A 230,686-nucleotide genomic window follows, 5' to 3' on the forward strand; every position below is an offset into this window, starting at 1 on the left:
GGCCCGGACCGCACGACATCGTGCGGTCCGGGCCCCTTCGTATGTTCCGGTCTCAGACCGCCCCGCTGAGCGCCTGGACCATACGGAGCCACAGCTCCCCGTGCGGCTGCGCGTGCCGGACGCTGAGGGCGGCGATCTCCCGCAGCAGCCGCACCCGGATCTCCTCCCGGGCACGGGGGATCAGCGTGGTCAGCTCGTCCGGTTCGACGCCCTCCACCGCACCGGCCAGCACCATGCCCGCCTGCGCATGGGTGAGGGAGGACAGCTTGTCGTCGAAGACCTGCCCCTCGATGGCCGCCGCGTGCATCAGTGCGGTGCCGTCCCCGGCGGCCATCGACCGCTCCACATAGGCGTGAAGGGCGTCGCGGTCCTCCACGAGGCGATAGGCGGCGTCCAGCCCCTCCGCGCGGCCGATGTCGAGCAGCGCGACATGCGAGAGCGGAGTGTCCGGGGACGGCCGGACCTGGAGGAGACGCGGATGGTCCTGGAGATACGCCCGCGACTCGGCCCAGGATCCGCACCCCACCCACGCGGCCAGCTGCTCCGACAGGATCAGCGGATCGTAGGCGGCGGTCACACCGTGGGCGAGCACCAGCTCGCGGAGCGCGGTGTGCCGGCGCGCGGTCACGGGGTCCAGGAGCGCCAGCTCGTCGAGCGCCGTCGCGGCCTCCTCGCCGCCGAGCGCGTCGGCGTGCCGGGACCACAGATCGCGCGACGCGGGCCAGTCGGGCGCGAACATCCAGGTGCCGACCAGCTCCAGCGTCCCGGCCGACAGGGACAGCCAGTCGGGCGCCGGCCCCGAGGTCTCCGCCTCCCACACGGCCCGTACTGCCTGCGGGTCGCCATGCGCGCGCAGCGCCCGCCGGGCCCGTACGGTCACCCGGTCCGGGCCGTCGTCGGGCCCGGCGTCCCGCGTCAGGAACGACACGAGCGCGCGTACGCCCTCCGCGGGGCGGGGCTCGGGGCAGTCCAGCAGGAGGGCGCCCCGCTCGACGGTGAGGAGCCGCAGGGTCGCGGGGTCGGTGGCGGCGAAGTCCGCCGCGCACGCGTCGTACGCCTCGACCGCCGAGGCGTGGTCACCGGTGCGGGTGAGCGCGCGGGCCAGGTCGCCGAGCGTGCGCGCCAGATCGTCCGCGAAGGCGCGCGGATTCTCCAGGGCCAGGGCGCGGTAGGCGGTGACGGCTTCCCGCGCCGTGCTCACGGCCCCTTCGGGATCCTCGTTGATCCCCCGCAGCCTGCCGAGGTTGCGCAGGGCGAGCGCCAGATCGGGAAGGTGGGCGCCGGTGTGCTCCGCCACGAGCCGGTGCCAGAGGACGACGCCTTCCCGGGCCGCCGTCAGGGCTTCCTCCGGACTGCCGGTGTCGGCGAGGTTCTGGGCCAGGGTGCCGAGGGCCCCCGCGAACGAGGAGCGCAGAACGGGTGCGTCGGGGGCGAGTTCACGCAGCAGCGTCACGGCCTCCGTCGCGGCGGCCAGCCCTTCGCCGGATTCGCCGGCCCGGTTCAGATGGGCGGCGAGGTTGGCGAGGGCCGTGGCCAGCTCCGCCCGGAAGACGGCGGGCCGCCGCACGGCGAGTTCCCGGCGGAGGGCGACGGCTTCCCGTCCCGCGGCGAGCGCCCCGGAGAGATCGCCCAGGTTCGCGCGGTGGTTGCCGACGTTGTTGAGGGTCACCGCGTAGTCCGGGAGGAACGCCTCGCGGTCCTCGTCGGCGAGGCGCCCGTAGAGCGCGGCGGCCTCCTCGGCGTGGGGGAGGGCCTCCGCGAGCTCGCCGTCGGCGGCCAGGTGCGTGGCGAGGTTGTTGAGCATCCCCGCCAGTCCGGGGAGCGAGGCCGCCGGCCGGCTGCGGACCAGATCGCGCTGGAGCTGGAGGGCCTGGCGGGCGAACAGTACGGCCGTGGTGCGGTCCCCGGCGGCCGCGGTCTTGTTGGCCAGGGACGTCAGGGACCGGGCGAGATCGGGCTGGAAGACGTCCGGGTGGTCGTTGGCGAGCCGGGCGAAGGTGCGTGCGGCCTCACGGGCCGGGGAGAGCGCGCCCTCGTGGTCTCCGGTGGCGGAGAGCCGGTCCGCCAGATTGTGCAGGGACACGGCCAGGTCCTGCTGGAAGGCGGCCGGATGGCGTGCGACGAGGTCCCGGCAGATCTCCACGGCCTCCCGCGCGGGCGCCAGGGACCCCGCGAGATCGCCCACGTCCTCCCGGTGTTCGGAGAGATTGGCCAGGGAACCGGCCAGTTCGGCCCGCAGCGCGGCGGGATGGCGCTCGGCCACCTTCCGGTTGGCCCGGACCGCCGCCTCCGCGTGCGGCAGGGCGTCCGCGTGCCGCCCGACGGACTTCAGGGCGTAGGCCAGATTGGTCAGGGAGGCGGCGAGCGGCCCCAGGAACTCGTCCGGGCGCGCGGCGGCGAGTTCGGTGGTGATCCTCACCGACTCCTGCGCGGGGGCGACGGCGGCCCGGCGCTCCCCGACGGCCGACAGGCTCACCACCAGGTTGTTCAGCGAGGCGGCGAGGCGCGGACGGTAGGCCGCCGGGTCCTTCTCGGACAGCTCCCGGAAGACGTCGGCGGCGTCCCGGGTGAGCGTGAGAGCCCCTTCGCGGTCCCCGGTCTCGTGGAGCCGCCGGCCGAGCGTGGCGAGGGCCAGAGCGAGATCGCCCCCGGTCGCGTCGCCCCCCGCCTCGGTGACGCCGCGCTGGAGCGCGACCGCCTCCCGGGCCGGAACCAGCGCCCCCTCGCGGTCCCCGATGTCGGCGTACCGGTTGGCGACGTTGATGAGCGAGCGGACCAGCGCCGGCGTCCGGCGTCCGGCGGCGGGCCCCTCCAGGTCCGCCAGGAGCCGGGCGGACTCCCGCGCCGCGTCCAGCGCCCCGTCCAGGTCGCCCTCCGTCCCGAGCCGTTCGGAGAAGCTGTGCAACGCGTGGGCCAGCGGCGGCACCGCGACCGGGCCGAGCCGCTCCGCCAGCCCCCGCAGCAGCCCGATCCCCGCCTCGCCCGCCCGCACCGCGTGCGGGGACAGCGCCCGGACCACGTAGGGGTCCGCCGCCGCCCAGCCGCCCTCCGGGACCCGCCGTTCCGCGTGCGCGACGAGCGCGGCGGCGACCACCTCCGCGGCGTCGGCGCCGCGCGGCCCCGGACGGGCGGCGAGATGGGAGACGAACTCCCGGTGGTACAGGCGGTACACCGCCTGCCCGTCCTCCGCGTCCTCGACGATGGAGCGCCCGTACGCGGAGAGCACCCAGTCCACATCGGACTCGTCGTACGGCACGTCCCGGCCGCCGAGCGCCCCGGCGACCTCCTCCCAGACACCGCCGGCGGGCATGCCGCGCCCCGCCGTCCAGGCCAGCGCGGTCAGCAGATCCCGGGCGGCGGAGGGGAGTTCACGGCCGTCGGCCCGGACCCGGACCGGACCCGCCCGCAGATCGTCCTCGAACGCGGAGCCGATGGACTCCGGCAGACCGGCCCGCCACCGCTCCTCCCCGGCGAGCCGCCCCTGCGCCAGCAGCGAGCCCGCCACCAGCCGGGCGAACAGGAACCCGCCGCCCACGGCCGAGGCGCGCGCGGCCACCGCGTCGCCCGCCTCCCGCGCCCGCTCCTCCGGGACACCGGCCGCCGCGCACCGGCGGAAGACGTACGCGGCGATGTCCTCCTGCGTACGCGGCTCCTGCTCCAGGTCTGCGGTGATGACGCCCGCCCCGATCAGCCGGGCCAACGCGTCCGGCAGCGTCTCGTCCGGATGCCCGCCGTCCGCCACCCGCCCCCGGAACGCCCGTTCCCGCGAGCCGAGCAGTACGGGCACGGCCCGGCTCAGCGGGAACACCAACTCCTCGATCATGGAACGCAGATGCTCGGCGGGCACCTCGTCCAGCCCGTCGAGCACCAGCACCGGACGCCGGTCCAGCTCGCGCAGCTCACCCCGGAAGTCGTCCGTGTTGCGGGGCTCGGGCAGCCCGAGCCGCGCCGCCAGTTCCGACGCCGCCTGGAGCGGACTCAGACCCCGCAGATGTACGGCGGCGAGGGGCCGCCCCGCACCCGGGTCGGGATCGCCCGCGCGCAGCCCGCCGTGCGTCTCGGTCTCCGCGCGCCGCACGGGGTCGGCGAGCGTCGCGATCCGGCCCAGCACCGCCGATTTGCCGCATCCCGCCGGACCGGTCACCAGGAAGAGCCCGGCCTCGTCGGTCTCCAGCCAGGCGGTGATCCGGCCCAGCACCTGCTTCCGCCCCGTGAAGAACCAGCCCTCCTCCCGGAACCCGACCCCCCGCGCCGCGAGTACCAGATGCTCCACCAGCCTGGCCGGCGCCCCCGGTACATGGCGCGGATTCGGGAAGACCGGCCGCCCGGTCCCCAGCGCGGCCGGAACCGGCGTCTGCCCCTCGCCGCTCCACCGCTCCCCGAGCGCCGCCAGCACATCCGGACCGCTCACCCACGCGTTGTGCGCGCTCCACGCCGAGCGGTACTCCCGGGTGACCGGGCCCTCCCGCAGCACCTCGGCCAGCGCCTCCAGCAGCGGCCCGCCGCCGTCCGACGTCTCACCCCGCCGGCAACTCGCCATGATCCCGAACCACTGCACCCGCCCCGGCGGCGCGGACGTGGTCTCCCAGCGCCGCAGCGCCTTCTCCACCCCGCGCCCCACGGCATCCCCCGCATGGCAGGCATCGACGATCACCAGAATCTGATCCGCCCCCGACGCCACCGCCTCGTTCACCAGCGTCTCGGCCGATACCCCGTGCCTCAGGGCGCGCGCGTCCCGGACCACCTGCTCGACATCGAGATCCAAGTCGCACAGCGCCAGCCGGAGTTCGTCGTCCACGAGCACCCCGTGCCCCGACCAGACGATGATCGCGGGCTTCCCCGCACCGGACGCGCTCCAGGCGGTGAGGTCCCGGTCGAAGGCCGTCCAGGAAGGGTTGCCGCCCCCCGCCATGCGGGTCGCGATCCCCAGCGTCTCAAGGCGGTTGACGATCCCCTCCATCTGGGCCGTCGCGCCGGTCAGCCGGGGAAAGGTCCGCTCGTCGGCGTACGTCTCACACACCACGCACAACGCGGTCCCCACGGCCTCGCCGCCCACTGCATCCGCCTCATCCGCCATCGGGCGCTCCGCCTTCCCGTACACACGCCGTCGAAATGGACAGCAGCGTATGCACGGATCGGACGCCGGGGTGCCGGTCCGGACAAACTCGACTCTTTCCGGTCCCCGGGTGATAAGGAAACGGCCTGTCCCCCACCCGCGTGTGGGACAGGCCGTTGCGCCGCGCGCTACTTCAGCGACGAGACGAACTCGCTCCAGGCGGCCGCCTCGATGACGAGAGCCGGACCGGTCGGGTTCTTGCTGTCGCGTACGGGGACGAGGCCGGGGAAGCCGTCGGCGACCTCGACGCACTCGCCACCGTTGGAGTTGCTGTAACTGCTGCTGCGCCAGCGGGCGTTACTCAGCTCGGGGGTGCGGTTCATGGTCGGTACTCCTCCATCACGGTCCGGATCAGATCGGCCGACTCGGCCAAGGTGAGGGAGTTGGCACGTAGCACCTCGTACTGCCACCGCCACTTCTTCACCGCAGCCGGATCCTCGTAGAGGTGACCGGCCTGAATGCCTTCCTCGTACGCCACCGAAGTGCCGTCGGGCAGGGTCAGCAGAGTCAGCGCGCCCCCCAGCAGCGAGTGGAGTCCCGCACTGAACGGCATCACCTGAACTTTACTGTCCGGAGCATCCACCTGCTCCAACAGGGAAGCCAGTTGGTGGTGCATGCAGGACCGGCTGCCCATCTGCCGCCGGAGTACGCCTTCGTCGATGACCGCCCACCGTAAGGGCGGGTTCTCCGAATGCTGCCGCTCCTGCCGCGACATACGCGCGGCAACACGTTCCTCCACCTGCTCGGCGTCCAGGTCCGTCTGGCAGCGAAGGAACGTGCGCGCGTACTCCTCGGTCTGAAGCAGACCGGGAAGGGCCTGCGCGCCGTACTGCTCTATCCGGTCGGCCCGTGCCTCGAAGTCCATGTACCGCTGGTACTGGTCGGGATGGATCTCCCGCTTCGCCAGCTCGTACAGCCCGTGGAAGTGCCGGTCCGTTCCGAAGGCGACGTCGAGCGCTCCCGGGATGTCCGGCGGCGGCATCAGCTCCGCCGTCTCGATCCGGGCGAGGGTGCTCTTGCTGGAGTTCAGGATGTCGGCCAGCTGGACGAGGGAGAGCTTGGCGCGCTCGCGGTGGCGGCGCTGCTCGGAGCCGAAGTAGTGGCGGGCGGAGAGGTAGGGCGTGAGCGGCTGGGGCCTGAACGTCATGGAGCGGGCCTTCCGTATGTCCCGTGCTGAACGTCGGGACGGGGCGGTCCTGTTGGAAGGGTCCGCCGCAGCGCGACGATTGCGGCACACACCGTAACCAGGCGGTGTGACCGGAGGCCAGAGCGCTTCCCGAACGAAGGCAGGGGCGACATGATGTTCGACGCGGAGGGTCGGCCGATGAGGCTGCTCCCCTGGACCGGCGAGAGCGGGAATCCGTGCTACCTGAGCACGGACAACCCGGACAGCCGGATGTCGCGGCTGGCCGACGAGGTGGAGACGGACCTGCTCGACTCGGCCGAGTACGTGCTGACGGAGGCCCGGACGCTGCTCGCGGAAGCGGGGGTGGGGACACGCGAGTTGAGGTTCGCCGGGGTCTGGCTCGCGGAGTCCTTGCAGACCGCCCTGAGGATCGCGGAGAGCCGGGGACACCGTCTGGCCCCCGCCCTCACGGCGCCGGAGGGCGAAATGACCACGGCGGAGGCGAACGACTGCCGATGAAGACGGGGACGCGTCGCCGTCACCCCCGTTCCAGTACCAGCACCAGAGCCGTCATCACCACATGGGACGGAACTCGCGCCCCGATCCGCACCCGGTGCCCGCCCGGCGGAAGTCCCTTGATCCGGCAGGTGTACAGCCCACCGCCCCGATTGGTCATCGTCCGCATCGGACCGCCCTCCATCCCCGCGAACACGGCGATCCGGTCATGGCCCGCCGTGCCCGGGGGAACCGTGGCCCGGATCTCGTACGCGTCCCCCTCGACCAGCAGCTCCGGCGCGTCCACACAGAGAGGCACCTCGCCGTCGCCCGGCCCCCGGTGGACGGGCGGCTCGGGGGACAGCCACGCGTCGAGGCCCTGGCGGACGGCGTTGTTGTTCTGGAGGGAGCCGTGCTTCTCCCACGTGGTGTACGCGTGCCGGCCCGCGCCCACCGCCCGGCTGGAGAGGTCGGGCACCCGCCCGTCGCCGCCCTCGTCCGCCCCGTCGATGGTGAGCAGGGCGCGCAGACCGTCGCCGTCCGTCTCGGCGGTCGTCGGCGTCGGCTGGCGCGCCCCGCCGACGGGGACGTACTCCACGCCGTACCGCGCGCCCGCGTCCGACTCCCGCAACTCCGCGTGGAACCGGGCGGCGGCCGACAGCAGCGCCTCGTCCACCCCGGGCAGCCCGGTGACCTCACGCGCGTACCGCAACGGCGCACCCCCGGCCGTCGCCAGGCAGGCGTAGTCCGGCGTGAGCTGGTGCAGCGACGGGAGGCTCCGGGCGAACGGCGTGAGGTCGAGGCCGACCGGGCCGATCCCGTACCGCATCCCATTGACCAGATACATCAGCGCGTCCAACGACCCCCGGTACGGCGTCCCCAGCGTGACCACCCGGCGCGTGACCTCCGCGCCCCCGCACTGCTCGACGTAGCTGCGGGTGACGAGGCCGCCCATGGAGTGGCAGAGGAGGACCGCCTTCGCGTCCCGCCGGTCGGCGCGGGACGCCCGCCAACGGCCCAGCTCCTCGTCCACCCGCTCGGCCAGCCGTTCCGCGTTGTAGCGGCAGGAGAGCCGCCAGTCGTACGCGAAGCCGACCAGGTTGGCCGGGACGTCGGCCGCCTCGCCCGGCAGGCGGCGCCGGAGGGTGAAGTTCCGCTCCAGCCAGTCCAGCAGACCGCTGTAGCCGTCCACCGGGTTCCACACCCCGGGCAGGGCGTGCACGTCGGACATGAGGCCGGTGGGGCGTACGCCGTCACCGGGGTGCTCGTCGCCCAGACCGGCCGGGAGCGTCAGGCCCTTGACCGAGTTCCCGAGGGTGCGGATGCCCCGCAGCAGGGCCTTCCCGGAGGCCGCCCAGACCTCGTGCCCGTCCGCGTCCGCGAGCGTGCTGCCGAGGATTCCCGGCACGACGACCACCAGATCGTCGACCCCGCCTCGTCGCGCCATATGCCTGTCCCCCGTATCCACACCAACCGCCGAATGAGGACAGCAGCGTAGATACGGGGGACGGGGTTCCGGGCCGGTCCGGACAAAATCGGCCGCGTCCGGACCTTCCGCACCAGAAACGCCTACGGCAGCGCCAGCATCCGCTCCAGCGCCAGCTTCGCGTACTTCTCCGTCTCGGGGTCGACCTCGATCCGGTTGACCAGGTTCCCCTCGGCCAGGGACTCCAGGGTCCACACCAGGTGCGGCAGGTCGATGCGGTTCATCGTCGAGCAGAAGCAGACCGTCTTGTCGAGGAAGACGATCTCCTTGCCCTCGGGGGCGAAACGGTTCGCCAGGCGGCGGACCAGGTTCAGCTCCGTGCCGATGGCCCACTTCGAACCGGCCGGGGCGGCCTCCAGGGCCTTGATGATGTACTCCGTCGAACCGACGTAGTCCGCGGCGGCGACGACCTCGTGCTTGCACTCGGGGTGCACCAGGACGTTGACGCCGGGTATGCGGGCGCGGACGTCGTTGACGGACTCGACCGAGAAGCGGCCGTGCACCGAGCAGTGGCCGCGCCACAGGATCATCTTCGCGTTCCGCAGCTCCTCGGCGGTGAGACCGCCGTTCGGCTTGTGCGGGTTGTAGAGGACGCAGTCCTCCAGGGACATGCCCATGTCCCGCACGGCGGTGTTGCGGCCCAGGTGCTGGTCCGGCAGGAAGAGCACCTTCTCGCCCTGCTCGAAGGCCCACTCCAGGGCGCGCTTCGCGTTGGACGAGGTGCAGATCGTGCCGCCGTGCCGACCGGTGAAGGCCTTGATGTCGGCGGAGGAGTTCATGTACGAGACGGGGACGACCTGCTCGGCGACCCCCGCCTCGGTCAGCACGTCCCAGCACTCCGCGACCTGCTCGGCGGTGGCCATGTCGGCCATCGAGCAGCCGGCGGCCAGGTCCGGCAGCACGACCTTCTGCTCGTCGGAGGTGAGGATGTCCGCGGACTCGGCCATGAAGTGCACACCGCAGAAGACGATGTACTCCGCCTCCGGGCGCGCCGCCGCGTCCCGGGCGAGCTTGAACGAGTCGCCGGTCACGTCGGCGAACTGGATGACCTCGTCGCGCTGGTAGTGGTGCCCGAGGACGAAGACCTTCTCGCCCAGCTTCTCCTTGGCCGCGCGGGCGCGCTCCACCAGGTCCGGGTCGGACGGGGAGGGCAGGTCGCCGGGGCATTCGACACCGCGCTCGCTCCTGGGGTCGGCGTCGCGGCCGAGCAGGAGCAGGGCGAGGGGCGTCGGCTGGACATCGAGATCCTGGACGGGGTGGGCCGTGGTCACGTCACGCACCCTTTCTTCTCTGCGGGAGGAGCTTTTCGTCTAATTGACGCTATCTATCATATCCGCTTCACGTCAGTTTGACGATGCCGATAGCGTCGATGTGACGCATCCGCCTGGCGGGGCGGTGTGCGAGCATGAAGGGAACAGGCGAACGGCCCGGCGGGGAATGAATCAGCGGCCCCGACGGTTGCACCGTCGACAAGCAGTCTCCGTACAACCCGGGAGAGAAGCAGATGTCCGTATCGGACGAGACCACCACCGTGAGCGACGGCATCCTCCTGTCCGACGCCGCCGCAGCCAAGGTCAAGGCCCTGCTGGAGCAGGAAGGCCGCGACGACCTCGCGCTGCGCGTCGCCGTTCAGCCCGGAGGCTGCTCGGGCCTGCGCTACCAGCTCTTCTTCGACGAGCGTTCGCTCGACGGTGACGTCGTCAAGGACTTCGGCGGCGTCAAGGTCGTCACCGACCGGATGAGCGCCCCCTACCTGGGCGGCGCCTCCGTCGACTTCGTCGACACCATCGAGAAGCAGGGCTTCACGATCGACAACCCGAACGCGACGGGTTCCTGCGCCTGCGGCGACTCCTTCAGCTGAGCCGCCGAAAGGCCCCGCACATTCGGAGGCGGCCCCGGGATCAAAGTCCCGGGGCCGCCTCCGTATGTGCGGAGGGGGTCAGGCGCGCGGCACCCGGTGGCCCGACGAGGTGTCGGTGACCGTGCGGTCGCCGAGCGGCCGGTCCAGCGTCACCGTGCGCGTCAGCTGCTTGGCGATCATGATGCAGGCCTTCCCCGGATCGCCCTTCTTCTCCGTCACGGTGACCCGCACCGTCGCGTCGTCCTCGCTCGCGCTCGCCGTGTAGGTGCTGCACGCACCGCCCCAGAACGTCACCGAGAGCGTCCGCCCGTCGGTGCCGTAGGACAGGATCACCGGCCCGGACGTGGTGCCCGTGGAGTCGCCGGGCGGCTGCGTCGCGGGGGCGTCCTTCTTCAGGAACGCCGGGTCCACCGCGACCTGCGCCACCGTCTCGCCCCGGCCGCCCGCGCCCGCCCGTGCGGTGAAGAGCCACGACGGTACGAGGATCTGCTTGCCGTCCACGTACTGCGCGGCCAGTCCGAAGACCGCCTTGTCGACGGTCACCGTCCGCAGCGGCGGCTCCGCCCCGGTCGTCTTCCCGCAGCGGTAGTGGGGCGCCATCTCTCCCTCCCCGGCCGGCGGCGGGTCGATGCAGCCGCCGATGTTCCCGCCGCTCCTCGGCTGCGCGGCGTTCAGCTCCTTCAGCGCCGCGTCCGCGCCGATCACCGGATACTCGGCACCCTTCTCCAGCCCCTTCAGCTGCCCGCTCCCGCCGGTCACCTCACCGTCGGAGCCGATCTGGAGACCGGTGGCCCAGCCGTACGTGGGCAGCCCGCCGACCACCGGGTCGGCGTTCACCACCCGGACCGGGCCCATCAGCTGCCGTGCGTCGAGGGCGGCACCGTCCTGGCCGACCGCCTTGAGGACCGGCGTGGCGGCGGCCCGCGCCTCCTTCTCGCTCACCGGGGAGCCCGAACCGCCGTCGGGTGCCACCGGCTTGTCCGAACAGACCGTCGTGCTCGTGCAGTTGTCCGTGCCTCCGGTGCCGTACCGGGCGAACGTCCAGGTGCCCGGGGCCTCCTTGGCCACCCGCAGCACCGGACCCGAACCGTCCCCGGTGGAGCCCACCGTCCAGGTGGTGCCCTCCGTCCTCGGCGTACCGGACACGCCCAGCGCCTGCGCCAGCCGGCTCACCTCCGCCGCCGTGACCGCTCCGGCCGGCCGCTGGACGGCGGCCCGGTCCGGGCCCTTCGGCAGGGTGCCGGACGCGCGGTAGACCACCCGGCCGCCGTTCGGGTCGGGTTCGCCGGGGGCGATGCCCTCCGGCGGGGCCGAGGGGCGCGGCTCGGGCGTCGCCGGGCCCGCCGCCGGACCGTCCAGGGCCAGCGTCGGGGGAGCGGCGCCCGCCGCGCCCGACGAGGGCGTGCTCTTCCCCTCGCTCGCCTCGGCCGCGACCAGATACGCGCCGCCCCCGGCCAGGAGGACGGCAGCCGCCACCGAGGCCACGGCGAGCGGCCGCCGCCGCCGGGGTCCCGTCACATCGTTGTCGGGTCGCTCGGTGCTCACCGGATCGCTCCTTCGCCGTATCGCCGTCATACGCCGCCGTGCGGCGTATCGTCCGGCCCATGGGGTTGCGGACACCTGTGGGACGGGGCGGGCGCGCGGCCGGTTCCCTCCGGGGGCGGCCGGGGTGCGAAGGCGGGCCGGGTCAGTCCCCGTACTCGGACATCGCGTCGATCAGCCGGGCGGAGGCGGGCGGCACCGTCACCCCGTGGATCAGGGCGGGCGGCACCGGGGCGGCGGCGGTGCGCGCGGGCGCCACCCAGTGCGGGGCCATCCGCGCGCAGTCCCCGCGCAGCTCGGCCAGACCGGATTCGGACGTCTCGTGCGGGGCGATGTGGTTCGACATATCCGCACCGTAGGCATCACCACACTCGGGAGGAAAGCCCTACTATCGGGTAGTTTCTCCCGTTCGCCCGACTGCCCGAGCGGGTAGCGTGAACTGTCACGCCGCCCCGGGGGACGCCGACGTCGTTCCCCTCGACCTCCGCAGGAGCAGTCTCCCCGTGCGTATCGCAGTCACCGGCTCCATCGCCACCGACCACCTCATGACCTTCCCGGGCCGCTTCGCCGACCAGCTGGTGGCCGACCAGCTGCACACGGTCTCGCTCTCCTTCCTCGTCGACAACCTGGACGTACGCAGGGGAGGAGTCGCCGCCAACATCAGCTTCGGCATGGGACTCCTCGGCACCCGCCCGATCCTCGTCGGTGCCGCCGGCTCCGACTTCGACGAGTACCGCGCCTGGCTCGACCGGCACGGCGTCGACACCGGCTCCGTACGCATCTCCGAGGTGCTGCACACCGCCCGCTTCGTCTGCACCACCGACGCCGACCACAACCAGATCGGCTCCTTCTACACGGGCGCCATGAGCGAGGCCCGGCTCATCGAGCTCAAGGCCGTCGCCGACCGGGTGGGCGGACTCGACCTCGTCTCCATCGGCGCCGACGACCCGGAGGGCATGCTCCGCCACACCGAGGAGTGCCGTACGCGCGGCATCCCGTTCGCCGCGGACTTCTCGCAGCAGATCGCCCGCATGGACGGGGACGAGATCCGCATCCTCCTCGACGGCGCCACCTACCTCTTCTCCAACGAGTACGAGAAGGGGCTCATCGAGTCGAAGACCGGCTGGACCGACGAGGAGATCCTGTCCAGGGTCGGCCACCGGGTCACCACCCTCGGCGCCCAGGGCGTGCGCATCGAGCGCGCCGGCGAGGAGCCGATCGTCGTCGGCTGCCCCGAGGAGAACGTCAAGGCCGACCCGACCGGCGTCGGCGACGCCTTCCGCGCCGGATTCCTCTCCGGGCTCGCCTGGGGCGTCGGCCTGGAGCGCGCCGCCCAGGTCGGCTGCATGCTCGCCACCCTCGTCATCGAGACGGTCGGCACCCAGGAGTACACCCTGCACCGCACCCACTTCATGGACCGCTTCACCAAGGCGTACGGCCACGAGGCCGCCGCCGAGGTCCGCGCGCACCTCGCGTAGGACGGTCCGACGGCCGGGACCCGCCCGAGCGGCGGGCCCCGGTCAGACCAGCCGACGGACCGTGTAGGCCGAGCCCCGTTCCGCCGGCTCCTCTCCCACGTACTCCTGCTCCCGCATCGCGCACCAGGCCGGAATGTCCAGGCGCGCCGCCTCGTCGTCGGCGAGCACCGTCACCGTCCCGCCCACCGGTACCTCCCCGATCACCTTTGCGAGTTCGATCACCGGGACCGGGCAGCGCCGTCCGAGCGCGTCGACCACCAGGGAGTCCGCCGGGGAGTCCGCCCGGGGCCCCGCCGGGGCGGGGGAGGGGGGCGCCGCGGGCACTCCGGTGGTCGCGCCCAGCTTCTCCCGTACGCCCGCCACCACCGGCGGCAGCACGGCGAGGAAGCGGTCCACGTCCTCCCGCGTGGTGCCCGCGGGCAGTGACACCCGCACATTGCCCTCCGAGAGCACCCCCATCGCCCTGAGCACATGGCTCGGCGTCAGCGTGCTGCTCGTACAGGACGAACCGGAGGAAACGGAGAATCCGGAGCGGTCCAGCTCCTGCAGCAGTGTCTCCCCGTCGACATAGAGACAGGAGAAGGTGACGAGATGCGGCAGCCGCCGCACCGGATCGCCGACCACCTCCACGTCCGGGACCAGCTCCGGCACCCGCGCCCGGATCAGGTCGACCAGGGCCCGCAGCCGGGCCGCCTCGCCGGCCGCCTCCGCCCGCACCGCGCGCAGGGAGGCCGCGGCGGCCACGATCGCCGGCAGGTTCTCGAAACCGGACGCCCGCCCCGACTCCCGTTCGTCGGCGGGTCCCTGCGGCGCGAACCGCACGCCCTTGCGGACCGCCAGCAGCCCCGTCCCGGCCGGGCCGCCCCACTTGTGCGCGCTCGCCGTCAGCAGCGACCAGCCCTCCGCCACCGGCTCCCAGCCCAGCGACTGCGCCGCGTCCACCAGCAGCGGCACCCCCGCCTCGCGGCAGGCCGCGACGGCCTCGGCCACCGGCTGCTCGGTGCCGACCTCGTGATTGGCTGACTGGAGACACGCCAGCGCGGTGTCGGGCCGCAGCGCCCGCGCGAACACCGAGGCGTCCACCGCGCCCGAGCGCTCCACCGGCACCTCCGTGACCGATCCGCCCCCGTCCTCATGGGCGGCGGCCGAATGGAGCACCGACGAGTGTTCGACCGCCGACACCACCAGATGGCGGCCGACACGCCGACGGCCCGCGAGCGCGCCGGAAATTCCGGAGTGCACCGCCCGGGTCCCCGACGAGGTGAAGACCAGCTCGTCCGGACGGCAGCCGACGGCCTCGGCCGCGGCCTCCCGGGCCGCGTCCAGCAGGAGCCGGGCCCGCCGCCCCTCCCGGTACAGCCGGGCCGGATCGGCCCAGCCCTCGTCCAGGGCGGCAAGCAGCGCCTGGCGGGCGACGGGGTGGAGGGGAGCGGCGGACGCGGCGTCGAAGTAGGGCACCCGGCCACGCTAGCCCGGCACCGGCCGGAGCCCGGGACCGGCCGCCCCCGGGGGCGGGAGAGAGGGCGTCAGATGACGGCCGGAGCGCCGGATTCCACCCCTTCGGGGAGTCGGGCGGCGCGTTGGGCACCCTCCCCGCGCGACCCCAAATAGCGTCCAGTAGGGTTTGGTCCGCATAAACATCCAAACCCCTGCCCGCAACAGGGCCGGCGACCGACCAGCGAGACCGGCCGCGCCGACCGTGCGGGCGAGACTCTCGGGAAGGCGCTACGTGAGTCCCAACGGCTCCGACCGCTCGTCGCGGCGCCCGATGCGGCGGAAGCTGCCGCAGGTGCTGACTGCGGGCCTGATCCTTGCGACCGCAACCGGTTGCACATACAAGGACTTCCCCCGCCTTGGTATGCCTACGCCGGTAACGGAAGAGGCACCACGGATCCTCTCCCTCTGGCAGGGCTCGTGGGCGGCAGCGCTCGCCACGGGCGTGCTGGTCTGGGGTCTGATCCTGTGGAGCGTCATCTTCCACCGGCGCAGCCGCACCAAGGTGGAGGTACCTCCGCAGACCCGGTACAACATGCCCATCGAGGCGCTGTACACCGTGGTCCCCCTGATCATCGTCTCGGTGTTGTTCTACTTCACCGCGCGCGACGAATCGAAGCTCCTCGAACTCTCCCCGAAGCCGGCCCACACCATCAACGTGGTCGGCTACCAGTGGAGCTGGGGCTTCAACTACATCGAGAACGTGGACGGCTCCGCCGCCACGGGCAACGAAGTTCCCAAGGAGCTCGACGCCATCCCGGACCGGTTCCGCGAGGACTTCCCCAAGAACGCGGACGGCGTCTACGACGTCGGCGTCCCGGGAACCCGGAACCCCCAGAACGGCAACCCGGGTCCGACCCTGTGGCTGCCCAAGGGTGAGAAGGTCCGCTTCATCCTGACTTCGCGCGACGTCATCCACTCCTTCTGGGTGGTGCCGTTCCTCATGAAGCAGGACGTCATCCCGGGCCACACCAACGCCTTCGAGGTCACTCCGAACCAGGAGGGCACCTTCATGGGCAAGTGCGCCGAGCTCTGCGGCGTCGACCACTCCCGGATGCTCTTCAACGTCAAGGTCGTCTCCCCGGAGCGCTACCAGGCGCACCTCAAGGAGCTGGCGAAGAAGGGCCAGACGGGCTACGTGCCGGCCGGTATCGAGCAGACTGACCCGGCCAGGAATGCGGAGACCAACAAACTGTGAGCATCCTCAACGAACCTCAGGGTGCCGCGGCAGCAGACGACTCCTACGAGGACGAGCTGCCGGTCCGGCGGAAGCAGCCGGGCAACGTCGTCGTCAAGTGGCTGACCACCACTGACCACAAGACGATCGGCACGATGTACCTGGTCACGTCGTTCGCGTTCTTCTGCATCGGCGGACTCATGGCGCTCTTCATGCGCGCCGAGCTGGCCCGTCCCGGCACGCAGATCATGTCGAACGAGCAGTTCAACCAGGCGTTCACGATGCACGGCACGATCATGCTGCTGATGTTCGCGACGCCGCTGTTCGCCGGATTCGCGAACTGGATCATGCCGCTGCAGATCGGCGCGCCCGACGTGGCGTTCCCGCGGCTGAACATGTTCGCGTACTGGCTGTACCTCTTCGGCTCGCTGCTCGCGGTGGCCGGCTTCCTCACCCCGCAGGGTGCGGCCGACTTCGGCTGGTTCGCCTACTCCCCGCTGTCGGACGCCGTCCGCTCGCCGGGTGTCGGCGCCGACATGTGGATCATGGGTCTGGCCTTCTCCGGCTTCGGCACGATCCTCGGTTCGGTCAACTTCATCACCACGATCATCTGCATGCGCGCTCCCGGCATGACGATGTTCCGCATGCCGATCTTCGTCTGGAACGTCCTGCTGACCGGTGTGCTGGTCCTGCTGGCCTTCCCGGTGCTGGCCGCCGCGCTCTTCGCGCTGGAAGTGGACCGTAAATTCGGTGCGCATATCTTCGACGCGTCCAACGGCGGGGCATTGCTCTGGCAACACCTCTTCTGGTTCTTCGGGCATCCAGAGGTGTACATCATCGCGCTGCCATTCTTCGGAATCATTTCCGAAGTCATCCCGGTCTTCAGCCGGAAGCCGATGTTCGGTTACATCGGTCTGGTCGCCGCGACGATTTCCATCGCCGGTCTGTCCGTGACCGTGTGGGCCCACCACATGTACGTCACCGGCGGTGTGCTCCTGCCGTTCTTCTCCTTCATGACGTTCCTCATCGCGGTACCCACCGGGGTGAAGTTCTTCAACTGGATCGGAACGATGTGGAAGGGATCGTTGTCCTTCGAGACACCGATGCTCTGGGCCATCGGCTTCCTGATCACCTTCACCTTCGGTGGTCTGACCGGTGTCATCCTGGCCTCGCCGCCGATGGACTTCCACGTCTCGGACTCGTACTTCGTGGTCGCGCACTTCCACTACGTCGTCTTCGGCACCGTGGTGTTCGCGATGTTCTCCGGATTCCACTTCTGGTGGCCGAAGTTCACCGGCAAGATGCTCGACGAGCGGCTCGGCAAGATCACCTTCTGGACGCTGTTCATCGGCTTCCACGGCACGTTCCTCGTCCAGCACTGGCTGGGTGCCGAGGGCATGCCGCGCCGTTACGCGGACTACCTGGCCGCCGACGGATTCACCGCGCTGAACACGATCTCGACGATCTCCTCGTTCCTGCTCGGCCTGTCGATCCTGCCGTTCTTCTACAACGTCTGGAAGACCGCCAAGTACGGCAAGAAGATCGAGGTCGACGACCCGTGGGGCTACGGCCGTTCGCTGGAGTGGGCGACCTCCTGCCCGCCGCCGCGGCACAACTTCCTCACGCTGCCCCGGATCCGTTCCGAATCCCCGGCCTTCGACCTCCACCACCCGGAGATCGCGGCGCTCGAACAGCTTGAGCACCACTCCGCGGACGACAAGGCCCTCGCCGGCGGCAAGGAGGCGGGCAAGTGAAGATCCAGGGCAAGATGTTCCTCGGTCTGGCGCTGTTCATCCTCATCATGGCCATCACCTACGGGGTGTGGTCGAAGGAGCCCGTCGGCACCACCGCGCTCGTCCTCGGCTTCGGCCTGAGCCTCATGATCGGCTTCTACCTGGCCTTCACGGCCAAGCGGGTCGACGACATGGCGCAGGACAACAAGGAAGCCGATGTGGCGGACGAGGCCGGCGAGGTGGGGTTCTTCTCCCCGCACAGCTGGCAGCCGCTCTCGCTCGCGGTCGGCGGCCTGCTCGCCTTCATGGGCGTGGTCTTCGGCTGGTGGCTGCTCTACTTCTCGGCCCCGATCATCCTGATCGGTCTCTTCGGCTGGGTCTTCGAGTACTACCACGGTGAGAACCGCACCCAGTAGCACACCGGTCCACCCTTTCGGGGGGCCCGCGCTCCGACACGGAGTGCGGGCCCCCCGTTTGCAGTCACCCCGCGCGCTGAAACGGATGAATCTTCTTAGCGTGGGTGCATGAACCACACGCCGCGCATCCGCCCCGTAGTGAGCTGCACTCTGCTGGTCGTGACCCTGATCGCCGGGGCGACGGCCTGCGGGGACTCCGACGGCCACCCGCTCTCGGCACAGCCGTTCGACGCGGCGGACGAGATCGCCTCCAGCATTCCCGACGGGGGCGAGAAGATCGATCCCGACAAGCCGCTGGAAGTCACCGTCGACGGTGACGACGGCCGGATCACCGATGTGACGGCGGTGGACGGCGAGGGCCGCCACCTGGCGGGCGAACTCGACGCGGAGGGCCACCGCTGGCGCTCCACCGCCCCGCTCGCCGCCGGCACCCGCTACACCGTCAAGGTGGGCATGGAGGACGACGACGGCGCCCCCGGCAGCCGTACGCTCTCCTTCGAGACCGCCGCGGCCAAGAAGCTGCTGCAGGTCACCTTCGGCCCGCAGGCGGGCACCTACGGCGTCGGACAGCCCGTCACCGCCCAGCTCAGCGCCCCGGTCGCCGACCGGGCCTCCCGGGCCACCGTGGAACGCGCCCTGAAGGTGCGCTCCACCCCCGCGGTGACCGGCTCCTGGTACTGGGTCGACGACAAGACGCTGCACTACCGCCCGAAGGACTACTGGCCCGCCAAGGCCACCATCGAGGTCAGCAGCGCCCTGACGGGCATCAAGGTGACCAACGCGCTGTACGGGGCGCCCACCAAGGCCCTCAAGCTCAGGACCGGCGACCGCATCGAGGCCATCACGGACGCCTCGGCGCACTCCATGACGGTCCTGCGCAACGGCGAAGTGATCAACACCATTCCGGTCACCACCGGCAAGCCGGGCTTCTCCACCCGCAACGGCGTCAAGGTCGTGCTGGGCAAGGAGTACTACGTACGTATGCGCGGGGAGTCCATCGGCATCTCCGCCGACTCCGCCGACGCCTACGACCTCGACGTCTACTACGCCACCCGGGTCACCTGGAGCGGCGAGTACGTGCACGCGGCGCCCTGGTCCACGGGATCACAGGGGTACGCCAACGTCAGCCACGGCTGCACCGGCATGAGCACCAGCGAGGCCGAGTGGTTCTTCAACACCGTGCGCGAGGGCGACATCGTCAAGGTCGTCGGCAGCGAGGGCGAGACCATGACGCCCTTCGACAACGGCTACGGCGACTGGAACCTGTCCTGGGCCAAGTGGCAGAAGGGCAGCGCCCTCACCAACAGCACCACGCCGGACCGCGTCGACACGGTCCGGGCGGCGCGGCTGCGCCCCCAGGTCTGACGCCCGGGGGTGCGCCGCCCCTCGCGGCAGCCGCGCCGCGCCGGGGCCTCAGGCCCCCACGGAGAGCCGGGCGCGCAGCTGGGCGGCCAGTGCGTCGGCGAACTCGACCGGCTCCACCGGCAGGGTCACCGCGCCGTCCGCGCGGCTCCAGGTGGCCAGCCAGGCGTCCTGCGGACGGCCGATGAGGAGCAGGACCGGCGGGCAGCGGAAGATCTCGTCCTTGATCTGCCGGCAGACGCCCATACCGCCCGCCGGAGCCGTCTCGCCGTCCAGCACGCAGACGTCCACGCCGCCGTGGTCCAGGGCGTCCAGGACGGCGGGCAGGGTGGCGCACTCCAGGAACTCCACCTCGGGCAGGTCCGCGGCGGGCCTGCGTCCGGCCGCCAGCCTCACCTGCTCACGGGTGTGCGCGTTGTCGCTGTAGACCAGGACCGTGGCGGTCGGCTGCATTGTTCCTCCGTGACGTCTGTGTCTTCGGGGCGCTCTGGGCGTGCCGGGCATGAACCGATGCGCGGATCGTACTCCGCCCGACAGCCTGTCAGCACCGCTCCGGAGCACGGATCCCTGGGCCGTTCGGGGAGGACACACCCCCCTGACACACCGAACGGCACCCCCCGGAGTGAGGGCGGGATAAGCGACCGACATAATGTCGGTCGTGGCGACAGCAACGACAGTAGAAACCGGGCACGCGCACCCGTCGGTCAATCGACCGAACCTCACCAGCGTCGGAACCATCATCTGGTTGAGTTCCGAGCTGATGTTCTTCGCGGCCCTCTTCGCGATGTACTTCACCCTGCGATCGGTGACCGGACCGGAGCACTGGAAGGAAATGGCGTCCGCCCTGAACTTCCCGTTCTCGGCGACCAACACCACGATCCTGGTGCTCTCCTCACTCACCTGCCAGCTCGGCGTCTTCGCCGCGGAGCGGGGCGACGTGAAGAAGCTCCGCACGTGGTTCGTGATCACGTTCGTGATGGGTGCGATCTTCATCGGAGGCCAGGTCTTCGAGTACACGGAGCTGGTGAAGAAGGACGGCCTCTCGCTGTCCTCGGATCCGTACGGCTCGGTGTTCTACCTGACCACCGGCTTCCACGGGCTGCACGTGACAGGCGGGCTCATCGCCTTCCTGTTCGTCCTGGGCAGGACGTACGCAGCCAAGAGGTTCACCCACGAGCAGGCGACCGCAGCCATCGTCGTGTCCTATTACTGGCACTTCGTCGATGTCGTGTGGATCGGCCTGTTCGCCACGATCTACATGATCAAGTAACCGGGCCCGCACCCGACCCATCATCGACGCAGAAGATCCTGACACCGGGGTAATCCGTGAAAAAGCTCTCCGCACGACGACGCCATCCGTTGGCGGCGGTCGTCGTACTACTCCTCGCGCTGGCGGCTACTGGGGGGCTGTACGCCGCGTTTGCGCCCGCGAGTAAGGCGCAGGCCGACGAAACCGCCCAGTCCCTCGCCATCGACGAGGGCAAGAAGCTGTACTCCGTCGGTTGCGCCAGCTGCCACGGAACCGGTGGTCAGGGCACCACCGACGGGCCGAGCCTGGTCGGCGTGGGCTCCGCCGCCGTGGACTTCCAGGTCGGCACGGGCCGTATGCCGGCGCAGCAGCCCGGCGCGCAGGTGCCGAAGAAGAAGGTCATCTACTCGCAGGCCGAGATCGACCAGCTGGCGGCGTACGTCGCGTCGCTCGGCGCCGGTCCGATCGTCCCGACCAAGAGCCAGGTCGACCCCTCGGGCGCCGACGTCGCCAAGGGTGGCGAGCTGTTCCGCACCAACTGCGCGCAGTGCCACAACTTCACCGGTGCGGGTGGTGCCCTGACGAAGGGCAAGTCCGCGCCCAACCTGGAGGGCGTGAGCCCCAAGCACCTCTACGAGGCCATGCAGACCGGCCCGCAGAGCATGCCGTCCTTCCCCGACTCGACGATGCCCGAGCAGCAGAAGAAGGACATCATCGCGTACGTCCAGACCGTCAACAGCTCCGAGTCGGAGAGCCCCGGCGGGCTGTCGCTCGGCGGCCTCGGTCCGGTCAGCGAGGGCCTCTTCGCCTGGATCTTCGGGCTCGGCGCACTGATCGCCGTCGCCGTCTGGGTCGCGGCCCACACCGCTAAGGCCAAGAAGTCATGAGTAGCCAAGAGATTCCAGAAGAGAACCTGCCCGCAGAGCAGGACGCCGCGCACGGCGCGGTCGAGGGTGCCGGCGACCCGTTCGCCGACCCGGGGCTGCCGGCCCACAGGCCGCGCATCCAGGACATCGACGAGCGGGCCGCCAAGCGGTCGGAGCGCGCGGTCGCGTTCCTCTTCCTGCTGTCGATGCTGGCGACGGTCGGCTTCATCGCCTCCTACGTCATCTTCCCGGTCGACAAGATCGTCTACATCTTCCCGTTCGGTCATGTGAGCGCGCTGAACTTCTCCCTGGGTCTGACCCTGGGCGTGGCGCTCTTCGCGATCGGCGCGGGCGCCGTCCACTGGGCGCGCACCCTGATGTCGGACGTGGAGGTCGCCGACGACCGGCACGCGATCTCGGCCGAGCCCGAGGTCAAGGCGAAGGTGCTCGCCGACTTCGCGGCCGGTGCCGAGGAGTCCGCGTTCGGCCGGCGCAAGCTGATCCGGAACACGATGTTCGGTGCGCTGGCCCTGGTGCCGCTCGCCGGTGTGGTGCTGCTGCGCGACCTCGGTCCGCTGCCGGAGAAGAAGCTCCGCTCGACCCTGTGGGCCAAGGGCAAGCAGCTCATCAACATGAACACGATGGAGCCGCTGCGTCCCGAGGACGTCGCCGTCGGTTCGCTCACCTTCGCCATGCCCGAGGGGCTGAAGGAGGACGACCACGACTTCCAGACGCAGATCGCCAAAGCCGCGCTGATGATCATCCGCATCGAGCCGGACAACATCAAGGACAAGCGCGAGCGCGCGTGGGCCCACGAGGGCATCGTGGCCTTCTCGAAGATCTGCACCCACGTCGGCTGCCCGATCAGCCTGTACGAGCAGCAGACGCACCACGTGCTCTGCCCGTGCCACCAGTCCACCTTCGACCTCTCCGACGGCGCCCGCGTCATCTTCGGTCCGGCCGGTCACGCCCTTCCGCAGCTGCGGATCGGTGTGAACAGCGAGGGCAACCTCGAAGCCCTCGGTGACTTCGAAGAGCCCGTCGGTCCTGCATTCTGGGAGCGCGGATGAGTACTGCGACCGATACGAAGCGCAAGGCGCCCGCCGGTGAGCGGGTGGCCGACTGGGCGGACGGCCGGCTCGGGATCTACTCCCTGGCCAAGGCCAACATGCGCAAGATCTTCCCGGACCACTGGTCCTTCATGCTCGGTGAGGTCTGCCTCTACAGCTTCATCATCATCATCCTCACGGGTGTGTATCTGACGCTGTTCTTCCACCCGAGCATGAACGAGGTCGTGTACCACGGCCCGTACGAGCCCATGCAGGGCATCCAGATGTCCGAGGCCTACGCCTCGACGCTGGACATCAGCTTCGACGTCCGCGGTGGTCTCCTGGTCCGCCAGATCCACCACTGGGCCGCGCTGATCTTCCTGGCCGGCATGTTCGTGCACATGATGCGCGTGTTCTTCACGGGTGCGTTCCGCAAGCCCCGTGAGATCAACTGGCTGTTCGGCTTCCTGCTGTTCGCGCTGGGCATGTTCACCGGGTTCACCGGCTACTCGCTCCCGGACGACCTGCTCTCGGGCACGGGTGTCCGCTTCACCCAGGGCGCGATCCTGTCGGTGCCGATCGTCGGCACCTACATCTCGATGTTCCTGTTCGGCGGGGAGTTCCCGGGCGGCGACTTCGTCGCGCGGTTCTACTCGATCCACATCCTGCTGCTGCCGGGCATCATGCTCGGGCTGCTGGTGGGCCACCTGATCCTGGTCTTCTACCACAAGCACACGCAGTTCGCGGGTCCCGGCCGGACCAACAAGAACGTCGTCGGCATGCCGCTGCTGCCGGTGTACATGGCGAAGGCCGGAGGCTTCTTCTTCCTGGTCTTCGGTGTCATCGCCATCATCGCGGGCATCGCCACGATCAACCCGATCTGGGCCATCGGCCCGTACCGCCCGGACCAGGTGTCCACCGGCGCCCAGCCCGACTGGTACATGGGCTTCGCCGAGGGTCTGATCCGAGTGATGCCGGGCTGGGAGATCAACCTGTGGGGTCACACGCTCGTCCTGGGCGTGTTCATCCCGCTGACCCTCTTCGGTCTGATCCTCGGCGCGATCGCGGTCTACCCGTTCATCGAGTCCTGGGTCACCGGGGACAAGCGCGAGCACCACATCCTGGACCGCCCGCGCAACGCCCCGACCCGTACGGCCTTCGGTGTCGCCTGGATCACGCTGTACTTCATCGGTCTCGTGGGCGGCGGCAACGACCTCTGGGCGACGCACTTCCACCTGTCGCTCAACGCGATCTCCTGGTTCGTCCGGATCTTCTTCTTCGTCGGACCGGTCCTCGCGTTCGTCGTCACCAAGCGGATCTGCCTCGGCCTCCAGCGCCGGGACAAGGAGAAGGTGCTGCACGGGCGCGAGTCCGGGCTCATCAAGCGCCTGCCGCACGGTGAGTTCGTCGAGGTCCACGAGCCGCTCTCGCCGGCCCAACTGCACACGCTCACCGCGCACGAGCAGTACAAGCCGGTCGAGATCGGCCCCCTGGTCGACGAGAACGGTGTCGCGCGCAAGGTGTCCGCGGTGCAGAAGCTGCGGGCCAAGCTCAGCAAGGGCTACTACGGCGAGAACAACCAGATCGCCAAGCCCACCGCCGAGGAGTACAAGGAGATCACCAGCGGCCACGGCCACCACTGATCACCTGACCTGATCGCCACAGCAGGAGCCCCGTCCATTCGCTGGACGGGGCTCTTCGCTGTCCGCGGCTCTCGATAGGGTGACCCCATCCCTTTTTTCGGCAATGGACCCCAGGAGCGGACCATGAACGTTGTGACCCCGGACGGCGGCGACAGCGTGGCGGCCCGTTCCTGGCCGGGCGTGCTGACCCCCCTGCTGCGCGGACAGGACCTGAGCGCGGACGACACCGCCTGGGCGATGAACCGCATCATGAGCGGCGAGGCGACCGATGTGCAGATCGCCGGATTCGCGGTCGCGCTGCGGGCCAAGGGCGAGACCGTCTCGGAGGTCTCCGGCCTGGTGCGCGCGATGTACGAGCACGCCGTCACCATCGAGGTGCCCGGACCCACCGTCGACATCGTCGGCACCGGCGGGGACATGGCCAAGACGGTCAACATCTCCACCATGTCCGCGATCGTGGTGGCCGGCACCGGGGCCAAGGTCGTCAAGCACGGCAACCGGGCCGCCTCCTCCGCGAGCGGTTCCTCCGACGTCCTGGGCAAGCTGGGCGTCAACCTGGAGCTGTCCGCGCAGCGGGTCGCCGAGGTGGCCGAGGAGGCGGGCATCACCTTCTGCTTCGCCGTGAAGTTCCACCCCTCGCTGCGGCACGCGGCCAAGGCGCGCGGCGAGCTGGGCGCCCCGACCACGTTCAACATCCTGGGCCCGCTCACCAACCCGGCCAAGGTGCGCTCCCAGGCCATCGGCGTCGCCGATCTGCGGATGGCGCCCATCGTGGCGGGCGTCCTCGCCGAGCGGGGCAACTCCTCGCTGGTCTTCCGCGGCGACGACGGTCTGGACGAGCTGACCACCACCGCGACCTCCCGCGTCTGGATCGCCCGGGACGGAGAGGTGCGCGAGGAGGTCTTCGACCCGCGCGACGTCGGCCTCGACCTGGTGCCGGTGGAGGCCCTGCGCGGCGCCGACGCCTCGTACAACGCGGATGTCGCCCGCCGGCTGCTGGCCGGTGAGACGGGCCCGGTGCGCGACGCCGTCCTGCTGAACTCCGCGGCGGCGCTGGCCGCCCTGGAGCCCTCGGACGCCCCGCTCACCGCGCGGCTGGCCGAGGGGATGGCCAAGGCCGCCGAGTCCATCGACTCGGGCGCCGCGGGCCGGGCGCTGGAGCGCTGGGTCGTCGCCAGCAACGCCTGATCCCGGCGGGGAGACGCCACGGGGCGCGGTCCAGATCCTGGACCGCGCCTTGCGCGTTCCCCGGCGTATGGCAAGATGCTGGGCAGGTCATGAGTGACAGCGACTACGGCCCCGGCCCGCTGTCCGGCAACCCTCCGTCCGTGGCGGGGTGCCCCGGGTGAAGACCAGGCCGTGGGCAGCGAGGCTTACGGCAAGCGCGGACCCCTCGACATCGTGAGATGTCCACCCGTGGGGTCCTGGTCCTCAGGGAGCCTCTTGTGAGCACGCGAATGCGATAGGGCGTTGCGGGCCTCGTTCGGCCCACGCCCTTCTCCGCACACCCTCTTTCTCTCTTCTCCCCGTGCTGCCGCGTACCCGCCGGCACGTGGATCTCGCCTGCCTCTTACGGGAGTTCGCCATGTCTGTCGTCACCGCTGCCTCCGACCGTTCGGTTTGTGCCCCGCTGCCCGTTCTGGGCAAGGACGTCACCGTCCCGCTGGTCACCGGTGGCGAGGTCACCTACGCCGCGCTGGACTACGCCGCCAGCGCGCCGGCCCTCCAGCGGGTCTGGGACGACGTGGCCGCCTACGCCCCGTACTACGGCAGCGTCCACCGCGGTGCCGGCTACCTCTCGCAGCTCTCCACGGACCTCTTCGAGTCCAGCCGCGCCACCGTCGCGGAGTTCCTCGGCTGCCGCGCCGAGGACCAGGTGATCTTCACCCGGTCCACCACCGACTCGCTCAATCTGCTGGCCGCGGTCCTGCCCGCCGACTGCCAGGTCTTCGTCTTCGAGACCGAGCACCACGCCTCGCTGCTGCCCTGGCGCGACGCCCGGGTGACCTACCTCAACGCCCCGCGCACCCCGGCCCAGGCCGTCGCCACGCTGGAGCGGGCGCTCGCCGACCGCGACCCGTACGGTCCGGCGCTGGTCTGCGTCACCGGAGCCTCCAACGTCACCGGCGAGCTGTGGCCCGTCAGGGAACTCGCCGCCGCCGCGCACGCCCACGGCGCCCGGATCGTGCTCGACGCCGCCCAGCTGGCCCCGCACCACCCGGTCGACATCGCCGAACTGGACGTCGACTGGGTCGCCTTCTCCGGACACAAGCTCTACGCGCCCTTCGGCTCCGGCGTCCTGGCCGGGCGCGCCGACTGGCTGCGCGACGCCGAGCCCTACCTGGCCGGCGGCGGCGCCTCCCGCACGGTCGCCCGGCGCGCCGACGGGGGAGTGGACGTCGAGTGGCACACCACGGCCGCCCGCCACGAGGCCGGTTCGCCCAATGTCATCGGCGTGTACTCCATCGCCTCCGCCTGCAAGGCGCTCACCGAGGCCGGCTTCGACGAGCTGGTCGCCCGGGAGCAGCACCTGGTCGCCGCCGTCCGCGCCGGACTCGCCGAGGTCCCCGAGGTCAAGGTCCTCTCGCTCTTCGGCGACGACGCCCCCCGGGTCGGTGTCATCTCCTTCGTCGTGGAGGGCTGGAACAGCTCCCACTTCGCCGCCGCGCTCTCCGCCGAGTACGGCATCGGGGTGCGCGACGGCCTCTTCTGCGCCCACCCGCTGGTGCGCACCCTGCTCGGCAGCGACCCGCGCGAGGTCGGGGAGTGCGGCGCGCCGGAGGCCGCCCCCGGCGAGAGGTCCCTCAACGCCATCCGGGTGAGCTTCGGCGCCGGTACGCCCGACGAGCACATCGAGCGCTTCCTCGGCGCGGTCAAGGAGCTCGTCGGCCAGGGTGCCCGGTGGAAGTACCGCACCGAGGACGGCCGTTGCGTCCCGGACCGCGGCGCCGCCCAGCTCTGAGCCCGACAGCACGGCGGCCGGGTACGGGATCGTCCCGTACCCGGCCGCCGTGGTGCGGTGGTCCGTCCGGCTCAGCCGTCCAGGCCGATGGCGAACGCCGCCTCCAGATCGTGCTGGGAGTACGTACGGAACGCCACATGGGTGTCCGTGGCCTCGACGCCGGGGATCTTGCTGATCCGGCCGGGGATGATGTCGGCGAGGTCGTCGTGCTGGGGGACCCGGACCATGGCGATCAGATCGTAGGTACCGGTGACCGAGAAGACCTCGCTGACGCTGTCCAGCGCGGCGATGGCCTCGGCGATCTCGGGAATCCGGTCCACGCTGGTTTTGATGAGCACGATCGCGGTGATCACGGCTGGCTTTCTCCCTCGGTGGCCGTGGCTGGAGACTTCACTCTAGAGCCTTGTGCCGGGAACGCGCCGGGCCGGGATCGCGCCGGTAGCGTCCCCAGGCGTAGAGGAAGCCGGTGGCGAAGCCCACCACATGGGCGAGATAGGCCACGCCCGGTCCGCTGCCCGCACCCTCGGCCGCCAGCCACTGGAGCGCGAACCAGAAGATCAGCACGATCCAGGCGGGGAAGCGCAGCGGCAGGAAGAGCAGGAACGGGAACAGGCTGGTGACCCGGGCCCGGGGGAAGAGATAGAGGAAGGCCCCGAGCACCGCCGAGATCGCCCCCGACGCGCCGACGAGCGTCTGGTCGGAGGTGGCGTGCGCGGCGGCGTAGGCCAGCAGGGCGAGATAGCCGCAGCCGAGGTAGAAGAGCGCGAACTCGGTGTGGCCCATCCGCTCCTCGGCCATCGCGCCGAACACGTACAGGAAGAGCATGTTGCCCAGCAGGTGCAGCCAGCTGCCGTGGACGAAGAGCGCGGTGAGCGGGGTGAGCACGGCGTGCGCGGAGCCGTCCCACAGCTCGCTCGGGATCACGCCCCAGCGTTCGAAGTAGCCGGCCTGGGCCGCGAGCAGGGCGTCCCCGGTGCCGTAGACCGGGTTGAACCCGGACAGCGGGCTGATCAGGAAGATCACACAGCACAGCGCGATGAGGGTGTACGTCACCGGGGGCCCGCCCGAGGTGGCCGCCCGCAGGATTCTGCCGGCCGCAGCCCGCCGATCGATCATGAACAGAGCATGACGCAAGCGGAGGGAACCGGACAGACCGCCTCGCCGTGCCGGTGGGAAGCGACAAGGCCGTAGGGTAACGGCAGGACATCCGCAGTTCGACGGCGCACCGCGAGATCCTTGGTCCGGCAGCTCACGGCTCTAGATAAGAGGACACACCGATGACGACGGTTCCCCAGCCGACCGACACCACTCGCTGGCGCTGCACGCTCTGCGGAAATCTGACCCGGTTCGATGTGACGCGCACGTCCAAGGTCGTCGAGTACGTCCATCTCGACCTGGCCGGGGAGTCCAGCGTCGAGGAACGCGAGGTGGTCAGTGAGACCATCGAGTCGGTGCGGTGCCGCTGGTGCAACGCGGTGGACCAGATCGAGCTGGTCGACAGGCCGGGCGCCGACTCCTGACGGGGCCGAGCCCAGACGGAACGAGGTGACGGATCGTGGAGCAGCCCGCCGGCAGCGCCGCGTCGGCAGAGGCGGCAGGCGACGCCGCGGAGGCGCTCGACCGTCCGCTGCCCGAACGGGTGCGGCGGCGGGTCGTCGCCCTGGTCGCGGACGCGTTCGGCGGTCTCACGGTCACCGAACTCCCGGCCCAGTTGAGGCAGTACGCCCGTTTCACGCCGACCCGACGGGCCAAGTTCGCCGGGAACGCGATGGCGGCCGCCCTGGAGAGCGATCCGTCGTTCCGCCGGCGCATCGGTGAGCGGCTGGGCGACTCCCAGCCGGAGCTGACCGCCGCGCTGACGGCCGGCGCCCCGCCCGCCGCCGCCGATCCGGTCGACGTGGCGGCCGTGGCCTATGTGCTGCGCCCGTCCGGCTGGGTCAAGCTGGTCGCCGCCGCCGGCGAGGAGGCCCAGCGGGCCGACGCCGAGCGCGCCGACGAGGAGAGCCGGCTCGAACTGGACCGGCTGCGCGAGGAGCTGGAGCGGGCCCGCGCCCAGACGAAGAGCGAGACGGACCGGCTCCGCGCCGAACTGGAGGCGTCCCGCAAGGAGGCCGAGGCCCTCCAGCGCAAGCTGCGCAGCGCCCTCAACGAGGTGAAGCGCGGCGAGGCCGCGCTGCGCCGGGCCGGGGCCGAGGCCGACGCCGCGCGCGCCGATGCGGCCGCCCAGCTCTCCGCGGCCGAGAGCGAGGCCCGGCGGCTGCGGGCCAGGCTCGGCGAGGCCGAGGCGTCCGTCGAGGCGGGCCGCAGGGCCGCCCGGGAGGGGCGCTCGGTGGAGGACATGCGGCTGCGGCTGCTGCTGGACACGGTGCTGGAGGCGGCCTCCGGGCTCCGTCGCGAACTGGCCCTCCCGCCCTCGTCGATGCGCCCCGCGGACGGGGTGGACGCGGTGGAGCCGGGCCGGATGTCGCCCAAGGACATCGCCGCCCGCGCGCTGTCGGAGACGGACCCCGCGCTGCTCGACCAGTTGCTCGCGCTGCCGCAGGCCCATCTGATCGTGGACGGCTACAACGTCACCAAAACGGGTTATCCGCAGATGCCGTTGGAGAAGCAGCGGCTGCGGCTGCTGGGCGGGCTCTCGATGCTCGCGGCGCAGACGGGCGCGGAGATGACCTGTGTCTTCGACGGGGCGGAGCTGGCCGCTCCGGTGCTGCTGGCGCCGCCGCGCGGGGTGCGGGTGCTGTTCAGCAAGCCCGGTGTCACGGCGGACGAGCTGATCCGTCAACTGGCCCGCGCCGAACCGCCCGGACGCCCGGTCGTGGTCGTCTCCACCGACCGCGAGGTGGCCGACGGAGTGGCGAAGGCGGGTGCTCGCCCCGTAGCGTCCCTCTTGCTCCTCAAGCGGCTTTCGCGCGTCTGACGCAGGTTGTCCGTTCTCGCCGGATATCGCGGAACGGACCGTCAAGTCGCCGCTACACCCCGTGCGATGTGAGTAAAGAAGTGCCGTCCGGGCTCAGTTTTTTCCCGTGAGGATTTGAACTGATCACAAGATGGTTACTAAGGTCGGGCCTCGAACCTTCGCGCGGTTGATCACCCATCCGGGGTGGCAGCGGAGGGAGCGCCGAATCCGTGACCGTACGGAGCCGGGGATTTCACCTCCCCCACATGCCCGGTAGGCGGCTCGAACGAGGAAGAAGGAGCTCGCCTTCGTGGCGTCCCACCGTCGTCCCAAGCAGCCGAGCCGCACCCGCGTGACCGTGCTCACCGCCACTGCCGCCGCCGCCGTGGCGCTCACCTCCCAGGCCGCCCACGCCGACCCCAAGCCGACCAAGAGCGAGGTCAAGGCGAAGGTCGACAAGCTGTACCACGAGGCCGAGGAGGCCACGGAGCAGTACAGCGGGGCCAAGGAGAAGCAGACCAAGCTCCAGAAGCAGATCGACGCCATCCAGGACAAGGTGGCGCGCGGTCAGCAGGAGCTCAACACGCTCCGCTCGGGCCTCGGTTCCCTCGCCGCCGCGCAGTACCGCTCCGGGGGGCTCGACCCCTCCGTGCAGCTCTTCCTCTCCTCGGACCCGGACAGCTTCCTCGACCAGGCCTCCGCGCTGGACCAGCTGACGGCCAAGCAGGCCCAGTCGCTGACGAAGATCCAGGAGAAGCAGCGGGGCCTCGCGCAGGAGCGCAAGGAGGCCCAGGACAAGCTGAGCGACCTCGCCGACGTCCGCAAGACCCTCGGCGAGAAGAAGAAGAAGCAGCAGACCAAGCTCGCCGAGGCGCAGAAGCTGCTCAACACCCTCACCGAGGCCGAGCGCGCCAAGATGCGCCAGGACGACCTCCGCGCCAGCCGCGCCGCCGGTGAGCGCATCGAACTGGGCAACGAGGCCCCCGCCTCCGCCCTCGGCGCCGCCGCCCTCAAGGCCGCCAGCACCCGCGTCGGACTGCCCTACGTCTACGGCGCCACCGGCCCCGGCTCCTTCGACTGCTCGGGCCTGACCCAGTGGGCCTACGCCCAGGCCGGTGCCAACATCACCCGCACCACGTACAGCCAGATCGCCCAGGGCACCCAGATCGCCCGCAGCCAGCTCAAGCCCGGCGACCTGGTCTTCTTCAGCGGCACCTCGCACGTCGGCCTGTACGCCGGCAACAACACCGTGCTGCACGCCCCGAAGCCGGGCACCTATGTGCGCTACGAATCGATGAACACCGTCGGCAGCTACCAGACCGCCGTGCGCATCTGATCACGCCCGAACGGGCGAAATTCACGCGCCCCGAACTGACCGCCGCCCCGCCGGAGACCACAGGTCACCGGCGGGGCGTCACTGTGTGTACCGCCGCCGGGCCCGGCGTGGTCTTTGTCCGCCGTGTGATCACGCGACTACTGTCTGGCTGCCGCGCAGCTCCGCTCCGGTCCGCCCGCCCCGGGCGGCGGGGGCCGCGCGCGCCTGCGCACAGCGGAAGGGAGTACGGCGTCCTGTGGTGTCCCATCGCCGTTCCACACAGCCCGGCACGAGCCGGAGCGTCCGGGTGACCGTCGTCTCGGCCGCGGCGGCGACCGCCGCCGCGGCGCTCGGCGCGAGTGCGGCGCACGCCGAACCGCAGGACACGCCGCGGACCGCGGGGGCCCGGGTCGACCGCCTCTTCGCCGAGGCCGAACGCGCCACCGAGCAGTACAACCGGGCCGCGGAGGACACCGTCCGGCTGCGCGGCCAGATCGGCCGGGCCCAGGACCGGGCCGCCCGGGTCCAGGAACGCGTCAACCGGCTGCGCGAGGAGCTGGGCTCGGCCGCCCGCGAGCAGTACCGCTCCGGCGGCATCGACCCCTCCCTCGCCCTGCTGCTCTCCTCCGATCCGGACACCTATCTGGACCGGGCCGCCACGCTCGGCCGGGTGCACGACAGCCGGGCCCTCACCCTGTCCCGGCTCCGCAAGGCGCAGCGCGCGCTCGCCCAGACCCGGGCCGAGGCCGCCGGGGCCCTGGCCGAACTGGAGCGCGGCCGGGCGGCCGTCAGCAGCCACAAGCGCACCGTCGAACGCAAGCTCCGCGAGGCCCGCCGGCTCCTCAAGGCGCTCCCGGCGAGCGACCGCGACAGCTACGGCCGCGCCTCGCGCGGCGCCCGTACCGACGCCTCCTGGGCCCCGGGCGGACTCCCGGCGGGCTCCTCGCGCGCGGCCGCCGCCGTCGCGGCCGCCACCGGCGCGCTCGGCCGGCCGTACGTCTGGGGCGCCAACGGGCCCTCCGGATTCGACTGCTCCGGGCTGATGCAGTGGGCGTACGCCCAGGCCGGGGTGAGCCTGCCCCGCACCTCCCAGGCCCAGCGGTACGCGGGCCGCCAGGTGCCGCTCTCCGAGGCCCGCCCCGGCGACCTCGTCGTCTACCGGGCGGACGCCAGCCATGTCGGCATGTACGTCGGCGGCGGACGCGTCATCCACGCCCCGTACCCCGGCGCCGCCGTCCGCTACGACCCGGTCGGCATGATGCCCGTCTCCTCGGTCACCCGGGTCTGACCGTACCCTCGGTCATGTGGCTGGTCAGGGGCGTACCGCGGTGCGGGCGCGCGAAGGACGACGGCGGGCGGCGGGTGCCGTGCTCGCCGTCCTGCTGGGCGCGGCCGGCTGCGGGGCCCCCGCCGACCGGGCCCCCGACACCACCGCCCGCGACGTCCGCGCCATCCTGGACCGGCGGGCCGACGCCGTGCTCCACCACGACCCCGGGGGCTATCTCGCGGTCGTCGCCCCGGACGCCACCGCCCTGCGCACCGCCCAGCGCCGGGAGATCGCCCACCTCGCGGACGTGCCGATCGGCTCCTGGAGCTACCGGGTGTCCGATCTGGACCCGCACGGCGCCGACCGGGTCACCGCCGAGGTCCGGCTCGGCTACCGGATCAAGGACTACGACGCCGCGCCCGTCTCCGTGGACCGGGTCCTGGAGCTGGAACGGGACGCGGAGGACGGCCGCTGGTACCTCACGGCCGACCGGGCCGCCGCCGGCGGCGGGCGCCAACTGTGGGAGCAGGGCGACATCGAGGTGGTGCGCGGCAGCCACAGCCTGGTGCTGGGCGTCGGCCGCTCCCGCGCGGAACTGGACGGGATCGCGGCCACCGCGGACGCGGCCGTCCCGGCCGTCTCGGCGGCCTGGCCGGAGCGCTGGGCCGGACGCGTGGTCGTGCTGGTGCCCGGCACGGTGACCGGCATGGCGGAACTGCTGGGCTCGCCGGCCGCGAACTACCGGGGCATAGCGGCCGTCACCACCGGGGAGACCGGCGGTTCGGGGAAGGCACCCGCCGACCGGGTGATCGTCAACCCGGAGGCGTACACGATGCTCGGCTCCTTCGGGCAGCACGTCGTCCTCACCCACGAGACCACCCATGTCGCGACCCGCGCCCGGACCTCCTCGGCCACCCCCTCCTGGCTCTCCGAGGGCTTCGCGGACTGGGCCGCCTACCGCGACGAGGAGCGCACGGCCGCCGAGGTCGCGCCCGAGCTGGCCGACGCCGTCCGGGCGGGCGAGGTGCCCGCCGCGCTCCCCACCGACGAGGACTTCGGCTTCGCCGGGGACGCCGACCGGCTGGCGCGCGCGTACGAGGGGGGCTGGCTGGCCTGCGCGCTGATCGCCGACGAGTGGGGCGAGGCGAAGCTGTTCGCCTTCTACCGGGCCGTCGGGGGGCACTCCGGGAGGGACGGGGCGGTGGAGCAGGCCCTGCACGAGGTGCTGGGGACCACCCCGCAGGACTTCACCGCGCGCTGGCGGGAGTATCTGAGGAGCCGGCTCGGCTGACCGCGGGCGCCGGGGACCCCGTCCCCGCCGTGTCCGCCGCCCCGGCCCGCGGCTCCGGCCGCACCGTGTCCCGCCAGAGCGTTGCCCCCGCCGTCAGGCACGCCGCGACCAGCAGACCGTTGCGCAGGAACATCAGCGTCACCCCGGTGGCGTCACTGGTCACCACATGGATGAAGCCCAGCGGGAACTCCAGCTGGGTGACACCCGTCGCCACCAGGACCAGCCCGGCCGGCCACGCCATCCGGCTCTCCCGCAGCACCAGGCAGACCGCGGCGAGCCCCACCAGCCACAGCATGTACTGGGGGCTGATCACCCGGCTCGTGGTGGTGAACAGCAGCACCGCCGTGAACGCCGCGTCCGCCGGCGTGCTCACTCCGAACGTCCGCGCCCGCAGCCGCCACACCAGCAGCCAGCCGAACGCCACCGCGCTCAGCCCCAGCGCCAGCGTGCTGACCAGCGGCACGTGCGGGCCCAGGAACTCCAGCGAGCCGTAGTGCAGCTCCACCCGGCCCTCCCAGCCGAACTGCCGCGCCACATGGAAGACCAGCGCCCCCAGCGACTCCACCTCGGTGCCCCGGTCGCGCTGGAAGCCCAGGAACGCCAGCGCGCCCGGCGCCGCCGCCGCGCACAGCACCAGCAGCCCGGCCGCCGCCCCGGCCGCCGTCGTCCACGCCAGCCGGGTCGCCCGGCCGCGCGCCGTACCGGCCAGCACCAGCACCGGCCACACCTTCAGCAGCGCCCCGAACGCGGCCAGCGCGCCCAGCACCCGGGGATGCCGCAGCCCCGCCAGCAGCGCCGCCACCGCGACGGCCGTCACCATCACGTCGTAACGGGCGTACGCCGTCGTGCCCAGCAGCGGCACCCCGGCCACCCAGACCCAGACCCCGGCCGTGCGCCGCCCCGGCCCGTCGCTCGCGCGCAGCAGCAGCGCCAGCACCAGTCCGTCGCAGAGGAACGCCAGCACGAAGAAGGCCGAGGCGTAGTCCAGGAAGGGCAGCAGCCCGGGGGAGAGGATCGCCAGGGCCGCAGCCGGCGGGTACTGCCAGGTGACGTCCGACTGCGGATAGCTGCCCGACCTCAGCACATCGGCCCAGCCGTGGTAGATCACCGACACGTCGCTCGTCACGTCCGGACCCGGCAGCGTGATCACCTTGACCACGCAGAGCAGCAGCAGGGACCTGGTCAGCGCCCACACCGCGAAGGCCGCCGACCGCGTGCCGCTCGTACCCCTCATGACCCGCCCTCACCCGTTGTCCGCGTGTACGAGGAGCCATGATGCCCGGTCGCCCGGTGCGAAACCCATCGGACGGGGCCGCCCGGTACTGTCGGCGGCGATGGACAAGACCCTGATCGTGACCAATGACTTCCCGCCGCGCCCCGGCGGCATCCAGGCGTTCCTGCACAACATGGCGCTGCGGCTCGACCCGGACCGGGTCGTCGTCTACGCCTCGACCTGGAAGCACGGCGCCGAGGGCGCGGCGGCCACCGCCGCCTTCGACGCGGAGCAGCCCTTCCCGGTGGTCCGCGACCGTACGACGATGCTGCTGCCGACCCCCGGCGCGACCCGGCGGGCCACGGCGCTGCTGCGCGAGCACGGCTGCACCTCCGTCTGGTTCGGCGCCGCCGCCCCGCTCGGCCTGATGGCCCCGGCCCTGCGCCGCGCGGGCGCCCGCCGGCTGGTCGCCACCACACACGGCCACGAGGCCGGCTGGGCCCAGCTGCCTGCCGCCCGGCAGCTGCTGCGGCGGATCGGGGAGTCCACGGACACGATCACCCATCTGGGCGAGTACACCCGTGCGCGGATCGCCTCCGCGCTCACCCCGGCGGCCGCCGCCCGGATGGTCCAGCTGCCGCCCGGCGTCGACGAGAAGACCTTCCACCCGGACTCGGGCGGGGACCGGGTGCGGGCCCGGCTCGGGCTCACCGACCGGCCGGTCGTCGTCTGCGTCTCCCGGCTGGTGCCGCGCAAGGGCCAGGACACCCTGATCCTCGCCATGCCCGCGATCCTGGCCCGGCACCCCGACGCCGTGCTGCTCGTCGTCGGGGGCGGGCCCTACGAGGCGGAGCTGCGGAAGCTGGCCCGGGAGACCGGGGTCGCCGATTCGGTGCGGTTCACCGGGGCGGTGCCCTGGGAGGAGCTGCCCGCGCACTACGGGGCCGGTGACGTCTTCGCGATGCCGTGCCGGACCCGGCGCGGCGGCCTCGACGTGGAGGGCCTGGGCATCGTCTATCTGGAGGCCTCCGCGACCGGGCTGCCGGTGGTCGCGGGCGACTCGGGCGGCGCGCCGGACGCGGTGCTCGACGGCGAGACCGGCTGGGTGGTGCGCGGCGGCTCGGCCGAGGAGGCGGCGGAGCGGATCCTCGCGCTGCTGGACGATCCGGAGCTGGCCCGGCGGATGGGGGAGCGGGGCCGCGCCTGGGTCGAGGAGAAGTGGCGCTGGGACCTGCTGGCCGAACGGCTGAGGGAACTGCTCTGAGCCGGTACGCGCGAGGGGGCCCGCACCGGTCCGGTGCGGGCCCCCTCGCGTACGGCTCACGCGGTCACGAGCGGTAGATCGACTCCACCTCGTCCGCGAAGTCCTTCGCCACCACGTTCCGCTTCAGCTTCAGCGACGGGGTGATGTGGCCCGCCTCCTCGGTGAACTGGGCGCCCAGGACGCGGAACTTGCGGACCGACTCGGCCTTGGACACCGCCGCGTTGCCGTCGTCGATCGCGCGCTGCACCTCGGCCAGCAGCTCCGGGTCCTCGCGCAGCGAGAGCGCGGTGGAGCCGGCGGGCTTGCCGTGTTCCTCGGCCCAGCGGCCCAGGAACTCCTCGTCCAGGGTCACCAGCGCGCCCACGAACGGACGGCCGTCGCCGACCACCATGCACTCCGCCACCAGGGCGTGGCCGCGGATGCGGTCCTCGATGACGGCGGGGGCGACGTTCTTGCCGCCGGCCGTCACGATGATCTCCTTCTTGCGGCCGGTGATCGCGAGGTAGCCGTCCTCGTCGAGGGTGCCGATGTCCCCGGTGTGGAACCAGCCGTCGGCCAGCGCCTCGGCCGTGGCCGCCTCGTTGTTCCAGTAGCCGGAGAACAGGTGCTCGCCGTGGAGCAGCACCTCGCCGTCGTCCGCGATGCGCACCACGGAGCCGGGCAGCGGCTGGCCGACCGTGCCGATCTTCTGCCGGTCCCAGGGGTTGAAGGCGGTGGCCGCGCAGGTCTCGGTCAGCCCGTAGCCCTCCAGTACGGTGAAGCCGATGCCCCGGTAGAAGTGGCCGAGCCGCTCGCCGAGCGGGGCGCCGCCGGAGATCGCGTACTCGCCCCGGCCGCCGAGGACCGCGCGCAGCTTGCTGTAGACGAGCCGGTCGAAGAGCTTGTGGCGCAGGCGCAGGCCCAGCGACGGGCCCTGCGGGGTGGAGAGCGCGCGGCTGTAGGCGATCGCCGTGTTCGCGGCCCGGTCGAAGATCTTGCCCTTGCCGTCGGCCTGCGCCTTGGCCCGCGCCGAGTTGTAGACCTTCTCGAAGACCCGGGGCACGCCGAGGATCAGCGTGGGCCGGAACGAGGCGAGTTCGTCGGTGAGGTTCTTGATGTCCGGTACGCAGCCGAGCTTGATCGGCGCCATCACGGAGGCGACCTCGACCAGCCGGCCGAAGACGTGCGCGGTGGGCAGGAAGAGCAGGACCGAGCACTCGCCGGTGCGGAACAGCGGCTTCAGCCGCTCGACCACGTTGCCGCACTCCGCGAAGAAGCTGCGGTGGGTGAGCACGCAGCCCTTGGGGCGGCCCGTGGTGCCCGAGGTGTAGACGATGGTGGCCGGGTCGTCGGCCTTGGCGCTCGCGGCGCGCAGCTCCACGGTCTCCTCGGAGACGCCGGCGCCCTCGGCGGTCAGGGTGTCGATCGCGCCCCGGTCGATCTGCCACACATGGCGCAGCTCCGGCAGCCGGTCGCGCACGGAGGCCACGGTCCCGGCGTGCGCGTCGCTCTCCACCAGCACCGCGACCGCGCCCGAGTCGCCGAGGATCCACTGCACCTGCTCGGCGGAGCTGGTTTCGTACACCGGCACGGTGACGGCGCCCGCGCTCCAGATCGCGAAGTCCAGCTGCACCCACTCGTAGCGGGTGCGCGACATCAGTGCGACCCGGTCGCCGGGCTCCACGCCCGCGGCGATCAGGCCCTTGGCGGCGGCCCTGACCTCGGCCAGGAAGGCCGTGGCGGTGACGTCCGTCCAGACGCCCTCCACCTTGCGGCTCATCACCGCGACATCGGGATGCTGAGCGGCATTGCGGCGGATGAGATCCGTCAGGTTGCCGTCCGAGGGGACCTCGTACAGGGCCGGAAGGCTGAACTCGCGCAAGACTGCTGCTCCTCATCGGGCTCCGGTGCCACGGCTCTGTGTGATGCACCGGCGCGGTCCAAGATGGCGGGTGCTCAGTGGGGTGAGCACGACTGGACTGCCCGGACGTTACCCACCAGTACTCGGTTCCGGATAGGGGGTTCGGGCCAGATGTCTTATGCGTCACACAGATTGGTGGTCCTCTCCCGCACAGTAGTGCACCGGGACCGCCCGGCGGAGGTAACCGCAGGTAGGACCGCCTCTGTCCAGACGCGGGCCGGAGTCCTAGGGTGAGCGCCATGCGAGCAGCGGCGAACGGCGGGGCAGCGGTCCGGAAGGGGCGCACCCGCGTCCATGTGGTCAGCGACGTGCACGGCAACACCGAGGCACTGGCCCGCGCCGGGGACGGCGCCGACGCCCTCGTCTGCCTCGGTGACCTGGTGCTCTTCCTCGACTACGCGGACCACTCGCGCGGCATCTTCCCCGACCTCTTCGGCGTGGAGAACGCCGACCGGATCGTCGCCCTGCGCACCGCGCGCCGCTTCGAGGAGGCCAGGGACTTCGGCCGGGCGCTCTGGGCGGGCCGGGACCGCGACGCCGCGATCGTCTCCGCCGTGCGCAAGCAGTACGCCGAGATGTTCGCCGCGATGCCCTCGCCGACGTACGCCACCTACGGAAACGTCGACATCCCCGCCCTGTGGCCGGAGTACGCCGGCCCCGGCACCACCGTCCTGGACGGCCGGAGGGCCGAGATCGGCGGACTGGTCTTCGGCTTCGTCGGCGGCGGCCTGCGCACCCCCATGCGCACCCCGTACGAGATCGACGACGAGGAGTACGCCGCCAAGATCGAGGCGGTCGGCGACGTCGACGTGCTCTGCACCCACATCCCGCCCGACGTCCCCGAGCTGACCTACGACACCGTGGCCCGCCGCTTCGAACGCGGCAGCCGGGCCCTCCTCGACGCCGTCCGCCGCACCCGCCCCCGCTACGCGCTTTTCGGCCATGTCCACCAGCCGCTGGTCCGCCGGATGCGGATCGGCGCCACCGAGTGCGTGAACGTCGGCCACTTCGCCTCGACCGGGCGGCCCTGGGTGCTGGAGTGGTGACCGCGCCCCGGGCCCGGAGCGCCGGACGCACGCGATAGCCTTCTGGCGGCAGGCCTCTGCCGACGGACCGGTACACCGCACTGGAGGGCCACAGCGATGGCTGAACACACCAGCTCGACGATCACGATCGAGGCGGCACCGGCCGACGTCATGCGGGTGATCGCCGACTTCGACCGCTATCCGGAATGGACCGGCGAGGTCAAGGAGGCGGAGGTCCTGGCCACCGACGACAAGGGCCGCGCGGAGAAGGTCCGGCTGGTCCTGGACGCCGGGGCGATCAAGGACGACCACACCCTCGCGTACACCTGGATCGGCGACTACGAGGTCGGCTGGACCCTGGTCAAGTCCCAGATGCTGCGCTCCCTGGACGGTTCGTACGCGCTCGCGCCGCTCGGCGACGGCGACCGCACCGAGGTCACCTACCGGCTGACCGTCGACGTCAAGATCCCCATGCTCGGCATGATCAAGCGCAAGGCCGAGAAGGTCATCATCGACCGGGCCCTGGCCGGTCTCAAGAAGCGCGTCGAGTCCGTCCCGAAGGGCTGAACCCCGTGCGTACGGTCCTGGTCACCGGCCCCGGCGGCGCCGGCCGTACCACCGCGGCGGCGGCGACCGCCCTGGCCGGATCCCGACGGGGCGACCGCACCCTGCTGATCACGGCAGGCCCCGTCCCCGGACTCCCCGCCCAGGCCGTTCCCACCCCCGTCACCGACACGCTGGACTGCGTCACGGTCGACTCCGGCACGCACTTCCGCGCCGAACTCCTCGCCCTCCAGGAGAAGCTGTCCGGTCTCCTCGGACTGCTCGGCGGCAACCCGCTGGACGGCGAGGAACTCACCGAGCTGCCCGGCAGCACCGAACTGGCCCTGCTCCACACCCTGCGCCGCGCCGCCCGGGGCGACTGGTCGCGGCCCGGCTACGACCTCCTCGTCGTCGACCTGCCCCCGCTGCGCGAGGCCCTCGCCCTGCTCGCCCTGCCCGAACGGCTCCGCCGCTATCTGCGCCGGCTGCTCCCGCAGGAGCGCCAGGCCGCCCGCGCCCTGCGCCCGATGCTCGCCCAGCTGGCCGGGGTGCCGGCCCCCGCCCAGTGGCTGTACGAGGCCGCCGCCCGCCGCGACGCCGAACTGGCCGAGGTCCAGGCCCTGATCGAGGACCGCGCCACCACCCTGCGGCTCGTCGCCGAACCGGGCCCCGCCGCCGAGGACGCCCTGCGCACCGCCCGCACCGGCCTCGCCCTGCACGGACTGCGCGTCGACGCCCTGCTCGCCAACCGGGTGCTGCCCCGGCACTCCGCCGACCCCTGGTTCGCCGCGCTCGCCGCCCAGCAGGACAAGACCCTCGGCCGCTGGGACGCCGAGCCGCCCGCCGGGGCCGCCGCCGTCCGCCTGCCGCACCTGGGCCGCGACCCGCGGGGCGCCGAGGACCTGGCCGCCCTGGAAGCCCCGGCGCCGGACCGCCGCGAGGAGGGACGCGCCGAGGACCCCTGGTGGATCGAGGAGGCCGCGGGCACCGAGGGGGCCGAAGGGAGCGCGGGGGCCGACGGGATACTCGTCTGGTGCCTGCGGCTGCCCGGCGCCGTCAAGACGGACCTCCAGCTGGTCCGCAGGGGCGGCGAACTGCTGCTGACCGTCGGCGCGTTCCACCGCATCGTCCCCCTGGAGCCCGCGCTGCGCCGCTGCACCGTCGCCGGCGCCGCCCTCACCGACGGGGTGCTGCGCGTGCGGTTCGTCCCCGACCCGGAGCTGTGGCCCAGGACGGGCTGAACGCCGTACCACCGTTCGGGTAACGTCGGTGGTACGCGACCGGTATCCGTCCGGTGCGCGGGGCCGCAGGCCCGCCACGTCGCAGGAGTCCGCCATGAGCGATGCCACCGATCGTCCCGTCGACGACGACGCCTGGGCCCAGGCCTGCGCCGAGGACCTCGCCGCCGAGAAGGCCCGCCGCCGCGCCGAGCACGGCGCGCCGCCCGGCTCCGCCGCCGAGGAGCTGCGCAAGCTGGTCGACGCCGTGGCCGACAAGCTCGGCTCCTTCCAGGCGCCGCTGCTCGGCGCCGCCGCCCAGGGCGCCGTCCAGCAGGCCATCCGCCAGGCGAAGGCCGCCGTCGAGCCCGTCATCGAGCGCAATCCAGACGTTTTCGACCACATCGCCGCAGCCGGCAGCGAACTGCTCGCCGCCTACCGCTCGGCGGTCGAGGGGCAGGAACGCCGCTGGACCCAGGGCGCCGGCGACCCCGCGGGCACCGAATCGAAGGCGGACGACGCCTCCGGCCCCCGGGACGAAGGCCCCGGCGGGGGCGAACACATCGACCTGGACTGACCGCAGCGTCAGGACAGGCCCCGGCCTCGGGTACGGTTGCCTCAGCGGGGCTCGACCGGAACTGAGGGATTCATGGGACTCACCATCGGCGTCGATATCGGCGGCACGAAGATCGCGGCTGGAGTGGTCGACGAGGAGGGCCACATCCTCTCGACCTTCAAGGTGCCGACCCCGCCGACCGCCGAAGGCATCGTGGACGCGATCGCCGCGGCGGTGTCCGGCGCGAGCGAGGGACATCCCGTCGAGGCGGTCGGCATCGGCGCCGCCGGCTACGTCGACGACAAGCGGGCCACGGTGCTGTTCGCACCGAACATCAACTGGCGGCACGAGCCGCTGAAGGACAAGGTCGAGCAGCGCGTCGGCCTTCCCGTCGTCGTCGAGAACGACGCCAACGCGGCCGCCTGGGGCGAGTACCGCTTCGGCGCGGGCCAGGGCCACGACGACGTCATCTGCATCACGCTCGGCACCGGCCTCGGCGGCGGCATCATCATCGGCAACAAGCTGCGCCGCGGACGCTTCGGCGTGGCCGCCGAGTTCGGCCACATCCGGGTCGTCCCGGACGGGCTGCTCTGCGGCTGTGGCAGCCAGGGCTGCTGGGAGCAGTACGCCTCCGGCCGCGCCCTCGTGCGGTACGCGAAGCAGCGCGCCAACGCCACCCCCGAGAATGCCACGATCCTCCTGGCGCTCGGTGACGGCACGGTCGAGGGCATCGAGGGCAAGCACATCAGCGAGGCCGCCCGGCAGGGCTGCCCCGTGGCCGTCGACTCCTTCCGCGAGCTGGCCCGCTGGGCCGGCGCCGGACTGGCCGACCTCGCCTCGCTCTTCGACCCCTCCGCGTTCATCGTCGGCGGCGGCGTCTCGGACGAGGGCGAACTGGTCCTCGACCCGATCCGCAAGTCCTTCCGGCGCTGGCTGATCGGCGGCGAATGGCGCCCGCACGCCCAGGTGCTCGCGGCCCAACTCGGCGGCAAGGCCGGACTGGTGGGTGCGGCGGACCTGGCCCGACAGGGCTGATCCACCGTCACGGACGAATCGACCGGACGCCCGTCGCGCCCTCTGGGGGGTGACGGGCGTCCGGTCGTATCGTGAGGCGCATGGCCACGATGACGTCGCTGCCCGAGTCCCGTACCGAACAGGACGGTTCGGCCGTCGTCCGGGTGCTCGGCTACAACATCCGGTCGATGCGCGACGACTGCGAGGCACTGGCCCGCGTCGTCCGCGCCTGCGCCCCGGACCTGGTGCTGATCCAGGAGGCGCCGCGCTTTTTCCGGTGGCGCAAGCGGGCCGCCTGGCTGGCCGCCCGCACGGATCTGGTGGTCCTGGGCGGCGGTGCCACCGCCGCCGGTCCGCTGCTGCTGTGCTCGCTGCGGGCGACGGTGGAGCGCACCGAGGACATCCTGCTGCCGCTCACCCCGGGGCTGCACCGCCGGGGGTTCGCCACCGCCGTGGTCCGGATCGCCGGAACCCGGATCGGGGTGCTGAGCTGTCATCTGAGCCTTCAGCGCCGGGAGCGTCTGGCACAGGCACGGCTGCTGCTGGAGACGGTGGAGTCGATGGGCGTGGACCATGTGGTCGTCGCCGGGGACCTCAACGACGTCCCCAGCGGGCGGGCCTTCCGGCTGCTCGCCGGGCGGCTCCAGGACTGCTGGGAGGCGCACCCCCTCGGCGGGGAGTACACCTTCCCGCAGCACGACCCGCTGCGGCGGCTGGACGCGGTCTTCGCCACCCGGGGCATCGAGGTGCTGGGCTGCGGGGTCCCGGAGGACCTGCCGGGGATCCGGCGCTCCGATCTGCTCGCCGCGACCGATCATCTGCCGGTGCTGGCGGCGCTGAGGGTACCGGCCGAGGGCTGAGCCGGCCGGCCCGCGTGCCGCACGGACCGCCCGGCGACGTGCCCGGTCTCAGACCACCGCGCCGCGGCCCGGGTCGTCCCCGTCCTCGTCGTCCGGGTCCATCCTCGCGACCAGCGTGACGAATCCGCCCAGGAAGCCGCCGACGCCCACGGTCGTCAGCCACCAGGTCATCTCCCAGCGCAGGAGCACCGCGAGCAGCAGCAGGACCGGCCCGCCCACCACCGCGAGCCAGGCGAACTTCGAGGTGACGTCGGCCTCCGGCAGCGGCGGCGGCTCCGGCGGCACGAAGTGCCCCTCGTCCTCGCCGTCGAGGTCGTTCTCCCCGGGCTCGGCCGGCTCGTAGTCGCGCGGGCCGACGCCGGGGGCGAAGACGACGGAGCTGCCGAGCGGCTTCTCCGGGGGCCGGGGCGCGCTCTTGCCGAGGCCCTTGTCCGGGGCCGGGTCGACGGGGTCCTCCGGCAGGGCGAGGTCCTCCACCGAGCGGAACGGCCGGGCGCCCGGCGGGTCCGGCGGCTCCTCGCCGTATCCCGCGACGATCGCCTTCCAGGCGGCCTCCTCGTCGATCCCGCGCTCCGGTCCGTCGGCCGGGGCCGGGTCGGCGGGCGGGGCCGCCGGGGCGCCGCCCTCCTCGTCGGGCACGGCCGCTCCCGCGGCGTGGAGCGGCTCCCGCTCCTCCTCGCTGCCTGTGCGCTCCGCGTCGTGCTCAGCCACCGGACGTGCTCCCCTTCTTCCCGAGGCTCGGCGCGAGGCGGCCGATGAACGAGACGCTCTCGTCGAAGATCCGCTCCGCATCATGGTCCAACGTCGCGACGTGGTAGCTCTGTTCCAGCAGGATCTCCTCGACGTCCGTGGAGGAGATCCGGCTCAGGATGCGGACGGTGTCGGCGGGCGGCACCACATGGTCCCGGCGGCTGTGGAGCAGCAGGACGGGCTGGGTGACCTGGGGCAGCTCCGTGTCGACCAGCCGGAAGAAATTGCGCACCGAATGCGCGGCGTGCAGCGGTACCCGGTCGTAGCCCGTCTCCTGAACGCCCTCCTTCGCGATGTCGCTCGCCAGCCCCTTCGTCGTCCGCACCAGATGGCGGGCGACCGGCAGCGCGTACGCCGAGAGGCCGTGCACCTTGTTGGCCGGGTTGACCAGCACCAGACCCGCGACCGCGTCCCCGTACCGCGCGGCGAGGCGCAGGGCGAGCGCGCCGCCCATGGACAGACCGAAGACGAAGACCTGCTCGCACCGCTCCAGCAGCGCCCGCAGTTCCCGGTCCACCTCCGCGTACCAGTCCTGCCAGCCGGTGATCTGCATGTCCTCCCAGCGCGTGCCGTGCCCCGGCAGCAGCGGCAGCGAGACCGTGAACCCGCGCGCGGCCAGATGGTCGGCCCAGGGGCGCAGCGACTGCGGGGAGCCGGTGAAGCCGTGGCAGAGAAGGACGCCGACCTCTCCGCCCTCGTGGCGGAACGGCTCGGCTCCAGGAAGGACCGGCACCGGGGTCTCCTGTTCGTGAGGCTCGGAGGGGAGCGGAAGGGGGAGTGCGGAAGGATTACTTCACCGTACGCGACCGGGCCGACACCGACCAGGGCCGTCACCGGGCGGGGTGCGGGGCGCCGCGCCAGGGCCCCGGACGCGCCACGGGTTAGGGTCTGTCGGACAGCACACAGGAGGCACCCGAGTTGATCTACGGCGCTATGAAGTTCTCCATCGGCGGGTCCCTGAAGCTCGCCTTCCGGCCGTGGGTGGAGGGCCTGGAGAACATTCCCGCGCAGGGCCCCGCGATCCTCGCCTCCAACCATCTGTCGTTCTCCGACTCGTTCTTCCTGCCGGCCGTGCTGGACCGCAAGGTCACCTTCATCGCCAAGGCCGAGTACTTCACCTCGCCCGGCGTGAAGGGCCGGCTGACCGCCGCCTTCTTCAAGGGCGTCGGCCAGCTCCCGGTGGACCGCTCCGGGGTGCGCGGGGCCGGGGAGGCGGCGATCAGGGCCGGGATCGAGGTCATCGAGAGCGGCGGGCTGTTCGGCATCTACCCGGAGGGGACGCGCTCGCCCGACGGGCGGCTCTACCGGGGCAAGCCCGGCGGACTGGCCCGGGTGGCGCTCGCGACCGGGGCGCCCGTCGTCCCCGTCGCGATGATCGACACCGAGAAGATCCAGCCGCCCGGCCAGGTCGTGCCCCGGCTGATGCGCCCCGGGATCAGGATCGGCACGCCCCTCGACTTCAGCCGCTACCACGGCATGGAGGGCGACCGCTTCATCCTGCGCTCGCTCACCGACGAGGTGATGTACGAGATCATGAAGCTCTCGGGCCAGGAGTACGTCGACATCTACGCGACCGCGGCCAAGCGGCGGATCGCGGACGAGGCGAAGCGACGGGCCGAGGCCGCGAAGAAGGGCCCCTCGGGTCCGGGGGGCACGGAGACGGACCGCGACGACGCCTGAGGGCGCGCGGGTCCGCCGGGGGTGGGGGAGAACACCAGCATGGTCAAACGCGTACGCGTGGTGCGGATGTCGGTCGAGCAGCCGTTGTGGCGCGCCCTGACGGCGTACCGCGTCCTGACGATGCTCTACGCGGTCCTGCTCTCCGTCTTCGGACGCGAGAAGTACGACCGCCCCTGGGTCGCCGTCGCCTTCCTCGCCGCGATGGTGGTGTGGACGCTGGCCACCCTGCCGCGGGTGGCGAGCGCCGCGGCCTGCACCAAACGCTTCCTGGGCGCCGACCTGACGGTGGCGCTCGTGGGCATCCTGATCACCCCGCTCGCCGACTTCGAGGCCCAGCACGTGGACGGCACCACGCTGCCGTCCATCTGGACCGCGGGCTCCGTCCTGGCCTTCGCGATCAAGGGCGGCTGGCGGTGGGCGGCCTTCGCCTCCAGCCTCGTCGCCGTCGCCAACCTCATCGAGCGGGCCGAGCCCAGCCGCGACACCCTCCACAACGTCCTGCTGGTCTGGGTCGCCTCCATCGCCATCGGGTACGTCGTCGAGGTGGCCCGCGCCAGTGAGCGCACCCTCGCCCGAGCCCTGGAGATCGAGGCCGCCACCCGCGAACGGGAGCGCCTGGCCCGGGACATCCACGACGGCGTGCTCCAGGTCCTGGCCATGGTGCAGCGGCGCGGCGCGGCCCTCGGCGGCGAGGCGGCCGAGCTGGGCCGGATGGCCGGGGAGCAGGAGATCGCCCTGCGTTCCCTGGTCTCCAGTGGCCTGGTCCCGCCCACCCGGCTCTCCGAGGACGCGGCCGAGGGTGCCGTCGTCCGGACCGTCGAGACGGACGACGAGGAGGACGGCCCCGGCGCGGCCGGGGAGACCGATCTGCGGTCGCTGCTCGCCCCGCACGCCGGATCCCGGGTGACGTTCTCCGAGCCGGGCGCCCCGGTGCCGCTGCCCGCGGCGGCCGCCGCGGAGCTGGCGGCGGCGGTGGGCGCGGCCCTGGACAATGTGCGGGTGCACGCGGGGGAGGACGCCCGCGCGTGGATCCTGGTCGAGGACTGGCCGGACGAGGTGATCGTCACGGTCCGGGACGACGGGCCCGGCATCCCGGAGGGGCGGCTCGCCCAGGCCGAGGGCGAGGGCCGGATGGGCGTCGCCCTGTCGATCCGGGGCCGGCTGCGGGATCTGGGCGGCACGGCAGAACTGATCTCGGTGCCCGGCCAGGGCACCGAGGTCGAACTGAAGGTTCCGAGAACGGCACGGGGGAAGGCGGAGAAGACCCGATGAACGCGGTGAACGACGAGGGCGCCGAGGCGCGGCGGCCGATCAGGGTGATGGTGGTCGACGACCATCCGATGTGGCGGGACGCCGTCGCCCGCGATCTGACGGAGTCGGGCTTCGACGTGGTCGCGACGGCCGGCGACGGCCCGCAGGCGGTGCGCAGGGCCGGGGCCGTCACGCCCGACGTCCTGGTCCTGGACCTCAATCTGCCCGGGATGCCGGGCGTCCAGGTCTGCAAGGAGCTGGTCGGCTCGCAGCCGGGGCTGCGGGTCCTGGTGCTCTCCGCCAGCGGGGAGCACGCCGACGTGCTGGAGGCGGTGAAGTCCGGGGCCACCGGCTATCTGCTGAAGTCGGCCAGCACCCAGGAGCTGACCGAGGCGGTCCGCTCCACCGCCGCGGGCGATCCGGTCTTCACCCCCGGCCTCGCCGGTCTCGTCCTCGGCGAGTACCGCAGACTGGCCTCCGAACCCGCGCCCGCCGCCCCGGACGAGCCCAAGGCCCCGCAGCTCACCGACCGGGAGACCGAGGTCCTGCGGCTGGTCGCCAAGGGGCTCTCGTACAAGCAGATCGCCGAACGGCTCGTCATCTCGCACCGCACCGTGCAGAACCACGTCCAGAACACCCTGGGCAAGCTCCAGCTGCACAACCGGGTGGAGCTGGTGCGGTACGCGATCGAACGCGGCCTGGACGACGCCTAGGGGTGCCATGATCGTCAGTCAGTTTCCGTGCCGGGGAAGGGAATTGACCGTCCCGACCGTCCCGGAGTGAGCTGCGTCACCTTAGCGTGGTGAGGAACGGGCTCACTTCGACGAAGGGACGCTCCATGAGGGTCGGAGTACTGACCGGGGGCGGCGACTGCCCCGGGCTCAACGCGGTGATGCGCGCCCTCGTCCGCAAGGGCGTGCAGGAGTACGGCTACGAGTTCATCGGATTCCGGGACGGCTGGCGCGGGGTGCTGGACGACGAGACGGTCCCGCTCCCCATCCCGGCGGTGCGCGGCATCCTGCCGCGCGGCGGCACCATCATCGGCTCCTCGCGCACCAACCCCCTCAAGGCGGAGGACGGAGTGGCCCGGGTCCGCGCCACCCTGGCCGCGCACGGGGTCGGCGCGCTCGTCACGATCGGCGGCGAGGACACCCTCGGGGTGGCCGCCACCCTCTCGGACACGTACGGCATCCCCTGCGTCGGCGTGCCCAAGACCATCGACAACGACCTGTCCGCCACCGACTACACCTTCGGCTTCGACACGGCCGTCGGCATCGCCACCGAGGCCATCGACCGGCTGCACACCACCGCCGAGTCCCATAGGCGGGTCCTCGTCGTCGAGGTGATGGGCCGGCACGCCGGCTGGATCGCCCTGCACTCGGGGCTGGCCGGCGGGGCCAACGTCATCCTCATCCCGGAACAGCGCTTCGACCTCGACCAGGTCTGCGCCTGGGTCACCTCCCGCTTCCGCGCCACGTACGCGCCCATCGTCGTGGTCGCCGAGGGCGCCGCCCCCGCCGAGGGGGAGGTCGTCCTCAAGGACGGCTCGCAGGACTCCTTCGGCCATGTCCGCCTCTCCGGCGTCGGCGAGTGGCTGGCCAAGGAGATCGAGAACCGCACCGGCAAGGAGGCCAGGACCACCGTGCTCGGCCACGTCCAGCGCGGCGGCACCCCCAGCGCGTTCGACCGCTGGCTGGCCACCCGCTTCGGACTCCACGCCGCCGACGCCGTGCACGACGGCGACTTCGGCACCATGGTCGCCCTGCGCGGCACCCACATCGTGCGGGTGCCGATCGCGGAGGCCACCGCCCGGCTCAAGACCGTCGACCCGGCGCTCTACGCGGAGGCCGGGGTCTTCTTCGGCTGAGCGGCGGACGGAGCGGCCCGGCCGTATATTCGCGAGGAACGGACCGGCCGGGACCGGTCGCGCACCTCGCTGCGCGACCGGCCCGGCACCCCGCCCGCAGCCGTCACGGGAGACATCGTGGAGATCCTGGCCTTCGGAGTGCAGTCCGACGAGAAGCCGCTGATCGAGAAGGCCTTCGCCGGGAAGCACGAGGTGCACTGCCTGGACGTCTTCCTGAACCAGGACACCGCGCCCATCGCGGCCGGCCACGAGATCATCTCCACCAGCGTCAACGCCGATCTGGGCGCCCGGGTCCTGCAGACCCTCGCCGCCGGCGGCACCCAGATGATCGCCCAGCGCTCCACCGGCTTCAACAACATCGACCTGGACGTCGCCGAACGGCTCGCGCTGCGCGTCGCCCGGGTCTCGTACTACTCCCCGTACTCGGTCGCCGAGTTCGCCTGGACCCTCGCCATGGCGGTCAACCGCCGCGTGGTCCGCGCCACCACCCGCACCCGGGACTTCGACTTCCGCCTCGACGGCCTCCTCGGCCGGGACATGCGCGGCCGCACCGTCGGCGTCGTCGGCACCGGCAAGATCGGCGAGGCCTTCACCCGGATCGCCCACGGCTTCGGCATGAATCTGCTCGGCTGGGACGTCGCGGAGAACCCCGCCTGCGTCGAGCTGGGCATGCGCTACGTCGGCAAGGACGAACTGTTCGCGGAGTCCGACCTGATCAGCCTGCACGTCCCGCTGCTGCCCTCCACCCACCACATCATCGGCCGGGAGGCGCTGGCCCGGATGAAGGACGACGCGATCCTCGTCAACTCCAGCCGCGGCGGCCTCGTCGACTCCAAGGCCCTCGTCGAGGAACTGCGGGCCGGACGCTTCCTCGGTGTGGGACTCGACGTGTACGAGGCCGAGGCCGGGCTCTTCTTCGTCGACCGCTCCCTCAAGGGCGTCGACGACGACACCCTGGCCCGGCTCGTCACCTTCCCGAACGTCCTGGTCACCTCGCACCAGGCGTACTACACCGAGGACGCCGTCGGCCAGATCGTCGACGCCACCGTCCGCAACGTCGACGACTACCTGGCCGGCCGCCGCAGCGAGAACGTGCTGGTCCCCGCCGCGCCCTGAGCCGGGCGCGGCGGGCACCGCTCAGCCGCGCACCGGCAGCCCGGCCAGCAGTTCGGCCACGATCACCGAACCGCGCAGCGTCAGCACCGACTCCGGGTGGAACTGCACCGAGGCGAAGCCCCCGCCGCGCAGCGCGTGCAGCTCCCCGCTCGCCGCGTCCCGGCTGACCTCCACCCCGCGCGCCGCCAGCCCGGCGGCCTCCGCGTCGTCGCACCGCGCCGTGAAGCTGTTGTAGAACCCCACGGTCTCCGCCCGGCCGAACAGGTCGATCCGGGTCTGCGCGCCCTGGTACGGCACCGCCTTGCGCACGATGTCCAGGCCCAGCTCCGCCGCGATCAGCTCATGGCCCAGGCACACCCCGAGCAGTCCGTGGCGGTGCTCCCGGACCAGCTCCGCGGCCAGCTCCCGCAGCAGCGCCATCTTCGGGTCCGTCCGGTCACCGGGATCGCCCGGACCCGGGCCCAGCACGACCGGCCCCTCGTGCGCCCGCACCGCCGCGCGCAGCCCCGGCGCGTCGTAGCGGACCACCGTCACCTCCAGGCCCGAGGCCCGCAGCACATGGCCGAGCATCGAGGTGAAGGTGTCCTCGCCGTCGACCACCAGCGCGTGTCCGCCCAGCGTGTCCGCCCGCTCCTGCATCCGCAGCCAGAACGGGGCCAGCCCCTCGCGCCGGGCGTCCAGCGCGGCCCGCACCCGCGGATCGTCGGCCAGCAGCGGACGCGCCTCCTCCTCGCGCGGCCGGCCCGGCCGCACCCCGAGCGCGGTGAGCACCCCGGCCGCCTTGGCATGGGTCTCGGCGACCTCGCTCTCCGGGTCGGAGTGGCGCACCAGCGTCGCCCCGACCGGCACCCGCAGCTCGCCCCGGGCCGAGATGTCCGCCGTCCGGATCAGGATCGGCGAGTCCAGCGTCTGCGCCCCGTCGGGACCCTGGCGCAGCAGCGCGAGGGCGCCCGCGTAGTAGCCCCGCCCGCCGTCCTCGTACCGCTCGATGACCCGGCAGGCGTTCTGCACCGGCGAGCCCGTGACGGTCGCCGCGAACATCGTCTCCTTCAGCACCTCGCGCATGTCCAGCGAACTGCGTCCGCGCAACTCGTACTCCGTGTGCGCGAGATGGGCCATCTCCTTGAGCCGGGGGCCGATCACCACCCCGCCCATGTCGCCGACGGTGCACATCATCTTGAGTTCCTCGTCGACCACCATGGAGAGTTCCTCGGTCTCCTTGCGGTCGCCCAGGAAGGCCAGCAGGTTCTCGGCGGTCGGGCCCTCGGCCGGGTAGCGGTAGGTGCCGCTGATCGGATTCATCACGACCGTCCCGCCCGACATCCGCACATGCACCTCGGGGCTGGCCCCGACCAGCGTCCTCTCCCCGGTGTGCACCACGAACGTCCAGTACGCCCCCCGCTCACCGGCCAGCAGCCGCCGGAACAGCGCCAGCGCGTCCGCCCGGCCGAAGCCCGGGATCTCGCCCCGGAAGGTGCGCCGGATGACGAAGTTGGCGCCCTCGCCCCGGCCGATCTCGTCCTCGATGACCCGCCGCACGGTCTGCGCGTACTCCCCGTCCGGCACGTCGAACGCGCCGCCCTCCACCCGCACCTCGTGGCGGGGGAGCAGGGCCAGCACCTCGCCCAGCGGCAGGACGTGGCTCTCGTCGGCGACCAGCACGGAGAGCGGGGTGCCGTCGTCGCGGACGTCGAAACCGCGCTCGGCGATCTGCCGGAAGGGCACCAGGGCGAGCGAGGGGCGCTCGCCCACCGGGATGTCGGCCAGCCGGCCGGCCTCGTGCACCCGGCCGATCAGCACCTCGACGGTGTCGTGGTCGTGGCCGGGGGTGCGCCTGCGCAGCAGGGCGAAGGGCGGGCAGTCGTCGCTCAGCAGCCGGTCGATGAGCGTCCGGGGCGTCGTGTGCGGTGCCATGAGGAGTGTTCCTTCCACGGGGATCGGGTGATCTGCTGGGAGGAACGGCCCCGTGGACACGGAAAAGGCCGCCCCTCGGGCGGCCTGTGCGTCGGTGTACGCGCGATCAGTGGGCCGCCGGATGAGCGGTCCACCACCAGTTACGGGTCGAGTGCGCGAACATGGCGGAACCATAACCCATGAAGCACGCGGGAGGGGCCCCGTTCCACCCCATGGGCGGAACGGGGCCCCTCCGTGGCCGGTCCGAGGCGGGTCAGACCAGCGAGTTGTAGATGTTCCAGCCGCCGCCGACGCGCGCCATGGGCGCGAACGGCTTGGTCGCGTCACCGGTCGAGCGGTAGTACCAGAGCACGCCGTCCTTGTCCCGGGCGATCAGGTCCGGAATGCCGTCGCGGTTCAGGTCGCTCGGGCCCAGCAGGTCCTTGAAGACCCCCCAGCCCTTGCCGATCTGGGTGCGCGTGGCGTACGGGGCGGTGGCGCTGCCGGTGCCCTTGTAGAGCCACAGCACGCCGTCCTTGTCCCGGGCCACCAGGTCCGCCTTGCCGTCACCGGTCAGATCGCCGGTGGAGACCAGGGTGTTGTACACGCCCCAGCCGCCGCCGACCTTCGCCTTGGTCGCGAAGGGCTTCGCCGGGTCGCCGGTGCCCTGGTAGTACCAGAGCACGTTGGAGCCGTCGCGGGCGATCAGATCGGCCTTCCCGTCACCGTTCAGGTCGCGGGCGCCCCAGATGCCGTTGTAGACGCCCCAGCCGCCGCCGACCTTCAGCCGGGTCTGGAAGGGCTTGCTCGGGTTGTTGCCGGCCCGGTAGTACCAGAGGTACCCACTCGTGTCCCGGGCCACGATGTCACCCGTGCCATCGGCCCGCAGCGCCGTCATCGCGGTCATCGCGTTGTAGGCCTGCCAGCCGGGACCCACCCGGAAGCGGGTGAAGAACGGCGCGGTGGCGCTGCCGGTGCCCTGGTACTGCCAGAGGACACCGGACGCGTCGCGGCCCAGGATGTTGTACCGGTTGGTCCCGGCGTCCGGACCGACGCTCGTGGCGGTCTCGACGTCGCTGGCCTTCACCCACGCCATGCGGTGGTTGTAGCGGATCGGCAGATAGCCGGTCGCGCCGATCACGTTCTGCTGGACGGAGCCGAACCAGTCGTCGCCCTTCACCTCGGTGCCGCCCAGCGCGTACGCCTGGCCCGCGGGCAGGGTGTACTTCGTCAGGTAGTCCGGGTTGTCCGTCGGGGCCTCCAGCTTGGCGGCCGTGTAGGCGGCCGTCTCCGGGTAGGACCGGCCGTAGATCCGGACCGTCACCCCGGCCTTGGCCTTCACCATGCGCGGGCCCGCCGCGAGCGGCGCGGTGTACTGGCCGCCCGGGTTGTGGAACCAGCCCTTCTTGCCGCCGTACCAGATGGCCGTCCAGTCGCTCCGCGCCTCGGCGACGACGTAGGTGTCGCCCGCGCGGACCTTGTTGCCCCAGTTCGAGCCCTCGCTCCACAGGGACGTGAAGTACGGGTCGGTCAGCGTGGCCGCGGTGGTCGACGGCGAGGTGTAGAGGTAGCCGAAGTTCGCCGGCCGCGAGCCGACCGCCTTGGTGCCGTACGTCAGCTTCGGCTGGTTGGCCGTGGTGAACGGCGGCACCACCCGGACGACCTGCCCCGCCTTGACGGGGCCGCCGGCACCCTCGGCGCCGGTCGGGGCGCCCATCAGGCCCATGAAGTGGTTCCAGTCCCAGTACGGGCCCGGGTCCCAGTGCGTGCCCGAGATGTTCCGGTCCAGCTGAACGGGCACCTCGTCGTGGCCGATGATGTGCTCACGGTCCAGCGGGATGCCGTACTTCTGCGCCAGGAACTTCACCAGGGCCGAGGTCGACTCGTACTGCGACTCGCTGTACCAGCTGCCCTCCTTGATGGCGTAGCCCTCGTGCTCCACGCCGATGGAGTGCATGTTCAGGGTCCAGTTGCCCGCGTGCCACGCCAGGTCCTTGTTCTCGACCATCTGCGTGACCAGGCCGTCCGAGGCGCGCACCAGGTAGTTCGCGCTCGCGGCGGTCTCGGGGTTCGTGAGCGTGGACAGCGAGCTGGCGTAGTCGCCCTCGGTGTCGTGGATCACGATCTGCCGGATGTCGACGCCCTGGGCGGGCCGCACGGCGGGGGTGTAGCCCCGCTTGCCCGTGCTCGACGTCTTGGCCTGGACGAAGTTGCAGTTCAGACCGGCCGGGCACTCGGGCGTCGGGACCGCGGCGGTGCTCGCGAAGCTCGCGGCCAGCGGCACGTTCGCCGGCTTGACCGGCTGGACGGCGGGGGCGGCCGGCAGCGAGACCTGCTGGCCGTCCTGGGTGAGCGCGCTCTCACCGGTGCGGATCGACTCGAAGACGCGCTTCGCGAAGAGGTCGGCGCCCTTCTTGTCCGGCGACTGGCTGAACCGCGCGACCGCCGGGTACCACTGGGCCGGGTCGTCCGACAGGGAGCCCTTCGCGTCGCGCTGGTACTCGGCGAGCAGCGCCGCGCCCGCGCGGATGCTGTCCTCGGCGTCGTTGCGCACGGACTCCGCGTCCGTGTCGATCAGATCGGCCGCCTCGTCCAGCGTGTGCAGCCGGGGGTCGGAGGTGTCGACCGTCTTCTTCGGCAGCGAGCGCAGCGCCTTGGCCGCGTCGAAGGTCTTCTCGATCTCCGGCCGGCCGGACATGTTCATGTGCGCCAGACGTTCCTTGTCGTCCGGCTGCTCCACGTCCTCGGGCGACACACTGGTCAGCCCCATCACGTTGTACGCGCCGCTGGTGCTCGGCTCGCCGTCGTGGCTCTCCCAGCGCGTCTGCCGGTACGAGACCGCCATGAGCACGCTCTGCGGCACATCGAACTCGGACGCCGCGTCCGCGAACTGCTTCTGCAGCTCCGCGCTCGCCGGGACGGCCCTGCCGCCCTTGTCCGTGGAGTCCTGCGAAGCCATGGCGAGCGTGCCGATGGTCGCTGTCGCGACGATCGCGGCCCCCGCCCCGTACAGCAGACGTCTCTTCTTGAGGTCCCTGCGGTGATTGCGCTTCAAAATCCCGCCCCTGTGGTCCACTTGTTCAATTCTGAAAGGTGTGAGGCTAGCAGGGCCGGTTGTGGTCCCCGTCACTGGCCGGTCCGGGTGTCCGTCTCAGCCGTTGAGCATCCGGAAAAACATTGGACGCGACCCCGTAATGTGGGAGCCGTGACCGTGAACGCCAATACCTCCGTCGCCGGTGGCAACACCTGGCGAGACCTTCCCGCGGCGCAGCAGCCCGAGTACCCCGATGCCGAGGCTCTGCGCGATGTACTCGCGGAGCTCGCGTCGTATCCGCCGCTCGTCTTCGCGGGCGAGTGCGACCAGCTGCGTGCCCGTATGGGAGCCGTCGCCAAGGGCGAGGCGTTCCTGTTGCAGGGCGGCGACTGCGCCGAGGCCTTCGACGCCGTGTCGGCCGACCACATCAAGGCCAAGCTGAAGACGCTGCTCCAGATGAGCGCCGTGCTGACGTACGCGGCGGCCGTGCCCGTCGTCAAGGTGGGCCGCATCGCCGGGCAGTACTCCAAGCCGCGCTCCAAGCCCACCGAGACCCGCGACGGCGTGACCCTGCCGACCTACCGCGGCGACTCCGTCAACGGCTTCGCCTTCACCGAGGCGGACCGGGTCCCGGACCCGGAGCGCCTGAAGCGGATGTACCACGCCTCCGCCTCCACGCTGAACCTGGTGCGCGCCTTCACCACCGGCGGCTACGCCGACCTGCGCCAGGTGCACGCCTGGAACCAGGACTTCGTGCGGTCGTCCCCGTCCGGCCAGCGCTACGAGGCCCTGGCCCGCGAGATCGACAACGCGCTGAACTTCATGAAGGCCTGCGGCACCGACCCGGCCGAGTTCAAGGCCGTCGAGTTCTACGCCTCGCACGAGGCGCTGCTGCTCGACTACGAGTCGTCGCTGACCCGCACCGACTCGCGCACCGGCCGGCTCTACGACACCTCGGCCCACATGGTGTGGATCGGTGAGCGCACCCGCCAGATGGACGGCGCGCACATCGAGTTCGCCGCGCAGATCAGCAACCCGATCGGCATCAAGCTCGGCCCGACGAGCACCGTCGAGGAGGCCCTCGGCTACATCGAGCGGCTCGACCCCGACCGCGAGCCCGGCCGGCTGACCTTCGTCGTCCGCATGGGCGCCGACAAGGTCCGCGACAAGCTGCCCGAGCTGGTCGAGAAGGTCACCGCCTCCGGCGCCACCGTCGCCTGGGTGACCGACCCGATGCACGGCAACACCTTCGAGGCCGCCTCCGGCCACAAGACGCGCCGTTTCGACGACGTCCTGGACGAGGTCAAGGGCTTCTTCGAGGTCCACAAGGCCCTCGGCACGCACCCGGGCGGCATCCACGTCGAGCTGACCGGGGACGACGTCACCGAGTGTGTCGGCGGCGGCCACGAGATCTTCGTGGACGACCTCCACCAGCGCTACGAGACGGCCTGCGACCCCCGGCTCAACCGGAGCCAGTCGCTGGACCTGGCCTTCCTCGTCGCCGAGATGTACCGGGACCAGTAGACGGTCACCGAGCGCGGCGCGCGTACGACTGTGGGGCACGGATCGATGTGATCCGTGCCCCACAGGGCATTCCGGGGCTTTTGCGGCTCCCCGCCGCCGGGTAAGGTTAGGTTAGCCTCACCGAGTTCGGGGTGGCCGTTACGATCCGTCCCGCCGGGAGGTGAACCGCGTGTACGTCTGCTCGTGCTTCGGCGTGACGGAGCAGCAGGTCAGGGAGCATGCGGACGCCGGCGCCTGTACGCCGCGCCAGATAGCCTCCGCCAGCAAGGCCGGGACCGACTGCGGCAGCTGCGTCCGCACCATCCAGGCGATGCTCGGCCGGGGCGGCTGTCCGCGCCGCGAGCTCCTGGACGGCAAGCGGGCACCGGGCGGTGCCGCCCCCGTCCCGCAGACGGAATCCGTGCCTCCGCCGCGACCGCTCCCCGAGGCCGCCTGACCCCTCGGGGATCAGCTGTCCGGCTGCTCGATCAGCTGCGCGATGTACAGCGGCTCACCGAGCTTCTCGATCAGCTCCAGCTGGGTGTCGAGATAGTCGATGTGGTGCTCTTCGTCCTCCAGGATCGACTCGAAGATATTGGCGGACGTGATGTCGCCCTTGCCGCGCATCAGCTCGATCCCGCGCTTGAGGCGGTCGATCGCCTCCACCTCGACCTGCCGGTCCGCCTGGAACATCTCGGTGACCGTCTGGCCCACCCGGACATGGAAGAGCCGCTGGTAGTTCGGCAGGCCGTCGAGGAAGAGGATGCGGTCGGTCAGGATCTCCGCGTGCTTCATCTCGTCGAAGGACTCCGAGCGCGTGTACTTCGCGAGCTTGGTCCAGCCGAAGTTCTCCTGCATCTTCGCGTGCAGGAAGTACTGGTTGATGGCCGTCAGCTCGGCGGTCAGCTGTTCGTTCAGGAACTCAAGGACCTCGGGGTCGCCCTGCATCGCAGCGGCTCCTTCCACACGATGGACAAGCAAGTGGGGCGAATCCTCGCACCGTGCCCGGAGGGCGTCCAGTAAGTTCACGCTTACTGCGAGTTGTCCGGAATCGACTCTGCCCTGGTCATGACCACCCCCGCCTGTCTGTCACCATGGAGTCATGGGTCAGCCGGAAAGCCGGGAACACCGCGCACCAGAGCAGTCCGGGCTTCCGCCGGGCCAGCGACTGCAGCGCGGCTGGCCGGTGACCCACTACGGACCGGTGCCCAAGTTCAAACCGGAGCGCTGGGAGTTCCGGGTCTTCGGCGCCACGGCCGACGGCGAGAAGCACTGCTGGAACCACGAGGAGTTCTCCGCCCTGCCGTTCTCCTCGGTGGTCGCCGATCTGCACTGCGTCACCAAGTTCAGCATGATCGGCGCCGAATGGGGCGGGGTCCTCGCCCGCGAGATCCTGGCCCTCGCGCCGCCCGCGCCGCAGGTCACCCATGTGATGGTCTGGGCCGAGTACGGCTTCAGCTCCAACCTCAGGCTCGACGACTTCACCTCGGAGCGGACCCTGTTCGCCACCCACAAGGGCGGTGAACTGCTGACCGCCGAGCACGGCTTCCCGCTCCGGCTGGTCGTTCCGCACCTGTACGCCTGGAAGGGCCCGAAGTGGGTGCGCGGCATCGAGTACATGACCGCCGACCGCCGCGGCTTCTGGGAGGAGCGCGGCTACCACAACATCGGCGATCCCTGGAAGGAACAGCGCTACTCCTACCAGGAGGGGCCGGGCGACGGCCCCGAACTCTGACGGGTCCTGTCAGACCCGTGCGCGCAGTTCCTTGAGGCGGGCCACGTCCGCCGCGTGCCCCTCCTTGCCGCCCGGGGTCTCGATGATCAGCGGCACGTTCTCCGTGGCGGGGTGGGTGAACAGCTCACGGAAGGGTTCCTCGCCGATTCTCCCCGCGCCGATGTTCTCGTGACGGTCCTTGTGGGCGCCGGACACGTCCTTGGAGTCATTGGCGTGGATCAGTTTCAGCCGCCCCTCGCCGACCGTCTCCACCAGCAGGTCCAGCGTCTCCTTCATGCCGCCCGGGGCGGACAGGTCGTGGCCGGCCGCGAAGACGTGGCAGGTGTCCAGGCAGACGCCCAGTTTCGGGTGGGCGTCCAGCGCCTCGAAGTACGGTCCGAAGTCCCGGGTCCGCGAGCAGAGCGAGAAGCCCTGGCCGGCCGTGGACTCCAGGAGCAGGAACGGGTCGTCGTCGTGCGTCAGCTCGTCCAGCAGCGGCCGCATGTGCGTACGCACCTGGGCCAGCGCCTCCTCGCGGGGGCGGCCGTTGGTCGCCGAGCCGGTGTGCACCACGACGCCCAGCGCACCGATCGCGCGCGCCCGGCGCAGTGAGTGGCGCAGCGACTCCACGGACCGCTCCACCGTCTCCGGGGTGTGCGAACCGAAGTTGATCAGGTACGGGGCGTGCACGTACGCCGGCATCCCGGCCTCGGCACACTCCGCCCGGAACGCCTCGTCCTGGGCCGGGGTGCCCGTCGGGGTGGCCCAGCCCCGGGGGTTGGCGACGAAGACCTGGACGGCCTCCGCGCCCATCTCCCGGGCATAGGGGAGGCCGGCCCTGGCGAGGCCGCCGGCCACCGGGACGTGGCCGCCGACGGGGTTGCGCATACGGATCTACAGTCCCTTGGTCTTGATGGTGATCGTGCTGCCCTCGGGGGCCTGGTCGCCCCCGTCGACGGACTGGCTCGCGATGGTGTCGCTGAAGGACAGGAAGGGCCGGTCGACCTTGACCTCGAAGCCCGCGTCCTCCAGCAGGCTGCGGGCCTCGTCGATCTTCTTGCCGGTGACGTCCGGCACGTCGATCATGCGGGGGCCCTTGGAGACCGTCAGGGTGACGGTGTCGCCCTCGGCGGCCTGGGTGCCCTCGGCGAGCGACTGGCGGGCGACCGTGCCCGCGTCCTCCGGGGAGCTGACCCGGCCGGGCGCGACCTCGACCCGGAGACCGGCGTCCTCCAGCTCCGCGCGGGCGTCCTCCACGTCCTCGCCCGTGACGTCCGGGACGTCGACCGGGCTGCCCTTGGAGACCACGATCGCGACCGCGGAGTCGGGATGGCGCTCGGCGCCGCCCGCCGGATCGGTGCGCAGCACCTCGCCGGCCGCGGCATCCTCGCTGAACTCCTTGGTGACCATGCCGGGGACCAGTCCCCGCTTCTTCAGCTGCCGCCGGGCCTCGGCCAGCTCCACGCCCGTGACGTCCGGGACCGTGACGATCTCGGGGCCGCGCGAGACGACCAGCGTCACCGAGTTGTTCCGCCGGATCTTGGCGCCCGGCTTCGGGTCGCTGCCGATCACCGTGCCCCGGTCGACCGTGTCGCTGTAGGCCCGACGGACCTCCTTGACGTCGAGCCCGGCGTCCGAGAGGCGGCCCTCTGCGGCCTTCTGGGTCTGGCCCAGCAGCGCGGGGACCCGGGTGAACTGTCCCGAGTTGATGTACCAGACGCCACCGCCGACCCCCAGGACCAGCAGCACGGCGAGGAGCGCGGTGACGAGGCCGCGCCGGGGCGCGCGGGACCGGCCGGATCCGCCGGGGCGTCCGGTGGGCGGCTGGGGCGGCGGGGGCGGTGTCTCCAGCCGGCTGGTGTGGTGGGCGGTGCCCTGGCCCACCGGCAGGACGCGCGGGATCACGCTCGTGCGGTCGTCGGCCCGGTCCGGGGCGTCGCCGGTGGCCTGCGGCGGCACCGCGTCCAGCTCGGCGTCGGTGAGCGCGGCCCGCGCCCGCTGGGACTCGGCGAGCAGCGCCACCGCGTCGAAGGGGCGGACCTCCGGGTCGCGGGCGGTGGCGCTCGCCACCAGCGCGTCCAGCGCCGCGGCCAGACCCGGCACCGCGGCCGACGGGGGCGGGACGTCCTCGTGGAGGTGCTGGTAGATGACCTGGGCGGGAGACTCCCCGCTGTGCGGCTTGGCGCCCGTCAGCATCTCGTACAGCACCACGCCCGAGGCGTACACATCGGCGCGGGTGTCCGCCGTGCCGTGCTCGATCTGCTCGGGGGCGAGGTAGGAGACCGTCCCCAGGATCGTTCCGGTGGTGTTGGTGACCGAGCCGACCGCGCGGACCAGTCCGAAGTCGGCGACCTTGACCCGGCCGTCGTCGCCGATCAGCACGTTCTCCGGCTTCATGTCCCGGTGGACGAAACCCGCCCGGTGCGCGGCGCCCAGCGCGGCGAGCACCGGGTCCAGGATGTCCAGGGCGGCGCGCGGCCGCAGCGCCCCCCGCTCGCGCAGCACGTCGCGCAGCGTGCACCCCGCGACGTACTCCATCGCCAGGTACACGTACTGCCCCTGGGCCCCCTGGTCGAAGACCGCGACCACATTGGGGTGCGCGAGGTGCGCCACCGACTTGGCCTCGCGGATGAAGCGCTCGACGAACGTGGCGTCGGTCGCGAGGGCCGGATGCATCACCTTGAGGGCGAGCACCCGGTCGAGCCGGGTGTCCATCGCCCGGTAGACCGTGGCCATGCCGCCCACGGCGATGCGCGCATCGACGCGGTAGCGGCCGTCGAGCAGCTGCCCGACGAGCGGGTCCTGAAGGGTCGTGTCCACGCGGTCGAGTCTACGAGCCGCCACGGACAGCGCCGACGGGCCGGTGCGGTCCCGGGGCCGTACTGCAGCCGAGCCGTGACAGGGACCCGGGAGCGGCACCGCGCGGGGCCGCTCCCGGGAGCCTCCCGGTCAGAACGCCGGGCGCTCCGGGTCCAGCACCGCGCGCCCCTCGGCCGGCGAGGACGCCTCGGCGAAGTGCCTGCGGGGGATCCGGCCCGCCCGGTACGCCAGCCGCCCGCCCTCCACCGCGTGGCGCATCGCGGCGGCCATCAGCTCGGGCTCCTGCGCCCGGGTCACCGCCGAGGCCAGCATCACCGCCGAGCACCCCAGTTCCATGGCGAGCGCCGCGTCCGAGGCGGTGCCCGCCCCGGCGTCCAGGATCACCGGGACCCGGGCCTGCTCCACGATCAGCCGGAAGTTGTGCGGATTGCGGATGCCGAGGCCGGAGCCGATGGGGGAGCCGAGCGGCATGACCGCCGCGCAGCCCACCTCCTCCAGCCGCCGGGCCAGCACCGGATCGTCGTTGGTGTACGGCAGGACGGTGAAGCCGTCGTCGACCAGCGTCTCCGCCGCGTCCAGCAGCTCGATCGGTTCGGGCAGCAGGGTGCGCTCGTCGGCCACCACCTCCAGCTTGACCCAGTCGGTGCCCAGCGCCTCGCGGGCCAGCCGGGCGGTCAGCACCGCCTCGCCCGCCGTGAAGCAGCCGGCCGTGTTCGGCAGCACCCGGACGGACAGCTTCTCCAGGACGGACAGGACCGAACCGCGCACGGTGGGGTCGATGCGCCGCATGGCGACGGTGGTCAGCTCGGTGCCGGACGCGGCCAGCGAACGCTCCAGCACGTCCAGACTGGGCGCCCCGCCCGTTCCCATGATCAGCCGGGAGCCGAAGACGCTGTCGCCGAGGGTGAAGAGGTCGTCGGACACGGTCAGCCCCCCTGCACCGCGGTCAGCACCTCGACCCGGTCGCCCTCGCGGAGCGCGGCCGAGGCCCACTGTCCGCGCGGCACGACCGTCTCGTTGAGCGCGGCGGCGATGCCCGAGCGGGCCTCGGTGAGCGTGGCGACGAGGGTGTCCAGGGTGGTCCCGGGCGCGACGGCGAGGCGCTCGCCGTTCACGGAGACGTGCACCGAGGGGGCGGATGACTCGGTCATGCGGGCTGCTCCTGACGTACGGGGGCGGCGGCGGGCGCGAACCGGCCGGGGGAGAAGGGGCGGGCAGCCTCGGGCAGTTCGCCGTCGGCCAGCAGCGCGGCCATCGCGTCCCCGGTGACGGGGGTGAGGAGCACCCCGTTGCGGTGGTGGCCGGTGGCGAGGTGCAGTCCGGGCAGCGCGGTGCGGCCGAGCAGCGGGGCGTTGTCGGGGGAGGCGGGGCGCAGCCCGGCCAGGGTCTCGGTGAGGGGCAGTTCGGTGAGGCCGGGGACCAGTTCGTGGGCGTCCCGCAGCAGTTCGTACACCCCGCCGGCCGTGACCGTGGTGTCCCAGCCCATCTCCTCGCTGGTGGCGCCGACGACCAGTTCGCCGTTCTCGCGCGGGACGAGGTAGACGTGGCTGCCCCGGACGACGGCGCGCACGGTGCGCGAGAGGAAGGGGGCGTACGCGGGCGGCACCGTCAGCCGCAGCACCTGCCCCTTCACCGGGCGGACCGGCGGCAGGACGTGCTCGGGCACGCCCGCGAGCCGCCCGCTCAGGCTGCCCGCCGCCAGCACGACCTGGGCGGCGTCGAGCCGGGTGCCGTCGGCCAGGACGGCCCCGGTGGCCCGGTCGCCCGTCACCGCGAGGCGTTCGGCCGTGGCGCGGACCAGGACGACCCCGGCCCGTTCGCAGGCGGTCAGCAGGGCGGCGGCCAGCCGGCGCGGATCGACCTGGTGGTCGCCGTCGACCCGCAGCCCGCCGCGCACCCCCGGCGCGAGCATCGGCTCCAGTCGGCGGCACTCGCGTCCGGAGAGCCATTCCGACGCCAGCCCCGAACGCCGCTGCAGGGCGTGCAGTTCGCGCAGATGGGCGCGGTCGTCGGCGTCCATCGCGACGGCCAGGGTGCCGCAGGCGCGGAAGCCGATGTCCTGTCCGCTCGCCTCCTCCAGTTCGGCCGCGAAGGCCGGATAGCGGGCCGCCGAGGCCAGGTTGAGGCCGAGGAGCATCTCCTCGCCGTAGTGGAGTTCGGTGACGGCGGCCAGCATCCCGGCCGCGACCCGGGCGGCCCCGCCGCCGGGATCGGGGTCGGCGACCACGACGGACAGACCGCGCTGCGCGGCCCGCCAAGCCGTTACCAGTCCGATGACGCCGCCGCCGATGACGAGGACGTCGGACCCTGCTCTTCGGTGGATGGGCATGGGCGTCCAGCCCCTCCCTTCGCCGGCATGACCCGGATCAGGTTCGTACGGTCGGAGGCCGTCCAGCCTCCCTCTCAGCCCGGTGCGTCCGGGCTCCCGCGAGTGCGTTGCACGGCCACCCTAAACCCGGCCGGGGAACGCCGATCCGGGAACCCGCTTCCTGACGATTCGTCAGGTGTTTAAGGTGGGCGGGTGGACGAGCAGACCGGACAGCAGCAGCAGACGGCGCGGAACGGGCGCCGCGTCGTGATCGCCGGAGCGGGCATGGCGGGGGTGCAGACCGCCGTCGCCCTGCGCGAACAGGGCTTCACCGGCCCCGTCACGCTGATCGGCGCCGAGCCCCATCAGCCCTACGACCGGCCGCCGCTGTCGAAGGCGGTCCTCCTCGGCACGGCGGAGAGCTCCGCCTTCGACATCGACTTCGACGCGCTGGACGTCACCCTGCGGCTCGGCCTCGACGTGACCGGGCTGCGCCCGGACGCCCGCGAACTGGACACCCCGCAGGGACCCGTCCCCTACGACGTCCTGGTCCTCGCCACCGGTGCCGAACCCCTGACCCTCCCCGGCGCCGAGGATGTGCCCGGGGTCCATCTGCTGCGCACCCTGGACGACGCCGCGCGGCTGCGCCCGGTCCTGGAGCGGCGGCACCGGGTCGTGGTCGTCGGCGCGGGCTGGATCGGCGCCGAGTTCGCCACCGCCGCCCGCGCGGCCGGCTGCGAGGTCACCGTCGTCGAGGCCGCCGCCCGCCCACTGGCCGGCGCCCTGCCCGCCGAGGCCGCCGCCCCGATGGCCCGCTGGTACGAGGAGAGCGGCGCCGTCCTCCTCACCGGCGCCCGGGTCGCCGCCGTCGAGCCCGGCCGGGTGGAGCTGGCCGACGGCCGCGTCCTGCCCGCGGACGCCGTCGTCGTCGGCATCGGCGCCCGTCCCGCGACCCGCTGGCTCGCCGGGTCCGGGATCGCGCTCGGCCCGGACGGATCGGTCACCGCCGACGCCTCGCTGCGCACCTCGCTCCCGGACGTCTACGCGGTCGGCGACTGCGCCTCCTTCCCCTCCGCCCGGTACGGGGAGCGGCTGCTCGTCCACCACTGGGACAACGCCCTCCAGGGGCCCAGGACCGTGGCCGCCGCCGTCACCGCCGGCCCGGAGGGCGGCGGCGCGGACCCGGTCTACGACCCGGTGCCCTACTTCTGGTCCGAGCAGTTCGGCCGCTTCGTCCAGTACGCCGGGCACCATGCGGAGGCCGACGCCCTGGTCCGGCGGGGCGACCCGGACGGCCCGGCGTGGTCGGTGTGCTGGCTGCGCTCCGGCGCGCTCGTCGCCGTACTGGCGGTCGGCCGTCCGCGCGATCTCGCCCAGGGGCGCAGGCTCATCGAATCGGGCGCGGAACTGGACCCGGACCGGGTCGCGGACCCCTCCGTACCGCTGAAGTCGGCCACCCGCTGACCACCGCACCGGCCCCACGGACGGGCCGCCCGGGTACCGGCTGTCGGTCCGGGATGGCACGCTTGTCCCCGTGACCGAGATTGACGCAAAGACCGATGCTCTCGTCCCCGCCTGGCTCCACCTGCCCGACATCGCCGAAATGATCGATGTCGAGGTGACGCGTGTGCGGCAGCTGGTCAAGGAGGGCCAGCTCATCGCCGTACGCCGCGGGGAGAACCGGGCCCTCCAGGTGCCCGCCGCCTTCATCGACGGCGACCGGGTGGTCAAGGGCCTTTCGGGGACCCTGACGCTCCTGAGGGACGACGGCTTCTCCGACGAGGAGATGCTGGAGTGGCTCTTCACACCCGACCCGAGCCTGCCGGGCACGCCCGCCCAGGCGCTGAGCGAGAACCGCGGCACGGAGGTGAAGCGCCGCGCCCAGGCGCTCGCCGTCTGATCCGTGGCCCGTCGGCCGGACCGGGGCGAGGACCCCGGCCGGACCGCGGGACACGTTCCGGCCGCGCCGGGGTGCGGACCCGCACCCCGGCGCGGTGCCGCACCCGTACCACCGCCGTCACCGTCCCCGGGGGGAACCGCACCATGTCCACGCCTCGCGCGCAGCTGTCCGACGCCCGGCTCTACCTGTGCACGGACGCCCGCCGCCGCCAGGGCGACCTGCCCGCCTTCCTCGACGCGGTCCTCACGAGCGGGGTGGACATCGTCCAGCTCCGCGACAAGGGCATGGAGGCGGCCGAGGAGCTGGACCACCTCCAGGTCTTCGCCGACGCCTGCAAGCGCCACGGCGCGCTCCTCGCGGTCAACGACCGGGCCGACGTCGCCCACGCCATCGGTTCCGACGTGCTGCACCTGGGCCAGGGCGACCTGCCGGTCCCGGCCGCCCGCGCGATCCTCGGCCCCCACGTCCTGGTCGGCCGCTCCACGCACGCCGAGGCGGAGGTCGACGCGGCCCTCGCCCAGCCCGGCGTGGACTACTTCTGCACGGGCCCCTGCTGGCCCACCCCCACCAAGCCCGGCCGCACCGCCCCCGGACTCGGCCTCGTCCGCCACGCCGCCTCGCTCGCCCCGGACCGCCCCTGGTTCGCCATCGGCGGCATCGACGCGGGCAACCTCGACGAGGTGCTGGACGCCGGGGCGCGCCGGATCGTCGTCGTCCGCGCCGTCACGGAGGCCTCCGACCCGGGGGCCGCGGCGGCGGAGCTGGCCCGCCGGATCCGGGAGCGCGCCGAGGTGTGACGGAGGAGTGGCCGGGGAGGCCGGGGAGCCGTTCCGGGACGGAAGTGTCCGAGGCGTGGACAAAGAACCGGGCATTCAAGCCAAATCACCCCAGTTCGGTTGGGTGTCGGGCCGGGCCTGGTTAACCTGCCCGTATGGCCCTTGGCACCCCCTCCACCAGGACAGATCGCGCGCCCACCGTGCGTGAGATGCTCGCGACCGGCAAGACCTTGTACTCGTTCGAGTTCTGGGCCCCCAGGACCGAGAAGGGCGAGCGCAATCTGTGGAACGCGCTGCGCCGGGTCGAGGCGATGCGTCCGAACTTCGTCTCCGTGACGTACGGCGCCGGCGGGTCCACCCGGTCCGGGACGGTGAAGGCCACCCAGGACATCGCCGCCGAGTCGACCCTCACCCCGGTCGCCCACCTCACGGCGGTCAACCACTCCGTCGCCGAGCTGCGCAACATGATCGGGCAGTACGCCGACGCCGGGATCCGGAACATCCTCGCGGTGCGCGGCGACCCGCCGGGCGACCCCATGGGCCCCTGGGTGGAGCACCCCCAGGGCGTGCGGTACGCGGCCGATCTGGTGCGGCTGATCAAGGAGTCCGGCGATTTCTGCGTCGGCGTCGCGGCCTTTCCCGAACGGCACCCGCGCTCGCCCGACTGGGACAGCGACGTCCGGCATTTCGTGGACAAGTGCCGGGCCGGCGCCGACTACGCGATCACGCAGATGTTCTTCGATCCGGAGAACTACCTCCGGATGCGTGACCGGGTGGTCGCCGCGGGTGGCGAGACGCCGATCATCCCCGAGGTGATGCCCCTGACGAGCGTCCGCCAGTTGGAGCGATTCGCCCAGCTCAGCAACGCGTCCCTGCCCGAGGAGCTGAAAGAGCGCATCCTCGCCGCCAAGGACGACCCCGCCGCTGTACGCTCCATTGGCATCGACTTCGCGACGCGGTTCTGCGCGAGGCTGCTTTCCGAGGGTGTCCCCGGGCTGCACTTCATCACGCTGAACAACTCGACGGCGACGCTCGAAATCTACGAGAATCTCGGACTGCACAAGCAGTTGTGACCGGCCGTACCCGCCACCACCCCGGGGCGGTGGCCGTGGAAGGGGGCGGGCATGGGCTGGACGGTCCTCTACATCGCGTTCGGCATCGTTGCGCTGTGGCTGCTCGGCGAGGTGCTGCTCCAGTACAAGGCACGGCTGCGCTGGCGGCTGCTCGCCTTCACCGGCTTCGCGGGTGTGGTCGTCGGCGTGCTGATGCCCTCCGTGTTCGTCATCGCCCTGGGCGCCGTCGCCTTCGCGATCGGCCAGACCTATGTGACGCTCTCCTTCCGCCGCGGCTTCTCGACCGGCTGGGCCATAGGGGGAAGCCCCGGGGAGAGCCGGCGCAGGCGCGGCGCCGCCGACCGCGAGCCCACGCTCCAGGTCTCCGACCTGGAGATGGAGTACGCGCCGGAGCCGCCGGCCCGGCAGGAGCCCGCGCCCCGGCCGGCCGCCGCGGTCTACGAGCCCGAGCCCATGCCCGACGACACCGGCCGCTACGGGATCTACAACGACCCGGCCCCCGCCGCCCAGGACCCCGGACAGCACCAGGCCCCCCAGGCGCAGCCGCAGTACGACGGATACGGCGACTACTCCGGCTACCCGGCCCAGGGCGGCCAGGACACCTACGCGGGCCAGGACACCTACGCGGCCACCGGCTCCTACGACTACGGCACCGACCACCAGCAGTACGCCGCGTACTCCGACCCGTACATCGGTACCACCGCGGGCACCCCCGACTACGGCACGTACCAGGACTACGGCACCCCGCAGCAGTACGACGGCTACGGCACCGGCCAGCAGTTCGCCGACCCGTACGCCGCACAGGGCTACGCCCCCGACACCCCGCCCGGCGGCGTCTGGGTCCCCCAGCAGCGCGAGGGCGAGCAGTACCCCCCGCAGCAGCCCGCCCAGCAGACGCCGTACCCGAACGGCTACGACAACGGCTACGGCAACGAGCCGTACCGCTACTAGGGCTGTCCGGGACTTCGTCCGCAAGGAACCCGGGCTCCGCCACCCCCGGGACCCCGGGGTTTCCGGCTCACCTCACTGCGAGCCGCGGAAGCCCTCGCCCTCCACGACCAGACCCGCCACCAGCGCCCCGGACATGCCGGCGTGGGCGAGTCCGCCGCCCGGATGCGACCAGCCGCCCGCCAGGAGCAGTCCGGGCAGACGGGTGAGATTGCCCGGGTGGAGGAAGCCGCCCGCGGCGCCCGCCAGTGAGGGCGCGGGCACGGCGCCGCCCTCGGCCCCCGTCGCCGCCGCCGTCTCCGCCGGGGTCCGCACCTCCCGGTGCAGCACCCGCTCCCGCAGACCGGGCACCGCGGCGGCCGCCGCGTCGATCAGGGTGTCCGCGTACCGCGCCCGCAGCGCCTCGTCCGTCCAGTCCACGGGGCCGTGCGGGGCGACCGTCGCCGTCAGCGTCACGGCCTCGTGGGCCTCGTCGGGGCGGGTCGAGGGATCGTCGGGGCGCAGCACCGTCACCGTGGGACGCGCGGCGAGCCGGCCGCCGAAGACCGCCTCGCGCTCGGCCGCCCCGTCCGCCGGGTGCACCACCGTCCGGTGGGCGGTGTCCGAGGGACGGGCACCGCGCAGCGACAGCAGCACCAGGAACCGGCCGGTGGGCGCGGAGCCCCCGGACCGGGGCTGCACCGTCACCTCGCCGTCCCGCCACAGCTCCTGAGGGGGCGTCAGCCCCGGATGCGGGCGGGCGCCCAGCACCACGTGATCCGCCTCCGCCACCGTCCCGTCCGCCAGCTCCACCCCGGCGGCGCGGCCGTCCTTCTCGACGATCCGGGCCGCCTCCGCCCCGAAGACGAACTCCACCTTCCGGGCCAGGCACCGCTCGTACACGGCCCGCGCCAGGGCGCGCAGCCCGCCCGCCACGTACCAGCTGCCGAAGGTCTCCTCCATGTACGGCAGGAGTGCCGCGCCCGCCGGGGCGTGCGCGGGGTCCAGCCCGTACGACAGCGCGTACCCGTCGAGCAGGGCGGCCAGCCGGGGGTCGGACAGCTCCCAGGAGCCGACCTCCGCCAGGGTGCCCGCCCGCAGGGCCGGGCGCAGCAGTCGGCGCCGCACCGGCGCGGGGTAGGGATCGCGGCCCAGCACCTGCCAGTCGCTCCGCAGCGGCTCCTCCAGCAGCGGCCGCCGCGAGCGGTCCCAGGCGTCCCGGGCCCGGTCGAGGAAGTCCCCCCAACTCCGCCCGGCACCCGTGCCGAGCGCCGCGTCCAGCGCGGAGACGGTGCCGGCCCGCGAGGCGTTGGGCAGGGACACGTCCGTGCCGTCCGCGAAGACATGACGGCTCGCCGGATCGACCTGGGTCAGCGTGACGCAGTCCTCCAGCGGCTCCTTGCCCGTCTTCACGAACAGATCGCGGTAGACCGCCGGGAGATGGAGCAGGCCGGGCCCGGTGTCGAAGACGAAGCCCTCGTGGGCATGGCTGCCCAGCGCGCCGCCGTACGTCTCCGCGCGCTCGTACACCGTCACCCGGTGCCCGGCCACGGCCAGCCGCGCCGCCGCCGACATCGCGCCCATCCCGGCGCCGATCACCGCAATACGTGCCATGCCAGCGACCTTAACGGCCGCCACCGACAGCTCAGCCGCCAGGCTGCTGCAAGGGGGTCCGCCCCAGCCGTTTCTCCGCACGCCGCTCGGCCCGGCGCCGCAGGAACCGGCGGATCCGGGAGACCAGGAAGAGCGTGATCACCACACCGGTGAGCAGGATCGCCAGGGCGAACCCGGCCGCGATCCACGGATGGAAGATCGCGAAGGTGATGACGGCGGCGACACCGAGGTCCTCCACCAGGCTCAGCGCGATGTTGCTGAAGGGCTCCGGGGTGGTGTTGACGGCCATGCGCGTGCCGGCCTTCACCAGATGGCTCACCAGCGCGGTGGAACCGCCGATGGCCCCGGCCGCCAGCTCCGGCAGCGAACCGCTCTCGCCCGCCAGCAGCGCCGCCACGACGGCCCCGGAGAGCGGCCTGACGACCGTGTGCACCGAGTCCCACACGGTGTCGACGTACGGGATCTTGTCCGCCACCACCTCGCACAGGAAGAGCACGCCGACGACGACGAGCACGTCGGTGCGCTGGAGCGCCGCGGGCACCTCGTCGGAGACACCGGTCGCGCCGAAGAGGCCGAGCAGGAGGACCACGGCGTAGGCGTTGATCCCGCTCGCCCAGCCACTCGTGAACACCAGAGGGAGTACGGACACGGACGCGATCGTAACCAGGTGGCGTACCCGTACGGGAGGGAACGGGTGCACAGCCCTGAGTATCCGTACCTAGACGCCGAGATGAGTAGACGCGCGGATGGGTTCCCACCTGCGCGGACGGCAGAGTGGGGACCACGGACGGGGCGTCGCGCCACCACCGCCGGCACGGGGCGGCGGAGCGGGGTGCGGCGGCCTTTCCGAACGGGGGTGCGCGACGGAGGACTTCGGGACCACGGGGGACACGGGGTCACGGGGGAGGGTTCTCCGGCAGCACACGAAGCGCCGGTCGTACGGGGCCCGGGGGGATCGGGCTCCGCGCGGCCGGCGCTCTCGTGCGTTCGGGGGCGTCAGCGCCCGCTGACCCGCCCGCGCAGCAACAGGGACAGGGCGGAGTGCACATCGTCGATGGAGCGCTCCGGCTGGAACGCCTGCCAGTCCAGCGCCGCCACCAGCACCATGCCCACCAGCGCGGCCGCCGTCAGCGGGATGTCGATCTCCTCGCTCAGCTCACCGCCCGCCACGCCCTCCCGGAGCACGTCCTCCACGACGGCGACGGCCTCCTGACGCACCACCAGCAGGGTCGACTGCCAGGCGCGGTTGGTGCGCCACAGCTCGGCCACGTACAGCTGGGTGAAGGCCGGATAGCGGTCGATGAAGACCAGACCCGCCCGGATCATGGCGTCCAGGGCCTCGACCCGGCTGCCGCCGCGCGCGGCGGTCTCCTCGGCCGCCGTGCGCAGCGACGCGGTGAGCAGGCCGACGCCGTGGCGCAGCAGCTCCTCGAAGAGCTCCGTCTTGCTCTTGAAGTTGTAGTAGACCGTCCCCTTGGCGACCCCGGCCCGCTCGGCGATCTCGTCCACCGTGGTGGCCGAGAAGCCCTTCTCGGCGATCAGGGTCACGGCCGCCTCGTAGAGCTTCTGCCGGGTGGCGCGGCGGCGCGTGGTGCTGCTGCTTTCCATGGTCCCGATTCTCACAGGTCCCGGGGGTCTCACAGGGTCAGTTCGGGACGGAGCCGGTCCAGGGTCCACATCTGCCGGCGCCGGGCGGACAGGGCCGTCAGCGCGAGCGCCCCGGCGGTGAAGGCCACCAGGACCGCGCACCCCTGCCAGACCGGGCCGAGCCCGCCGCCCGTGATCAGCCGGCGCAGCCCCTCGACGATGTAGCTCATCGGCAGATACGGGTGGATCGCGTTGAAGAAGCCCGGACTGGTCTGGACGGGGTAGGTACCGCCCGCCGAGGTGAGCTGGAGCATCAGCACCGCCAGGACCAGGATCCGCCCGGCCGCCCCGAAGCGGGCGTTCAGCCACTGCACGAGCGCGGCGAAGCAGCAGGTGACCAGGGAGAGGAAACCGAGCGTCCCGGCGGCACGGGCCATCTGCAGACCGAGTCCCCAGTGCAGTACGGACATCAGCGCGGCCACCTGGAGCACTCCCAGCGCCGCCACCGGCAGCCAGCCCGCCAGCGCGATCCGCCAGGCCGGGGCCCCGGCCGCCAGGGCCCGCCGGCTGAGCGGCTGGATCAGCATGTACGCCACCATCGCGCCGACCCAGAGGGAGAGCGGGATGAAGTAGGGGGCGAATCCGGTGCCGTAGTTGGGTGCGCGGTGCAGCGACTGCGAGGCCAGCTGCACGGGGTCGGCCATGACCTCCGTACGGGCGTCGCGGTCCTTCTTGCCGTAGTCGGGGATCCGGCCGACACCGTCGCCGAGCCCCTGCGCGAGGGTCGCCGAGCCGTCGCCCAGCCGGATCAGACCGCTGTCCAGGCTCGTCGCGCCCTTCCTGAGGTCGCCGACGCCGGTGTTCAGGTCGGCGGAACCGGTCTTCGCCGTGCCGAGGCCGGTGTGGAGGCTGCCCGCGCCCTTCGCGACCTTGTGGGCCCCGGTGTTCAGCGCGTTGACCTTCTTGACGGCTCCCTCCAGGTCCTCGTCCAGGTGCGGTGCCCGTTTCGCGAGGGCGTCGGCCTGGGTCCGGAGCGTGGTGAGCTGGGCGCGCAGCTTCTTGAGGTCGCCGTCCTGGTCCTCGACGAGCACGGCGACGTCGTCCGCGACGGCGGCGACATCGGCCGCGGCCGTCACGGCGCGACCCAGCGGGGCGCAGACATCCGCGTCGGGCAGCGGCTGCTCCTCGCAGCGGGTGCGGTGGACGGCGGTGAGGTCGTCGGCGGCGGTGTGCGCGGCGGTGGCGGCGGCGGGCGCCGCCTCCACCAGCAGGCCGAGGTTGTCCCGGACGGTCCTGGCGGAGTCCGCGACCAGCCGGGCCGTGTCCCCGATGGCCTTGCCGTTGTCCTTCAGGAAGGGGCGTACGTCGGCGGCCACCCCGTTGACCTTGTCGGCGAGCGCCTGGGTGCCGGCGGCGACCTCGCGGGAGCCGGTCTCCAGATCGGCGGCGCCCTTGTCGAGCGTGACGATCCCGGTGGCCAGCCGGCCGCTGCCCGCCTTGGCGTCCTTGAGGCCGTCCGCGAGGTCCTTCGACCCCTTCTTGGCCCGGCCGATACCGCCTTCGAGGTCGGCCGCGCCCCTGGCCGCCTTCGCCGTCGCGTCGTGCAGGTCGGAGAAGTTGATGAAGATCCGGTCCAGGAAGTTCCGGGAGGCGTTCGTGGAGGCGGCGGTGCGCACCTCGGAGAACACGGTCCGGGAGATCTGGCCGACGATGTAGTTGTTCGCGTCGTTCGTACGGACCTGGAGCGCGCCCGTCTCGGGGGAGTCGCCCGCGCTGGAGGCGATGCGCCGGCTGAAGTCGGCCGGCATGGTCAGCGAGAGGTAGTACGTCCCGTCCTCGACGCCCCGGGCCGCCTCGGCCCCGCTCACCTCGTGCCAGTCGAAGACCTCGGAGCCGAGCAGTTTCGCGGTGATCTCGTCACCCGCCGCGAGGCGCTTGCCGTCGGCGGTGGCGCCTCTGTCGTCGTTGACCAGGGCGACGGGGATCCGGTCCAGGCGCCCGTAGGGGTCCCAGAACGACCAGAGGTACAGGGCCCCGTAGAGCAGCGGCAGCAGCAGGAGGGCGGCGAGCGCGGCGCGCGGCAGCCGGCCGCGGCCGAAGCGCCTCAGCTCAAGAGCGGCCAGTCGCGGCGCACGCATCGGCCGTCCCTTCGTCGTGGTGGTGAGCGGGGTGCTCGGTGTGTCCGGGGCCGTCGGCCGGGGCCGGAGGGGGTCCGGTCCGGACGAGGACGGCGTCCTCGGGGGCCTGGCTGCACACCGCCAGGACGGTCGTTCCGTCGGCGGCGAGCGCGCGCAGCAGATCCCAGGCCTCGGCGCGCTCGGCGTCGGAGAGCTTGAGGTCGGTGTCGTCCACCGCGAGCAGCCGGGGCCGGCCGATCAGCGCCAGGGCGACGGAGAGCCGGAGCGCCTCCAGGCGTTCCAGGTCCCGCACCGAGGTCCGCTCCGCCTTCGGCAGCGCGGCGAGGTCGAGTCCGGCCGCCTCCAGCGCCGCGTCCGTCCGGGCCCGGCGGCCGGCGGCCCGTTCGGCGCGCGGACGCAGCAGCGCGCGCGGGGAGGTGCCGTAGCGGTGCTGGAGGAGGGCCCGCTCGCGCAGATGCTCGCCGACCGTGAAGGCCGGGTCGAGTTCGCTGACGCCGGGCACCGGGCCGAGGGCGGCGATCCGGCGTACGGCGGCGGCGCGGCGGGGGAGCGGGAGTCCGGCGGTCGTCGCCCCGCCCGCGGTGGGGCGCATCCGGCCGGTGACGGTGAGCAGCAGACAGGTGCGCCCCGAACCGGACGGGCCCTCGACCGCCACGAGCGAGCCGGGCGCGGCGTCGAACGCCACGTCCCGGAACGCCCAGCCGCGCGCTCCTCTGACGCCGAGACCGTCGGCGGTGACGGCCGCCCCGTGCGGGCTGTCCACGGACCCTCCCCCGTGTGCGGGCGGCTGTTCCGGGCCGCCCGCACCTTTTTGAACTGACTGGTCAGTTCAAAAAGGTAACCCGAACTCGCGAGCGAGGCAAAAGTGCAGGTCAGAGGGGTACTCGGGTCGATTGTCAGTGGGGGCCGTCACGATGGACACAGACGGCCACCGAGCCGTTACGAGACAGGAGGTATCGTCATGGCCCATTCGTCCGCAGCAGCCGCTCCGCGACGCCGCGCAGACGGCCCCGCCCCCTCACCGACCGGCCCGGCGCACGACGTCCATCCCGTACTGCGGCGCACCACCGCACCGCCCGCCGCCCTCGATCTCCTCGCCCAGGCCCGCGCCGGCCTGGAGGAGGCAGCTGTTCTCGACGTGCCGAACGAGCGCTACGCCACCGCCCACCTCGCCGCCCTGCGCACGGCCGCGGCCGTGCTCGCCGTCCGGGCCCGCCCCGAGACCCGCCCGCGCCGCCGCGAACGGATCCGCAGCGCCTGGGAGGTCCTGCCGGAGGTGGCGCCCGAGCTGACCGAATGGAGCGCGCTCTTCGCGTCCGGCGCCGCGCGCCGGGCCCGCGCGGAGGCCGGCATACCGGGGGCGGCCGGCCGGCGGGACGCGGACGACCTCCTGCGCGACGCGGCGATGTTCCTGCGCCTGGTGGAGCGGCTGCTGGTGCTCCAGCCGGTGCTGCCGCAGCCCCGCACGGAGCGGTACGACGCGGGATGACGGCGCCGGCGGCGCGAGGCAATAGGGTGGCAGGGACCTGTTACCTGCGCTGTTCACGCCCCGCCCCCGGCGGCGGCGCCGTGCCGAGGAGACAAAAGCCGTGTCGGACCAGCTGCGCCCCCGCGCCTCCCTTCGTACCGCTGTGGTGTGGGACGTCCTCAAGGACGCCCTCGACCGCCGGGCCGAGGCGACCGGCAGGGACGTCCTGGACGTGCTGGACACCGGCGGCGGCACGGGCAACTTCGCCGTGCCCGTCGCCCGCCTGGGCCACCGGGTCACCGTCGTCGACCCCAGCCCCAACGCGCTCTTCGCGCTGGAGCGCCGGGCCGCCGAGGCGGGGGTCGCCGAGCGCGTCCACGGCGTGCAGGGCGACATCCTCGGCCTCTTCGACGTGGTCGAGCGCGGGGGCTACGACGCGGTGCTCTGCCACGGCGTCCTGGAGTTCGTGGACGATCCCGCCGAGGGCGTACGGCACGCGGTGGAGGCGCTCCGCCCGTCCGGCGCGCTCAGCCTGCTCGCCGCCGGGCTCGGTGGGGCGGTGCTCGCCCGCGCGCTCGCCGGCCACTTCACCGAGGCCCGGCAGGCGCTCGGCGACCCCGACGGCCGCTGGGGCGAGGGTGACCCCATGCCCCGGCGCTACACGGCCGAGCAGCTCACCGAGCTGGTCGAGGCAGCGAAGATCGAGGTCGGCGCGGTTCACGGCGTCCGCGTCTTCGCCGACCTCGTCCCCGGGGTCCTCGTGGACACCGAGCCCGGGGCGATGGAAGCCCTGCTCAAGCTGGAGGCGGCGGCGGCCGAGCTGCCGGCCTTCCACTCGGTGGCCACCCAGCTCCACGTCCTGGGCACCCGCCGACCCTGAGCACGGACCGCCCGGAACCCGGTACGGACTCCGCGGCAGCGTGGCTGATCAGCGACGCAGCCGCAGACGGAGTACGCCCCAGCAGCCCCGATCGGAGCCCTGGCCCCGTATGATCGGAGGACACCATCCGGCATGACGGATCGGAGGTTGGGGAATCAACGCCTCAGCAGCTGAGCCGTCGTGGCGGCCCGGACTGGCTGATTGGCAATGAGGGCGGGTTTCACGGGGGCGATTCCCTGCCTATCCTGGAAGGGCCGCATACCGGCCGTCCCCGCGGCCGACGACGAGGAGGACTCCGTGCCGCTCTCGGAGCACGAGCAGCGAATGCTCGAGCAAATGGAGCGAGCGCTGTACGCCGAAGATCCCAAGTTCGCGACAGCGCTCGAGGGAAGTGGGCTGCGTACATACACCCGGCGACGGGTCTACCAGGCAATTGCTGGCTTCCTGGTGGGAATCGCGCTCCTCATGGCCGGAATGGTCGCTGAGAAGATGTGGATCACGGTGGCGCTCGGCGTGGTCGGGTTCCTCGTCATGCTGGGTTGCGCCGTGCTGGCCGTCACCGGCTGGCGCAAGGCGCCTAAGCCGGGCGAGCAACAGGCGGTGCGGGCCGGCGGTGCCGGTGAACGCCGTCAGAGCCGGCAGCGCCGCTCCGTCATGAACCGCATCGAGCAGCGGTGGCAGCGCCGCCGCGACGAGCAGGGCCAGTAGGCGTTCTTACACGTTCGGGTGAGGGGCGGTCGCGTTGTCGCGGCCGCCCCTCACCCATGGCCGGGCGGGTAGCGGCGGGGCAGCGTTCTGTGCGGTGTGTCGTGCGTGCCGCCCCTGGGCACCGAGTCCCTGGGAGTCCGGGGCCGTTTCCGCCGTATCGCGCTCCGGGTTCCGTGGTTCCCCATGCCTGGGCCGCCCCTTCGCTCAGCTCCGACGGTCCCGGGCGGCCCGCCCCGCAGGGAGGCCGCCCGGGACCGTGGGGTCAGCCCTGCTGGCGGGACGGGCGGCGGGGCCAGACCGGCCGGCGCGGCAGCCGCCACCGTCCGGCCAGGGCCGCGCGGCGTTCGGCGAGGGCCCACACCACCCGTACGGCCGAGCGCGGAGCGACGGTCGCACGGAGCCGGGTGCGGCGGTCGGCCGAGAGCCGGAGCCCCGCCCGGACCGTCCGGGCGTCCTGGGCCAGGCCCGGCATCGGACGCGGCTCCGGCGCGTAGAGCACCTGCTCCACCGACCCGGCGACCCGGTGGACCGCGGCGGCCGCCTCGGTGTCCAGCCGGCCCTCCCGCGCCACCCGTTCGGCGGCCCTGCGCGGCGTCAGCGAATCGTCCGGCGCGATGCCGTGGTCCCAGGCGGTGTCGGTGATCTCCTGCCAGGCCGCCAGCGTTCTCGCGGCGGTGTCCGCCGGGGTCCGGCCGGTGGACGAACCGAGCCTGCGGGCCCGGACGCGGGTGCGCCAGAGCATCGGCAGCGCCGGGAGCAGCAGCACGACCAGCACCAGCAGGACCACACCGAGCACGGTGCCGACCGGGGTCCCCGGGTCCTTCGGCGCCACGAGCCCCGGCAGGGCCGAGCTGCCGCACTCGCCCTGGCGGCGCATCTGCGCCGGGCAGCTCTCGGAGGCGGACGGCGTGGCCGCCGCTGCCGCCGAGGGGTCCTTCTCCGGCTGCGCCGGATCCGCCGTGTCCCCGGCCGGGGCGTCCGGCAGGGTGTACGACGGGGTGGAGCCACGGGTCGGGGTCGGCTCGAAGCGGGTCCAGCCCACGCCCTCGAAGTACAGCTCGGGCCAGGCGTGCGCGTCGCGCAGCCCGACCGACATCGACCCGTCGGACTTGGGCGCGCCGGGGGTGAAGCCCACGGCGACCCGGGCCGGGATGCCCAGCGTCCGCGCCATCGCGGCCATCGTGAACGAGAAGTGGACGCAGAAGCCCCTACGGTCCCGCAGGAACCGGCCGATCGCGGCGCTGCCCGTCCCCGAGGTCACCGAGGTGTCGTAGGTGAAACCGCCGTCCGAAGCGAAGTAGTTCTGGATCCTCACCGCCTGCTCGTAGGCGTTGGACGCCCCCTTCGTCACCTCCTCGGCCGTCTGCTTGACCACCAGGGGCAGCGTGTCCGGCACCTGTGTGTACTCGCGGAGCAGGGCCTCCGGTGCCGGGCCCGCGTTCGCGAGCTGCTGGGCCGTCGGCTGCACCAGCAGGCTGGAGATCTCGTACCGGGCGCCGCCGGTCGTCTCCCCGTCGTCCCCGACGAGGGTGCGGCCCTCCGGCTCGTACCGCCACTTGCCGCCGACCCGCACCTCGGTCGCCGGATAGGGGAGCGGCAGATAGGTCTGCCGGTAGGAGTCCGCGGCGGAGATATTGGTGCGGATCTCCGTGACGGCGACGTCCGACGCCAGGCCGGCCGGCTGCGGAAGCCGCTTCGGCACGTCCCGCAGCCGTCGTGTGGAGGCCCGCCACTCGTTCCCGTTGAACTGGTCCAGAGCCAGGATGCGGAGGTAGAAGTCCTGCACACCGGTCGCGTTGGTGCGGTACGTCATCACCTCCCGGTTCTCCGGCTGGTTGAGGTTGTTCTGCAGCGAGACCAGCGGGTTGACCGCCGAGATGGTGCCGCCACCGCCGCCCTTGCCGTTCCCGGCGCCCGAGCCCAGCAGCAGCCCGCTGTCGAGTGCGGGCAGGGCGGCCGGCACGACCAGGGCGATGCCCAGGGCCAGCGCGCCGATGCGCCGGCCGGTGCGCACCGGGGCGAGCGCCCTTCCGCTCTCCAGACCGGCCGACGACGGGCCGCGGGACCGGGCCGCCCCCGCGAAGACCCGCCCCCACTGGGAGAGCCGGTCGCGGCCCTCGGCCAGCAGCAGGAGCAGATAGCCGGAGGCGGCCAGCAGGAACCACAGCCAGTCCGCGCCGCCGTCGGAGAGCCCGGCCGCCACCGAGTACAGCGCGAGCAGCGGCAGCCCGGCGGGCGCGGCGCTGCGGAAGGTGACCGCCAGCGCGTCCACCAGCAGCCCGACCAGCAGCACCCCGCCCACCAGCATCAGCCGGATGCCCTCGGTGGCCGGTGCCGGGATCGCGTACCGCCCGACGTCGTCCGCACCCGCGTTGAGCAGATCCGCCAGCCGCTGCACCGACAGCGGGCCGGGCAGGAAACCCGCCAGCGCCTGCTCCCGGGCGAACGCGGCGGTCAGCAGGAGCACCGTCACCACCGCCTGGCCGGCCACGATCAGCAGCCTGGGCAGGGGCACCCGCCGTCCGAGGGCCCCCACCCCGACCTGCACGGCCAGCAGGAACCCGGCCTGCAGGATCCAGGCGACCGGGTCGACCAGCGGCAGCATCGAACACGCCGCCATCAGCGTCGCCGCGAAGGCGCCGAGCGCCAGCCGACCACGACCGCTCATGAACGTCCCCTCATGACCAACCATCCGTGAAACCCGTCGTACCGCCCGCCGCGCCGGACCGGGTGAGGGCGTCGTGCCGGCTCGCCTGCTGCCACAGCGCGGCGAGCTCCGCGCCCGGCGGGACCGGCACGACCGTCCACCCCGCCTCGCGCAGCCGCCGCAGCCGCTCCCCGGCCGCCGTGTCCGTCGTGGGCCCGTCCCCGTGGACCCAGGTGCCGCTGTCCAGGACGAAGGCGACCGCCCCGCCGCTGCGCTGGCGCATCCGGGCCGCCACCGCCGCCTGCTCCTCGTCCAGGTCGCCGAAGAAGGCGATCAGCAGCCCCTCGTTGCCCCCGCGCAGCACGTCGTACGCCCGGGAGAGGCCGCCCCCGTCCGAGTGGTCGACGACGGCCAGGGTGTCCATCATCAGACCGGCCGATTCCGCGGAGTCCTGGGTGGAACCGGCGAAGCCGCTCTCGCCCTCGCCCGGCACCGAGGTGCCGTCGTCCGTCAGCAGCCGCACCGCGAAGCCCCGCTCCAGCATGTGCACCAGCGCGGACGCCGCACCGGAGACCGCCCACTCGAAGGCCGAGTCGGGGCCCGTGCCCCGGAAGGCGATCCGCCGGGTGTCCAGCAGCACCGTGCACCGGGCCCGCTGCGGCTGCTCCTCGCGGCGCACCATCAGCTCGCCGTAGCGCGCGGTGGAACGCCAGTGGACGCGGCGCAGATCGTCGCCGTGCCGGTAGCCGCGCGGGATGACGTCGTCCTCACCGGCCAGCGCCAGCGTGCGCTGCCGCCCCTCGCCGTAGCCCGACGACTCGCCGGACAGCCGCACCGGTGGCAGCGGCTCGGTGCGCGGGACGACCACCAGCGTGTCGTACGCGCTGAAGGACCGGGTCAGCTCGCACATCCCGAACGGATCGCTCAGCCGCAGCTGGAGCGGCCCGAGCGGATAGCGCCCGCGCAGATCCGACCGCACCCGGTACGACACCTCGCGGCGCCCGCCCGCCTCCACCCGGTCCAGCACGAACCGGGGCCGGGGCCCGAGCACGTACGGCACCCGGTCCTGGAGCATCAGCAACCCGGTGGGCAGCCGCGAGACGTTGTCCATCCGCAGATGGACCCGCGCCTCGGAGCCCGCGGGGACCCGGGACGGGGAGAGCTTGCGGGTGCCCGCCACCCGGTAGCGGGTGCGGTAGAGCACCGTGGCGCAGACCAGCGGCAGCACCGCGAGCAGCAGGCCGACCCGCAGGAGATCGGCCTGGCCCAGCACATACGCGCAGACCGCGGCGGCCACACCGGCCGCGAGGAAGGACCGGCCCCGGGTGGTCAGACCGCCCAGGGCGGCCCGCAGACCACCCTTGTCCTCGCTCTCGTCCATCCCGGTCGGCCCCCCGGCGGACATCAGAGCCGCCGCGCGCCGGGCTGCGGCCGGCCGCCGTACCCCGCGCCCTGCTGGTGCGGGGGAACGGCCGCGCCGCCCGAGCCCGTGGGCACCGGGGTCTGCTGAAGGATCTCCCGCACCACCTGCTCGGCCGTGCGGCGGTTCAGCTGGGCCTGGGCGGTGGGCAGCAGCCGGTGCGAGAGCACCGCGACGGCCAGCGCCTGCACATCGTCCGGCAGGCAGTAGTCCCGGCCGTTCAGTGCCGCGGAGGCCTTGGCGGCGCGCAGCAGATGCAGGGTGGCGCGCGGCGAGGCGCCCAGCCGCAGATCGGCGTGGCCGCGGGTGGCCCCGACCAGCTGCACCGCGTACCGCCGGACGGCCTCGGCCACGTGGACCGTGCGCACCGCCTCGATCAGCTTGGCGATGTCGTGCGCGTGCGCCACCGGCTGGAGGTCGTCGAGCGGCGAGACGCCGCCGTGCACGTCGAGCATCCGCAGCTCGGCCTCCGCGCTGGGATAGCCGATCGACACCCGCGCCATGAACCGGTCGCGCTGGGCCTCGGGCAGCGGGTAGGTGCCCTCCATCTCCACCGGGTTCTGCGTGGCGACCACCATGAAGGGGTCGGGCAGCTCGTAGGAGTGGCCGTCGATGGTGACCTGGCGCTCCTCCATCGACTCCAGCAGCGCGGACTGGGTCTTCGGCGAGGCGCGGTTGATCTCGTCGCCGATCACGATCTGGGCGAAGATCGCGCCCGGTTTGAACTCGAACTCGCGGCGCTGCTGGTCGAAGACGGACACCCCGGTGATGTCCGACGGCAGCAGGTCCGGTGTGAACTGGATGCGCCGCACCGAACAGTCGATGGACCGGGCCAGCGCCTTGGCGAGCATGGTCTTGCCGACGCCCGGGACATCCTCTATCAGCAGATGCCCCTCGGCGAGCAGCACGGTCAGCGCCAGACTCACGACCTCGGGCTTGCCCTCGATCACGCCCTCCACCGACCTGCGCACCCGCTCCGCTGTGGTGGTCAGATCTGTGAGGCTCGCTCGATCGTCATAGGTCGTCACCCGGCCCTCCTCGGCCCCTGCCCCGCGCTCGCACGGAGCACGGGTTCCCCAGTCACGGGCCGGCGCCCTCGTACGGCCCGGCCCACCCCGAAATGCGGACACCGCGCCGGACGGGTCCGGCGGGGTGTCTCTCCCGCATTCTTGTTGCCGTTACCGCTTCGTGTCACTCGCCTGTGGACAACCGGGGTCGATATGTCGGATCGGGAGGGATTTTCTCCGCCGGACGGGGGTGCGGCGGAGGGGTCGCGTCAAGAAACCGGAAGGATCTCGCGCAGCAGCCCCGTCGTCACGTCGAAGACGAAACCGCGCACGTCGTCCGCGTGCAGCAGGAACGGCGAGGTGCGGACCCGCTGCATCGACTGGCGGACGTCCTGGTCCGCGTCGCTGTAGGCCTCCACCGCCCAGGCCGGCCGCTGGCCGACCTCCATCTCCAGCTCGTGGCGGAACTCCTCGGTGATGGACTCCATGCCGCAGTTGGTGTGGTGGATCAGGATCACACTGCGGGTGCCGAGCGCGCGCTGGCTGATCGACAGCGAGCGGATCACGTCGTCGGTCACCACACCACCGGCGTTGCGGATGGTGTGACAGTCGCCGAGCGCCAGGCCGAGCGCCTTGTGGAGGTCCAGACGGGCGTCCATGCACGCCACCACGGCGACGCGGAGCACGGGCTTGGCGTCCATGCCGGGGTCGGTGAACTCGGCGGCGTACTGGACGTTCGCCTCGACGAGCCGGTCGGTGACGGTACCGCCGGTGCGGGCCTGGCCCGCGGCAGGGGAGTGCGCAGAAGTCGACATGCTCTAGACGTTAGTGCCCGGGGGACCCGTCGGCGTGGTGGGGAAGGGGACAAAGAACGTCAACGACACTTGTTGTGAGGTAACCCACAAGCCTCACACCCGCCCACCCGGCCGGGTGAACGACGCGGGGGCCGACGCGCTGCCGGGTTGATTGATCGGGAATCGATCGAATGGCAGGGTGGACTAAAGTGACGGGAAGTTACCGACACCCTGCACATTCCGATGTTTTCCCCGTGTGCGCGGCGTACGTACGGCCCGGCCCTCTCCCGCTCGCCGGTCGGCTGACGCCCCTTCCCCGGCGCCGGCGGACCTCCCCTTCGCGAGCGGGCGGGGACCAGGCCGTACGTGCAGCGCCCCCGGGACCTGAGCCTGAGAGGGCGCATGAGCCAGACCCGACACGTCCCGGTGATGCTCCAGCGGTGCCTGGACCTGTTGGCCCCGGCTCTGGAGGCCCCCGCCGCGCAGCCGCCCGTCGTCGTCGACTGCACCCTCGGACTCGGCGGCCACAGCGAGGCTCTGCTCTCCGCCTTCCCCACCGCCCGGCTGATCGCGCTCGACCGGGACAAGGAGGCGCTGCGCCTCTCCGGTGAACGGCTCGCCCCCTACGGGGACCGCGCCACCCTGGTGCACGCCGTCTACGACGAACTGCCCGAGGTGCTGGAGCGGCTCGGCGTCCCCCGCGTCCAGGGCGTCCTCTTCGACCTCGGCGTCTCCTCCATGCAGCTCGACGAGGCCGACCGCGGCTTCGCGTACGCCCAGGACGCGCCCCTCGACATGCGCATGGACCAGACGACCGGCATCGGCGCGGCCGAGGTGCTCAACACCTACCCGCCGGGCGAACTGGTCAGGATCCTGCGCGCGTACGGCGAGGAGAAGCAGGCGAAACGGATCGTCTCCGCGGTCGTCCGTGAACGCGAGAAGGAGCCGTTCACCAACAGCGCCCGGCTCGTCGAGCTGATCCGCGACTCCCTGCCGCAGGCCGCCAAGCGCACCGGCGGCAACCCCGCCAAGCGGACCTTCCAGGCCCTGCGCATCGAGGTCAACGGCGAACTGACCGTCCTGGAACGGGCGATCCCGGCCGCCGTGCGCAGCCTCGCCGTCGGCGGACGCATCGCCGTCCTCTCGTACCACTCGCTGGAGGACCGGCTGGTCAAGCAGGTTTTCGCCGCGGGGGCCGCGAACACGGCCCCGCCCGGACTGCCCGTCGTCCCCGAGCGCTACCAGCCCCGGCTCAAGCTGCTCACCCGGGGCGCGGAACTGCCCACCGAGGAAGAGGTCGCCGAGAACCGGCGCGCCGCCCCCGCCCGGCTGCGCGGCGCCCAGCGCATCCGCGAGGACGAGCGATGAGCGGCCCCCGCGCGCGGACCGGGTCCGGTCCGGGAGCGGCGCGGTGAGCACCCCGGCGGGCCGGCTGAAGGGGCGGGCGGCACGGCTCGGCAGGCTGATGCCGGCCGGGCCCAGCAAGGCGGCCCGGACCCCGTTCGTGCTGCTGGTCGTGGTGCTCCTCGGCGGCGGCCTGATCAGCCTGCTCCTGCTGAACTCCGCGCTCAACGAGGGCTCCTTCCGGCTCAGCGAACTGCGCAAGCGGACCACCGAGCTGACCGACGACCAGCAGGCCCTCCAGCGCGACGTCGACCGCGCCTCCGAGCCGGACGCACTCGCCCGGCGCGCCCGGGAGCTGGGCATGGTCCCCGGCGGCAGCCCCGTCTTCCTCGGCCCCGACGGCAAGGTCCGCGGCGTGCCCTCCACCGCCACCGCCGAGCCCACCCCGGCCGCGCCGAAGCCGTCCCCCTCCGAACCGGTGTCCCAGGCCGCCCCGCAGGCCTCCGGACAGCCCCGGCCGACCCCCGCCCCGTCGGCCCCCGCGAGCGGCGCCCCGGTGACGCCCGGCGCCTCCGCGAGCCCGCGTACCACGGCGGTACCGCCCTCCCCGAGCCCCGGCAGGTGACGCAGTGCCCTCCAAGGAACCACCGCGCCGCAGGGTCCCCGGCCCGGCGCGCCCGCGCGGCACGGCCCCCCGCTCCGGACGCCCCGAACCGCGCCGGCGGCCCGCGCCCGCCCCGCGCGGCCGCGCCGGGCAGGCACCCCGCTCCTCCCGCCCGCTGCGCCTCGGCAGCCCGCGGCCCCGGCTGCGGCTGGTCAGCCTCGCCCTGACGCTCGTCATGATCGCGTTCGTCGTCCGGCTCCTGCAGGTCCAGGCCGTGGACGCCGGGGCGTACGCCGCGAAGGCCGAGAAGAACCGCTATCTGAGCTACACGGTGGCCGCCGAGCGCGGCGAGATCACCGACCGCAGCGGCATCGCACTGGCCACCAGCGTCGACGCGTACGACATCACCGCCGACCCCAAGATGTTCACGCCCGAGGACAGCAAGGCCCCCGACGCGCCGCAGCAGGCCGCGGCGCTGCTCGCGCCGATCCTCGGGACCGACGCGGCCGGGCTGGCCGAGAAGCTCTCCAAGCCGAAGAGCCGGTACGCCGTGCTGGCCCGCCGGCAGACCCCGCAGGTCTGGAAGCAGATCAAGGACCTCAAGTCCGTCTTCGCCGAGAAGGCGCAGAAGGACAAGGCGGCCGGCGGCCCCGGCGCCAATGTGCTGGCCGGGGTCTTCCAGGAGCCCACCACCAGGCGCGTCTACCCCAACGGGGGACTCGCCGCCGGGATACTGGGCTACGTCAACGCCGAGGGCAAGGGCGCCGGCGGCCTGGAATCGCAGCTGGACAAGGAGCTCGCGGGCCAGGACGGCACGATCAAGTACGCCCAGTCCGGCGGCCGCAGGGTGCCCACCGCGGGCACCAAGGAGGTTCCGGCCGTGGCCGGTTCCGATATCGAGCTGACCATCGACCGCGACATCCAGTGGGCCGCCCAGAAGGCCATCGCCGACCAGGTGAAGAAGTCGAAGGCCGACCGGGGCTACGTCGTCGTCCAGAACACCCGCACCGGCGAGGTCCTCGCCATGGCCAACGCGCCCGGCTTCGACCCCAACGACCTCTCCGGCGCCGACAGCGCCTCCCTGGGCAACGCGGCCCTCCAGGACGCCTACGAACCCGGCTCCACCAGCAAGGTCATGTCCATGGCCGCCGTCCTGGAGGAGGGGGTCGCCACCCCCCTCACCCATGTCACCGTGCCCAACCGGCTGCACCGCGGCGACCGGCTCTTCAAGGACGACATCGACCACATCACCTGGTACCTCACGCTCAACGGCGTCCTGGCCAAGTCCAGCAACATCGGCACCATCCTCGCCACCGGACAGCTCGGGAAGACCCAGCCCGAGGCCAACAAGGTGCTCTACTCCTACCTGCGCAAGTTCGGCATCGGCTCACCGACCGGACTCGACTACCCCGGCGAGACCCCCGGCATCCTCGCCAAACCGCAGGACTGGTCGGTCTCGCAGCAGTACACGATCCCCTTCGGCCAGGGACTCTCCCTCAACGCCATGCAGGCCGCCTCGATCTACTCGACCATCGCCAACGGCGGGGTCCGGATCGAACCGACCCTCGTCCGCGGCACCAAGGGCCCCGACGGACGCTTCACCGCCGCCGACGCGCCCGAGCAGACCCGCGTCGTCAGCGAGAAGACCGCCAAGACCCTCGCCACCATGCTGGAGTCCGTGGTCGGCGACGAGGAGGGCACCGGCACCAAGGCGAAGATCCCCGGCTACCGGGTCGCCGGAAAGACCGGTACGGCCAACCGGGTCGACCCGGTGCGCGGCGGCTACCACGGCTACACCGCCTCGTTCGCCGGATTCGCCCCCGCCGACGACCCCCGGATCACCGTGTACTGCGCCATCCAGAACCCCACCAGCGGCGGCCACTTCGGCGGCCAGATCTGCGGACCCATCTACAAGCAGGTCATGGAGTTCGCGCTGAAAACGCTCCAGACAGCCCCCTCGGGCAGCGAACCGGCCCGGCTGCCGGTGTCCTTCAAACCCGGCGAGTAACGCGCGGAGACCACCAGTGACAACCATCACCCCCGACCCCGGGAACCGGAACGGGAACCCCCGCCCCCCTGCCCCCTCACTTCGCGAGAGGCCGGGTGCGCCCGGTACGCTCACCGCCGTGCCCCACGCTGAACAGTCCCGAACCACCCCGAAGGACGCCCCTGTGAACTACCCGGGAGCGCCCCGCCCGGAACGACTGCGGCCGACCTCCCTGGTCACGCTGGCAGAGCTGCTGGGAGTAGAACCACCGGGCACCGGCGACGTCACCGGCATCACCCACGACTCCCGTGCGGTACGCCCCGGGGACGTCTACGCGGCCCTGCCCGGCGCCCGGCTCCACGGCGCCGACTTCGCCGGCCAGGCCGCCGGTCTCGGTGCCGCCGCGATCCTCACCGACCCGGCCGGCGCCGAACGCGCCGCCGCCACCGGACTCCCGGCGCTCGTCGTCGAGGACCCGCGCGGCCGGATGGGCGAACTCGCCGCCGAGATCTACGGCCACCCCGGCGCGGACCTGCTCCGCGTCGGCATCACCGGCACCTCCGGCAAGACCACCACCGCCTATCTGATCGAGGGCGGCTTCCGCGGTGCCGGCCGCGCCACCGGCCTCATCGGCACGGTGGAGACCCGCATCGGCGACGAGCGCATCAAGTCCGAGCGCACCACGCCCGAAGCCACCGACCTCCAGGCCCTGTTCGCGGTGATGCGCGAACGCGGCGTGGACGCGGTGACCATGGAGGTCTCCAGCCACGCCCTGATGCTCGGCCGGGTCGACGGCTGCGTCTTCGACGTCGCGGTCTTCAACAACCTCAGCCCGGAGCACATGGAGTTCCACTCCGGCATGGAGGACTACTTCCAGGCCAAGGCGCGGCTGTTCACCCCGCAGCGCAGCCGGCGGGCCGTCGTCAACCACGACGACGCGTACGGCCGCCGGCTGATCACCGAGGCCACCGTCCCGGTCACCACCTTCTCCGCCGAGGGCCACCCGGACGCCGACTGGCGCGCCGACGACGTCCGGGTCGGACAGCTCGGCTCCACCTTCACCGCGGTCGGCCCCCGGGGCGAGCGGATCGCCGCCGCCTCCCCGCTGCCCGGCCCCTTCAACGTCGCCAACACCCTCGCGGCGATCGTCGCGCTGGCCGTCGCGGGCGTCGACCCGCAGACCGCCGCCGACGGCATCGCCGCCGTCCCCGGGGTGCCCGGCCGGCTGGAGCGCGTCGACGCCGGACAGCCGTACCTGGCCCTCGTCGACTACGCGCACAAGACGGACGCCGTCGAATCGGTGCTGCGCTCGCTGCGCAAGGTCACCAAGGGCCGGCTGCACATCGTCCTCGGCTGCGGCGGCGACCGCGACACCACCAAACGCGGCCCGATGGGCGCGGCGGCGGCCCGGCTCGCCGACACCGCCGTGCTCACCTCCGACAACCCGCGCTCCGAGGACCCGCTGGGCATCCTCGCCGCCATGCTCGCCGGCGCCGCCGACGTCCCCGTGCACGAACGCGGCGACGTCCTGGTCGACGCCGACCGGGCCGCCGCCATCGCCGCCGCCGTCCGCCGCGCCGGACCCGGTGACACCGTGCTGATCGCCGGCAAGGGCCACGAGCAGGGCCAGGACATCCACGGAGTGGTCCGCCCCTTCGACGACCGGCTGGTCCTGCGCGAGGCCATCGAGCGGTCCCGGGGCCACGAGAACGCCACCCACGAGAACAACAGTCAGGGATGACCAAGTGATCGCCCTTTCCCTCGCCGAGATCGCGGACATCGTCGGCGGGCAGCCGCACGACATACCGGATCCGGCCGTCACCGTCAGCGGACCCGTCGTCATCGACTCCCGGGAGGTGAAGCAAGGCAGCCTCTTCGCCGCGTTCGCCGGCGAACGCGTCGACGGCCACGACTACGCGGCGCGCGCCGTCGAGGCGGGCGCGGCCGCCGTCCTGGCCACCCGTCCGGTCGGCGTCCCCGCGATCGTCGTCGACGACGTGGTGGCGGCGCTCGGCGCGCTCGCCCGGTCCGTCGTCGAGCGCCTCGGCAGCACCGTCGTCGCGCTCACCGGCTCCGCCGGCAAGACCTCCACCAAGGACCTCATCGCCCAGCTCCTGGAGCGCAAGGGCCCCACCGTCTACCCGGCGGGCAACCTCAACAACGAGATCGGCCTGCCGCTCACCGCGCTGCGCGCGACCGCCGAGACCCAGCACCTGGTCCTGGAGATGGGCGCCCGCTACATCGGGGACATCCGCTACCTCACCGGTCTCGTCCCCCCGCGCGTCGGCCTCGTCCTCAACGTCGGCAGCGCGCACATCGGCGAGTTCGGCGGCAAGGAGCAGATCGCCCAGGCCAAGGGCGAGATGGTCGAGTCCCTCCCCGAGGACGGCGTCGCCGTCCTCAACGCCGACGACCCCCTCGTCCGCGCCATGTCCTCCCGCACCAAGGCCCGGGTGGTCCTCTTCGGCGAAGCCGCGGATGCGGACGTACGGGGCGAAGACGTGCGCCTCACCGCGGACGGACGCCCCGCCTTCCGCCTCCACACACCCACCGGGTGCAGCGATGTGACCATGCGCCTGTACGGTGAGCACCACGTGTCGAACGCGCTCGCCGCGGCCGCCGTCGCCCATGAGTTGGGCCTGTCCGCAGACGAGATCGCCGTGGCGCTCTCCGAGGCGGGCACCCTCTCCCGCTGGCGCATGGAGGTCACCGAGCGTCCGGACGGCGTGACGTTCGTCAATGACGCCTACAACGCCAACCCCGAATCCATGAAGGCCGCACTGCGTGCGCTGGTCGCCATGGGGAAGGGGCGTCGTACGTGGGCGGTGCTCGGCCAGATGGCCGAGCTCGGCGACGCCTCGCTCGCCGAGCACGACGCGGTCGGACGGCTCGCCGTCCGGCTCAACGTCAGCAAGCTCGTCGCGGTCGGGGGCCGAGAGGCCTCCTGGCTGCAACTGGGCGCATACAACGAGGGTTCGTGGGGTGAGGAGTCGGTGCTTGTGTCCGACGCACAGGCTGCCGTCGACCTGTTGCGCAGGGAACTGCGCCCGGGAGACGTCGTGCTGGTGAAGGCGTCCCGGTCGGTCGGCCTGGAGCAGGTGGTAACGGCACTGCTGGAGAACGCGACCGAGGGCGAGGTCGCGGGCCGATGAGGCAGATCCTCTTCGCGGGAGCCATCGGGCTCTTCCTGACCCTGGTCGGCACCCCGCTGCTGATCAAGCTCCTGGCCCGCAAGGGATACGGGCAGTTCATCCGGGACGACGGCCCGCGCACCCACGGATCGAAGAAGGGCACGCCCACCATGGGCGGCATCGCCTTCATCCTGGCGACGATCATGGCCTATGTCCTGGCCAAGGTGATCACCGGCGAGGACATGCGCTTCTCCGGTGTGCTGGTCCTCTTCCTGATGACCGGCATGGGCCTGGTCGGCTTCCTCGACGACTACATCAAGATCGTCAAGCAGCGGTCGCTGGGTCTGCGTGCCAAGGCCAAGATGGCCGGCCAGCTGATCGTGGGCATCGCCTTCGCGGTGCTCTCGCTCCAGTTCGCCGACGCCCGCGGCAACACCCCGGCCTCCGACAAGCTCTCGTTCGTCGAGGACTTCGGCTGGTCGATCGGCCCGGTGCTCTTCGTCGTCTGGGCGCTGTTCATGATCCTCGCCATGTCCAACGGCGTGAACCTGACGGACGGTCTGGACGGCCTGGCCACCGGTGCCTCGGTGATGGTCTTCGGCGCGTACACCTTCATCGGCCTCTGGCAGTTCCAGGAGTCCTGCGCCAATGCCGCCACCCTCACCAACCCGAGCGCCTGCTTCGAGGTGAGAGACCCGCTCGACCTGGCGGTCGTGGCCTCCGCGCTGATGGGCGCCTGCTTCGGCTTCCTCTGGTGGAACACCTCGCCCGCCAAGATCTTCATGGGGGACACCGGTTCGCTGGCCCTCGGCGGCGCCCTGGCCGGCCTCGCGATCTGCTCCCGCACCGAATTCCTGATGGCGGTCCTCGGCGGCCTCTTCGTGATGATCACGATGTCCGTCGTCATCCAGGTCGGATCGTTCAAGATGACCGGCAAGCGGGTCTTCCGGATGGCCCCGCTCCAGCACCACTTCGAACTCAAGGGGTGGTCCGAGGTCCTTGTGGTGGTCCGCTTCTGGATCATCCAGGGCATGTGCGTCATCGTCGGACTCGGCCTCTTCTACGCAGGATGGGCAGCCAAGAAGTGAGCAACGTGGACTGGCGGGGCAAGCGCGTCACGGTCGCCGGACTCGGGGTCTCCGGGATCCCGGCGGCCCGGGTGCTGCACGGCCTCGGCGCCGTCGTGACCGTGGTCAACGACGGCGACGACGAACGTTCCCGCGGCCAGGCGGCGGAGCTGGAGGCGCAGGGCATCGCCGTGCGCCTCGGCGACGGCGCCACCCTGCCGGAGTCCACCGAACTCGTCGTCACCGCCCCCGGCTGGCGGCCCGACAAGCCGTTGTTCGCCGCGGCCGCCGAGGCGGGCGTCCCGGTCTGGGGCGACGTCGAACTCGCCTGGCGGCTGCGCGGACAGGACGGCAGGAAGCCCGCACCCTGGCTCGCGGTCACCGGCACCAACGGCAAGACCACGACCGTCCGGATGCTCGCCTCCATCCTGGAGGCAGCGGGGCTGCGCACGGCCGCCGTCGGCAACATCGGCGTCTCGCTGCTGGACGCCGTGCTCGGCGAGGAGACGTACGACGTCCTGGCCGTCGAGCTCTCCAGCTACCAGCTGCACTGGGCGCCCTCGCTGCGCGCCCACTCCGGGGCCGTCCTCAACCTGGCCCCCGACCACCTCGACTGGCACGGTTCCATGGAGGCGTACGCCGCCGACAAGGGCCGGATCTACGAGGGCAACACGGTCGCCTGTGTGTACAACGCGGCGGACCCGGCCACCGAGGACCTGGTGCGCGAGGCGGACGTCGAGGAGGGCTGCCGGGCGATCGGCTTCACCCTCGCCACCCCCGGCCCCTCCCAGCTCGGCGTGGTCGACGGCATCCTCGTCGACCGGGCCTTCGTGGCCAACCGGCAGAAGCAGGCCCAGGAGCTGGCCGAGGTCGCGGACGTGAACCCGCCGGCCCCGCACAACATCGCCAACGCGCTGGCCGCCGCCGCGCTGGCCCGCGCCTTCGGCGTGCCGCCGACCGCCGTGCGCGACGGACTGCGGGCCTTCCGCCCCGACCCGCACCGCATCGAGCACGTCGCGGACGTCGCGGGGGTCACGTACATCGACGACTCCAAGGCCACCAACACCCACGCCGCCGAGGCCTCCCTCGCGGCCTACGAGCCGATCGTCTGGATCGCCGGCGGCCTCGCCAAGGGCGCCACCTTCGACGAGCTGGTCAAGGGGTGCGCCGGGCGGTTGAGGGGCGTCGTCCTGATGGGCGCCGACCGCGCCCTGATCCGCGAAGCCCTCGCGCGACACGCGCCCGAGGTCCCGGTGACCGACCTCGACCGGACCGACACTGGGGCGATGTCCGAGGCGGTCCGCGAGGCGGCACGGCTCGCCCGGCCGGGAGACACCGTACTGATGGCCCCGGCCTGCGCCTCGATGGACATGTTCGTCAACTACAACAAGCGGGGCGAGGCCTTCGCGGAGGCCGTCCGCGCGCTGGCCGCCGAGAACGCCTGACGGGCCCGGCCTCCACGCCGTACCGTCCCGGGACCACCGGGACGCGTACGGCTGCGCGGGGCCCGGGGTCCCGGCGCCGGAGCCCCGGGCACGAGCAGTGGAGGGGACAGGGACCATGCCGGCCGACGAGAGCTCCGCCGCACCCGGCGCAGACCGCTCACGAGCGCATCCGGCGTTCGGCCGGGCGCTGCGACCGCCCCTCCTCGCGACCGCGGGAGCCCCGCTCCCGGCCGGTGACGCGCTGCGCGTGCGTCCGGCCGCGGCCGGGCCCCGGCGGCCCTCCGCGGTCCGCTCCAGGGCCTCCGGCGGCTCCCGCTCGCCCCGGGGCGGCGGGGCGCGACGGTTCTACGAGCGGCTGCGGCGGGCCTGGGACCGCCCGCTGACGGCGTACTACCTCATCCTGGGCGCCGGGCTGCTGATCACCGTGCTCGGCCTCGTGATGGTCTACTCCGCCTCGATGATCAAGGCTCTGGAACTCGACAAACCGGGCACGTACTTCTTCCGCAAGCAGTTCCTCGCCGCAGTGATCGGCGCCGGACTGATGGCGGTGGCCGCCCGGATGCCGGTCAAACTGCACCGGGCCCTGTCCTATCCGCTGCTGATGGGCGCGGTCTTCCTGATGGTGCTGGTCCAGGTGCCGGGGATAGGGATGTCGGTCAACGGCAACCGGAACTGGCTCTACCTGGGCGGGCCCTTCCAGCTCCAGCCCAGCGAGTTCGGCAAGCTCGCCCTGGTGCTGTGGGGGGCCGATCTGCTGGCCCGCAAACAGGACAAGAGACTGCTGACCCAGTGGAAGCACCTGCTGGTCCCACTGGTGCCGGTCGCCTTCATGCTGCTCGGGCTGATCATGCTCGGCGGTGACATGGGCACTGCGATCATTGTCACGGCCGTGCTGTTCGGCCTGCTCTGGCTGGCCGGGGCGCCCACCCGGCTGTTCGCGGGGGTGCTCGCCGTCGCCGGAGCGGTCGCGTTCCTGCTGATCAAGACCAGCCCGAACCGGATGTCCCGGCTGGACTGCATGGGGGCCAGCGAGCCCGGTCCGGGGGGCTCCTGCTGGCAGGCCGTGCACGGCATCTACGCTCTGGCATCGGGCGGATGGTTCGGTTCCGGACTCGGTGCAAGTGTGGAAAAATGGGGCCAACTTCCCGAACCGCACACCGACTTCATCTTCGCCATCACCGGGGAGGAACTGGGGTTGGCGGGGACGCTGTCGGTACTCGCCCTCTTCGCGGCTCTAGGCTATGCGGGTATCCGCGTGGCCGGACGCACGGAGGACCCCTTCGTGAGGTACGCGGCGGGAGGTGTGACCACCTGGATCACGGCCCAGGCCGTGATCAACATCGGTGCGGTGCTCGGTCTGCTGCCGATCGCCGGTGTCCCGCTCCCGCTGTTCTCGTACGGGGGGTCGGCCCTGCTGCCGACCATGTTCGCAGTCGGGCTGCTGATCGCGTTCGCGCGAGCGGATCCCGCCGCCAAGGCGGCCCTGGCCACGCGGAGGCCCGGGGTGAGATGGAAGACGATGAGACGGCGCGTCAAGAAGCGTCCGTCCGGAGAGCGGTGAATTTCGGTGCATGTCGTACTCGCCGGTGGGGGGACCGCCGGCCACATCGAGCCCGCGCTGGCCCTCGCGGACGCCCTGCGCAGGCAGGACCCGAGCGTGGGCATCACCGCCCTCGGCACGGAGCGCGGACTGGAGACCAGGCTCGTACCCGAGCGGGGGTACGAACTCGCCCTGATCCCGGCCGTGCCGCTGCCCCGCAAGCCCACGCCCGAGTTGATCACCGTCCCGGGCCGGCTGCGCGGCACCATCAAGGCCGCCGAGCAGATCCTGGAGCGCACCAAGGCGGACTGCGTGGTCGGCTTCGGCGGCTACGTGGCCCTGCCCGGCTATCTCGCCGCCAAGCGCGCCGGGGTGCCGATCGTGGTCCACGAGGCCAATGCCCGGCCCGGCCTGGCCAACAAGATCGGCTCGCGGTACGCGCACGGCGTCGCCGTGTCCACCCCGGACAGCAAGCTGCGCGGCGCCCGCTACATCGGCATCCCGCTGCGCCGCACCATCGCCACCCTGGACCGGGCCCGGGTCCGCCCGGAGGCGCGCGCCGCCTTCGGCCTCGACCCCAACCTGCCCACGCTGCTGGTCTCCGGCGGCTCGCAGGGCGCCCGTCACCTCAACGAGGTGGTCCAGCGGGTCGCTCCGCTGCTCCAGCGCTCGGGCATCCAGATCCTGCACGTGGTCGGCCCGAAGAACGAACTGCCGCGCGCCGACAACATGCCCGGGATGCCGCCCTACATCCCGGTACCGTACGTGGACCGGATGGACCTCGCGTACGCCGCGGCCGACATGATGCTCTGCCGCGCGGGCGCGATGACCGTCGCCGAACTCTCCGCCGTCGGGCTGCCCGCCGCCTACGTCCCGCTGCCCATCGGCAACGGCGAACAGCGGCTCAACGCCCAGCCGGTGGTCAACGCCGGCGGTGGCCTGCTGGTGGACGACGCGGCGCTCACCCCCGAGTGGGTGCAGGGCAACGTCCTCCCGGTCCTGGCCGATCCGCACCGGTTGTACGAAATGTCCCGCGCCGCCGCCGAGTTCGGCCGCCGGGACGCCGACGACCTTCTGGTCGGCATGGTGTACGAGGCGATTGCCTCGCGCCGAGGCGCGTGAGGCGGACGGGTCCGGGGGTGCCGACACCCCCGGACCCCGCGTAAGGAGCGAGCGTGGCCGGACCGACGACCGCCCAGCGCGGTGCAGGGCAGCAGCAGGAGACCCCGGACGGCCCGCCGGGCGGGGGGCCCCGGGTGCGCCGGATGTCCCGGCGCACCCTGCTGATCGTGAGCGGGGCCACCGTGCTGCTGCTCGGCGCGGGCACGGTCTGGGCGCTCTACGGTTCCACCTGGTTCCGCACCGAACAGGTCAGGATCACCGGGCTCGACGTGCTCGCGCCGGACGAGGTGGAGGCCGCGGCGGCGGTGCCGATGGGGGCCCCGCTCCTCTCCGTGGACACCGGTGCCGTCGCCGATCGGTTGCGCCAGAAGTTGCCTCGTATCGATTCGGTGGATGTCGTTCGGTCATGGCCGCACGGCATCGGACTTAAAGTGACCGAACGACAGCCGGTCCTGTTGGTGAAAAAGGGGACGAAGTTCGTCGAAGTGGACGCCGAAGGTGTGCGTTTCGCGACGGTGGACAAGGCCCCCGGGCGCGTGCCCCTCCTGGAACTGACCCCCGATCAGTCCGCGAGCCTGCGCCGCTTCGGCAGTGACCGGCTGGTGCGGGAGGCGGTCCGGGTCGCCGGCGATCTCCCCGACGGGGTCGCCGAGGACACCCGGGTCGTGCGGGTCGCCTCGTACGACGCGGTCTCCCTGGAACTCTCCGGGGACCGGACGGTGTTCTGGGGGAGCGGTGAAGAAGGTGTGGTGAAGGCGAAGGTCCTCACCGCGCTCATGAAAGCCTCTCCCAAAGCGGGACACTTCGACGTGAGTGCGCCCACCGCTCCCGCAGTGTCAAGCAGTTGACGTGTATTCGTCCTGGCCAGCACCCTGGTTGGTCAGCGCTACGGGTGATCACATAGGGTGAAAAGAAAAACGGGAGGTTCGGCGTGTTCGTTGAACGGGCGCCACTTGTCGACTTAGTGTCCTGTTCGGAAGAGTCCATGAAGCAGACACACTGGTAACCCTAAACTTCAAGGTTAGGGTTCGGGTCGGCATTCGGACCGTCCCAATCGGCATCCGTCGTCGCGGCGGCACCACCGCGAAGCGACGACACGTAACTCGAGGCGAGAGGCCTTCGACGTGGCAGCACCGCAGAACTACCTCGCAGTCATCAAGGTCATCGGTGTCGGCGGCGGTGGTGTCAATGCCATCAACCGAATGATCGAGGTCGGCCTCAAGGGCGTCGAGTTCATCGCGATCAACACGGACGCACAGGCGCTGTTGATGAGCGACGCCGACGTCAAGCTCGACGTCGGCCGTGAACTCACCCGGGGCCTGGGCGCCGGGGCGAACCCGGCCGTCGGTCGCAAGGCGGCAGAGGACCACCGTGAGGAGATCGAGGAGGTCCTCAAGGGGGCCGACATGGTCTTCGTCACCGCGGGCGAGGGCGGCGGCACCGGCACCGGTGGCGCACCCGTCGTCGCCAACATCGCGCGCTCGCTCGGCGCCCTGACGATCGGTGTGGTCACCCGCCCGTTCACGTTCGAGGGCCGGCGCCGCGCCAACCAGGCGGAGGACGGCATCGCCGAGCTCCGCGAAGAGGTCGACACCCTCATCGTCATTCCGAACGACCGGCTGCTGTCCATCTCGGACCGCCAGGTGAGCGTGCTCGACGCGTTCAAGTCGGCCGACCAGGTCCTGCTCTCGGGTGTCCAGGGCATCACCGACCTCATCACCACCCCGGGCCTGATCAACCTCGACTTCGCCGACGTCAAGTCGGTCATGTCCGAGGCCGGATCGGCGCTCATGGGCATCGGCTCGGCCCGCGGCGACGACCGCGCGGTGGCCGCCGCGGAGATGGCGATCTCCTCGCCGCTCCTGGAGGCGTCCATCGACGGCGCCCGCGGTGTCCTGCTCTCCATCTCCGGTGGCAGCGACCTCGGTCTCTTCGAGATCAACGAGGCCGCCCAGCTGGTGAGCGAGGCGGCACACCCGGAGGCCAACATCATCTTCGGCGCGGTCATCGACGACGCGCTCGGCGACGAGGTCCGGGTCACCGTGATCGCGGCGGGATTCGACGGCGGACAGCCGCCGGCCCGCCGGGACAACGTCCTGGGCTCGGCCTCCGCCAAGCGCGAGGAGCCGGCCCCGCCGGTCCGGGCCGCCGAGCCCGTGCGTCAGAGCGGCGGACTGGGGTCGGTCCCGCCGCGCGAGGAGCCGCCGGTCCAGCCCGAGCCGGTTCCGGTGGCGCACGAGACGCACATCCCGCCGGTCGTCCCGCCGCACGTTCCGCCGGCCCGGCCCTACCAGGACTCCCAGGCCGAAGAGCTGGACGTCCCGGACTTCTTGAAGTGATAGGTCCGCACCACGCTGTGAACGCGAAGGATTCTGTTTCTTCGGAAGGCGGCGCTCACTTCTCCTTCACCGACAGGTGGGGCGGGGTGAGCGCCGCTCCGTACGCGGAGCTCAATCTCGGCGGCGCGGTCGGTGACGACCCCGCCGCCGTTCTCGCCAACCGGGAGCGGGCCGCGCGGGTGCGCGGACTCGACCCGGCCCGGGTCGTCTGGATGAACCAGGTGCACGGCCGGGACGTCGCCGTGGTCGACGGCCCCTGGGGCGAGGACCATGAGATCCCCGCGGTCGACGCGCTGGTGACCACCCGGCGCGGACTGGCGCTCGCCGTGCTCACCGCCGACTGCACCCCCGTTCTGCTCGCCGATCCGGTCGCCGGAGTCGTCGCAGCCGCACACGCGGGCCGTCCGGGACTGCTCGCCGGGGTCGTGCCGGCGGCGGTCGCGGCCATGACCGGACTCGGTGCCGATCCCGCCCGGATCATCGCCCGCACCGGGCCCGCCGTCTGCGGCCGGTGCTACGAGGTGCCGGCCGTCATGCGGGACGCGGTCGCCGCCGAGGTCCCCGCGGCATGGTCCGAGACCAGCTGGGGAACCCCGGCCGTGGACGTGACCGGTGGAGTCCTCGCCCAGCTCGCGGAACTCGGCGTCACCGACCGGCGGTCCTCGCCGGTGTGCACGCTCGAATCCGCTGATCACTTCTCGTACCGACGCGACCGCACCACCGGGCGGCTCGCCGGATATGTCTGGTTGGACTGATAGGGCATGACGGAACGCAAGCAGCAACTCGCCGCGAACCTGGCACAGGTGGAGGAACGCATCGCTTCCGCCTGCGCCGCCGCCGGTCGCAAACGGGAAGAGGTGACGCTCATCGTGGTCACCAAGACCTACCCGGCGAGCGATGTGCGAATCCTGCATGAACTCGGTGTGCGTCATGTCGCGGAGAATCGTGACCAGGACGCCGCGCCCAAGGCCGGCGCATGTGCGGATCTGTCCCTCAGATGGCACTTTGTCGGTCAATTGCAGACCAACAAGGTTCGATCGGTGGTTGGTTATGCCGATGTCGTGCAATCCGTCGACCGTACGAAGCTGGTGACCGCGCTCTCGGCCGCGGCCGTGCGCGCGGGGCGCGAACTCGGCTGTCTCGTCCAGGTCGCGCTCGACGCGGAGAGCGGGCAGCGCGGTGAGCGCGGCGGGGTCGGGCCCGACGGGATCGGCGAGTTGGCCGACGCGATCGCCGACGCGCCCGGGTTGCGACTCGACGGACTGATGACGGTCGCGCCGCTCGCCGGTCCGTTCGCCGGACGGCAACGGGCCGCCTTCGACCGGCTGATGGAATTCTCATCCCGGCTGCGCGGGAACCATCCGGCTGCGAACATGGTCTCTGCAGGAATGAGTGCGGACCTCGAGGAAGCGGTGGCGGCCGGAGCGACACATCTACGCGTCGGTACTGCGGTACTCGGAGTACGCCCCGGGCTCGGGTAACGTCGCCAAGCAGGTCGGACCACAGCAGAAAATATGGTCATTACCGCCCATGGCGGGCAGGCCGGAGTGGATCGCGGGCACTTGGTGACAGAAGCCGATCCACCACAGAGCGGAGGACTCAGAGCATGGCCGGCGCGATGCGCAAGATGGCGGTCTACCTCGGCCTCGTGGAGGACGATGGGTACGACGGTCCGGGGTTCGACCCCGACGACGAATTCGAACCCGAGCCGGAGCCCGAGCGCGACCGGCGCCGGCATCAGCCCGCGCACCAGGTGGAGCGGGAGCGGGAGGAGCCGGTCCGCGCGGTCCAGCCGCCGGCCCAGCGGGAGCCGGTCCAGATCCCCGCGGAGAGAGAGCGACCCGCCCGGATCGCACCCGTGGCATCCATCACACCTGAACGCCCGAACCTGGAGAAGAACGCACCGGTGATCATGCCCAAGGTCGTGTCCGAGCGGGAGCCGTACCGCATCACCACGCTGCACCCCCGGACGTACAACGAGGCCCGTACCATCGGGGAACACTTCCGTGAGGGCACTCCGGTGATCATGAATCTCACGGAGATGGACGATACGGATGCAAAGCGACTTGTCGACTTTGCCGCGGGACTCGTCTTCGGTCTCCATGGCAGCATTGAACGTGTGACGCAGAAGGTGTTCCTGTTGTCGCCTGCTAACGTCGATGTCACGGCGGAGGACAAGGCCCGCATCGCAGAGGGCGGATTCTTCAACCAGAGCTGAGAACACGACACCGGGAACGAACCGGCCGGGAGGCCGGAGCTACGAGTCAGGGGAGAGGGAAGCGCGAGGATGGGCGTCGCACAAAGTGTTGTCTACATCGCGTTGATGTGTTTCCTCATCGTGCTGATCTTCCGGCTGGTCATGGACTACGTCTTCCAGTTCGCACGTTCATGGCAGCCGGGCAAGCCGATGGTGGTCGTGCTGGAGGCCACGTACACGGTCACCGATCCACCGCTCAAGCTCCTGCGGCGGTTCATCCCGCCGCTGCGTCTAGGGGGCGTGGCACTCGACCTGTCCTTCTTCGTTCTGATGATCATCGTTTCCATTCTGATCAGCTTTGTGACCAGCGTGTGAGCGATACGGTCCTGCCGACTGCCGACGACTACGTAGAGGTGAAGAAGAGATGCCGCTGACCCCCGAGGACGTGCGGAACAAGCAGTTCACGACGGTCCGCCTACGGGAGGGTTACGACGAGGACGAGGTCGACGCCTTTCTCGACGAGGTCGAGTCCGAGCTGACCCGCCTGCTCCGTGAGAACGAGGACCTGCGCGCCAAGCTGGCCGCCGCCACGCGTGCCGCCGCGCAGAACCAGCAGCAGCAGGGCATGCGGAAGCCGGAGCCGCAGGACCGTCCCGGTGCCCCGGTGCCCGCCGCCATATCGGGTCCGCCGGTCCAGCAGCAGCCCCCGCAGATGGGTCCCCCCCAGCTGCCCGGTGGTGCTCCGCAGCTGCCCGCCGGTCCCAGCGGTCACGGCCCCCAGGGCCCGCACGGCCCCGGTCCGCAGGGCCCGCACGGCCCCGGCCCGATGCAGGGTGGACCCATGGGCGGCCCGATGGGCGGTCCCATGGGCGGTCACAACCCGCAGCAGCAGATGCAGCAGATGCAGCAGCCGCCGCAGATGCAGCAGCAGGGCCCCGGTGGCGACAGCGCCGCCCGTGTCCTCTCGCTGGCCCAGCAGACCGCCGACCAGGCGATCGCGGAGGCCCGTTCCGAGGCCAACAAGATCGTCGGCGAGGCGCGCAGCCGCGCCGAGGGCCTGGAGCGGGACGCCCGCGCCAAGGCCGACGCGCTGGAGCGGGACGCGCAGGAGAAGCACCGCGTGGCGATGGGCTCGCTGGAGTCGGCCCGCGCGACGCTGGAGCGCAAGGTCGAGGACCTGCGCGGCTTCGAGCGCGAGTACCGCACGCGTCTGAAGTCCTACCTGGAGAGCCAGCTGCGTCAGCTGGAGACCCAGGCGGACGACTCGCTGGCCCCGCCGCGCACCCCCGCCGCCGCGTCGCTGCCGCCGTCGCCCTCGCTGGCTCCGGCCGGTGCGGGCGCCATGGGTCACACCATGGGCGGCAACCACGGCAACCAGCCGATGGGCGGCAACCCGTCCATGGGCGGCGGTCCGTCCTACGGCGGTCAGCAGCAGATGACGCCCGCGATGACGCAGCCGATGGCACCGGTGCGGCCGCAGGCGCCGCAGCCGATGCAGCAGGCTCCGTCGCCGATGCGCGGGTTCCTCATCGACGAGGACGACAACTGACCGGCTTCCGCGCGGTGAGCGCGTAGCCGTCGGCAGGCTGAGGGCCGGGCCCCGGGGTTTCCCCGGGGCCCGGCCCTTTTGCGTGCGTGCGGGGCGCTGCGCCCGGTGAGGGCAGGAGACGGGGCGGGGAACGGCGAGGGGCCCGGCCGGAACGTGTCCGGCCGGGCCCCTCGGGGTGCGGGTTACGCCGTGCGGGTTACGCCTCGGTCTTGCGGAGGCGGAACGTCAGGGACAGGCCCTCGTCCTCGAACGGGGTGCCGTAGGTGTCGTCGGCCTCGCCCTCGGCGTAGTCCAGGGCCAGCACCTCGTCGGCGATGAGGGGCGCGTGCTCGGTCAGGGCCTCCGTCGTCGCGGGCGAGGTGGACGCCCAGCGGACGGCGATGCGGTCCGCCACGTCCAGGCCGCTGTTCTTGCGGGCCTCCTGGATCAGCCGGATCGCGTCACGGGCCAGTCCGGCGCGGCGCAGCTCCGGGGTGATCTCCAGGTCCAGGGCGACGGTGGCACCGGAGTCGGAGGCGACGGACCAGCCCTCGCGCGGGGTCTCCGTGATGATGACCTCGTCCGGGGCGAGGCTGATCCGCTCCCCGTCGACCTCGACGGCCGCCGTGCCCTCGCGCAGCGCCAGCGACAGCGCCGCCGCGTCCGCCTCCGCCACGGCCTTGGCCACGGCCTGGACGCCCTTGCCGAAGCGCTTGCCGAGCGCCCGGAAGTTCGCCTTGGCGGTGGTGTCGACCAGCGAACCGCCGACCTCGGAGAGCGAGGCCAGCGAGGAGACGTTCAGCTCCTCCGTGATCTGGGCGTGCAGCTCGGGGGAGAGGGTCTCGAAGCCGGAGACGGCGACCAGGGCGCGGGAGAGCGGCTGGCGGGTCTTGACGCCCGACTCGGCGCGCGTGGCCCGTCCCAGCTCGACCAGACGGCGCACCAGGGCCATCTGCGTGGACAGGGCCGGATCGACGGCCGCAGGGTCGGCCTTCGGCCAGGAGGAGAGGTGGACGGAGGCCGGCGCGTCCGGGACGACCGGCACCACCAGGTCCTGCCAGACCCGCTCGGTGAGGAACGGGGTCAGCGGGGCCATCAGCCGGGTCACCGTCTCGACGACCTCGTGCAGCGTGCGCAGCGCCGCCTTGTCGCCCTGCCAGAAGCGGCGGCGCGAACGGCGGACGTACCAGTTGGACAGGTCGTCGACGAACGCGGACAGCAGCTTGCCGGCGCGCTGGGTGTCGTAGCCCTCCAGCGCCTCGGTGACCTGGTCGACCAGGGTGTTCAGCTCGCCGAGCAGCCAGCGGTCCAGGACCGTGCGGTCGGCCGGGGCCGGGTCGGCGGCCGAGGGCGCCCAGTTCGACGTACGGGCGTACAGCGCCTGGAAGGCGACCGTGTTCCAGTACGTGAGGAGCGTCTTGCGGACGACCTCCTGGATCGTGCCGTGGCCGACGCGGCGTGCCGCCCACGGGGAGCCGCCGGCCGCCATGAACCAGCGGACCGCGTCGGCGCCGTGCTGGTCCATGAGCGGGATCGGCTGGAGGATGTTGCCCAGGTGCTTGGACATCTTCCTGCCGTCCTCGGCGAGGATGTGGCCCAGACAGACCACGTTCTCGTAGGACGACTTGTCGAAGACCAGGGTGCCGACCGCCATCAGCGTGTAGAACCAGCCGCGGGTCTGGTCGATGGCCTCCGAGATGAACTGCGCCGGGTAGCGGCTCTCGAAGATCTCCTTGTTCTTGTACGGGTAGCCCCACTGCGCGAACGGCATCGAGCCCGAGTCGTACCAGGCGTCGATGACCTCCGGGACGCGGTACGCCTCCAGCTGGCAGTTCTCGTGCGAGCAGGTGAACGTGATCTCGTCGATGAACGGGCGGTGCGGGTCGAGCGCGGAGAGGTCGGTGCCGGTCAGCTCCGACAGCTCGGCGCGCGAGCCGACGCAGGTGAGGTGGTCGTCCTCGCAGCGCCAGATGGGCAGCGGGGTGCCCCAGTAGCGGTTGCGGGACAGCGCCCAGTCGATGTTGTTGTTCAGCCAGTCGCCGTAGCGGCCGTTCTTGACCGAGTCCGGGAACCAGTTGGTCTTCTCGTTCTCCTGGAGGAGACGGTCCTTGATCGCGGTCGTACGGATGTACCAGGACGGCTGCGCGTAGTAGAGCAGCGCGGTGTGGCAGCGCCAGCAGTGCGGGTAGCTGTGCTCGTACGGGACGTGGCGGAAGAGCAGTCCGCGGGCGGCGAGGTCCTCGGTGAGCGTCTCGTCGGCCTTCTTGAAGAAGACCCCGCCGACCAGCGGCACGTCCTCCTCGAAGGTGCCGTCGGGGCGGACCGGGTTGACCACGGGCAGGCCGTACGCCTTGCAGACCACGAGGTCCTCGGCGCCGAAGGCGGGGGACTGGTGGACCAGACCCGTACCGTCCTCGGTCGTCACGTAGTCGGCGTTGACGACGTAGTGCGCCTCAGCGGGGAAGTCCACCAGGGTGAACGGGCGCTGGTACGTCCAGCGCTCCATCTCGCGGCCGGTGAACGTCTGCCCGGTCGGCTCCCAGCCTTCGCCGAGCGCCTTCTCGACCAGCGGGCGGGCGACGACGAGCTTCTCCTCGCCGTTCGTCGCGACGACGTACTCGACCTCGGGGTGCGCGGCGACGGCCGTGTTGGAGACCAGGGTCCACGGGGTCGTCGTCCAGACCAGCAGCGCGGCCTCGCCGGCCAGCGGGCCGGAGGTCAGGGGGAAGCGGACGAAGACCGAGGGGTCGACGACCGTCTCGTAGCCCTGGGCCAGCTCGTGGTCGGACAGGCCGGTGCCGCAGCGGGGGCACCAGGGGGCGACCCGGTGGTCCTGGACCAGCAGGCCCTTGGTGAAGATCTCCTTCAGCGACCACCACACCGACTCGACGTACTCGGGGTCCATCGTGCGGTAGGCGTCGTCGAGGTCGACCCAGTAGCCCATCCGGGTCGTCAGCTCGGCGAAGGCGTCGGTGTGCCGGGTCACGGACTCGCGGCACTTGGCGTTGAACTCGGCGATGCCGTACGCCTCGATGTCCTTCTTGCCGTTGAAGCCCAGCTCCTTCTCGACCGCCAGCTCGACCGGCAGTCCGTGGCAGTCCCAGCCGGCCTTCCGGCCCACGTGGTAGCCCTGCATGGTCCGGAAGCGGGGGAAGACGTCCTTGAAGACGCGGGCCTCGATGTGGTGGGCGCCCGGCATGCCGTTGGCCGTGGGCGGACCCTCGTAGAAGACCCATTCGGGGCGGCCCTCGGACTGTTCGAGGCTCCGCGCGAAGATCTTGTTCTCGCGCCAGAAGTCGAGCACGGCGTGTTCGAGCGCGGGCAGGTCTACCTGGGCGGGTACCTGGTGGTACTGCGGCGATGTCATGGGCGGGCTTCCTCCGGCGGACGTCTTCACCTTCCGTCGGAGGGACGAGAACCGTCGCCGGAACCCGCGGTACCACCCTCCTTGGCCGCGGGCTGTGCGCCCGAGACCCCCTCATTGGGGTGCGAAGCCGGTTCTACTGGCTCCGGGGCCGGTGGGGGAGTCCCACGGTCCCGGGCGTTCTTCCGGCGGCTCCGGGGTGATCTTCACGACGCGCTCGCCCCCGGGCTTCCACCGTCCCCGGGTCGCTCCTGGCTGCGTACGACGCTACTCGTCCCATCCACGCCTCTCGCTGAGCCCAGTGTAAGGGCCCGCGGGACACCGGGCCGACCGGATTTCCCGGCCGCCGCGTGACCCGAATGGCCAGGGGCGGCCCGGCCGGGTCCGGACGGGGTCCGGCGGGAGGGCGGAAGGCGGATTACCGGGCGGGGAGCTGGGCACAACGCTTTCAGGCGCGCGGAGGTCCACGGACGGGGAGGGGCGATGCGGCGGCGTGCCCCGTTGCCGCGGGGCTGGGGTCGACTTATCGTCCCAGCACGACTCGCGAGCAAGATCACACTGCGTGAAGGGGCCGCGGCCATGGTGGCGAAGAAGACGTCCGACGCGAAGGCGGGGACCGAGCCGCAGGACGTGGCCGGAGCGCCCGAGGAGGCCGCGGACCCGACCCCGGGAGAGACCGCCGCGGCGACCGGCACCACGAAGAGGACCGCGAAGAAGACGGCCGCGAAGAAGACGGCCGCGAGGAAGACGACGAAGAAGACCGCGAAGACCGCGAAGACCGCGAAGAAGACCGCGGACTCCGCGAAGAAGGCCGCGGGGAGCACCGCGGCCGGGAAGAGGACCGCGGCGGGCCGGAGCACAGCCCGGACCGCCTCGAAGGAGGCCGCCGAGGCGGCCACGGGGGCGGCCGAGGCCGCCGAGCAGACGGGAGCCCACACGGTGGTAGCCAAGAAGAGCCCGGCCAGGACCCGCACGGCCGACCGGAGCACGGCGCCCGTGCCCCCGGCCAGGGCCGCGACGGCCCCGGAGGAGCTGGCCGTACGGCCGGGCGAGGATCCCTGGACGCCCGAGGAGGTCGCGGAGGCCCGGACCGGGCTGACCGGCGAGATCACCCGCCTGCGCAGCGAGCTGGAGGCCTCGGGCCAGGCCCTGGCCGGGCTGATGCGGGACTCCGGGGACGGCGCGGGCGACGACGAGGCGGACACCGGCACCAAGAACATCACCCGCGAGCACGAGATGCAGCTCGCCGCCAACGCCCAGGAGATGCTGGAGCAGACCGAGCGGGCGCTGGCCCGGCTCGACGCGGGCACCTACGGCCTGTGCGAGATCTGCGGCAAGCCGATCGGCAAGGCGCGGATGCAGGCGTTCCCCCGTGCCACGCTCTGTGTCGAGGACAAACAGAAACAGGAGCGACGCGGCTGATCCGCGCGGCCGTGCCGTACCCTCGTCCTCAGTCGGAACGAGGTTGAGGGATTCACGTGGCAGAGGCGGAGCGCATCATCGATACGCCGGACACCCCCGAGGCCGAGGGACGCGAAGGGGCCGGGCCCGAACAGGCCGGCCCGCACGCGTCCCCGGAGGCCGCCGAACCGGAGGGACAGGACGGCGGGGAGGCGGTCGACCGCTCGCCCGCCACGCGTCGGCGGCGGATCATCCTGCTCTTCTGCGTCGCCGTGCTCGCCTATCTGATCGACCTCGGCAGCAAGCTCGTCGTCGTGGCGAAGCTGGAGCACCACGAGCCGGTCGAGCTGCTCGGCGACTGGCTCAAGCTGGACGCGCTCCGCAACTCCGGGGCCGCCTTCGGCATGGGCGAGGCGTACACCATCGTCTTCACGGTGATCGCGGCGACCGTCATCGTGGTGATCGCCCGGCTGGCCCGCAAGCTCTACAGCCTGCCCTGGGCGATCGCCCTCGGACTGCTGCTCGGCGGTGCGCTCGGCAATCTCACCGACCGCATCTTCCGGGCGCCCGGCGTCTTCCGGGGCGCGGTCGTGGACTTCATCGCCCCCGCGCACTTCGCCGTCTTCAACCTGGCCGACTCCGCGATCGTCTGCGGCGGCATCCTGATCGTCCTCCTCTCCTTCAAGGGCCTGGACCCCGACGGGACCGTCCACAAGGACTGACGGCCTCCGGGAACGGGGAGGGGCGGGGGCAAGGCATACTCGACTGGTGAGTACGCAACCCGAGGTCCGCACCCTGCCCGTCCCCGATGGTCTGGAGGGCGAGCGCGTCGACGCCGCCATCTCCCGGATGTTCGGCTTCTCCCGCACCAAGGCCGCCGAGCTGGCCGCCGCCGGGAAGGTGCAGGTGGACGGGTCCGTGGTCGGCAAGTCCGAGCGCGTGCGCGGCGGTGCCTGGCTGGAGGTGGAGATGCCCCAGGCCCCCGCCCCGGTGCAGATCGTCGCCGAACCCGTCGAGGGCATGGAGATCGTCCACGACGACGACGACATCGTCGTGATCGTGAAGCCGGTCGGCGTCGCCGCCCACCCGAGCCCCGGCTGGACCGGAACCACCGTCATCGGCGGTCTCGCCGCGGCCGGCTACCGGATCTCGACCTCGGGCGCCGCCGAGCGCCAGGGCATCGTCCACCGGCTCGACGTCGGCACCTCCGGGCTGATGGTCGTCGCCAAGTCCGAGCGCGCCTACACCCTGCTGAAGGCCCAGTTCCGCGACCGGGTCGTCGAGAAGAAGTACCACGCGCTGGTCCAGGGCCACCCGGACCCGATGAGCGGCACCATCGACGCCCCCATCGGCCGCCACCCCCAGCACGACTACAAGTGGGCGGTCGTCGCCGACGGCAAGCCCTCGGTGACCCACTACGACCTCATCGAGGCGTACCGCGCGGCCAGCCTGCTGGACATCAAGCTGGAGACCGGACGCACCCACCAGATCCGGGTGCACATGTCCGCCCACCGCCACCCCTGCGTCGGCGACCTCACCTACGGCGCCGACCCCACGATGGCCAAGCGCCTCGGGCTGACCCGGCAGTGGCTGCACGCGGTGCGGCTCGGCTTCGAGCACCCGTCCGACGGCCGGTGGGTGGAGTTCTCCAGCCAGTACCCGCAGGACCTCCAGCAGGCGCTGGACCGGATCGCGGCGGAGAGCGCATGACCGCCGCGCCCCTCGCGTACACCACCCGCACGGTCACCGACGAGCGGGACCGCGCCGCGTGCTTCCAGGTCCGCAAGGACGTCTTCGTGGGTGAGCAGAACGTGCCCGAGGAGATCGAGTACGACGCCTACGACGCCGGCGCGGTGCACGTCCTGGCCGTCGCGGCCGACGGCACGGCGCTCGGCACCGGGCGGCTGCTGCACGGCCCCGGCACCGAGTCCAGGACGGGCGGCGACCTCGCGGTCGGTTCGCTGGGCCGGCTCGCGGTGACCCGGCAGGCGCGCGGCCTCGGGGTCGGCGCGGCGCTGGTGCGGGCCATCGAGGACGCCGCCCGCGGCCTCGGCCTCGCCGCCGTCGACCTGCACGCCCAGACGCACGCGCTCGGCTTTTACGAACGGCTCGGCTACGTCGCGTACGGCCCGGAGTTCCCGGACGCGGGTATCGCGCACCGGGCGATGCGCCGCACCCTGGACGCCTGAGGGCTGTCCCGTTCCGGTCCGGCGCGTCCCCGGGGCGCGAGGGGGTGTGACCGGGATCCGGAGTCCCGCGTGGCAGGGTGATGCCAGTCCGGCCGGACACCGCGGCCGGGTTCGGCGCGCTCCGGAGGCCTCCCGTGGAACAGATGACCCTGCTGCTCCTGCTGTTGCTCGGAGCCCTGGTCACGGTGCCGCTCGGGGACCGGCTCGGGCTGCCCGCGCCGGTCCTGATGACGCTGGTGGGCGTCGTGATGGCCTTCCTCAGCTTCGTGCCCAACGTGGACGTACCGCCCGAGATCATCCTGCCCGCGCTGCTGCCGCCGCTGCTCTACGCCTCCGTGCAGCGCACCTCCTGGCGGCAGTTCGCCTCCAACAAACGGCCGATCTTCCTGCTGGCCGTGGCGCTGGTCTTCCTCACCACGGCGGCGGTGGCCGCCGTGGCCGACAGCATCGTCCCCGGACTGCCGCTGGCCGGTGCCGTGGCGCTCGGCGCGCTGGTCGCCCCGCCCGATCCGGTCGCCGCCACCGCCGTCGCCGGCTCGGTCGGACTGCCCCGCAGGCTCGTCTCGATCCTGGAGGGCGAGGGGCTGTTCAACGACGTCACCGCGATCGTGCTCTACCACGTGGCGATCGCCGCCGCCGTGAGCGGGACCTTCTCGCTGCCCCAGGCCTTCGGGCTGCTGGTGCTCTCCGCCGTGGTCGCCGTGGCCGTCGGGCTCGCCCTGGCCTGGCTCACCCTCAAACTCATGGGCCTGCTCGGCGACGCCACCCTCCAGGTCGGACTGACCCTGCTCGTGCCGTTCGTCAGCTATGTGCTCGCCGAGGAGCTGATGGGCTCCGGCGTGCTGGCCGTCCTGACCACCGCGCTGTTCCTCGCCGAGCACACCGCCGACGCCGACGACGTCCTCGGCCGGCTCACCGGCCGCTCCTTCTGGGAGATCGTCGACACCCTGGTCACCGGGGTCGCCTTCGGTCTCATCGGCCTCGAACTGCACAACGTCTTCGGCACGGCCGCCGGACGCCGCTGGGAGATGGTGGGCTGGGGCCTGGCCGTCTGCGCGGTCGTCGTCGGCGTACGGCTGCTCTATCTGCTCCCGGCGACCTGGCTGGCCAAACGGCTGCACCGGCGCCGCGACGTCAGCGAGGACATCCCCACCGGCTGGCGGGAGACCGTCGTCATGTGGTGGGCCGGGATGCGCGGGGTGGCCTCGGTCGCCCTGGCCCTGGCGATCCCGCTGCACACGGACGACGGGAAGCCCTTCCCCGGCCGCGAGGAGATCATCTTCATCGCCTTCGTCGTGATCATGGTGACCCTGGTCTTCCAGGGCCTCACCCTGCCCTGGCTGGTGCGCCGGCTCCATGTGCGCGCGGACACCGAGGCCGAGGCCGCGCTGGAGCGGGACCTCGCGATCCGCGCCGCGAAGGCGGCCCGGCAGCGGTTCAAGGAGATCCAGGAGGTCGAGGACTTCCCCGAGGACATGGTGGAGCGGATCCAGCGGCTCGCCTACGACGTCGGGGCGCGGATCAGCCCGGACATGGTCGACGAGGAACGCCGCGAGGCGTACGCCCAGCGCGCGGAGCGCTTCAAGGCGGTCGGCCGGGTCCAGCGCGAGATGATGTCGGCCGCCCGGCACGCGGTCCTCTCCGCCCGCAACGAGGCCGGCGCCGACCCCGAGGTCGTCGACCGGGTGCTGCGCCAGCTGGACGTCCGCAGCCTGCACTGACCCCGGACCCGCCCGCCGGGACCGTTCAGCCGCGGCCGGTGCGCGGGGCGCGTCCCCAGCCCGCGGGCTTCTCGGACGGTCCCTGGACGCTCGGCCGGGCGTCGCCGTCCGGCAGCGCCGCCGGGGCCGTGGCGATCCTCGGCAGCGCGTACGGATGGTGGTCGCGCAGCCAGCCGATCAGCTGCTCCCGGACCACACAGCGCACCGTCCAGATGTCGTTCGCGTCCTTGGCCGTCACGACCGCGCGCACCTGGATCGTGGAGGGCGTGGTGTCGGTGACCGCCAGCGACCAGTCGCGGCCGTCCCAGGCCGCGCACTCGCCCAGGATGTCGCGCAACTGCTCGCGCATGGCGGCCACCGGCGCCGCGTGGTCGAGGTGGAAGAAGACCGAACCGGTCATCTGGACCCCGCCGCGCGACCAGTTCTCGAAGGGCTTGCTGGTGAAGTACGACACCGGCATCGTGATCCGCCGCTCGTCCCAGGTCCGCACCGCGAGGAAGGTCAGCGTGATCTCCTCGATCGTGCCCCACTCGCCGTCCACCACCACGGTGTCGCCGATCCTCACCATGTCGCCGAAGGCGATCTGAAGTCCCGCGAAGAGATTGCCCAGGGTGGACTGGGCGGCCACACCGGCGACGATGCCCAGCAGCCCGGCCGAGGCCAGCATCGAGGTGCCGACCGTCTGCATCGCGGGGAAGGTGAGCAGCATCGCGGCGACGGCGACGGTCGTCACGATCGCGATGACCACCCGCTGGATCAGCGTCACCTGCGTCCGGACCCGCCGCACCCGCGCCGGGTCCCGGGTGTTCGCCGCGTAGCGCGCGTACACCGAGTCCACGATCGCCACGGCGATCCGCACCACCAGCCAGGCCGACGCCCCGATCAGCACCAGGGTGAGGATCTGGCCGATGCCGGTGCGGTGGTCGAGGACCAGGCCGAGCCGGGTGTGGATGTACGTCGCCCGCAGCAGGGCCGTGGCGAGTGTCAGCTGGAACGGGATCCGGCAGCGCCGCAGGAGTCCCCAGAGCGGGGTCTCGTGGTGCCGGCCGTCGGCCCGTCTGAGCAGGAGGTCCAGCAGCCAGCCCGCGACCAGGGTCACCACGGCCGTTCCGCCGAGGACGATCACCGGGCGCAGTACGTTCTCCATGCCGTCGCTCTCTCCTCCCGGCCGTGGGGCCTGTCCGGCGGACGGGGCCGCGGCTGGCACCATGGGCCCCATGAACATCATGCTTTTCCACTCGACGTACGGCCTGCGCCCCGCGGTGCACGCGGCGGCCGACCGGCTGCGTGCCGTCGGGCATGAGGTGCACGTGCCCGATCTCTTCGCGGGACACACCTTCGAATCCGTCGAGGAGGGGCTGGCCTTCAAGGAGGAGACCGGCAAGGAGGAGCTGCTGAAGCGGGCCGTGCTGGCCGCCGCGCCCTACTCCGACCGGGGACTGGTCTACGCGGGGTTCTCGCTCGGCGCGTCCGTCGCCCAGACGCTGGCGCTCGGGGACGCGAAGGCCCGCGGGCTGCTGCTGTTCCACGGCACCTCGGACATCGCGGAGAACGCCTCGGTGGACGAGCTGCCGGTGCAGCTGCACGTCGCGGACCCCGATGTGTTCGAGACGGCCGACTGGCTGAACTCCTGGTACCTGCAGATGCAGCGGACCGGGGCCGATGTCGAGATCTACCGCTACCCCGGTGCGGGCCATCTGTTCACCGACCCCGAGCTGCCGGACTTCGACCGGGAGTCGGCGGAGCTGGCCTGGAAGGTCGCGATCGGCTTCCTCGCCACACTCTGAGGCCCGGCCGGACCCGGCCGGAACGCGAGGAGGCCCCGCGCCGCCGCGCGGGGCCTCCTGCGTGTCCGGCGGTCAGCCGCGGTACGCGGTCCAGCTGTCGCTCATCCGCTGCACCTGGCCCGCCGTGAACTGGTACATGCAGGAGTCGTAGGTGTAGTCCATGAAGTTGTGGATCGGGTCCACCCCCGTCTTGTTGGTGCAGGAGTCGCGCCCGGTCGGGCACTCGTACGCGGGGCTCGACTCCGCCGGGGTGTCGGAGACGTAGTCGCCGTTTCCGTTGCAGCCGCCCTGGAACGTGTGGTAGAGGCCCATCCAGTGGCCGACCTCGTGCGTCGCGGTGTCGCCCTGGTTGTAGTTGGTGGCGGAGCCGCCGGGCAGCGAGGAGTTCAGGATCACCACACCGTCCATGGAGGGGCTGGAGCTGTAGGAGCTGGGGAAGGTCGCCCAGCCGAGCAGCCCGCCGCCGAGATTGGCGGTGTAGATGTTGAGCGCGTTCTTGCCGCCCTTGCGCAGGGCGGTTTTCATGGACCGCTCGGCGGAGGTGCCGTCCGAGACGTTGTACCAGGTGGAGTTGTCCGTGTAGTCGGTCCCGGCCAGGGTGAACTGGAAGCCGGTGGGGGTGTTGCCTGTGCCCTGGCCGGCGTACGCGGCGTTGAGCACGCTCATCTGGGAGTTGATGGCGGAGGCGCTGAGCTTGCCCGCGGTGCCCGAGTGGATGACGTGGAAGTACACCGGGATGGTCGCGCCGGCGGCGAGCGAGGGGCCGCTGACCCGCCGCTCGGCGAGTCTCTGCCGCATCTGCCGGTCCATGGCGGTGGCCTGGGCGGCGGACAGCTCGTTGGGGTCCGAGGCGTGCTTCGGGCCCGAGGGGCGGGCTTCGCGGGCGGCGGCCGGGGCGGTCGTGCCGGCACAGTCCTCGGCGGCGGCCGCGGTCGTGGTGCCGGAGGCGGCGGAGGCGCCGGAGGAGACGGTGAGGGGGGCCAGGGCCAGGGTTCCGGCCAGCAGGGCGGTGCCGAACGCACGGTGACGCAGGAGTGGGGATACACGGGCGAGAGTGCGCACGAGGACTCCTAGCAGAGGGTGTGGGGGAGGGATTTCCTCACCTGCCGCCGGGAGATTACGTGGGCATGTCACGTACGGGGGAGAATCGATTCGGCCCAATCATTCATGGGGCGAATCGGGGCAACGGGAAGAAAATCTTCTGCCCGCCCGGGAGTTTGAGAGACGGACGTCATCTCATGGGCCGATCCGGAGGGCGGTGTGTCCGCATTGGATCCGTAGCGAAAAACGCCCGACGCGGGACCGTCATCCCCCGTCAACACGCGTCGCCCTGGCCGGAATCCGACGGTCCGCGCGGACGGGGACACGGCGCGGGCGGCGCGCACCCCGCGGGGTGCGCGCCGCCCGTCGTGCGATGCGGTGGGGGTCAGCCCTTCAGCGCGGCGGTGATCGCCGTGTTGAAGTCCGCCACGGTCATCGGGGCGTTCTTCCCGTCCGAACCGGTCAGAGCTTTGCCGTCCATCTTCAGGGTCGGGGTGCCCTGGACGCCGCTCTTGTCGAAGGCGGCGGACATCTTCATCGCCCAGGCGTCGTACGTGCCGTCCTTGACGTTCTTCTGGAAGGCGGCGTTGCCCTTCAGCGCGTCCACCGTGTCGGCGACCTTGATCAGGTACGAGTCGTCCTTGAACTTGTCGTCGGTCTCCTGCGGGTGGTACTTCGCCGAGTAGAGCGCGTACTTGTAGTCGAGGAAGGCCTGCGGGCTCACGTCGAGCGCCGCGCCCAGGGCGCTCAGCGCGTTCTTCGAGCCCTCGCCGTTGTCGCTGTTGTCGATGAACGTGGCGCCGATGTACTTGACCTTGTACTTGCCGGCGTCCACGTCCTTGTGGACGGTGTCGCCGACGGTCTGCTCGAAGGAGGCGCAGATCGGGCAGCGGGAGTCCTCGTACAGCTCCAGGGTCTTCTTGGCGGAGTCCTTGCCGATCACGACGGTCGTGCCGTTCTCGCCCGTGGTGTTCTTCGGGGCGGTGACGCTGCCGGACTTGGCCGCGTCCTCCCAGTGGCCCGGCTTGTTCATCTGCATGACGCCGTACGCCACGCCGCCGGCGACGGCGAGGGCCGCGACGACCGAGACGCCGACGACGACCTGGCGGCGGGCCTTGTCCTTCTTGGCCTGGCGCTCGCGCTCGACGCGCATCCGCTCGCGGGCGGCGGACTTGTTGGCCTGGCTGTTGCGCTTGCTCATGGTGAGGTCTCCGTGGGTGCGGGTGGTGCGTGATCAGGGACGTACGTGCTCAGGCGGTGACGCGGGCCGAGTACGGCGGTCCCCTCCGTCCCACGGAGTGCACGAGGAGCCGGGTGCGGAGCGGCGGGTGCGGGCCGCGGCCGAGAGCCGGGACCCGCGGGCGCACCGAGCGGCCGGCCGTCCCGGCGACGGCCACCGCGATCAGCAGCGGCCGGAACGCCATCAGGGCGAACGCGCCCAGCGCACCGGCCAGGGCCCGCTCGCCGCGGTGCAGCCAGGCGGCCGCGAGCAGCCCGACCGCCACATGCGCGGCCAGCAGCAGCCACGGCACCAGGGGGCCCGGCGAGGCCAGCAGCGCGGCGGCGCCGTGGCCGCCCGCGGTCACCGAGGCCAGCGGGGTGCTCATGTCACCGACGCCGCCGAGGCCCGTCGCAGCCGGTCCGACATCGCCGCCGCCGCAGAGCACGTCGACGCCCACCGAACGCAGCGGCCCCGCTATCGGGCCGCCGGCCGCCCCGTAACAGACGTGCTGGCCGGTGGTGAAGACGGTGTCGGCGGCCAGCTCCAACGGGACCAGCAGCCCGGCGATGGCCCCGAAGCCGCGCTCCCGGCCCGCCAGCGCGAACGCCGTCACGAAGACCGCGCCGGCCAGCACCGCGACCAGGGTCAGCGGCAGCGGGACCCGGGAGAGCAGCACATGGGAGGCAGCCGAGAGCGTCACGACGAGCGCTGTGAAGAGCGCCGCGCGCACGAGTCTGAGCTGCGTCCCGGATATGTCCATCGCCCTGGAGTGTCGCATGCGAACCTGTAAGCGAACGCTAAAGGGGGCCCCGGCCTGTGGGAAGACCCACGGGGCCGGGTGCCGGACGAGGCGTCCGGGGGCTCAGAGCCCGGGGATGCGCCCGTTGCGGAAGAGGTCCACGAAGATCTGGTGGTCCGCCCGCGCCCGCGCCCCGTAGGAGTGGGCGAAATCGACCAGCAGCTCGCCGAAGCCCTCCTCGTCGGCCGCGACGGCCGCGTCGATCGCCCGCTCCGTCGAGTACGGCACGAGCGAGTGGCCGCTCTCGTCGTCCGCCGCCGCGTGCATCGTCGCCGTCGCCCGGCCGAGGTCGGCGACGACCGCCGCGATCTCGTCGGGCTCGTCGATGTCGGACCAGTCCAGGTCCACCGCGTACGGCGAGACCTCGGCGACCAGCTGGCCGGCCCCGTCCAGCTCGGTCCAGCCCAGCCACGGGTCGGCGTGCGCCTGGAGGGCGCGCTGCGAGATCACCGTGCGGTGCCCCTCGTGCTGGAAGTACCCCCGCACCGCCGGATCCGTGATGTGCCGCGAGACGGCCGGGGTCTGCGCCTGCTTGAGGTAGATCACCACATCGTTCTCCAGGGCGTCGCTGTTGCCCTCCAGAAGGATGTTGTACGAGGGCAGGCCGGCCGAGCCGATACCGATCCCGCGCCGCCCCACGACGTCCTTGACCCGGTAGGAGTCCGGGCGGGTCAGACTGGACTCCGGCAGCGTCTCCAGGTAGCCGTCGAAGGCGGCGAGCACCTTGTAGCGCGTGGCCGCGTCCAGGTCGATCGCGCCGCCGCCCTCCGTGAACCGGCGCTCGTACTCCCGGATCTCGGTCATCGAGTCCAGCAGCGAGAACCGGGTCAGCGAACGGGCGGCGCGCAGGGCGCCCAGCAGCGGGCCCTCGGCGGTGTCCAGCGTGAACGGCGGCACCTCGGTGCTCTTCGCGCCCGTCGCCAGCGCGTGGATCCGCTCCCGGTAGGCCGCCGCGTACACCCGGACCAGGTCGCTGATCTGCTCGTCGCCCAGCGCCTTCGCGTACCCGATCAGGGCGACCGAGGCGGCGAAGCGCTTGAGGTCCCAGGTGAAGGGGCCGACGTAGGCCTCGTCGAAGTCGTTCACATTGAAGATCAGCCGGCCGTTGGCGTCCATGTAGGTGCCGAAGTTCTCCGCGTGCAGATCGCCGTGGATCCACACTCGGCCGGTGCGCTCGTCCAGATACGGACCGCCGTGCCGCTCGCGCGCCAGGTCGTGGTAGAAGAGGCAGGCCGTGCCCCGGTAGAACGCGAAGGCGGAGCCGGCCATCTTGCGGAACTTCACCCGGAAGGCGGCCGGGTCGGCCGCCAGCAGCTCCCCGAACGCCGTGTCGAAGACCTCAAGGATCTGCTCCCCGCGCGACGCTGCGCCGGTCTGCGTGTCCGACATCTCTGGGTGCCTCCTGGTACCGGGCCTGCATGACGAAGTACATGACAAAAGGGACGGGTGTCCCCGCCCTTCCAACGCGCGACCGTATCGCGGAGTGCCCGTCACTCGTGACCCGGGAGACGTAGACTTCCACGCTGTCCCCCCAGCCCGTCATCCCGTGTTCCCCCGGAGGCACAGCGCCGTGACCAAGCCGCCTTTCACGCACCTTCACGTCCACACCCAGTACTCGCTGCTGGACGGTGCCGCGCGGCTCAAGGACATGTTCGAGGCGTGCAACGAGATGGGCATGTCCCATATCGCCATGACCGACCACGGCAACCTGCACGGGGCGTACGACTTCTTCCACTCCGCGAAGAAGGCGGGTGTGACGCCGATCATCGGCATCGAGGCGTACGTCGCGCCCGAGTCGCGCAAGCACAAGCGCAAGATCCTCTGGGGCCAGCCGCACCAGAAGCGCGACGACATCTCCGGTTCCGGCGGTTACACCCACAAGACGATCTGGGCGGCGAACAACACCGGGCTGCACAACCTCTTCAAGCTCTCCTCCGACGCCTACGCCGAGGGCTGGCTCCAGAAGTGGCCGCGCATGGACAAGGAGACCATCGCGCAGTGGTCCGAGGGCCTGATCGCCTCCACCGGCTGCCCCTCCGGCGAGGTGCAGACCCGGCTGCGGCTCGGCCAGTTCGACGAGGCCGTCCAGGCCGCCTCCGACTACAAGGACATCTTCGGCCAGGACCGGTACTTCCTGGAGCTGATGGACCACGGCATCGAGATCGAGCGCCGGGTCCGCGACGGGCTGCTGGAGATCGGCAAGAAGCTGAACATCCCGCCGCTGGTGACGAACGACTCGCACTACACCTACGCCAGCGAGGCGACCGCACACGACGCGCTGCTCTGCATCCAGACCGGCAAGAACCTCTCCGACCCCGACCGCTTCCGCTTCGACGGCACCGGCTACTACCTCAAGACGACGGACGAGATGTACGCCGTCGACTCCTCGGACGCCTGGCAGCAGGGGTGCGCCAACACCCTGCTGGTCGCGGAGCAGATCGACACCACCGGAATGTTCGAGAAGCGCGACCTGATGCCGAAGTTCGAGATCCCGGAGGGCTTCACCGAGGTCACCTGGTTCCAGGAGGAGGTCCGGGTGGGCATGGCCCGCCGCTACCCGGGCGGAGTCCCCGAGGACCGGCAGAAGCAGGTCGAGTACGAGATGGACATCATCATCCAGATGGGGTTCCCGGGGTACTTCCTCGTCGTCGCCGACTTCATCATGTGGGCCAAGAACAACGGCATCGCGGTCGGCCCCGGCCGAGGCTCCGCGGCCGGTTCGATCGTGGCGTACGCCATGGGCATCACCGACCTCGACCCGATCCAGCACGGGCTGATCTTCGAGCGCTTCCTCAACCCGGAGCGCGTCTCCATGCCCGACGTCGACATCGACTTCGACGAACGCCGGCGCGTGGAGGTCATCCGGTACGTCACCGAGAAGTACGGCGCCGACAAGGTCGCCATGATCGGCACCTACGGCAAGATCAAGGCCAAGAACGCCATCAAGGACTCCGCCCGCGTCCTCGGCTACCCGTACGCGATGGGCGACCGGCTCACCAAGGCCATGCCCGCCGACGTCCTCGGCAAGGGCATCGACCTCAGCGGCATCACCGACCCCAAGCACCCGCGCTACAGCGAGGCGGGCGAGATCCGGGGGATGTACGAGAACGAGCCGGACGTCCAGAAGGTCATCGACACCGCGAAGGGCGTCGAGGGCCTGGTCCGGCAGATGGGCGTGCACGCCGCCGGCGTGATCATGTCCAGCGAACCGATCGTCGACCACGCCCCGGTCTGGGTGCGGCACACCGACGGCGTCACCATCACGCAGTGGGACTACCCGCAGTGCGAGTCGCTCGGCCTGCTGAAGATGGACTTCCTCGGGCTGCGCAACCTGACGATCATGGACGACGCCATCAAGATGGTGAAGGCCAACAAGGGCATCGACCTGGAGATGCTCGCCCTGCCGCTGGACGATCCCAAGACCTACGAACTGCTCTGCCGCGGCGACACGCTCGGGGTGTTCCAGTTCGACGGCGGGCCGATGCGCTCCCTGCTCCGCCAGATGCAGCCCGACAACTTCGAGGACATCTCCGCCGTCTCGGCCCTCTACCGGCCGGGCCCGATGGGCATGAACTCGCACACGAACTACGCCGAGCGCAAGAACGGCCGCCAGGAGATCACCCCGATCCACCCGGAGCTGGAGGAGCCCCTCAAGGAGGTCCTCGGCCTCACCTACGGCCTGATCGTGTACCAGGAGCAGGTGCAGAAGGCCGCCCAGATCGTCGCCGGCTACTCGCTCGGCGAGGCCGACATCCTGCGCCGCGTGATGGGCAAGAAGAAGCCCGAGGAGCTGGCGAAGAACTTCGTCCTCTTCGAGGCGGGCGCCAAGAAGAACGGCTTCTCGGACGAGGCGATCAAGGCGCTCTGGGACGTGCTGGTGCCGTTCGCCGGCTACGCCTTCAACAAGGCGCACTCCTCCGCGTACGGGCTGGTCACCTACTGGACCGCGTACCTCAAGGCGAACTACCCCGCCGAGTACATGGCGGCGCTGCTCACCTCGGTCAAGGACGACAAGGACAAGTCCGCGGTCTACCTCAACGAGTGCCGGCGCATGGGCATCAAGGTGCTCCCCCCGAACGTCAACGAGTCGGAGTCCAACTTCGCCGCCCAGGGTGACGACGTCATCCTCTTCGGGCTGACGGCCGTCCGGAACGTCGGCCAGAACGTCGTGGACTCGATCATCCGGTGCCGCAAGGCGAAGGGGAAGTACAGCACCTTCCCGGACTTCCTGGACAAGGTCGAGGCGGTCGTCTGCAACAAGCGGACCGTGGAATCGCTCATCAAGGCCGGCGCCTTCGACGAGATGGGCCACACCCGCAAGGGCCTCGTCGCCCACCACGAGTCCATGATCGACAACGTGGTGCAGGTCAAGCGCAAGGAGGCCGAGGGGCAGTTCGACCTCTTCGGTGGTGGCGACGAGGGCAGCGACGAGCCGGCCTTCGGGCTCGACGTGGAGTTCTCCGACATCGAGTGGGAGAAGTCCTACCTGCTGGCCCAGGAGCGCGAGATGCTCGGGCTCTACGTCTCCGACCACCCGCTCTTCGGCATCGAGCACGTCCTGAGCGACAAGTCGGACGCGGCGATCTCCCAGCTCACTGGCGGCGAGCACGGCGACGGCGCGATCGTCACCATCGGCGGCATCATCTCCGGCCTCCAGCGCAAGATGACCAAGCAGGGCAACGCCTGGGCCATCGCCACCGTCGAGGACCTGGCCGGCTCGATCGAGTGCATGTTCTTCCCCGCCACCTACCAGTTGGTCTCCACCCAGCTCGTCGAGGACACCGTCGTCTTCGTCAAGGGCCGGCTCGACAAGCGCGAGGACGTCCCCCGGCTCGTCGCCATGGAGATGCAGGTCCCGGACCTGTCCTCGGCGGGGACCAACGCGCCGGTCGTCCTGACCATCCCCACGGTCAAGATCACCCCGCCCATGGTCAGCCGCCTCGGCGAGGTGCTCAGCAACCACCGGGGCAACACCGAGGTCCGGATCAAGCTCCAGGGCCCCCGCAAGACCACGGTGCTCCGGCTCGACCGCCACCGGGTGCAGCCCGATCCGGCGCTCTTCGGCGACCTGAAGGTGCTCCTCGGCCCGTCCTGCCTGGCCGGCTGAGCCGCCGCCCGCACCCGCACGCACGAGAGGGGCGCCCCGCGACAGCGGGTGCGCCCCTCTCGGCTACCGGCCTGTGGCCGTACCGGAGAAGTCCGGTCAGTTGTGGCCGAAGCGCCGCTGATGCTTACGCGCAACATCGGCAGGGCTGCCCTGGGCCTGTGCCTGGGCCTGGTTCTGCGACTCGAAGGAGCTGGAACGCGCGTCCTGCGCGCCCCGCTCCGACTCGGACGCGCGAACCTGCTGTCCGCCCTGCTTGCGGTTCTTGTTCTTGGCCATGGTGTTCCTCCTGTGGGGACTCTCGGGGCCAGGACCGCTGTCAGATTCACATAATCGGATATACATCGCATGTTGGATCATTACCGTGCGTAGTGAGGGGGTATCATGCGCCCTTTTCGCGATCCGCCACGCCGATGATCCAGTTCCGGCCGTTAACCTCCGCGTGGTCGGGCAGACTCGAAGGAAACCCTGAGTGAGCGGCCCGCCCCTTCCCCCACGAGGCGGATCCGCCGGGTCCGTTCCCGAATTCCTGGAAGAGGGTGGAACGCGTGGACCGTTGCGTCGTCCTGGTGGACGCCGGCTACCTGCTGGGCGCGGCCGCGAGCCTGCTGGCCGGGGAGCCCGCCCGTTCCCGCATCACGGTTGACCACGCCGCCCTGATCCAGGGGCTGCGCGAGCGGGCCGAGGCCGACACCGCCCAGCCGCTCCTGCGGATCTACTGGTTCGACGGCGCCCCCGACCGCGTACCCCAGCCCGAGCACCGCAGACTGCGCGTCATGCCGCGCGTGACCGTACGGCTGGGCGCCCTCACCCGCAGCGACGGGCGGTGGGCGCAGAAGGGCGTCGACGCGGCCATGCACGCCGAGCTGACCGAACTGGCCCGGAACCGGGCCTGCTCCGACGTCGTCCTGGTCACCGGCGACGGCGACCTGCTGCCCGGACTGATGTCCGCCAAGGAGCACGGCGTCGCCGTCCACCTCTGGGCCGTCCAGGCCGCCGACGGCGACTACAACCAGTCCGAGGACCTGGTCGCCGAGGCCGACGAACGCCGCGTCCTGGACCGTGCCTGGATCACCCGGGCCGTCCGCGCCAAGGAGACCGGCGGCGGCTGCGCGCCCCCGCCCGTGCCGCGCCCCGAGATCGCCGCGATCCTCTCCGCCCCGCTGCCCGAGGCCGCCCTCGCCGCCTCCGCCGAACGGGCCTCCGAGGCCCGGGCCGAGGCCGCCGCCCCCGGCGGGCGCACCACCCCGGCCGACACCGCCCCGGCCCCGGCCCCGCAGGCCCACGGCGGCCGGGGCGTCCCCACCCCCAAGGACCTCGCCGGCACCCTGCGCGGCCCGGCCCCCCAGCCCGCCGCCCCGCACCCCGTCGCCGCCCCGTCCGGAGCCACCCTGCGGTGGTCCTCCGACCGGGGCTGGGTGGAGCGCGGCGGCCCGGTCGGCGAGCCGCCCGAGACCGCGTCCCTGCCCACGCTCGCGCAGCTCACCAGCGCCGAGCAGCGCTGGGCGGACCGCGAGGAGGACATCACCACGGTCGGCGGCGACCCCTTCGAGGTGGGCCAGGTCTTCGCCCGCCGCTGGATGGAACGGCTGCCCGAAGCCGTCCACATCGCGAAGCTGTCGGCCCTCTACCCGCGCATCCCGCACCGCATCGACGGCGAACTGCTCCGGTACGCCGCCCGCTTCGGACTCCTCGCCCACAAGGACGACCAGATCGACGAGCACGACCGCTACGCGATCCGGGCCGGATTCTGGCGCGAGATCGACATCACCACCGAACCGGAGCACGCCCCCGCGGGCGAGCGGCAGGCCCCGGCCGCCGAACGGCACCCGGGCGCCGGGCAGCCGGAGCGCGCGGTGTCCTCCGGCGACTGAGCGTGCCGGCGAGCCCGCGCCCGGGTCCGGCGGGGCTCGTCCGGACGCTTCGGGACCGCATCGGTATCCGCACCGCTCAACCCCGTCCGCGTCCCGTGCGTCGATGTCCGACCGGTGCGGCCCCGGGCGTCGTGCGGCGCTCCCGACCCCGTACCCTCGTACCTCGTGAGTACGGGCACAGCACAGGCGCAGACGGCGGACGGCACCGTGTGCGCGGTGCGGGATCTGGTCAAGACCTACCCCGCGGCCCGGGGCCGGCGCGGGACGCCCGCCACCCCCGAGGTACGGGCGACCGACGGCATCAGCCTGGACGTCCGGCGCGGTGAGATCTTCGGACTGCTCGGCCCCAACGGCGCCGGGAAGTCCACCCTCGTCCGCCAGCTCACCGGACTCATGCGGCCCGACGCGGGCTCCATCCACGTCCTCGGCCACGATCTGGTGCGCCACCCCGACCGGGCCGCCCGGCTCATCGGCTACCTCGGCCAGGAGTCGACCGCGCTCGACGAGCTGACGGTCGGGCTCGCCGCCGAGACCACCGGCCGGCTCCGCGGACTGCCCGTGCGCGAGGCCCGCGCCGAACGCGACGCCGTCCTCGCCGAACTCGGCCTCACCGACCTCGCCGCCCGCCCGCTGAAGAAGCTCTCCGGCGGGCAGCGCAGGCTCGCGTGCGTGGCCGCCGCGCTGGTCGGGGAGCGGCCGGTGCTGATCCTCGACGAGCCGACGACCGGGATGGACCCCGTCGCCCGGCGGGCCGTCTGGGCCGCCGTCGACCGGCGGCGCGCGGAGCGCGGAGCCACGGTGGTGCTGGTCACCCACAACGTCATCGAGGCGGAGACCGTGCTCGACCGGGTCGCCGTCGTCGAACGCGGCCGGGTCATCGCCTGCGACACCCCGGCCGGGCTGAAGGAACGCGTCGCCGGGGAGGTGCGGGTGGAGCTGGTGTGGCGGGAGCGGGCGCCGCTGGACGTGCCCGAGGTCGCCGCTCTGCGGGCCTCGGCCCAGGAGTCCGGGCGGCGCTGGGTACTGCGGCTCGGACCCGACGAGGCACGGGCCGCGGTCGCCGCGGTGACCGGCGGCGCGGCCTTCGCCGCACTCGACGACTTCACCCTGGCGACCCCCAGCCTGGAGGATGTCTATCTCGCGCTCGGCGGGGGAGCGACGCAGGGACTGGTGAAGGCGTGAACGCGATCAGTGCGGTGGCCGGGGCCACCGAGACCTCAGGGGCGAACGGGGCGGGCCCCGTGCCCGGAGCCGGGCCCGCGCCGCTGGCGCCCCGGGCCCGGCTGTTCCCCTCCCTCGCCGCGGTCTACCGCGCGCAGCTCAGCCGGGCCCGGGTGGCCCGGATCCCGCTGCTCTTCGTGGCGACCTTCCAGTCCGTCGGGATCATGGTCCTGATGCGCGGAGTCGTGGACGGCGGGGCCGAGGCGCGCGCGGTGGTGGCCGGATCCAGCGTCCTGGTCGTCGCCTTCGTCGCGCTGAACCTGCTCGCCCAGTACTTCGGGCAGCTGCGGGCGGCCGGCGGGCTCGACCACTACGCGACGCTGCCGGTGCCGCCCGCGGCCGTGGTGCTCGGAGCGGCCGGCGCGTACGCCTCCTTCACCGTGCCCGGCACGGTGGTGACGGCCGTGGCCGGAAGTGTGCTGTTCGGGCTGCCGATGGCCCATCTCTGGGTGCTCGTCGCCGTCGTCCCGCTCTCCGGGGCGGCGCTCTCGGGGCTCGGGGCCGCGCTCGGGCTGCTCGCCCCGCGCCAGGAACTGGCCACGCTGCTCGGCCAGCTCGGCATGTCCGCGGCGCTGCTGCTGGGCGTCCTGCCGGCCGACCGGCTGCCGGGGCCGGTGGGCTGGGCCCGGGACCTGCTGCCCTCCACGTACGGGGTCGAGGCGCTCTCCCGCTCGTTCGACGCCCGGCCCGACTGGGCGGTCGTCGCCCTCGACCTCGGGGTCTGTGCGGCCGTGGGCGTCCTCTCGCTGGCCGTGGCGGCCTGGGCGTACCGCAGGGCGTCGGTCCGGTGAGGCGGCGGACAGGGGCGCCTGGCACGATGGCACGGTGACCGCACCTCTGACGCCGCCGCACCAGCCCTCGCCCCACGACCCGTGGCAGAAGCCGCCGGAAGGGGACGGCCGTACGGGGTCCCATCCCTGGGCCCCGGCCACCGACGACGACGGGGCGCTCCGTACCGATCTGCGGCGCGCGGCGGTCGTCGCGGGCATCGTGACCGTCGCCGGGATCCTCCTCGGACTGCTCTGGCTCTGGCTGGCGCCGCGCGTTCCGCTGGTCTCCGACGACAGCGCGGTCTTCCTCAGCGACAGCGAGGGCGAGGAGGCGATCGGGGCCGACGGCACGTTCGCGCTGCTGGGCCTGGCCTTCGGGGCGGTCTCCGCGGGGCTCGTCTTCTGGTTCCACCGGCGCGGCGGGATCCCGCTCGTCGCCGGGCTCGCCGTGGGCGGGGTGCTCGGGTCGCTGCTGGCCTGGCAGCTCGGTACGCGGCTCGGGCCGACGGACGACGTGGTCGCGCACGCGCGCGAGGTCGGCAAGGGCGTGATCTTCGACGCGCCGCTGGAACTGCACGCGAAGGGGGCGCTGCTGGCGTGGTCGCTGGCGGCGATGGCGGTGCATCTGGGGCTGACGGCGTTGTTCGGGCCCCGGGATCCGGAGCCGTGGGGGGTGTACGGGGTACCGGGGGCGCCGGAGGCGCCGGTCGGGGGGCCGGAGGCGGTTGGCGGGCCCGGGGCGTCCGGGGCGCCTGTGCCGCCCGTGCCGCCTGGGGCGTCCGATGGTGGCGGGGGGTCCGGGGGCGCTGGGCCGGCTGCCGCGGGGTGAGCATGGGGCGGGGTGCGGGGGGTGCCGCTGCGCGGGGCCCTTCCCCTCCCCGCCCCTTCCCGTAACCGGGGGCGCTGCCCCCGGCCCCCGGTCCTCAAACGCCGGACGGGCTGGATCGTGCCGGGGTGGGCTCGGTTTCGCCGGGGTGGAGCCGCGAGCGTTCTACGCGCGGCCGATCGGGGCGAACGTCGCCGAGGTCAGGGTGGCCAGGTCGTCGGGGGAGAGTTCGACCTCCAGGCCGCGGCGGCCGGCGGAGACGCAGATGGTGGAGTGGGCGCGGGCGCAGGCGTCGAGGACGGTCGGGAGGCGTTTGCGCTGGCCCAGGGGGGAGATGCCGCCGCGGACGTAGCCGGTGGTGCGTTCGGCGGCGGCGGGGTCGGCCATGGTGGCGCGCTTGCCGCCGACGGCGGAGGCGAGGGCCTTCAGGTCGAGGGAGCCGGCCACGGGGACGACGGCGACGGTCAGCCGGCCGTCGACGTCGGCGACGAGGGTCTTGAAGACGCGGTCGGGGGAGACCCCGAGGGCCTCGGCGGCCTCCTCGCCGTAGGAGGCGGACGCCGGGTCGTGCTCGTACGCGTGCACGGTGAAGGCGGTGCCCGCGGCGGTCAGCGCCACCGTGGCGGGGGTGCCGCCGGACTGGGTCTGCTTCTTCGGCTTCTTCGCCACGGGACGGAGGCTCCGGTCGCTCAGTTGGGGTGGGTCGGGGCGCGGGTCAGGTCCACCGCGGGCAGCGAGGGAAGGTGCCGGATGACGGCGGTCTCGGAGCGCAGCAGGGACAGCTCCTCGCGCAGCCGGGTCGCGGTGTCCGGGGCCTGGAGGAGCCGCTGCTTCGCGGGGATGTCCAGGACCGCGGCGGCGGCGACCAGGTACGAGACGACGGACGGCTCGTCGGGGAGGTCCGCCCCCGTGGTCAGGGAACGCTCGTTCGCGCCCGCCAGCCGCTTCTGGTAGCCCCGGAAGGCCCGCAGGACACCGTCGGCGAGCGCGTCCGCGCCCTCGCCCGGGTCCTCCTCCAGCTCTTCGAGCTCCGCCGTGAGGTACGGGCCGCTCGCGTCCACGGAGAGCAGCCGCACCCGGCTGGTGCCGGTCGCCAGCACCTCGAAGCTGCCGTCCGAGCGCTCCCGGATCTTCGCCGCGTCGGCGACGCAGCCGACCCGGTGGAAGCTCTGGACCGGATCGGGGCCGAAACCGTCGGCCGGGCCGCGTTCGGCCGGGAGCGTCACGGCGTCCGGCATGCCGGCCCCCGTCGGGGCGGTCTCGCGGCCGTCGCGGATGGCGACCACGGCGAAACGGCGCGGTTCGTCCTCGTCGGTCTTCAGCAGCTCGCGCATCATGGCGCGATAACGCTCCTCGAAGACGTTCAGCGGCAGCACGAGGCCCGGGAACAGCACCGCGTTCAGCGGGAACAGGGGCAGGCGAGCGGTGGTCACAGCGGTCAAGCGTAATGGCCGCGCGGCCGGCCCCGGTCGCCGGACGGCCTCCTGGCCGCCGCCCGCCGCCGCGCCGTGTCCCGCGCGTCGAGGAACACCCCCAGCGGATCGGCCGAGACGGTCGCCCACGGGAACGACGACGCATGCGGCCCGATCCGCTCGAACTGCTCCCGCGCCTCGGCCCAGCGACCCCGCGCGACCAGCACGTACGCCAGCAGATTGCGGACCTCGGCGGGCCACGGGTCGCCCGGCGCGAAGGACGCGGACAGCGCGATCGCCAGATCGCAGGCGGCATCGGTCCGGTCCAGCTGCACCGAGGTCGTCGAGGCGCCCGGGGCGTCGGCCAGCAGGGCGAAGGCGGCCCGCAGCGGCAGGGCCTGCACCAGGGAGTTGGGCAGCGCGTCCTCGGCCGCCCGCTCCGCGAAGTCGAAGCACTCGCGGTGCGAGCCGTACCAGGCGGCGGAGAGGTACTGGAGGGCCGCGACATGGCAGCCGTAGTGGTGGGTGGAGCGCTGTACGGCCTGTTCCCACAGCGCCTCGAACGTGGTGTGCGTGGCCCGGGTCCCCCGGGCGTGGTCCAGCGCCAGCCGCCAGGGCACCGGATCGCGCGGATCGCCCTGCGTCGCCGCCGTGATCACCGGCCCGACCGCGCGCAGCTGTTCGGCGCGGGCCGGCGAGTCCCAGGCCCGCTCCACGGCGAGCTGCGCCTTGACCAGGGCGGCGTCGGGATCGTGCGGGGCCGCGGCCAGCCAGGACCGCAGCCAGCCGTCCCGGTTCCTGGCGAAGGCCACCAACCGGTTGAGATAGCGGTCCCGCAGCTCCCACTCCGCCGCGTCCCGGGTGGTCGCCAGCAGTTTGGCCGCCGGTTCGTACTCCCCGAGGGCGGCGGCCACCAGGGCGGGCGACAGCCGCTCGTCGGGGGCGTCGAGCATCACCGCATGGTCCGCCGGCCAGCCGGCGGGCAGCTCCGGCACAGGCCGGATCATGCGCGCGGTGCGGAGCAGAGCACGGAGGAAAGACATGGTGCAGACCATTGAAAAGCGCTGGTCGGGACGGCGCCAGAGGGGTGCTGTGAAGCTTTGGTGCCGAGTGGGAGGGTTGCCCCGCCCATGGCCAAGAAAGAGTAAAGGAATGGGGTCGATTTTGGCTTGATCCGACCGCTTCGGGGGTGCGCGGCCGCCCGCCGGGGCAAGGCCGCGCCCCGGGGAGCGTACGGAGACGGGCCCGGCGGAGTCAGCCGCGCCGCAGGAGACGGGTGGCCCCGGCCGCGACCGTGGTGGCCAGTATCCAGCCCAGCAGGACGAGCACGGCCGCCAGCCACTGCCAGCCGCCCTCCATCCGCCAGTAGCCGTCCTGGCCGAGATTGATCACCGGCACCAGCAGGTCCAGCGCGTACAGCGACGCGTTCCACTCCGGATGCTCGTCCTGTTTGATCGCGGCCGGTTCGTACCGCGAGAAGACCAGCGCGCCCGCCGCCCACAGCACCGCCATCCACAGTGCGGCCCGCCCCGGCCGGTAGCCGTACGCCACCGTCCAGTCCTGGAGGAAGCCCCAGAGCTTCGCGGCGGGCGGCAGGGTCTCCCGGCGCCGCCGCTGCTTGGCCAGCAGCACCTCGCGGGCGTCCGAGTCCTCCCCGCTCGACCGCAGCACCGCCGCCAGCCGCTCGTACGGCTCCGGCGCGTACTCCGGGGTCGCCGCCGACACCCACTCCAGACGCCGGGCGAGCGGGAAATGGCCGTACGGCACCAGGTTCTCGTAGACGAAGCCGCCCATCGCCAGCCCGCCGGGACCCGGCCAGCTGCTCGACACGTCGATCAGCGTGACGACCTTCGCCCCGTTGAGCACCACCCGGCCGCGCGCCGGCCGCTCCGGGTTGAAGCGCAGCTCGGGGACGGCGATCCGGCGCAGCGACAGCTCCTCGCGGTCCGCCAGCCGGAACACCGCCTTGTGCAGGTCGACCGCGTCGCCGAACCGCCCGTCGTCCAGCCGCACCCCGCCCCGGCAGCGGAAGACCTGCGGGCGGGTGCCGTGCGCCGGGGTGGGGGAGGAGGAGATGCCGAACGGCGGGGTGGTGCCCGGGTTCCCCGTGTCCACGCTCACCCAGGCCTCGCTCATGTACAGCGTCCGCTCCACGCTCAGCTGCGGGGCGTTGAGCGCGCGCCGGCCCTGCGCCGCCCGCAGCCGGCTGCCCCGCAGGCTCAGCGAACCGCCCACCTTCGCCCCGCGCAGGCTCAGCTCCCCGAGCGTCTCGATCATCTCCGCCTGGAGGTCCTGGCCCACCGAGAGCCCGTCGCCCAGCAGCGCCCGCCCCTGCCGGTCCGGCCCGATGTCGATCTGGTTGAGCAGCAGATCCGTGCCGATCTGCGCGTCCGTGAGCCGGATGCCGCGCTCCACCCGGCACCGGGGCAGATGCAGATCGCCCTCGGTGCGCAGCCGCGCCGCCTCCAGCCGGGGCATCGCGCACCCCACGATCCGCAGGGTCGTGAAATGGCATTCGGGCAGCAGGACCTCCTCGTCGAACCGGCAGCCCGTCATCTCCACATACGGATCGACCCGGCCGCCGGCCAGATCCAGCCGCCCCGTGATCCGCAGCCCCCGCAGCTTCAGCGCCGCGACCCGGCCGGGCCGCGGACGCGGTCCGTTCAGCAGCAGCCGCGCCACGACCCGGGCCTCCACACTGCGCTCGACGCCCCAGCCCTGCGGGGCGAACGGATCGTCGCGCACCGTGTCGCGGGCGCGCAGGTCGTAGGTGGTCCCGGTCCGGAAGGACTGCCACATGCCCAGTTCGGCAGCGCTGAGGTCGTCCGGGAAATCCCCGTCGTGCGGTTCGGTCACCGACGCCCCTCTCGTTCGGAGCCGCCGGCCGGCGGGGGACGCGGTCCCTCCGGTTCCGGTCGGCCGTAATCCCGTTATTCCCTCTGAGTGACTGTGTGAACGCTCATAGTCAGCCGTGACGGCCTGGGCATGTATCAGCCAGTGATACGGGCGTCCGGCCGTCGGAGCCGGTCTGCGAGAATTGCGGTGTGATCTCTCGAATCGATCTGCGCGGCGATGCCCTCCCCGAGGGCGGCGCCCTGCGCGACCTGCTGCCCCGTGCCGAGTTCGACGTGGAAGCCGCCCTGGAGACGGTGCGGCCGATCTGTGACGACGTACGCCATCGGGGCTCCGCGGCAGTGATCGACTGGGGGGAGAAGTTCGACGGCGTACGGCTGGAAGCGATCAGGGTCCCCGCGGACGCGATCGCCGCCGCCCTGGACGGGCTCGACCCCGCCGTCCGCGCCGCCCTGGAGGAGTCGATCCGCCGCGCCCGCCTCGTCCACCGCGAGCAGCGCCGCACCACGCACACCACCCAGGTCGTGCCCGGCGGCACCGTCACCGAGAAGTGGGTCCCGGTCGAGCGCGTCGGGCTGTACGTGCCGGGCGGACGCTCGGTCTACCCCTCCTCCGTGGTGATGAACGTGGTGCCCGCCCAGGAGGCCGGCGTCGAGGGAGTCGCCATCGCCTCGCCGCCGCAGAAGGAGTTCGGCGGACTGCCGCACCCCACGATCCTGGCCGCCTGCGCCCTGCTCGGGGTGGACGAGGTCTATGCCGCCGGCGGCGCCCAGGCCGTCGCGATGTTCGCGTACGGCACCGAGGACTGCCTGCCCGTCAACCTCGTCACCGGACCCGGCAACATCTACGTGGCCGCCGCCAAGCGCCTCCTCAAGGGCCGCATCGGCATCGACGCCGAGGCCGGGCCGACCGAGATCGCGATCCTCGCGGACTCCACCGCCGATCCGGTGCACGTCGCCGCCGACCTGATCAGCCAGGCCGAGCACGATCCGATGGCCGCCGCCGTCCTGGTCACCGACTCCGAGGAGCTGGCCGCCGCCACCGAGGCCGAGCTGGTCCCGCAGGTCGCCGCGACCAAGCACGTCGCCGACCGCATCGAGCCCGCCCTGGCCGGCCGCCAGTCGGCGATCGTCCTCGTCAACGACCTGGAGGACGGTCTCAAGGTCGTCGATGCGTACGCCGCCGAGCACCTGGAGATCCAGACGGAGAACGCCGCGGCCGTCGCCGACCGCGTCCGCAACGCCGGAGCGGTCTTCGTCGGCCCCTGGTCGCCCGTCTCGCTCGGCGACTACTGCGCCGGCTCCAACCACGTCCTGCCCACCGGCGGCTGCGCCTGCCACTCCTCGGGCCTGTCCGTGCAGTCCTTCCTGCGCGGCATCCACATCGTCGACTACACGCGCGACGCCCTGGCCGAGGTCACCCACCATGTGGTGACCCTCGCCGAGGCGGAGGACCTCCCCGCCCACGGCGCCGCGCTCAAGGCCAGGTTCGGGTGGAAGGTTCCCCAGCAGTGACGAACAGCAACGCCGGCGGTCCCACGGCCAATCCCTGGGACGCCCTGCCCCTGCGCGACGAACTGCGCGGCCAGTCCCCGTACGGAGCGCCCCAGCTCGACGTCCCCGTACGGCTGAACACCAACGAGAACCCGTACCCGCTCCCCGACGCCCTCGTCGACCGGATCGCCGAACGGGTCCGCGAGGCCGCCCGCGACCTCAACCGCTACCCCGACCGCAACGCCGTCGAGCTCCGCACCGAGCTGGCCCGTTACCTCACCCGCACCGCCGGCCACGAGGTCGGCGCCGCCAACGTCTGGGCGGCCAACGGCTCCAACGAGGTCCTCCAGCAACTGCTGCAGACCTTCGGCGGACCCGGACGCACCGCGATCGGCTTCGAGCCCTCGTACTCGATGCACGCCCTGATCGCCCGGGGCACCGGCACCGGCTGGATCTCCGGACCGCGCAACGAGGACTTCACCATCGACGTGGACGCCGCCCGCGCGGTCATCGCCGAGCGCCGCCCCGACGTCGTCTTCATCACCTCCCCCAACAACCCCACCGGCACCGCCGTCGACGCGGACACGGTCCTCGCGCTGTACGAGGCCGCGCAGGCCGCCAAGCCGTCGATGGTCGTCGTGGACGAGGCGTACGGCGAGTTCAGCCACCACCCCTCGCTGCTGCCGCTGATCGAAGGCCGCCCCCACCTGGTGCTCTCGCGCACCATGTCGAAGGCGTTCGGCGCCGCCGGGCTCCGTCTCGGCTACCTCGCCGCCGACCCCGCCGTGGTCGACGCGGTGCAGCTGGTCCGGCTGCCGTACCACCTGTCCTCCGTCACCCAGGCCACCGCGCTCGCCGCCCTGGAGCACACCGATACGCTCCTCGGGTACGTCGCGCAGCTCAAGAGCGAGCGCGACCGGATCGTCACCGAACTGCGGGCCCTCGGCTTCGACGTCACCGATTCGGACGCCAACTTCGTCCAGTTCGGCCGCTTCGCCGACAGCCACACCGCGTGGCGGCAGATCCTCGACCGGGGCGTCCTGGTCCGGGACAACGGCGTACCGGGATGGCTGCGGGTCTCCGCGGGGACCCCGGAGGAGAACGACGCGTTCCTCGACGCGGTTCGCACGCTAGACACTGAGAACGCCAAGAAGGAGCACGACGCATGAGCGCCCGCGTAGGCCGCGTGGAACGCACCACGAAGGAAACGTCGGTGCTGGTCGAGATCAACCTCGACGGCACCGGAAAGGTCGATGTCGCTACCGGGGTCGGCTTCTACGACCACATGCTCGACCAGCTCGGCCGGCACGGTCTGTTCGACCTCACGGTCAAGACCGACGGCGATCTGCACATCGACTCGCACCACACCATCGAGGACACCGCCCTCGCGCTGGGGGCCGCCTTCAAGCAGGCCCTCGGCGACAAGGTCGGCATCTACCGCTTCGGCAACTGCACCGTCCCGCTGGACGAGTCGCTCGCCCAGGTCACCGTCGACCTCTCCGGCCGCCCCTACCTGGTGCACACCGAGCCGGAGAACATGGCGCCGATGATCGGCGCCTACGACACGACGATGACCCGGCACATCCTGGAGTCCTTCGTCGCCCAGGCGCAGATCGCCCTGCACGTGCACGTCCCGTACGGACGCAACGCGCACCACATCGTCGAGTGCCAGTTCAAGGCGCTCGCCCGCGCCCTGCGCTACGCCAGCGAGCGCGACCCGCGCGCCGCCGGCATCCTCCCCTCCACGAAGGGCGCACTGTGACCGGCCTCAACACCGTCCTGATCGTGGTCGGTCTCTTCCTGGCCGGGGGCGTCTACTCCTTCGCCAAGCAGGGCATGCCCAAGGGCGTCGTCGTGCTGCTCGGGCTGGCCTCCGTGATGTGCCTGGTCGCGGGCGTCATGCGGATCCAGGGACTCTGGGACTGAGGGGCACGCACATGGACACCAAGAAGAAGGTCGTCGTCTTCGACTACGGCTTCGGCAACGTCCGCTCCGCCGAACGCGCCCTGGCGCACGTCGGCGCCGACGTCGAGATCACCCGCGACTTCGACACCGCGATGAACGCCGACGGGCTGCTCGTGCCCGGCGTCGGCGCGTTCTCCGCGTGCATGGAGGGGCTGAAGAAGGCCCGCGGCGAATGGATCATCGGCCGCAGGCTCGCCGGCGGGCGTCCCGTCATGGGCATCTGCGTGGGCATGCAGATCCTCTTCGAGCGCGGCATCGAGCACGGAGTGGAGACCGAGGGCCTGGACGAGTGGCCCGGCACCGTCGGCCCGCTCAAGGCCGACGTCGTCCCGCACATGGGGTGGAACACCGTCGAGGCCCCCGAGGGCTCCCAGCTCTTCGCCGGGCTCGACGCCGGTACGCGCTACTACTTCGTGCACTCCTACGCGGCGCACGACTGGACCCTCGAAGTCACCAACCCGCAGATCCGTGCCCCCCGGGTCACCTGGGCCACCCACGGCGAACGGTTCGTGGCGGCCGTGGAGAACGGCGCGCTGTGGGCCACCCAGTTCCACCCCGAGAAGTCCGGCGACGCCGGCGCCCAGCTGCTGACCAACTGGATCGAGACGCTGTAATGCCCAAGCTTGAACTGCTCCCCGCCGTAGACGTCCGCGACGGCCAGGCGGTCCGCCTGGTGCACGGCGAGTCCGGCTCCGAGACCTCCTACGGCTCGCCGCTGGAGGCCGCCCTGGCCTGGCAGCGCTCCGGCGCCGAGTGGCTGCACCTGGTCGACCTGGACGCCGCCTTCGGCACCGGCGACAACCGGGCGCTGATCGCCGAGGTGGCCGGCGCCATGGACATCAAGGTGGAGCTCTCCGGCGGCATCCGCGACGACGCCACGCTCGCCGCCGCCCTCGCCACCGGCTGCCGCCGCGTCAACCTCGGCACCGCCGCCCTGGAGACCCCGGAATGGGTCGCCAAGGTCATCGCCGAGCACGGCGACCAGATCGCCGTCGGCCTCGACGTGCGCGGCACCACCCTGCGCGGCCGCGGCTGGACCCGTGACGGCGGCGACCTCTACGAGACGCTGGCCCGCCTCGACTCCGAGGGCTGCGCCCGCTACGTCGTCACCGACATCGCCAAGGACGGCACGCTCCAGGGCCCCAACCTGGAGCTCCTGAAGAACGTCTGCGCCGCCACCGACAAGCCCGTCGTCGCCTCCGGCGGCGTCTCCTCCCTCGACGACCTGCGGGCCATCTCCTCGCTCGTCCCCGAGGGCGTCGAGGGCGCGATCGTCGGCAAGGCGCTGTACGCGAAGGCGTTCACCCTGGAAGAGGCGCTGGAGGCGGTCTCCGCATGACCGCGTCCGCACCCGCGCGCCGGGGAGGTGCCCGATGACCCTGGCCGTACGCGTCATCCCCTGCCTCGACGTGGACAACGGCCGCGTCGTCAAGGGCGTCAACTTCCAGAACCTGCGCGACGCCGGCGACCCCGTCGAGATGGCCAAGCTGTACGACGCCGAGGGCGCCGACGAGCTGACCTTCCTCGACATCACCGCCTCCAGCGGCGACCGGGAGACGACCTACGACGTGGTGCGCCGCACCGCCGAACAGGTCTTCATCCCGCTCACCGTCGGCGGCGGCGTCCGTACCGCCGACGACGTCGACAAGCTGCTGCGCGCAGGCGCGGACAAGGTCGGCGTCAACACGGCGGCCATCGCCCGCCCGGAGCTGATCCGGGAGATCGCCGAGCGCTTCGGCCGCCAGGTCCTGGTGCTCTCCGTGGACGCCCGGCGCACCCCCGCCGGCACCTTCGAGGTCACCACGCACGGCGGGCGCCGGGGCACCGGCATCGACGCCGTCGAATGGGCGCACCGGGCCGCCGAACTGGGCGCGGGCGAGATCCTGCTCAACTCCATGGACGCCGACGGCACCAAGGACGGCTACGACACCGAGATGATCGCCGCCGTCCGCGCGCACGTGACCGTTCCCGTCATCGCCTCCGGCGGCGCGGGCCGGCTCGCGGACTTCGCGCCGGCCGTCGACGCCGGGGCCGACGCGGTGCTCGCCGCGTCCGTCTTCCACTTCGGCGATCTGCGGATCTCCGAGGTGAAGGGCGCCCTCGGAGAGGCCGGACACCCGGTCCGCTGAACCACCGCCCGGCCGGGTGCCGGGTGACGGGGCCGTACCGCTCAAGGGCGGTGCGGCCCCGCCGTCGTGCTCCGGGACCGGACGGCGCCCCGCTGTGCACGCGCACAGCCGGACGCCGTCCTTCCTGGGAGCGCGCACCGCAAGCCGGGACGCGGGGAACGGCGGCGGACGCATGCCTTCCGGCCCTGTTTACGCGGAAGTAACGTGCCGGACGTGACTTCCTCGACGACCGTGCACAGTCCGCTCCGGCTGTACGGCCGCAGCGGTGAACTCGCCATCATCGACACCCTGTTGACCCGCCTTCGGTACGGCGACGGAGGGGCGCTGGTCCTCACGGCGCTCCCCGGGACCGGCCGCACCGCCCTGCTGGAGAGGGCCGCGGCCCTCCACCGCGACGGGCACACCGGCCCCGTGCTGTACGCCACCGCCGACCCCGCCGAGCGGCGGCTGCCGTTCAGCGGACTGCACGCCCTGCTCTGCTCGGCGCCGGGCCCGCTCCCGGTGGCACCGGACCGGCTGCTGCGCGAGGGGATCACCCCCGCCGCGCTGCTCGCCCTGATGCGCGAACTCGGCGCGGACCGGCCGCTCCTGGTCTGCGTGGACGACGCCGACGCCTGGGACGCGGAGTCGTGGGCCGCGCTCGTCTTCGCGGCCCGCAGACTCGGCGCGGGGAGCCGGGCCGCCGTGCTGGCCGCCGCCGGGGAGGGGACGGGGCTCGCCGGACTGCCCGCGCTCCGGCTCGGCCCGCTCGACGACGACGCGGCGGCGGCCCTCCTGGACCGGATCACCGGCGCCGGGGGAGCAGCGGACCCGGTGGACCCGGTGGTCCGGGGCGAACTCCTGCGGGAGGCGGCCGGCAACCCCCGGCTGCTCACCGGCCTCACCGCCCGGCTCACCCCCGGCCAGCTCGCCGGCCGTACCGCGCTGCCCTGGCCCCTGCCGGGCGCCGAGGACGTCCTGGAGGCACACGCCGTCCGCCTCGACGCCCTGCCCCCGCACACCCGCACCCTGCTGCTGCTCGCCGCCGCGGCCCACGCGCACGAACCCGAGGGGACCGGGGCCGACACGGTCCTGCTGCTGCGCGCCGCCGCCGCGGCCGGGCTCGGCACCACCGCCCCGGACCTCACCCTGCGCACCCCCGCCCGCACCGCGGGCGTCCTCCAACGGGCCGGCGACCGCGTCCACTTCGGGCACCCCCTGCTGCTCCGCGCCGTCCTCCACCGTGCCCCGCCCCGGCAGCTCCGCGCGGCACACGGCCTCCTCGCCGCCCTGCTGACACCCCCGGCCCGGACGGACCGGCGGACCACGAAACGCGCGAAGACCGTCGCCGCCCCGGTGTCGGGCGGCTTCGGCCCGTCGGCCTCGGCGCGGGACGGCCTTGGCCTTCCCGCGTCGGCTCGCGACGGTTTCGCCCCGCCCGCCCCGGCGCCCGGAGCCCCTGCCCCGTCCGTCCCCGGGCGCCCCGTCGCCGGGGCCGCGGCGCTGCCCGCGCTCGTGCAGTGGGCCTGTGCCGCCGACGGGCCCGACGACCGGCTGGCCGACGCGCTGGAGGCCTCGGCCACGGCGCCGCGCCCTCCGGGCGAACGGGCGGCGGCGCTGGCCCGCGCCGCGCGGTTGACCACCGACGAGACGGTACGGGCCGGGCGGTTCGCCGCGGCCGCCGAACAGACCCGGCTCGCCGGGGACGCCGGACGGGCCCGCGCGCTGCTGGCCCGGGTGGGGGCCCGGACCCCGCACGGCCGCGCCCATCTCGTACGGGGGCTGCTCGCCCTGGGCGACGGGCCCGCCGCCGACGCCCATCAGGTGCTGCTCACCGCGGCGGACCTGCTCGCCCCGGCCGATCCGGGACGCGCCCTGGAGGCCCGGCTGGCCGCCGCGGAGGCCGCCTGGGCGATGGGGGACGCGCTCGCGTACCTGGACGCGCTGAGCCGTGCCCCGGTCGCCGCCGATCCCGCGCTCGTCCCCTACCGCGACGGTGTCCGCGCCCTGCTGCGGGGCCATCTCGCCGAGGGGCGCGGCCTGCTGCGGCGCTGTCTGGAGGACTCCGGCGGGACGGGGGACCCGGTGGCGCTGCTGCGGGGCGCGGTCTCGGCCCTGGTGCTGGGCGATCTGGAGGCCGCCTGCCGCTGCGGGACCAGGGCGCTCGCCGCCGTACGGGCCACCGGCACGGAGGCGCTGCTGCCGCAGGCGCTGGAGCATCTGGCCTATGCGGAGCTGCGGGCCGGCCGGCACGCCCGCGCCCGTGCCCACGCGCGGGAGGGACTGCGCGCCGCCGCCCGCACCGGGCAGCCGAACGCCGCCTCCCATCTGCACGCCGTCCTCGCCCTGGCCGCGTCCGTGGAGAGCGGTCCCGAGGAGTGCGCCGGCCACGCCGAGGCGGCGCTCGCGGGTGCCGGGCCGCACGGTCTCGCCCAGGCCGCCACCCTCGCCACCTGGGCACTGGCCCGCGCCGAACTGGCGGCCGGACGCTGCGGCGAGGCCGCGGCCCGACTGGACCCCCTCGTCCGCCCCGGCCCCCGGCGCGGCCACTTCGCGACCCGGATGCTGGCCGTGCCCTGCTATGTGGAGGCGTCCGTGCTGGCCGGCCGGGCGGACCGGGAGAGGGGAGGCGGCCCGGTCGCCGAGGCCGTGACGGAGTTCGCCGTCTGGGCGACCCGGACCACCGACCCCCAGGTTCCCGCCCAACTGGCCCGCTGCCGCGCCCTGCTGGCCGCGCCCGGGGACGCGGCCGGGCGGTACGGGGAGGCGCTGGCCCATCACGACCGGGCGGGCGGCGACTTCGAACGCGCCCGGACACAGCTGCTGTTCGGGGCGTGGCTGCGCCGGCGGCGCCGTACCCGGGAGGCCAGGGAGCCGCTGCGGGACGCCCTGGTCGGGTTCGAGCGGTGCGGTGCGCGGGCCTGGACCGACCGGACGCGCGGTGAACTGCGGGCGGCCGGTGAGGCGGCCCAGGCCCCGGCCGCGCACGGCGGCCCCGATCCGCTGACCGCGCTCACCCCGCAGCAGGCGCGGATCGCGCGCTGTGTGGCCGAGGGGGCGACCAACCGCGAGGTGGCGCTCCGGCTCTCGGTGAGCACCCGGACCGTCGACCACCACCTGCGCAATGTCTTCGCCGCCCTGGGGGTGCGCTCGCGGACCGAACTCGCCCGGGTGCTGGGTCACTGAGGGCCGCACCGGCCCCGCGGAACGGCCGTGTGGCGCGGAGGTTGCAGGACCGTGATGAGAAGGAGGCCGCAGACCCCTAGGTACCGACCGGCCGGTATGCCATATTGCGGACGTCAGGATGATTCGGTGTGCTCATGCCCAACGCCGGGCTGGGCGAACCGGAGCCGGCCGTTTCCGAGCCGGCCGATCCCGGTGGAGGCCGCCATGCCGCAGGTCGTACATTCACGGGTCAGGGCGCTGCACGGGCCGCCCCCCGTCGCGCCGATACCGCGCCGCTTCCGTTCGCTGGCCGACCGCGAGGCCGTCGCCGTACTGCACCGGGCCGCCCGGGTGCTGGTGGAGGCGCTGCCGGAGCTGACGGACCGGCTCGTCGAGGCGCTGCGCGAGCGGGAACCCGCCTACCGGTCGGCGATCGAGGCCGACGCCGCGGAGATCTGGCAGGAGGTGCACCACTCGCTGCGCCACAACGTCGCCTCGCTCATCCAGCCCCGCGAGTTCCGGGAGGCCGCCCACCGCACCTCCCGGCGGATCGGGGAGGTCCGGGCCGAACAGGGCCTGCCGCTCGACGCCGTCCTGCACGCCTTCCGGCTGGGCGGGGCGATGGTCTGGCAGGACCTCGTCGACGAGACCGGGCGCCGGCACCCCGAGGACGTCCGGCTCCTGGTCCATGTCGCCGCCGACGTCTGGAACTTCGTGGACGAGCACTGCGCGGTCGTCGCGGACGCCTACCGCCGCACCGAACGCCGGCTCGTCTGGCGGCGCGAGAACCGGCAGCGCCTGATGACGGCCGCGCTGCTGGACGGCACCGCCCAGATCGCCGAACTCCCGGACGCCGCCGCGATGCTGGGCCTCCCGGAACGCGGCCGGTACGCCGTGCTCGCGGTCGCCGCCGCCCGCCGCGCCCCGCACGGCACCGCGCGTCCGCCGCTCGCCCTGCCCGCCGGGACCGACGCGCTCTGGCACCCCGGTCCCGAGGCCGAGTTCGCGATCCTGCCGCTGGCCCGCCCCGAGGATCCGGAGCCCGCCGCGACCGGGACGGAGAACGCGGCTCCCGGCGCGCCCCGCGACGCCGCCGACGCCGAACTCGCCGCGCTGGCGGCCGGATTGTCGGCGCCGGCCGGGGCCCGGGTCGGCGTCGGCTCCGTCGTCGAGGGGCTGGCGGCGCTCGGGGAGGCCCGGCGGCTCGCCGAGACCGCGCTGCGGGCCTGCCCGGCCGGCGGCGGGGTGGTCCTCCTCGACGAGCATCTGCCCGCCGCCCTGGTCGTCTCCTCGCCGGACCTCGGCTCGGCGCTCGCCGCCCGGGTGCTGGGGCCGCTGGACCGGCTGGACCCGGCCGACCGAGAGGTGCTCATCGAGACGCTGACCGCCTGGCTCGACTCGGACGGCTCCGCCCAGCGGGCGGGCGCCCGCCTCTACTGCCACCGCAACACCGTCCTCAACCGCCTCCGCCGCTTCGAACAGCTCACCGGCCGCTGCCTCACCCGCCCCTCGGACGCCGTGGAGGTCTCCCTCGCCCTGGCCGCCCGCCGCCTGCTGACCGTGTAACGGCACACGCCGGTCCCGGCCGAGGGGGCGCGGGGCGGGGCCGCCGGTGCCGCGAGCGGCCGTGCGGCCCGGCACCGCCCGGCCTCCTGTGTCCGCGCACAGTCCCGCCCGGCACCGGCTGTACGCGCGCAGCGCACCCGCGCCCGTCGCTGTACGCGGGTCCCGGCGGCTGGTGCCGTGTCCGGCATGCCCCTCGTGCTCCCGGCGTCGCCGCCGCCTCCGCTGTTCCGTGCCCGTCCCGAGTCCCGCGTCGTACCCGGCCCGGGGGAGCGCCGGTGAGCGGCGGGTTCGACGCCCGTTCGCTGGCCGTGGTCGTCTTCCTCGGGTTCGTCGCCGTGTCGCTGCTGCTGTGCGGGCTGGCGGCGGCGGACCAGGACGATCCGGAGCACTTCTACGCGGGCGGCGGTGCGGCGCTGGGGCCGGCCGGGAGCGGGCTGGCCATCGCCGGTGACTACCTCTCGGCCGCCACCCTGCTCTCGACCACCGGGTCCGTCGCGCTGGCCGGTTTCGACGGAGTCCTCTTCGCCGTCGCCACGGTCGCCTCCCTGGTGCTCGTGATGCGGGTCCTGGCCGAACCGCTGCGCCGCGCGGGCGTGTTCACGCTGGGCGACTTCCTCGCGGAACGGCTGGGCGATCCGGCCGTGCGCCGGGCGCTGGGCGTCACCGTGCTGGTCGTGCTGGCCCCGCTGCTGCTGGTGCAGCTCACCACGGCGGGGCGGGTGATGGCCGCCGTGTTCGGACTGCCCGAGGGCGCGGTCACCGCGTGCACGGTGGCGGGCGGCGCGCTGATGGTCTGCTACTCCGCCGTCGGCGGGATGCGCGGCACCGGGCACATCCAGATCCTCAAGGTCGTCGTGGTGCTGCCCGCGGTCGCCCTCCTCGCGGGGCTGGTGCTCGCCCGCTACGGCGGGAACCCGTTCGCCCTGGCCGCGGCGGCACGCGACGGCAGCGGGGCGGGCGCCGCCTATCTGCGGCCCGGTCTCCAGTTCGGCCACGGCCCGGCCGGGATCCTGGACCTGATCGGCTTCCAGCTCACCCTGGTCCTCGGCGCCGCCTGCATGCCGCACCTCATGATGCGGCTCCACCCCCTGCGCGACCGCCGGACCGCGCGCCGTGCCACGGTCTGGGCGGCCGTCCCGGTGGCCCTGCTGTGCGCCGGGGTCGTGGTGGTCGGCCTCGGCGCCTCCGCGCTGCTCGGCCACAAGACCGTGCGGGCCGCCGACCCGGCGGGCGGCACCGCGCTGCTGCTGGTGACCGGGGCCCTGGACCCGGGCGCCGCCGGCCCGCGCGACTCGCCGCTCTTCGCGTTCGTGGCCTGTGCCGTGTTCGCCACCACGCTCGCCGCCGTCGCCGGGATCACGCTGGCCGTCGCCTCGTCCCTGGCCCGCGACCTCGCCCCGCGGACCGGCTCCGGCGGCTCCGCCCGGCGGGAGATCCTGCGGGCCCGGCTCGCCGTCGTCGCGACCGGGGCGCTCGCCGTCTGGGCCTCCACCTACACCCACGACCGCAATCCGCAGGTCCTGCTCTCCCTCTCCTTCGCGGCCGCCGCCTCCGTCCTGCCGCCGGTCCTGCTGTACGCGCTGTTCCGGCCCGGGTTCGGCGCGCGCGGGGTGCGCTGGACGGTGTACGGGACGCTGCCGCTGATCGCGGTCCTCATGGTGTTCTCGCCGGCCTTCTCCGGTACGCCGGTCGCGCTCCTGCCGGCCCGCGACTTCCACTGGTTCCCGCTCCAGACCCCCGGCCTGGTGACGATCCCGGCCGGCTTCCTCCTCGCCCACCTCGGCTCGCGCACCGGCCGGCGGACGCGGCGGCGCGCGGCGCACGCCACGGCGGGGGAGGCCCCTCGGAGTCGTACAACTTTTCTTGCGCAATAGATATTGCGCAACTTTTCTTTCCTATCTACCGTGGGGGCATGACACGCAAGGAATCACGGCGGATCTCCGACCTCGGCACGCTCAAGGCGCTCGGGCACCCGCTGCGGATGAAGCTCTACCGGGCCCTCTACGTCGCCCGGCAGGCCACCGCCTCCCAGCTCGCCGAGCAGGTCGACGAGGCGGTCTCGCTCGTCAGCTACCACCTGCGCAAGCTCGCCGACCACGGGCTGATCGAGGAGGCCGAGCGCGAGGGCGCGGACGGCCGCGAGCGCTGGTGGCAGCCCGCCTCCGAGGGGCTGAGCTTCCACGACGAGGACTTCAGCGACGCGCCCGAGAAGGTCGCCACCCACGGCGCCGTCAGCCGGCTCTCCTTCGACCAGCACGCCGAGATGTACCGCGGCTACCTCGACAGCCGCCGCGCATGGAGCCCCGACTGGCGCGCGGCCTCCTTCGCCTCGGAGTACCTGGCCCGGCTCACCGCCGAAGAGCTCGCCTCCCTCGAACGCGAGCTGAACACCACCATCAAGCGGTACGAGGCCGAGGGCCGCGCCCGCGAGGAGGCCGGGGACACGGAAGGCCGCGAGAACGTCGCGCTGCACCTGTACGGCTTCCCGTTCCGCACCTGAACCGGCCACCGCCGACCCCGGCCACCCCGAGAGGACCGCGTCCCGTGACCGCCACCCTGCCCGCCACCGAGGCGGCCGTCCGCCCCGCCCACCGCGACCGCAACGTACTGCGCTGGCTCGGCGCCTACACCGCGTCCACCGTCGGCGACAGCGTCTACTACATGGCCCTCGCCTGGGCGGCCACCCGGACCGGCAGCGCCTCCCAGACCGGACTGGTGCTCGCAGCGGGCTCCATACCCAGGGCCGTGCTGCTGCTCGGCGGGGGAGTCCTCGCCGACCGGCTCGGCCCGCGCCGCGTCGTCGTCGCCAGCGACACCGCACGCTGCCTGGTCGTCCTCGGACTGGCCGGGACGCTCCTGCTCACCTCGCCCACCGTGTGGATGCTGATCGCCGTCGCGCTCGTCTTCGGCGCGGTCGACGCCCTGTTCCTGCCCGCCGTCGGCGCGCTGCCGCCCCGGATCACCGCCGCCTCCCAGCTCGCCCGGGTCCAGGGCATGCGCGGACTCGCCACCCGCACCGCCAACGTCGTCGGCGCCCCGCTCGGCGGACTCGCCGTGGCCCTCGGCGGCCCCGTCCTCGCCTTCGCCGCCGCCGGCGTCCTCTTCGCCGTCTCGCTCCCGCTGCTCCTCGCCGTACGGATCGCCCCGCTCCCCGCCCACGGGGCCGGGGAACCGGAGACCGGGGCCGGCCCGGCCCGCACCGCCCTGCGGGACCTGACCGACGGACTGCGCTACATCCGCCGCCACCGCGTGCTCGGCCCCCTGATGCTGGTCGTCGCCGTCAGCGAGCTGGGCTTCGTCGGCCCCCTCAACCTCGGCCTGATCCTGCTCAGCGAGGAACGCGGCTGGGGCGCCTCCGGCATGGGCTGGATCGTCGCCGCCTTCGGCACCGGCGCGGGCCTCTCCGCCCTGCTGCTCACCGTCCGGGGCCGGATCCCGCGCGCCGGGCTCGTCATGAGCGCCGCCGTGCTGGTCGGCGCCGGCGCGATAGCCGCCGTGGCGTATCTGCCGTCCGTGCCGCTCGCCGCGGCCGCCGCCGTCCTCGTCGGACTCTTCGCCGGGCTCGGCGGCTCCCTGTGCGGTGCCCTTGTCCAGAGCACCGCCGACCCCGTCTACCTGGGCCGCGTCACCTCGGTCTCGACGCTCTTCACCCACGCCCTGGCACCGCTCAGCTACCCCGTCACCGGCGCCGCCGTCGCGCTCTGGGGCACCGGCCCGGTCTTCGTCGCCGGCGCCGCGCTCTGCGCGGCCGGCGCCCTCATCGGCCTCGCCCTCGCCCCGCTGCGCCGCGCGGAACTCCCGGACTGAGGCCGTACGGGCCCGCGGCCCCGCGCTACATCCCCAGCTGGGCCGTCGTCACCCGGCCGATCGCGTCCTGGTCGCCCTCCAGCTCCACCCGCGCCGCCGCCTGCCGGCCGAACGCGAACAGCAGCAGCTCACCCGGGTCGCCCGTCACCGTCACCACCGGGGTCCCCTTGTGCGCCACCGCCGTCTGCCCGTTCGGCCTCCGCAGCACCAGCCCCACCGGGGCCTTGCGCCCCAGCATCCGCGCCGCCTTCTCCGTACGCGACCACAGCACATCGGAGAACACCGGATCCAGCTCGCGCGGCGTCCACTCCCGCTGAGCCCGGCGCACGTCCTCGGTGTGCACATAGAACTCGACCGTGTTGGCCACCTCGTCCAGCTGCTTCAGCCCGAACGGGGACATCTTCGGCGGACCCGTACGGATGAGCTGGATCAGCTCCTCGTACGGCTTCCCGGTGAACTCGGCCAGGACCCGCTCGCTCCGGCTCTTCAGCGGGCCGATGACGATCCCCGCCGCCGCGTCCGGGCGGCGCTCCCGCACCACCACATGGGCGGCCAGATCGCGGGCCGTCCAGCCGTGGCAGAGCGTCGGGGCCTCCGGGCCCACGGCCTCCAACAGGTCGGCAAGCAGAAGTCGTTCGCGCTTCGCATGGGTCGACATGCCCGCCAGCGTACGACCGCCGTCCCCCGTCCGCCCAGTGGACGCGGCACCGGCCGCGCCCCGCCACCACGGCACAATGGAGCCATGACCAGCACGCCCGGCACCCCCCGGCCCGCCAGCGACCTCGACCCCGCCATCGCCGCCCGCCTCAAGCGCGGCGCGGACGGACTGGTCCCGGCCATCGCCCAGCAGTACGACACCGGCGAGGTGCTGATGCTCGGCTGGATGGACGACGAGGCACTGCACCGCACCCTCACCACCGGCCGCTGCACCTACTGGTCGCGCAGCCGCCGGGAGTACTGGGTCAAGGGCGACACCTCCGGCCACATCCAGGTCGTCAAGTCCGTCGCCCTGGACTGCGACGCCGACACCGTCCTCGTCAAGGTCGACCAGACGGGCGCCGCCTGCCACACCGGCGACCGCACCTGCTTCGACGCCGACATCCTCCTCGGCCAGTAGGGTCTGCCGCCATGGACCTCGACACCTTCCGCAAGCTGGCCATCGACCGGCGCGTCATCCCCGTCACCCGTCGGCTCCTCGCGGACGGCGACACCCCCGTCGGCCTGTACCGCAAGCTCGCGGGCGAACGCACCGGCACCTTCCTGCTGGAGTCCGCGGAGAACGGCCGCACCTGGTCGCGCTACTCCTTCATCGGGGTCCGCAGCGCCGCCACGCTCACCGTCCGCGACGGCGAGGCCCACTGGCTCGGCGCCCCGCCCGTCGGCGTCCCCGTCGACGGCGACCCGCTGGACGCCCTGCGCGCCACCATCGAGGCCCTGCACACCCCGCACGACCGGGAGGCCGGACTCCCGCCCTTCACCGGTGGCATGGTCGGCTACCTCGGCTACGACATCGTCCGCCGCCTGGAGAAGATCGGCGACAGCGGCGGCGACGACCTGAAGCTCCCCGAGCTGACCATGCTCCTCACCTCCGACCTCGCCGTCCTCGACCACTGGGACGGCAGCGTCCTGCTGATCGCCAACGCGATCAACCACAACGACCTGACGAGCGGGGTCGACGAGGCGCACGCCGACGCCGTCGCCCGGCTCGACGCGATGGAACGCGATCTGCGCCGCCCCGTCGAGAACGCCCCCGCCGCCCTGCCCGCATCCGAACTGCCGCCGTACACGGCCCTGTGGGGCGGGCCCGCCTACCAGGAGGCGGTCGAGGACGTGAAGGAGCGCATCCGGGCCGGCGAGGCCTTCCAGGTCGTGCCCTCCCAGCGCTTCGAGACCCCGTGCACCGCCAGTGCCCTGGACGTCTACCGGGTGCTGCGCGCCACCAACCCCTCGCCGTACATGTACCTCTTCCGGTTCGACGGATTCGACGTCGCCGGATCCAGCCCCGAGGCGCTGGTCAAGGTCGAGGACGGCCGCGCCATGCTCCACCCCATCGCCGGCACCCGCCACCGCGGCGCCACCCCGCAGGAGGACCAGGCCCTCGCCGACGAACTCCTCGCCGACCCCAAGGAGCGCGCCGAGCACCTGATGCTCGTCGACCTCGGCCGCAACGACCTGGGACGCGTCTGCGAACCCGGCAGCGTCGAGGTCGTCGACTTCATGTCGATCGAGCGCTACTCCCATGTGATGCACATCGTCTCCACCGTCACCGGCACGGTCGCCGAGGGCCGCACCGCCTTCGACGTCCTCACCGCCTGCTTCCCCGCCGGCACCCTCTCCGGCGCCCCCAAGCCCCGGGCCATGCAGATCATCGAGGAACTCGAACCCACCCGCCGCGGGCTGTACGGCGGCTGCGTCGGCTACCTCGACTTCGCCGGGGACTCCGACACCGCCATCGCCATCCGCACCGCCCTGCTGCGCGACGGCACCGCCTACGTCCAGGCAGGCGCCGGTGTGGTCGCCGACTCCGACCCGGTCGCCGAGGACACCGAATGCCGCAACAAGGCCGCCGCGGTGCTCCGCGCCGTCCACACCGCCAACCGGCTCCACGCCCGCTGAGCACCGCTCCGCGCCAGGGGCGCGGTGGGACCGTGCGGGCCGGTAGGGGATAGTGGGACATGTGAGTGCTGTCCCCGTACCCCAGCCCCGTGCCGAAGCCGCCACCGCGCCCGACGGCCCGGGAAACCGCCGTAGTCTGGCGTCCGGCCTGCTTCTCGGCGCGGCCGGCGCCACCGTCGTGCTGCTCTCCTCCGGGCAGACCTGGGCCGACGGCAAGGCCGAGGTCGGCGGCGGAAGCCTGGCGCTCAGCGCCGAGGGGCAGGACGTCACCGGCCTGCCCGCGGCCCTCGCCATCGTCGGCCTGGCCGCCCTCGTCGCCGTCTTCGCCGTCCGGGGCACCGCCCGGCTCGCCGTCTCCGGACTGCTGGCCCTCAGTGGACTCGGCGCCGCGCTCAGCGCCTACCTCGGCGCCTCCGACAGCACGGCACTCGACGAACAGGCCGCCCGGACCACCGGCGACACCGCCGCCACCATCCACGCGCTCGGCCACACCGCGTGGCCCTTCGTCACCGCGGCCGGCGGTCTGCTCATCCTGGCCGCCGGACTGATCGCCCTGCGCTGCGGCAGCCGCTGGCCCACGATGTCCGGCCGCTACGAGCGCGACGGCACCCCCCGCCCCCGCAAGGCCACCCGCGCCCCCGACCCGGACCGCCCCGAGGACCTGTGGAAGGCCCTCGACCGCGGCGAGGACCCGACGCGCGAGGCATGACCCCCAGCTCACGTCCTACCCGCACGTACGGGACAATGTCCCTGAGCTGACCGCAGCGGCACCGGCCGCGCGCACAGCGACCCGAGCGAACCCATCAGCGCAACACCAACGAGGAGCAACTCATGGCGGGCAGCAGCCACGGACACACCCCGGCCGCCTGGACCGGTGTCATCATCTCCTTCATCGGCTTCTGCATCGCGGGCGTCTTCATGGTCGCGGCCAACCCGCTCGGCTTCTGGGCCGGAATCGTGGTCGTCTTCCTCGGCGGTGTCGTCGGCCTCGCGATGAAGGCCGCCGGCCTCGGCATGCCGAAGGAGTCGGCGGAGCTGGCGGCGGCCCGTGCCCGTGCCGGACAGGCGCAGATCTCCTGAAGTCCTTTCCCGTACGCGCGAGGCGCAGCCCGGTCCGGGCTGCGCCTCGCCGTGCTTCCGGCGACAATCACCGGGTGGACGCATCGCCTTCCCCCGCAACCGCCCCGGTCCCCGGCCCGCCGCCCGGCACCGGCCGCCCCGGTCACCCGCCCGCCCCGGCCCCCGTCCCGCGGATCCGGCGGCTCGCCGTCCCGGCCGGGGTGCTGGCCGCCGTCGTCGGGGCCTTCGGCTACGTCGCCACGGTCGACCCCAACGAACCGGGCCACTACCCCGTCTGCCCGCTGCTCCGGCTCACCGGAGTCCTCTGCCCCGGCTGCGGCGGTCTGCGCAGCGCCCACGCCTTCGCCCACGGCGATCTGGCGGCCGCGCTCGGCGCCAACGCCCTCGCCGTCGTCGGCTACGTCGCCTTCGCCGCCCTGTGGGTCCTGTGGGCGCGGCGCGCCTGGTCCGGGCGCCGGCTGCGGATCGAACCCCGGCCCGTCCACTGGTGGGCGTTCGGCGCCGTCCTGCTGGTCTTCTCCGTGGTCCGCAACCTGCCGATCGGCTCGGCGCTCGCCCCCTGAATGCCCAGGTAGTGGGACATCCACCAGTCGGATGCGGGTCCTGCGCCCCGCTGCGGATACCATCGGGACGTCCGACCCGTTCCCTTGTCACCGTCCCGGAAGGGGGCCTCTCGCGTGAGTGTGCTCGACGAGATCATCGACGGCGTCCGCGCCGACCTCGCGGAGCGGCAGGCGCGCGTCAGCCTCGACGAGCTCAAGGAACGCGCGGCCCGCGCTCCCCAGGCCAAGGACGGAGTCGCCGCCCTGCGCGGCGAGGGCGTGACCGTCATCTGCGAGGTCAAGCGTTCCAGCCCGTCCAAGGGAGCCCTCGCGGCCATCGCCGACCCGGCCGCGCTCGCCGCGGACTACGAGGCCGGCGGCGCGTCCGTCATCTCGGTCCTCACCGAGGAGCGGCGCTTCGGCGGTTCCCTGGCCGACCTGGAGGCCGTCCGTGCCAAGGTCGACATCCCGGTCCTGCGCAAGGACTTCATCGTCACCTCGTACCAGCTGTGGGAGGCCCGCGCCTACGGCGCCGACCTCGCCCTGCTGATCGTCGCCGCCCTCGAACAGGAGGCGCTGGTCTCCCTGATCGAGCGCGCCGAATCCATCGGGCTGACCCCGCTGGTCGAGGCGCACGACGAGGAGGAGGCGGAGCGCGCGGTCGACGCGGGCGCCCGCATCATCGGCGTCAACGCGCGCAATCTGAAGGACCTCAAGGTCGACCGCTCCACCTTCGAGCGCGTCGCCCCCGAGATCCCCGACCACATCGTCAAGGTCGCCGAGTCCGGCGTCCGCGGCCCGCACGACCTGATCGCCTACGCCAACGCCGGCGCGGACGCCGTGCTGGTCGGCGAGTCCCTGGTCACCGGCCGCGACCCGAAGGCCGCCGTCGCCGACCTGGTCGCCGCCGGCGCCCACCCGGCCCTGCGGCACGGACGGGGCTGACCCGGCCGTGTCCCTCCTCCCGCACCCCGAGCCCGTGCGCTGCGCGCTGCCCTCGTGGCACCGCGGCTGCCGGGCCCCGGCCCGCCGTGTGCGCGGCCGGCGGGTGCGGTACGTGATCGGCGCCGAGCCCGGACAGGTCAACGGCATGCGATGGCGCACGGGGCCCGCGCTGTAGAGCGAGCCCCGGCCTCCGCACCGGCCCCGCCCGCAAGGGCGGCGGCTTCGCGCGGCCGCAACCGCCCCGGTCCCCGGGGCGGCGCTCCGCCCACGGCGCAGACGGTGACATCACCCCTGCCAGGACGAGGAGCACGTTCCGCATGTCTTCCGACTTCTTCATTCCGGACCCCGAGGGTCTGATCCCCAGCGCCGAGGGCTACTTCGGCGCCTACGGCGGCAAGTTCATCCCGGAGGCGCTCGTCGCCGCCGTGGACGAGGTCGCCGTCGAGTACGACAAGGCCAAGTCCGACCCCGCGTTCGCCGCCGAGCTGAACGCGCTCATGGTCGACTACACCGGCCGCCCCAGCGCCCTCACCGAGGTCCGCCGCTTCGCCGAGCACGCCGGAGGCGCCCGCGTCTTCCTCAAGCGCGAGGACCTCAACCACACGGGCTCGCACAAGATCAACAACGTGCTGGGCCAGGCGCTCCTGACCCGGCGCATGGGCAAGACCCGGGTCATCGCCGAGACCGGGGCCGGCCAGCACGGCGTCGCCACCGCGACCGCCTGCGCCCTCTTCGGCCTCGAATGCACCATCTACATGGGCGAGATCGACACCGAGCGGCAGGCGCTGAACGTGGCGCGCATGCGGATGCTCGGCGCCGAGGTCGTCGCGGTGAAGTCCGGCTCCCGGACCCTCAAGGACGCCATCAACGAGGCGTTCCGCGACTGGGTCGCCAATGTGGACCGCACCCACTACCTCTTCGGCACGGTCGCGGGCCCGCACCCCTTCCCGGCGATGGTCCGCGACTTCCACCGGGTCATCGGCGTCGAGGCCCGGCGGCAGATCCTGGAGAAGGCGGGCCGGCTCCCGGACGCGGCGGTCGCCTGCGTCGGCGGCGGTTCCAACGCCATCGGCCTCTTCCACGCCTTCGTCCCGGACGAGGGCGTCCGCCTGGTCGGCTGCGAGCCGGCCGGACACGGGGTGGAGACCGGCGAGCACGCCGCGACCCTCACCGAGGGCGAGCCCGGCATCCTGCACGGCTCGCGCAGCTACGTCCTCCAGGACGACGAGGGCCAGATCACCGAGCCGTACTCCATCTCGGCGGGCCTGGACTACCCGGGCATCGGCCCCGAGCACGCGTATCTGAAGGACATCGGCCGGGGCGAGTACCGCGCCGTCACCGACGACGCGGCCATGCAGGCCCTGCGGCTGCTCTCCCGCACCGAGGGCATCATCCCGGCGATCGAGAGCGCCCACGCGCTGGCCGGCGCGCTGGAGATCGGCAAGGAGCTGGGCCCTGAGGGCCTGATCCTCGTCAACCTCTCCGGACGCGGCGACAAGGACATGGACACGGCTGCCCGCTACTTCGGGCTGTACGACACCGACGCGGCCGTCGAGGCCGACGCGGCCGGCACCGGCGCGGAGATCGAGGGGGACGCCAAGTGAGCGGCAACATCGAGCTGCTGAGCTCCACCCTGGCCGCGGCCAGGGCCGAGGACCGCGCCGCGCTGATCGCGTACCTTCCGGCCGGCTTCCCGACCGTCGACGGCGGCATCGCGGCCGTCAAGGCCGTCGCCGAGGGCGGCGCCGACGTCGTCGAGGTGGGGCTGCCGCACAGCGACCCGGTCCTCGACGGCCCGGTCATCCAGACCGCCGACGACATCGCGCTGCGCGGCGGCGTCCGCATCGCCGACGTGATGCGCACGGTCCGCGAGGCGTACGAGGCGACCGGCATCCCGATCCTGGTGATGACGTACTGGAACCCGATCGACCGGTACGGCGTGGAGCGCTTCACCGCCGAACTGGCCGAGGCGGGCGGTGCCGGGTGCATCCTGCCCGACCTGCCGGTCCAGGAGTCCGCGCTGTGGCGCGAGCACGCAGCGAAGCACGGTCTGGCGACCGTGTTCGTCGTGGCGCCCAGCAGCCGGGACGAGCGGCTCGCCACCATCACCGAGGCCGGTTCCGGTTTCGTCTACGCGGCGTCCCTGATGGGTGTCACCGGCACCCGGGCCTCGGTCGGCGAACAGGCCCAGGACCTGGTCCGCCGCACCCGCGCCACCACGGACCTGCCGGTCTGCGTCGGCCTCGGCGTCTCCAACGCCGAGCAGGCCACGGAGGTCGCGGGCTTCGCCGACGGCGTCATCGTCGGCTCGGCCTTCGTCAAGCGGATGCTCGACGCGCCCGACGAGGCGGCCGGCCTCGACGGCGTCCGGGCGCTGGCGGCCGACCTGGCCGAGGGTGTTCGAAAGCGCTGACATCGCGCCTCACCCGAACGGGTGGATCTGGGACCGGGGAGGCACGCGAGTGCCTCCCCGGTTCGTTGCTGCGGGTGTGAGCGAGAAGAACCAAGAGGGAAAAAGGGCCGCGCGAGACCGGCTGGCCCAGCAGCGCGAGCTGGCGAGGGCGCGCGACCGTCGGCGGCGCACGCTGATCGTCTCCGCCGCCGTGGTGGGCGTTCTGGGACTGGCCGCCGTCATCGGCGTGATCGCGGCGAACAGCGGGGGCAAGGGCGACAAGGCCAAGGCCTCCGGGCCCACGGTCGCGCCGTCCGGGGCCACCGGCAAGGACAGTCTGACCATTCCGGTGGGAGCGGACGACGCTCCGTCGACGCTTACCGTCTGGGAGGACTTCCGCTGCCCGGTCTGCGCCCAGTTCGAGAACGCCTTCCGTGACACCATCCACGAGATGGAGCGGAGCGGCGCGCTCCGGGTCGACTACCACTTCGCGACTCTGATCGACGGCAATCTCGGCGGCAGCGGCTCGCTCCGCGCGGCCAACGCGGCGGCCTGCGCCCAGGACGCCGGGAAGTTCCCCGCGTACCACGACGTGCTCTACCGCAACCAGCCGCAGGAGTCCGACGACGCCTTCGGCGACAACGACAAGCTGATCGAGCTGTCCAAGAAGGTCGACGGGCTCGACACGCCCGCCTTCCGCGGCTGCGTCGAGGACGGCACGCACGACGCCTGGGTGCAGAAGTCCAACACGGCCTTCCAGAACGGCGGCTTCCAGGGCACCCCGACGGCCCTGCTCAACGGCGAGTCGATCTTCCCCAAGAAGGGGAACGAGCCGATCACCGTGGCCAACCTGAAGAAGTGGGTGGCCGAGGCCAACAAGGGCAAGAAGCCGGGCACCGTCACGGCCAGCCCGTCCGGCTCCTGAATCCAGGGCCGACCGGGGGAACCGATGACCGGCTCGTTACCCAGAAGTTGCCGGACGGGTTGCCGTACAGCCCGTCCGGCAGGGTAGCGTCGATGCTGTCATGAACCTTGCCTACATTCCCAGCCCGTCGACCGGCGTGATCGATCTCGGACCGATCCCGCTCCGCGGCTACGCGTTCTGCATCATCATCGGTGTCTTCGTCGCCGTCTGGATCGGCAACCGGCGCTGGATCGCCCGGGGCGGCAGAGCCGGCACCGTGGCCGACATCGCGGTCTGGGCCGTGCCCTTCGGCCTCGTCGGCGGCAGGCTCTACCACGTCATCACCGACTACCAGCTGTACTTCAGCGACGGTGAGGACTGGGTCGACGCCTTCAAGATCTGGCAGGGCGGCCTCGGTATCTGGGGGGCCATCGCGCTCGGCGCGGTCGGTGCCTGGATCGGCTGCCGCCGCCGGGGCATCCCGCTGCCCGCCTGGGCCGACGCGCTCGCCCCCGGGATCGCCGTGGCCCAGGCCTGCGGCCGCTGGGGCAACTGGTTCAACCAGGAGCTGTACGGCAAGCAGACCGACCTCCCCTGGGCGCTGAAGATCAGCGAGGGCCCCAACCGGGTCGCCGGCACCTACCACCCGACCTTCCTCTACGAGTCGCTGTGGTGCATCGGCGTGGCCCTCCTGGTCATCTGGGCCGACCGCCGCTTCAAGCTCGGACACGGCCGGGCGTTCGCGCTCTACGTCGCCGCGTACTGCGCGGGCCGCGGCTGGATCGAGTACATGCGCGTCGACGAGGCCCACCACATCCTGGGTCTGCGCCTGAACGTGTGGACCGCCCTCGTCGTCTTCGTGCTCGCCGTGGTCTACATCGTCGTCTCGGCGAAGCTGCGGCCCGGCCGCGAGGAGATCGTGGAGCCGGGTGCGGTGGAGTCCGAGGGCGCCGAGGCCGACGCCGGGGACGACAAGGCCGTCACGATGGAGAAGACCGGTACGGAGACCGAGGCGTCCGACGCGAAGCCCGCCGAGGCCGACGGGGACGACCCCGGTACGGACACCGACGCCGGCACGGACACGGAGGCGGACGCCTCCAAGGCGAACGGCGAGGCACCGGCGGCCAAGGGCTGACCGGACCGCACACACGGAAACGAGGGGCCGCCGGACATCCGGCGGCCCCTCGCTCCGTTTCCCGGGCCCTCCGGCCCCCGGGCCCCGCGCCCTGCGGGCCCTCAGCGCGGCCGGCCGGCCAGGGCCAGGGTGCGATGGGCCTGGGCCACCACCGCCGCGTCCACGAAGCGGCCGTCCGGCAGCGCCAGCGCACCCGCCTCCGCCCCGGCCGCCGCCACGATCTCCTCGGCCGCCGCCACCTCCTGCGAGGTCGGCCGGAACGCCCGCTCGATCACCGGAAGCTGCCGGGGATGGATCGCCGCCCGGCCCAGGAAGCCCAGGGCCCGGCCGTGCGCGCAGGAGGCCCACAGCCCCTCCAGGTCCCGCACGTCCGGGAAGACCGACTGGGCGGGCGGGGCCAGCCCTGCCGCGCGGGCCGCGACCACGACCCGGCTGCGCGCCCAGTCCAGCCCGGTGTCGTCCCGTACCCCGAGATCCGCCCGCAGATCCGCCTCGCCCACACCCAGCGAACGGACCTGGGCATGGGCCGTCGCCACCGAGTACGCGTGCTCGATGCCGAGCGCCGACTCCAGCAGCGGACAGAGCGGGACCCCGGGGGCCAGCGCCGCGAGATGGTGGACGGACGCCGCGTGGGTGATCTTCGGCAGCCGCAGCTCGCCGAGGCCCGGCAGCCCGGCCAGGGCCACCACGTCCGCCTCCGCGTGGACCCGGACGTGCACCGGCACCGCCCCGGCCGGGGGAGGGTCGGCGAGCAGTTCGGCGGTGGCCGCGCGGGCGTACTCCTTGCGGTCGGGTGCGACCGCGTCCTCCAGGTCCACGATCACCACATCGGCTCCCGCCCGCTGCGCCTTGCGGACCACGTCCGGCCGGTCGCCGGGGACGTAGAGCCAGGTCAGATGCGTTCCGCCGGTCACAGGACGCGCTCCTCGCGCAGCGCGGCGATCTCCGTGCCGCTCAGCCCGAGCCCGGTCAGGATCTCCTCGGTGTCCGCCCCGTGCGGACGCCCCGCCCAGCGGATCGACCCCGGCGTCCCGGAGAGCCGGAACAGCACGTTCTGCATCCTGAGCGGCCCCAGCTCCGGATCGTCGACCTCCGTGACGGAGTCCAGGGCCCGGTACTGCGGGTCCTCCATCACGTCCCGGATGTCATGGACGGGCGCGATGGCCGCCTCGGCCTTCTCGAACGCGTCGACCGCCTCGTCCCGGGTGTGCCGGGCGATCCAGTGGCCCACCGCCTCGTCCAGCTCCTCGCTGTGCTCGGCCCGGGTGGCCCCGGACGCGAACCACGGCTCCTCGATCAGCTCGGCCCGCCCCACCAGGCGCATCACCCGCTCCGCCACGGACTGCGCCGAGGTGGAGACGGCGACCCACTGGCCGTCCGCGGTGCGGTAGGTGTTGCGCGGGGCGTTGTTGCGCGAACGGTTTCCGGTGCGCGGCTGGACGTAGCCCAGCTGGTCGTACCAGAGCGGCTGCGGGCCCAGCACCGTCAGGATCGGCTCGATGATCGCCATGTCGACGATCTGGCCCTCGCCCGTGCGGTCCCGGCCTGCCAGCGCCGCCATCACGGCGAAGGCGGTGGCGAGCGCCGCGATCGAGTCGGCCAGGCCGAACGGCGGCAGCGTGGGCGGACCGTCCGGCTCCCCGGTGATCGCGGCGAAGCCGCTCATCGCCTCGGCGAGCGTGCCGAAGCCCGGCCGGTGCGCGTACGGGCCGAACTGGCCGAAGCCCGTGACCCGGACCAGGACCAGCCGGGGGTTGACGGCGTGCAGCTCCGCGGGTCCGAGCCCCCAGCGCTCCAGGGTGCCCGGCCGGAAGTTCTCGATGACCACATCGGTTTCCCGGGCCAGCCGCAGCAGCAGATCGCGGCCGTCCGGACAGGACAGATCCAGGGTCAGATTGCGCTTGTTGCGGCCCAGCAGCTTCCACCACAGGCCGACCCCGTCCTTCGCCGGCCCGTGTCCGCGCGAGGGATCGGGCCGCACCGGATGCTCGACCTTGATCACATCGGCGCCGAAGTCGCCCAGCATGGTCGCGCAGAGCGGACCGGCGAACAGGGTGGCGAGGTCGACGACTCGCAGCCCGCTCAGCGGCGCCGTTCCCGGGGCGGTCACGCGGCACCGATCTCGCTGCGGTACGGCATGGAGACCGAGGCGCCCGGTTTCTGTACGCAGAGCGCGGCGGCCGAGGCGGCCCAGGCGATGGCCTGCGGCACCGGGCGCCCCTCGCCGAGCGCCACGGCGAGCGTTCCGACGAAGGTGTCCCCGGCCCCGGTGGTGTCCACGGCGGTCACCTCGGGCGCCGGGAAGAGCACGGCCCGGCTGCCCCGGGCCGCGTACAGGCAGCCCTTGGAGCCGAGCGTGATGACCACCGCGGGCACCTGGCTGAGCAGCACCTCGGCCGCGGCGTGCGGTTCCGACTGCCCGGACAGCTCGGCCGCCTCGTGCTCGTTGGGCACCAGCAGGTCCACGCAGTCCAGCAGTTCGGCCGGCAGCGGCTGGACGGGGGAGGGGGTGAGCACGGTCCGCACCCCCTGGGCGTGGGCGGCCCGCGCGCCCTCGATCACGGCCGGCAGCGGCAGCTCCAGCTGGAGCAGCAGCAGATCGGCCTCGGCGATGGCGGCGATCTCGCCGGGGCCGAGCGAGGTGACCGTGCCGTTGGCGCCCGGGATCACCACGATCGCGTTGGACCCCTCGGCGTCGACCACGATGTGCGCGGTGCCGCTCGGCCCCTCGGCGGTGTGCAGGAGATCGGTGTCCACCCCCGAGTGCTCCAGGTTCTCCCGCATCATCGGCCCGTACGCGTCGTCGCCGACCGCGCCGATCATCATCACGTCACCGCCCGCACGGGCGGCGGCGACCGCCTGGTTGGCCCCCTTGCCGCCGGGAACGGTGCGGAACTCCCGCCCGGTGACGGTCTCCCCGCGCTCCGGGGCCCGGTCGACGTAGGCCACGAGATCCATATTGGTGCTGCCGAGCACCGCGACTTTGGTCATGGGCGGAGTGCCTCCTCCTGGGTGAGCCGGTGGGTCAGGTCGGCGAGGGTGTCGAAGCCGACCGTGTCGAAGCCGGGGACGGACGTGGCGAGCCGGTTCTTCAGCGGGGCGGTCCAGCGTTCGGGCAGCGCGTCGGGGTGCCCGGCCAGCAGACCGGCGAGCGAACCGGCGGTCGCCCCGTTGGAGTCGGTGTCCCAGCCACCGGAGACCGCCCGGCAGATCGAACCGGTGAAGTCGCCGTCGGCGTGGGTGAGGGCGGCGGCCAGCAGGGCCGCGTTGGGCAGGACATGCACCCAGTGATACCGGCCGTAGGCCGCGTGCAGCCGGTCGACGACCGCATCGAAGCCGGATTCCTCGCGGGCGGTGGCGATGCCGTCCCGTACGGCCCGCGCGAAGCGGGAGCGCGGCGGGACCACGCGCAGACCGGCGGCCAGGCAGCCGTGCACGTCCGTTCCGCCGCCCGCCGCCTCGGCGAGGGCCGCCGCGGTGAACATCGCGCCGTACACCCCGTTGCCGGTATGGCTCAGACAGGCGTCGCGGTGGGCCTGTTCGGCCGCCGCGACCGGGTCGCCCGGACGGGTCCAGCCGTGGACGTCGGCCCGGATCTGCGCCCCGATCCACTCCCGGAACGGATTGCGGTGCCGGGCGGTGTCCGGTGGCTCGATGCCGTCCAGCAGATTGCGGTACGCGATCCGCTCGGCGGTGAACGTGCGGCCGGCCGGCAGCTCCTCCAGCCAGAGCCTGGCCAGATCCGCCGTGCCGAAGTCCCGGCCGTACCGCTGGAGGAGCCGCAGGGCCAGCAGCGGGTGGTTGAGGTCGTCGTCCTCGGGCATCCCGTCGATGTTCTCGGCCAGCGAGGTGGGCGCGGAGCGCCGGTTCCACGGATAGGTGGCGGCCAGCGCGGGCGGCAGGCCCTTCCCCGTGAACCAGGTGGACAGCGGCCAGTTGCCGGTGGCGCGGGCGAGCGCCCGGATGCCCTCCAACGGCAGTTTCTCGACCGGTTTGCCCAGCAGGCAGCCGGCGGCGCGGCCCAGCCAGGCGGCGTGCAGCCGGTCGCGGTCCACGGTGCGCGGACCGGCCGGCGGTCTCGGCCGGTCCGGGCAGGCGGCCCGGATCGCGTCCAGCTCCGTCGGTTCGTCGTCGGCCAGCGGCGAGTCCAGCAGCGCCAGTTCGTCCAGCAGCCGCAGGGCGACGGCGCGCAGCGCGGGCGGGGCCGGGGACGCGGAGGCGCCCCCGCGCTCCGGGGCGGGCGAACCGCCGGCCTCGTACCAGCGGTGGGCGAGCGCGCGGGCGTCGCGCCCGTCCTCGGCGGCCTGCCGCAGTTCGTGTCCGACCAGGTCCTCCGGCTGCACCCAGGTGGCCCGCACCGGCGCGGTCACGGGCGGGCCGCCAGCGCGATGAAGGCGGCCTCGTGGGTGCGCCGGCGCGCGGTGTCCCGGGCGAACACCTCGCGGGCGACCTCGGCCACCGTGCGCGCCGGGGCGTGCAGATCGAGCCGGCTGGCCTCGCCGACCGCGCGCGCCCATTCCGCGGGGACGGCGCCCTCGCCGTGCAGGGCGCCCGCGAGCGCGCCGCTCATCGTGGCGATCGAGTCGCAGTCCCGCCCGTAGTTGACCGAGCCGAGGACCGCCTGCCGGTAGTCCCCGTCGGCGGCCAGCAGCATGCCGAGGGCGACGGGAAGCTCCTCGATGGAGTGCAGCCGGGAGGGGCGGCGGGCGCCGAGCGAGGGGGCGCGGTAGTCGGGGCCGACCGTGTCGAACGGGGCGACGGCCTCCCGCAGCGGGCGGAGGGCCCCCTCGACGTCCCGGTGGCGGGCGGCCGTCTCGCATACCGCCTCGATTGCGGCCCGGGTGCCGTCCTTGGCCAGCGCCAGACAGGTCTCGACGACGCTCGTGGGGCCGGCGCCGGGGGCGCACGCCGCGGCCACCGCCGCCGCGAAGACCCCGGCCGCCTCCCTGCCGTAGCTGGACTGATGGGCGCCCGCCACGTCCAGCGCCTCGGCGTACGCGGCCCGGGGGTCGCCCGCGTTCACCAGGCCGACCGGCGCCATGTACATCGCCGCGCCGCAGTTGACGATGTTCCCGGCGCCCGCCTCGCGCGGGTCGACGTGACCGTAGTGCAGCCGGGCGACGATCCACTTCTCGGCGAGGAAGATCCGCTGGAGCGGCAGCGCCTCGGCCTCCAGCTCCGGGATCCAGCGCAGGTTCGCGATCAGTTCCGGGACGAGGTGGTCGGCGACGGCGTACGCGTCGAGGTGGTCGCGGACCTTGCCGTAGACCCGGACCAGCGCATGGGTCATCAGGGTGTCGTCGGTGACGTGGCCGTCGCCCTTGTGGTACGGGGCGATGGGGCGGGCGGTGCGCCAGGCGTCGCCGTCCCAGGGGCCGACGATCCCGGTGATCCGGCCGCCGTGGCGGGCCACGATGTCCTCGGGCGGCCGCCCCTCGACCGGGCCGCCGAGCGCGTCGCCGACGGCGGCGCCGATCAGCGCGCCCGCGATCCGGTCATCGAGGGTGGACGTCGTGGGGGGTGCGGACCGGGTGGGCGCCAGGGGCGCGGTGGATGTCATGCCCGAATTGTCCCTCTATGGGGGCCGGTTCCGTGTCTGCCAGCAGCCCGGCGAGTTCGATCAGGTCCGTGCCCGCGAACCGCGGCAGCGCGCAGCCGGCGAGGGTGCGGCAGGCCTCGCGCCAGCCGTCGGGCACGGCGCCGACCGAACCGAGCGCCCCGGTCAGCGCACCCGCCAGCGCGGGCGCCGAGTCCGCCACCCGGGAGAGGCAGGCGGCCGCCGGAACGGCCTGGGTGATCTCGCCGCGCGCCGCGGTGGTCAGGGCGAGCGCGACCGGCACGGTCTCGGCCGCGGCGATGCCGTAGCTGTAGACGTGATCGACGATCTGGTGCTCCAGCACCGGGACGAGGGCGAAGGCGCCGGCCCGTTCACCGGCGAAGTCGCGGGCGATCCGGACCGCGTGGGCGGCGTTGCGGGCGATCTCGGTGCCGTCGGGGAGCTGGGCGAGCGCGGCGTTCACCGCCGTGTCCACGTCCGCCCCGCCGAGCGCCGCGGCGACGGCCGCGGCCATGGCCCGTGCCCCGTGCACCCCGTCGCCGTCCTGGGTGTAGCGGGCGTCGAACTCCGCGAGCGCGGCGGCCGGTCCGGGCGCGCCCGGGTGCACCACGGCCAGCACGACGGCGCGCACGCACGCGGCGTCGTCGAAGTAGTGCGGATTGTCGTGGCCGGTGGCGGGCGGGCGCAGCCCCGCGGCCAGGTTCCCGAGCCCGGCCCGTACCGAGATCCGGGCGCGCAGCGGCAGTACCGCGGACTCCACCTCGGGCGCGCGGGCGGCCGCCGCGGCGACCTCGGCGGCGAGCGCGTTCCACGCGGCGTCCACGGCGGCCCGCATCCGGCGCTCCGGGGCCAGCCCCTGCAACGCGCCCGCGGCCGAGGTCAGTACGGTCCCGGCGGCGAACGCCGCCCATTCGGCGTCGTCGGAGGGGCCGAGCCGCAACGGCTCGGGCGGCTGGTTGAGGGCGATGGGGACCGGCAGGGTGGTGGTCGCGTTCTGCTCGGCGAAGGTGTCGAGCTCCCGGGTGAGGCGGCGGGTCCACTCCGGCATCCGGGCCGCCCGGTGGCGGGCGGCCGGCCAGCCTGCGGCGTCCCCGGAGGCGAGGCCCAGCAGCAGTCCCTCGATGCGGGCGCGCCGCCCGCCGCTCATCGCCGCACCGCCGTCGCATCCGCGCCGGCCCCGGGGGCGTGCGCGGCGGAGGGTTCGCCGGGCGGTGTGCGCGGTGCCTCGCGCGGCGCGACCGCGACGGGGAGGCCGGCGGGGCAGGGGGGACGGTCCTCCTCCGTGTCGTCGGGGGTCAGCAGCTCCGCGATGTCGCGTACGTGGTAGCCGCGCATCGAGGGCAGGCAGCTGCCCCGGACCGGGCCGATCGCGTCGGCCCAGCCGCGCGGGATCGCCTCCTCCCCGTGCAGCGCCCCGGCCAGGGCGCCCGCCACCGCCGCCGTCGTATCGGCGTCGCGGCCCATGTTGACCGCCGTCAGCACCGCCGTACGGAAGTCGCCGCGCGCCGCGGCGAACGCGCCGAAGGCCAGCCCCACCGCCTCCGGCGCCAGGTCCGTCCACGGATAGCCGCCGATGACGACGGCCGAGCGCACCGCCCGCTCCATGGCCAGCCGGTCGGGGTAGGTGCGCTGGGCGGCCGTCACCGCGCGGCGCAGCGAGCGGGCGGTCCAGGAGTCCATCGGGACGACGGAGAGGGCGGCGGCGATCACCGCGGTGACCCCGGCGCCGGTCATCGCGGCGGCCACCCCGGCGGCCACCGCCTGGCCGCCGTAGATGCCCTCACCCTCGTGGCTGACCCGGCCGTCCACCGCGACCAGCCGGGCCGCCTCGGCGGGCCGGCCTGCCGCGAAGACGCCGAAGGGGGCCGCCCGCATCGCCAGCCCGTCGCTCCAGGCGTGCCGGTGCTGGGCGGAGATCGGGGCGGCCAGGCCCCTGCGGAGGTTCTCCAGGGTGCCGCGCTCGCTGAAACCGGCGCCCCGGAACGGACCCTCGTCCAGGTCCGCGATCCACCGGTGCCAGGCCCGCTCGACATGGGTGACGGTCAGTGCCGAGCCGTGCCGGGCCAGCAGCAGTCCGGAGAAGATCGCGTACTCGGTGTCGTCGGTGCCCGCCGGGTCCTCGCTCACGAACCCCTCGATCCGGCCCCAGCGGCGGCGGATCTCGGAGGGGCGCATGTTCTCCGCCGGGGCGCCCAGCGCGTCGCCGACCGCGAGGCCGACGAGTGCGCCCCTGGCCCGGCCCGCGGCCGGGCCCTCCGCGGCCCGCGTCCCGCTCGTCCCCGGCCCCGCCGGATTTCCCGCGGTCAGCTCCATCGCCTCGACCCTCCGCTCGTACCGAGCCCGATCCGTCTCTGTGGGATCTGTGCCACGCGAAGCCCCGGCGAAGGCCGATTACCACCACAAAACGTCCACTCGGATGACGGTCTTCCAACAGGAAGGAAGGCCGTACTCAGTTGGTTGCACAGGGTGGTAAGTACGGCCTGCCTTGCTGGCGGGAGCGATTTTTCGTGCGTACTTTCGAAGCGTCGAGCGGGGGCGGGGCGCGGTTGTCCCGCCACCGGAGAAGGGGAGAGACGTGGCCATCATCGAGACCGAAGCGGTCCTGCACGAGGCGCACCGTGACAACCACACCCACCGTGACGTCAACGGCGGCTGGCTGCGTCCGGCCGTCTTCGGCGCCATGGACGGTCTGGTCTCCAACCTCGCCCTGATGACCGGAGTGGCCGGCGGCGACGTGTCGCACCGCACAATTGTGATCACCGGTCTGGCCGGACTGGCGGCCGGGGCCTTCTCCATGGCGGCCGGCGAGTACACCTCCGTCGCCTCGCAGCGCGAGCTGGTCGAGGCCGAGCTGGACGTCGAACGCCGCGAGCTGCGCAAGCACCCCGCGGACGAGGAGCGCGAGCTGGCCGCGCTCTACGAGTCGCGCGGCGTCGACGCCCCGCTGGCCCGCGAGGTCGCCCGGCAGCTGTCCCGCGACCCCGAGCAGGCGCTGGAGATCCACGCCCGCGAGGAACTGGGCATCGACCCCGGCGACCTGCCCTCGCCGCTCGTCGCCGCGGTGTCCTCCTTCGGGGCCTTCGCGCTGGGCGCGCTGCTGCCCGTTCTGCCCTATCTGCTCGGCGCGACCGCGCTCTGGCCCGCCGTGCTGCTCGCCCTCGTCGGGCTCTTCGGCTGCGGCGCGGTGGTGGCCCGGGTCACGGCCCGCACCTGGTGGTTCAGCGGACTGCGCCAGCTCGGGCTCGGCGGTGCGGCCGCCGCGGTCACCTACGTCCTGGGCGGACTCTTCGGCGTCGCCGTCGGCGGCTGACCCCGTACGGCCCCGTCCCTTCGGCCCCGCGCACCCCGGTGCGCGGGGCCGAAGCCGTGTCCGCCGCTCGTGTGACACACGCCCGTAACATGTGTGTGATGTACGTCCTGATCGCGGCCCCTGGGCGGATCGGCAGGACGCCCCGTAAAATGAGTCTCTATGCAGGGCTACACATAAGTAGCCATTACCCGGCGGTTTCGTTTTGTTTTCCGCCGGGCATGAGCCGTAGACACCGCAGGCAACGACGCCTGCTCTCTGTGGCATCCCTGGGCGCCGATCCTCCGACTGCGACCCACCCCCCACCGCTCGCGCGGTGTCCGCATGTTGGAACAAGCTATCCGCTTCTTGAGAAGCGACCCATCATGTAATCTGCATCAACTTTCGCAGAGGGCCAACGTCGTCCCTCGGCACGCATATGCCACGACGACGACGGGAGAGCCGATGCGCACCGACGCCTGGTCGCCCATGGACGGTCGCCCCGCCCCTCAGGGGATGTACGACCCCCGCAACGAGCACGACGCCTGCGGCGTCGGATTCGTCGCCACGCTGACCGGTGTGGCCGACCACGAACTGGTCGAGCAGGCGCTGACCGTACTGCGCAACCTCGAACACCGCGGCGCCACCGGATCCGAGCCCGACTCCGGCGACGGAGCCGGGATCCTGCTCCAGGTGCCGGACGCCTTCCTCCGCGAAGAGGTCTCCTTCGAGCTCCCCGAGGCCGGCGGCTACGCCGTGGGCATCGCCTTCCTCCCCGCGGACGACTCCACCGACGCCGTCCGCGCCATCGAGAAGATCGCCGTCCAGGAGGGCCTGAAGGTCCTCGGCTGGCGCGAGGTCCCGGTCACCCCCGACATCCTCGGCAACGGCGCCCGCTCGACCATGCCCGAGTTCCGCCAGCTCTTCGTCGCCGACGGCACCAGCACCGGCATCGCCCTGGACCGCAAGGCCTTCGTCCTGCGCAAGCGTGCCGAGCGCGAGGCCGGGGTGTACTTCCCCTCGCTCTCCGCCCGCACCGTCGTCTACAAGGGCATGCTCACCACCGGGCAGCTGGAGCCGTTCTTCCCCGACCTGTCCGACCGCCGCTTCGCCACCGCGGTCGCCCTGGTCCACTCCCGCTTCTCCACCAACACCTTCCCCAGCTGGCCGCTCGCCCACCCGTACCGCTTCGTCGCCCACAACGGCGAGATCAACACGGTCAAGGGCAACCGCAACTGGATGAAGGCCCGCGAGTCCCAGCTCGCCTCCGACCTCTTCGGCGCGGAGAACCTGGACCGGATCTTCCCCGTCTGCACCCCGGACGCCTCCGACTCCGCCTCCTTCGACGAGGTCCTGGAGCTGCTCCACCTCGGCGGCCGCTCGCTGCCCCACTCGGTGCTGATGATGGTCCCCGAGGCGTGGGAGAACCACGACTCCATGGACCCGGCCCGGCGCGCCTTCTACCAGTACCACTCCACCCTGATGGAGCCCTGGGACGGCCCGGCCTGTGTCACCTTCACCGACGGCGTCCAGGTCGGCGCGGTCCTCGACCGCAACGGTCTGCGCCCCGGCCGCTACTGGGTCACCGACGACGGACTCGTCGTCCTCTCCTCCGAGGTCGGCGTCCTGGACATCGACCCCGCCAAGGTCGTCCGCAAGGGCCGCCTCCAGCCCGGCAAGATGTTCCTCGTCGACACCGCCGAGCACCGCATCATCGAGGACGACGAGATCAAGGCCGCCCTCGCCGCCGAGCAGCCCTACGAGGAGTGGCTGGAGACCGGCGAGATCGAGCTGGAGGACCTCCCCGAGCGGGAGCACATCGTGCACACGCACGCCTCCGTCACCCGCCGCCAGCAGACCTTCGGCTACACCGAGGAAGAGCTGCGCGTCATCCTCGCCCCGATGGCCCGCACCGCCGGCGAGCCGCTCGGCTCCATGGGAACCGACTCGCCGATCGCCGCGCTCTCCGCCCGGCCCCGGCTGCTCTTCGACTACTTCACCCAGCTGTTCGCCCAGGTCACCAACCCGCCGCTGGACGCCATCCGCGAGGAGCTCGTCACCTCGCTGCGCTCCTCGCTGGGCCCCGCGGGCAACCTCCTGGAGCCGACCGCCGCGTCCTGCCGCAGCGTCACGCTGCCCTTCCCGGTGATCGACAACGACGAGCTGGCCAAGCTCATACACATCAACGCCGACGGCGACATGCCGGGCATGAAGGCCGCCACCCTCTCCGGTCTCTACCGGGTGAGCGGCGGCGGCGAGGCACTGGCCGCCCGGATCGACGCCATCTGCTCCGAGGTCGACACCGCCATCGAGGACGGCGCCCGCCTGATCGTCCTCTCCGACCGGCACTCCGACGCCGAGCACGCGCCGATCCCCTCGCTGCTGCTCACCTCCGCCGTCCACCACCACCTCATCCGCACCAAGCAGCGCACCCAGGTCGGGCTGCTGGTCGAGGCCGGGGACGTCCGCGAGGTCCACCACGTCGCCCTGCTCATCGGCTACGGCGCCGCCGCGGTCAACCCGTACCTCGCCATGGAGTCCGTCGAGGACCTGGTCCGCGCCGGTACCTTCATCGAGGGCATCGAGCCCGAGCAGGCCATCCGCAACCTGATCCACGCCCTCGGCAAGGGCGTCCTCAAGGTCATGTCCAAGATGGGCATCTCCACGGTCGCCTCCTACCGCGGCGCCCAGGTGTTCGAGGCCGTCGGTCTCGACGAGGAGTTCGTCGCCACGTACTTCAACGGCACCGCCACCAAGATCGGCGGCGCCGGCCTGGACGTCATCGCCAAGGAGGTCGCGGCCCGGCACGCCAAGGGCTACCCCGCCTCCGGCATCTCCGCCTCGCACCGCGCGCTGGAGATCGGCGGCGAGTACCAGTGGCGCCGCGAGGGCGAACCGCACCTGTTCGACCCGGAGACGGTCTTCCGCCTCCAGCACGCCACCCGCAACCGCCGGTACGACATCTTCAAGAAGTACACGGACCGGGTGAACGAGCAGTCCGAGCGGCTGATGACGCTCCGCGGCCTGTTCGGCTTCACCTCGGACCGCCCGTCGATCGACGTCGACGAGGTCGAGCCCGTCTCGGAGATCGTCAAGCGCTTCTCCACCGGCGCCATGTCGTACGGCTCCATCTCCCGCGAGGCCCACGAGACCCTCGCCATCGCCATGAACCAGCTGGGCGGCAAGTCCAACACCGGCGAGGGCGGCGAGGACGCGGACCGGCTCTACGACCCGGCCCGCCGCTCGTCGATCAAGCAGGTCGCCTCCGGCCGCTTCGGCGTCACCAGCGAGTACCTGGTCAACGCGGACGACATCCAGATCAAGATGGCCCAGGGCGCCAAGCCCGGCGAGGGCGGCCAGCTGCCCGGCCACAAGGTCTACCCGTGGGTCGCCAAGACCCGGCACTCCACCCCGGGCGTCGGCCTGATCTCCCCGCCGCCGCACCACGACATCTACTCCATCGAGGACCTGGCTCAGCTGATCCACGACCTCAAGAACGCCAACCCGGCCGCCCGCATCCATGTGAAGCTGGTCTCCGAGGTCGGCGTCGGCACGGTCGCCGCCGGTGTCTCCAAGGCCCACGCGGACGTCGTCCTCATCTCCGGCCACGACGGCGGAACGGGCGCCTCCCCGCTCACCTCGCTGAAGCACGCGGGCGGTCCCTGGGAGCTGGGCCTCGCCGAGACCCAGCAGACCCTGCTGCTCAACGGCCTGCGCGACCGCATCGTCGTGCAGACCGACGGCCAGCTCAAGACCGGCCGCGACGTCGTCATCGCCGCGCTGCTCGGCGCCGAGGAGTTCGGTTTCGCGACCGCGCCGCTCGTCGTCTCCGGCTGCGTCATGATGCGCGTCTGCCACCTGGACACCTGCCCGGTCGGCATCGCCACCCAGAACCCGGTCCTGCGGGACCGCTTCTCGGGCAAGGCCGAGTACGTCGTCAACTTCTTCGAGTTCATCGCCCAGGAGGTCCGCGAGCTCCTCGCCGAGCTGGGCTTCCGCTCGATCGAGGAGGCCGTCGGCCACGCCGAACTCCTCGACACCGACCGCGCGATCAGCCACTGGAAGGCCCAGGGCCTGGACCTGGCCCCGCTGTTCCACGTGCCGGAGCTGCCCGAGGGCGCCGTCCGCCACCGGAACACCGAGCAGGACCACGGCCTGGCCAAGGCCCTCGACAACGAGCTGATCCGGCTCGCCGCCGACGCGCTCGGCGCCGACAGCGCCGAGTCCGCCCAGCCGGTCCGCGCCCAGGTCGCCATCCGCAACATCAACCGGACCGTGGGCACCATGCTCGGTCACGAGGTGACGAAGAAGTTCGGCGGTGCGGGCCTGCCCGACGACACCGTCGACATCACCTTCACCGGCTCCGCCGGCCAGTCCTTCGGCGCCTTCCTCCCCAGCGGCGTCACGCTGCGCCTGGAGGGCGACGCCAACGACTACGTCGGCAAGGGCCTGTCCGGCGGCCGCGTCGTCGTCCGCCCGGACCGGGGCGCCGACCACCTCGCCGAGTACTCCACCATCGCGGGCAACACCATCGCGTACGGTGCCACCGGCGGCGAACTGTTCCTGCGCGGCCGCACCGGTGAGCGCTTCTGCGTCCGCAACTCCGGCGCCACCGTCGTCTCGGAGGGCGTGGGCGACCACGGCTGCGAGTACATGACCGGCGGCCACGCCGTCGTCCTCGGCGAGACCGGGCGCAACTTCGCGGCCGGCATGTCGGGCGGCGTCGCCTACGTCATCGACCTGAACCGCGACCACGTCAACGCCGGCAACCTCGGCGCGGTCGAGGAGCTGACCGGCACCGACGAGCAGTGGCTGCACGATGTCGTGCGCCGCCACCACGAGGAGACCGGCTCCACGGTCGCCGAGAAGCTCCTCGCCGAGTGGGACACCGCCGTGACCCGCTTCAGCAAGATCATCCCGTCCACCTACAAGGCCGTGCTCGCCGCCAAGGAAGCCGCTGAGCTCGCCGGTCTCTCCGAGCAGGAGACCACCGAGAAGATGATGGAGGCGGCGACCCATGGCTGACCCCAAGGGCTTCCTGACCACCGGGCGCGAGGTCGCCGAGACCCGCCCCGTGGGCGAGCGCGTCAAGGACTGGAACGAGGTCTACGTTCCGGGCTCCCTGCTCCCGATCATCAGCAAGCAGGCCGGCCGCTGCATGGACTGCGGCATCCCGTTCTGCCACAACGGCTGCCCGCTCGGAAACCTCATCCCCGAGTGGAACGACTACGCCTACCGCGAGGACTGGACCGCCGCGTCCGAGCGGCTGCACGCCACGAACAACTTCCCGGAGTTCACCGGGCGGCTCTGCCCGGCCCCCTGCGAGTCGGCGTGCGTCCTCGGCATCAACCAGCCGGCCGTCACCATCAAGAACGTCGAAGTCTCCATCATCGACAAGGCGTGGGACAGCGGCGACGTCACCCCGCAGCCGCCCGAGCGCCTCTCCGGCAAGACCGTGGCCGTCATCGGCTCCGGCCCGGCCGGACTCGCCGCCGCCCAGCAGCTGACCCGGGCCGGCCACACCGTGGCCGTCTACGAGCGCGCGGACCGCATCGGGGGACTCCTCCGCTACGGCATCCCCGAGTTCAAGATGGAGAAGTCGCACATCAACCGCCGCATCCAGCAGATGCGCGCGGAGGGCACCAAGTTCCGCACCGAGATCGAGATCGGCAAGGACATCGACGCCGCGAAGCTGCGGCGCCGCTACGACGCCGTCGTCGTCGCGGCCGGTGCCACGGTCTCCCGCGACCTGCCCGTCCCGGGCCGCGAGCTGAACGGCGTGCACTTCGCGATGGAGTACCTGCCGCTCGCCAACAAGGTGCAGGAGGGCGACCTGACGGTCTCCCCGATCACCGCCGAGGGCAAGCACGTCGTCGTGATCGGCGGCGGCGACACCGGCGCCGACTGCGTCGGCACCGCCCACCGCCAGGGCGCGCTCTCCGTCACCCAGCTGGAGATCATGCCGAAGCCGGGCGAGGAGCGGAACGCCAACCAGCCCTGGCCGACCTTCCCCATGCTCTACAAGGTCACCTCCGCGCACGAGGAGGGCGGCGAGCGCGTCTACTCCGTCTCGACCACCCGCTTCGAGGGCGACGAGGACGGCAACGTCCAGGCCCTCCACCTCATCGAGGTGGAGTTCAAGGACGGTAAGCTTGAGCAGAAGCCCGGCACCGAGCGGACGATCCCCGCACAGCTGGTCACCCTCGCGATGGGCTTCACCGGCACCGACCAGGCCAACGGCCTGGTCCAGCAGTTCGGTCTGGAGCTCGACGCACGGGGCAACATCGCCCGTGACGAGGACTACGCGACCAACGTCGAGGGCGTGTTCGTCGCCGGAGACGCCGGCCGCGGCCAGTCCCTCATCGTCTGGGCCATCGCCGAGGGCCGCTCCGCGGCACGCGGCGTGGACCGCTTCCTGACCGGAGCCAGCGCCCTGCCGGCCCCGATCCGCCCGACGGACCGTTCGCTGACGGTCTGATCCGGCCCACCGACGTCCCGCACAACGGCGTGCGGAACTGAACACGGCGCCTGCCCGTCCCCGACCGGACCCCGGCAGGCGCCGTGGCGCGTCACGCGCCGGTCCTGACCGTCCTCAGACGGTCAGGACCAGCGCGCACGTGGCCGCGGCCGTCGCCGCCACGGCCACCACCAGCCCGGTCAGCGCGAACCGGCGCACCTCGATCACCGTGCCCTGCCAGCGGCACCGCTCGAACCACAGCAGCGTCGCCAGCGACCCCCACGGCGTGACGACGGAACCCGCGTTCACCCCGATCAGCAGCGCGAGCAACTGGTCGTGGTTGCCCGCGGGCACGACCGCCTCGCCCGCCACGTACGCCGGCAGATTGTTCAGTACGTTCGCCAGGGCCGCCCCCACCCCGGCCGTGCGCAGCATCCCGGCGAGACCGCCGTCTGTGCCCAGCGCCCGCACCAGCAGCTCGTGCATCCCGTGCGCGTTCACCGTCTCCACCACCAGGAACATCCCGGGCACCAGCACCAGCAGCCGCCACGGCACCAGGGACGGACGCAGCTCCCCGGGGCTCCTGACCGCGTACGCCGCGACGACCACGGCCATCGCCACCAGCGAGGCCGCCCACAGCGGCACGTCCACCACCAGGATCGCCAGCAGGAAACCGGCACAGGCCGCCGCGCAGATCCGCAGCAGCACCGGATCCTCCACCTCCGGCGGGGCGGGCGGGGTGTAGCGGTCCGAGCCGCGCCGCCCCCGGCGCCAGTAGAAGACCCACAGGCACAGGGCGGTCACCGCGATCGCGGCCAGTTGCGGCAGCCACATCACCGCGGCCAGACCCGTGGGGGAGAGCGCCACCCGGTCCGCCGCCAGCAGATTCGTCAGATTCGACACCGGCAGCAGCAGACTCGCCGTATTGGCGAGCCACACCGTCGTCATCGCCAGCGGCAGGGCCGCGATGCCCACCCGGGTGCCGAGCGCCAGCATCACCGGAGTGAGCAGCACCGCCGTGGTGTCCAGGTTCAGGGTGATCGTGGTGAGCGAGGCGAACCCCACGCACAGCGCGAACAGCAGCGGATAGCGGCCACGGCCGGCCCGCGCCACCCGGGCCGCCACCAGATCGAAGACCCTGGCCCGCCCCGCCAGCTCCGCCAGCACGATCACCGTGGCCAGGAACACCAGCAGCGGCCCCAGCCGGCTCAGCTGCTCGCCCGCCCGGTCCCGGGGCAGGAGCCCCGTCACCACCGCCAGGACCCCCAGGGCCAGCAGCCCGCCGGCCAGCCGGTCCAGCGGGTGCAGCAGCCGGATCCGGGACACCAGGACGCGCATGCCCCTCAGCCTGTCAGTGCCGAGGTCTTCAGCACGACCAGCAGCACCAGCACCGCGCCCAGCACCACACATCCGGCGGCCTGGAACGGTGTCCGCCGCGGACCTGGGGCGTACGCGTACACGACGGTGACCACCGCACCCGTCAGCAGCCCGCCCAGATGCCCCTGCCAGGAGGTGAAGCCCGCCGAGACCACCATCCACACCAGGAAGCCGGCCAGGAACCGGTTGACCGCCGCCATGTCCCGTCCCAGCCGCCGGTTGATCACGTAGAACGACGCCGCCAGACCGAACACCGCCCCGGAGGCGCCCACCGCCGCGTCGTACGGCGCGATCAGATAGACCAGCACCGAACCGCCCAGCGCCGACAGCAGATACAGCGCGAGATACCGCGCCCGCCCCAGCTGCTCCTCGACGACCCGGCCCAGGTTCCACAGCGCGTACATGTTGAACAGGATGTGCAGCACCCCGAACGGCAGCCCGCCGAGCGAGGAACCGTCCGGCGGCAGGTGCAGGAAGGAGCCCGTCAGCAGCCGGTACCACTCACCGGCCACCAGCCCCGCCTCGTGGAAGCCGGGCGGGTAGTCCGTGTGCGCGTAGACGTACGCGGTGCCGTCCGGGCCGGTCAGCCCGGCCCCGAGCATCCCGAACCGGGCCACGAGCCCCGGCCGGACCAGCTCGGCCAGGTACGCCAGGACGTTCAGCCCGATCAGCGCGTACGTGACCACGGGCACCGCGGACCGCGCCACCGTGCCGCCGAACACCGTCCGGGCCTGCCGCACCGAACGCCGCCCCTCCTTCACGCACTCCACGCAGTGGTGGCCCACGGCCGCCTCACGCATGCAGTCCGGGCAGATGAATCGCTCGCAGCGGGTGCAGCTCACATACGTCTCGTACGACGGATGGCGGTAGCACGTGGTGACGGCGGCCTCCATGGCCGGCTCCTTCAGCAAATGGGACGAGAGGCCGGTGGGGGCGGCGGCGATCAAGATAGCGAACCGGCGGAGGCCGGGCACATCCGGGTTTCGGACTCCGCCCGGGTGGTTCCCCGGACCGTGCGGACACCTTCCGCGGTCATCCGGACAGAAGATGTCGGGATTCCGGGGTTCGATGCACCCATGACCCCACCACCCTCTGTGCACCGCGCCTCCTGGGCGGACTTCCGGGCGGCCGAGCCCGCGTTCGCCGAGACCGTCGAGCGCCGCTTCGGCCAGTACAAGCACCACGTCCTCGGGACCCTCCGCGCGGACGGCTCGCCCCGGCTCACCGGCCTCGAAGTCGAGTTCCGGCTCGGCGAGGCGCTGCTCGGCATGATGCCGCACTCCCGCAAGGCCCTGGACCTGCGCCGCGACCCCCGCTTCTCCCTCCACGCCAACCCCGGACCCGACGCCGAGATGGCCGACGGCGACGTCCGTGTCTCCGGGCGCGCCGTCGAGGTGACCGACCCGGACCTGCTCGCCCGCTACATCGGGGAGGTGCATCCGCCCGAGCCCTTCCACCTCTTCCGGGCCGAGCTGACCGAGGTGGTCCGCATCGGGCTGGAGGGCGGCGACACCCTGGTCATCCGGACCTGGCACCCCGGCCGGCCGGTGCGCGAGATCCGCCGGGGCAACGACGACGTCCCGGCCTGACGGAGACCGCCGCGGCGCCGGGCGGACAATGGGCGGGTGCCTACCAAGAAGAAGCCCCAGGGGGCCCCGTCGCCCGAGCGCCGCGGCGAACTGCTGGCCACCGCCGCCGAGGTGTTCGCCGCCCAGGGATACAACGCCACGACCGTCCGCCGCATCGCGGACGAGGCCGGCATGCTCGCGGGCAGCCTCTACTACCACTTCGATTCCAAGGAATCGATGCTCGACGAGATCCTCTCCACCTTCCTGAACGAACTCTGGGAGGGGTACGACGCCGTCCTGGCCGCCGGACTGGGCCCCAGGGAGACCATCGAGGCGCTCGTCACGGAGTCCTTCCGCGAGATCGACCGGCACCGCGCGGCCGTCGCCATCTACCAGAAGGAGTCCGCGCACCTGGTCGACCAGCCCCGGTTCCACTACCTCGCCGACTCCCAGCGCAGGTTCGAGAAGGCCTGGCTCGGCACCCTGGAGCGCGGGGTCGCCGACCGGACCTTCCGGGCCGACCTCGACATCCGCCTCACCTACCGCTTCGTCCGCGACACCGTCTGGGTCGCCGCGTCCTGGTACCGGCCCGGCGGCCGGCACAGCCCCGAGGAGATCGCCCGCCAGTACCTCTCGATGGTCCTGGACGGCATCGCCCTGCGCCCCTGAACCGGGCCGCGCACCCCGTCCACGGCCCGGCGGCACGGGTGCTTCCCTCCGCCGGGCGACGGTTCGTGCTACGGTGGTGGCGTTGCAGTTTTGGTACCCATGAACTTTATGCGCGCCTGACGGGAATGCTTCGTCAGGCGCTTTATTGTTTTCCGGCTTTCTCCGGGTGGGGCTCAATGCGGCGACTTGGAATTCGTAAAGTGCGGATTTCCGGCACTGCACCTATGAGGAGATTGACATGGCTACTGGAACCGTGAAGTGGTTCAACTCGGAAAAGGGCTTCGGCTTCATCGAGCAGGACGGCGGCGGCGCCGACGTCTTCGCCCACTACTCGAACATCAACGCCTCGGGCTTCCGTGAGCTGCAGGAGGGCCAGAAGGTCTCCTTCGACGTCACGCAGGGCCAGAAGGGCCCCCAGGCGGAGAACATCGTCCCGGCCTGATCGCCTGACGCATATCTCACAGCCGGGACCCGCACCGCGAACGGTGCGGGTCCCGGTTTGTGCTGTCCCCAGGAGGGCAATCCCGTATGACCCGCTCCGAACGCCAGGACCGTCCCGCCCGCACCCGCCCGTCGAGGGGGCGCGGCACGGCCCAGGCCAAGGCAACCGCACAGGGTTCCGGCAAGGGATCCGGCAAGGCGTCGTCCCGTCGCAGGGCCACGCCGCCGCAGGGTGAGTTCGCCCTGCCCGAAACGACAACCCCCGCACTGCCCGCCGTCGAGGCGTTCGCCGAGCTGGACATGCCCGCCGCCCTGCTGAAAACCCTTGCCGCGCAGGGCGTCACCGAGCCGTTCCCGATCCAGGGCGCCACCCTGCCGAACTCGCTGGCCGGCCGGGACATCCTCGGCCGGGGCCGCACCGGTTCCGGCAAGACCCTCGCCTTCGGTCTCGCGCTGCTGGCCCGCACCGCCGGGCGCCGCGCCGAGCCCAAGGCCCCGCTGGCCCTCGTCCTCGTCCCGACGCGCGAGCTCGCCCAGCAGGTCACCGACGCGCTGACCCCGTACGCCACCTCGGTCCAGCTGCGGCTGGCCACCGTCGTCGGCGGGATGTCGATCACCAAGCAGTCCACGGCCCTGCGCCGGGGCGCCGAGGTGCTCGTCGCCACGCCCGGCCGGCTCAAGGACCTCATCGAACGCGGCGACTGCCGGCTGGACGAGGTCGCGATCACCGTCCTCGACGAGGCCGACCAGATGGCCGACATGGGCTTCATGCCGCAGGTCACCGCCCTGCTCAAGCAGGTCGAGCCGGACGGGCAGCGAATGCTGTTCTCGGCGACCCTGGACAAGAACATCGACCGGCTGGTCCGGATGTTCCTGACCGACCCCGTGGTGCACTCCGTGGACCCGTCCGCCGGTGCCGTCACGACCATGGAGCACCACGTCCTCCACGTCCTGGACGAGACCGACAAGAAGGCCGTCGCCACCCGGATCGCGGCCCGTGACGGCCGGGTCATCATGTTCGTCGACACCAAGCGCGCCGCCGACCGCTTCGCCAAGCGGCTGCTGGCCAGCGGGGTACGGGCCGCGGCCCTGCACGGCGGACGCTCGCAGCCGCAGCGCAACCGGACCCTGGACCAGTTCAAGACCGGTCAGGTCACCGCGCTCGTCGCGACGAACGTGGCGGCCCGAGGCATCCACATCGACGACCTCGACCTCGTCGTCAACGTGGACCCGCCCACCGACCACAAGGACTACCTCCACCGGGGCGGCCGCACCGCCCGCGCGGGGGAGTCCGGCAGCGTGGTCACCCTGGTGCTGCCCGACGAGAAGCACGACATGAACCGGCTGATGCGGGACGCGGGCATCGCCCCCCGCACCACCCGGGTCAAGTCCGGCGACGAGGAACTCACCCGGATCACCGGGGCCCGCGAGCCCTCCGGCGTCGCTGTTGTGATCGAGGTCCCGCAGCCCACCCCGCCCAAGCAGCGCACCGGCTCCGGTACGTCCCGCTCCGGCAGCCGGGGCCGGGGCAGGCGCTCCGGCGGCACCGCGGCCACCACCGGTGACGGCGGCACCCGCACCACGACCGGCACCGGACGGTCCGCGGGCGGCCGGTCCGCCGGCGGCCGTGCCGAGGGCTCGGGCCGCTCCGGCGGCGCCGGCCGGACGGGCGGCACCGGACGGGCCACCGGATCCGGCCGCTCCGGCGGTGTCGCCGGCCGCGGCGGAGCCCCGGCACGAGGCCGCCGCGCGGCCTGACGCCCCCGGGCGGTGAGCGACCGGCGACGGGCACGGTGCACGGGCTTCGGCCCGCGCCACCGTGCCCGTCGGCCGTTCCGTGCCCGTCGGCCGTTCCGCGCGGAGTCCGTGCCCCCGGGGCCCCGCCGTCCTCAGCCGGTGGGCCGCCCCGCCAGCACCGCCGCCCCCAGGGCCCGCCGTGCCGGGTCCGGGGCCGCGCACCAGGCACGCGCGGCCCGGCGGGTCTCCTCGTCGCCGCGCTCGCGCAGGGCCCCGACGCACACCCTCCAGTCGTCCAGCTCCGGATCGCCCCAGCGCAGGGCGCGCCGGGCCAGCTCCTCGTACGGGGCCCGCCGCCCCAGCTCCCGCTCCAGCACCGTGGCGATCGCGCCGTGCCCGGTCTGCTGGTCCCGGCCGGCCGACGGGCGCCCGTCCCGGAGGAGTTCGGCGGTCAGCGTGAGCCCGCCGTCCACGACGGACCGGCGCACCACGATCGCGTCCCCCTCGGCGTCCCCGTACAACTCCCGCAGCCCCGCCCGCAGTTCCCGCTCCAGGTCCGTGGCCAGCATGCGCAGGGCCTCGGCGAGCGCCGCCCCGACGGCGCCGGGCGGGTCGCCGGCGCCGTGGCGCAGCAGGGCGCGGACCGTGGGCAGGGAACCCCGGCGGGCGGCGAGGAGCAGCGGCGGCTCGCCCTCGGGGCCGGGCAGGCAGGGATCGGCACCGTACGCGAGCAGGGCCTCGACCGTACGGGCATGACCCAGACCGACCGCCCAGCGCAGCGCGGTGAAGCCGAACTGCTCCGGCAGATCGGGCCGGGCCCCGGCCGACAGCAGCGCCTCCACGACCTCGGTGTGCCCTCCGCACGCCGCCCCGCACAGCGGCAGATCACCGCGCTCGGGACCGCACGCCCGGTCCGGGTCCGCGCCCGCGGCGAGCAGCAGCCGCACCGCGCCCGGACGGTCCGAGACGGCCGCGAGATAGAGCGCGCTCGCCCCCTCCCCGTCCACCGACTCGGCGGACACCCCGGCGCGCAGCAGACGGACGACGGCGTCGTCGTCCTCGTACAGGGCGTCGAACAGCGCCGGTCCGTCCGCCGGGACCGGAAGCCGCCCCTTCGGGTCTTCCTTCACATTTCGACTCTAGGGCCTGCCTGACCATTCCCGTCTGCCGGGCGACGCCATGCACGTACTCTCGCCGCACCGGCCCCAGACCCCGGTACATCCAGTACAGGGGACTGGGGCCGGCACGCCGAGAGCACGCACCTGACGCCGCCCGGCCCGCCCTCCGGGCGGACGACGGGAATGGTCAGACAGGCCCTAAGCCGTACGGCCGCGGACCCCGGACGCGGTGTCAGGTCGTGCAGTCCAGCACCGTGCGGCACAGCGCGCACCGGGCCCGCACCCGGCCCCGGACCGGAACCCGGTTGCGCTGGTGGCAGGTCGGACAGGCGAACGCCACCCGCAGCCCGTCCGCGCCCGCCTCGAACGCGTACGGCGCGTCGGGGGAGGCGGCGGCCCCGGGATGGTCCTGGGCATATCTGCGGTCCTTCGCGTACCGGCGGCGGCCCGCCCAGCCCGCCGCGGTCAGCGGCGGCCGGGCCCGCTCCCGCAGCGCCAGCGCCCGGCCCTCGGTGTACGCCGTGTACGCCTGGGGACTGGTGAACCACGGCGAGGGGTCCTCGTCGAAGGCCGCCGCCCGCTTGGCCAGCACGTACCCGAACTCCTCGGGGGTCAGATAGCCCAGCTTCTGGCTCGACACCGCGTCCTCCCGGAACGCGTCCAGCAGCAGCCAGCCCGCCCCCAGATAGGCCGCCGCCGTGTCCGTCAGGATCTCGTTGTCCCGGGTGCCCGGGAACTCCAGACCGAGCCGGTGCAGCAGCACATGCGTCACCTCGTGCGACAGCGCGGCACCGATGTCCCGCCGATGCGTACGGAACCGGTCGTTCAGCTCCACGAAGTACTCCGGACCCGCGGCGAGTTCGACACTGCCCGCGTGCTCCATCGACCGGAACGCCACGATCATCCGCGCGTCCGGCAGCCGGAAGTGCCGCACCATCGCCCGCGCCACCCGCTGCGCGCCCAGATGCAGATCGTCCGTGTCCGCGAACGCGGCCTCGGCCGGCGCCAGACTCGGCGCGAACCGCTGCACCCCGTCGAGGGACAGCCGCCGGTACAGCGCCGTGATCGCCGAGCGGACCGTGTCCAGATGGGGGAAACCGTGCACCACCGGGCTGCCGTTCGGCGCGTCCGCCATGTCCGTACCCCCGCTCGCAGGCGCCGAGAATCCCCCCACTGTAGCCCCGGGGCCCGCTCCCTCAGCCGTCCGCGCCCGCCCTGGGGCGGGTTCTGAAAGTCCCGCCTGCTCGGCGACGCCTGGCACGCACGCTCGCCGCGTTGTCGGGATCACCCCGATACATCCAGTATCGGGGCGACCCTCCGCCTTGCGATCGCACGCACCAGACGCCGCCGAGCCCGCCCTACGGGCGGACGGCGCTACTTTCACAACCCGCCCTCGGCGGCAGACCCGGACCCAGCCGTACGTACGGCGCCGCCGCCCCCTCCAGCTCCAGCACCCACACCTCGTTGGCACCGTCCCGCAGCACCGGACCCGGCACGTACAGCGTCCGCTGCGGGCCCGCCGCCCAGTACCGCCCGAGACAGAAGCCGTTCACCCAGACGAACCCCCGGGTCCAGCCCGGCAGTTCCAGCCCCGCGTGGTCCGCCCCCGACGCGTCGGCGACCTCGAACACCCCCCGGTACAGACCGGTCCCGCCCGACCCGTCGACCGGGACGAACGCGAGGCCCGCCACCGCCCCCGGCACATCGAACGCGTCCAGCCGCAGCGCCCGCGCCCGCACCCCGTGGAGGTACTGCCGCTCGTGCAGCACACCCCCGGTGATCCCCTTCGGCTCGCCCAGCCGGGGCCCGTAGTTGACCCGCCCCAGCGACTCCACCCACAGCTCCACCTCGGCCGGACCCGCCACCGGCTCCGGCAGCGTGGCGTCCGCCTCGTCCAGCACCCCCCGGCGCACCCCGTCCACGAACACCACCGCCCGGTCCCGCAGCCCCGTCACCGACAGCGGATACGGGCGGCGCGGACCCGGCACCGCCACCCGGTAGCGCACCAGCCCCCGGTCCACCCCCAGCTCCTCGAAGGTCGGCGGCACCCCCGACGCCCCGCGCTCCGGATCGCCCAGCGCCTCCAGGACCCCCGCCAGCGGCACCCACTCGGTCAGCCCCGCCCGCACCGGCGGCAACCCGGCCGGTGCGGGCGGCAGCGGCGGCAGCGGCCCGTCCGCGTACTCGGCCAGCACCTCGCGCATCAGCCGGAACTTCTCCGTGGCCCGCCCGTACTCGTCCACCGGCGCGTCGTAGTCGTACGAGGTCACCGTCGGCAGGAACCCCTGGTCCTGGAACGGACCGGAGCGGTTCGCCCCCGCCCAGCCGGCGAAGTTCGTCCCGCCGTGCGCCATGTACAGGTTCACCGAGGCCCCGCACTCCAGGATCTCCCGCAGCGCCCCCGCGGCCTCCCCCGGCTCCCGTACGACCGGCGGCGCACCCCAGTGCTCGAACCAACCGCACCAGAACTCCATGCACATCAGCGGACCCGACGCCCGGTGACGGCGCAGCACCCGGAACGCCTCCCGCGCACCCGAACCGAAGTTCGCCGTCGCGAGCAGACCCGGCACCGAACCGCCGGTGAGCATATGGTCCTCCGGACCGTCCGAGGTGAACAGCGGCACGCCCACCCCCAGCTCCACCAGCAGATCCGCCACCCGGCGCAGATACACCGTGTCCGTGCCGAAGCTCCCGTACTCGTTCTCCGCCTGCACCATCACCACCGGACCGCCTCGGTCGGCCTGCCGCGCCACGACCTGCGGCAGCAGCTCCGTGAACCAGGCCCGCACCGCGTCGAGATACCCCTCGTCACGGCTCCGCACCCGCCGCCCGAACCGCCCCGTCACCCAGACCGGCAGCCCCCCGTTCTCCCACTCGGCGCAGATGTACGGCCCCGGCCGCACGATCGCCCACAGCCCGGCCCGCCGCGCCGCGTCCAGGAACCGCCCCAGCGCCCCGACGTCCCGGAAGCACCCCTGACGCGGCTCGTGCAGATTCCACGGGACGTACGTCTCCACACAGTTCAGGCCCATCGCCCGCAGCATCGCCAGCCGGTGGTCCCACTGCCCCTCGTGCACCCGGAAGTAGTGCAGGGCCCCCGACAGCAGGCGCACCGGCCTCCCGTCGATCCGGAAGTCGTCGTCCCCGACGGTGAAGTCAGCCATGGTGCCCGTTCTCTCCCGATGCGGAATCCCTCGGTCCAGCCTCACCCCTGGCGTGCGGCCGGTCCATGGACAAAGATCGTGGCTGTTTGGACAACCGCCTGCTCACAGGGCATGCCGCACAAGAACAGGACCACCGGGGGAGCGCAGAGGCCGATGTACCACACCTGGATGCGCTTCTTCACACCCAGCCCGCTCCACCACCGCCTCGGCCTGGTCTGCCTCGGCGTCGGCCTCCAGCACGGCACCCTCCCGCCCGTCGGCCCCCGCACCCTCGACCACCACGTCGCCGTCGTCGTCCACTCCGGCAGCGGCTGGTTCGCCGGCCCCGACGGGCGGCGGCTGCCCGTCACCGCGCCCAGCCTGATCTGGCTGACCCCCGGCACCCCCCACCACTACGGCGCCGACCCCGTCACCGGCTGGGACGAGAGCTTCGTCGACTTCACCGGCCCCGCCACCGCCACCTACACCGAACTCGGCTGCATCGAACCCGACCGCCCCCTGGTCCCGCTCTCCGACACCGCCGCCCCGCGCGCCGCCGTCGGCCGCATGGTCCGCGCGGCCCGGCGCGGCAACCCGCTCCTGGAGGTCGAGACCGCGGCGGCCGTCCACGAACTCCTCGTCGCCCTGCGCCGGGCCCGCGCCGACCTCGGCCCCGACGGCGACCCCGTGCTCCAGGCCCTCGCCCGTGACGCCTTCCAGCCGCTGTCCGTCGCCGAACACGCCGCACGCCACGGCATGACCGCCGCCGAACTGCGCACCGCCGTCCGTCGCGGCGCCGGATGCAGCCCCAAGGACTACCTCCTCGGCATCCGGCTCGGCCGCGCCAAGGAACTCCTCGCCACCGGCGACCTGCCCGTCGCCGCCGTCGCCCGCCGCGTCGGCTACGACGACCCCGCCTACTTCTCCCGCCTGTTCGCCCGCCGCGTCGGCATGGCCCCCGTCCGCTTCCGCGCCCAGCAGGGCCGCGCCGTCCCCGGCGGCTGGAGCGACCGCGTCCCGGACCCCGACCACCCGCCGACGGTCACCCCGTAAGCTCGCTGCCCATGACCACGAACGACATCGACGACTCCGTACGCGCCGAACTCACCCGGCTGCGCCAGAGCATCGACAACATCGACGCGGCCGTCGTCCACATGCTGGCCGAACGCTTCAAGTGCACCCAGCAGGTCGGCCACCTCAAGGCCGCCCACCACCTCCCCCCGGCCGACCCCGACCGCGAGGCCCGCCAGATCGCCCGGCTCCGCCAGCTCGCCGAGAGCGCCCACCTCGACCCCGCCTTCGCGGAGAAGCTGCTCAACTTCGTCGTCGCCGAGGTCATCCGCCACCACGAACGCATCGCGGAGGAGTCCGCCGCCCAGGGCTGACCCCCCCCGGGCGCACACCCCGCGCCACCGGCGCTCACTCCACGTCACCGGCGCACCCCGCCACAGGGCCCGTCCGCCAAGAACCCGGCATCATCGCGTCAGCCCACCGTGAACCCGCCTGCACACCGGCCACCCCATACGGCAGCATGGCACCCATGTCCGTACTGATGCGCGATGAAGCGCAGGCCCGAGCCCAGTTCCTCGACGTACAGCGGTACACGATCGACCTCGATCTCACCGCCGGGGAGGAGACCTTCGACTCCCGTACCGTCATCCGGTTCACCGCCCTCGCCGACGGTGACACGTTCGTCGAGATCAAGCCCGCGGACCTGCGCTCCATCAGCCTCGACGGACGGCCGCTGGACCCCGCGGACCTCACCGGCAACCGCTTCCCCCTCACCGGCCTCGCCGCCGGCCCCCACGAACTGCGCGTCGACGCCGCCATGCGCTACTCCCGCACCGGCGAGGGCATGCACCGCTTCACCGACCCCAGCGACGGCGAGACCTACGTCTACACCCAGCTCTTCATGGAGGACGTCCAGCGCGTCTTCGCCGCGTTCGACCAGCCCGACCTGAAGTCCGTCTTCGCGCTCACCGTCACCGCCCCCGAGGGCTGGACCGTCCTCGGCAACGGCATCGCCCACCACGACGGCGACGGCCACTGGACCCTGGCGCCCACCCCGCCCCTCTCCACCTACCTCGTCGCCGTCGCCGCCGGCCCCTGGCACTCCGTGACCACCGAACACGCCGGACTGCCCTTCGGCATCCACTGCCGCCGCTCGCTCGCCCCCCACCTCGACGCCGACGCCGACGAGATCCTCGACATCACCCGCGCCTGCTTCGACCGGTTCCAGGAGAAGTTCGACGAGCCCTACCCGTTCGACTCCTACGACCAGGCGTTCGTCCCCGAGTTCAACGCCGGCGCCATGGAGAACCCCGGACTCGTCACCTTCCGCGACGAATTCGTCTACCGCTCGGCCGTCACCGACACCGAACGCCAGACCCGCGGCATGGTCATCGCCCACGAAATGGCCCACATGTGGTTCGGCGACCTCGTCACCCTCGCCTGGTGGGACGACATCTGGCTCAACGAGTCCTTCGCCGAGTACATGGGCTACCAGACCCTCGCCGAGGCCACCCACTACACCGACACCTGGGTCGACTTCGGCGTCGCCCGCAAGGGCTGGGGATACGACGCCGACCAGCGCCCCTCCACCCACGCCGTCGCCCCCGACCCCGCCGCCGTCCCCGACACCGCCTCCGCGATGCTCAACTTCGACGGCATCTCCTACGCCAAGGGCGCCTCCGCCCTGCGCCAGCTCGTCGCCTGGCTCGGCGAGAAGGACTTCCTGGCCGGCATCAACACCCACTTCGCCCGCCACAAGTTCGCCAACGCCACCCTCGCCGACTTCATCGACAACCTCGCCTCCGCCACCGAACTCGACGTCCACGCCTGGGCCGACCAGTGGCTGCGCACCACCGGCGTCGACACCCTCGTCCCCGACGTCACCGACGCCGGCACCGGCTGGTCCCTCACCGTCGACCACCGCGGCACCCGCCCCCACCGCATCGCCGTCGGCACCTACGACCACGCCCTCGGCACCGAACCCGGCCCCGAACAGCTCGTCCTGCGCGACCGCTTCGAGATCACCGTCCCGCAGAACGGCCCCGTCACCCGCCCCGGCCGCCGCCCCGCCCTCGTCGTCCTCAACGACCAGGACCTCACCTACGCCAAGATCCGTGTCGACCCGGACTCCTGGAACACCGTCCTCACCCACCTCTCCGGCATCCCCGACGCCCTCACCCGCGCCGTCGTGTGGAACGCCGCCCGCGACATGGTCCGCGACGGCGAACTCGCCCCCACCACCTACCTCGACGCCGCCCGCACCCACCTGCCGCACGAGACCGACCTCGCGCTCCTCCAGGGCGTCCTCGCCTTCGCCGACACCCAGGTCGCCGCCCGCTACGTCACCCCCGACCGGCGGCCCGCCGCCCTCGCCACCCTCACCGCCCTCAGCCGCGACCTCATCCGCCGCACCGAGGACGGCACCCACCCCGGACTCCGCCTCGTCGCCGTCCGCCACTTCATCGACGCCGCCACCCAGCCCGACACCCTCCAGGCCTGGCTCGCCGACGGCACCGTCCCCGGCGGCCCCGAACTCGACCCCGAACTGCGCTGGCGCATCCTCACCCGGCTCGCCGTCCTCGGCGCCGTCGACGAGACCGCCATCGACGCCGCACTCGACGCCGACCCCAGCGCCACCGGACGCGAAGGCGCAGCCCGCTGCCGCGCAGCCCTCCCCGCCGCCGAGGCCAAGGCCGCCGCCTGGGACGCCATGTTCGGCGACGACAGCCTCTCCAACTACCTCTTCACCGCCACCGCCCAGGGCTTCTGGCAGCCCGAACAGACCGAACTCCTCGCCCCGTACGTGGCCCGCTTCTACCCCGACGCCACCGCGCTCGCCACGCGCCGGGGCCCGGTCATCGCCGAAGCCGCCGGACGGTACGCCTTCCCCGCGTACGCCGTCGACGCCGACAGCCTCCGCCTCGGCGAACAGGCCCTCACCGACCAGGGCCTCATCCCCGCCCTCCGCCGCAAGCTCGCCGACCAGATCGACGACCTGCGCCGCGCCCTCGCCGTACGCGAAGCGCACTGACCCGCCAGGACACCCCGCACCACCCGTGCCCGGCCCGCCCTCACCCCGAGGGCCGGCCGGGCACACGCGTACCCGCCCGCCGGACACCGCCGCCGGGGGACGGGCCGCGCGTGCCTGAGCGCGCGTGCCCGCCGCGCGGGCAGGGGGCGGGCCGCTCGAACGCGTACCGGATGTACCGCGTACGCGTGCCACCCCGGAGACCGCCCCGCGCCCCATAGCATTCCGCCGCGCGACACCCCGCTCCCACCAGCCCGTCGTCCTCCTTTCGGGTTCAGATCACCGGGCACCCCGGCAGCGGCACCCGAAACCCGGACAAGCTGACACGTCCACTCGCGCGCACCCGAAGGGTCAGCTCTCCATGCCCACCCCCGCACTCGCCGGCTCCACCACCGGACCCACCGCCCTGCGCCCCCTCATCGACACCGTCCTCACCGCCCTCCAGGAGGGCGCCCGACGCCGCGACGGCCCCCTGCCCACCGGCGGACCCGACACCGTCGCCGCCCACACCCGCACCGCGCTCGACCCCGTCATCCCCGAACACGGCACCGGCGCCCACCACGCCCTCGCCACCCTCGTCGGCGCCCTCACCGAAGGCGCGGCCGACCCGGCGGACCCGCTCTGCGCCGCCCACCTCCACACCCCGCCCCTCGCCCTGGCCACCGCCGCCGACCTCGCGGCCTCCGCCCTCAACCCCTCCATGGACTCCTGGGACCAGGCCCCCGCCGCCTCCACCATCGAGGCCGACACCGCCGCCGCCCTCGCCGCCGAGATCTACCCCCGCCGCCCCCGCCCCGACGCCCTCGTCACCACCGGCGGCACCGAGTCCAACCAACTCGCCCTGCTCCTCGCCCGCGAGCGCCACGGCACCGTCCAGACCGTCTGCGGCACCAACGTCCACCACAGCATCCCCCGCGCCGCCTGGCTCCTCGGCCTCCCCGAACCCCTCACCGTCCCCGCCCCCACCGGCACCATCGACCCCGGCGCCCTCGACAACCTCCTCACCCACCACCGGGGACCCCACCCCCTCCTCGTCACCGCCACCGCCGGCACCACCGACACCGGCAGAATCGATCCCCTCGCCGAGATCGCCGACCTCTGCGAAGCCCACGGCGCCGAACTCCACATCGACGCCGCCTACGGCGGACCCCTCGTCCTCAGCCCCACCCACCGCGCCAAGATCACCGGCATCGACCGCGCCCACAGCGTCGCCCTCGACCTCCACAAACTCGGCTGGCAGCCCGCGTCCGCCGGCATCCTCGCCGTCCCCGACCACCGCCTCCTCCACTCCCTCCACCACCACGCCCCCTACCTCAACGCCGACGACGACACCGAAGCCGGCCTCCCCGACCTCCTCGGCCGCTCCCTGCGCACCACCCGCCGCCCCGACGCCCTCAAGATCGCCGTCACCCTCCAGGCCCTCGGCCGCAGCGGACTCGCCGACCTCATCGACCGCACCTGCGCCGCCGCCGAACACCTCGCCGACCTCATCACCAAACACCCCGAACTCGACCTCTACGAACGCCCCACCCTCACCACCGTCCTCTTCCGCCCCACCCACGCCGACGACCACACCGTCGCCACCCTCCGCCGCACCCTCCTCGCCCGCGGCCACGCCGTCCTCGGCCGCACCCGCACCCACGACCGCCTCTGGCTCAAGGCCACCCTCCTCAACCCCCACGCCACCCCCGAGGACCTGCACACCCTCCTCACCCTCGTCACCGACCTCGCCACCGAACTCACCGAAAGCGGCACCCCCCGATGACCACCCGGCCCCACCGGCCCACCCCCCAGACCGACCGGCCCCACGACCTCGTCGGCATCGGCATCGGCCCCTTCAACCTCTCGCTCGCGGCCCTCGCCCACGGCCTGACCACCCCCCTCACCACCGCCTTCTACGACCAGCGCCCCGCCTTCCACTGGCACCCCGGACTCCTCATCGACGGCGCCACCCTCCAAGTCCCCTTCCTCGCCGACCTCGTCACCCTCGCCGACCCCACCAGCCCCTGGACCCTCCTCAACTACCTCCGCACCCGCCACCGGCTCTTCCCCTTCTACTTCGCCGAGCGCTTCCACATCCCCCGCACCGAATACGACGCGTACTGCCGCTGGGTCAGCCGGGAACTCCCCGGCCTCCACTTCGGCCATCAGGTCGACGCCGTCCGCTGGAACGCCGAACGCGCCCACTTCGAAGTCGACTTCACCCAACTCGACGCCGACGGCGAAGCCGAAGCCCTCGGCCGTGCCCACACCCGCAACCTCGCCCTCGGCATCGGCACCGAACCCCACATCCCCGAACCCCTCAAACCCCTCGCCGACGCCGGCTCCGTCCCCGTCATCCACTCCGCCGACTACCTCCACCACCGCACCCGGCTCCTCGACGCCGGACACATCACCGTCATCGGCTCAGGACAGTCCGGCGCCGAGATCTTCCTCGACCTGCTGCGCGCCCGCCCCGAAGGACGCGAACGACTCCACTGGCTCGCCCGCACCCCCGCCTTCGCCCCCATGGAGTACTCCAAACTCGGCCTCGAACACTTCACCCCCGACTACACCCGCTACTTCCACGGCCTCCCCGAAAACGTCCGCGACCAGCTCGTCCCCCAGCAATGGCAGCTCCACAAGGGCATCGACCACGACACCATCAGCGCCATCCACGACGAGCTCTACCGCCGCACCCTCCACGGCGGCTGGCCCGACACCACCCTCACCCCCGGCGTCTGCGTCCGCACCGCGGGCCGCGTCGCCACCACCCGCGTCGAACTCCACCTCGAACACGCCCAGCAAGGCACCCGCAGCCGCCTCGTCACCGACGCCGTCGTCCTCGCCACCGGCTACCGCGAACGCCCCCTCGACACCCTCCTCGAACCCCTCGGCACCCGGCTGCGCCGCGACCGCGCCGGACGCCCCCGCATCGACGAGCAGTACCGCCTCGACCTCGACCCCGCCGTCACCGGCGCCATCTACGTACAGAACGCCGAACGCCACACCCACGGCGTCGGCGCCCCCGACCTCGGTCTCGCCGCATGGCGCAGCGCCACCATCCTCAACAACCTCACCGGCACCACCCCCTACCCCCTCCCCGAGCGCACCGCCTTCACCACCTTCGGCCTCACCCCGCAGACCCCCGCCGTCCCCGCCCAGGGCCCCCACCTCGTCCCGCTCGTCCAGAACAACTGACCACCCCCGCACGGAGATCTGTCACAGACACGGCCCAGCACCCCCACAATGTCGGGGTCACGTCACCAACTCATGCGTCTTACGCACAGCACTGGGCGCAGGACCCCGCCCTTGCCATCGTGGTCCCCCGTCAGCAACCACAGACGGCACGCCAGTCACGACCGCACCCGCATCCCCGGGCGCCCTCGGACCGCGAGCCGCACCACGGACGCATCGGGGGACTACCGCCATGGCCCTGCACCACCGCCTCACCCGCCGCACCCAGCTCGCCCTCGCCGGCCTCACCGCCGCAGGAATCGCCGCAGCCGCCGTCGTCGTACCGAACCTCACCGGCCACGACACCCCGGACACCGTCGCCGCCGACACCGCCTACGGACCCGAACCCGAGGCCGACAGCGGACTCGTCACCCAGGCCGACCAGATATCCAGCCTCGCCACGGCCACCATGTCCCCCGACACCATGATCAACCGCGCCCGCACCTGGCTCACCGCCAACGGCGGCCACCAAGTGCCGTACAGCATGCAGCGCACCTGGAAGGACGGATACCGCCAGGACTGCTCCGGCTACGTCTCCATGGCACTCGCCCTCGGCAAGCCCGGCCTCAACACCGTCGGCCTCGCCGACAGCCGCAACGGCGTCACCCAGCACCTCAGCAGCACCAGCGGGCTCAGAAAGGGCGATCTGCTCATCGACGCCAGCACCACCGACGGCGACTTCCGCCACGTCGTCATCTTCGAGAAGTGGGCCAACAGCTCCCACACCTCCTACTGGGCCTACGAACAGCGCGGCTCCCACGGCACCACCCACCGCATCCTCAGCTACGGCATCGGCAAGGACCACTACGACCCCTACCGCCCCGTCAAGCTCGGCGGCGGCAACGGAGGCGGAGGCGGCGGCCAGCTCCCCACCCCCAGCGCCTCCTGGCCCGTCCTCAAGAGCGGATCCAAGGGCACCGACGTCCGCACCGCCCAGTACCTCCTGAACGCCCGCGGCTACGACATCGCCGTCGACAGCAGCTTCGGACCCAGGACCCGCACCGCCACCGTCCGCTTCCAGAAGGCCCGCTCCCTCGCCGCCGACGGCGTCATCGGCCCCAAGACCTGGTCCAAGCTCATCACCACCGTCCGCTACGGATCCACCGGCCAGGCCGTCAAGGCCGCCCAGACCCAGCTCAAGGTCTACGGCTACTCCCTCACCGTCGACGGCAAATTCGGCGCCAAGACCAAGGCCGCCACCCTCGCCTTCCAGAAGAGCCACCACCTCGCCGCCGACGGCGTCATCGGCCCGAACACCTGGCGCGCCCTCCTCGGCACCCGCTGACCCCACCCGGACACGACAACGGCGGCCCCTCTGCCTCGCACGAGCGAGGCAGAGGGGCCGCCGCGACGACCGGGCGGACAAGCCCTAGAACACCGGCACCCCGTCCCGCGTCAGACGCCAGTCCACCGAAGCGAACTCCGTCGCGTCCACCGAACCCTTCGCCTGCACCCAGGCGATGATCGTGTTCCGGATCTCCTCGGAATTCGCCCACAACTGCTTCGCCGCCGGAACGTGCGGGAAGTTCCCCCCGCCACTCGCCCGGTAGTTGTTCACCGCCAGCACGAACTGCGCCGCCGGATCCACCGGCTTCCCCTCGAACAGCAGACCCGAGATCCGCGACCCCACCGGCTTCGCGATGTCCACGTCGTACGTCAGCCCCGACACCGCGTCGTAGTTGTAGTCCGGCGTGTTGTCCGCGTTCGTCAACGCCTCCGGATCCACCGGCGCACCCGCCGCCGTCCGCACGTAGTACTTCGCCGAGAACTCCAGATAATCCAGGATCTGCGCACCCGTCACCAACCGCGCCTCCAGCGTGTTCTCGAACGGATACAGCCCCGCCGCATCCTTGATCGTCACATCACCCGCCGGAATCCGCGCCGTACGCGAGAAGCACGACGCCTGCGACAGCACCGGCAGCGCCGCGTACTCGCCCCCCGCCAGCGCCTCCTTCACCGTCTCCGTCTGCACCACGTTGATCAGATCGATGATCGGCTCGTCCTTCCACGCCGCCTCCGCCGTGGACATCGCCGCCGTCGACGTACCGATCACCTGGTTGACGTACGCCACGACCTTCGCGTGCTCGTCCGCGAGCAGCCGAGTGATCCTCGGGTCCTCCGCCACCGTATTGGAGTTCAGCACCTGGGAACCGGCCCGCTCCACCACCCAGCGCCCCTTCTCCCACACCACGTCGAAGTCGAACAGCGTCAGCCGCTGCCCCCACTTCAACGGCTCCGACAGCACGACCTTCTTCCCGGTCTCCTTGTTCTCCACGAAGTACTCGGGAATCTCCAGATGCGCGTGACCCACCAGAATCGCGTCGATCCCCGGCACCTGCTCCGCCACCAGACCCGCCGCGTTCTCCACGTACGGGATCTGGTCCCCGTACGACGACGTCCCGCTGTTCCCCGAGTGCGCCGACACGATCACCACGTCCGCACCCATCGAACGCAGCCGCGGCACGTACTTCGCCGCCTGCTCCTCCAGACCCGGGAACACCATCTTCCCGCTCACGTTCGCCTTGTCCCAGATCGCGATGCCCGGATTCGTCAGACCCAGGATCCCCACCCGCACATCCCGCCCGTGCGGCGTCCGCAGCTTCTTGATCACATACGGCGCGAACGCCGGCCGCAACGACTTCGCGTCCAGCGCGTTCGCCCCCAGCAGCGGGAAATCACACTGCTCCTCGAACTTCCGCAGCACGGGAATCCCGTAATTGAACTCGTGGTTCCCCAGCGCCGCCGCGTCGTAGCCGATCGCGTTCATCGCCTGGGCCATCGGATGCACCGGACCGCGCTTCGCCGTGATCGGATCGATCTTCGCGTAGTAGTACGACAACTGCGTACCCTGAATCGTGTCACCCGCGTCGATCATCAGCGTGTTGTGACGGCCCTTCTCCCGGCGCACCTGATCCACCAGCGTCGAGATCTTCGCCAGACCCACATCGTTGTGCGCCTTGTCGTCGAACTCGGCGTCCGTGAAGTAGTCCCAGTTGAAGACGTTCCCGTGCAGGTCCGTCGTCCCCATCACCGTGAACGAATACCGCTTCGGCTCCGGCCCGTGACCACGGCCCCGGCCGTGCGCAGCGGCCGGCGCCGCGGCACCCCCCACCAGCGCCGCACCCGCACCGGCGGCCGCCGATGTCCCCAGAAACGTCCTTCGGTTCAGCGGCATCTCGTCTTCTCCCACATCTTGGTTCACCCCGCGCACGACGCGCGTAGACCACGCGCCCACACGGACAACGCGCGTAGATAATCACCCACGCACCACCCCCGGCAACACCCCCGACAGGTTTCCGTTCCATGACCACACAACGACCACCCGACCACACCCCCGACCGCCACACGCCCCGACCGCCACACGCCCACCGTCACAACCCGGCCACCGCGACCCGACTGTCACACCCCGCTGCCACAGTGGACCCATGACCGACACCGCCCAGCCCTACGGCACCCCGGACCAACCCCGCCTCGCCGTCCGGGGCGAAGCCCGCCTCGAAGTCGACCCGGAGATCGCCCGCCTCTCCATCACCGTCACCGCCCGCGGCAAGGACCGCCGCGCCGCCCTCGAAGACCTCACCCGCCGCAACACCACCGTCCTCGCACTCGCCCGCACCTACGGCGACGCCATCGAGAAACTCGAAACCGGCGCCCTCTCCATCAGCCCCGAACTCGTCCACCGCGGCCGCGACGAGAAGATCCGCGCCTACCACGGCCGCGTCTACATCACCGCCGTCCTCAACGACTTCACCGCACTCGGCGAATTCGTCACCCGCGTCGGCGACCTCGACATGACCCACGTCAACGGCCCCTGGTGGGCCCTGCGCCCCACCTCACCCGCCCACGGCGAAGCCCGCCGCCAAGCCGTACGCGAAGCCGTCCAGCGCGCCCGCGAATACGCCGGAGCACTCGGCGCCGAACTCGCCGCCCTCGTCGAACTCGCCGACATAGGCGCCGAGAACCCCGCCCCCGCCGCCTACGCCCGCAGTGCCGGCTACGGCGGCCCACTCCCCGCCCCCGCCGGAGCCGGCGCCCCGCCGCCCCCCGCCATCGACCTCGAACCCCAGCGGCAGACCGTCTACGCCCAGGTCAACGCCCGCTTCACCATGACCCCGCCGAAACTCTGAAAACCACCCCACAATCCCACCCCAACCCATACCGGCGCGCGCTCATCGGAGCGCGCCGCCGCACAATTCAACACTTGTCAATAACCCTTCATTCAAAGGTGGTTGGACAGTCATCAAGAGCCAATGGCCTACCCATAGGTAAGGTTTAGGCTCGAACCATGCGCCGAGCCAAAATCGTTTGCACCCTGGGACCCGCCACCGACACATACGACCAGATCAAAGCCCTGGTCGAAGCCGGAATGGACATCGCCCGCCTCAACCTCAGCCACGGCAGCTACGCCGAACACGAAGAGCGCTACCACCGCGTCCGCAAAGCCTCCGACGAAGCCGGCCGCAGCGTCGGCATCCTCGCCGACCTTCAAGGCCCGAAGATCCGCCTCGGCCGCTTCAAAGAAGGACCCGTACTACTCGAACGCGGCGACGACTTCACCATCACCGTCGAACCGATGGAGGGAAACCGCCACACCTGCGGCACCACCTACACCGGCCTCGCCGCCGACGTCACCACCGGCGAACGCATCCTCATCGACGACGGCCGCGTCACCCTCGAAGTCACCGAAGTCGACGGCCCCCGCGTCCACACCACCGTCATCGAAGGCGGCATGGTCTCCGACCACAAGGGACTCAACCTCCCCGGTGTCGCCGTCTCCGTCCCCGCCCTCTCCGAAAAGGACATCGACGACCTCCGCTGGGCCCTGCGCACCGGCGCCGACATCATCGCCCTCTCCTTCGTCCGCAGCGGACGCGACATCGAGGACGTCCACCGCATCATGGACGAGGAGGGCCGCCGCCTCCCCGTCATCGCCAAGGTCGAGAAGCCCCAGGCCGTCGAGAACATCGACGACATCGTCGCCGCCTTCGACGGCATCATGGTCGCCCGCGGCGACCTCGGCGTCGAAATGCCCCTGGAACAGGTCCCGATCGTCCAGAAGCGCGCCATCAAGCTCGCCAAGCGCAACGCCAAGCCTGTCATCGTCGCCACCCAGATGCTCGACTCGATGATCGACAACTCCCGCCCCACCCGCGCCGAGGCCTCCGACGTCGCCAACGCCGTCATCGACGGCACGGACGCCGTGATGCTCTCCGGCGAGACCAGCGTCGGCAAGTACGCCATCGAGACCGTCCGCACGATGTCCCGCATCGTCGAGGCCGCCGAGGAGGACATCCTCGCCAAGGGCCTCCCGCCCCTCACCGAACGAAACAAGCCCCGCACCCAGGGCGGAGCGGTCGCCCGCGCGGCGGCCGAGATGGGCGACTTCCTCGGCGCGAAGTTCCTCGTCGCCTTCACCCAGAGCGGCGACACGGTGAAGCGGTTGTCGCGATACCGCTCCCCGATCCCGCTTCTGGCCTTCACCCCGGACCCGGCCACCCGCTCCCAGCTGAACCTGACCTGGGGCGTCGAAACGTTCCTCGGCCCCCACGTCGACTCCACCGACGCGATGGTCGCTCAGGTCGACGAGGAACTCCTGAAGATCGGCCGCTGCCAGAAGGGCGACGTCGTCGTCATCACCGCAGGCTCCCCGCCGGGCGTCGCCGGTTCGACGAACCTGGTCCGGGTGCACCACATCGGCGAGGACGACAGCCCGAAGTAGGGGCGGCTCAGTATTTCGGCCCGACGTGTGCGTCCATGAGGGCTACGGATGCCCGTCGGGCTACGGAGATGTTCTTGCGGTTGGCGGCCTTCCACTCGACGCCGAGCTTGTCGAGCGTGCCGGTGTAGAGGCGCAGGATGTCGGCCGACAGGTTGGTGAAGAAGTAGCGCGGGTACTCGTAGCGCCGTCGTTCGCCACGGACGAGGCGGGTGGCCCAGTTGGTGATGCGGCAGCCGTCGGAGTGGATCAGTCCTCGGACGAACTCCCAGCGGTGCGCATCCACGATCTCCTGCTGCCACGTAGCCAGAGCGATGGTGCGGTCATGCTTCTTGCCGGGACCATGCTGCGGGAACAGGCAGGGCCAGTGCCTGCTGTAGCTGGTCACTGCGACGCACCCCTGCTTCTGCACGAGATACACGGCACCGGACGGATGGATGGCCGCGATAGCGTTGCGGCATTCTTCGATGAGACCCGGCCATGCATCGGCGCAGGCAATGCGCAAGTAGTAGCCGCGGCCTCGTGGGTGCGCGCTGATGCAGCCGTCACCCAAGTACAGGCCCAGCAGATACGCGTAATTGGCAGGGTCATTGAGTGGCAACGACACGGGTGCACAGCGGGGGCAATCGGTGTGCCCCAGGATGCGAGGCAGCGGCTCGATGAGCGTGAGCCAGGCGCGTATCGCTGCCCGCGAAATACCGGTCTGCTTGCTCACAGCGTTCAGGCTGAGGCCATGATCGAGGAGGTCCAGCGCGTGCCTGCGCGTCTCAATGTCGTACACATGGTCGAGCTTGAAGAAGTTTGCGGTCTCGGCAGCGGAATTGGCAGCGAAGTCACACGATCATGTGAATCCGGACCGTTCTTGCGCGGCCTTGGAATCGAAGGAAAAGTGCCCCAGGTGGGATTCGAACCCACACTTTCGGCTGTTTGAGAGCCGCCTCTCTAACCAGTTGGAGTACTGGGGCCTTAGAAAGGAAGGGCCGTGAGTGCCCTGCGTAGTGACACCATACCGTAGCTAGGTAGGCTCATGGAGAGCCATATGCCCTGAACGAGGAGCCCCGTGACCACGCCCGAGTCGCCCCAGCCCGTAGACGCCGCCGACGACGACAAGTCGCACGTCCCGCCGCTGACGACCCGCGTCGTCATCGCGGAGGACGAGGCGCTGATCCGTCTCGACCTCAAGGAGATGCTCGAAGAAGAGGGCTACTCCGTCGTCGGGGAGGCCGGGGACGGGCAGCAGGCTGTCGAGCTGGCGCGGGAGCACAAGCCGGATCTGGTGATCCTGGATGTGAAGATGCCGGTGCTCGACGGGATCTCGGCGGCCGAGAAGATCGCCGAGGAGTCCATCGCGCCGGTGCTCATGCTCACCGCGTTCTCGCAGCGCGACCTGGTGGAGCGGGCCCGGGACGCGGGGGCGATGGCGTACCTGGTGAAGCCGTTCAGCAAGAGCGACGTGGTGCCGGCCATCGAGATGGCGGTGTCGCGGTTCGCGGAGCTGAAGGCGCTGGAGAACGAGGTCGCGGACCTGGCGCAGCGGCTGGAGACGCGGAAGCTGGTGGACCGGGCGAAGAGCATTCTGCAGACGGATTACGGGCTGTCGGAGCCGGCGGCGTTCCGGTGGATCCAGAAGACGTCGATGGACCGTCGGCTGTCGATGCAGCAGTTGGCGGAGGCGTTGATCGAGGACGCCGAGGAGAAGAAGCGGGCCGCCGAGTAGGCGCGTAGAACAGAGGAAAGGCCCGCGCCGTCGAGGCGCGGGCCTTTCTCGTGCGTACGGTTCAGTCCTCGCCGAGGTAGGCCTTGCGGACGGATTCGTCGTGGAGGAGGTCCGCTCCGGTGCCGGAGAGGACGATCTTGCCGATCTCCATGACGTGGCCCTGGTCGGCCAGGGAGAGGGCGGCCTGGGCGTTCTGTTCGACGAGGAGGATCGTCGTGCCGGAGGCCTTGAGTTCGACGATGGTCTCCATGATCTTCTGCATCATGATCGGGGAGAGGCCCATGGAGGGTTCGTCGAGCATGAGGAGTTTGGGCTGGGACATGAGGGCGCGGCCCATGGCGAGCATCTGCTGTTCGCCGCCCGAGAGGGTGCCGGCGGCCTGCTTCCTGCGCTCCCCGAGGATGGGGAAGAGGTCGTAGGCGCGCTGGACGTCCTTCTCGATGCCTGCCTTGTCGTTGCGGAGGTAGGCGCCGAGGAGGAGGTTCTCGGTGATCGTCAGCCGGGGGAAGATGTGGCGTCCCTCGGGGGAGTGGGCGAGGCCCAGGGAGACGATCTTGTGGGCGGGGACGTTGGTGAGGGGTTTGCCCTCGAAGAGGACGCGGCCGCTCAGGGGCTTGAGGAGCCCGGAGAGGGTGCGCAGGGTGGTCGTCTTGCCGGCGCCGTTGGTGCCGATGAGGGTGACGACCTGGCCGGCGTCGACGGTGAAGGAGATGCCCTTGACGGCTTCGATCTTGCCGTAGGCGACGCGGAGGTCCTCGACCTCCAGGAGCGCGGTCATCGGTTGTCCTCCTCTTCGGTGCTCGTGCTCGTGCTGTCGCTCGTGCCCGACGTGTGTGTGCTTGCTTCGGCTTCGGCTGCTTCGACCTCGGCGACTTCTTCGGCGCCGGGGGCGCCTTCGAAGGGGGTGCCGAGGTAGGCGGCGATGACGCGTTCGTCGCTCTGGACCTCGGACGCGGTGCCTTCGACGAGTTTTTCGCCCTGGACGAGGCAGGCGACGCGGTCGCAGAGGTTGAAGATGAAGCGCATGTCGTGCTCGATGACGAGGACGGCGATGCCCTGGTCCCGGATGGCGAAGATGAGTTCTTCGGTGACGCGGGTTTCCTGGGGGTTCATGCCGGCGGTGGGCTCGTCCAGGAGGAGGAGTCCGGGGTCGCTGGCGAGGGCGCGGGCGATCTCCAGCTTGCGCTGGTCCCCGTAGGGGAGGTTGCGCGCGAGGTGGTCGGCCTTGTCCTGGAGGCCGATGAACTCCAGGAGTTCCATGGCGCGTTCGCGGCTGCTGTTCTCCGCCTTGCTGTAGCCGGGGAGGCGCAGGAGGGCGGACCAGAGGCCTTCCTTGGTCCGGGTGTGGCGTCCGACGAGGACGTTCTCCAGGACGGTCATGTTGGCGAAGAGCCGGATGTTCTGGAAGGTGCGGGCGATGCCGGCGTCGGTGACGAGGTGGGGCTTGGGCGGCAGGACGGTGCCCTTGTACCGGACGGTTCCCTCGGTGGGGACGTAGAGGCCGGTGAGGCAGTTGAAGAAGGTGGTCTTGCCGGCGCCGTTGGGGCCGATGAGTCCGACGATCTCGCCCGCGTTGACGGTGAGGTCGACGCCGCGTACGGCGGTGAGGCCGCCGAAGCGCATGGTGACGCCGCTGGCGTCGAGGACGGTGGTCGCGGTCGTGGTGGTGGTCATGGTGGTCACGCCCCCGCCTTGGCGATGCCGGCGCCGCTGTCTTCGGACTGCCGTGGTTCGGGTACGTCGATGGGTTCGTCGTTCTCGTGGAATTCGAGTTGCTTGCGGCGGTCGGCGACCAGGCCTTCGGGGCGGAAGCGCATGAGGAGGATGAGCGCGATGCCGAAGAGGAAGAGCTGGTAGTCCTGCATGAACTGCAGTTTCGCCGGGATGAGGTAGAGCAGTGCGGCGCCGACGAAGGGGCCGCTGAGGGTTCCCATGCCGCCGAGGATGACGGCGGCGAGGAGGAACGCGGAGTTCGGTGGCACGGAGCCGGCGAACTGGTACTGCTCGGGCGTCACGGTGTAGTTGACGTGTGCCTGTACGGTGCCGGCGAGGCCGGCGAGGGTGGCGCCGAGGGCGAAGGCCAGGAGCTTGAGCCGGAAGGCGTTGATGCCCATGGCGGTGGCGGCGGTCTCGTCCTCGCGGATGGCGACCCAGGCGCGGCCGATGCGGGAGTCCCCGGAGCGGCGGAAGACGAGGACGACGACGGCGGTGACGACGAGCATCAGCAGGTAGTAGTTGGCGGGCCTGCTGAGGGTGAAGGGGCCGATGTCGTGGGTGAGTCCGAAGTCGATCCCGAAGAGGTTGAGGTCCGGGATGCTGGGGATGCCCTGGGAGCCGTTGGTGAGGTCGGGGCCGCTGTTGCCGTTGAGGTTGTTGACGGTGACGCGGAAGATCTCTCCGAAGCCGAGGGTGACGATGGCGAGGTAGTCGCCGCGGAGTCGGAGGGTCGGGGCGCCGATGAGGACGCCGAAGACCAGGGAGACGACGGCTCCGGTGAGGACGGCGGCCCAGAAGGGGAAGTGGACGCCGATGGCGGAGAGGGGTGCGCCGGAGACGAGGGCGGCGGTGTAGGCGCCGACTCCGAGGAAGGCGACGTAGCCGAGGTCGAGGAGGCCGGCGAGGCCGACGACGACGTTCAGGCCGAGGGCGACCGTGGCGAAGATGAGGATGTTCGCGCCGATGAGGGCGTATTCCGCGGTGTCCTGGGTGAAGGGGAAGCAGAGGGCCGCGACGAGGGCGGCGGCCAGGGTGACGTTGCGGTGCTTGGCGGTCAGCGCGGTGATGCGGGCGATGAGGCCGGCCCGGGTGAGCGCGGTGAAGGCGAAGGCCGCGGTGATGAGGAAGCCGATGAACTGCTCGGAGTCCTCGGTGGGGATGTCGATGCCGTAGGTGAAGAGGTAGAGGGCCACCCCGAAGGCGACGGCGATGACGAGGATCTCGGCCCAGGAGGGGAGGGCCTTGGCGCGGGGCGCCGAGGGGGCGGCGAGGCTGTTGCGGAAGCGTCGCCGGACGGTGGCCTCGCGGCCGTCGTCGGGGAGGGGCTGGTCGTCGGGGAGGCCGAGGGCGGCGAGGACGGCGACGAGGGCGCCGATGCCGCTGATCCAGGCTCCGGGTTCGAGGTTGACGACGCCGCCGAGCTCGTAGGAGATGGCTCCCATGGCGTAGCCGGTGGTGCCGAGGGTGGCGAGGGCGAGGAGGCGGACGGGGCTGTTGGTGCCGCCGGGGGTGAGCCAGCGCAGTCCGGGGATGCCGTATCCGGTGAGGGTGAACAGCAGGGTGAGGACTGCGGCGGTGAGGGTGAGGATCTGGAGGCCGCCGGGGTAGCCGGTGACGGTGAGGTCGCCGGGGAATTCGGAGGTCCAGGTCCAGGGGAGGAAGGTGCCGGCGAGTGCGGCCGCGGCGCCCGCGAGGGTGGCGATGCGGGCGACGGGGGCGGGGAGCGGGACGAGTGCGGTCCGGGTGGTGGTCATCGGTATCACGCCCTGTCCGCTACGCGTTCGCCGAGCAGGCCCTGGGGCCTGAGCAGCAGGACGACGATGAGGAGGACGAAGGCCCACACGTCCTTCCAGGCGCCGCCGCCGAAGAGGTCCATGCCGGGGACGTCGCTCATGTAGCCCGTGGCGAGGGATTCGGCGATGCCGAGGACGACGCCGCCGAGCATGGCGCCGTAGATGTTGCCGATGCCGCCGAGCACGGCCGCGGTGAAGGCCTTGAGGCCCATGAGGAAGCCCATTTTGAAGCCGATCTGGCCGTTCTTGAGCCCGTAGGCGACGGCGGCGACGGCGGCGAACGCGGCACCGATGGCGAAGGCCATGACGATGATGCGGTCGGTGTTGATGCCCATGAGCTTGGCGGTGTCGGGGTCCTGGCTGGTGGCCTGCATGCCGCGGCCGGTGCGGGTCTTGGAGACGAAGAGCCCGAGGGCGATCATGCAGACGGGGGCGGCGATGAGGACGAAGAGGTCGCCGCGCTGGATGTGGGCGCCGAAGAGGTCGAGGGAGTCGCCCTTGAACTGAGGGAAGGGGCGGTCCTTGGTGGCGTTGGGGTACCACTTCCAGATGGCCTGCTGAAGGGCGAGGGAGAGTCCGATCGCGGTGATCAGCGGGGCGAGCCGGGGTGCGTTGCGCAGGGGGCGGTAGGCGAACCGTTCCGCCGCGGCGCTGACGGCGACGGAGCATATGACGCCGCCGACGATCATGAGGGGGACGATCGCGAGGAGGTTGGAACCGGCCGGCATCCAGAGGTACACGGTGAGAGCCCCGAAGCCTCCGATCATGAAGATCTCGCCGTGGGCGAAGTTGATGAGCTGGATGATTCCGTAGACCATCGTGTAGCCGATCGCGATGAGTCCGTACATCGCGCCGAGGATGAGTCCATTGGCCAGCTGTTGCGGCAGTTCGTGCACCGCAGGGCCTCCGTGGAGTGGTTCGGATATGGCACCGCGCGGGAGTGCTCGTAGCGCTCCCGCGCGGTCTGGGGTCAGTCGGTGAGCGACCGGGAGCGGGTTACGGCTTGTAGGCCTCGCTGAGCTTGGAGACCCACTTGCCGCCGTCGACCTGGTAGGCGGTCATCATGGTGTTCGTGGTGTCGCCGTACTGGTCGAAGGAGACGGGGCCGGTGACGCCGTCGAACTTGACCTTGGACATGGCTTCGAGCACCTTGGCGCGGGCGTCGTCGGGGAGCTTGCCGTCGTTCTCGGCGACGGCGATCTTGACGGCTTCGATGATCGACCAGGTGGCGTCGTAGGTGCCGCCGCCGTAGGCCTCGTAGGCGTCCTTGTAGCCGGCCGTCTTGTAGTCCTCGATGAACTTCTTGGCGGAGTCGAGTTCCTCGACGGGCTTGCCGACGGAGGTGGCGATGTCGCCCTGGGCCTTCTTGTTGAGCTTGATGAAGTCGGCGCTGTACATGCCGTCGCCGCCCATGAGCGGGATCTGCACGCTGTCCTTGAGCTGCTGGCTCAGGGGGGCGCCGGCGGGGTACTCACCGCCGTAGTAGACGGCCTTGGCGCCGGACTTCTTGACCTTGGTGACGACGGCGTTGAAGTCGCGGTCGTCGGGGTTGACGTGGTCGGAGCCCACGATCTTCCCGCCGAGGCCGGTGAAGGTGGTCTTGAAGGAGGCCGCGAGACCGGCGCCGTAGGGCTTCTGGTCGTCGATGAGGTAGACCTGGGTGATCTTCGCGTTGTTGTAGAGGTACTTCGCGGCGAAGGCGCCCTGGATCTGGTCCGTGGTGGCGGTGCGGAAGTAGGTCTTGAAGGGGCGCTTCTTGTCGCCGGTCTTCCAGTTGTCGCCCTGGGTCAGCTCGGTGCCCGTGTTGGCGGGGGAGACCTGGGTGAGGCCGGCGTCGTTGAGCGGCTTCTGCATCGACTGGGAGACGCCGGAGTTCAGGGGGCCGACGACGCCGAGGACCTGCTTGTCGTCGATGAACTTGGTGGCGTTCTGCTGGCCGACGGAGGGCTGGGCCTGGTCGTCGAGCGGCTTGACCTCGAAGGTGATGCCCGGGACGGTCTTCAGCTTGTTGGCCGTCTTGGCGGCGAGGTCGGCGGAGTTCTTGATGCCGAGGCCGAGGGCGGAGAGGTCACCGGTGATCGGGGCGTCGACGCCGATGACGACGGTCTGGTTGCCGCCGCCGTCACCGCTGCCCTTTTTGTCGTCGTCGCGCGACCCGCAGGCGGTGAGTGTCAGCGCCCCTGTCGTGAGCACTGTGGTGAGGATGAGCAAAGAACGGTGTCGCACGAAAAGTCCTTTCCCTGGCGCGGCCTCCTCTGCTTGAGGTGCCGTGTCGTTCGCCGGGCCGTACTGGTTGGTACAGGGCCGTGCTGCAGACGCGCCCGGCGGCGCGGTGACTGGCCGTGACTCTAAGGGCAGGGGTGGGGGTCGGGGGTGGGGGTGGCGCAGGATGTGACTGTCTTGTTATGCCCTTGAGCAAGGCTTGAGGTGGCTGTGCTGACATGTACGGTTTTTTTACCGGACGGTGAAGTGACCGCATGCTGAGAACGCGCAGCTCTGCTAAGGGGCTTGGGGTGATCTTGGTGCTGTCGCCCGTCGGGGGGTGTGCGGAGCCCTCCGAGGGCGTGCGGAATCGCCCGGTGGCCGCGGGCCGGGTCGCGTGTTGCGCGCCGAGGTGTCGTGGACCTTGCGCGTTTGTTACGCAGTGTTACGTCTGGGGCGGGGCGGTCGACGCGGTGTGCCGGGGTGGGGGCGGGGAGCGGGAGGGGGTGTGGCTGTCGAGTGGGCCATGGAACGAGCCTGCGGGTCAAGGGTGTTGTGCTGTGTGTCGCGCAAGTTCGGTGTGTGCGGCGGTGGTTGTGCCCGGATATGGCACTGCCCGGCCGGAATGGGTTCCGTCCGGGCAGGGGGGTGGCAGGGGTCAGGCGGCGTCGGGTGCGGGGACGTCGCGGAGCAGGCAGGTGAGGCGGGCGGTGCAGACGCGCTTGTCCTGTTCGTCGGTGATGACGATTTCGTACGTGGCGGTGGTGCGGCCGCGGTGGACGGGGGTGGCGACGCCGGTGACGAGGCCGCTGCGGACGCCCCGGTGGTGGGTGCAGTTCAGGTCGACGCCGACGGCGAGCCGGCCGGGGCCGCCGTGGAGCATGGAGCCGACGGAGCCGAGGGTCTCGGCGAGGACGGCGGAGGCGCCGCCGTGCAGCAGGCCGTACGGCTGGGTGTTGCCCTCGACGGGCATGGTGCCGACGACGCGGTCCGCGGAGGCCTCGACGATCGTGACGCCCATGCGTTCGCCGAGGTGGCCGGCGGAGAAGAGGGCGGGCAGGTCGACGCCGAGGGCGGCGTACTCGTCGATGATCTCCTGGGGGAACGTGGGTGCGGTGTGCTCGCCCATGGGCCGGCTCCGATCGTCTGCGGCGGAGCGTGGCCCTGCGGCCCGCTCCGGGTGGTGTGCACTGTTCCTATCAGACGGCTGAGCGGATGCTTAGTGCGCGTCCCCCGGGTGGGGCCGGCCGGTGTGCTCGAAGCGCACCACGACGGACTTGCTGGCCGGGGTGTTGCTGGTGTCGGCGGTGGAGTCGAGCGGGACCAGGACGTTCGTCTCGGGGTAGTACGCGGCGGCGCAGCCGCGGGCCGTGGGGTAGTGGACGACGCGGAAGCCGGGGGCGCGCCGTTCGCTGCCGTCCTTCCACTCGCTGACGAGGTCGGTGTACGCGCCGTCGGCGAGGCCGAGGGCGGTGGCGTCGTCGGGGTGGACGAGGACGACGCGGCGGCCGCCCTTGATGCCGCGGTAGCGGTCGTCGAGGCCGTAGACGGTGGTGTTGTACTGGTCGTGGGAGCGCAGGGTCTGCAACAGCAGGCGTCCTTCGGGGAGTTCGGGGAACTCGACGGGGGCGGCGGTGAAGTTGGCCTTCCCGGTGGCGGTGGGGAAGCGGCGGGAGTCGCGCGGTGCGTGCGGGAGGGTGAATCCGCCGGGGTGGGCGACGCGCGCGTTGAAGTTCTCGAAGCCGGGGACGACGCGGGAGATCCGGTCGCGGATCGTGGCGTAGTCCCGTTCGAACTCCTCCCAGGGGGTGGCCGATCCGGGGCCGAGGACGGCGCGGGCGAGCCGGGCGACGATGGCGGGCTCGGAGAGCAGATGGGGGCTCGCGGGGGTCAGGTTGCCCCGGGAGGCGTGCACCATGCTCATGGAGTCCTCGACGGTGACGAACTGCCGCCCGGTGGCCTGGACGTCCTTGTCGGTGCGGCCGAGGGTGGGCAGGATCAGCGCCCGGGTGCCGGTGACGGCGTGGGAGCGGTTGAGCTTGGTGGAGACGTGGACGGTGAGGCGTGCGGTGCGCATCGCCGCCTCGGTGACCTCGGTGTCGGGGGTCGCGGCGACGAAGTTGCCGCCCATGGCGAAGAAGACCTTGGCGTCGCCGTCGCGCAGTGCGCGGATGGAGCGGACCACGTCGTAGCCGTGGTGGCGCGGCGAGATGATGCCGAACTCCTTGTCGAGCGCGTCGAGGAAGGCGGGTGCGGGCCGTTCGAAGATGCCCATGGTCCGGTCGCCCTGGACGTTGGAGTGGCCGCGCACCGGGCAGACCCCGGCGCCGGGGCGCCCGATGTTGCCGCGCAGCAGGAGGAAGTTGACGACCTCGCGGATGGTCGGCACGGAGTGCTTGTGCTGGGTGAGGCCCATGGCCCAGCACACGACGGTGCGTTCCGAGGCGAGGACCATCTCCAGGGCCTGTTCGACGGCGGTCCGGTCGAGTCCGGTGGCGGTGAGCGTCTCCTCCCAGTCGGCCTCGGCGGCCGCGGCGGCGAACTCCTCGAAGCCGTGGGTGTGGGCCTCGACGAAGGCCTCGTCCACGGCCCCTTCGGTGGCCAGGATCAGTTTGTTGAGGAGCCGGAAGAGCGCCTGGTCGCCGCCGATGCGGATCTGGAGGAACAGATCGTTGAGCGGGGTGCCCCTGAGCATGCCGTGCGGGGTCTGCGGGTTCTTGAACCGCTCCATCCCCGCCTCCGGCAGCGGGTTCACCGAGATGATCCTCGCCCCGGCCGATTTCGCCTTCTCCAGGGCGGAGAGCATCCGGGGGTGGTTGGTGCCCGGGTTCTGCCCGGCGACGATGATCAGATCGGCGTGGTGCAGGTCCTCCAGGGAGACGGAACCCTTGCCCACGCCGATCGTCTCGGTGAGGGCCGAGCCGGACGACTCGTGGCACATGTTGGAGCAGTCGGGCAGGTTGTTGGTGCCGAACTCGCGGGCGAAGAGCTGGAGCAGGAACGCGGCCTCGTTGCTGGTGCGCCCCGAGGTGTAGAACAGCGCCTCGTCGGGCGAGTCGAGCGCGCGCAGTTCCTCGGCGAGGATCTCGAAGGCGCGTTCCCAGGTGACGGCCTCGTACCGGTCGGCGCCCTCGGGGAGGTACACGGGCTGGGTGATGCGGCCCTGCTGGCCGAGCCAGTAGCCGCTGCGCTCCGCGAGGTCGGCGACGGGGTGGGCGGCGAAGAAGTCCGGGGTGATGCGGCGCAGCGTCGCCTCCTCGGCGACGGCCTTGGCGCCGTTCTCGCAGAACTCGGCGGTGTGCCGCTTGTCGCCCTCGGGCCAGGCGCAGCCGGGGCAGTCGAAGCCGTCCTTCTGGTTGACCTTGAGGAGGGTCCGGGCGGCCCGTGCCACCCCCATCTGCCGCTGGGCGATGCGCAGGCTGTGCGCGACGGCGGGGAGTCCGGCGGCGGCGTGCTGGGCCGGTTCGACCCGGGGGGCGTCCTGGACCGGGTCTCCGGTGGGCGGCTTGGTGGCCATCGTGCTCCCCTTCGGGCCTGCTGCGGTCCGCGCGCGGACCGCTCCTGGTGGTCTCTTGCCTTCGATCCTGGCACGCGAGGGGGGTACGGCGCCCGGTGAGGGCCCCACGGCGGGCCGGGGCCGGTCCCCGGCGGTGGCCGGTCCGGATTGTCAGTGGTACGTGGCAGGATCGGGGTGTGGCTGAGACGGCATCGAAGAAGACGGCAGACAACCGACCGCGCCTGCTCCTGATGGACGGGCACTCCTTGGCGTACCGGGCGTTCTTCGCTCTGCCCGCGGAGAACTTCACGACCGGGGCGGGTCAGACGACGAACGCGGTGTACGGCTTCGCGTCGATGCTGGCGAACACGCTGCGTGACGAGGCGCCGACGCATTTCGCGGTGGCGTTCGACGTGTCCCGCAAGACCTGGCGCTCCCAGGAGTTCCCGGAGTACAAGGCGAACAGGTCGAAGACCCCCGACGAGTTCAAGGGCCAGGTCGAGCTGATCGGCGAGCTGCTGGACGCGATGCGCGCGGACCGGTTCGCGGTGGACGGCTTCGAGGCCGACGACATCATCGCCACGCTGGCCACCCAGGCCGAGGCGGCCGGCTTCGAGGTCCTGATCGTCACCGGCGACCGGGACTCCTTCCAGCTGATCACGGACAACGTGACCGTGCTGTACCCGACCAAGGGCGTCTCCGAGCTGACCCGGTTCACCCCGGAGAAGGTCGTCGAGAAGTACGGCCTCACCCCCCGGCAGTATCCGGACTTCGCGGCGCTGCGCGGCGACCCGTCGGACAACCTTCCGGGCATCCCCGGGGTCGGCGAGAAGACGGCCGCCAAGTGGATCAACCAGTTCGGTTCCTTCGACGAGCTGGTGGCGCGCGCCGACGAGGTGAAGGGCAAGGCGGGCCAGAATTTCCGCGACCACCTGGACGCGGTGAAGATGAACCGGGTGCTGACCGAGATGGTCCGGGACGTGGCCCTGCCCAAGACCCCGCCCGAGCTGGAGCGCGCCCCCTACGACCGTACGGCGGTCACCGGCGTCCTGGACGTGCTGGAGATCCGTAATCCGAGCCTGCGCGAGCGGCTGCTCGCGGTCGACCCCGGCAAGGCGGAGGACGAGGCCCCGGCCCCGGCCGCGGGCGTCGAGCTGGACGGCGCGGTGCTGGGCGCGGGCGAGCTGGCCTCCTGGCTGGAGGAGCACGGCGGGCAGCCCCTCGGAGTCGCCACGGTCGACACCTGGGCCCTGGGCAGCGGCACCGTCACGGAGATCGCGCTGGCCGCGGCCGGCGGGGCCGCCGCCTGGTTCGACCCGGCGCAGCTGGACGCCCCCGACGAGCAGGCGTTCGCGGCCTGGATCGCGGACCCGGCCCGGCCGAAGGTCATGCACAACGCGAAGAGCGCGATGCGTGTCTTCCCCGAGCACGGCTGGCGGGTCGACGGCGTCTCCATGGACACCGCGCTCGCCGCGTATCTGGTGAAGCCCGGCCGGCGCTCCTTCGCCCTGGACGCCCTGGCCGTGGAGTACCTGGGACGCGAGCTGGCCCCGGCGGCCGCGGCGGACGGGCAGCTGGCCTTCGGCGCGGACGACCGGGCGGAGGCCGACGCGCTGATGGCGCAGGCCCGCGCGATCCTGGATCTCGGCGACGCGTTCGCGACCCGGCTGGAGGAGGTCGGCGCCGCCCGGCTGCTCCATGAGATGGAGCTGCCCACCTCGGCCCTGCTGGTCCGGCTGGAGCGGCACGGCATCGCGGCCGACCGGGCCCATCTCGAAGGCATGGAGCAGCAGTTCGCCGGTGCGGTGCAGCAGGCGGTGAAGGAGGCGCACGCCGCGGTGGGCCGGGAGTTCAACCTCGGTTCGCCCAAGCAGCTCCAGGAGGTCCTGTTCGGCGAGCTGGGCCTGCCGAAGACCAAGAAGACCAAGACCGGGTACACGACGGACGCCGACGCGCTGGCCTGGCTGGCCGCGCAGACCGAGCACGAGCTGCCGGTGATCATGCTGCGCCACCGCGAGCAGGCCAAGCTGCGGGTGACGGTCGAGGGTCTGGTCAAGACGATCGCCGCGGACGGCCGCATCCACACCACGTTCAACCAGACGGTGGCGGCGACCGGCCGGCTCTCCTCCACCGACCCCAATCTGCAGAACATCCCGGTGCGCACGGACGAGGGCCGGGCGATCCGCCGCGGCTTCGTCGTCGGCGAGGGTTTCGAGACCCTGATGACCGCGGACTACAGCCAGATCGAGCTGCGCGTGATGGCCCACCTCTCCGAGGACGCGGGGCTGATCGAGGCGTTCATGTCCGGCGAGGACCTGCACACCACGGTCGCCTCGCAGGTCTTCGGCGTCGAGAAGGCGGCCGTCGACCCGGAGATGCGCCGCAAGATCAAGGCCATGAGCTACGGCCTGGCGTACGGGCTCTCCGCGTTCGGCCTCTCCCAGCAGCTGAACATCGAGGCGGGCGAGGCCCGGGTCCTGATGGACACGTACTTCGAGCGGTTCGGCGGGGTGCGCGACTATCTCCACCGGGTGGTGGAGGAGGCCAGGGCCACCGGATACACGGAGACGGTGTTCGGCCGCCGCCGCTATCTGCCCGACCTCAACAGCGACAACCGCCAGCGCCGAGAGACGGCCGAGCGGATGGCGCTCAACGCCCCGATCCAGGGCACCGCCGCGGACATCGTCAAGGTGGCGATGCTCCAGGTCGACCGGGCGCTGACCGAGGCGGGGCTGACCTCCCGGATGCTGCTCCAGGTCCATGACGAAATCGTCCTGGAGATCGCCGCGGGCGAGCGGGAGCGGGTGGAGGACATCCTGCGCCACGAGATGTCCACCGCCGTGCGGTTGAGGGCGCCGCTGGACGTGTCGGTCGGCGTGGGGACCGACTGGGAGTCCGCCGCGCACTGACACGGTCCGCGCGGACCGGGCGGGGTGCCGCTCAGCCGTCGGCCCGGCCCGACGATCGGACCGGGCCGGCGGCGGACGGCGCGTCGCCGGGCGGTGCGGCGGCCGGGCCGCGGCGGTGGCGCAGCCGCACCCCGGCCGCGTACAGCACCAGACCGGCCGCCAGCCCGGCGCCCGCGCCGAAGCAGGCGGTCGGGACGATGTCCAGCGGTGTGTCCAGATGCCCGTAGTACGCGTACCAGCGCACGCAGCGGTGGACCAGGCCGAGCAGCGCGCACAGGGCGAGCAGGGCGACCGACCACCACCGGGCCCGGCGGTCCAGGACCGGCAGCGTCCGCAGGGCGGGCCGGTCCGGGGTGCTCCGCAGCCCGGTCACCACGAACCGGGCGAGGACGACCAGGGCCAGCGCCGAGGTGCCGTACTGCGCGAGCTGGAACACCGGATGTCCCGCCAGGCTCCGTCCGAGTACCGGGACCAGTCGCACCCCCCACCGGTCGTGGTGGGTGAAGGCGTCCCAGACGACGTGCGTCCCGGCCCCGACGACGGCCGCGATCGCGAACCACATCGCGGCACGCACGGCTCCGGGGCCCCGGCGGGGCATGCGGCGGTCCCCGCCCAGCCAGTGGTGCACCCGCCCCTGACGGCCCGTGGGCAGCAGCGCCACGAGGGGGTCGCGGAGCAGCAGCCAGAGCGCCGCGGCCGCCGCCGTGATCAGGACGTCGACGGTGAGCACGCCCCACCAGGCATGGGTGACCTGTCCGAACTCCATGGCGCCCGGAATCACCGTGTCCGCGTAGAACGTCAGGTCGGGGGCGAAGGATCCGGCGACGAGCGCGGAGGCGAGGAGGGGGCCGCGCCCCGTCCCGTCACGGCGGATTCCGGGCAGGACGGCGGCGGCATGGCTGAGCGTGAACGGCATGCCGGGAAGTATGCGTGAGCGGCCGTCACGGTCCGGCCGCGGCCCGGGGCCCGCCGCCCCGGACCGGACCGGGAGGCGCGTGGGCGGCGCGTTCCGCCGGACGGTTTGCGGACCGGAACGTGAAAAAGCGGTAAGAAGCCTCCGGGGCGCTGTGTGCGGGCGGCGGAAGTTGCCGTAGGGTCGCGTGAGTCCGGGCCCAGGGGAGGGGCCGGCCGACGAAGGGGAGGGGCCACACGTTATGGCAGCGCAATTCGGTCGCCGGCTGCGCAGAGGGGCGGCGACCACGGCCGTGGCCGCTGCCGCCGTGGCGGCGCTCTCCGCGTCCCAGGCCCCCGGTTCGCCGCTGGTGGCCTCCGACGGCGGCGACCAGCCGACCGCCGGTGCGACCCCCTCGGGCGACGGGGCCGCGTCGGGCAACTCGCCCTATTTCACGGACCTTCCGCCGCTGGCGACGCCGGACAAGCCCGGTACCTCCGTCAACCTTCCGGTGACCGGAAGCGTCGAATCGGGCATACCGGCCTCGATCCTCGCGGCGTACAAGAAGGCGGAGCAGACCGTCGCCGGCACGGACCCCGCCTGCCGGCTGCCGTGGCAGCTCCTCGCCGCGATCGGCAAGGTCGAGTCCGGCCAGGCGCGCGGCGGCCGGGTCGACGCGCAGGGCACCACGCTCTCCCCGATCCTCGGCCCCGCCCTCAACGGCCAGGGCTTCGCGCTCATCAAGGACACCGACAACGGTGCCTACGACGGCGACCGGACGCACGACCGCGCCGTCGGCCCGATGCAGTTCATCCCGTCCACCTGGGCGGTCTGGGGCGTGGACGGCAACGGGGACGGCCGCAAGGACCCCAACAACATCTACGACGCCGCGCTCGCCGCGGGCCGCTATCTGTGCGCCGGATCGCGCGATCTGGCGGTCGCCGCGGACCTGGACCGGGCGGTCCTGAGCTACAACCACTCGGACGAGTACCTGCGCACGGTCCGCTCCTGGTACGAGTACTACAGGCGCGGCGCCCACGAGGTGCCCGACGGGACCGGCATCCTGCCCGTCGGCAGCAGCGACGGGAAGCGCCCCGGCAGCCGTACCCCGGACCGCACCCCGACCCCGTCGGCGTCCACGAGCCCCTCGGCCCCGCCGTCCGGATCGGCCTCCCCGAAGCCCCCGGCGAAGCCGACCCCCTCGCCCTCGGACCCGGGCCGCCCCGGCTCCTCGACGTCCCCGACGCCGAAGCCCGAGCCCACCCCGACCCCGTCGCTCGCCTCCGTGCGGGACGCGGGCACCGGCGATCTGACCGCCACCGCCGGCGGCGCCTTCGCCCAGCGGATCAAGGTCCAGGCCCGCAGCAACCTCGGCACCCCGCTCGCCAAGGTGTCCGTCACCTTCACCGTCACCGGCGACACCGACGCCTCCTTCGGCGGCAAGGCCGCGGTCACGGTGCTCACCGGCGCCGACGGCACGGCCACCGCCCCGGTGCTCACGGCCGGCGAGAAGACCGGTGACCTCACCGTGCGCGCCACGGCCACCGGCACCACGCTGCCCGCCGTCTCCTATTCCGCGACCGTCACCGCCCGGCAGGCCGACGCCATCGCCCGGACCGGCACGGAGGAGCTGACCGCCGTCGCCGGCCAGGAGTTCGCCGACATCACCGCGCGGGCCACGTACAAGGACACGGCCGCCGCCCGGGTCGCCGTCACCGCGACGATGATCACCGACGACGAGCAGCCCGCCGAGAACGACAAGGGGCCGTACTTCACGAACGACGACGGCGACCCGGTCCGCACCCTGGAGCTGACCACCGACGCCGACGGCAAGCTCGCCCTGCCGAAGATCTACGCGGACGGCGCCGCGGGCACGTACAAGCTGCGCCTCACCACCGCGGGCGGCGCGACGGTCGTCATCGAGCTGACCGTGGAGGCACCTCCCGCCTGACCCCGGGCCCGCACCGGCCCGCCACCGACAGCCCCCGACCGGGACACCGGCCGGGGGCTGTCGTCATGTGCGGCCAACTCGGATCGATGTGTTCTCATCTCGGGCCCCGGTTGCTACGGTGCCCCAGCCCTGACGACCCATCAGTTTCGTGCTTCCGGGAGGCCGACCGACCATGCGTGCCCTCGTCGCCGCCGCCATCGGACTGGCCGCCGCCCTCGCCCTCGTCCTCACCATCAGCGCGATCGGCGCCCCGCCCGGCGAGACCTCGCCCAAACCCCTGCTGACCACCGTCCCGGGCCCCAAGCAGTAAGCCGTACGCACCGAGCACACCACCGCCCGCACCCGCGAGCAGAGGGAGGCACCCATGCGCCGCCGAGCCGGCCTCGTACTCCTGGCCTTCGCCGTGTTCTTCGCCGCGCTGTCACCACTGCTGCGCTGGTACGCCTTCCCCCGGCTGGCGAAGATCCCGCCGAACCAGTACCAGGAGACGGTGCTGGAGGCCAGGCCCGCCACCCTGCTCGACTACACCACCCTCAAGGCGAAGAAGGTCGACCGGATCACCATCGTGCAGACCCTCAAGGGCAATGTGGAGGCCTCCGAGAAGATCGAACGCAGCGCGGGACGCGACGTCGTCGTCTGGGACGCCCTCTCCTACGTGCAGGGCCCCGACGGCAAGATGGTCTCCAAGATCCCCGAGCGCTACATCTTCGACGCCCACAGCCAGGCCCCCGTCCACGCCACCGGCGAGATGGTCGACGGCGACCCGGTCCGCCGCGAGGGCATCGAGTTCAAATGGCCCTTCCTCACCGAGAAGCGCGACTACGAGTACTTCGACGCCCAGACCCGCACCAGCTCGCCCATCCACTACAAGGGCACCCGCAACTTCCGTGGCATGGAGGTCTACTACTTCGAGCAGACCATCCCCTGGACCAAGGTCCCCATGCCCAAGTCCATGCCCATCAAGGGCATCACCGCCGAACAGATCGCCAAGACCGGCGTCACCCGCTGGTACACCACCAAGCGCATGTTCTGGGTCGACCCGGTCACCGGCGCACCCGTCAACGGCGAGGAGGTGCACCGCGAGGAACTGCGCAACGCCAAGGCCATGGGCATGTCCGAGGACACCGTCACCGTCTTCGCCGGACATGTGAAGATGCGCGAGGACTACGTCGTCTCCATCGTCGACATGGTCAAGTCCCAGCGGGTCCTGGTCCTGCTGCTCACCTCGTACCTGCCCTGGGGCTTCCTCGCCCTCGGCGCCGTGCTGCTCGCCCTCGCGCTGTGGCTGGAGGCCCGCTCCCGCAGGCCCGGCGCGACGGCACCGGACCCCACGCCCGGACCCGGCACCGATCCCGCCCCTACCCCCGCCTGAGCCGCGCCGTGGTGAACCGGGTGGCCTCCACCGTCGTGGGGTCCTCCGGCCACGGATGCTTCGGATAGCGGCCGCGCAGTTCCGCCCGCACCGCCCGGTAGCCCTCGCGCCAGAACGACGCCAGATCCGCCGTCACCGCCGCCGGGCGGCCGGCGGGGGAGAGCAGGTGCACCAGGACCGGGACGCCCGCGACCCGGGGCGTCTCGCGGAGCCCGAACAGCTCCTGGAGCTTCACCGCGAGCACCGGCTGCGCCCCGCCGTACTCCACCCGGATCCGCGAACCGCTGGGCACCTCGATCCGCTCCGGTGCCAGCTCGTCCAGCCGTGCCGCCTCGCCCGTCGCCCACGGCAGCAGCCGGCGCAGCGCCTGGCCGGCGTCGATCCGGGCCAGGTCCGCCCGCCTCCGGGCCCGGGACAGCTCCGGCTCCAGCCAGCTCCCGGGGTCCGCCAGCAGCGCCTCGTCCGAGACGTCCGGCCAGGGACCGCCCAGTTCCCGGTGGAGGAAGGCCAGCCGCTCCCGCAACTGCTCCGCGTCCCGGGTCCAGCGCAGCAGCCCCGGCCCCTCGCGACGCACCCCCTCGACCAGCGCTTGGCGTACCAGGTCCGGATCCGGGTCCTTCAGCGGGCGCGCCGACAGCTCCACGGCCCCCAGCCGCTCCACCCGGCGGGCCACCACGTCCCGGCCGTCCCAGCGGACCTCCTCGCCCGCGAACCGCAGATGACCGGCGGCCAGCCGCGCCGTGTCCTCGTCCACGACGGCGGCCAGGGAGACCCGCGCCGACGCCGCGTGCGCCGGCCGGTCCGCGACCGCCACCGCCAGCCAGGGCGCGCTGCGCAGCGCGGAGCCGTCGCGCAGCTCCGCGCCGGTGCCCGAGGCCATCAGGAACGTGCCCTCGCCCCGGGCCCGCGCCACCCGCTCGGGAAACGCCAGGGCCGCCACCAGCCCGACCGCGGCGTCGTCCGGACCCGGACCGCCGGAATCCGCGAGCCGTCCGTCCGCCCCGCCCTCCAGCGCGGACGACAGCCGCCGCACCTCCTGGCGCCAGCGCGCCGCGTACCCGTCCCGGCCCCGGCGCGCGGTGCGCAGCGCCGCCGCCAGATCGTCGCCGTACTCCCTGGGAGGCTCCTCGCTCAGCAGCGCCACCACCTCGGCGGCCCGCCGCCCGCCGACCTCGGCCGCCCCGTCCAGCAGCGCCCTGGCCAGCCGGGGATGGAGGCCCAGCCGTGCCATCCGCGCGCCCCGCCCGGTCACCCGGCCGTCCGGGCCCACCGCGCCCACGGCCGTCAGCACCTCGCGGGCGGCGGCCAGCGCACCGGCCGGCGGCGCGTCCAGCAGCGCGAGACCCGAGGCGTCCGGATCGCCCCAGCAGGCCGCCTGGAGGGCGAACGCGGCCAGATCGGCCACCTTGATCTCGGGGGAGGGGTACGCGGCCAGCCGCCCGTCCTCGGCCTGCTCCCAGCAGCGGTACACCGTCCCCGGCGCCTCGCGGCCCGCCCGGCCCGCCCGTTGGCGGCCCGCCGCCTGCGAGGCCCGTACGGTCGTCAGCGCGCTCAGCCCGCGCGCGTGGTCCGTGCGCGGCTCCCGGGCGAGTCCCGAGTCCACCACGGTCCGCACTCCCGGCACGGTCAGCGAGGACTCCGCCACCGAGGTCGCCAGCACCACCCGGCGGCCCGTCGCCGAGCCCGCCAGGACGGCGTCCTGCACGGCGGCCGGGGCCCGTCCGTGGACCTGGAGCACCTCGGCCGCCACCCCGGACAGCTGCCCCGCCACCCGGCCGATCTCACCGACCCCGGGCAGGAAGCAGAGGACATCGCCGTCCCGCTCGGCCAGGGCCCGCCGCACCACGGACGCGACATGGCCCAGCAGCGCCGGATCGACCCGCATGCCGTGCGGCGGCCGCACCGGCCGCGCGGGCGGCGCCCACACCACCTCCACCGGATGCGAGACGCCCTCCGCCTCGACCACCGGGACATCACCGAGCAGCCGCGCCCAGCCCTCGGCGTCGGTCGTCGCGGACGCCGCCACCAGCCGCAGCTCGGGGCGGAGCGCCGCGCGCACGTCCAGCAGGAAGGCGGCCACGGTGTCCGCGTCGAGATGGCGCTCGTGGCACTCGTCGATGATCACCGTGTCGACGCCGGAGAGTTCCTGGTCGCGCTGGAGCCGCTGGAGGAGCACCCCGGTGGTGACCACCTCCACCACCGTCTCCGGGCCCACCGACCGCTCGCCGCGCACGGTGAAACCGACCCGCCGCCCGGTCGCCTCGCCGAGGAGCCACGCCATCCGCCGGGCCGCCGCGCGGGCGGCGATCCGGCGCGGTTCGGCCACCACGACCCGGCGCACCGGGCCCTCGCCGGTCAGTCCGGCCAGGACCAGCGGGACGAGGGTCGTCTTGCCGGTGCCGGGCGGGGCGCACAGCACCGCGGCACCGCGGTCGTCGAGCGCCCGCCGCAGCGCGGGCACGGCGGTACGGACGGGCAGCCGGTCCAGGGCGTCGGTACGGATCACGTCCCCAGTCTCGTACGGCGGGGTGCGAACCGTTCACCGCGGTCCGGCCGCTCAGTCCCGCACGCAGACGAAGATCGCGGTCCCCGGGATCAGATGGCCGCGCAGCGGGGACCAGCCGCCCCACTCCTGGCCGTTCCAGTCCGGCCACTCCGGCTCCACCAGGTCGGCCAGCCGGAAGCCGCCCGCCACCACGTCGCGCACCCGGTCGCCGAGGGTGCGGTGGTGCTCCACGTAGACCGCCTCGCCCCGCTCGTCCTGCTCGACGTACGGCGTGCGGTCGAAGTACGACGCGGCCACCGACAGGCCCTCGGGCCCCGGCTCGTCCGGGAAGGCCCAGCGGATCGGGTGGGTGACGGAGAAGACCCAGCGTCCGCCGGGGCGCAGCACCCGGTGGACCTCGCGGAACACCTGGACCGGATCGGCGACGAAGGGCACCGCGCCGTAGGCCGAGCAGGCCAGGTCGAAGGAGCCGTCGCGGAAGGGCAGCGCCCCGGCGTCCGCCTCGACCAGCGGCACGTCCCCGCCGATGCGCAGGGCGTGCTGGAGCTGGCGGTGGGAGAGGTCCAGGGCGACGGGCCTGGCGCCCTGCGCGGCCAGCCAGCGCGCGCACTGGGCGGCGCCCGCGCCGATCTCCAGGACGTCCAGGCCGCGCAGCGAGCCGGCCGGCCCGAGCAGGGCGGCGTCGGCCTCGTCGAGCCCTTCCGGACCCCAGACGAAGCGGTCGTCGCCGAGGAAGGCGCCGTGGTCGGTCTGGTACTCGTCCGCGTTCCGGTCCCACCAGCCGCGACTGGCCCGGCTGCTCTCGGCGGCCCCGGCGGTGCGGCGCGTCGCCTCGGGTTCGGCGGCGTAGATCTCTTGGCTCATCGTGTCCGTCGTTGTAGTTTGCCTTCACCCCGTCGTACGCGGTCCGTACCAAGGGGCCGTGAAGTGCGGAACCCGTGTGTCCGGACCTCGCCGGAGCCGATCTGGCCTCGGTGAACCCGAGTTGTGCCGGATATGGGGCCTTCCGTCGGTGGTGTCCGCCTTCGCGCATTGACCGTGCCCTGCTGCCCCCGTATGCTACAAGTTGCGCTGCGAGCCTGCGCTCCTCAGACCTAGCAGGCCGCGCTCGCGTCTGTTGTATGTCCCCTCGGTTCACGAGAGGCGCCTCCCGGGTCCGCGGGATCGGCGCTTCCAGGGCTGTCCGGCTATTGCAGAGGCGATACGGGTTCTCGGCGTAGCAGTACCTACGACTCACTGTCCGTACCGGAGCCCTTTCCCACATGACGAGCAGCACCGAGACCACCGCCACCACTCCGCAGGTTGCGGTCAACGACATCGGCGACGCGGACGCGTTCCTCGCGGCGATCGACGAGACGATCAAGTACTTCAACGACGGCGACATCGTTGACGGTGTCATCGTCAAGGTTGACCGGGACGAGGTTCTCCTCGACATCGGTTACAAGACCGAAGGTGTCATCCCGAGCCGCGAGCTCTCGATCAAGCACGACGTCGACCCGAACGAGGTCGTCAAGGTCGGCGACGAGATCGAGGCCCTGGTTCTCCAGAAGGAGGACAAGGAAGGCCGCCTGATCCTCTCGAAGAAGCGTGCTCAGTACGAGCGTGCCTGGGGCACCATCGAGAAGATCAAGGAAGAGGACGGCATCGTCACCGGTACCGTCATCGAGGTCGTCAAGGGTGGTCTCATCCTCGACATCGGCCTCCGTGGCTTCCTGCCGGCGTCGCTGGTCGAGATGCGCCGCGTCCGCGACCTCCAGCCGTACGTGGGCAAGGAGCTCGAAGCCAAGATCATCGAGCTGGACAAGAACCGCAACAACGTGGTCCTGTCCCGCCGTGCCTGGCTCGAGCAGACCCAGTCCGAGGTGCGCCAGACGTTCCTCACGACCCTGCAGAAGGGCCAGGTCCGCTCCGGCGTCGTCTCCTCGATCGTCAACTTCGGTGCGTTCGTGGACCTCGGCGGCGTCGACGGTCTCGTGCACGTCTCCGAGCTGTCCTGGAAGCACATCGACCACCCCTCCGAGGTTGTCGAGGTCGGCCAGGAAGTCACCGTCGAGGTCCTCGACGTGGACATGGACCGCGAGCGCGTGTCCCTGTCGCTCAAGGCGACGCAGGAAGACCCGTGGCAGCAGTTCGCCCGTACGCACCAGATCGGGCAGGTCGTTCCCGGTAAGGTCACCAAGCTCGTTCCGTTCGGTGCGTTCGTCCGCGTCGACGAGGGCATCGAGGGCCTGGTCCACATCTCCGAGCTGGCCGAGCGCCACGTGGAGATCCCGGAGCAGGTCGTCCAGGTCAACGACGAGATCTTCGTCAAGGTCATCGACATCGACCTGGAGCGCCGTCGCATCAGCCTCTCGCTGAAGCAGGCCAACGAGTCCTTCGGTGGCGACCCGGCCTCGGTCGAGTTCGACCCGACCCTGTACGGCATGGCCGCGTCCTACGACGACCAGGGCAACTACATCTACCCCGAGGGCTTCGACCCCGAGACCAACGACTGGCTCGAGGGCTTCGAGGCTCAGCGCGAGGTCTGGGAGACCCAGTACGCCGAGGCGCAGCAGCGCTTCGAGCAGCACCAGGCCCAGGTCATCAAGTCCCGCGAGGCCGACGAGGCCGCTGCCGCCGAGGGCGCTGCCGCCCCGGCCGGCGGTGGCACGCAGGCCGCCTCGGGTGGCAGCGGCGGCGGTTCGTACTCCTCGGAGTCGGCGGACAACTCCGGCGCCCTGGCGTCGGACGAGGCGCTCGCCGCCCTGCGCGAGAAGCTGGCGGGCGGCCAGAGCTGACGCTCTGACCCTCCGGCCGGTCTCCGGTCGCGGTAGGTAGTCGACGGGTGAGGCCCGCTCCCTCCGGGGAGCGGGCCTCACGCGCGTCCGGGGCCGGGGATCAGGGGGTGACGGCGATGTTGGTCAGTCCGTTGCCGCCGGTCACGGTGTTGCTCGCGTAGACCGTCGTGGGGCAGCTCGCGCCGTAGTTGGTGATGTTGAACGCGATCCGCTTGTCGCCCGTCGAGCCGGACAGGTCCGAGGTGTTGTTCCGGAAGACGGTCCCGCAGCCCCAGCCGCTCTGCTGGGTGTGGGTCTCGTAGCCGTTGTTGGTCGTACGGGTGCCGTGGTTGCCCTCGACGAGGACACCGTTGCCCTTCACATCGACCCAGGAGTCGTCGTAGTTGGCGCCGGTCAGACCGCTGCCGTCGAAGGTGTTGCCGATGACGCGGGCCCCGGTGGTGCCCTCCTTGATGTCGACGTTCTCGCCGCCGACCCCGGGCCCGATGACGTTGTCCAGGATCTGGACCCGGTCGCTGCGGTCGGTGAGGTCCCCGGCCGTGCCGACGTAGACGCCCTCGCCCATGCCGCGTCCGTTGTGCCCGGTGTCGTAGATCCGGGAGGCGCGGATGACGCCGTCGCTGCTGGAGGAGCGGAAGTGCACGCCCTCCATGTCGAGGTCGTGCACGGTCACGGAGTCGATGACCACGCCGTCGGCGCCGTCGGTCACGATGCCCTTCTGGCCGCCGGTGACCGTGACGCCCTTCACCGTCCAGTACGAGGCGCCGTTGAGATGCAGTCCGTAGCCGCCGCCGGCGGTGAGGACGGCCCCGGCCGAGCCGGTGAGGGTGATGCGGGCGGAGGCGGTGCCGGGGGTGTACGCCTTGAAGTTGCCGGTGTAGGTGCCGTCCGCGAGATGGATCGTGCCGCCCGGGGCGACCGAGGCGAGGGCCGCCTTGAGCTGGGAGGCGGTCGTCACCTCGATGACCGCGGCCGCGTTCGCCGGTGCGGCGGAGGCGAGGCCGGGGCCGGTGGCGGCGAGTGCGGCGGCGGCCAGGGCGGGGAGCAGCGTGCGGGTGCGCATGGGGGTGCCTTCCCGTGGGTGAGAGGGGCGTCCAGCAGGTTCTCGTACATGAATGTGGGGCGAGACTCTGAACTTCGCTGCCCAGTGACGGTAGGGACGGGGGGTGTTCATGTCAAGGTCTGGACCATTGCCCGGAACGCGGTGTGCGTGTCCAGGGTGCGAGGGCGGCCGCCGGACGAACGCCCTTCGGTACGCCGGGAGCTGACGCACACTTCGCATACGGGGCACTGCGCGCCCGGATGCGTGGGTACACGTGAGGGGAAGGGGCACGGAAGGGAATGCCCGCGCCCCTCGGGACGTTCTTCTTCAGGAACACAAGGAGGAGCGGTAACCGTGCCTGATCCGCAGAGTTTGTACGAATGGGAGCCGAAGGGCCTGGCTGTCGTCGACATGGCGCTCGCCCAGGAGTCGGCCGGCCTGGTCATGCTCTACCACTTCGAGGGGTACATCGACGCGGGCGAGACCGGTGAGCAGATCGTCGACGGGCTGATCGACTCGCTGCCCCACCAGGTCGTGGCCCGGTTCGACCACGACCGTCTCGTGGACTACCGCGCACGGCGCCCGCTGCTGACGTTCAAGCGCGACCGCTGGTCGGCGTACGAGACCCCGGTGCTGGAGGTCCGCGTGGTGCAGGACGCCACCGGCGCCCCCTTCCTGCTGCTGTCCGGTCCCGAGCCGGACGTCGAGTGGGAGCGGTTCGCCGCCGCCGTCGAGGAGATCGTGGAGCGGCTCGGTGTCCGGCTCTCGGTCACCGCGCACGGCATCCCGATGGGCGTCCCGCACACCCGCCCGGTCGGCATCACCCCGCACGGCAACCGCACCGATCTGATGCCCGGCCACCGCAGCCCCTTCGACGAGGCGCAGGTGCCCGGCTCCGCCGCCGCCCTCGTGGAGTACCGGCTGATGGAGGCCGGACACGATGTGCTCGGCGTCGCCGCCCATGTGCCGCACTACGTCGCCCGCTCGCCCTACCCCGACGCCGCGCTCACCGCGCTGGAGTCGATCACGGCGGCGACCGGCCTCGTCCTGCCGACCGTCGCCCACGCGCTGCGCACCGAGGCGCACCGCACCCAGACGGAGATCGCCCGCCAGGTCGACCAGGGCGACGAGGAACTGGTCGCGCTCGTCGAGGGCCTTGAGCACCAGTACGACGCGGTCGCCGGTTCCGAGACACGCGGAAACCTGGTCGCCGAGCCCGTGGACCTGCCCTCCGCCGACGAGATCGGCCTCGAATTCGAGCGGTTCCTCGCCGAGCGCGAGGGGGACGGCTGACGGCCGCCGGTCCCCGGCCCGGTGCCACCCCCTAAGCTGCCGCTCATGCTGAAAGTGGGCCTGACCGGCGGTATCGGCGCCGGCAAGAGTGAAGTGTCCCGGCTGCTGGCCGGTTACGGGGCCGTGCTGATCGACGCGGACCGGATCGCCCGCGAGGTCGTGGAGCCCGGGACCCCCGGGCTCGCCGCCGTCGTCGAGGAGTTCGGCACCGGGGTCCTCGCCCCCGACGGGACCCTGGACCGGCCCGGACTCGGGGCGATCGTCTTCGCCGACCCCGCGCGCCTGGCCGCGCTCAACGCGATCGTCCACCCGCTGGTGGGCGCCCGCTCCGCCGAGTTGGAGGCGGCCGCCGATCCCGGCGCGGTCGTCGTCCACGACGTGCCCCTGCTCACCGAGAACGGCCTCGCCCCGCTGTACGACCTGGTCGTCGTGGTCGACGCCTCGCCGGAGACCCAGCTCGACCGGCTGGTCCGGCTGCGCGGCATGACCGAGCAGGAGGCACGGGCCCGGATGGCCGCCCAGGCCACCCGGGAGCAGCGCCGGGCCGTCGCCGATCTGGTCATCGACAACGACGGGCCCATCGAGGCGTTGGAGCCCCGGGTCCGCGAGGTCTGGACGGAGCTGACCCGCCGGGCCGGGGCCACCGGCTGAGCGGTCCGGGCCGTTCGGCCGGCCGCCCCGGAATACCGTCCGCCGGGGCGGCGTTCACCGGTCGGCGGGGACGTGCGCCCCGCGGTGGCCGAGGAAGGAAGCGACTGTGCCCGAACGGAACCCGGAAACCCATGTCATCGACTTCCGCGCGGCCGAGCACCTGCTGGCAGCGCGCGACCCCCGGGGCGCGGTGCGGCTGCTCGACTCGGTGATCGCCCACCACCCGGAGAACACCGCCGCCCGGCTGCTGCGCGCCCGCGCCTTCTTCGCGGCCGCGCAACTGCGCCCGGCGGAGCTGGAGTTCGAGCTGGTGCTGGAGCGGGAGCCGGACAACGCCTTCGCGCACTTCGCGCTGGCCCGCACCTTCGAGCGCTCCGGGCAGTCCGAGCGGGCCAGGCGCCATTTCCGGCTCGCGGCGGCGCTGGACCCGAACCCGGAGTATCTGCGGGCGGCCCGTTTCGACCCGGAGGACTGAGAGCCCGGAGCGCTGAGCGCCCGGAGGACCGAGAGTCCGGAGGGCCGAACCCGGGCGCTCAGCGCCCTTACGGCTGCCGCCTCCCCGCCTCCCGCGTCCGCCCGTCGCCGTGGTCGGGCTCGTACGGCGGGACCGTACGGCCCGGCTGGTAGTGCGCCCCCTGGTGCAGACGGTGGACGACCACGGCCAGATCCACCAGGACCAGGACGAGCAGGACCCCGCAGGCCGCGGCCCAGCCGGGCCGGCCGGTCACGGCGAACGCCGTCACACCGAAGACCGCCCAGGCCAGGCCCCATAGACTCAGCCAGAGCCGCATCCGCAGAGGACTGCGGGCGGTCGTCGGTTCATTACCGGTACGCATGGCTCCCTCGCCTCTCCTACCAGCATGGACCCACGACGCCACCGATGCGGCGTTCCGACGGGAGAGAGTGGGGCGGGGCCGTGGACGGCACAGCGTGGGGGAACACCGAAGGCCGCCGGGCGAGGATCCGCGGCTGTCTGCTGGGCGGGGCGATCGGGGACGCGCTGGGCAATCCGGTGGAGTTCCTGTCCCTGGCCGGCATCCGCCGGGCGCACGGCGAGGAGGGCGTACGGGGGCTCACCCCCGACGAGGACGGGGTCACCGGCCGGATCACGGACGACACCCAGATGACCCTCTTCACCGCGGAGGGCCTGATCCGGGCGCACGTCCGCGCGCGGACCAAGGGCATCGGCGGCGCCGAGACCACGGTCCTCAGGAACGCCTACCTGCGCTGGCTGGACACCCAGAACCACCCCGCGCCGCCCGTCCGGGGCGGCGACGACGAGATCCGCACCGGCCGGCTGCGCCACGAGTCCTGGCTGTACGCCCGTCGCGCCCCGGGGAACGCCTGCCTCACCGGTCTCGCCTCCGGGCACGTCCCCGACCCCGCCGCCCCCGTCGGCGCACGCGGACCGGTCAACAGCGAATCCAAGGGCTGCGGCACCGTGATGCGCTCCGCGCCCTTCGGACTGACCGGGCAGGACGCGGCGGAGGCCTTCGCCCTGGCCGCCTGCTGCGCGCAGCTCACCCACGGCCACCCCACCGGGGCCCACGCCGCCGGGGCGCTGGCGGCGGTCACCGCCCATCTGCTGGAGGGCGACTCGCTGCCCGGAGCCGTGCTGCGGGCGATGGACCTGCTGGCCCGCCACCCCGGGCACGAGGAGACGACGGCGGCGCTGCGGGCCGCCGTGGACCTGGCCGGGCAAGGCGCACCGAGCGCCGAGAAGGTCGAGACCCTGGGGGCCGGCTGGGTCGCCGAGGAGGCCCTGGCCATCGCCGTCTACTGCGCGCTCGTCCTGCCCCGCCCCGAGCAGACCGGTCAGGCGCTGCTGCTGTCGGTGAACCACTCGGGCGACAGCGACTCCACCGGCGCGGTCTGCGGCAACCTCCTCGGCGCCCGGCACGGCGAGGAGCATCTGCCGCCCTCCTGGCTGGTGCGTACCGAAGGGCGGGCGGTGATCGCCGAGGTGGCCGACGACCTGGCGCTGGAGTTCACGCATCCGGTCGACTGGCCGCGGGGGCGCTACCCGGGCTGCTGAGACGGCCGGGGGCCGGTGACCGTCCCGGTCACCGGCCCCGCCGCTCGCCCGGTCAGGCGGTCAGCATCTTGTCCCGCAGCTTCTGCACCGTCGCCGCGTCGAGCTTCAGCCCGTCGCGCACATAGGTGTCGAAGTCGCCGTAGATGTGGTCGACCTCGTCGAACGCCGCGCGCAGCCAGCTGAGTTCGACGGCCTTCGGATCGCCCGTGTACTGGTTGCTGGCCAGGAAGTCCGCCTCGACGGTGGCGCGCGGAACGCCGAGCAGGGTGAGCAGGACGGCGGTGCCCCAGCCGGTGCGGTCCTTGCCGGCGCTGCAGTGGAAGACCGTGGACCCCGAGGAGTTGTTCGCGACGGCGGTCACCAGATCCCGGAAGGCGTAGTCCGCGCCCACGAAGTTGACCATGAACGGGTAGCCGATGGACTGACCCAGATCGGAGGAGCCGGAGAAGAGACCGGCGGCGAGGGCCTCGGCCAGCGTCATCAGCGCCGAGTCGTGGAAGCGGATGCCGTGGCTCAGCGAGACGACGTCGGCGACCTGGTACGTCACACCGGCCGGCAGCCGGTCCGGGGCGTCGAGGCGCTCCTGGATGTTGCGCAGGTCGATGTCGAGCGTGAGGCGCTGGGAGACGAGCCGCTGCTGTTCGCCGTCGGTGAGCTTGTTCAGCTTGTTGGAGCGGTAGACCAGCCCGGGGCGCACCCAGCGCCCGTCCGTGGTGCGGTAGCCGCCGATGTCGCGGAAGTTGCGCGCGGACTCCAGGCCGAGCGAGCGGTCGGCGACGACCAGCGGAGTGCCGCCGTCCGGGACCAGCCGGAAGTACCAGCGCCCCGCCTCGGGCAGCGTTCCGGCCGGAACGGTCAGCGAGCCGGTGCCGGGAGCCGTGCCGAGGGCGACGCCCGTGGTGGCGTCCGGCGCGGTGACGGCGGTGACGGTCACCGAGGCGGCCGGGGAGGCCCAGGACAGCGTGTGACCGCCGTCGGCCGCGCGCACGGCGGTGGCGGAGGTGAACGGGACGGCGGCCTGGGCGGTGGCGGCGGCCGCGGGCGGTGCGGCGAACGCCGAGGGGGTCAGGGCCGTACCGGCGAGAAGGGCGGCCGCGAGGGCGGCTCCGGCGATGCGGTGCGTACGCATGGTGCTCCTTGTCAGGTCCCTGTGGGGCGGGGGAGGCGTCAGGAGGTCGGGGTGGCGGTGCACGGGGTGGTGCCGCAGACATTGATGACACGGCCGGTGGTCAGGAAGGTGGCCTTCTGCTGTCGTGCGGCGGGCGAGTTGCGGGGGTCCTCGTGCGGGTCGTGCCCGTACGCGGGCCCGGTGGGCGGGGTGTTGGTGAGCGGGGGCGTCGGGGTGCCGCTGTCCCAGACCGTCATGGCCGAGCCCCGGTGGGGCAGCCGGTCCGCGTCGATCCGGGGGATGCCCCAGTACGGGACGGTGTCCGGACTCCGCCCCGGGGCGAGCGCGGGGGACACCAGCCGGGCGCCGATGGTGCGCGCCTCCACGTCCGCCGCGGCGTTCGCGACCTGGTGGTCCCCGTACGCGATGTGCATCAGCACCTGGTGGCGGTCGGTGAGATGGTTCGCGTACGCGTTCGTCTCACCGCGGTCCCACACCATCTGGAACAGCTGGAGGACGAGCTGCTGGCGCAGCTTGTCCGGGTAGGCCACGTCCAGGACCTGCTGGAACGGCGCGAAGTCGGCGCTGCGGTTGAGCAGCAGCCCGTAGTTCATCGCCGTGACGCCCAGCACCCCGCGCCGGATGTCCGGCGAGGCGGCCACCAGGGCGCCGCCCAGGATGCCGCCCTGGCTGTTCCCGTCGTACGCGAGACCGTGCCGGACGTCCAGGAGCGGGCGGCCGTCGGCCGTGCGGAACGCCGGGTCGGCGCTGAGTCCCCGGGGGTGGATCAGGGCGCGGCCGAGGAACAGGGCGTTGAGCATGCCCTGTTCGCTGCGTTCGGGGACCGCCGGGAAGAGGCTCGGATCGGCGAGCGCGGCGACGACGACGGGGATGTCGTCCTTGGCCATGCCGATCCAGTCGGTCGCGCAGAAGGTGAAGCCGTGCTCGGCGGCCATGTCCTTGACGTTGCCCGCGCCCACCTCGTTGCGGGAGCCCAGCAGCCCGTGCCCGTAGAGCGAGGGACGGGACGGGGTGCGGAAGGCCGAGCGCGGGATCTCGCAGCGGAACCCGGCGGTCTGGGTGGAGAGCGGCAGCCGGCGCGGTACGCCGGAGCCGTCGCGGTTCAGCACCGAGCCGGGCGGGCCGCCGGGCAGCGAGAGATAGCCGGGCACGGTGATCCGCCCGGTGACCTCGCGCCCGATCCTGGCGTCCTGGGCCTCGGTGAAGTCGGTGACGCCGGTGACGGCGAAACCGGGGGAGCGGTCGCCGAGGCGGCGGAACGCGTCGTCGCGGATCGTGAACAGGTCACCGGTCAGACTCCGGGTGGAGGCGACGGTGAAGTCCCAGGCCAGCTGGAGCCCTTCCCCGCTCACCCCCGCCCCGCGCAGCGCCCTGAGGGCCGGGGCGAGCGCGTCCTGCCGGGCGCGCAGCGGATGGTGCGCGGGCAGCCGCTTCCCGGCCACCGACGCGAACGCCCCGGGTACGGGCAGGAGCCGGCCCGCGCCGTCCTTGAGCCCGCGCAGCGCCACGGCGTAGTGGTGCCCGTCGAGGAAGTTGCGCGCCGGGTGGATCAGCAGCGCGCGCCGCGCCGGATCGGTGGCGTTGGAGTCGGGCTCCGCCCAGTACGGCCACCGGGTGCCGGTGGTGGTGTCCAGCAGGACGACCGGGGCGTCCCGGTCGAGGGAGCGCCCGATGTCGGTGAGGGGCGCCGCACCGGTCGTCTCCGTGTCGAGCCCCGGCACCTGGGCGATGAGCGTGGAGCCCGGCGAGAAGCCGTCGCTCCGGTTCCATGCCGTGGGGTCGACGGGGAGCCCGGTCACCGGGCGGGGCAGCACGGCGGTGTCGAAGGCCACCCGGCGGCCCGTGTCGGTGCGGGGGTCCGGCCGGGTGTACCAGTCGTTGGGGAACGGCAGCAGACACTCCTCGGGTGCCAGCGGGTCGCAGCCCCGCGCCGGAGAGGGGGCCGCCGGGGCCGCGTGGGCGGGCGGGGCGAGGAGCGCGGCGGCGCCGAGCGCCGCCGCGAGCAGTCCGTGGAGCATCCGCTGCCGCACGGGTCAGCTCCCCTGGAGGTGCGCGCCGATGATCCGCGCGTAGGCGGCCTCACCCTGCTTGTTCGGGTGCAGCGGCGCGGCCAGCGCGGTCGGGACGTAGCCCTCCAGCCACCGGTCGGCGGGCGCCTGGCAGGCGTCGTGGCCCTTGCTGGGCGTGGCCACGTCGATGTACTCGGCGCCGTGCGCGGCGCTCTGCTCGGCGATCACCGCGTTCATCCGGTCGACGCTGCCCTGGAGGTAGTCGGCGTCCACCGGGAGCACCGGTTGCAACGGCCAGCAGCCGCCCGGCTTGATGTAGAGGCCGTAGCCCGTGACGAGGACCCGGGCCTGCGGCGAACGCTGGTGGATGCCGTCCAGTACGGCTCCGAGGCGCGGCCCGAACTCGGCGATGCGCTGGGCGACCTGGTCGACGCCGCCCTCAGTCAGCTTGTCCTTGCAGGGGGTGGCGGTGGGGTCGAGCTGCATGCAGTCCTGGGCGATGCCGACCAGCCCGGCGTCGTTCCCGCCGATCGTCAGGGTCACCAGATCGGTGTCCGCGCGCAGCGCGTCGAACTGGGGCGGCGCCGAACCCATCGGGATGTCCAGCAGGGAGAGCGACTGCTTCTCCGTCATGTGCTTGGACTTGGCCCCGCTGCAGGTGACGTCGCGCAGCGACGCCCCGATGCTCGCGGCCAGTTCGTGCGCGTAGTTGTGCGTGGAGCGTCCGCAGGCGACCGGGCCCGTGATGTCGGGGATCAGCGGGCCCGAGGCCATCGAGTCGCCGAGCGCGACATAGGACACGGCGTCGTCGGTGGCCGCCGAGGCCCCCGGCGCCCCGGTGCCGACCGCCAGTCCGGCCAGGGCCGCCGCCGCCACCGAGAGTCGTGCGCCACGACTTCTGACGATCCGACAGAGTGCTTTGCTGTACGACTGGTTCACGGCGTCCTCCGGTGTGGGGCGGGCGGGGCATGGCGTGTGTCGCCGGTCATCATGCAGACTCGAACGCCGTCGTTTAACTGGTGGGTAACGCAGACTTCCACGGGGGCTTTTGTGACGCGTGACAAAGAGCGGTCCTCCTGTGCGGACGGGGCCGGGGCCCGGCGGGGCGCGGAGCCGCGGCCGCTGCGCATCGGCGGACACCGGGTGGCCGGCCGGCTGCGGGCCCGGGTCCCCGCCCTGACCTCCCGGGTCGTCGCCCGGCTCCTGAGCGATCTGCCGGTCTACGCGGAACTGCCCCACGAGGAGATCGCGGGCGACATCGCGGACATCGTCCAGCACAATCTGCGGCTCTTCGCGGACGTCGTCGAGCAGCGCAGACCGGCCACCGACGCCGAACTGGCCCAGCAGCGCGACTCCTCCGCCCAGCGTGCCGAGGAGGGCGTGCCGCTGGACGCCATCCTCACCGCGTACCAGGTGGGGATCGCCATGTGCTGGGAGGAGACCGCGCGGGACGCGGGCCCCGGCGACCTCCCCGCCGTGCTGGAGATCATGGACCGCATCATGGTCCTCCAGCAGCAGCTGACCTCCGCCGTGAGCGGCGCGTACCTGGAGGCCCGGCAGATCCTGGACAGTCAGGAGCACGGCGGACGGCACGCCCTGATGGCCGCCCTCCTGGCGGGTGAGGACCTGGACCGCTTCACCCGGCGCACCGGACTGCGGCCCGCCGCCCGCTATCTGACGATGACGCTCGCCCTGGACCCGCACGACGACGAGCGCGGGCAGCCGCCCGGGTCCGGGGCCGATGTGGCGGCCCGGCGCAAGATCCGGCGCATCCGCACCGCGCTGGACCGGTTCTGCGGCGTCCCGGCGCTGACCGCGCTCGACGCGGGCGGCGGCACCGTGCTGCTGCCGGTGGCCGAGCCGCCGCCCTGGAACGGGCCGGGCGGGCTGTGCGAACTGGTCGAGGAGGCCGCCCTCGCGGCCGGGGTGCCCGTCACCGCGGCGGCGGAGACCGTCGAGCCCGGGGCGGTGCCGGCGGCCGTGGCCCGCAACGCGGAGATCGTCGGACTGGTCGCCCGCACCGGACGGCCGGCGGGCCTCTACCGGCTCGACGACGTCCTGCTGGAGTACCAGCTGAGCCGGCCCAGCGAGGCCCTCGACGGACTGGCCAGACTGCTCTCCCCGCTGGAGGCCAAACCCGAGCTGCTGCACACCCTGGAGACGTATCTCGCCCACGGCCTGGACCGCAGGGCCGCCGCTGCCGCCCTGCACGTCCACCCCAACACGGTGGACTACCGGATCCGCCGCATCAACGGACTGACCGGCCTCTCCCCGGCCCGGCCCGCAGACCTCCAGCACCTCAACGCGGCCCTCGTCGCCCGCCGTTCCGTGTAGCCCGCGGCGGAACTCCTCCTTCGGGGGAAGCGGCCCGGGGGAGGGAACGCCGTCGGTCGACCGTTCGTTCGGCCGGGTATGAGCGGACGACTGGTACGTGAGGGATATTCAGGGACGGGCCCCGGCGACATCACCCCGGACGGCTGCGCCGTCGAGCTGTACGCGCGCCTGGCCGTCGGTGACGAACCCGACGTCGTCGCCGCGGCGGTCCCGCCCGGCGCGCGCATCCTCGAACTGGGCTGCGGAGCGGGCCGGGTCACCCATCCCCTCCTCGCCCGGGGCTTCGACGTCACCGCGGTGGACGAGTCGGCGGGAATGCTGGAGCGGGTGCGCGGGGCGCGGACGGTGTGCGGCCCCATCGAATCCCTCGACCTCGGCGACGAGACCTTCGACGTGGTGATGCTGGCCTCGTTCCTGGTCCACGCGGGCGACCCCCGCGTCCGGGACGGGCTGCTGCGCACCTGCCGCAGATATGTGCGCGAGGGCGGAGTGGTCCTGCTCCAGCGCGAGGGCGAGGACTACCACGCGGACCTGCCGCGCGAGCGGGTCCACCCCGCCGGGTACACCGTCCGGATCGTCTCCTCGGAGCCGGTCGGCGACGGCGTGCGCTCGGTGCGCGCGGAGTACGACTTCGACGACGCCCGGTGGACCCAGACCTTCCTCGCGCGCCCTCTGACGCGGGAGGAGTTCGAGGGCCATCTGGAGACGGCCGGTCTGCGGGTGGACCGCTATCTCACGGACGACGGGGTGTGGGTGCGCGCCCTGCCCGTGTGACGCCGGACCGGGACCCGCCGTGCGGCGGGCCCCGGGGACGTCTGCCGTTCCTCGGTCAGTGGACGGTGCTGAAGCTGCGCCAGGGCATCTGGCTCGGCGGGTTCACGTCGGAGAACGTGGTGGCGAGATAGGTCGTGCCCGGCCCGGTGCAGTCCCGGGTGCGGTACAGGATGATGTCGATCAGCGTGCCGTTGGAGACCTCCTTGGCACCCGGCAGGAGCCGGTGGCAGCCCTTCACGGACGGGCTGTTCACCTGGATCACGGCATCCCGTTCCGTCGTGTAGGTGACCGGGCCGACCGCGGTCCGGCCGAGGCCCGAGCAGCCCGCGACGGTGAGGGTGAGGAGCACGGCCTGGGCGGCGACGCCGAGACGGCGGCGGTGGTCGATCACGGGCATGGGCGGGTCCTCGTCTGTCTCGTCCGGCTCATCCGTACGCACTCCGTCACGCCTCCCCGTGGGCCACGGCGGGACGTGCTGACGCTGGTCACCCTGCCCGCTGCCGACGGGCCCGGCATCCGGGAGGCCGCCGGGCGGGGGACGGCGGGACGGGCAGCCGTTCGCCCGGTGTCCGAATGGGGCATACCGTGGTATTAGGCCCGAGAGGGCGTGAGGCGTACGTTCCGGTACCTCCGGTGTGCCGGTTCCTCCGGCTGGCAGGGGGCCGTCATGGTCCAGGTGCTCCTGATCGCGGTGATCGCGGCCATCGCGGCGGTCGCCGTGTACACGGCTGCGGCGGCGCGCGTCGTCAAGCAGTACGAACGAGGCGTGGTGCTCCGGCTGGGGCGGCTCCGCGACGATGTGCGCGGCCCCGGGTTCACCATGCTGGTCCCCGGCATCGACCGGCTCCGCAAGGTCAACATGCAGATCGTCACCATGCCGGTGCCGGCCCAGGACGGCATCACCCGGGACAACGTCACCGTGCGCGTGGACGCGGTCATCTACTTCAAGGTGGTCGACCCGGCGAGCGCGGTCGTCGCGGTGGAGGACTACCGGTTCGCCGTCTCGCAGATGGCCCAGACCTCGCTGCGTTCCATCATCGGCAAGAGCGATCTGGACGATCTGCTCTCCAACCGCGAGAAGCTCAACCAGGGCCTGGAGCTGATGATCGACTCCCCGGCCGTCGGCTGGGGCGTGCAGATCGACCGGGTCGAGATCAAGGACGTCTCGCTGCCGGAGACCATGAAGCGCTCCATGGCGCGGCAGGCCGAGGCGGACCGTGAACGGCGGGCCCGGGTCATCAACGCCGACGCGGAACTCCAGGCGTCCAGGAAGCTGGCGGAGGCGGCGTCCGAGATGTCCGAGCAGCCGGCGGCCCTCCAGCTGAGGCTGCTGCAGACCGTGGTGGCGGTGGCGGCGGAGAAGAACTCCACGCTGGTGCTGCCGTTCCCGGTGGAGCTGCTGCGCTTCCTGGAACGGGCCCAGCAGGCGCAGACCCCGCAGCCGGCCGCCTCGCCGGAGAAGCCGCCCGCGCCCCGTCCGGGCCCCCGCGCCTCCGCGGGGTCCCCGAACCCCAGGGTGCACCTGAAGCCCCGCGGGACCGCGGGGAGGTCGAACCGCGCGGGGACCGTGGCGCCGAAGCCCTCGCCCCCGCTCGTCCGCCACTGACACGGTCCGGGCCCCGCCCCGAGAACCCGGCCGCCGCCGGCCCCGTACGAGCTGCGGGTCCGGCGGCGGCCGGACCGTTGTCGGACCCCCCGCCTAGACTCGCCAGTCGGAGTGTTTCCGAGGACGTCCGCGCTGACCAGGCACGGAGAACAGGACGCACGGGCCCGGCGGGCCCGACCGGGACCGGAGGGAGACAGGGTGGACACCGCACCGTCGTCGCGGGACGCGGCCGTCGGCCGGCTGCTGCGCCGCGCCGCCGTCTTCCTGCCCGACCCGCTGCCGCGGCGGGGCGTGATCGCGTTCTGGGACCCCGAGGGAGACGCGCCGGTGGACCCGGACGGCATCTGGGGAGCGCGCGCCGACGAGGCGGCCGAGCCGGCTGAGGCCGACGGATCGGGCGTCCGCGTCGCCGGCATCACGGTCGTCCGCCGCCCGGACGGTGGAGGCGGCCCGCGCACGGACAGCGTCCCCGCCGTGCTCGTGCCCGTCGCCGAGGCCCTGCCCCTGCTGGTCCGCGCCCGCCATCTGCGCTCCGCCCACCCGGCCGCCCGCTGCTGGGGCGCCGCCGCGCTCCACGCGCTCCATCTGGTCTCCCGGGGCAGGCTGCTCCCCGGACTGACGGCCGACGACCACGACGCCTGGCGGGCCGGACCGCGCGACGCCGAGGACGTCGCCCATCTGCGCGCCGTCGCGGCGGCCCTGCCCCCCGAGGGCCACGCCGTGCCCGTCCCCGGCCGCTCCCCGCTCCGCCTCCCCGACCCCGAAGCCCTGGTCTCCGCCTTCCTCGACGCGGTCGCCGACACCCTGCCCCGCACCCCCGCCGCCGCGTTCGCCATGGGTGCCCCCTTCGCCGCCCGCGACGGCCGGCAGCTGCCCGGCGCCCGGGAATGGGCCGTGGAGGTCGCCTCCGGGCTCGACGCGGGCGTGCGGGTGTCCCTGCGCCTGGACCTCTCGGCCTACGAACTCTTCGACACCACCCGGGCCCACGGGGGCGACGCACCGGAGGCCACCGAAGCCGGGGCCCCTCCCGCCCGGCACGCCGGGGCGGCCGTCGCCCAGGTGCACAGCCTCGCCGACCCCACCTATGTCGTCGACGCCGCGGCCCTGTGGAACGGCACCGCGGGCGAGCCCTTCGGCCCCCGGTCCCGGATCGACGCCGTTCTCGCGCTGCGCCGCGCCGCCCGCGTCTGGCCCCCGCTGGAACGACTGCTGGAGCAGCCCGTCCCCGATGTGCTGGCCCTCGCCGAGGACGAGCTCCAGGACCTGCTGGGCACGGCCGGCGCGCGGCTCGCGGCGGCCGGGGTCAGCGTGCACTGGCCCAGGGAGCTGGCCCGTTCCCTCACCGCGGCGGCCGTCGTGCGCCCCGCACCCGGAACCGCCACCGACGGCACCGCCTTCTTCGACGCCGATCAGCTCTTCTCCTTCGACTGGCAGCTCTCCCTCGGGGACCAGAAGCTCACCGAGGCGGAGATGGACGTGCTCGCCGAGGCCCACCGCCCCGTCGTGCGGCTGCGGGACCAGTGGGTCGTCGTCGACCCCGCGCTCGTCCGCAAGGCGCGCAAACGGGAGCTGGGCCTGCTCGACCCGGTGGACGCCCTCGCCGTCGCCCTGACCGGCACCGCCGAGGTGGACGGGGAGCAGGTCGAGGCCGTCCCCGTCGGCGCCCTGGCCGAGCTGCGCGCCCGGATCACCGACGACGCCGCCGCGATCGCGCCCCCGCCCGGCCTGGACGCCACCCTCCGCGACTACCAGCTGCGCGGACTGGCCTGGCTGGACCGGATGACCTCGCTCGGCCTCGGCGGCTGCCTCGCCGACGACATGGGCCTCGGCAAGACGATCACCCTCATCGCCCTCCACCTCCACCGCGCCCACCCCGCGCCCACCCTGGTCGTCTGCCCCGCCTCCCTGCTGGGCAACTGGCACCGGGAGATCAACCGCTTCGCCCCCGGCGTCCCCGTCCGCCGCTTCCACGGCACCGGCCGCACCCTCGCCGACCCCGACAGCGGCTTCGTCCTCACCACGTACGGCACGATGCGTTCCAGCGCCGCCGAGCTGGCCGCCCACCGCTGGGGGCTGATCGTCGCCGACGAGGCCCAGCACGTGAAGAACCCGCACTCCTCCACCGCCAAGGCGCTGCGCACCATCCCGTCCCCGGCGCGCGTGGCCCTCACCGGCACCCCCGTCGAGAACAACCTCTCCGAGCTGTGGGCCCTCCTCGACTGGACCACCCCCGGGCTCCTCGGCCCCCTCAAGGCCTTCCGGGCCCGCCACGCCCGCGCCGCGGAGAACACCGGCACCGCCGCCGGCCTCGCCAACGACGAAGCGGTCGAACGGCTCTCCCGGCTGGTCCGCCCCTTCCTGCTGCGCCGCCGGAAGTCCGACCCCGGCATCGCCCCGGAGCTGCCGCCCAAGACCGAGACCGACCACCCGGTCTTCCTCACCCGGGAACAGGCCACGCTCTACGAGGCCACGGTCCGCGAGACCATGGCCTACATCGAGGCGTCCGAGGGCATCGCCCGGCGCGGCCTGATCATGAAGCTGCTCGCCTCGCTCAAGCAGATCTGCAACCACCCCGCGCAGTATCTGAAGGAGGAGCCGGCCCGCCTCCACGGGCGCTCCGGAAAGCTCGCCCTCCTCGACGAACTCCTCGACACGATCCTCGCCGAGGACGGCTCGGTGCTCGTCTTCACCCAGTACGTGACGATGGCCCGGCTGCTCTCCGCCCATCTCACCGCCCGCGCGATCCCCTCCCAGCTGCTGCACGGGGGGACACCGGTGGCCGAGCGGGAGCGGATGGTGGACCGCTTCCAGGCGGGCGAGGTCCCCGTCTTCCTGCTCTCTCTCAAGGCCGCCGGCACCGGCCTCAACCTCACCCGTGCCTCCCATGTCGTCCACTACGACCGCTGGTGGAACCCGGCCGTGGAGGAGCAGGCCACCGACCGGGCCTACCGCATCGGCCAGACCCAGCCCGTCCAGGTGCACCGGCTGATCGCCGAGGGCACCGTCGAGGACCGCATCGGGGAGATGCTGCTCGCCAAACGGGCCCTCGCCGATGCCGTGCTCGGCCACGGGGAGGCCGCCCTGACCGAGCTGAGCGACCGCGACCTGGCCGACCTCGTCTCCCTCCGGAGGCCGTCATGAGTCCCCGCCCGCCCGCCGTCCGCCCCCGGCCGGGCCCCGACGACCTGCGGCGCACCTTCGAGGCCGTGCCCGCCCGCACCACCGGGGACGACGAGCCGTTCGCGGACAGCTGGTGGGGCCGGGCCTGGGTGACGGCCCTGGAATCCCGCTCGACGGACGGCCCGAGGCTGGCCCGTGGGCGGGCGTACGCGGACAGCGGGAACGTCGCCGCGATCACCGTCACCCCGGGCCGCGTCGTGGCGTACGTGCACGGCAGCCGCCCCCGCCCCTACCGCGCCGAGCTGCGGCTGCGCACCCTCGGCGACCCCGACTGGGAGACCTTCCTCGGCGCGGTGGCCGAGCGCCCCGGGCACCTGGCCGCCCTGCTCGCCAAGGAGATGCCGCACTCCCTGGCGGACACGGCCGCCGCCCAGGGCATCGCGCTGCTCCCCGCGGCCGACGATCTGGACCCCACCTGCACCTGCCCCGACCGCGGCCGGCCCTGCAAGCACGTGGCGGCCCTCTGCTACCAGACGGCCCGGCTCCTGGACGCCGACCCGTTCGTCCTGCTGCTGCTCCGCGGCCGGGGCGAGCGCGAACTGCTGGCGGACCTGGGCCACCGCAACGCGGCACACTCCGCGCGCGAGCGGCCCGCCGCGCCCGCCACCCCCTCCGTGTCCGCGGACGAGGCCTACGCCGACCGCTTCCTGCCGCCGCTGCCCGCGCCCTTTCCGGTGGACCCGCATCCGGGCCGCCCGCCCGCCTATCCGGAGCTGCCGGGCGCGCGGGACCCCCTCGGACTCGACCAGCTGGCCACCGACGCCGCCGAGCGGGCCCACGCCCTGCTCACCACCGGCACCGACCCGGTGGCCGGGCTCACCGCCTGGCAGGACGCCGTCCGGCAGGCGGCGGCCCGTCCCACGGCCGGACTCACCGCCACCACCCGCGCCCTCTACCGGGAGCTGGCCTTCGCGACCGGCCGCACCACCACCGATCTGGCCCGCGCCGTCGCCGCCTGGCGCCAGGGCGGACCCGCGGGGCTGGCCGTCCTGGAAACGCCCTGGGACCCCCCGGCCGGTCCCTTCGACCGGGCCCGCCCCGCCCTCGCGGCGGCCGGCTGGCCCCGCTTCCAGCCGTGGCA

195 protein-coding genes, 1 tRNA gene, 1 pseudogene and 2 riboswitches (1 of these 199 cut by a window edge) are annotated in these 230,686 nt (G+C 72.5%); of the genes and pseudogenes, 121 read left to right on the forward strand and 76 right to left on the reverse strand.

Annotated features, from left to right (window positions below; genetic code table 11):
- Window positions 1-52: 52 nt before the first annotated feature.
- The 3 genes from ACFVDM_RS23380 to ACFVDM_RS23390 form a co-directional block, all read right to left on the reverse strand.
- Entirely contained in the window at window positions 53-5,077 is a 5,025-nt protein-coding gene (locus ACFVDM_RS23380) for a tetratricopeptide repeat protein (RefSeq protein WP_383643274.1), read from the reverse strand.
- Window positions 5,078-5,244: 167 nt separating this feature from the next.
- A complete protein-coding gene (locus tag ACFVDM_RS23385) occupies window positions 5,245-5,439 on the reverse strand; it encodes a DUF397 domain-containing protein (protein ID WP_383643276.1) in 195 nt (64 codons plus the stop codon).
- Window positions 5,436-6,263: a Scr1 family TA system antitoxin-like transcriptional regulator gene (locus ACFVDM_RS23390; RefSeq protein WP_383643280.1), complete on the reverse strand. Its 828-nt coding sequence runs from the start codon at window positions 6,261-6,263 to the stop codon at window positions 5,436-5,438. Before ACFVDM_RS23390 ends, ACFVDM_RS23385 begins: the two co-directional genes overlap by 4 nt.
- Before the next feature lie 177 nt (window positions 6,264-6,440).
- Between ACFVDM_RS23390 and ACFVDM_RS23395 the strand changes: the two genes are divergently transcribed.
- Entirely contained in the window at window positions 6,441-6,761 is a 321-nt protein-coding gene (locus tag ACFVDM_RS23395) for a hypothetical protein (protein WP_383643283.1), read from the forward strand.
- A 19-nt stretch (window positions 6,762-6,780) separates the two neighbouring features.
- Here the strand turns inward: ACFVDM_RS23395 and ACFVDM_RS23400 are convergent, their stop codons facing one another.
- Both ACFVDM_RS23400 and nadA read right to left on the reverse strand, forming a co-directional pair.
- Window positions 6,781-8,184, reverse strand: a complete 1,404-nt coding sequence (locus ACFVDM_RS23400; RefSeq protein ID WP_383643286.1) for an esterase/lipase family protein — start codon at window positions 8,182-8,184, stop codon at window positions 6,781-6,783.
- A gap of 122 nt (window positions 8,185-8,306) precedes the next feature.
- Window positions 8,307-9,503, reverse strand: a complete 1,197-nt coding sequence (nadA, locus tag ACFVDM_RS23405) for a quinolinate synthase NadA (RefSeq protein WP_383643289.1) — start codon at window positions 9,501-9,503, stop codon at window positions 8,307-8,309.
- Window positions 9,504-9,727: 224 nt separating this feature from the next.
- Between nadA and ACFVDM_RS23410 the strand changes: the two genes are divergently transcribed.
- Complete coding sequence (locus tag ACFVDM_RS23410) at window positions 9,728-10,084, forward strand: iron-sulfur cluster assembly accessory protein (RefSeq protein WP_014045490.1); 357 nt, start codon at window positions 9,728-9,730, stop codon at window positions 10,082-10,084.
- Window positions 10,085-10,162: 78 nt separating this feature from the next.
- On the opposite strand, the gene ACFVDM_RS23415 is transcribed toward ACFVDM_RS23410, so the two are convergent.
- Together ACFVDM_RS23415 and ACFVDM_RS23420 are read right to left on the reverse strand one after the other, a co-directional pair.
- Window positions 10,163-11,629 (reverse strand): hypothetical protein, encoded by a 1,467-nt coding sequence (locus ACFVDM_RS23415; RefSeq protein ID WP_383643293.1) that lies wholly within the window; start codon window positions 11,627-11,629, stop codon window positions 10,163-10,165.
- 142 nt (window positions 11,630-11,771) lie between these two features.
- The gene (locus ACFVDM_RS23420) at window positions 11,772-11,972 is read right to left on the reverse strand and encodes a hypothetical protein (protein ID WP_383643296.1); all 201 of its coding nucleotides are present in this window, start codon (window positions 11,970-11,972) and stop codon (window positions 11,772-11,774) included.
- Window positions 11,973-12,129: 157 nt separating this feature from the next.
- Between ACFVDM_RS23420 and ACFVDM_RS23425 the strand changes: the two genes are divergently transcribed.
- Window positions 12,130-13,104, forward strand: coding sequence for a carbohydrate kinase family protein (locus ACFVDM_RS23425; protein ID WP_383643299.1), 975 nt, complete (start codon window positions 12,130-12,132; stop codon window positions 13,102-13,104).
- Between the two features lie 42 nt (window positions 13,105-13,146).
- On the opposite strand, the gene ACFVDM_RS23430 is transcribed toward ACFVDM_RS23425, so the two are convergent.
- Window positions 13,147-14,562, reverse strand: a complete 1,416-nt coding sequence (locus ACFVDM_RS23430) for a cysteine desulfurase/sulfurtransferase TusA family protein (protein WP_383643302.1) — start codon at window positions 14,560-14,562, stop codon at window positions 13,147-13,149.
- Window positions 14,563-14,833: 271 nt separating this feature from the next.
- On the opposite strand from ACFVDM_RS23430, the gene coxB reads away from it, so the two are divergent.
- The 4 genes from coxB (at window position 14,834) to ACFVDM_RS23450 (ending at window position 19,289) form a co-directional block, all read left to right on the forward strand.
- Window positions 14,834-15,796 carry a cytochrome c oxidase subunit II gene (gene coxB / locus ACFVDM_RS23435; RefSeq protein WP_383643305.1) on the forward strand — a complete coding sequence of 321 codons (963 nt, stop codon included), beginning with the start codon at window positions 14,834-14,836 and terminating at the stop codon, window positions 15,794-15,796.
- The gene (gene ctaD, locus ACFVDM_RS23440) at window positions 15,793-17,529 is read left to right on the forward strand and encodes a cytochrome c oxidase subunit I (RefSeq protein WP_383643308.1); all 1,737 of its coding nucleotides are present in this window, start codon (window positions 15,793-15,795) and stop codon (window positions 17,527-17,529) included. The genes coxB and ctaD overlap by 4 nt, the downstream gene beginning before the upstream one ends.
- The gene (locus ACFVDM_RS23445; protein WP_383643311.1) at window positions 17,526-17,924 is read left to right on the forward strand and encodes a cytochrome c oxidase subunit 4; all 399 of its coding nucleotides are present in this window, start codon (window positions 17,526-17,528) and stop codon (window positions 17,922-17,924) included. The genes ctaD and ACFVDM_RS23445 overlap by 4 nt, the downstream gene beginning before the upstream one ends.
- 108 nt (window positions 17,925-18,032) lie before the next feature.
- Window positions 18,033-19,289: an Ig-like domain-containing protein gene (locus ACFVDM_RS23450; protein WP_383643314.1), complete on the forward strand. Its 1,257-nt coding sequence runs from the start codon at window positions 18,033-18,035 to the stop codon at window positions 19,287-19,289.
- Between the two features lie 48 nt (window positions 19,290-19,337).
- On the opposite strand, the gene ACFVDM_RS23455 is transcribed toward ACFVDM_RS23450, so the two are convergent.
- A complete protein-coding gene (locus ACFVDM_RS23455) occupies window positions 19,338-19,739 on the reverse strand; it encodes a hypothetical protein (RefSeq protein WP_383643317.1) in 402 nt (133 codons plus the stop codon).
- A 196-nt stretch (window positions 19,740-19,935) separates the two neighbouring features.
- Here ACFVDM_RS23455 and ACFVDM_RS23460 point away from each other — a divergent pair, with 196 nt between their 5' ends.
- From ACFVDM_RS23460 to ACFVDM_RS23485, 6 genes are all read left to right on the forward strand, one after another.
- Window positions 19,936-20,556 (forward strand): heme-copper oxidase subunit III, encoded by a 621-nt coding sequence (locus tag ACFVDM_RS23460; RefSeq protein WP_383643320.1) that lies wholly within the window; start codon window positions 19,936-19,938, stop codon window positions 20,554-20,556.
- A 56-nt stretch (window positions 20,557-20,612) separates the two neighbouring features.
- Window positions 20,613-21,422, forward strand: coding sequence for a c-type cytochrome (locus ACFVDM_RS23465; protein ID WP_383643323.1), 810 nt, complete (start codon window positions 20,613-20,615; stop codon window positions 21,420-21,422).
- Window positions 21,419-22,471, forward strand: a complete 1,053-nt coding sequence (locus tag ACFVDM_RS23470; protein WP_383643326.1) for a Rieske 2Fe-2S domain-containing protein — start codon at window positions 21,419-21,421, stop codon at window positions 22,469-22,471. The genes ACFVDM_RS23465 and ACFVDM_RS23470 overlap by 4 nt, the downstream gene beginning before the upstream one ends.
- Window positions 22,468-24,093: a cytochrome bc complex cytochrome b subunit gene (locus ACFVDM_RS23475; RefSeq protein WP_383643329.1), complete on the forward strand. Its 1,626-nt coding sequence runs from the start codon at window positions 22,468-22,470 to the stop codon at window positions 24,091-24,093. The genes ACFVDM_RS23470 and ACFVDM_RS23475 overlap by 4 nt, the downstream gene beginning before the upstream one ends.
- 123 nt (window positions 24,094-24,216) lie before the next feature.
- Window positions 24,217-25,281, forward strand: coding sequence for an anthranilate phosphoribosyltransferase (gene trpD / locus ACFVDM_RS23480; RefSeq protein WP_383643332.1), 1,065 nt, complete (start codon window positions 24,217-24,219; stop codon window positions 25,279-25,281).
- Between the two features lie 85 nt (window positions 25,282-25,366).
- Window positions 25,367-25,484, forward strand: a riboswitch (SAM riboswitch).
- A 194-nt stretch (window positions 25,485-25,678) separates the two neighbouring features.
- The gene (locus ACFVDM_RS23485; RefSeq protein WP_383643335.1) at window positions 25,679-27,055 is read left to right on the forward strand and encodes an aminotransferase class V-fold PLP-dependent enzyme; all 1,377 of its coding nucleotides are present in this window, start codon (window positions 25,679-25,681) and stop codon (window positions 27,053-27,055) included.
- A gap of 71 nt (window positions 27,056-27,126) precedes the next feature.
- Here ACFVDM_RS23485 and ACFVDM_RS23490 read toward each other — a convergent pair whose 3' ends face one another.
- Both ACFVDM_RS23490 and ACFVDM_RS23495 read right to left on the reverse strand, forming a co-directional pair.
- Window positions 27,127-27,408 (reverse strand): Lrp/AsnC family transcriptional regulator, encoded by a 282-nt coding sequence (locus tag ACFVDM_RS23490; protein WP_383643338.1) that lies wholly within the window; start codon window positions 27,406-27,408, stop codon window positions 27,127-27,129.
- Window positions 27,405-28,171 (reverse strand): annotated as a pseudogene (locus ACFVDM_RS23495) (rhomboid family intramembrane serine protease). The gene ACFVDM_RS23490 and the pseudogene ACFVDM_RS23495 overlap by 4 nt, the downstream one beginning before the upstream one ends.
- A 161-nt stretch (window positions 28,172-28,332) precedes the next feature.
- Here ACFVDM_RS23495 and ACFVDM_RS23500 point away from each other — a divergent pair.
- The 5 genes from ACFVDM_RS23500 to ACFVDM_RS23520 all read left to right on the forward strand — a co-directional run bounded on the left by ACFVDM_RS23500 (window position 28,333) and on the right by ACFVDM_RS23520 (window position 33,824).
- Window positions 28,333-28,575 carry a hypothetical protein gene (locus ACFVDM_RS23500; RefSeq protein WP_383643341.1) on the forward strand — a complete coding sequence of 81 codons (243 nt, stop codon included), beginning with the start codon at window positions 28,333-28,335 and terminating at the stop codon, window positions 28,573-28,575.
- 32 nt (window positions 28,576-28,607) lie between these two features.
- Complete coding sequence (locus ACFVDM_RS23505) at window positions 28,608-29,972, forward strand: NYN domain-containing protein (protein ID WP_383643956.1); 1,365 nt, start codon at window positions 28,608-28,610, stop codon at window positions 29,970-29,972.
- A 289-nt stretch (window positions 29,973-30,261) separates the two neighbouring features.
- A complete protein-coding gene (locus ACFVDM_RS23510; protein WP_383643343.1) occupies window positions 30,262-31,287 on the forward strand; it encodes an NlpC/P60 family protein in 1,026 nt (341 codons plus the stop codon).
- A 235-nt stretch (window positions 31,288-31,522) separates the two neighbouring features.
- The gene (locus ACFVDM_RS23515) at window positions 31,523-32,554 is read left to right on the forward strand and encodes an NlpC/P60 family protein (protein ID WP_383643346.1); all 1,032 of its coding nucleotides are present in this window, start codon (window positions 31,523-31,525) and stop codon (window positions 32,552-32,554) included.
- Window positions 32,555-32,570: 16 nt separating this feature from the next.
- Window positions 32,571-33,824 carry a hypothetical protein gene (locus ACFVDM_RS23520; protein WP_383643349.1) on the forward strand — a complete coding sequence of 418 codons (1,254 nt, stop codon included), beginning with the start codon at window positions 32,571-32,573 and terminating at the stop codon, window positions 33,822-33,824.
- On the opposite strand, the gene ACFVDM_RS23525 is transcribed toward ACFVDM_RS23520, so the two are convergent.
- The gene (locus ACFVDM_RS23525; RefSeq protein ID WP_383643352.1) at window positions 33,781-35,058 is read right to left on the reverse strand and encodes a glycosyltransferase 87 family protein; all 1,278 of its coding nucleotides are present in this window, start codon (window positions 35,056-35,058) and stop codon (window positions 33,781-33,783) included. The genes ACFVDM_RS23520 and ACFVDM_RS23525 overlap by 44 nt on opposite strands.
- Window positions 35,059-35,158: 100 nt before the next feature.
- Between ACFVDM_RS23525 and ACFVDM_RS23530 the strand changes: the two genes are divergently transcribed.
- Window positions 35,159-36,301: a glycosyltransferase family 4 protein gene (locus ACFVDM_RS23530; protein ID WP_383643355.1), complete on the forward strand. Its 1,143-nt coding sequence runs from the start codon at window positions 35,159-35,161 to the stop codon at window positions 36,299-36,301.
- A 64-nt stretch (window positions 36,302-36,365) separates the two neighbouring features.
- Here the strand turns inward: ACFVDM_RS23530 and ACFVDM_RS23535 are convergent, their stop codons facing one another.
- Window positions 36,366-38,162 (reverse strand): AMP-dependent synthetase/ligase, encoded by a 1,797-nt coding sequence (locus ACFVDM_RS23535; protein ID WP_383643358.1) that lies wholly within the window; start codon window positions 38,160-38,162, stop codon window positions 36,366-36,368.
- 278 nt (window positions 38,163-38,440) lie between these two features.
- Between ACFVDM_RS23535 and ACFVDM_RS23540 the strand changes: the two genes are divergently transcribed.
- From ACFVDM_RS23540 to ACFVDM_RS23565, 6 genes are all read left to right on the forward strand, one after another.
- A complete protein-coding gene (locus ACFVDM_RS23540) occupies window positions 38,441-39,247 on the forward strand; it encodes a metallophosphoesterase (protein ID WP_383643361.1) in 807 nt (268 codons plus the stop codon).
- Between the two features lie 96 nt (window positions 39,248-39,343).
- Window positions 39,344-39,793 carry an SRPBCC family protein gene (locus tag ACFVDM_RS23545; RefSeq protein WP_383643364.1) on the forward strand — a complete coding sequence of 150 codons (450 nt, stop codon included), beginning with the start codon at window positions 39,344-39,346 and terminating at the stop codon, window positions 39,791-39,793.
- A 5-nt stretch (window positions 39,794-39,798) separates the two neighbouring features.
- On the forward strand, window positions 39,799-41,010 hold the full coding sequence (locus ACFVDM_RS23550; protein WP_383643367.1) for an ArsA family ATPase: 1,212 nt from the start codon (window positions 39,799-39,801) through the stop codon (window positions 41,008-41,010).
- Window positions 41,011-41,104: 94 nt separating this feature from the next.
- Complete coding sequence (locus tag ACFVDM_RS23555; RefSeq protein WP_383643369.1) at window positions 41,105-41,563, forward strand: DUF5304 domain-containing protein; 459 nt, start codon at window positions 41,105-41,107, stop codon at window positions 41,561-41,563.
- A 72-nt stretch (window positions 41,564-41,635) separates the two neighbouring features.
- The gene (locus ACFVDM_RS23560) at window positions 41,636-42,577 is read left to right on the forward strand and encodes an ROK family glucokinase (protein WP_073735568.1); all 942 of its coding nucleotides are present in this window, start codon (window positions 41,636-41,638) and stop codon (window positions 42,575-42,577) included.
- An 80-nt stretch (window positions 42,578-42,657) separates the two neighbouring features.
- The gene (locus ACFVDM_RS23565; RefSeq protein ID WP_383643372.1) at window positions 42,658-43,416 is read left to right on the forward strand and encodes an endonuclease/exonuclease/phosphatase family protein; all 759 of its coding nucleotides are present in this window, start codon (window positions 42,658-42,660) and stop codon (window positions 43,414-43,416) included.
- A 48-nt stretch (window positions 43,417-43,464) separates the two neighbouring features.
- Here the strand turns inward: ACFVDM_RS23565 and ACFVDM_RS23570 are convergent, their stop codons facing one another.
- Both ACFVDM_RS23570 and ACFVDM_RS23575 read right to left on the reverse strand, forming a co-directional pair.
- The gene (locus tag ACFVDM_RS23570) at window positions 43,465-44,127 is read right to left on the reverse strand and encodes a hypothetical protein (RefSeq protein ID WP_383643375.1); all 663 of its coding nucleotides are present in this window, start codon (window positions 44,125-44,127) and stop codon (window positions 43,465-43,467) included.
- A complete protein-coding gene (locus ACFVDM_RS23575; RefSeq protein WP_383643378.1) occupies window positions 44,120-44,899 on the reverse strand; it encodes an alpha/beta hydrolase in 780 nt (259 codons plus the stop codon). The genes ACFVDM_RS23570 and ACFVDM_RS23575 overlap by 8 nt, the downstream gene beginning before the upstream one ends.
- A gap of 185 nt (window positions 44,900-45,084) precedes the next feature.
- Between ACFVDM_RS23575 and ACFVDM_RS23580 the strand changes: the two genes are divergently transcribed.
- The 5 genes from ACFVDM_RS23580 to ACFVDM_RS23600 all read left to right on the forward strand — a co-directional run bounded on the left by ACFVDM_RS23580 (window position 45,085) and on the right by ACFVDM_RS23600 (window position 50,080).
- Complete coding sequence (locus ACFVDM_RS23580) at window positions 45,085-45,846, forward strand: lysophospholipid acyltransferase family protein (RefSeq protein ID WP_383643380.1); 762 nt, start codon at window positions 45,085-45,087, stop codon at window positions 45,844-45,846.
- Window positions 45,847-45,885: 39 nt separating this feature from the next.
- Entirely contained in the window at window positions 45,886-47,118 is a 1,233-nt protein-coding gene (macS, locus tag ACFVDM_RS23585; RefSeq protein ID WP_383643383.1) for a MacS family sensor histidine kinase, read from the forward strand.
- On the forward strand, window positions 47,115-47,810 hold the full coding sequence (locus ACFVDM_RS23590) for a response regulator (RefSeq protein ID WP_383643387.1): 696 nt from the start codon (window positions 47,115-47,117) through the stop codon (window positions 47,808-47,810). Before macS ends, ACFVDM_RS23590 begins: the two co-directional genes overlap by 4 nt.
- 125 nt (window positions 47,811-47,935) lie before the next feature.
- Window positions 47,936-48,964, forward strand: a complete 1,029-nt coding sequence (locus ACFVDM_RS23595) for a 6-phosphofructokinase (RefSeq protein WP_383643390.1) — start codon at window positions 47,936-47,938, stop codon at window positions 48,962-48,964.
- Window positions 48,965-49,081: 117 nt separating this feature from the next.
- Window positions 49,082-50,080, forward strand: coding sequence for a 2-hydroxyacid dehydrogenase (locus tag ACFVDM_RS23600; protein WP_383643393.1), 999 nt, complete (start codon window positions 49,082-49,084; stop codon window positions 50,078-50,080).
- Between the two features lie 21 nt (window positions 50,081-50,101).
- On the opposite strand, the gene ACFVDM_RS23605 is transcribed toward ACFVDM_RS23600, so the two are convergent.
- From ACFVDM_RS23605 to ACFVDM_RS23615, 3 genes are all read right to left on the reverse strand, one after another.
- Window positions 50,102-51,994 carry an anthranilate synthase family protein gene (locus tag ACFVDM_RS23605; RefSeq protein ID WP_383643396.1) on the reverse strand — a complete coding sequence of 631 codons (1,893 nt, stop codon included), beginning with the start codon at window positions 51,992-51,994 and terminating at the stop codon, window positions 50,102-50,104.
- Window positions 51,995-52,100: 106 nt separating this feature from the next.
- Entirely contained in the window at window positions 52,101-52,208 is a 108-nt protein-coding gene (locus ACFVDM_RS23610) for a trp operon leader peptide (protein ID WP_383643399.1), read from the reverse strand.
- Window positions 52,209-52,247: 39 nt separating this feature from the next.
- Window positions 52,248-55,028 carry an N-acetylmuramoyl-L-alanine amidase gene (locus ACFVDM_RS23615; RefSeq protein WP_383643402.1) on the reverse strand — a complete coding sequence of 927 codons (2,781 nt, stop codon included), beginning with the start codon at window positions 55,026-55,028 and terminating at the stop codon, window positions 52,248-52,250.
- 150 nt (window positions 55,029-55,178) lie between these two features.
- On the opposite strand from ACFVDM_RS23615, the gene ACFVDM_RS23620 reads away from it, so the two are divergent.
- Window positions 55,179-56,531 carry a class II 3-deoxy-7-phosphoheptulonate synthase gene (locus ACFVDM_RS23620; RefSeq protein WP_383643405.1) on the forward strand — a complete coding sequence of 451 codons (1,353 nt, stop codon included), beginning with the start codon at window positions 55,179-55,181 and terminating at the stop codon, window positions 56,529-56,531.
- Window positions 56,532-56,691: 160 nt separating this feature from the next.
- Window positions 56,692-56,967, forward strand: a complete 276-nt coding sequence (locus tag ACFVDM_RS23625) for a bacterioferritin-associated ferredoxin (protein WP_383643408.1) — start codon at window positions 56,692-56,694, stop codon at window positions 56,965-56,967.
- Window positions 56,968-56,978: 11 nt separating this feature from the next.
- Here ACFVDM_RS23625 and bfr read toward each other — a convergent pair whose 3' ends face one another.
- Window positions 56,979-57,458 carry a bacterioferritin gene (bfr, locus tag ACFVDM_RS23630; RefSeq protein WP_383643411.1) on the reverse strand — a complete coding sequence of 160 codons (480 nt, stop codon included), beginning with the start codon at window positions 57,456-57,458 and terminating at the stop codon, window positions 56,979-56,981.
- Between the two features lie 154 nt (window positions 57,459-57,612).
- Between bfr and ACFVDM_RS23635 the strand changes: the two genes are divergently transcribed.
- Window positions 57,613-58,245, forward strand: coding sequence for a sulfite oxidase-like oxidoreductase (locus ACFVDM_RS23635; protein ID WP_383643414.1), 633 nt, complete (start codon window positions 57,613-57,615; stop codon window positions 58,243-58,245).
- 9 nt (window positions 58,246-58,254) lie between these two features.
- On the opposite strand, the gene ACFVDM_RS23640 is transcribed toward ACFVDM_RS23635, so the two are convergent.
- The 5 genes from ACFVDM_RS23640 to thiO all read right to left on the reverse strand — a co-directional run bounded on the left by ACFVDM_RS23640 (window position 58,255) and on the right by thiO (window position 63,373).
- Window positions 58,255-59,112 (reverse strand): deoxyribonuclease IV, encoded by an 858-nt coding sequence (locus ACFVDM_RS23640; protein WP_383643417.1) that lies wholly within the window; start codon window positions 59,110-59,112, stop codon window positions 58,255-58,257.
- Window positions 59,113-59,118: 6 nt separating this feature from the next.
- Window positions 59,119-61,044 (reverse strand): Stk1 family PASTA domain-containing Ser/Thr kinase, encoded by a 1,926-nt coding sequence (gene pknB, locus ACFVDM_RS23645; RefSeq protein WP_383643420.1) that lies wholly within the window; start codon window positions 61,042-61,044, stop codon window positions 59,119-59,121.
- Between the two features lie 129 nt (window positions 61,045-61,173).
- On the reverse strand, window positions 61,174-61,968 hold the full coding sequence (locus tag ACFVDM_RS23650; protein ID WP_383643423.1) for a thiazole synthase: 795 nt from the start codon (window positions 61,966-61,968) through the stop codon (window positions 61,174-61,176).
- Window positions 61,969-61,970: 2 nt separating this feature from the next.
- A complete protein-coding gene (thiS, locus tag ACFVDM_RS23655) occupies window positions 61,971-62,195 on the reverse strand; it encodes a sulfur carrier protein ThiS (RefSeq protein WP_383643426.1) in 225 nt (74 codons plus the stop codon).
- Window positions 62,192-63,373 carry a glycine oxidase ThiO gene (gene thiO, locus ACFVDM_RS23660; protein WP_383643428.1) on the reverse strand — a complete coding sequence of 394 codons (1,182 nt, stop codon included), beginning with the start codon at window positions 63,371-63,373 and terminating at the stop codon, window positions 62,192-62,194. Before thiO ends, thiS begins: the two co-directional genes overlap by 4 nt.
- Window positions 63,371-63,483, reverse strand: a riboswitch (TPP riboswitch). (Overlaps the previous gene by 3 nt.)
- Before the next feature lie 82 nt (window positions 63,484-63,565).
- Between thiO and ACFVDM_RS23665 the strand changes: the two genes are divergently transcribed.
- From ACFVDM_RS23665 to ACFVDM_RS23685, 5 genes are all read left to right on the forward strand, one after another.
- On the forward strand, window positions 63,566-64,816 hold the full coding sequence (locus ACFVDM_RS23665; protein ID WP_383643431.1) for an NAD(P)/FAD-dependent oxidoreductase: 1,251 nt from the start codon (window positions 63,566-63,568) through the stop codon (window positions 64,814-64,816).
- Between the two features lie 70 nt (window positions 64,817-64,886).
- Window positions 64,887-65,252 carry an Rv2175c family DNA-binding protein gene (locus ACFVDM_RS23670; RefSeq protein WP_383643434.1) on the forward strand — a complete coding sequence of 122 codons (366 nt, stop codon included), beginning with the start codon at window positions 64,887-64,889 and terminating at the stop codon, window positions 65,250-65,252.
- 143 nt (window positions 65,253-65,395) lie between these two features.
- Window positions 65,396-66,049 carry a thiamine phosphate synthase gene (gene thiE, locus ACFVDM_RS23675; protein WP_383643437.1) on the forward strand — a complete coding sequence of 218 codons (654 nt, stop codon included), beginning with the start codon at window positions 65,396-65,398 and terminating at the stop codon, window positions 66,047-66,049.
- 134 nt (window positions 66,050-66,183) lie between these two features.
- Window positions 66,184-67,101, forward strand: a complete 918-nt coding sequence (gene metF / locus ACFVDM_RS23680; protein ID WP_383643440.1) for a methylenetetrahydrofolate reductase [NAD(P)H] — start codon at window positions 66,184-66,186, stop codon at window positions 67,099-67,101.
- A gap of 51 nt (window positions 67,102-67,152) precedes the next feature.
- Window positions 67,153-68,052, forward strand: coding sequence for a hypothetical protein (locus ACFVDM_RS23685; protein ID WP_383643443.1), 900 nt, complete (start codon window positions 67,153-67,155; stop codon window positions 68,050-68,052).
- A gap of 72 nt (window positions 68,053-68,124) precedes the next feature.
- On the opposite strand, the gene ACFVDM_RS23690 is transcribed toward ACFVDM_RS23685, so the two are convergent.
- The 5 genes from ACFVDM_RS23690 to ACFVDM_RS23710 all read right to left on the reverse strand — a co-directional run bounded on the left by ACFVDM_RS23690 (window position 68,125) and on the right by ACFVDM_RS23710 (window position 74,130).
- Window positions 68,125-69,642, reverse strand: coding sequence for a phytoene desaturase family protein (locus ACFVDM_RS23690; RefSeq protein ID WP_383643446.1), 1,518 nt, complete (start codon window positions 69,640-69,642; stop codon window positions 68,125-68,127).
- Between the two features lie 31 nt (window positions 69,643-69,673).
- Window positions 69,674-70,291: a DUF4126 domain-containing protein gene (locus tag ACFVDM_RS23695; protein ID WP_383643449.1), complete on the reverse strand. Its 618-nt coding sequence runs from the start codon at window positions 70,289-70,291 to the stop codon at window positions 69,674-69,676.
- A gap of 347 nt (window positions 70,292-70,638) precedes the next feature.
- Window positions 70,639-71,250: a TetR/AcrR family transcriptional regulator gene (locus ACFVDM_RS23700; RefSeq protein ID WP_383643452.1), complete on the reverse strand. Its 612-nt coding sequence runs from the start codon at window positions 71,248-71,250 to the stop codon at window positions 70,639-70,641.
- A gap of 29 nt (window positions 71,251-71,279) precedes the next feature.
- On the reverse strand, window positions 71,280-73,367 hold the full coding sequence (locus tag ACFVDM_RS23705) for a YhgE/Pip family protein (protein WP_383643455.1): 2,088 nt from the start codon (window positions 73,365-73,367) through the stop codon (window positions 71,280-71,282).
- Window positions 73,339-74,130, reverse strand: a complete 792-nt coding sequence (locus ACFVDM_RS23710; protein WP_383643458.1) for an ATP-binding cassette domain-containing protein — start codon at window positions 74,128-74,130, stop codon at window positions 73,339-73,341. The genes ACFVDM_RS23705 and ACFVDM_RS23710 overlap by 29 nt, the downstream gene beginning before the upstream one ends.
- Window positions 74,131-74,328: 198 nt before the next feature.
- On the opposite strand from ACFVDM_RS23710, the gene ACFVDM_RS23715 reads away from it, so the two are divergent.
- The 3 genes from ACFVDM_RS23715 to ACFVDM_RS23725 all read left to right on the forward strand — a co-directional run bounded on the left by ACFVDM_RS23715 (window position 74,329) and on the right by ACFVDM_RS23725 (window position 76,423).
- Window positions 74,329-74,856: an SAV_6107 family HEPN domain-containing protein gene (locus tag ACFVDM_RS23715; protein WP_383643462.1), complete on the forward strand. Its 528-nt coding sequence runs from the start codon at window positions 74,329-74,331 to the stop codon at window positions 74,854-74,856.
- A 100-nt stretch (window positions 74,857-74,956) separates the two neighbouring features.
- The gene (locus ACFVDM_RS23720) at window positions 74,957-75,715 is read left to right on the forward strand and encodes a class I SAM-dependent methyltransferase (RefSeq protein ID WP_383643465.1); all 759 of its coding nucleotides are present in this window, start codon (window positions 74,957-74,959) and stop codon (window positions 75,713-75,715) included.
- A gap of 297 nt (window positions 75,716-76,012) precedes the next feature.
- Window positions 76,013-76,423 (forward strand): DUF3040 domain-containing protein, encoded by a 411-nt coding sequence (locus ACFVDM_RS23725; RefSeq protein ID WP_383643468.1) that lies wholly within the window; start codon window positions 76,013-76,015, stop codon window positions 76,421-76,423.
- A 262-nt stretch (window positions 76,424-76,685) separates the two neighbouring features.
- Here ACFVDM_RS23725 and ACFVDM_RS23730 read toward each other — a convergent pair whose 3' ends face one another.
- The 4 genes from ACFVDM_RS23730 to ACFVDM_RS23745 all read right to left on the reverse strand — a co-directional run bounded on the left by ACFVDM_RS23730 (window position 76,686) and on the right by ACFVDM_RS23745 (window position 82,312).
- A complete protein-coding gene (locus tag ACFVDM_RS23730; protein ID WP_383643470.1) occupies window positions 76,686-79,091 on the reverse strand; it encodes a DUF3488 and DUF4129 domain-containing transglutaminase family protein in 2,406 nt (801 codons plus the stop codon).
- A gap of 10 nt (window positions 79,092-79,101) precedes the next feature.
- Window positions 79,102-80,451: a DUF58 domain-containing protein gene (locus ACFVDM_RS23735; protein WP_383643473.1), complete on the reverse strand. Its 1,350-nt coding sequence runs from the start codon at window positions 80,449-80,451 to the stop codon at window positions 79,102-79,104.
- A 23-nt stretch (window positions 80,452-80,474) separates the two neighbouring features.
- A complete protein-coding gene (locus ACFVDM_RS23740; RefSeq protein ID WP_383643476.1) occupies window positions 80,475-81,518 on the reverse strand; it encodes an AAA family ATPase in 1,044 nt (347 codons plus the stop codon).
- 248 nt (window positions 81,519-81,766) lie between these two features.
- A complete protein-coding gene (locus ACFVDM_RS23745) occupies window positions 81,767-82,312 on the reverse strand; it encodes a beta-class carbonic anhydrase (protein WP_383643479.1) in 546 nt (181 codons plus the stop codon).
- A gap of 381 nt (window positions 82,313-82,693) precedes the next feature.
- Between ACFVDM_RS23745 and rsmH the strand changes: the two genes are divergently transcribed.
- From rsmH to ACFVDM_RS23825, 16 genes are all read left to right on the forward strand, one after another.
- Window positions 82,694-83,659 carry a 16S rRNA (cytosine(1402)-N(4))-methyltransferase RsmH gene (gene rsmH, locus ACFVDM_RS23750; RefSeq protein ID WP_383643482.1) on the forward strand — a complete coding sequence of 322 codons (966 nt, stop codon included), beginning with the start codon at window positions 82,694-82,696 and terminating at the stop codon, window positions 83,657-83,659.
- Window positions 83,660-83,702: 43 nt separating this feature from the next.
- Window positions 83,703-84,260, forward strand: a complete 558-nt coding sequence (locus tag ACFVDM_RS23755; protein ID WP_383643485.1) for a septum formation initiator — start codon at window positions 83,703-83,705, stop codon at window positions 84,258-84,260.
- A gap of 4 nt (window positions 84,261-84,264) precedes the next feature.
- A complete protein-coding gene (locus ACFVDM_RS23760) occupies window positions 84,265-86,247 on the forward strand; it encodes a peptidoglycan D,D-transpeptidase FtsI family protein (protein ID WP_383643488.1) in 1,983 nt (660 codons plus the stop codon).
- Window positions 86,248-86,263: 16 nt separating this feature from the next.
- The gene (locus ACFVDM_RS23765) at window positions 86,264-87,967 is read left to right on the forward strand and encodes a UDP-N-acetylmuramoyl-L-alanyl-D-glutamate--2,6-diaminopimelate ligase (protein WP_383643491.1); all 1,704 of its coding nucleotides are present in this window, start codon (window positions 86,264-86,266) and stop codon (window positions 87,965-87,967) included.
- Between the two features lie 4 nt (window positions 87,968-87,971).
- A complete protein-coding gene (murF, locus tag ACFVDM_RS23770) occupies window positions 87,972-89,378 on the forward strand; it encodes a UDP-N-acetylmuramoyl-tripeptide--D-alanyl-D-alanine ligase (protein WP_383643494.1) in 1,407 nt (468 codons plus the stop codon).
- Window positions 89,375-90,445: a phospho-N-acetylmuramoyl-pentapeptide-transferase gene (gene mraY, locus ACFVDM_RS23775; RefSeq protein ID WP_383643497.1), complete on the forward strand. Its 1,071-nt coding sequence runs from the start codon at window positions 89,375-89,377 to the stop codon at window positions 90,443-90,445. The genes murF and mraY overlap by 4 nt, the downstream gene beginning before the upstream one ends.
- Window positions 90,442-91,869, forward strand: coding sequence for a UDP-N-acetylmuramoyl-L-alanine--D-glutamate ligase (gene murD / locus ACFVDM_RS23780; RefSeq protein ID WP_383643959.1), 1,428 nt, complete (start codon window positions 90,442-90,444; stop codon window positions 91,867-91,869). The genes mraY and murD overlap by 4 nt, the downstream gene beginning before the upstream one ends.
- A gap of 115 nt (window positions 91,870-91,984) precedes the next feature.
- Window positions 91,985-93,430, forward strand: coding sequence for a putative lipid II flippase FtsW (ftsW, locus tag ACFVDM_RS23785; RefSeq protein ID WP_383643501.1), 1,446 nt, complete (start codon window positions 91,985-91,987; stop codon window positions 93,428-93,430).
- Between the two features lie 6 nt (window positions 93,431-93,436).
- On the forward strand, window positions 93,437-94,531 hold the full coding sequence (murG, locus tag ACFVDM_RS23790) for an undecaprenyldiphospho-muramoylpentapeptide beta-N-acetylglucosaminyltransferase (protein ID WP_383643504.1): 1,095 nt from the start codon (window positions 93,437-93,439) through the stop codon (window positions 94,529-94,531).
- A gap of 53 nt (window positions 94,532-94,584) precedes the next feature.
- A complete protein-coding gene (locus ACFVDM_RS23795; RefSeq protein WP_383643507.1) occupies window positions 94,585-95,379 on the forward strand; it encodes a cell division protein FtsQ/DivIB in 795 nt (264 codons plus the stop codon).
- A 276-nt stretch (window positions 95,380-95,655) separates the two neighbouring features.
- Window positions 95,656-96,870 carry a cell division protein FtsZ gene (gene ftsZ / locus ACFVDM_RS23800; protein WP_383643510.1) on the forward strand — a complete coding sequence of 405 codons (1,215 nt, stop codon included), beginning with the start codon at window positions 95,656-95,658 and terminating at the stop codon, window positions 96,868-96,870.
- Window positions 96,867-97,625, forward strand: coding sequence for a peptidoglycan editing factor PgeF (pgeF, locus tag ACFVDM_RS23805; RefSeq protein WP_383643512.1), 759 nt, complete (start codon window positions 96,867-96,869; stop codon window positions 97,623-97,625). The genes ftsZ and pgeF overlap by 4 nt, the downstream gene beginning before the upstream one ends.
- Before the next feature lie 6 nt (window positions 97,626-97,631).
- Entirely contained in the window at window positions 97,632-98,351 is a 720-nt protein-coding gene (locus ACFVDM_RS23810) for a YggS family pyridoxal phosphate-dependent enzyme (RefSeq protein WP_383643515.1), read from the forward strand.
- Window positions 98,352-98,476: 125 nt separating this feature from the next.
- Complete coding sequence (locus ACFVDM_RS23815) at window positions 98,477-99,088, forward strand: cell division protein SepF (RefSeq protein ID WP_383643518.1); 612 nt, start codon at window positions 98,477-98,479, stop codon at window positions 99,086-99,088.
- 69 nt (window positions 99,089-99,157) lie between these two features.
- A complete protein-coding gene (locus ACFVDM_RS23820) occupies window positions 99,158-99,442 on the forward strand; it encodes a YggT family protein (protein ID WP_383643521.1) in 285 nt (94 codons plus the stop codon).
- A 49-nt stretch (window positions 99,443-99,491) separates the two neighbouring features.
- Window positions 99,492-100,616, forward strand: a complete 1,125-nt coding sequence (locus tag ACFVDM_RS23825) for a DivIVA domain-containing protein (RefSeq protein WP_383643524.1) — start codon at window positions 99,492-99,494, stop codon at window positions 100,614-100,616.
- A 196-nt stretch (window positions 100,617-100,812) separates the two neighbouring features.
- Here ACFVDM_RS23825 and ileS read toward each other — a convergent pair whose 3' ends face one another.
- Complete coding sequence (gene ileS / locus ACFVDM_RS23830) at window positions 100,813-103,962, reverse strand: isoleucine--tRNA ligase (protein ID WP_383643527.1); 3,150 nt, start codon at window positions 103,960-103,962, stop codon at window positions 100,813-100,815.
- 576 nt (window positions 103,963-104,538) lie between these two features.
- Here ileS and ACFVDM_RS23835 point away from each other — a divergent pair.
- The 5 genes from ACFVDM_RS23835 (at window position 104,539) to ACFVDM_RS23855 (ending at window position 109,270) form a co-directional block, all read left to right on the forward strand.
- Entirely contained in the window at window positions 104,539-105,381 is an 843-nt protein-coding gene (locus ACFVDM_RS23835) for a TraR/DksA family transcriptional regulator (protein WP_383643530.1), read from the forward strand.
- 56 nt (window positions 105,382-105,437) lie between these two features.
- Window positions 105,438-106,082, forward strand: a complete 645-nt coding sequence (lspA, locus tag ACFVDM_RS23840) for a signal peptidase II (RefSeq protein ID WP_383643533.1) — start codon at window positions 105,438-105,440, stop codon at window positions 106,080-106,082.
- A 46-nt stretch (window positions 106,083-106,128) separates the two neighbouring features.
- A complete protein-coding gene (locus ACFVDM_RS23845; protein WP_383643536.1) occupies window positions 106,129-107,070 on the forward strand; it encodes an RluA family pseudouridine synthase in 942 nt (313 codons plus the stop codon).
- Window positions 107,067-107,549: a GNAT family N-acetyltransferase gene (locus tag ACFVDM_RS23850; RefSeq protein ID WP_383643539.1), complete on the forward strand. Its 483-nt coding sequence runs from the start codon at window positions 107,067-107,069 to the stop codon at window positions 107,547-107,549. The genes ACFVDM_RS23845 and ACFVDM_RS23850 overlap by 4 nt, the downstream gene beginning before the upstream one ends.
- A gap of 134 nt (window positions 107,550-107,683) precedes the next feature.
- Entirely contained in the window at window positions 107,684-109,270 is a 1,587-nt protein-coding gene (locus ACFVDM_RS23855; RefSeq protein ID WP_383643542.1) for a Na+/H+ antiporter, read from the forward strand.
- 25 nt (window positions 109,271-109,295) lie between these two features.
- On the opposite strand, the gene ACFVDM_RS23860 is transcribed toward ACFVDM_RS23855, so the two are convergent.
- Entirely contained in the window at window positions 109,296-110,417 is a 1,122-nt protein-coding gene (locus ACFVDM_RS23860) for a mechanosensitive ion channel family protein (RefSeq protein WP_383643545.1), read from the reverse strand.
- Between the two features lie 61 nt (window positions 110,418-110,478).
- Between ACFVDM_RS23860 and ACFVDM_RS23865 the strand changes: the two genes are divergently transcribed.
- Window positions 110,479-111,057, forward strand: a complete 579-nt coding sequence (locus ACFVDM_RS23865) for a dienelactone hydrolase family protein (RefSeq protein WP_383643548.1) — start codon at window positions 110,479-110,481, stop codon at window positions 111,055-111,057.
- A 72-nt stretch (window positions 111,058-111,129) separates the two neighbouring features.
- On the opposite strand, the gene ACFVDM_RS23870 is transcribed toward ACFVDM_RS23865, so the two are convergent.
- From ACFVDM_RS23870 to ACFVDM_RS23885, 4 genes are all read right to left on the reverse strand, one after another.
- Window positions 111,130-112,119, reverse strand: coding sequence for a zinc metalloprotease (locus ACFVDM_RS23870; protein WP_383643551.1), 990 nt, complete (start codon window positions 112,117-112,119; stop codon window positions 111,130-111,132).
- Window positions 112,120-112,483: 364 nt separating this feature from the next.
- Window positions 112,484-113,299 (reverse strand): DsbA family protein, encoded by an 816-nt coding sequence (locus ACFVDM_RS23875; protein ID WP_383643554.1) that lies wholly within the window; start codon window positions 113,297-113,299, stop codon window positions 112,484-112,486.
- Window positions 113,300-113,348: 49 nt separating this feature from the next.
- A complete protein-coding gene (locus ACFVDM_RS23880) occupies window positions 113,349-114,080 on the reverse strand; it encodes a hypothetical protein (RefSeq protein WP_383643557.1) in 732 nt (243 codons plus the stop codon).
- Between the two features lie 102 nt (window positions 114,081-114,182).
- On the reverse strand, window positions 114,183-115,508 hold the full coding sequence (locus ACFVDM_RS23885) for a DUF2252 domain-containing protein (protein WP_383643560.1): 1,326 nt from the start codon (window positions 115,506-115,508) through the stop codon (window positions 114,183-114,185).
- Between the two features lie 181 nt (window positions 115,509-115,689).
- On the opposite strand from ACFVDM_RS23885, the gene dnaE reads away from it, so the two are divergent.
- Complete coding sequence (gene dnaE, locus ACFVDM_RS23890; RefSeq protein ID WP_383643563.1) at window positions 115,690-119,226, forward strand: DNA polymerase III subunit alpha; 3,537 nt, start codon at window positions 115,690-115,692, stop codon at window positions 119,224-119,226.
- 96 nt (window positions 119,227-119,322) lie between these two features.
- On the opposite strand, the gene ACFVDM_RS23895 is transcribed toward dnaE, so the two are convergent.
- Window positions 119,323-119,502, reverse strand: a complete 180-nt coding sequence (locus tag ACFVDM_RS23895; RefSeq protein ID WP_383643566.1) for a hypothetical protein — start codon at window positions 119,500-119,502, stop codon at window positions 119,323-119,325.
- 260 nt (window positions 119,503-119,762) lie between these two features.
- Between ACFVDM_RS23895 and ACFVDM_RS23900 the strand changes: the two genes are divergently transcribed.
- The 4 genes from ACFVDM_RS23900 to ACFVDM_RS23915 all read left to right on the forward strand — a co-directional run bounded on the left by ACFVDM_RS23900 (window position 119,763) and on the right by ACFVDM_RS23915 (window position 123,917).
- Window positions 119,763-121,097, forward strand: coding sequence for an NYN domain-containing protein (locus ACFVDM_RS23900; protein ID WP_383643568.1), 1,335 nt, complete (start codon window positions 119,763-119,765; stop codon window positions 121,095-121,097).
- Between the two features lie 207 nt (window positions 121,098-121,304).
- A complete protein-coding gene (locus tag ACFVDM_RS23905) occupies window positions 121,305-122,279 on the forward strand; it encodes an ABC transporter ATP-binding protein (protein WP_383643962.1) in 975 nt (324 codons plus the stop codon).
- 14 nt (window positions 122,280-122,293) lie between these two features.
- A complete protein-coding gene (locus ACFVDM_RS23910; protein WP_383643965.1) occupies window positions 122,294-123,109 on the forward strand; it encodes an ABC transporter permease in 816 nt (271 codons plus the stop codon).
- A 34-nt stretch (window positions 123,110-123,143) separates the two neighbouring features.
- Window positions 123,144-123,917 (forward strand): ABC transporter permease, encoded by a 774-nt coding sequence (locus tag ACFVDM_RS23915; RefSeq protein WP_383643571.1) that lies wholly within the window; start codon window positions 123,144-123,146, stop codon window positions 123,915-123,917.
- A 162-nt stretch (window positions 123,918-124,079) separates the two neighbouring features.
- On the opposite strand, the gene ybaK is transcribed toward ACFVDM_RS23915, so the two are convergent.
- The 4 genes from ybaK to ACFVDM_RS23935 all read right to left on the reverse strand — a co-directional run bounded on the left by ybaK (window position 124,080) and on the right by ACFVDM_RS23935 (window position 128,182).
- Window positions 124,080-124,583: a Cys-tRNA(Pro) deacylase gene (gene ybaK, locus ACFVDM_RS23920; protein WP_383643574.1), complete on the reverse strand. Its 504-nt coding sequence runs from the start codon at window positions 124,581-124,583 to the stop codon at window positions 124,080-124,082.
- Between the two features lie 20 nt (window positions 124,584-124,603).
- On the reverse strand, window positions 124,604-125,347 hold the full coding sequence (locus ACFVDM_RS23925) for an LON peptidase substrate-binding domain-containing protein (protein ID WP_383643577.1): 744 nt from the start codon (window positions 125,345-125,347) through the stop codon (window positions 124,604-124,606).
- A 5-nt stretch (window positions 125,348-125,352) separates the two neighbouring features.
- Complete coding sequence (locus ACFVDM_RS23930) at window positions 125,353-126,381, reverse strand: hypothetical protein (RefSeq protein WP_383643580.1); 1,029 nt, start codon at window positions 126,379-126,381, stop codon at window positions 125,353-125,355.
- A 199-nt stretch (window positions 126,382-126,580) separates the two neighbouring features.
- A complete protein-coding gene (locus tag ACFVDM_RS23935) occupies window positions 126,581-128,182 on the reverse strand; it encodes an oxidoreductase (RefSeq protein ID WP_383643583.1) in 1,602 nt (533 codons plus the stop codon).
- 188 nt (window positions 128,183-128,370) lie between these two features.
- Here ACFVDM_RS23935 and hisD point away from each other — a divergent pair, with 188 nt between their 5' ends.
- The 12 genes from hisD to ACFVDM_RS23995 all read left to right on the forward strand — a co-directional run bounded on the left by hisD (window position 128,371) and on the right by ACFVDM_RS23995 (window position 142,283).
- Window positions 128,371-129,693 (forward strand): histidinol dehydrogenase, encoded by a 1,323-nt coding sequence (hisD, locus tag ACFVDM_RS23940; protein WP_383643586.1) that lies wholly within the window; start codon window positions 128,371-128,373, stop codon window positions 129,691-129,693.
- A complete protein-coding gene (locus ACFVDM_RS23945) occupies window positions 129,690-130,841 on the forward strand; it encodes a histidinol-phosphate transaminase (RefSeq protein ID WP_383643589.1) in 1,152 nt (383 codons plus the stop codon). Before hisD ends, ACFVDM_RS23945 begins: the two co-directional genes overlap by 4 nt.
- Entirely contained in the window at window positions 130,838-131,434 is a 597-nt protein-coding gene (gene hisB / locus ACFVDM_RS23950) for an imidazoleglycerol-phosphate dehydratase HisB (RefSeq protein ID WP_383643592.1), read from the forward strand. The genes ACFVDM_RS23945 and hisB overlap by 4 nt, the downstream gene beginning before the upstream one ends.
- On the forward strand, window positions 131,431-131,598 hold the full coding sequence (locus ACFVDM_RS23955) for a hypothetical protein (protein WP_383643595.1): 168 nt from the start codon (window positions 131,431-131,433) through the stop codon (window positions 131,596-131,598). Before hisB ends, ACFVDM_RS23955 begins: the two co-directional genes overlap by 4 nt.
- Before the next feature lie 11 nt (window positions 131,599-131,609).
- Window positions 131,610-132,251, forward strand: coding sequence for an imidazole glycerol phosphate synthase subunit HisH (gene hisH, locus ACFVDM_RS23960; RefSeq protein WP_383643598.1), 642 nt, complete (start codon window positions 131,610-131,612; stop codon window positions 132,249-132,251).
- Entirely contained in the window at window positions 132,251-132,976 is a 726-nt protein-coding gene (priA, locus tag ACFVDM_RS23965) for a bifunctional 1-(5-phosphoribosyl)-5-((5-phosphoribosylamino)methylideneamino)imidazole-4-carboxamide isomerase/phosphoribosylanthranilate isomerase PriA (protein ID WP_383643600.1), read from the forward strand. Before hisH ends, priA begins: the two co-directional genes overlap by 1 nt.
- A 34-nt stretch (window positions 132,977-133,010) precedes the next feature.
- Window positions 133,011-133,766 carry an imidazole glycerol phosphate synthase subunit HisF gene (gene hisF, locus ACFVDM_RS23970; RefSeq protein WP_383643603.1) on the forward strand — a complete coding sequence of 252 codons (756 nt, stop codon included), beginning with the start codon at window positions 133,011-133,013 and terminating at the stop codon, window positions 133,764-133,766.
- A gap of 213 nt (window positions 133,767-133,979) precedes the next feature.
- Entirely contained in the window at window positions 133,980-136,931 is a 2,952-nt protein-coding gene (locus ACFVDM_RS23975; RefSeq protein ID WP_383643606.1) for a LuxR C-terminal-related transcriptional regulator, read from the forward strand.
- 204 nt (window positions 136,932-137,135) lie between these two features.
- Window positions 137,136-138,476 carry a helix-turn-helix domain-containing protein gene (locus ACFVDM_RS23980; RefSeq protein WP_383643609.1) on the forward strand — a complete coding sequence of 447 codons (1,341 nt, stop codon included), beginning with the start codon at window positions 137,136-137,138 and terminating at the stop codon, window positions 138,474-138,476.
- Window positions 138,477-138,751: 275 nt separating this feature from the next.
- Window positions 138,752-140,350, forward strand: coding sequence for a cation acetate symporter (locus ACFVDM_RS23985; RefSeq protein ID WP_383643612.1), 1,599 nt, complete (start codon window positions 138,752-138,754; stop codon window positions 140,348-140,350).
- A gap of 38 nt (window positions 140,351-140,388) precedes the next feature.
- Window positions 140,389-140,976 (forward strand): ArsR/SmtB family transcription factor, encoded by a 588-nt coding sequence (locus ACFVDM_RS23990; RefSeq protein ID WP_383643615.1) that lies wholly within the window; start codon window positions 140,389-140,391, stop codon window positions 140,974-140,976.
- A gap of 44 nt (window positions 140,977-141,020) precedes the next feature.
- Entirely contained in the window at window positions 141,021-142,283 is a 1,263-nt protein-coding gene (locus tag ACFVDM_RS23995; protein WP_383643618.1) for an MFS transporter, read from the forward strand.
- A gap of 25 nt (window positions 142,284-142,308) precedes the next feature.
- Here the strand turns inward: ACFVDM_RS23995 and ACFVDM_RS24000 are convergent, their stop codons facing one another.
- Window positions 142,309-142,941 carry a TIGR03085 family metal-binding protein gene (locus ACFVDM_RS24000; protein ID WP_383643621.1) on the reverse strand — a complete coding sequence of 211 codons (633 nt, stop codon included), beginning with the start codon at window positions 142,939-142,941 and terminating at the stop codon, window positions 142,309-142,311.
- 84 nt (window positions 142,942-143,025) lie between these two features.
- Here ACFVDM_RS24000 and hisI point away from each other — a divergent pair, with 84 nt between their 5' ends.
- From hisI to lgt, 11 genes are all read left to right on the forward strand, one after another.
- Complete coding sequence (hisI, locus tag ACFVDM_RS24005) at window positions 143,026-143,400, forward strand: phosphoribosyl-AMP cyclohydrolase (RefSeq protein WP_383643624.1); 375 nt, start codon at window positions 143,026-143,028, stop codon at window positions 143,398-143,400.
- 11 nt (window positions 143,401-143,411) lie between these two features.
- On the forward strand, window positions 143,412-144,899 hold the full coding sequence (locus ACFVDM_RS24010) for an anthranilate synthase component I (protein WP_383643627.1): 1,488 nt from the start codon (window positions 143,412-143,414) through the stop codon (window positions 144,897-144,899).
- A gap of 52 nt (window positions 144,900-144,951) precedes the next feature.
- Complete coding sequence (locus ACFVDM_RS24015) at window positions 144,952-145,608, forward strand: TIGR02234 family membrane protein (RefSeq protein WP_383643630.1); 657 nt, start codon at window positions 144,952-144,954, stop codon at window positions 145,606-145,608.
- Between the two features lie 122 nt (window positions 145,609-145,730).
- Entirely contained in the window at window positions 145,731-145,979 is a 249-nt protein-coding gene (locus ACFVDM_RS24020; protein WP_383643633.1) for an HGxxPAAW family protein, read from the forward strand.
- A 74-nt stretch (window positions 145,980-146,053) separates the two neighbouring features.
- Window positions 146,054-146,542: a DUF2752 domain-containing protein gene (locus ACFVDM_RS24025; RefSeq protein WP_383643635.1), complete on the forward strand. Its 489-nt coding sequence runs from the start codon at window positions 146,054-146,056 to the stop codon at window positions 146,540-146,542.
- A 114-nt stretch (window positions 146,543-146,656) separates the two neighbouring features.
- Window positions 146,657-147,466, forward strand: coding sequence for an indole-3-glycerol phosphate synthase TrpC (gene trpC / locus ACFVDM_RS24030; RefSeq protein ID WP_383643638.1), 810 nt, complete (start codon window positions 146,657-146,659; stop codon window positions 147,464-147,466).
- A 7-nt stretch (window positions 147,467-147,473) separates the two neighbouring features.
- Window positions 147,474-147,641: a tryptophan biosynthesis modulator TrpM gene (gene trpM / locus ACFVDM_RS24035; RefSeq protein WP_383643641.1), complete on the forward strand. Its 168-nt coding sequence runs from the start codon at window positions 147,474-147,476 to the stop codon at window positions 147,639-147,641.
- A 142-nt stretch (window positions 147,642-147,783) separates the two neighbouring features.
- Window positions 147,784-149,070 (forward strand): tryptophan synthase subunit beta, encoded by a 1,287-nt coding sequence (gene trpB / locus ACFVDM_RS24040; RefSeq protein ID WP_383643644.1) that lies wholly within the window; start codon window positions 147,784-147,786, stop codon window positions 149,068-149,070.
- Window positions 149,067-149,879 (forward strand): tryptophan synthase subunit alpha, encoded by an 813-nt coding sequence (gene trpA / locus ACFVDM_RS24045; RefSeq protein WP_383643647.1) that lies wholly within the window; start codon window positions 149,067-149,069, stop codon window positions 149,877-149,879. The genes trpB and trpA overlap by 4 nt, the downstream gene beginning before the upstream one ends.
- A gap of 76 nt (window positions 149,880-149,955) precedes the next feature.
- Entirely contained in the window at window positions 149,956-150,783 is an 828-nt protein-coding gene (locus ACFVDM_RS24050) for a thioredoxin domain-containing protein (RefSeq protein WP_383643650.1), read from the forward strand.
- A 100-nt stretch (window positions 150,784-150,883) separates the two neighbouring features.
- A complete protein-coding gene (lgt, locus tag ACFVDM_RS24055) occupies window positions 150,884-151,897 on the forward strand; it encodes a prolipoprotein diacylglyceryl transferase (protein WP_383643653.1) in 1,014 nt (337 codons plus the stop codon).
- 101 nt (window positions 151,898-151,998) lie between these two features.
- On the opposite strand, the gene ACFVDM_RS24060 is transcribed toward lgt, so the two are convergent.
- From ACFVDM_RS24060 to ACFVDM_RS24090, 7 genes are read right to left on the reverse strand one after another with little or no spacing between them, the layout of a single operon-like run.
- On the reverse strand, window positions 151,999-152,811 hold the full coding sequence (locus ACFVDM_RS24060) for an HpcH/HpaI aldolase/citrate lyase family protein (protein ID WP_383643656.1): 813 nt from the start codon (window positions 152,809-152,811) through the stop codon (window positions 151,999-152,001).
- Window positions 152,808-154,007, reverse strand: a complete 1,200-nt coding sequence (locus ACFVDM_RS24065) for a CaiB/BaiF CoA transferase family protein (protein ID WP_383643659.1) — start codon at window positions 154,005-154,007, stop codon at window positions 152,808-152,810. Before ACFVDM_RS24065 ends, ACFVDM_RS24060 begins: the two co-directional genes overlap by 4 nt.
- Window positions 154,004-154,888, reverse strand: coding sequence for a ribokinase (rbsK, locus tag ACFVDM_RS24070; protein WP_383643662.1), 885 nt, complete (start codon window positions 154,886-154,888; stop codon window positions 154,004-154,006). Before rbsK ends, ACFVDM_RS24065 begins: the two co-directional genes overlap by 4 nt.
- Window positions 154,885-156,267: an ADP-ribosylglycohydrolase family protein gene (locus ACFVDM_RS24075; RefSeq protein WP_383643665.1), complete on the reverse strand. Its 1,383-nt coding sequence runs from the start codon at window positions 156,265-156,267 to the stop codon at window positions 154,885-154,887. The genes rbsK and ACFVDM_RS24075 overlap by 4 nt, the downstream gene beginning before the upstream one ends.
- Complete coding sequence (locus ACFVDM_RS24080) at window positions 156,264-157,457, reverse strand: ADP-ribosylglycohydrolase family protein (protein WP_383643668.1); 1,194 nt, start codon at window positions 157,455-157,457, stop codon at window positions 156,264-156,266. Before ACFVDM_RS24080 ends, ACFVDM_RS24075 begins: the two co-directional genes overlap by 4 nt.
- Entirely contained in the window at window positions 157,393-158,601 is a 1,209-nt protein-coding gene (locus ACFVDM_RS24085) for an ADP-ribosylglycohydrolase family protein (RefSeq protein ID WP_383643671.1), read from the reverse strand. The genes ACFVDM_RS24080 and ACFVDM_RS24085 overlap by 65 nt, the downstream gene beginning before the upstream one ends.
- Window positions 158,598-159,767 carry an ADP-ribosylglycohydrolase family protein gene (locus ACFVDM_RS24090; RefSeq protein WP_383643674.1) on the reverse strand — a complete coding sequence of 390 codons (1,170 nt, stop codon included), beginning with the start codon at window positions 159,765-159,767 and terminating at the stop codon, window positions 158,598-158,600. Before ACFVDM_RS24090 ends, ACFVDM_RS24085 begins: the two co-directional genes overlap by 4 nt.
- Before the next feature lie 262 nt (window positions 159,768-160,029).
- Here ACFVDM_RS24090 and ACFVDM_RS24095 point away from each other — a divergent pair, with 262 nt between their 5' ends.
- The 3 genes from ACFVDM_RS24095 (at window position 160,030) to ACFVDM_RS24105 (ending at window position 167,218) form a co-directional block, all read left to right on the forward strand.
- Complete coding sequence (locus tag ACFVDM_RS24095; protein WP_383643676.1) at window positions 160,030-160,764, forward strand: VIT1/CCC1 transporter family protein; 735 nt, start codon at window positions 160,030-160,032, stop codon at window positions 160,762-160,764.
- Window positions 160,765-161,205: 441 nt separating this feature from the next.
- Complete coding sequence (gene gltB / locus ACFVDM_RS24100) at window positions 161,206-165,765, forward strand: glutamate synthase large subunit (RefSeq protein ID WP_383643679.1); 4,560 nt, start codon at window positions 161,206-161,208, stop codon at window positions 165,763-165,765.
- Window positions 165,758-167,218, forward strand: coding sequence for a glutamate synthase subunit beta (locus ACFVDM_RS24105; RefSeq protein ID WP_383643682.1), 1,461 nt, complete (start codon window positions 165,758-165,760; stop codon window positions 167,216-167,218). Before gltB ends, ACFVDM_RS24105 begins: the two co-directional genes overlap by 8 nt.
- A gap of 114 nt (window positions 167,219-167,332) precedes the next feature.
- On the opposite strand, the gene ACFVDM_RS24110 is transcribed toward ACFVDM_RS24105, so the two are convergent.
- Together ACFVDM_RS24110 and ACFVDM_RS24115 are read right to left on the reverse strand one after the other, a co-directional pair.
- On the reverse strand, window positions 167,333-168,535 hold the full coding sequence (locus ACFVDM_RS24110) for an SLC13 family permease (RefSeq protein ID WP_383643685.1): 1,203 nt from the start codon (window positions 168,533-168,535) through the stop codon (window positions 167,333-167,335).
- A gap of 5 nt (window positions 168,536-168,540) precedes the next feature.
- Window positions 168,541-169,467: a rhomboid family intramembrane serine protease gene (locus tag ACFVDM_RS24115; protein ID WP_383643688.1), complete on the reverse strand. Its 927-nt coding sequence runs from the start codon at window positions 169,465-169,467 to the stop codon at window positions 168,541-168,543.
- A 183-nt stretch (window positions 169,468-169,650) separates the two neighbouring features.
- On the opposite strand from ACFVDM_RS24115, the gene ACFVDM_RS24120 reads away from it, so the two are divergent.
- The 4 genes from ACFVDM_RS24120 (at window position 169,651) to ACFVDM_RS24135 (ending at window position 173,010) form a co-directional block, all read left to right on the forward strand.
- Window positions 169,651-170,163: a pyridoxamine 5'-phosphate oxidase family protein gene (locus ACFVDM_RS24120; protein WP_383643690.1), complete on the forward strand. Its 513-nt coding sequence runs from the start codon at window positions 169,651-169,653 to the stop codon at window positions 170,161-170,163.
- 36 nt (window positions 170,164-170,199) lie between these two features.
- Window positions 170,200-170,811 (forward strand): TetR/AcrR family transcriptional regulator, encoded by a 612-nt coding sequence (locus tag ACFVDM_RS24125; RefSeq protein WP_383643693.1) that lies wholly within the window; start codon window positions 170,200-170,202, stop codon window positions 170,809-170,811.
- A 238-nt stretch (window positions 170,812-171,049) separates the two neighbouring features.
- A complete protein-coding gene (locus ACFVDM_RS24130; protein WP_006123767.1) occupies window positions 171,050-171,253 on the forward strand; it encodes a cold-shock protein in 204 nt (67 codons plus the stop codon).
- 86 nt (window positions 171,254-171,339) lie between these two features.
- Window positions 171,340-173,010, forward strand: coding sequence for a DEAD/DEAH box helicase (locus tag ACFVDM_RS24135; protein ID WP_383643696.1), 1,671 nt, complete (start codon window positions 171,340-171,342; stop codon window positions 173,008-173,010).
- 131 nt (window positions 173,011-173,141) lie between these two features.
- Here the strand turns inward: ACFVDM_RS24135 and ACFVDM_RS24140 are convergent, their stop codons facing one another.
- The 3 genes from ACFVDM_RS24140 to ACFVDM_RS24150 all read right to left on the reverse strand — a co-directional run bounded on the left by ACFVDM_RS24140 (window position 173,142) and on the right by ACFVDM_RS24150 (window position 177,271).
- The gene (locus tag ACFVDM_RS24140; RefSeq protein WP_383643699.1) at window positions 173,142-174,119 is read right to left on the reverse strand and encodes an ankyrin repeat domain-containing protein; all 978 of its coding nucleotides are present in this window, start codon (window positions 174,117-174,119) and stop codon (window positions 173,142-173,144) included.
- 220 nt (window positions 174,120-174,339) lie between these two features.
- Window positions 174,340-175,242 (reverse strand): hypothetical protein, encoded by a 903-nt coding sequence (locus ACFVDM_RS24145; protein ID WP_383643702.1) that lies wholly within the window; start codon window positions 175,240-175,242, stop codon window positions 174,340-174,342.
- A 223-nt stretch (window positions 175,243-175,465) separates the two neighbouring features.
- Window positions 175,466-177,271: a beta-galactosidase gene (locus tag ACFVDM_RS24150; protein WP_383643705.1), complete on the reverse strand. Its 1,806-nt coding sequence runs from the start codon at window positions 177,269-177,271 to the stop codon at window positions 175,466-175,468.
- A 153-nt stretch (window positions 177,272-177,424) separates the two neighbouring features.
- Here ACFVDM_RS24150 and ACFVDM_RS24155 point away from each other — a divergent pair, with 153 nt between their 5' ends.
- The 6 genes from ACFVDM_RS24155 (at window position 177,425) to ACFVDM_RS24180 (ending at window position 185,790) form a co-directional block, all read left to right on the forward strand.
- Complete coding sequence (locus ACFVDM_RS24155; protein WP_383643708.1) at window positions 177,425-178,303, forward strand: helix-turn-helix domain-containing protein; 879 nt, start codon at window positions 177,425-177,427, stop codon at window positions 178,301-178,303.
- An 11-nt stretch (window positions 178,304-178,314) separates the two neighbouring features.
- Complete coding sequence (locus ACFVDM_RS24160) at window positions 178,315-178,635, forward strand: chorismate mutase (RefSeq protein WP_383643711.1); 321 nt, start codon at window positions 178,315-178,317, stop codon at window positions 178,633-178,635.
- A gap of 155 nt (window positions 178,636-178,790) precedes the next feature.
- Window positions 178,791-181,292 carry an aminopeptidase N gene (gene pepN, locus ACFVDM_RS24165; protein ID WP_383643714.1) on the forward strand — a complete coding sequence of 834 codons (2,502 nt, stop codon included), beginning with the start codon at window positions 178,791-178,793 and terminating at the stop codon, window positions 181,290-181,292.
- Window positions 181,293-181,650: 358 nt separating this feature from the next.
- On the forward strand, window positions 181,651-183,054 hold the full coding sequence (locus ACFVDM_RS24170) for a pyridoxal phosphate-dependent decarboxylase family protein (protein ID WP_383643717.1): 1,404 nt from the start codon (window positions 181,651-181,653) through the stop codon (window positions 183,052-183,054).
- Window positions 183,051-184,469 carry a lysine N(6)-hydroxylase/L-ornithine N(5)-oxygenase family protein gene (locus ACFVDM_RS24175; protein WP_383643719.1) on the forward strand — a complete coding sequence of 473 codons (1,419 nt, stop codon included), beginning with the start codon at window positions 183,051-183,053 and terminating at the stop codon, window positions 184,467-184,469. Before ACFVDM_RS24170 ends, ACFVDM_RS24175 begins: the two co-directional genes overlap by 4 nt.
- A gap of 229 nt (window positions 184,470-184,698) precedes the next feature.
- Window positions 184,699-185,790 (forward strand): peptidoglycan-binding protein, encoded by a 1,092-nt coding sequence (locus tag ACFVDM_RS24180; protein ID WP_383643722.1) that lies wholly within the window; start codon window positions 184,699-184,701, stop codon window positions 185,788-185,790.
- An 84-nt stretch (window positions 185,791-185,874) separates the two neighbouring features.
- On the opposite strand, the gene ACFVDM_RS24185 is transcribed toward ACFVDM_RS24180, so the two are convergent.
- The gene (locus tag ACFVDM_RS24185; RefSeq protein WP_383643725.1) at window positions 185,875-187,680 is read right to left on the reverse strand and encodes a bifunctional metallophosphatase/5'-nucleotidase; all 1,806 of its coding nucleotides are present in this window, start codon (window positions 187,678-187,680) and stop codon (window positions 185,875-185,877) included.
- 250 nt (window positions 187,681-187,930) lie between these two features.
- Between ACFVDM_RS24185 and ACFVDM_RS24190 the strand changes: the two genes are divergently transcribed.
- Entirely contained in the window at window positions 187,931-188,632 is a 702-nt protein-coding gene (locus tag ACFVDM_RS24190; protein WP_383643728.1) for an SIMPL domain-containing protein, read from the forward strand.
- Between the two features lie 158 nt (window positions 188,633-188,790).
- The gene (pyk, locus tag ACFVDM_RS24195; RefSeq protein WP_383643730.1) at window positions 188,791-190,224 is read left to right on the forward strand and encodes a pyruvate kinase; all 1,434 of its coding nucleotides are present in this window, start codon (window positions 188,791-188,793) and stop codon (window positions 190,222-190,224) included.
- A 7-nt stretch (window positions 190,225-190,231) separates the two neighbouring features.
- Here pyk and ACFVDM_RS24200 read toward each other — a convergent pair whose 3' ends face one another.
- Together ACFVDM_RS24200 and ACFVDM_RS24205 are read right to left on the reverse strand one after the other, a co-directional pair.
- The gene (locus ACFVDM_RS24200) at window positions 190,232-191,002 is read right to left on the reverse strand and encodes a hypothetical protein (protein ID WP_383643733.1); all 771 of its coding nucleotides are present in this window, start codon (window positions 191,000-191,002) and stop codon (window positions 190,232-190,234) included.
- 109 nt (window positions 191,003-191,111) lie between these two features.
- Window positions 191,112-191,186, reverse strand: a tRNA-Leu gene (locus ACFVDM_RS24205).
- Between the two features lie 95 nt (window positions 191,187-191,281).
- Here ACFVDM_RS24205 and ACFVDM_RS24210 point away from each other — a divergent pair.
- Window positions 191,282-191,938, forward strand: coding sequence for an ANTAR domain-containing response regulator (locus tag ACFVDM_RS24210; RefSeq protein WP_383643735.1), 657 nt, complete (start codon window positions 191,282-191,284; stop codon window positions 191,936-191,938).
- Between the two features lie 61 nt (window positions 191,939-191,999).
- Here ACFVDM_RS24210 and ACFVDM_RS24215 read toward each other — a convergent pair whose 3' ends face one another.
- From ACFVDM_RS24215 to ACFVDM_RS24245, 7 genes are all read right to left on the reverse strand, one after another.
- Window positions 192,000-192,716 (reverse strand): ABC transporter ATP-binding protein, encoded by a 717-nt coding sequence (locus tag ACFVDM_RS24215; protein WP_383643738.1) that lies wholly within the window; start codon window positions 192,714-192,716, stop codon window positions 192,000-192,002.
- Window positions 192,713-193,621 (reverse strand): ABC transporter ATP-binding protein, encoded by a 909-nt coding sequence (locus ACFVDM_RS24220; protein ID WP_383643741.1) that lies wholly within the window; start codon window positions 193,619-193,621, stop codon window positions 192,713-192,715. The genes ACFVDM_RS24215 and ACFVDM_RS24220 overlap by 4 nt, the downstream gene beginning before the upstream one ends.
- Complete coding sequence (locus tag ACFVDM_RS24225) at window positions 193,618-195,408, reverse strand: branched-chain amino acid ABC transporter permease (RefSeq protein WP_383643744.1); 1,791 nt, start codon at window positions 195,406-195,408, stop codon at window positions 193,618-193,620. Before ACFVDM_RS24225 ends, ACFVDM_RS24220 begins: the two co-directional genes overlap by 4 nt.
- A 5-nt stretch (window positions 195,409-195,413) precedes the next feature.
- Complete coding sequence (locus ACFVDM_RS24230; protein WP_383643746.1) at window positions 195,414-196,343, reverse strand: branched-chain amino acid ABC transporter permease; 930 nt, start codon at window positions 196,341-196,343, stop codon at window positions 195,414-195,416.
- Window positions 196,344-196,443: 100 nt separating this feature from the next.
- A complete protein-coding gene (locus ACFVDM_RS24235) occupies window positions 196,444-197,658 on the reverse strand; it encodes a branched-chain amino acid ABC transporter substrate-binding protein (RefSeq protein ID WP_383643968.1) in 1,215 nt (404 codons plus the stop codon).
- Window positions 197,659-198,307: 649 nt separating this feature from the next.
- A complete protein-coding gene (locus ACFVDM_RS24240; RefSeq protein WP_383643749.1) occupies window positions 198,308-198,778 on the reverse strand; it encodes a PaaI family thioesterase in 471 nt (156 codons plus the stop codon).
- Between the two features lie 90 nt (window positions 198,779-198,868).
- Window positions 198,869-201,166 (reverse strand): FdhF/YdeP family oxidoreductase, encoded by a 2,298-nt coding sequence (locus tag ACFVDM_RS24245; RefSeq protein ID WP_383643752.1) that lies wholly within the window; start codon window positions 201,164-201,166, stop codon window positions 198,869-198,871.
- A gap of 176 nt (window positions 201,167-201,342) precedes the next feature.
- Here ACFVDM_RS24245 and polA point away from each other — a divergent pair, with 176 nt between their 5' ends.
- The gene (polA, locus tag ACFVDM_RS24250; RefSeq protein ID WP_383643755.1) at window positions 201,343-204,054 is read left to right on the forward strand and encodes a DNA polymerase I; all 2,712 of its coding nucleotides are present in this window, start codon (window positions 201,343-201,345) and stop codon (window positions 204,052-204,054) included.
- 31 nt (window positions 204,055-204,085) lie between these two features.
- Here the strand turns inward: polA and ACFVDM_RS24255 are convergent, their stop codons facing one another.
- Window positions 204,086-204,970 (reverse strand): DUF4184 family protein, encoded by an 885-nt coding sequence (locus ACFVDM_RS24255; protein ID WP_383643758.1) that lies wholly within the window; start codon window positions 204,968-204,970, stop codon window positions 204,086-204,088.
- 238 nt (window positions 204,971-205,208) lie between these two features.
- On the opposite strand from ACFVDM_RS24255, the gene ACFVDM_RS24260 reads away from it, so the two are divergent.
- The 3 genes from ACFVDM_RS24260 (at window position 205,209) to ACFVDM_RS24270 (ending at window position 208,269) form a co-directional block, all read left to right on the forward strand.
- Window positions 205,209-206,897, forward strand: a complete 1,689-nt coding sequence (locus ACFVDM_RS24260) for a lytic murein transglycosylase (protein ID WP_383643761.1) — start codon at window positions 205,209-205,211, stop codon at window positions 206,895-206,897.
- 172 nt (window positions 206,898-207,069) lie between these two features.
- Window positions 207,070-207,207, forward strand: coding sequence for an SPW_0924 family protein (locus ACFVDM_RS24265; protein ID WP_383643764.1), 138 nt, complete (start codon window positions 207,070-207,072; stop codon window positions 207,205-207,207).
- A 54-nt stretch (window positions 207,208-207,261) separates the two neighbouring features.
- Window positions 207,262-208,269 carry a DUF3068 domain-containing protein gene (locus tag ACFVDM_RS24270; protein ID WP_383643766.1) on the forward strand — a complete coding sequence of 336 codons (1,008 nt, stop codon included), beginning with the start codon at window positions 207,262-207,264 and terminating at the stop codon, window positions 208,267-208,269.
- On the opposite strand, the gene hrpB is transcribed toward ACFVDM_RS24270, so the two are convergent.
- Together hrpB and ACFVDM_RS24280 are read right to left on the reverse strand one after the other, a co-directional pair.
- Window positions 208,256-210,775 carry an ATP-dependent helicase HrpB gene (gene hrpB, locus ACFVDM_RS24275; RefSeq protein ID WP_383643769.1) on the reverse strand — a complete coding sequence of 840 codons (2,520 nt, stop codon included), beginning with the start codon at window positions 210,773-210,775 and terminating at the stop codon, window positions 208,256-208,258. The two genes, ACFVDM_RS24270 and hrpB, sit on opposite strands and share 14 nt — an antisense overlap.
- A 51-nt stretch (window positions 210,776-210,826) precedes the next feature.
- Window positions 210,827-211,639, reverse strand: coding sequence for a class I SAM-dependent methyltransferase (locus ACFVDM_RS24280; RefSeq protein ID WP_383643772.1), 813 nt, complete (start codon window positions 211,637-211,639; stop codon window positions 210,827-210,829).
- Between the two features lie 398 nt (window positions 211,640-212,037).
- Between ACFVDM_RS24280 and rpsA the strand changes: the two genes are divergently transcribed.
- Entirely contained in the window at window positions 212,038-213,552 is a 1,515-nt protein-coding gene (gene rpsA / locus ACFVDM_RS24285) for a 30S ribosomal protein S1 (protein WP_383643775.1), read from the forward strand.
- Between the two features lie 100 nt (window positions 213,553-213,652).
- Here rpsA and ACFVDM_RS24290 read toward each other — a convergent pair whose 3' ends face one another.
- The gene (locus ACFVDM_RS24290; protein WP_383643778.1) at window positions 213,653-214,615 is read right to left on the reverse strand and encodes a right-handed parallel beta-helix repeat-containing protein; all 963 of its coding nucleotides are present in this window, start codon (window positions 214,613-214,615) and stop codon (window positions 213,653-213,655) included.
- Between the two features lie 333 nt (window positions 214,616-214,948).
- On the opposite strand from ACFVDM_RS24290, the gene ACFVDM_RS24295 reads away from it, so the two are divergent.
- The 3 genes from ACFVDM_RS24295 (at window position 214,949) to ACFVDM_RS24305 (ending at window position 217,013) form a co-directional block, all read left to right on the forward strand.
- Complete coding sequence (locus ACFVDM_RS24295) at window positions 214,949-215,887, forward strand: PAC2 family protein (RefSeq protein ID WP_383643781.1); 939 nt, start codon at window positions 214,949-214,951, stop codon at window positions 215,885-215,887.
- Between the two features lie 45 nt (window positions 215,888-215,932).
- Window positions 215,933-216,538: a dephospho-CoA kinase gene (gene coaE, locus ACFVDM_RS24300; protein WP_383643784.1), complete on the forward strand. Its 606-nt coding sequence runs from the start codon at window positions 215,933-215,935 to the stop codon at window positions 216,536-216,538.
- A gap of 106 nt (window positions 216,539-216,644) precedes the next feature.
- Window positions 216,645-217,013 carry a tetratricopeptide repeat protein gene (locus ACFVDM_RS24305; protein WP_383643787.1) on the forward strand — a complete coding sequence of 123 codons (369 nt, stop codon included), beginning with the start codon at window positions 216,645-216,647 and terminating at the stop codon, window positions 217,011-217,013.
- A 67-nt stretch (window positions 217,014-217,080) separates the two neighbouring features.
- On the opposite strand, the gene ACFVDM_RS24310 is transcribed toward ACFVDM_RS24305, so the two are convergent.
- Window positions 217,081-217,374, reverse strand: a complete 294-nt coding sequence (locus ACFVDM_RS24310; RefSeq protein ID WP_383643790.1) for a DUF6343 family protein — start codon at window positions 217,372-217,374, stop codon at window positions 217,081-217,083.
- A gap of 44 nt (window positions 217,375-217,418) precedes the next feature.
- Between ACFVDM_RS24310 and ACFVDM_RS24315 the strand changes: the two genes are divergently transcribed.
- The gene (locus ACFVDM_RS24315) at window positions 217,419-218,573 is read left to right on the forward strand and encodes an ADP-ribosylglycohydrolase family protein (RefSeq protein WP_383643793.1); all 1,155 of its coding nucleotides are present in this window, start codon (window positions 217,419-217,421) and stop codon (window positions 218,571-218,573) included.
- 52 nt (window positions 218,574-218,625) lie between these two features.
- On the opposite strand, the gene ACFVDM_RS24320 is transcribed toward ACFVDM_RS24315, so the two are convergent.
- The 3 genes from ACFVDM_RS24320 to ACFVDM_RS24330 are packed head-to-tail and all read right to left on the reverse strand — an operon-like array spanning window position 218,626 to window position 222,650.
- Window positions 218,626-219,702: a tyrosine-protein phosphatase gene (locus tag ACFVDM_RS24320; protein ID WP_383643795.1), complete on the reverse strand. Its 1,077-nt coding sequence runs from the start codon at window positions 219,700-219,702 to the stop codon at window positions 218,626-218,628.
- Window positions 219,703-219,740: 38 nt separating this feature from the next.
- Window positions 219,741-221,732, reverse strand: a complete 1,992-nt coding sequence (locus ACFVDM_RS24325) for a hypothetical protein (RefSeq protein ID WP_383643798.1) — start codon at window positions 221,730-221,732, stop codon at window positions 219,741-219,743.
- 3 nt (window positions 221,733-221,735) lie between these two features.
- Complete coding sequence (locus ACFVDM_RS24330) at window positions 221,736-222,650, reverse strand: SGNH/GDSL hydrolase family protein (protein ID WP_383643801.1); 915 nt, start codon at window positions 222,648-222,650, stop codon at window positions 221,736-221,738.
- A gap of 204 nt (window positions 222,651-222,854) precedes the next feature.
- On the opposite strand from ACFVDM_RS24330, the gene ACFVDM_RS24335 reads away from it, so the two are divergent.
- Together ACFVDM_RS24335 and ACFVDM_RS24340 are read left to right on the forward strand one after the other, a co-directional pair.
- Complete coding sequence (locus ACFVDM_RS24335) at window positions 222,855-224,045, forward strand: PucR family transcriptional regulator (protein ID WP_383643971.1); 1,191 nt, start codon at window positions 222,855-222,857, stop codon at window positions 224,043-224,045.
- A 78-nt stretch (window positions 224,046-224,123) separates the two neighbouring features.
- On the forward strand, window positions 224,124-224,819 hold the full coding sequence (locus ACFVDM_RS24340) for a class I SAM-dependent methyltransferase (RefSeq protein ID WP_383643804.1): 696 nt from the start codon (window positions 224,124-224,126) through the stop codon (window positions 224,817-224,819).
- Between the two features lie 55 nt (window positions 224,820-224,874).
- Here ACFVDM_RS24340 and ACFVDM_RS24345 read toward each other — a convergent pair whose 3' ends face one another.
- On the reverse strand, window positions 224,875-225,216 hold the full coding sequence (locus ACFVDM_RS24345) for a hypothetical protein (protein ID WP_383643807.1): 342 nt from the start codon (window positions 225,214-225,216) through the stop codon (window positions 224,875-224,877).
- 270 nt (window positions 225,217-225,486) lie between these two features.
- Here ACFVDM_RS24345 and ACFVDM_RS24350 point away from each other — a divergent pair, with 270 nt between their 5' ends.
- The 3 genes from ACFVDM_RS24350 to ACFVDM_RS24360 form a co-directional block, all read left to right on the forward strand.
- Window positions 225,487-226,425, forward strand: coding sequence for a slipin family protein (locus ACFVDM_RS24350; protein ID WP_383643810.1), 939 nt, complete (start codon window positions 225,487-225,489; stop codon window positions 226,423-226,425).
- A gap of 198 nt (window positions 226,426-226,623) precedes the next feature.
- Window positions 226,624-229,566: a DEAD/DEAH box helicase gene (locus ACFVDM_RS24355; protein ID WP_383643813.1), complete on the forward strand. Its 2,943-nt coding sequence runs from the start codon at window positions 226,624-226,626 to the stop codon at window positions 229,564-229,566.
- A protein-coding gene (locus tag ACFVDM_RS24360) for an SWIM zinc finger family protein (RefSeq protein WP_383643817.1) crosses the window boundary here: on the forward strand, window positions 229,563-230,686 show its 5' portion. It continues 163 nt past the right edge of the window; only the first 1,124 of its 1,287 coding nucleotides appear in the window; the start codon lies at window positions 229,563-229,565; the stop codon falls past the right edge of the window. The genes ACFVDM_RS24355 and ACFVDM_RS24360 overlap by 4 nt, the downstream gene beginning before the upstream one ends.

It is taken from the genome of Streptomyces sp. NPDC057682 (assembly GCF_042799575.1).
Taxonomy (GTDB): Bacteria; Actinomycetota; Actinomycetes; order Streptomycetales; family Streptomycetaceae; genus Streptomyces.

Bases quoted from the DNA above. Each gene is read 5' to 3' on its own strand.
- ACFVDM_RS23380 (WP_383643274.1), bottom strand. From the start codon at position 5,077: ATGGCGGATGAGGCGGATGCAGTGGGCGGCGAGGCCGTGGGGACCGCG.
- ACFVDM_RS23385 (WP_383643276.1), bottom strand. From the start codon at position 5,439: ATGAACCGCACCCCCGAGCTGAGTAACGCCCGCTGGCGCAGCAGCAGT.
- ACFVDM_RS23390 (WP_383643280.1), bottom strand. From the start codon at position 6,263: ATGACGTTCAGGCCCCAGCCGCTCACGCCCTACCTCTCCGCCCGCCAC.
- ACFVDM_RS23395 (WP_383643283.1), top strand. From the start codon at position 6,441: ATGAGGCTGCTCCCCTGGACCGGCGAGAGCGGGAATCCGTGCTACCTG.
- ACFVDM_RS23400 (WP_383643286.1), bottom strand. From the start codon at position 8,184: ATGGCGCGACGAGGCGGGGTCGACGATCTGGTGGTCGTCGTGCCGGGA.
- ACFVDM_RS23410 (WP_014045490.1), top strand. From the start codon at position 9,728: ATGTCCGTATCGGACGAGACCACCACCGTGAGCGACGGCATCCTCCTG.
- ACFVDM_RS23420 (WP_383643296.1), bottom strand. From the start codon at position 11,972: ATGTCGAACCACATCGCCCCGCACGAGACGTCCGAATCCGGTCTGGCC.
- ACFVDM_RS23450 (WP_383643314.1), top strand. From the start codon at position 18,033: ATGAACCACACGCCGCGCATCCGCCCCGTAGTGAGCTGCACTCTGCTG.
- ACFVDM_RS23455 (WP_383643317.1), bottom strand. From the start codon at position 19,739: ATGCAGCCGACCGCCACGGTCCTGGTCTACAGCGACAACGCGCACACC.
- ACFVDM_RS23460 (WP_383643320.1), top strand. From the start codon at position 19,936: ATGTCGGTCGTGGCGACAGCAACGACAGTAGAAACCGGGCACGCGCAC.
- ACFVDM_RS23470 (WP_383643326.1), top strand. From the start codon at position 21,419: ATGAGTAGCCAAGAGATTCCAGAAGAGAACCTGCCCGCAGAGCAGGAC.
- ACFVDM_RS23475 (WP_383643329.1), top strand. From the start codon at position 22,468: ATGAGTACTGCGACCGATACGAAGCGCAAGGCGCCCGCCGGTGAGCGG.
- trpD (WP_383643332.1), top strand. From the start codon at position 24,217: ATGAACGTTGTGACCCCGGACGGCGGCGACAGCGTGGCGGCCCGTTCC.
- ACFVDM_RS23485 (WP_383643335.1), top strand. From the start codon at position 25,679: ATGTCTGTCGTCACCGCTGCCTCCGACCGTTCGGTTTGTGCCCCGCTG.
- ACFVDM_RS23500 (WP_383643341.1), top strand. From the start codon at position 28,333: ATGACGACGGTTCCCCAGCCGACCGACACCACTCGCTGGCGCTGCACG.
- ACFVDM_RS23525 (WP_383643352.1), bottom strand. From the start codon at position 35,058: ATGAGGGGTACGAGCGGCACGCGGTCGGCGGCCTTCGCGGTGTGGGCG.
- ACFVDM_RS23530 (WP_383643355.1), top strand. From the start codon at position 35,159: ATGGACAAGACCCTGATCGTGACCAATGACTTCCCGCCGCGCCCCGGC.
- ACFVDM_RS23540 (WP_383643361.1), top strand. From the start codon at position 38,441: ATGCGAGCAGCGGCGAACGGCGGGGCAGCGGTCCGGAAGGGGCGCACC.
- ACFVDM_RS23545 (WP_383643364.1), top strand. From the start codon at position 39,344: ATGGCTGAACACACCAGCTCGACGATCACGATCGAGGCGGCACCGGCC.
- ACFVDM_RS23555 (WP_383643369.1), top strand. From the start codon at position 41,105: ATGAGCGATGCCACCGATCGTCCCGTCGACGACGACGCCTGGGCCCAG.
- ACFVDM_RS23560 (WP_073735568.1), top strand. From the start codon at position 41,636: ATGGGACTCACCATCGGCGTCGATATCGGCGGCACGAAGATCGCGGCT.
- ACFVDM_RS23565 (WP_383643372.1), top strand. From the start codon at position 42,658: ATGGCCACGATGACGTCGCTGCCCGAGTCCCGTACCGAACAGGACGGT.
- macS (WP_383643383.1), top strand. From the start codon at position 45,886: ATGGTCAAACGCGTACGCGTGGTGCGGATGTCGGTCGAGCAGCCGTTG.
- ACFVDM_RS23590 (WP_383643387.1), top strand. From the start codon at position 47,115: ATGAACGCGGTGAACGACGAGGGCGCCGAGGCGCGGCGGCCGATCAGG.
- ACFVDM_RS23595 (WP_383643390.1), top strand. From the start codon at position 47,936: ATGAGGGTCGGAGTACTGACCGGGGGCGGCGACTGCCCCGGGCTCAAC.
- ACFVDM_RS23605 (WP_383643396.1), bottom strand. From the start codon at position 51,994: ATGGCACCGCACACGACGCCCCGGACGCTCATCGACCGGCTGCTGAGC.
- ACFVDM_RS23610 (WP_383643399.1), bottom strand. From the start codon at position 52,208: ATGGGGTGGAACGGGGCCCCTCCCGCGTGCTTCATGGGTTATGGTTCC.
- bfr (WP_383643411.1), bottom strand. From the start codon at position 57,458: ATGCAGGGCGACCCCGAGGTCCTTGAGTTCCTGAACGAACAGCTGACC.
- ACFVDM_RS23635 (WP_383643414.1), top strand. From the start codon at position 57,613: ATGGGTCAGCCGGAAAGCCGGGAACACCGCGCACCAGAGCAGTCCGGG.
- ACFVDM_RS23640 (WP_383643417.1), bottom strand. From the start codon at position 59,112: ATGCGCAACCCCGTCGGCGGCCACGTCCCGGTGGCCGGCGGCCTCGCC.
- thiS (WP_383643426.1), bottom strand. From the start codon at position 62,195: ATGACCGAGTCATCCGCCCCCTCGGTGCACGTCTCCGTGAACGGCGAG.
- thiO (WP_383643428.1), bottom strand. From the start codon at position 63,373: ATGCCCATCCACCGAAGAGCAGGGTCCGACGTCCTCGTCATCGGCGGC.
- thiE (WP_383643437.1), top strand. From the start codon at position 65,396: ATGTCCACGCCTCGCGCGCAGCTGTCCGACGCCCGGCTCTACCTGTGC.
- metF (WP_383643440.1), top strand. From the start codon at position 66,184: ATGGCCCTTGGCACCCCCTCCACCAGGACAGATCGCGCGCCCACCGTG.
- ACFVDM_RS23685 (WP_383643443.1), top strand. From the start codon at position 67,153: ATGGGCTGGACGGTCCTCTACATCGCGTTCGGCATCGTTGCGCTGTGG.
- ACFVDM_RS23690 (WP_383643446.1), bottom strand. From the start codon at position 69,642: ATGGCACGTATTGCGGTGATCGGCGCCGGGATGGGCGCGATGTCGGCG.
- ACFVDM_RS23700 (WP_383643452.1), bottom strand. From the start codon at position 71,250: ATGGAAAGCAGCAGCACCACGCGCCGCCGCGCCACCCGGCAGAAGCTC.
- ACFVDM_RS23705 (WP_383643455.1), bottom strand. From the start codon at position 73,367: ATGCGTGCGCCGCGACTGGCCGCTCTTGAGCTGAGGCGCTTCGGCCGC.
- ACFVDM_RS23715 (WP_383643462.1), top strand. From the start codon at position 74,329: ATGGCCCATTCGTCCGCAGCAGCCGCTCCGCGACGCCGCGCAGACGGC.
- ACFVDM_RS23730 (WP_383643470.1), bottom strand. From the start codon at position 79,091: ATGAGCGGTCGTGGTCGGCTGGCGCTCGGCGCCTTCGCGGCGACGCTG.
- ACFVDM_RS23735 (WP_383643473.1), bottom strand. From the start codon at position 80,451: ATGGACGAGAGCGAGGACAAGGGTGGTCTGCGGGCCGCCCTGGGCGGT.
- ACFVDM_RS23745 (WP_383643479.1), bottom strand. From the start codon at position 82,312: ATGTCGACTTCTGCGCACTCCCCTGCCGCGGGCCAGGCCCGCACCGGC.
- rsmH (WP_383643482.1), top strand. From the start codon at position 82,694: ATGAGCCAGACCCGACACGTCCCGGTGATGCTCCAGCGGTGCCTGGAC.
- mraY (WP_383643497.1), top strand. From the start codon at position 89,375: ATGAGGCAGATCCTCTTCGCGGGAGCCATCGGGCTCTTCCTGACCCTG.
- ftsW (WP_383643501.1), top strand. From the start codon at position 91,985: ATGCCGGCCGACGAGAGCTCCGCCGCACCCGGCGCAGACCGCTCACGA.
- ACFVDM_RS23810 (WP_383643515.1), top strand. From the start codon at position 97,632: ATGACGGAACGCAAGCAGCAACTCGCCGCGAACCTGGCACAGGTGGAG.
- ACFVDM_RS23815 (WP_383643518.1), top strand. From the start codon at position 98,477: ATGGCCGGCGCGATGCGCAAGATGGCGGTCTACCTCGGCCTCGTGGAG.
- ACFVDM_RS23820 (WP_383643521.1), top strand. From the start codon at position 99,158: ATGGGCGTCGCACAAAGTGTTGTCTACATCGCGTTGATGTGTTTCCTC.
- ACFVDM_RS23825 (WP_383643524.1), top strand. From the start codon at position 99,492: ATGCCGCTGACCCCCGAGGACGTGCGGAACAAGCAGTTCACGACGGTC.
- ileS (WP_383643527.1), bottom strand. From the start codon at position 103,962: ATGACATCGCCGCAGTACCACCAGGTACCCGCCCAGGTAGACCTGCCC.
- ACFVDM_RS23835 (WP_383643530.1), top strand. From the start codon at position 104,539: ATGGTGGCGAAGAAGACGTCCGACGCGAAGGCGGGGACCGAGCCGCAG.
- ACFVDM_RS23850 (WP_383643539.1), top strand. From the start codon at position 107,067: ATGACCGCCGCGCCCCTCGCGTACACCACCCGCACGGTCACCGACGAG.
- ACFVDM_RS23860 (WP_383643545.1), bottom strand. From the start codon at position 110,417: ATGGAGAACGTACTGCGCCCGGTGATCGTCCTCGGCGGAACGGCCGTG.
- ACFVDM_RS23865 (WP_383643548.1), top strand. From the start codon at position 110,479: ATGGGCCCCATGAACATCATGCTTTTCCACTCGACGTACGGCCTGCGC.
- ACFVDM_RS23875 (WP_383643554.1), bottom strand. From the start codon at position 113,299: ATGAGCAAGCGCAACAGCCAGGCCAACAAGTCCGCCGCCCGCGAGCGG.
- ACFVDM_RS23880 (WP_383643557.1), bottom strand. From the start codon at position 114,080: ATGGACATATCCGGGACGCAGCTCAGACTCGTGCGCGCGGCGCTCTTC.
- ACFVDM_RS23885 (WP_383643560.1), bottom strand. From the start codon at position 115,508: ATGTCGGACACGCAGACCGGCGCAGCGTCGCGCGGGGAGCAGATCCTT.
- ACFVDM_RS23895 (WP_383643566.1), bottom strand. From the start codon at position 119,502: ATGGCCAAGAACAAGAACCGCAAGCAGGGCGGACAGCAGGTTCGCGCG.
- ACFVDM_RS23930 (WP_383643580.1), bottom strand. From the start codon at position 126,381: ATGGTCTGCACCATGTCTTTCCTCCGTGCTCTGCTCCGCACCGCGCGC.
- hisB (WP_383643592.1), top strand. From the start codon at position 130,838: ATGAGCGCCCGCGTAGGCCGCGTGGAACGCACCACGAAGGAAACGTCG.
- hisH (WP_383643598.1), top strand. From the start codon at position 131,610: ATGGACACCAAGAAGAAGGTCGTCGTCTTCGACTACGGCTTCGGCAAC.
- priA (WP_383643600.1), top strand. From the start codon at position 132,251: ATGCCCAAGCTTGAACTGCTCCCCGCCGTAGACGTCCGCGACGGCCAG.
- hisF (WP_383643603.1), top strand. From the start codon at position 133,011: ATGACCCTGGCCGTACGCGTCATCCCCTGCCTCGACGTGGACAACGGC.
- ACFVDM_RS23980 (WP_383643609.1), top strand. From the start codon at position 137,136: ATGCCGCAGGTCGTACATTCACGGGTCAGGGCGCTGCACGGGCCGCCC.
- ACFVDM_RS23990 (WP_383643615.1), top strand. From the start codon at position 140,389: ATGACACGCAAGGAATCACGGCGGATCTCCGACCTCGGCACGCTCAAG.
- ACFVDM_RS24000 (WP_383643621.1), bottom strand. From the start codon at position 142,941: ATGTCGACCCATGCGAAGCGCGAACGACTTCTGCTTGCCGACCTGTTG.
- hisI (WP_383643624.1), top strand. From the start codon at position 143,026: ATGACCAGCACGCCCGGCACCCCCCGGCCCGCCAGCGACCTCGACCCC.
- ACFVDM_RS24010 (WP_383643627.1), top strand. From the start codon at position 143,412: ATGGACCTCGACACCTTCCGCAAGCTGGCCATCGACCGGCGCGTCATC.
- ACFVDM_RS24020 (WP_383643633.1), top strand. From the start codon at position 145,731: ATGGCGGGCAGCAGCCACGGACACACCCCGGCCGCCTGGACCGGTGTC.
- trpB (WP_383643644.1), top strand. From the start codon at position 147,784: ATGTCTTCCGACTTCTTCATTCCGGACCCCGAGGGTCTGATCCCCAGC.
- lgt (WP_383643653.1), top strand. From the start codon at position 150,884: ATGAACCTTGCCTACATTCCCAGCCCGTCGACCGGCGTGATCGATCTC.
- rbsK (WP_383643662.1), bottom strand. From the start codon at position 154,888: ATGACCAAAGTCGCGGTGCTCGGCAGCACCAATATGGATCTCGTGGCC.
- ACFVDM_RS24080 (WP_383643668.1), bottom strand. From the start codon at position 157,457: ATGACATCCACCGCGCCCCTGGCGCCCACCCGGTCCGCACCCCCCACG.
- ACFVDM_RS24085 (WP_383643671.1), bottom strand. From the start codon at position 158,601: ATGAGCGGCGGGCGGCGCGCCCGCATCGAGGGACTGCTGCTGGGCCTC.
- ACFVDM_RS24090 (WP_383643674.1), bottom strand. From the start codon at position 159,767: ATGGAGCTGACCGCGGGAAATCCGGCGGGGCCGGGGACGAGCGGGACG.
- gltB (WP_383643679.1), top strand. From the start codon at position 161,206: ATGCGCACCGACGCCTGGTCGCCCATGGACGGTCGCCCCGCCCCTCAG.
- ACFVDM_RS24105 (WP_383643682.1), top strand. From the start codon at position 165,758: ATGGCTGACCCCAAGGGCTTCCTGACCACCGGGCGCGAGGTCGCCGAG.
- ACFVDM_RS24110 (WP_383643685.1), bottom strand. From the start codon at position 168,535: ATGCGCGTCCTGGTGTCCCGGATCCGGCTGCTGCACCCGCTGGACCGG.
- ACFVDM_RS24115 (WP_383643688.1), bottom strand. From the start codon at position 169,467: ATGGAGGCCGCCGTCACCACGTGCTACCGCCATCCGTCGTACGAGACG.
- ACFVDM_RS24120 (WP_383643690.1), top strand. From the start codon at position 169,651: ATGACCCCACCACCCTCTGTGCACCGCGCCTCCTGGGCGGACTTCCGG.
- ACFVDM_RS24130 (WP_006123767.1), top strand. From the start codon at position 171,050: ATGGCTACTGGAACCGTGAAGTGGTTCAACTCGGAAAAGGGCTTCGGC.
- ACFVDM_RS24135 (WP_383643696.1), top strand. From the start codon at position 171,340: ATGACCCGCTCCGAACGCCAGGACCGTCCCGCCCGCACCCGCCCGTCG.
- ACFVDM_RS24145 (WP_383643702.1), bottom strand. From the start codon at position 175,242: ATGGCGGACGCGCCGAACGGCAGCCCGGTGGTGCACGGTTTCCCCCAT.
- ACFVDM_RS24150 (WP_383643705.1), bottom strand. From the start codon at position 177,271: ATGGCTGACTTCACCGTCGGGGACGACGACTTCCGGATCGACGGGAGG.
- ACFVDM_RS24155 (WP_383643708.1), top strand. From the start codon at position 177,425: ATGTACCACACCTGGATGCGCTTCTTCACACCCAGCCCGCTCCACCAC.
- ACFVDM_RS24160 (WP_383643711.1), top strand. From the start codon at position 178,315: ATGACCACGAACGACATCGACGACTCCGTACGCGCCGAACTCACCCGG.
- pepN (WP_383643714.1), top strand. From the start codon at position 178,791: ATGTCCGTACTGATGCGCGATGAAGCGCAGGCCCGAGCCCAGTTCCTC.
- ACFVDM_RS24170 (WP_383643717.1), top strand. From the start codon at position 181,651: ATGCCCACCCCCGCACTCGCCGGCTCCACCACCGGACCCACCGCCCTG.
- ACFVDM_RS24175 (WP_383643719.1), top strand. From the start codon at position 183,051: ATGACCACCCGGCCCCACCGGCCCACCCCCCAGACCGACCGGCCCCAC.
- ACFVDM_RS24180 (WP_383643722.1), top strand. From the start codon at position 184,699: ATGGCCCTGCACCACCGCCTCACCCGCCGCACCCAGCTCGCCCTCGCC.
- ACFVDM_RS24185 (WP_383643725.1), bottom strand. From the start codon at position 187,680: ATGCCGCTGAACCGAAGGACGTTTCTGGGGACATCGGCGGCCGCCGGT.
- ACFVDM_RS24190 (WP_383643728.1), top strand. From the start codon at position 187,931: ATGACCGACACCGCCCAGCCCTACGGCACCCCGGACCAACCCCGCCTC.
- pyk (WP_383643730.1), top strand. From the start codon at position 188,791: ATGCGCCGAGCCAAAATCGTTTGCACCCTGGGACCCGCCACCGACACA.
- ACFVDM_RS24215 (WP_383643738.1), bottom strand. From the start codon at position 192,716: ATGACCGCGCTCCTGGAGGTCGAGGACCTCCGCGTCGCCTACGGCAAG.
- ACFVDM_RS24225 (WP_383643744.1), bottom strand. From the start codon at position 195,408: ATGACCACCACCCGGACCGCACTCGTCCCGCTCCCCGCCCCCGTCGCC.
- ACFVDM_RS24240 (WP_383643749.1), bottom strand. From the start codon at position 198,778: ATGGGCGAGCACACCGCACCCACGTTCCCCCAGGAGATCATCGACGAG.
- ACFVDM_RS24245 (WP_383643752.1), bottom strand. From the start codon at position 201,166: ATGGCCACCAAGCCGCCCACCGGAGACCCGGTCCAGGACGCCCCCCGG.
- ACFVDM_RS24255 (WP_383643758.1), bottom strand. From the start codon at position 204,970: ATGCCGTTCACGCTCAGCCATGCCGCCGCCGTCCTGCCCGGAATCCGC.
- ACFVDM_RS24260 (WP_383643761.1), top strand. From the start codon at position 205,209: ATGGCAGCGCAATTCGGTCGCCGGCTGCGCAGAGGGGCGGCGACCACG.
- ACFVDM_RS24265 (WP_383643764.1), top strand. From the start codon at position 207,070: ATGCGTGCCCTCGTCGCCGCCGCCATCGGACTGGCCGCCGCCCTCGCC.
- ACFVDM_RS24270 (WP_383643766.1), top strand. From the start codon at position 207,262: ATGCGCCGCCGAGCCGGCCTCGTACTCCTGGCCTTCGCCGTGTTCTTC.
- ACFVDM_RS24280 (WP_383643772.1), bottom strand. From the start codon at position 211,639: ATGAGCCAAGAGATCTACGCCGCCGAACCCGAGGCGACGCGCCGCACC.
- rpsA (WP_383643775.1), top strand. From the start codon at position 212,038: ATGACGAGCAGCACCGAGACCACCGCCACCACTCCGCAGGTTGCGGTC.
- ACFVDM_RS24290 (WP_383643778.1), bottom strand. From the start codon at position 214,615: ATGCGCACCCGCACGCTGCTCCCCGCCCTGGCCGCCGCCGCACTCGCC.
- coaE (WP_383643784.1), top strand. From the start codon at position 215,933: ATGCTGAAAGTGGGCCTGACCGGCGGTATCGGCGCCGGCAAGAGTGAA.
- ACFVDM_RS24310 (WP_383643790.1), bottom strand. From the start codon at position 217,374: ATGCGTACCGGTAATGAACCGACGACCGCCCGCAGTCCTCTGCGGATG.
- ACFVDM_RS24315 (WP_383643793.1), top strand. From the start codon at position 217,419: ATGCGGCGTTCCGACGGGAGAGAGTGGGGCGGGGCCGTGGACGGCACA.
- ACFVDM_RS24320 (WP_383643795.1), bottom strand. From the start codon at position 219,702: ATGCGTACGCACCGCATCGCCGGAGCCGCCCTCGCGGCCGCCCTTCTC.
- ACFVDM_RS24340 (WP_383643804.1), top strand. From the start codon at position 224,124: ATGAGCGGACGACTGGTACGTGAGGGATATTCAGGGACGGGCCCCGGC.
- ACFVDM_RS24345 (WP_383643807.1), bottom strand. From the start codon at position 225,216: ATGCCCGTGATCGACCACCGCCGCCGTCTCGGCGTCGCCGCCCAGGCC.
- ACFVDM_RS24350 (WP_383643810.1), top strand. From the start codon at position 225,487: ATGGTCCAGGTGCTCCTGATCGCGGTGATCGCGGCCATCGCGGCGGTC.